Annotated in this window: 214 protein-coding genes, 7 tRNA genes, 1 other RNA gene and 5 pseudogenes (1 of these 227 only partly in view); 137 read left to right on the top strand and 90 right to left on the bottom strand. The window is 51.5% G+C overall.

Annotated features, from left to right (window positions below; all coding sequences use genetic code 11):
• Both EHV07_RS16865 and ypfH read left to right on the top strand, forming a co-directional pair.
• Positions 1-1,148, top strand: partial view of a tRNA(Met) cytidine acetyltransferase TmcA gene (locus EHV07_RS16865; protein ID WP_147200656.1) — the 3' portion only. The gene continues 886 nt to the left of window position 1, outside the view; only the last 1,148 of its 2,034 coding nucleotides appear in the window; its start codon lies beyond the left edge, outside the window; it ends in the stop codon at positions 1,146-1,148.
• Between the two features lie 43 nt (positions 1,149-1,191).
• Positions 1,192-1,884: an esterase gene (ypfH, locus tag EHV07_RS16860; RefSeq protein ID WP_147199144.1), complete on the top strand. Its 693-nt coding sequence runs from the start codon at positions 1,192-1,194 to the stop codon at positions 1,882-1,884.
• A gap of 33 nt (positions 1,885-1,917) precedes the next feature.
• Here the strand turns inward: ypfH and EHV07_RS16855 are convergent, their stop codons facing one another.
• From EHV07_RS16855 to EHV07_RS16845, 3 genes are read right to left on the bottom strand one after another with little or no spacing between them, the layout of a single operon-like run.
• A complete protein-coding gene (locus EHV07_RS16855) occupies positions 1,918-2,106 on the bottom strand; it encodes a YpfN family protein (protein WP_147199143.1) in 189 nt (62 codons plus the stop codon).
• Between the two features lie 9 nt (positions 2,107-2,115).
• A complete protein-coding gene (gene dapE / locus EHV07_RS16850) occupies positions 2,116-3,243 on the bottom strand; it encodes a succinyl-diaminopimelate desuccinylase (protein ID WP_147199142.1) in 1,128 nt (375 codons plus the stop codon).
• Between the two features lie 2 nt (positions 3,244-3,245).
• The gene (locus tag EHV07_RS16845; RefSeq protein WP_147199141.1) at positions 3,246-3,602 is read right to left on the bottom strand and encodes an ArsC family reductase; all 357 of its coding nucleotides are present in this window, start codon (positions 3,600-3,602) and stop codon (positions 3,246-3,248) included.
• Between the two features lie 134 nt (positions 3,603-3,736).
• Here EHV07_RS16845 and EHV07_RS16840 point away from each other — a divergent pair, with 134 nt between their 5' ends.
• Entirely contained in the window at positions 3,737-3,931 is a 195-nt protein-coding gene (locus EHV07_RS16840; protein ID WP_147199140.1) for a hypothetical protein, read from the top strand.
• Between the two features lie 272 nt (positions 3,932-4,203).
• Entirely contained in the window at positions 4,204-4,266 is a 63-nt protein-coding gene (gene ypfM / locus EHV07_RS25215; RefSeq protein ID WP_147200655.1) for a protein YpfM, read from the top strand.
• 94 nt (positions 4,267-4,360) lie between these two features.
• Here ypfM and acrD read toward each other — a convergent pair whose 3' ends face one another.
• Both acrD and narQ read right to left on the bottom strand, forming a co-directional pair.
• On the bottom strand, positions 4,361-7,477 hold the full coding sequence (gene acrD / locus EHV07_RS16830) for a multidrug efflux RND transporter permease AcrD (protein WP_147199139.1): 3,117 nt from the start codon (positions 7,475-7,477) through the stop codon (positions 4,361-4,363).
• A 181-nt stretch (positions 7,478-7,658) separates the two neighbouring features.
• Complete coding sequence (gene narQ, locus EHV07_RS16825; RefSeq protein WP_147199138.1) at positions 7,659-9,329, bottom strand: nitrate/nitrite two-component system sensor histidine kinase NarQ; 1,671 nt, start codon at positions 9,327-9,329, stop codon at positions 7,659-7,661.
• Between the two features lie 361 nt (positions 9,330-9,690).
• Here narQ and EHV07_RS16820 point away from each other — a divergent pair, with 361 nt between their 5' ends.
• The 4 genes from EHV07_RS16820 (at position 9,691) to EHV07_RS16805 (ending at position 13,923) form a co-directional block, all read left to right on the top strand.
• On the top strand, positions 9,691-9,966 hold the full coding sequence (locus EHV07_RS16820) for a YdgH/BhsA/McbA-like domain containing protein (protein WP_147199137.1): 276 nt from the start codon (positions 9,691-9,693) through the stop codon (positions 9,964-9,966).
• Between the two features lie 313 nt (positions 9,967-10,279).
• Positions 10,280-11,767, top strand: a complete 1,488-nt coding sequence (gene ansP / locus EHV07_RS16815; protein WP_147199136.1) for an L-asparagine permease — start codon at positions 10,280-10,282, stop codon at positions 11,765-11,767.
• 121 nt (positions 11,768-11,888) lie between these two features.
• A complete protein-coding gene (gene nudK, locus EHV07_RS16810) occupies positions 11,889-12,473 on the top strand; it encodes a GDP-mannose pyrophosphatase NudK (RefSeq protein WP_147199135.1) in 585 nt (194 codons plus the stop codon).
• Between the two features lie 367 nt (positions 12,474-12,840).
• Positions 12,841-13,923, top strand: a complete 1,083-nt coding sequence (locus EHV07_RS16805; protein ID WP_147199134.1) for a DUF1176 domain-containing protein — start codon at positions 12,841-12,843, stop codon at positions 13,921-13,923.
• On the opposite strand, the gene EHV07_RS16800 is transcribed toward EHV07_RS16805, so the two are convergent.
• From EHV07_RS16800 to tal, 3 genes are all read right to left on the bottom strand, one after another.
• Positions 13,920-15,068 (bottom strand): DUF1624 domain-containing protein, encoded by a 1,149-nt coding sequence (locus tag EHV07_RS16800; protein WP_147199133.1) that lies wholly within the window; start codon positions 15,066-15,068, stop codon positions 13,920-13,922. The two genes, EHV07_RS16805 and EHV07_RS16800, sit on opposite strands and share 4 nt — an antisense overlap.
• Positions 15,069-15,220: 152 nt before the next feature.
• The gene (gene tkt / locus EHV07_RS16795) at positions 15,221-17,221 is read right to left on the bottom strand and encodes a transketolase (protein WP_147199132.1); all 2,001 of its coding nucleotides are present in this window, start codon (positions 17,219-17,221) and stop codon (positions 15,221-15,223) included.
• A 111-nt stretch (positions 17,222-17,332) separates the two neighbouring features.
• The gene (gene tal, locus EHV07_RS16790) at positions 17,333-18,283 is read right to left on the bottom strand and encodes a transaldolase (RefSeq protein WP_147199131.1); all 951 of its coding nucleotides are present in this window, start codon (positions 18,281-18,283) and stop codon (positions 17,333-17,335) included.
• A 616-nt stretch (positions 18,284-18,899) separates the two neighbouring features.
• Here tal and maeB point away from each other — a divergent pair.
• A complete protein-coding gene (maeB, locus tag EHV07_RS16785) occupies positions 18,900-21,179 on the top strand; it encodes an NADP-dependent oxaloacetate-decarboxylating malate dehydrogenase (RefSeq protein ID WP_147199130.1) in 2,280 nt (759 codons plus the stop codon).
• Positions 21,180-21,279: 100 nt separating this feature from the next.
• On the opposite strand, the gene hemF is transcribed toward maeB, so the two are convergent.
• The 3 genes from hemF to EHV07_RS16770 form a co-directional block, all read right to left on the bottom strand.
• Positions 21,280-22,188: an oxygen-dependent coproporphyrinogen oxidase gene (gene hemF, locus EHV07_RS16780; RefSeq protein ID WP_147199129.1), complete on the bottom strand. Its 909-nt coding sequence runs from the start codon at positions 22,186-22,188 to the stop codon at positions 21,280-21,282.
• Positions 22,189-22,287: 99 nt separating this feature from the next.
• Positions 22,288-23,148, bottom strand: coding sequence for an N-acetylmuramoyl-L-alanine amidase AmiA (gene amiA, locus EHV07_RS16775; RefSeq protein ID WP_147199128.1), 861 nt, complete (start codon positions 23,146-23,148; stop codon positions 22,288-22,290).
• 122 nt (positions 23,149-23,270) lie between these two features.
• Positions 23,271-23,819 (bottom strand): helix-turn-helix domain-containing protein, encoded by a 549-nt coding sequence (locus tag EHV07_RS16770; RefSeq protein ID WP_147199127.1) that lies wholly within the window; start codon positions 23,817-23,819, stop codon positions 23,271-23,273.
• Between the two features lie 98 nt (positions 23,820-23,917).
• Between EHV07_RS16770 and EHV07_RS16765 the strand changes: the two genes are divergently transcribed.
• From EHV07_RS16765 to EHV07_RS16705, 13 genes are all read left to right on the top strand, one after another.
• A complete protein-coding gene (locus EHV07_RS16765; protein ID WP_147199126.1) occupies positions 23,918-24,583 on the top strand; it encodes an AzlC family ABC transporter permease in 666 nt (221 codons plus the stop codon).
• Positions 24,580-24,897, top strand: a complete 318-nt coding sequence (locus tag EHV07_RS16760; RefSeq protein WP_147199125.1) for an AzlD domain-containing protein — start codon at positions 24,580-24,582, stop codon at positions 24,895-24,897. The genes EHV07_RS16765 and EHV07_RS16760 overlap by 4 nt, the downstream gene beginning before the upstream one ends.
• A gap of 98 nt (positions 24,898-24,995) precedes the next feature.
• Complete coding sequence (locus EHV07_RS16755) at positions 24,996-25,421, top strand: GNAT family acetyltransferase (RefSeq protein ID WP_147199124.1); 426 nt, start codon at positions 24,996-24,998, stop codon at positions 25,419-25,421.
• 16 nt (positions 25,422-25,437) lie between these two features.
• Positions 25,438-25,893, top strand: a complete 456-nt coding sequence (locus tag EHV07_RS16750; protein ID WP_147200654.1) for a DUF2919 domain-containing protein — start codon at positions 25,438-25,440, stop codon at positions 25,891-25,893.
• Between the two features lie 54 nt (positions 25,894-25,947).
• Positions 25,948-26,565, top strand: a complete 618-nt coding sequence (locus tag EHV07_RS16745) for an RpoE-regulated lipoprotein (protein ID WP_147199123.1) — start codon at positions 25,948-25,950, stop codon at positions 26,563-26,565.
• A gap of 272 nt (positions 26,566-26,837) precedes the next feature.
• On the top strand, positions 26,838-27,845 hold the full coding sequence (locus EHV07_RS16740; RefSeq protein ID WP_147199122.1) for a sulfate ABC transporter substrate-binding protein: 1,008 nt from the start codon (positions 26,838-26,840) through the stop codon (positions 27,843-27,845).
• Positions 27,845-28,678: a sulfate/thiosulfate ABC transporter permease CysT gene (gene cysT / locus EHV07_RS16735; protein WP_147199121.1), complete on the top strand. Its 834-nt coding sequence runs from the start codon at positions 27,845-27,847 to the stop codon at positions 28,676-28,678. Before EHV07_RS16740 ends, cysT begins: the two co-directional genes overlap by 1 nt.
• On the top strand, positions 28,678-29,550 hold the full coding sequence (cysW, locus tag EHV07_RS16730) for a sulfate/thiosulfate ABC transporter permease CysW (protein ID WP_147199120.1): 873 nt from the start codon (positions 28,678-28,680) through the stop codon (positions 29,548-29,550). The genes cysT and cysW overlap by 1 nt, the downstream gene beginning before the upstream one ends.
• Complete coding sequence (cysA, locus tag EHV07_RS16725; protein ID WP_147199119.1) at positions 29,540-30,634, top strand: sulfate/thiosulfate ABC transporter ATP-binding protein CysA; 1,095 nt, start codon at positions 29,540-29,542, stop codon at positions 30,632-30,634. The genes cysW and cysA overlap by 11 nt, the downstream gene beginning before the upstream one ends.
• A 73-nt stretch (positions 30,635-30,707) precedes the next feature.
• On the top strand, positions 30,708-31,586 hold the full coding sequence (cysM, locus tag EHV07_RS16720) for a cysteine synthase CysM (RefSeq protein WP_147199118.1): 879 nt from the start codon (positions 30,708-30,710) through the stop codon (positions 31,584-31,586).
• Positions 31,587-31,796: 210 nt separating this feature from the next.
• Entirely contained in the window at positions 31,797-32,477 is a 681-nt protein-coding gene (locus EHV07_RS16715) for a response regulator transcription factor (protein WP_147199117.1), read from the top strand.
• Entirely contained in the window at positions 32,474-33,823 is a 1,350-nt protein-coding gene (locus EHV07_RS16710) for an ATP-binding protein (protein WP_147199116.1), read from the top strand. The genes EHV07_RS16715 and EHV07_RS16710 overlap by 4 nt, the downstream gene beginning before the upstream one ends.
• Positions 33,824-33,880: 57 nt before the next feature.
• Positions 33,881-34,576 (top strand): GntR family transcriptional regulator, encoded by a 696-nt coding sequence (locus EHV07_RS16705; RefSeq protein WP_147199115.1) that lies wholly within the window; start codon positions 33,881-33,883, stop codon positions 34,574-34,576.
• Between the two features lie 61 nt (positions 34,577-34,637).
• Here the strand turns inward: EHV07_RS16705 and crr are convergent, their stop codons facing one another.
• The 5 genes from crr to cysZ all read right to left on the bottom strand — a co-directional run bounded on the left by crr (position 34,638) and on the right by cysZ (position 39,627).
• Positions 34,638-35,141: a PTS glucose transporter subunit IIA gene (crr, locus tag EHV07_RS16700; protein ID WP_147199114.1), complete on the bottom strand. Its 504-nt coding sequence runs from the start codon at positions 35,139-35,141 to the stop codon at positions 34,638-34,640.
• 45 nt (positions 35,142-35,186) lie between these two features.
• A complete protein-coding gene (ptsI, locus tag EHV07_RS16695) occupies positions 35,187-36,914 on the bottom strand; it encodes a phosphoenolpyruvate-protein phosphotransferase PtsI (protein ID WP_147199113.1) in 1,728 nt (575 codons plus the stop codon).
• Positions 36,915-37,113: 199 nt separating this feature from the next.
• Complete coding sequence (gene ptsH / locus EHV07_RS16690; protein WP_034916267.1) at positions 37,114-37,371, bottom strand: phosphocarrier protein Hpr; 258 nt, start codon at positions 37,369-37,371, stop codon at positions 37,114-37,116.
• A 393-nt stretch (positions 37,372-37,764) separates the two neighbouring features.
• A complete protein-coding gene (gene cysK / locus EHV07_RS16680) occupies positions 37,765-38,736 on the bottom strand; it encodes a cysteine synthase A (RefSeq protein WP_147199112.1) in 972 nt (323 codons plus the stop codon).
• Positions 38,737-38,865: 129 nt separating this feature from the next.
• Entirely contained in the window at positions 38,866-39,627 is a 762-nt protein-coding gene (gene cysZ, locus EHV07_RS16675; protein WP_147199111.1) for a sulfate transporter CysZ, read from the bottom strand.
• Positions 39,628-39,847: 220 nt separating this feature from the next.
• Here cysZ and zipA point away from each other — a divergent pair, with 220 nt between their 5' ends.
• The 3 genes from zipA (at position 39,848) to EHV07_RS16660 (ending at position 43,164) form a co-directional block, all read left to right on the top strand.
• Positions 39,848-40,855, top strand: a complete 1,008-nt coding sequence (gene zipA / locus EHV07_RS16670) for a cell division protein ZipA (RefSeq protein WP_147199110.1) — start codon at positions 39,848-39,850, stop codon at positions 40,853-40,855.
• 74 nt (positions 40,856-40,929) lie between these two features.
• Positions 40,930-42,948: an NAD-dependent DNA ligase LigA gene (gene ligA / locus EHV07_RS16665; RefSeq protein ID WP_147199109.1), complete on the top strand. Its 2,019-nt coding sequence runs from the start codon at positions 40,930-40,932 to the stop codon at positions 42,946-42,948.
• Complete coding sequence (locus EHV07_RS16660; RefSeq protein WP_147199108.1) at positions 42,949-43,164, top strand: DUF3820 family protein; 216 nt, start codon at positions 42,949-42,951, stop codon at positions 43,162-43,164.
• 66 nt (positions 43,165-43,230) lie between these two features.
• Here EHV07_RS16660 and EHV07_RS16655 read toward each other — a convergent pair whose 3' ends face one another.
• Positions 43,231-44,256 carry a bile acid:sodium symporter family protein gene (locus EHV07_RS16655; protein ID WP_147199107.1) on the bottom strand — a complete coding sequence of 342 codons (1,026 nt, stop codon included), beginning with the start codon at positions 44,254-44,256 and terminating at the stop codon, positions 43,231-43,233.
• A gap of 96 nt (positions 44,257-44,352) precedes the next feature.
• On the opposite strand from EHV07_RS16655, the gene EHV07_RS16650 reads away from it, so the two are divergent.
• Entirely contained in the window at positions 44,353-45,273 is a 921-nt protein-coding gene (locus EHV07_RS16650; RefSeq protein WP_147199106.1) for a LysR family transcriptional regulator, read from the top strand.
• On the opposite strand, the gene EHV07_RS16645 is transcribed toward EHV07_RS16650, so the two are convergent.
• The 6 genes from EHV07_RS16645 to EHV07_RS16620 form a co-directional block, all read right to left on the bottom strand.
• A complete protein-coding gene (locus EHV07_RS16645; protein WP_147199105.1) occupies positions 45,270-45,614 on the bottom strand; it encodes a FlxA-like family protein in 345 nt (114 codons plus the stop codon). The genes EHV07_RS16650 and EHV07_RS16645 overlap by 4 nt on opposite strands.
• Before the next feature lie 213 nt (positions 45,615-45,827).
• Positions 45,828-45,951: non-coding RNA, RtT sRNA (locus EHV07_RS16640), on the bottom strand.
• Positions 45,952-45,982: 31 nt separating this feature from the next.
• Positions 45,983-46,058: transfer RNA gene (locus EHV07_RS16635), tRNA-Lys, on the bottom strand.
• Between the two features lie 4 nt (positions 46,059-46,062).
• Positions 46,063-46,138, bottom strand: a tRNA-Val gene (locus EHV07_RS16630).
• A gap of 32 nt (positions 46,139-46,170) precedes the next feature.
• Positions 46,171-46,246: transfer RNA gene (locus EHV07_RS16625), tRNA-Val, on the bottom strand.
• 50 nt (positions 46,247-46,296) lie between these two features.
• Positions 46,297-46,372: transfer RNA gene (locus tag EHV07_RS16620), tRNA-Val, on the bottom strand.
• A gap of 272 nt (positions 46,373-46,644) precedes the next feature.
• On the opposite strand from EHV07_RS16620, the gene gltX reads away from it, so the two are divergent.
• Positions 46,645-48,060 carry a glutamate--tRNA ligase gene (gene gltX / locus EHV07_RS16615; RefSeq protein WP_168199644.1) on the top strand — a complete coding sequence of 472 codons (1,416 nt, stop codon included), beginning with the start codon at positions 46,645-46,647 and terminating at the stop codon, positions 48,058-48,060.
• A 44-nt stretch (positions 48,061-48,104) separates the two neighbouring features.
• Here the strand turns inward: gltX and EHV07_RS16610 are convergent, their stop codons facing one another.
• Together EHV07_RS16610 and EHV07_RS16605 are read right to left on the bottom strand one after the other, a co-directional pair.
• Positions 48,105-48,464, bottom strand: a complete 360-nt coding sequence (locus EHV07_RS16610; protein WP_147199103.1) for a YfeC-like transcriptional regulator — start codon at positions 48,462-48,464, stop codon at positions 48,105-48,107.
• A gap of 160 nt (positions 48,465-48,624) precedes the next feature.
• Entirely contained in the window at positions 48,625-49,407 is a 783-nt protein-coding gene (locus EHV07_RS16605) for a formate/nitrite transporter family protein (protein ID WP_147199102.1), read from the bottom strand.
• Between the two features lie 415 nt (positions 49,408-49,822).
• Between EHV07_RS16605 and EHV07_RS16600 the strand changes: the two genes are divergently transcribed.
• Both EHV07_RS16600 and EHV07_RS16595 read left to right on the top strand, forming a co-directional pair.
• A tRNA-Ala gene (locus EHV07_RS16600) sits at positions 49,823-49,898 on the top strand.
• Positions 49,899-49,944: 46 nt separating this feature from the next.
• Positions 49,945-50,020, top strand: a tRNA-Ala gene (locus EHV07_RS16595).
• 162 nt (positions 50,021-50,182) lie between these two features.
• On the opposite strand, the gene EHV07_RS16590 is transcribed toward EHV07_RS16595, so the two are convergent.
• From EHV07_RS16590 to EHV07_RS16555, 8 genes are all read right to left on the bottom strand, one after another.
• A complete protein-coding gene (locus EHV07_RS16590; RefSeq protein ID WP_147199101.1) occupies positions 50,183-51,304 on the bottom strand; it encodes an aminotransferase class V-fold PLP-dependent enzyme in 1,122 nt (373 codons plus the stop codon).
• A gap of 221 nt (positions 51,305-51,525) precedes the next feature.
• Positions 51,526-51,933: a DoxX family protein gene (locus EHV07_RS16585; RefSeq protein WP_147199100.1), complete on the bottom strand. Its 408-nt coding sequence runs from the start codon at positions 51,931-51,933 to the stop codon at positions 51,526-51,528.
• A 101-nt stretch (positions 51,934-52,034) separates the two neighbouring features.
• A complete protein-coding gene (locus EHV07_RS16580; RefSeq protein ID WP_147199099.1) occupies positions 52,035-52,943 on the bottom strand; it encodes a LysR family transcriptional regulator in 909 nt (302 codons plus the stop codon).
• A gap of 168 nt (positions 52,944-53,111) precedes the next feature.
• A complete protein-coding gene (locus tag EHV07_RS16575; protein ID WP_147199098.1) occupies positions 53,112-53,870 on the bottom strand; it encodes an alpha/beta fold hydrolase in 759 nt (252 codons plus the stop codon).
• 8 nt (positions 53,871-53,878) lie between these two features.
• Positions 53,879-54,946, bottom strand: a complete 1,068-nt coding sequence (locus EHV07_RS16570) for a type I phosphomannose isomerase catalytic subunit (RefSeq protein WP_147199097.1) — start codon at positions 54,944-54,946, stop codon at positions 53,879-53,881.
• A gap of 106 nt (positions 54,947-55,052) precedes the next feature.
• Positions 55,053-55,916 carry a glucose 1-dehydrogenase gene (locus EHV07_RS16565; protein ID WP_147199096.1) on the bottom strand — a complete coding sequence of 288 codons (864 nt, stop codon included), beginning with the start codon at positions 55,914-55,916 and terminating at the stop codon, positions 55,053-55,055.
• A 623-nt stretch (positions 55,917-56,539) separates the two neighbouring features.
• The gene (locus EHV07_RS16560) at positions 56,540-57,289 is read right to left on the bottom strand and encodes an alpha/beta fold hydrolase (RefSeq protein ID WP_147199095.1); all 750 of its coding nucleotides are present in this window, start codon (positions 57,287-57,289) and stop codon (positions 56,540-56,542) included.
• A gap of 355 nt (positions 57,290-57,644) precedes the next feature.
• Positions 57,645-58,667, bottom strand: a complete 1,023-nt coding sequence (locus EHV07_RS16555; RefSeq protein WP_147199094.1) for an AraC family transcriptional regulator — start codon at positions 58,665-58,667, stop codon at positions 57,645-57,647.
• Between the two features lie 65 nt (positions 58,668-58,732).
• Between EHV07_RS16555 and EHV07_RS16550 the strand changes: the two genes are divergently transcribed.
• On the top strand, positions 58,733-59,935 hold the full coding sequence (locus EHV07_RS16550; protein WP_147199093.1) for an MFS transporter: 1,203 nt from the start codon (positions 58,733-58,735) through the stop codon (positions 59,933-59,935).
• A gap of 354 nt (positions 59,936-60,289) precedes the next feature.
• Here EHV07_RS16550 and EHV07_RS16545 read toward each other — a convergent pair whose 3' ends face one another.
• The 8 genes and pseudogenes from EHV07_RS16545 to EHV07_RS16500 all read right to left on the bottom strand — a co-directional run bounded on the left by EHV07_RS16545 (position 60,290) and on the right by EHV07_RS16500 (position 68,352).
• On the bottom strand, positions 60,290-60,826 hold the full coding sequence (locus EHV07_RS16545; protein ID WP_147200653.1) for a GNAT family N-acetyltransferase: 537 nt from the start codon (positions 60,824-60,826) through the stop codon (positions 60,290-60,292).
• A gap of 74 nt (positions 60,827-60,900) precedes the next feature.
• Positions 60,901-61,098, bottom strand: a pseudogene (locus tag EHV07_RS16540) (IS256 family transposase); the annotation flags it as partial.
• Between the two features lie 84 nt (positions 61,099-61,182).
• Entirely contained in the window at positions 61,183-61,992 is an 810-nt protein-coding gene (locus EHV07_RS16535; protein ID WP_147199092.1) for a chaperonin, read from the bottom strand.
• Between the two features lie 755 nt (positions 61,993-62,747).
• The gene (locus EHV07_RS16520; RefSeq protein WP_147199091.1) at positions 62,748-64,346 is read right to left on the bottom strand and encodes a rhodanese homology domain-containing protein; all 1,599 of its coding nucleotides are present in this window, start codon (positions 64,344-64,346) and stop codon (positions 62,748-62,750) included.
• Positions 64,339-64,929 carry a cysteine dioxygenase gene (locus EHV07_RS16515; RefSeq protein WP_147199090.1) on the bottom strand — a complete coding sequence of 197 codons (591 nt, stop codon included), beginning with the start codon at positions 64,927-64,929 and terminating at the stop codon, positions 64,339-64,341. The genes EHV07_RS16520 and EHV07_RS16515 overlap by 8 nt, the downstream gene beginning before the upstream one ends.
• On the bottom strand, positions 64,922-65,893 hold the full coding sequence (locus tag EHV07_RS16510; RefSeq protein WP_147199089.1) for an ABC transporter substrate-binding protein: 972 nt from the start codon (positions 65,891-65,893) through the stop codon (positions 64,922-64,924). The genes EHV07_RS16515 and EHV07_RS16510 overlap by 8 nt, the downstream gene beginning before the upstream one ends.
• A complete protein-coding gene (locus EHV07_RS16505) occupies positions 65,893-66,975 on the bottom strand; it encodes an LLM class flavin-dependent oxidoreductase (protein WP_147199088.1) in 1,083 nt (360 codons plus the stop codon). Before EHV07_RS16505 ends, EHV07_RS16510 begins: the two co-directional genes overlap by 1 nt.
• 189 nt (positions 66,976-67,164) lie before the next feature.
• A complete protein-coding gene (locus EHV07_RS16500; RefSeq protein ID WP_147199087.1) occupies positions 67,165-68,352 on the bottom strand; it encodes a NupC/NupG family nucleoside CNT transporter in 1,188 nt (395 codons plus the stop codon).
• A gap of 365 nt (positions 68,353-68,717) precedes the next feature.
• On the opposite strand from EHV07_RS16500, the gene EHV07_RS16495 reads away from it, so the two are divergent.
• Positions 68,718-69,956 carry an Nramp family divalent metal transporter gene (locus EHV07_RS16495; RefSeq protein WP_147199086.1) on the top strand — a complete coding sequence of 413 codons (1,239 nt, stop codon included), beginning with the start codon at positions 68,718-68,720 and terminating at the stop codon, positions 69,954-69,956.
• Between the two features lie 63 nt (positions 69,957-70,019).
• Here the strand turns inward: EHV07_RS16495 and EHV07_RS16490 are convergent, their stop codons facing one another.
• Positions 70,020-70,370 carry a DUF2502 domain-containing protein gene (locus EHV07_RS16490; protein ID WP_147199085.1) on the bottom strand — a complete coding sequence of 117 codons (351 nt, stop codon included), beginning with the start codon at positions 70,368-70,370 and terminating at the stop codon, positions 70,020-70,022.
• 156 nt (positions 70,371-70,526) lie between these two features.
• Complete coding sequence (locus tag EHV07_RS16485) at positions 70,527-71,516, bottom strand: aldo/keto reductase (protein ID WP_147199084.1); 990 nt, start codon at positions 71,514-71,516, stop codon at positions 70,527-70,529.
• A gap of 208 nt (positions 71,517-71,724) precedes the next feature.
• Between EHV07_RS16485 and EHV07_RS16480 the strand changes: the two genes are divergently transcribed.
• Both EHV07_RS16480 and glk read left to right on the top strand, forming a co-directional pair.
• Complete coding sequence (locus tag EHV07_RS16480) at positions 71,725-73,377, top strand: alpha-keto acid decarboxylase family protein (protein ID WP_147199083.1); 1,653 nt, start codon at positions 71,725-71,727, stop codon at positions 73,375-73,377.
• A 174-nt stretch (positions 73,378-73,551) separates the two neighbouring features.
• Positions 73,552-74,517 carry a glucokinase gene (gene glk / locus EHV07_RS16475; RefSeq protein ID WP_147199082.1) on the top strand — a complete coding sequence of 322 codons (966 nt, stop codon included), beginning with the start codon at positions 73,552-73,554 and terminating at the stop codon, positions 74,515-74,517.
• Between the two features lie 41 nt (positions 74,518-74,558).
• Here the strand turns inward: glk and EHV07_RS16470 are convergent, their stop codons facing one another.
• Positions 74,559-75,287, bottom strand: a complete 729-nt coding sequence (locus EHV07_RS16470; RefSeq protein WP_147199081.1) for a LytTR family DNA-binding domain-containing protein — start codon at positions 75,285-75,287, stop codon at positions 74,559-74,561.
• Positions 75,284-76,999, bottom strand: coding sequence for a sensor histidine kinase (locus EHV07_RS16465; protein WP_147200652.1), 1,716 nt, complete (start codon positions 76,997-76,999; stop codon positions 75,284-75,286). Before EHV07_RS16465 ends, EHV07_RS16470 begins: the two co-directional genes overlap by 4 nt.
• A 336-nt stretch (positions 77,000-77,335) precedes the next feature.
• Between EHV07_RS16465 and EHV07_RS16460 the strand changes: the two genes are divergently transcribed.
• A complete protein-coding gene (locus EHV07_RS16460) occupies positions 77,336-77,863 on the top strand; it encodes a GNAT family N-acetyltransferase (RefSeq protein WP_147199080.1) in 528 nt (175 codons plus the stop codon).
• A gap of 118 nt (positions 77,864-77,981) precedes the next feature.
• The gene (gene alaC, locus EHV07_RS16455; RefSeq protein ID WP_147199079.1) at positions 77,982-79,220 is read left to right on the top strand and encodes an alanine transaminase; all 1,239 of its coding nucleotides are present in this window, start codon (positions 77,982-77,984) and stop codon (positions 79,218-79,220) included.
• Between the two features lie 47 nt (positions 79,221-79,267).
• Here alaC and ypdK read toward each other — a convergent pair whose 3' ends face one another.
• The 3 genes from ypdK to EHV07_RS16440 all read right to left on the bottom strand — a co-directional run bounded on the left by ypdK (position 79,268) and on the right by EHV07_RS16440 (position 82,155).
• Positions 79,268-79,324 (bottom strand): membrane protein YpdK, encoded by a 57-nt coding sequence (gene ypdK, locus EHV07_RS25210; RefSeq protein ID WP_371419698.1) that lies wholly within the window; start codon positions 79,322-79,324, stop codon positions 79,268-79,270.
• Between the two features lie 195 nt (positions 79,325-79,519).
• Entirely contained in the window at positions 79,520-80,548 is a 1,029-nt protein-coding gene (locus EHV07_RS16445; protein WP_147199078.1) for an HlyD family secretion protein, read from the bottom strand.
• A gap of 5 nt (positions 80,549-80,553) precedes the next feature.
• Positions 80,554-82,155 carry an MFS transporter gene (locus EHV07_RS16440; protein WP_147199077.1) on the bottom strand — a complete coding sequence of 534 codons (1,602 nt, stop codon included), beginning with the start codon at positions 82,153-82,155 and terminating at the stop codon, positions 80,554-80,556.
• A 165-nt stretch (positions 82,156-82,320) separates the two neighbouring features.
• Here EHV07_RS16440 and EHV07_RS16435 point away from each other — a divergent pair, with 165 nt between their 5' ends.
• The 4 genes from EHV07_RS16435 to EHV07_RS16420 all read left to right on the top strand — a co-directional run bounded on the left by EHV07_RS16435 (position 82,321) and on the right by EHV07_RS16420 (position 85,000).
• Positions 82,321-83,103 carry an IclR family transcriptional regulator gene (locus EHV07_RS16435; RefSeq protein ID WP_147199076.1) on the top strand — a complete coding sequence of 261 codons (783 nt, stop codon included), beginning with the start codon at positions 82,321-82,323 and terminating at the stop codon, positions 83,101-83,103.
• Positions 83,104-83,115: 12 nt separating this feature from the next.
• Positions 83,116-83,568, top strand: coding sequence for a universal stress protein (locus tag EHV07_RS16430; protein ID WP_147199075.1), 453 nt, complete (start codon positions 83,116-83,118; stop codon positions 83,566-83,568).
• A gap of 84 nt (positions 83,569-83,652) precedes the next feature.
• Positions 83,653-84,459, top strand: coding sequence for a hypothetical protein (locus tag EHV07_RS16425; protein ID WP_147199074.1), 807 nt, complete (start codon positions 83,653-83,655; stop codon positions 84,457-84,459).
• 253 nt (positions 84,460-84,712) lie between these two features.
• The gene (locus EHV07_RS16420) at positions 84,713-85,000 is read left to right on the top strand and encodes a hypothetical protein (protein WP_147199073.1); all 288 of its coding nucleotides are present in this window, start codon (positions 84,713-84,715) and stop codon (positions 84,998-85,000) included.
• Positions 85,001-85,109: 109 nt separating this feature from the next.
• On the opposite strand, the gene EHV07_RS24580 is transcribed toward EHV07_RS16420, so the two are convergent.
• Positions 85,110-85,262 carry a hypothetical protein gene (locus tag EHV07_RS24580; protein ID WP_168199643.1) on the bottom strand — a complete coding sequence of 51 codons (153 nt, stop codon included), beginning with the start codon at positions 85,260-85,262 and terminating at the stop codon, positions 85,110-85,112.
• Between the two features lie 307 nt (positions 85,263-85,569).
• Here EHV07_RS24580 and EHV07_RS16415 point away from each other — a divergent pair, with 307 nt between their 5' ends.
• Positions 85,570-86,454, top strand: coding sequence for an SMP-30/gluconolactonase/LRE family protein (locus EHV07_RS16415; protein WP_147199072.1), 885 nt, complete (start codon positions 85,570-85,572; stop codon positions 86,452-86,454).
• A 47-nt stretch (positions 86,455-86,501) separates the two neighbouring features.
• Here EHV07_RS16415 and EHV07_RS16410 read toward each other — a convergent pair whose 3' ends face one another.
• Positions 86,502-87,728 (bottom strand): MFS transporter, encoded by a 1,227-nt coding sequence (locus tag EHV07_RS16410; protein WP_147199071.1) that lies wholly within the window; start codon positions 87,726-87,728, stop codon positions 86,502-86,504.
• A 255-nt stretch (positions 87,729-87,983) separates the two neighbouring features.
• A complete protein-coding gene (locus tag EHV07_RS16405) occupies positions 87,984-89,234 on the bottom strand; it encodes a mechanosensitive ion channel family protein (protein WP_147199070.1) in 1,251 nt (416 codons plus the stop codon).
• 285 nt (positions 89,235-89,519) lie between these two features.
• On the opposite strand from EHV07_RS16405, the gene EHV07_RS16400 reads away from it, so the two are divergent.
• A complete protein-coding gene (locus EHV07_RS16400) occupies positions 89,520-91,451 on the top strand; it encodes a methyl-accepting chemotaxis protein (protein WP_147199069.1) in 1,932 nt (643 codons plus the stop codon).
• Between the two features lie 70 nt (positions 91,452-91,521).
• On the opposite strand, the gene EHV07_RS16395 is transcribed toward EHV07_RS16400, so the two are convergent.
• The 3 genes from EHV07_RS16395 to EHV07_RS16385 all read right to left on the bottom strand — a co-directional run bounded on the left by EHV07_RS16395 (position 91,522) and on the right by EHV07_RS16385 (position 93,966).
• Positions 91,522-93,138 (bottom strand): NAD-dependent malic enzyme, encoded by a 1,617-nt coding sequence (locus EHV07_RS16395; protein WP_147199068.1) that lies wholly within the window; start codon positions 93,136-93,138, stop codon positions 91,522-91,524.
• Between the two features lie 160 nt (positions 93,139-93,298).
• On the bottom strand, positions 93,299-93,511 hold the full coding sequence (locus tag EHV07_RS16390) for a hypothetical protein (protein WP_147199067.1): 213 nt from the start codon (positions 93,509-93,511) through the stop codon (positions 93,299-93,301).
• A gap of 131 nt (positions 93,512-93,642) precedes the next feature.
• Positions 93,643-93,966 carry a hypothetical protein gene (locus tag EHV07_RS16385; RefSeq protein WP_147199066.1) on the bottom strand — a complete coding sequence of 108 codons (324 nt, stop codon included), beginning with the start codon at positions 93,964-93,966 and terminating at the stop codon, positions 93,643-93,645.
• A gap of 199 nt (positions 93,967-94,165) precedes the next feature.
• On the opposite strand from EHV07_RS16385, the gene EHV07_RS16380 reads away from it, so the two are divergent.
• The 16 genes and pseudogenes from EHV07_RS16380 to EHV07_RS16310 all read left to right on the top strand — a co-directional run bounded on the left by EHV07_RS16380 (position 94,166) and on the right by EHV07_RS16310 (position 106,743).
• The gene (locus tag EHV07_RS16380) at positions 94,166-94,396 is read left to right on the top strand and encodes a DUF333 domain-containing protein (RefSeq protein ID WP_147199065.1); all 231 of its coding nucleotides are present in this window, start codon (positions 94,166-94,168) and stop codon (positions 94,394-94,396) included.
• A gap of 517 nt (positions 94,397-94,913) precedes the next feature.
• The gene (gene tssB / locus EHV07_RS16375) at positions 94,914-95,414 is read left to right on the top strand and encodes a type VI secretion system contractile sheath small subunit (protein WP_147199064.1); all 501 of its coding nucleotides are present in this window, start codon (positions 94,914-94,916) and stop codon (positions 95,412-95,414) included.
• 33 nt (positions 95,415-95,447) lie between these two features.
• Complete coding sequence (tssC, locus tag EHV07_RS16370; RefSeq protein WP_147199063.1) at positions 95,448-96,995, top strand: type VI secretion system contractile sheath large subunit; 1,548 nt, start codon at positions 95,448-95,450, stop codon at positions 96,993-96,995.
• An 18-nt stretch (positions 96,996-97,013) separates the two neighbouring features.
• Positions 97,014-97,547 carry a type VI secretion system baseplate subunit TssK gene (gene tssK, locus EHV07_RS16365; RefSeq protein ID WP_254446261.1) on the top strand — a complete coding sequence of 178 codons (534 nt, stop codon included), beginning with the start codon at positions 97,014-97,016 and terminating at the stop codon, positions 97,545-97,547.
• A pseudogene (locus tag EHV07_RS16360) lies at positions 97,507-98,061 on the top strand (OmpA family protein); the annotation flags it as partial. The gene tssK and the pseudogene EHV07_RS16360, both read left to right, overlap by 41 nt.
• Before the next feature lie 4 nt (positions 98,062-98,065).
• Entirely contained in the window at positions 98,066-98,557 is a 492-nt protein-coding gene (hcp, locus tag EHV07_RS16355) for a type VI secretion system effector Hcp (protein WP_147199062.1), read from the top strand.
• Between the two features lie 287 nt (positions 98,558-98,844).
• Positions 98,845-99,624 carry a DUF2345 domain-containing protein gene (locus tag EHV07_RS16350; RefSeq protein WP_254446260.1) on the top strand — a complete coding sequence of 260 codons (780 nt, stop codon included), beginning with the start codon at positions 98,845-98,847 and terminating at the stop codon, positions 99,622-99,624.
• Complete coding sequence (locus EHV07_RS16345; RefSeq protein WP_147199061.1) at positions 99,621-101,165, top strand: hypothetical protein; 1,545 nt, start codon at positions 99,621-99,623, stop codon at positions 101,163-101,165. Before EHV07_RS16350 ends, EHV07_RS16345 begins: the two co-directional genes overlap by 4 nt.
• A complete protein-coding gene (locus EHV07_RS16340; protein WP_147199060.1) occupies positions 101,165-102,241 on the top strand; it encodes an Imm72 family immunity protein in 1,077 nt (358 codons plus the stop codon). Before EHV07_RS16345 ends, EHV07_RS16340 begins: the two co-directional genes overlap by 1 nt.
• A 22-nt stretch (positions 102,242-102,263) precedes the next feature.
• Positions 102,264-102,717 (top strand): annotated as a pseudogene (tssE, locus tag EHV07_RS16335) (type VI secretion system baseplate subunit TssE).
• Between the two features lie 28 nt (positions 102,718-102,745).
• A pseudogene (locus EHV07_RS16330) lies at positions 102,746-102,895 on the top strand (type VI secretion system tip protein VgrG); the annotation flags it as partial.
• Position 102,896: 1 nt separating this feature from the next.
• Complete coding sequence (locus EHV07_RS24950) at positions 102,897-103,121, top strand: hypothetical protein (protein WP_168199570.1); 225 nt, start codon at positions 102,897-102,899, stop codon at positions 103,119-103,121.
• A 139-nt stretch (positions 103,122-103,260) separates the two neighbouring features.
• A complete protein-coding gene (locus EHV07_RS16325) occupies positions 103,261-104,325 on the top strand; it encodes a type VI secretion protein ImpA (protein WP_147199059.1) in 1,065 nt (354 codons plus the stop codon).
• 2 nt (positions 104,326-104,327) lie between these two features.
• Complete coding sequence (gene tssE, locus EHV07_RS16320) at positions 104,328-104,777, top strand: type VI secretion system baseplate subunit TssE (RefSeq protein WP_147199058.1); 450 nt, start codon at positions 104,328-104,330, stop codon at positions 104,775-104,777.
• Between the two features lie 14 nt (positions 104,778-104,791).
• Complete coding sequence (locus EHV07_RS16315) at positions 104,792-105,262, top strand: hypothetical protein (protein ID WP_147199057.1); 471 nt, start codon at positions 104,792-104,794, stop codon at positions 105,260-105,262.
• Positions 105,263-105,363: 101 nt separating this feature from the next.
• Complete coding sequence (locus EHV07_RS16310) at positions 105,364-106,743, top strand: VasL domain-containing protein (RefSeq protein WP_147199056.1); 1,380 nt, start codon at positions 105,364-105,366, stop codon at positions 106,741-106,743.
• A 124-nt stretch (positions 106,744-106,867) separates the two neighbouring features.
• On the opposite strand, the gene EHV07_RS16305 is transcribed toward EHV07_RS16310, so the two are convergent.
• Positions 106,868-107,227, bottom strand: coding sequence for a DUF6404 family protein (locus EHV07_RS16305; protein WP_147199055.1), 360 nt, complete (start codon positions 107,225-107,227; stop codon positions 106,868-106,870).
• Positions 107,228-107,956: 729 nt separating this feature from the next.
• On the opposite strand from EHV07_RS16305, the gene EHV07_RS16300 reads away from it, so the two are divergent.
• The gene (locus tag EHV07_RS16300) at positions 107,957-108,769 is read left to right on the top strand and encodes a DUF6387 family protein (RefSeq protein ID WP_147199054.1); all 813 of its coding nucleotides are present in this window, start codon (positions 107,957-107,959) and stop codon (positions 108,767-108,769) included.
• 321 nt (positions 108,770-109,090) lie between these two features.
• On the opposite strand, the gene EHV07_RS16295 is transcribed toward EHV07_RS16300, so the two are convergent.
• Positions 109,091-109,768, bottom strand: a complete 678-nt coding sequence (locus EHV07_RS16295; RefSeq protein WP_147199053.1) for a hypothetical protein — start codon at positions 109,766-109,768, stop codon at positions 109,091-109,093.
• Entirely contained in the window at positions 109,765-110,877 is a 1,113-nt protein-coding gene (locus EHV07_RS16290) for an AAA family ATPase (RefSeq protein WP_147199052.1), read from the bottom strand. The genes EHV07_RS16295 and EHV07_RS16290 overlap by 4 nt, the downstream gene beginning before the upstream one ends.
• Positions 110,878-111,316: 439 nt before the next feature.
• Between EHV07_RS16290 and EHV07_RS16285 the strand changes: the two genes are divergently transcribed.
• The 7 genes from EHV07_RS16285 to EHV07_RS16255 all read left to right on the top strand — a co-directional run bounded on the left by EHV07_RS16285 (position 111,317) and on the right by EHV07_RS16255 (position 117,549).
• Positions 111,317-111,529, top strand: a complete 213-nt coding sequence (locus tag EHV07_RS16285) for an AlpA family transcriptional regulator (protein ID WP_147199051.1) — start codon at positions 111,317-111,319, stop codon at positions 111,527-111,529.
• 40 nt (positions 111,530-111,569) lie between these two features.
• Complete coding sequence (locus EHV07_RS16280; protein ID WP_147199050.1) at positions 111,570-112,175, top strand: hypothetical protein; 606 nt, start codon at positions 111,570-111,572, stop codon at positions 112,173-112,175.
• Between the two features lie 333 nt (positions 112,176-112,508).
• Positions 112,509-113,729 (top strand): site-specific integrase, encoded by a 1,221-nt coding sequence (locus tag EHV07_RS16275; RefSeq protein WP_147199049.1) that lies wholly within the window; start codon positions 112,509-112,511, stop codon positions 113,727-113,729.
• Positions 113,716-115,029 (top strand): tyrosine-type recombinase/integrase, encoded by a 1,314-nt coding sequence (locus tag EHV07_RS16270; protein WP_147199048.1) that lies wholly within the window; start codon positions 113,716-113,718, stop codon positions 115,027-115,029. The genes EHV07_RS16275 and EHV07_RS16270 overlap by 14 nt, the downstream gene beginning before the upstream one ends.
• Positions 115,026-116,657, top strand: coding sequence for a DNA-binding protein (locus EHV07_RS16265; protein WP_147199047.1), 1,632 nt, complete (start codon positions 115,026-115,028; stop codon positions 116,655-116,657). Before EHV07_RS16270 ends, EHV07_RS16265 begins: the two co-directional genes overlap by 4 nt.
• Entirely contained in the window at positions 116,658-117,083 is a 426-nt protein-coding gene (locus EHV07_RS16260) for a hypothetical protein (RefSeq protein WP_147199046.1), read from the top strand.
• A 73-nt stretch (positions 117,084-117,156) separates the two neighbouring features.
• Positions 117,157-117,549: a hypothetical protein gene (locus tag EHV07_RS16255; RefSeq protein WP_147199045.1), complete on the top strand. Its 393-nt coding sequence runs from the start codon at positions 117,157-117,159 to the stop codon at positions 117,547-117,549.
• An 82-nt stretch (positions 117,550-117,631) separates the two neighbouring features.
• Here the strand turns inward: EHV07_RS16255 and EHV07_RS16250 are convergent, their stop codons facing one another.
• The 8 genes from EHV07_RS16250 to EHV07_RS16215 form a co-directional block, all read right to left on the bottom strand.
• Positions 117,632-118,471 (bottom strand): DUF3226 domain-containing protein, encoded by an 840-nt coding sequence (locus tag EHV07_RS16250; protein WP_147199044.1) that lies wholly within the window; start codon positions 118,469-118,471, stop codon positions 117,632-117,634.
• 1 nt (position 118,472) lies between these two features.
• The gene (locus EHV07_RS16245; protein WP_147199043.1) at positions 118,473-120,713 is read right to left on the bottom strand and encodes an AAA family ATPase; all 2,241 of its coding nucleotides are present in this window, start codon (positions 120,711-120,713) and stop codon (positions 118,473-118,475) included.
• An 86-nt stretch (positions 120,714-120,799) separates the two neighbouring features.
• On the bottom strand, positions 120,800-121,456 hold the full coding sequence (locus EHV07_RS16240) for an EcsC family protein (RefSeq protein ID WP_147199042.1): 657 nt from the start codon (positions 121,454-121,456) through the stop codon (positions 120,800-120,802).
• A gap of 135 nt (positions 121,457-121,591) precedes the next feature.
• Positions 121,592-122,173 carry a DUF4755 domain-containing protein gene (locus EHV07_RS16235; protein ID WP_254446259.1) on the bottom strand — a complete coding sequence of 194 codons (582 nt, stop codon included), beginning with the start codon at positions 122,171-122,173 and terminating at the stop codon, positions 121,592-121,594.
• 296 nt (positions 122,174-122,469) lie between these two features.
• Positions 122,470-123,582, bottom strand: coding sequence for a relaxase/mobilization nuclease domain-containing protein (locus EHV07_RS16230; RefSeq protein ID WP_254446258.1), 1,113 nt, complete (start codon positions 123,580-123,582; stop codon positions 122,470-122,472).
• A 9-nt stretch (positions 123,583-123,591) separates the two neighbouring features.
• Positions 123,592-123,984 carry a hypothetical protein gene (locus EHV07_RS16225; RefSeq protein WP_147199039.1) on the bottom strand — a complete coding sequence of 131 codons (393 nt, stop codon included), beginning with the start codon at positions 123,982-123,984 and terminating at the stop codon, positions 123,592-123,594.
• 442 nt (positions 123,985-124,426) lie between these two features.
• Positions 124,427-125,053, bottom strand: coding sequence for a hypothetical protein (locus EHV07_RS16220; RefSeq protein WP_147199038.1), 627 nt, complete (start codon positions 125,051-125,053; stop codon positions 124,427-124,429).
• Positions 125,054-125,511: 458 nt separating this feature from the next.
• Positions 125,512-126,414, bottom strand: a complete 903-nt coding sequence (locus tag EHV07_RS16215) for a hypothetical protein (protein ID WP_147199037.1) — start codon at positions 126,412-126,414, stop codon at positions 125,512-125,514.
• 307 nt (positions 126,415-126,721) lie between these two features.
• Here EHV07_RS16215 and hxsD point away from each other — a divergent pair, with 307 nt between their 5' ends.
• Genes hxsD through EHV07_RS16190 form a run of 5 tightly spaced genes read left to right on the top strand, consistent with a single transcriptional unit; the run spans position 126,722 to position 131,755 of the window.
• Positions 126,722-127,000 (top strand): His-Xaa-Ser system protein HxsD, encoded by a 279-nt coding sequence (gene hxsD, locus EHV07_RS16210; protein ID WP_168199642.1) that lies wholly within the window; start codon positions 126,722-126,724, stop codon positions 126,998-127,000.
• Positions 126,997-128,391, top strand: a complete 1,395-nt coding sequence (gene hxsB, locus EHV07_RS16205) for a His-Xaa-Ser system radical SAM maturase HxsB (RefSeq protein ID WP_147199035.1) — start codon at positions 126,997-126,999, stop codon at positions 128,389-128,391. The genes hxsD and hxsB overlap by 4 nt, the downstream gene beginning before the upstream one ends.
• Positions 128,384-129,496 (top strand): His-Xaa-Ser system radical SAM maturase HxsC, encoded by a 1,113-nt coding sequence (hxsC, locus tag EHV07_RS16200; RefSeq protein ID WP_147199034.1) that lies wholly within the window; start codon positions 128,384-128,386, stop codon positions 129,494-129,496. Before hxsB ends, hxsC begins: the two co-directional genes overlap by 8 nt.
• Positions 129,493-130,125 carry a His-Xaa-Ser repeat protein HxsA gene (hxsA, locus tag EHV07_RS16195; protein WP_147200650.1) on the top strand — a complete coding sequence of 211 codons (633 nt, stop codon included), beginning with the start codon at positions 129,493-129,495 and terminating at the stop codon, positions 130,123-130,125. The genes hxsC and hxsA overlap by 4 nt, the downstream gene beginning before the upstream one ends.
• A gap of 19 nt (positions 130,126-130,144) precedes the next feature.
• Entirely contained in the window at positions 130,145-131,755 is a 1,611-nt protein-coding gene (locus tag EHV07_RS16190; protein ID WP_147199033.1) for a TIGR04141 family sporadically distributed protein, read from the top strand.
• Here EHV07_RS16190 and EHV07_RS16185 read toward each other — a convergent pair.
• The 6 genes from EHV07_RS16185 to EHV07_RS16160 form a co-directional block, all read right to left on the bottom strand.
• Positions 131,752-132,624, bottom strand: coding sequence for a plasmid partitioning protein RepB C-terminal domain-containing protein (locus EHV07_RS16185; protein WP_147199032.1), 873 nt, complete (start codon positions 132,622-132,624; stop codon positions 131,752-131,754). The genes EHV07_RS16190 and EHV07_RS16185 overlap by 4 nt on opposite strands.
• A gap of 7 nt (positions 132,625-132,631) precedes the next feature.
• Positions 132,632-133,504 carry a ParB/RepB/Spo0J family partition protein gene (locus tag EHV07_RS16180; RefSeq protein ID WP_147199031.1) on the bottom strand — a complete coding sequence of 291 codons (873 nt, stop codon included), beginning with the start codon at positions 133,502-133,504 and terminating at the stop codon, positions 132,632-132,634.
• Positions 133,505-135,037 carry a recombinase family protein gene (locus EHV07_RS16175; RefSeq protein WP_147199030.1) on the bottom strand — a complete coding sequence of 511 codons (1,533 nt, stop codon included), beginning with the start codon at positions 135,035-135,037 and terminating at the stop codon, positions 133,505-133,507.
• Positions 135,038-135,464: 427 nt separating this feature from the next.
• Entirely contained in the window at positions 135,465-136,724 is a 1,260-nt protein-coding gene (locus EHV07_RS16170) for an integrase arm-type DNA-binding domain-containing protein (protein WP_147199029.1), read from the bottom strand.
• Between the two features lie 179 nt (positions 136,725-136,903).
• Positions 136,904-136,978: transfer RNA gene (locus tag EHV07_RS16165), tRNA-Arg, on the bottom strand.
• Between the two features lie 398 nt (positions 136,979-137,376).
• Positions 137,377-138,297 carry a formate/nitrite transporter family protein gene (locus EHV07_RS16160; protein WP_147199028.1) on the bottom strand — a complete coding sequence of 307 codons (921 nt, stop codon included), beginning with the start codon at positions 138,295-138,297 and terminating at the stop codon, positions 137,377-137,379.
• Between the two features lie 251 nt (positions 138,298-138,548).
• On the opposite strand from EHV07_RS16160, the gene ccmA reads away from it, so the two are divergent.
• Genes ccmA through mlaA form a run of 10 tightly spaced genes read left to right on the top strand, consistent with a single transcriptional unit; the run spans position 138,549 to position 146,296 of the window.
• Entirely contained in the window at positions 138,549-139,166 is a 618-nt protein-coding gene (ccmA, locus tag EHV07_RS16155; RefSeq protein ID WP_147199027.1) for a cytochrome c biogenesis heme-transporting ATPase CcmA, read from the top strand.
• On the top strand, positions 139,166-139,825 hold the full coding sequence (gene ccmB / locus EHV07_RS16150; RefSeq protein ID WP_147199026.1) for a heme exporter protein CcmB: 660 nt from the start codon (positions 139,166-139,168) through the stop codon (positions 139,823-139,825). The genes ccmA and ccmB overlap by 1 nt, the downstream gene beginning before the upstream one ends.
• Positions 139,826-139,881: 56 nt before the next feature.
• A complete protein-coding gene (locus EHV07_RS16145) occupies positions 139,882-140,622 on the top strand; it encodes a heme ABC transporter permease (protein ID WP_147199025.1) in 741 nt (246 codons plus the stop codon).
• The gene (gene ccmD, locus EHV07_RS16140; protein ID WP_147199024.1) at positions 140,619-140,840 is read left to right on the top strand and encodes a heme exporter protein CcmD; all 222 of its coding nucleotides are present in this window, start codon (positions 140,619-140,621) and stop codon (positions 140,838-140,840) included. The genes EHV07_RS16145 and ccmD overlap by 4 nt, the downstream gene beginning before the upstream one ends.
• On the top strand, positions 140,837-141,328 hold the full coding sequence (gene ccmE, locus EHV07_RS16135; protein ID WP_147199023.1) for a cytochrome c maturation protein CcmE: 492 nt from the start codon (positions 140,837-140,839) through the stop codon (positions 141,326-141,328). The genes ccmD and ccmE overlap by 4 nt, the downstream gene beginning before the upstream one ends.
• Positions 141,325-143,280, top strand: a complete 1,956-nt coding sequence (locus EHV07_RS16130; protein WP_147199022.1) for a heme lyase CcmF/NrfE family subunit — start codon at positions 141,325-141,327, stop codon at positions 143,278-143,280. Before ccmE ends, EHV07_RS16130 begins: the two co-directional genes overlap by 4 nt.
• Positions 143,277-143,834, top strand: a complete 558-nt coding sequence (locus EHV07_RS16125; RefSeq protein ID WP_147199021.1) for a DsbE family thiol:disulfide interchange protein — start codon at positions 143,277-143,279, stop codon at positions 143,832-143,834. Before EHV07_RS16130 ends, EHV07_RS16125 begins: the two co-directional genes overlap by 4 nt.
• Positions 143,831-144,295 (top strand): cytochrome c-type biogenesis protein, encoded by a 465-nt coding sequence (locus EHV07_RS16120; protein ID WP_147199020.1) that lies wholly within the window; start codon positions 143,831-143,833, stop codon positions 144,293-144,295. The genes EHV07_RS16125 and EHV07_RS16120 overlap by 4 nt, the downstream gene beginning before the upstream one ends.
• Positions 144,292-145,503 (top strand): c-type cytochrome biogenesis protein CcmI, encoded by a 1,212-nt coding sequence (ccmI, locus tag EHV07_RS16115; RefSeq protein WP_147199019.1) that lies wholly within the window; start codon positions 144,292-144,294, stop codon positions 145,501-145,503. The genes EHV07_RS16120 and ccmI overlap by 4 nt, the downstream gene beginning before the upstream one ends.
• 34 nt (positions 145,504-145,537) lie before the next feature.
• Positions 145,538-146,296 (top strand): phospholipid-binding lipoprotein MlaA, encoded by a 759-nt coding sequence (gene mlaA / locus EHV07_RS16110; protein ID WP_147199018.1) that lies wholly within the window; start codon positions 145,538-145,540, stop codon positions 146,294-146,296.
• A gap of 236 nt (positions 146,297-146,532) precedes the next feature.
• Here the strand turns inward: mlaA and fadL are convergent, their stop codons facing one another.
• On the bottom strand, positions 146,533-147,816 hold the full coding sequence (fadL, locus tag EHV07_RS16105) for a long-chain fatty acid transporter FadL (RefSeq protein WP_147199017.1): 1,284 nt from the start codon (positions 147,814-147,816) through the stop codon (positions 146,533-146,535).
• A gap of 367 nt (positions 147,817-148,183) precedes the next feature.
• Between fadL and EHV07_RS16100 the strand changes: the two genes are divergently transcribed.
• The 4 genes from EHV07_RS16100 (at position 148,184) to sixA (ending at position 152,763) form a co-directional block, all read left to right on the top strand.
• Positions 148,184-148,480 carry a YfcZ/YiiS family protein gene (locus EHV07_RS16100; RefSeq protein ID WP_147199016.1) on the top strand — a complete coding sequence of 99 codons (297 nt, stop codon included), beginning with the start codon at positions 148,184-148,186 and terminating at the stop codon, positions 148,478-148,480.
• A 165-nt stretch (positions 148,481-148,645) separates the two neighbouring features.
• Entirely contained in the window at positions 148,646-149,956 is a 1,311-nt protein-coding gene (fadI, locus tag EHV07_RS16095; protein ID WP_147199015.1) for an acetyl-CoA C-acyltransferase FadI, read from the top strand.
• Entirely contained in the window at positions 149,956-152,109 is a 2,154-nt protein-coding gene (gene fadJ, locus EHV07_RS16090; RefSeq protein WP_147199014.1) for a fatty acid oxidation complex subunit alpha FadJ, read from the top strand. Before fadI ends, fadJ begins: the two co-directional genes overlap by 1 nt.
• Positions 152,110-152,280: 171 nt before the next feature.
• Positions 152,281-152,763 carry a phosphohistidine phosphatase SixA gene (sixA, locus tag EHV07_RS16085; protein ID WP_147199013.1) on the top strand — a complete coding sequence of 161 codons (483 nt, stop codon included), beginning with the start codon at positions 152,281-152,283 and terminating at the stop codon, positions 152,761-152,763.
• Positions 152,764-152,795: 32 nt separating this feature from the next.
• Here sixA and smrB read toward each other — a convergent pair whose 3' ends face one another.
• The gene (gene smrB, locus EHV07_RS16080) at positions 152,796-153,347 is read right to left on the bottom strand and encodes an endonuclease SmrB (protein WP_147199012.1); all 552 of its coding nucleotides are present in this window, start codon (positions 153,345-153,347) and stop codon (positions 152,796-152,798) included.
• 175 nt (positions 153,348-153,522) lie between these two features.
• On the opposite strand from smrB, the gene prmB reads away from it, so the two are divergent.
• From prmB to EHV07_RS16050, 6 genes are all read left to right on the top strand, one after another.
• A complete protein-coding gene (prmB, locus tag EHV07_RS16075; RefSeq protein WP_147199011.1) occupies positions 153,523-154,455 on the top strand; it encodes a 50S ribosomal protein L3 N(5)-glutamine methyltransferase in 933 nt (310 codons plus the stop codon).
• 12 nt (positions 154,456-154,467) lie between these two features.
• Entirely contained in the window at positions 154,468-155,553 is a 1,086-nt protein-coding gene (gene aroC / locus EHV07_RS16070) for a chorismate synthase (RefSeq protein WP_147199010.1), read from the top strand.
• A gap of 4 nt (positions 155,554-155,557) precedes the next feature.
• On the top strand, positions 155,558-156,379 hold the full coding sequence (gene mepA / locus EHV07_RS16065; protein ID WP_147199009.1) for a penicillin-insensitive murein endopeptidase: 822 nt from the start codon (positions 155,558-155,560) through the stop codon (positions 156,377-156,379).
• A 9-nt stretch (positions 156,380-156,388) separates the two neighbouring features.
• Entirely contained in the window at positions 156,389-157,192 is an 804-nt protein-coding gene (locus tag EHV07_RS16060) for a sulfite exporter TauE/SafE family protein (RefSeq protein ID WP_147199008.1), read from the top strand.
• A gap of 62 nt (positions 157,193-157,254) precedes the next feature.
• Positions 157,255-157,797 (top strand): elongation factor P hydroxylase, encoded by a 543-nt coding sequence (locus EHV07_RS16055; protein ID WP_147199007.1) that lies wholly within the window; start codon positions 157,255-157,257, stop codon positions 157,795-157,797.
• 55 nt (positions 157,798-157,852) lie between these two features.
• Positions 157,853-158,134 (top strand): YfcL family protein, encoded by a 282-nt coding sequence (locus tag EHV07_RS16050; RefSeq protein ID WP_147199006.1) that lies wholly within the window; start codon positions 157,853-157,855, stop codon positions 158,132-158,134.
• Positions 158,135-158,176: 42 nt separating this feature from the next.
• Here EHV07_RS16050 and mnmC read toward each other — a convergent pair whose 3' ends face one another.
• A complete protein-coding gene (mnmC, locus tag EHV07_RS16045) occupies positions 158,177-160,285 on the bottom strand; it encodes an FAD-dependent 5-carboxymethylaminomethyl-2-thiouridine(34) oxidoreductase MnmC (protein ID WP_147199005.1) in 2,109 nt (702 codons plus the stop codon).
• A 157-nt stretch (positions 160,286-160,442) separates the two neighbouring features.
• On the opposite strand from mnmC, the gene fabB reads away from it, so the two are divergent.
• From fabB to EHV07_RS16015, 6 genes are all read left to right on the top strand, one after another.
• Positions 160,443-161,663 (top strand): beta-ketoacyl-ACP synthase I, encoded by a 1,221-nt coding sequence (gene fabB / locus EHV07_RS16040; protein ID WP_147199004.1) that lies wholly within the window; start codon positions 160,443-160,445, stop codon positions 161,661-161,663.
• Between the two features lie 308 nt (positions 161,664-161,971).
• The gene (locus EHV07_RS16035) at positions 161,972-163,147 is read left to right on the top strand and encodes an MFS transporter (protein ID WP_147199003.1); all 1,176 of its coding nucleotides are present in this window, start codon (positions 161,972-161,974) and stop codon (positions 163,145-163,147) included.
• Positions 163,148-163,250: 103 nt separating this feature from the next.
• Complete coding sequence (gene treR, locus EHV07_RS16030; protein ID WP_147199002.1) at positions 163,251-164,216, top strand: trehalose operon repressor TreR; 966 nt, start codon at positions 163,251-163,253, stop codon at positions 164,214-164,216.
• 153 nt (positions 164,217-164,369) lie between these two features.
• A complete protein-coding gene (treB, locus tag EHV07_RS16025) occupies positions 164,370-165,779 on the top strand; it encodes a PTS trehalose transporter subunit IIBC (RefSeq protein ID WP_147199001.1) in 1,410 nt (469 codons plus the stop codon).
• 52 nt (positions 165,780-165,831) lie between these two features.
• Positions 165,832-167,493, top strand: a complete 1,662-nt coding sequence (gene treC, locus EHV07_RS16020) for an alpha,alpha-phosphotrehalase (protein WP_147199000.1) — start codon at positions 165,832-165,834, stop codon at positions 167,491-167,493.
• A gap of 87 nt (positions 167,494-167,580) precedes the next feature.
• A complete protein-coding gene (locus tag EHV07_RS16015) occupies positions 167,581-168,822 on the top strand; it encodes a maltoporin (protein ID WP_371419697.1) in 1,242 nt (413 codons plus the stop codon).
• Positions 168,823-168,838: 16 nt separating this feature from the next.
• Here EHV07_RS16015 and EHV07_RS16010 read toward each other — a convergent pair whose 3' ends face one another.
• Complete coding sequence (locus EHV07_RS16010; RefSeq protein ID WP_147198998.1) at positions 168,839-170,266, bottom strand: PLP-dependent aminotransferase family protein; 1,428 nt, start codon at positions 170,264-170,266, stop codon at positions 168,839-168,841.
• 88 nt (positions 170,267-170,354) lie between these two features.
• Between EHV07_RS16010 and EHV07_RS16005 the strand changes: the two genes are divergently transcribed.
• Positions 170,355-170,807, top strand: coding sequence for a rhodanese-like domain-containing protein (locus EHV07_RS16005; RefSeq protein WP_147198997.1), 453 nt, complete (start codon positions 170,355-170,357; stop codon positions 170,805-170,807).
• Positions 170,808-170,809: 2 nt separating this feature from the next.
• Here EHV07_RS16005 and flk read toward each other — a convergent pair whose 3' ends face one another.
• Together flk and EHV07_RS15995 are read right to left on the bottom strand one after the other, a co-directional pair.
• A complete protein-coding gene (gene flk / locus EHV07_RS16000; RefSeq protein WP_147198996.1) occupies positions 170,810-171,835 on the bottom strand; it encodes a flagella biosynthesis regulator Flk in 1,026 nt (341 codons plus the stop codon).
• A gap of 129 nt (positions 171,836-171,964) precedes the next feature.
• A complete protein-coding gene (locus tag EHV07_RS15995; RefSeq protein ID WP_147198995.1) occupies positions 171,965-172,870 on the bottom strand; it encodes a DMT family transporter in 906 nt (301 codons plus the stop codon).
• Positions 172,871-172,971: 101 nt separating this feature from the next.
• Here EHV07_RS15995 and EHV07_RS15990 point away from each other — a divergent pair, with 101 nt between their 5' ends.
• From EHV07_RS15990 to hisP, 16 genes are all read left to right on the top strand, one after another.
• Positions 172,972-173,826: an AraC family transcriptional regulator gene (locus tag EHV07_RS15990; protein WP_147198994.1), complete on the top strand. Its 855-nt coding sequence runs from the start codon at positions 172,972-172,974 to the stop codon at positions 173,824-173,826.
• Positions 173,827-173,879: 53 nt separating this feature from the next.
• A complete protein-coding gene (locus EHV07_RS15985; RefSeq protein ID WP_147198993.1) occupies positions 173,880-174,287 on the top strand; it encodes a DUF2000 family protein in 408 nt (135 codons plus the stop codon).
• 94 nt (positions 174,288-174,381) lie between these two features.
• Complete coding sequence (gene pdxB / locus EHV07_RS15980) at positions 174,382-175,518, top strand: 4-phosphoerythronate dehydrogenase PdxB (RefSeq protein ID WP_371419645.1); 1,137 nt, start codon at positions 174,382-174,384, stop codon at positions 175,516-175,518.
• 69 nt (positions 175,519-175,587) lie between these two features.
• Positions 175,588-176,598, top strand: coding sequence for an aspartate-semialdehyde dehydrogenase (locus EHV07_RS15975; RefSeq protein ID WP_147198991.1), 1,011 nt, complete (start codon positions 175,588-175,590; stop codon positions 176,596-176,598).
• A complete protein-coding gene (gene truA, locus EHV07_RS15970) occupies positions 176,598-177,413 on the top strand; it encodes a tRNA pseudouridine(38-40) synthase TruA (protein ID WP_147198990.1) in 816 nt (271 codons plus the stop codon). The genes EHV07_RS15975 and truA overlap by 1 nt, the downstream gene beginning before the upstream one ends.
• Positions 177,414-177,442: 29 nt before the next feature.
• Positions 177,443-178,105 (top strand): DedA family protein, encoded by a 663-nt coding sequence (locus tag EHV07_RS15965; protein WP_147198989.1) that lies wholly within the window; start codon positions 177,443-177,445, stop codon positions 178,103-178,105.
• Positions 178,106-178,249: 144 nt separating this feature from the next.
• Positions 178,250-179,161 (top strand): acetyl-CoA carboxylase, carboxyltransferase subunit beta, encoded by a 912-nt coding sequence (accD, locus tag EHV07_RS15960; protein WP_147198988.1) that lies wholly within the window; start codon positions 178,250-178,252, stop codon positions 179,159-179,161.
• A gap of 63 nt (positions 179,162-179,224) precedes the next feature.
• Positions 179,225-180,487 (top strand): bifunctional tetrahydrofolate synthase/dihydrofolate synthase, encoded by a 1,263-nt coding sequence (gene folC / locus EHV07_RS15955; protein ID WP_147198987.1) that lies wholly within the window; start codon positions 179,225-179,227, stop codon positions 180,485-180,487.
• The gene (gene dedD / locus EHV07_RS15950) at positions 180,477-181,223 is read left to right on the top strand and encodes a cell division protein DedD (RefSeq protein ID WP_147198986.1); all 747 of its coding nucleotides are present in this window, start codon (positions 180,477-180,479) and stop codon (positions 181,221-181,223) included. Before folC ends, dedD begins: the two co-directional genes overlap by 11 nt.
• Positions 181,224-181,563: 340 nt before the next feature.
• Positions 181,564-182,049: a colicin V production protein gene (cvpA, locus tag EHV07_RS15945; RefSeq protein ID WP_147198985.1), complete on the top strand. Its 486-nt coding sequence runs from the start codon at positions 181,564-181,566 to the stop codon at positions 182,047-182,049.
• A gap of 36 nt (positions 182,050-182,085) precedes the next feature.
• Positions 182,086-183,603: an amidophosphoribosyltransferase gene (gene purF, locus EHV07_RS15940; RefSeq protein ID WP_147198984.1), complete on the top strand. Its 1,518-nt coding sequence runs from the start codon at positions 182,086-182,088 to the stop codon at positions 183,601-183,603.
• A 78-nt stretch (positions 183,604-183,681) separates the two neighbouring features.
• On the top strand, positions 183,682-184,251 hold the full coding sequence (locus tag EHV07_RS15935) for a UbiX family flavin prenyltransferase (RefSeq protein WP_147198983.1): 570 nt from the start codon (positions 183,682-183,684) through the stop codon (positions 184,249-184,251).
• Between the two features lie 260 nt (positions 184,252-184,511).
• Positions 184,512-185,294: a lysine/arginine/ornithine ABC transporter substrate-binding protein ArgT gene (gene argT / locus EHV07_RS15930; RefSeq protein WP_147198982.1), complete on the top strand. Its 783-nt coding sequence runs from the start codon at positions 184,512-184,514 to the stop codon at positions 185,292-185,294.
• A gap of 77 nt (positions 185,295-185,371) precedes the next feature.
• Positions 185,372-186,058, top strand: coding sequence for a histidine ABC transporter permease HisQ (locus EHV07_RS15925; RefSeq protein ID WP_147198981.1), 687 nt, complete (start codon positions 185,372-185,374; stop codon positions 186,056-186,058).
• On the top strand, positions 186,055-186,771 hold the full coding sequence (locus EHV07_RS15920; RefSeq protein ID WP_147198980.1) for an ABC transporter permease: 717 nt from the start codon (positions 186,055-186,057) through the stop codon (positions 186,769-186,771). The genes EHV07_RS15925 and EHV07_RS15920 overlap by 4 nt, the downstream gene beginning before the upstream one ends.
• Before the next feature lie 8 nt (positions 186,772-186,779).
• Positions 186,780-187,553, top strand: a complete 774-nt coding sequence (hisP, locus tag EHV07_RS15915; protein WP_147198979.1) for a histidine ABC transporter ATP-binding protein HisP — start codon at positions 186,780-186,782, stop codon at positions 187,551-187,553.
• A gap of 110 nt (positions 187,554-187,663) precedes the next feature.
• Here hisP and EHV07_RS15910 read toward each other — a convergent pair whose 3' ends face one another.
• On the bottom strand, positions 187,664-188,557 hold the full coding sequence (locus EHV07_RS15910) for a TIGR01777 family oxidoreductase (protein WP_147198978.1): 894 nt from the start codon (positions 188,555-188,557) through the stop codon (positions 187,664-187,666).
• Positions 188,558-188,778: 221 nt separating this feature from the next.
• Here EHV07_RS15910 and yfcF point away from each other — a divergent pair, with 221 nt between their 5' ends.
• A complete protein-coding gene (gene yfcF, locus EHV07_RS15905) occupies positions 188,779-189,441 on the top strand; it encodes a glutathione transferase (RefSeq protein ID WP_147198977.1) in 663 nt (220 codons plus the stop codon).
• A gap of 78 nt (positions 189,442-189,519) precedes the next feature.
• The gene (gene yfcD / locus EHV07_RS15900; protein ID WP_147198976.1) at positions 189,520-190,059 is read left to right on the top strand and encodes an NUDIX hydrolase YfcD; all 540 of its coding nucleotides are present in this window, start codon (positions 189,520-189,522) and stop codon (positions 190,057-190,059) included.
• Positions 190,060-190,198: 139 nt separating this feature from the next.
• Here yfcD and EHV07_RS15895 read toward each other — a convergent pair whose 3' ends face one another.
• The 4 genes from EHV07_RS15895 to EHV07_RS15880 all read right to left on the bottom strand — a co-directional run bounded on the left by EHV07_RS15895 (position 190,199) and on the right by EHV07_RS15880 (position 194,705).
• A complete protein-coding gene (locus EHV07_RS15895; protein ID WP_147200649.1) occupies positions 190,199-191,014 on the bottom strand; it encodes an ABC transporter permease in 816 nt (271 codons plus the stop codon).
• Between the two features lie 10 nt (positions 191,015-191,024).
• A complete protein-coding gene (locus tag EHV07_RS15890) occupies positions 191,025-192,287 on the bottom strand; it encodes an ABC transporter permease (RefSeq protein WP_147198975.1) in 1,263 nt (420 codons plus the stop codon).
• A gap of 56 nt (positions 192,288-192,343) precedes the next feature.
• Positions 192,344-193,369, bottom strand: a complete 1,026-nt coding sequence (locus EHV07_RS15885; RefSeq protein WP_147198974.1) for an ABC transporter substrate-binding protein — start codon at positions 193,367-193,369, stop codon at positions 192,344-192,346.
• Between the two features lie 79 nt (positions 193,370-193,448).
• Positions 193,449-194,705 (bottom strand): 4-aminobutyrate--2-oxoglutarate transaminase, encoded by a 1,257-nt coding sequence (locus tag EHV07_RS15880; protein ID WP_147198973.1) that lies wholly within the window; start codon positions 194,703-194,705, stop codon positions 193,449-193,451.
• 120 nt (positions 194,706-194,825) lie between these two features.
• Between EHV07_RS15880 and EHV07_RS15875 the strand changes: the two genes are divergently transcribed.
• Both EHV07_RS15875 and EHV07_RS15870 read left to right on the top strand, forming a co-directional pair.
• Positions 194,826-196,319 carry a PLP-dependent aminotransferase family protein gene (locus tag EHV07_RS15875; protein WP_147198972.1) on the top strand — a complete coding sequence of 498 codons (1,494 nt, stop codon included), beginning with the start codon at positions 194,826-194,828 and terminating at the stop codon, positions 196,317-196,319.
• Positions 196,320-196,584: 265 nt separating this feature from the next.
• Positions 196,585-197,670, top strand: a complete 1,086-nt coding sequence (locus tag EHV07_RS15870) for an ABC transporter ATP-binding protein (RefSeq protein WP_147198971.1) — start codon at positions 196,585-196,587, stop codon at positions 197,668-197,670.
• 229 nt (positions 197,671-197,899) lie between these two features.
• Here EHV07_RS15870 and EHV07_RS15865 read toward each other — a convergent pair whose 3' ends face one another.
• The 3 genes from EHV07_RS15865 to ackA form a co-directional block, all read right to left on the bottom strand.
• Positions 197,900-198,901 (bottom strand): TIGR04086 family membrane protein, encoded by a 1,002-nt coding sequence (locus EHV07_RS15865; RefSeq protein WP_147198970.1) that lies wholly within the window; start codon positions 198,899-198,901, stop codon positions 197,900-197,902.
• Between the two features lie 316 nt (positions 198,902-199,217).
• Positions 199,218-201,362 (bottom strand): phosphate acetyltransferase, encoded by a 2,145-nt coding sequence (pta, locus tag EHV07_RS15860; protein ID WP_174822363.1) that lies wholly within the window; start codon positions 201,360-201,362, stop codon positions 199,218-199,220.
• A 64-nt stretch (positions 201,363-201,426) separates the two neighbouring features.
• On the bottom strand, positions 201,427-202,629 hold the full coding sequence (gene ackA / locus EHV07_RS15855) for an acetate kinase (protein ID WP_147198969.1): 1,203 nt from the start codon (positions 202,627-202,629) through the stop codon (positions 201,427-201,429).
• 334 nt (positions 202,630-202,963) lie between these two features.
• On the opposite strand from ackA, the gene yfbV reads away from it, so the two are divergent.
• From yfbV to EHV07_RS15835, 4 genes are all read left to right on the top strand, one after another.
• On the top strand, positions 202,964-203,416 hold the full coding sequence (gene yfbV, locus EHV07_RS15850; RefSeq protein ID WP_147198968.1) for a terminus macrodomain insulation protein YfbV: 453 nt from the start codon (positions 202,964-202,966) through the stop codon (positions 203,414-203,416).
• Between the two features lie 145 nt (positions 203,417-203,561).
• Positions 203,562-204,056 (top strand): YfbU family protein, encoded by a 495-nt coding sequence (locus EHV07_RS15845; protein WP_147200647.1) that lies wholly within the window; start codon positions 203,562-203,564, stop codon positions 204,054-204,056.
• A 13-nt stretch (positions 204,057-204,069) separates the two neighbouring features.
• Complete coding sequence (locus EHV07_RS15840) at positions 204,070-204,729, top strand: sugar phosphatase (RefSeq protein ID WP_147198967.1); 660 nt, start codon at positions 204,070-204,072, stop codon at positions 204,727-204,729.
• A gap of 78 nt (positions 204,730-204,807) precedes the next feature.
• Positions 204,808-206,634, top strand: a complete 1,827-nt coding sequence (locus EHV07_RS15835; RefSeq protein ID WP_147198966.1) for an SLC13 family permease — start codon at positions 204,808-204,810, stop codon at positions 206,632-206,634.
• A 17-nt stretch (positions 206,635-206,651) separates the two neighbouring features.
• On the opposite strand, the gene yfbR is transcribed toward EHV07_RS15835, so the two are convergent.
• Both yfbR and EHV07_RS15825 read right to left on the bottom strand, forming a co-directional pair.
• A complete protein-coding gene (gene yfbR / locus EHV07_RS15830) occupies positions 206,652-207,245 on the bottom strand; it encodes a 5'-deoxynucleotidase (protein WP_147198965.1) in 594 nt (197 codons plus the stop codon).
• A gap of 125 nt (positions 207,246-207,370) precedes the next feature.
• Complete coding sequence (locus EHV07_RS15825) at positions 207,371-208,585, bottom strand: pyridoxal phosphate-dependent aminotransferase (RefSeq protein ID WP_147198964.1); 1,215 nt, start codon at positions 208,583-208,585, stop codon at positions 207,371-207,373.
• Between the two features lie 985 nt (positions 208,586-209,570).
• On the opposite strand from EHV07_RS15825, the gene lrhA reads away from it, so the two are divergent.
• From lrhA to nuoN, 14 genes and pseudogenes are all read left to right on the top strand, one after another.
• Positions 209,571-210,497, top strand: coding sequence for a transcriptional regulator LrhA (gene lrhA / locus EHV07_RS15820; protein ID WP_147198963.1), 927 nt, complete (start codon positions 209,571-209,573; stop codon positions 210,495-210,497).
• Positions 210,498-211,159: 662 nt separating this feature from the next.
• Positions 211,160-211,597 carry an NADH-quinone oxidoreductase subunit A gene (locus EHV07_RS15815; protein WP_147198962.1) on the top strand — a complete coding sequence of 146 codons (438 nt, stop codon included), beginning with the start codon at positions 211,160-211,162 and terminating at the stop codon, positions 211,595-211,597.
• Between the two features lie 15 nt (positions 211,598-211,612).
• Positions 211,613-212,287 (top strand): NADH-quinone oxidoreductase subunit B family protein, encoded by a 675-nt coding sequence (locus EHV07_RS15810; protein WP_147198961.1) that lies wholly within the window; start codon positions 211,613-211,615, stop codon positions 212,285-212,287.
• Between the two features lie 92 nt (positions 212,288-212,379).
• A pseudogene (gene nuoC, locus EHV07_RS15805) lies at positions 212,380-214,193 on the top strand (NADH-quinone oxidoreductase subunit C/D).
• A 2-nt stretch (positions 214,194-214,195) separates the two neighbouring features.
• Positions 214,196-214,711 (top strand): NADH-quinone oxidoreductase subunit NuoE, encoded by a 516-nt coding sequence (gene nuoE, locus EHV07_RS15800; RefSeq protein ID WP_147198959.1) that lies wholly within the window; start codon positions 214,196-214,198, stop codon positions 214,709-214,711.
• Complete coding sequence (gene nuoF, locus EHV07_RS15795; protein ID WP_147198958.1) at positions 214,708-216,054, top strand: NADH-quinone oxidoreductase subunit NuoF; 1,347 nt, start codon at positions 214,708-214,710, stop codon at positions 216,052-216,054. The genes nuoE and nuoF overlap by 4 nt, the downstream gene beginning before the upstream one ends.
• Before the next feature lie 75 nt (positions 216,055-216,129).
• On the top strand, positions 216,130-218,856 hold the full coding sequence (gene nuoG, locus EHV07_RS15790) for an NADH-quinone oxidoreductase subunit NuoG (RefSeq protein ID WP_147198957.1): 2,727 nt from the start codon (positions 216,130-216,132) through the stop codon (positions 218,854-218,856).
• Positions 218,853-219,827, top strand: coding sequence for an NADH-quinone oxidoreductase subunit NuoH (gene nuoH / locus EHV07_RS15785; RefSeq protein WP_147198956.1), 975 nt, complete (start codon positions 218,853-218,855; stop codon positions 219,825-219,827). The genes nuoG and nuoH overlap by 4 nt, the downstream gene beginning before the upstream one ends.
• Before the next feature lie 15 nt (positions 219,828-219,842).
• A complete protein-coding gene (nuoI, locus tag EHV07_RS15780) occupies positions 219,843-220,385 on the top strand; it encodes an NADH-quinone oxidoreductase subunit NuoI (RefSeq protein ID WP_147198955.1) in 543 nt (180 codons plus the stop codon).
• 10 nt (positions 220,386-220,395) lie between these two features.
• A complete protein-coding gene (gene nuoJ, locus EHV07_RS15775; protein WP_147198954.1) occupies positions 220,396-220,950 on the top strand; it encodes an NADH-quinone oxidoreductase subunit J in 555 nt (184 codons plus the stop codon).
• The gene (nuoK, locus tag EHV07_RS15770) at positions 220,947-221,249 is read left to right on the top strand and encodes an NADH-quinone oxidoreductase subunit NuoK (protein ID WP_034916091.1); all 303 of its coding nucleotides are present in this window, start codon (positions 220,947-220,949) and stop codon (positions 221,247-221,249) included. Before nuoJ ends, nuoK begins: the two co-directional genes overlap by 4 nt.
• Entirely contained in the window at positions 221,246-223,084 is a 1,839-nt protein-coding gene (gene nuoL, locus EHV07_RS15765; protein WP_147198953.1) for an NADH-quinone oxidoreductase subunit L, read from the top strand. The genes nuoK and nuoL overlap by 4 nt, the downstream gene beginning before the upstream one ends.
• Positions 223,085-223,305: 221 nt before the next feature.
• Positions 223,306-224,826, top strand: coding sequence for an NADH-quinone oxidoreductase subunit M (nuoM, locus tag EHV07_RS15760; protein WP_147198952.1), 1,521 nt, complete (start codon positions 223,306-223,308; stop codon positions 224,824-224,826).
• Positions 224,827-224,832: 6 nt separating this feature from the next.
• The gene (gene nuoN, locus EHV07_RS15755) at positions 224,833-226,290 is read left to right on the top strand and encodes an NADH-quinone oxidoreductase subunit NuoN (protein ID WP_147198951.1); all 1,458 of its coding nucleotides are present in this window, start codon (positions 224,833-224,835) and stop codon (positions 226,288-226,290) included.
• A 61-nt stretch (positions 226,291-226,351) separates the two neighbouring features.
• On the opposite strand, the gene EHV07_RS15750 is transcribed toward nuoN, so the two are convergent.
• Positions 226,352-226,951, bottom strand: a complete 600-nt coding sequence (locus EHV07_RS15750) for a pentapeptide repeat-containing protein (protein WP_147198950.1) — start codon at positions 226,949-226,951, stop codon at positions 226,352-226,354.
• A 116-nt stretch (positions 226,952-227,067) separates the two neighbouring features.
• Here EHV07_RS15750 and EHV07_RS15745 point away from each other — a divergent pair, with 116 nt between their 5' ends.
• Positions 227,068-227,517: a GNAT family N-acetyltransferase gene (locus tag EHV07_RS15745; RefSeq protein ID WP_147198949.1), complete on the top strand. Its 450-nt coding sequence runs from the start codon at positions 227,068-227,070 to the stop codon at positions 227,515-227,517.
• Positions 227,518-227,536: 19 nt separating this feature from the next.
• Here the strand turns inward: EHV07_RS15745 and EHV07_RS15740 are convergent, their stop codons facing one another.
• Together EHV07_RS15740 and EHV07_RS15735 are read right to left on the bottom strand one after the other, a co-directional pair.
• Positions 227,537-228,064 (bottom strand): hypothetical protein, encoded by a 528-nt coding sequence (locus tag EHV07_RS15740; protein WP_147198948.1) that lies wholly within the window; start codon positions 228,062-228,064, stop codon positions 227,537-227,539.
• A gap of 248 nt (positions 228,065-228,312) precedes the next feature.
• Positions 228,313-229,965, bottom strand: coding sequence for a glucan biosynthesis protein D (locus EHV07_RS15735; protein ID WP_168199641.1), 1,653 nt, complete (start codon positions 229,963-229,965; stop codon positions 228,313-228,315).
• 402 nt (positions 229,966-230,367) lie between these two features.
• On the opposite strand from EHV07_RS15735, the gene elaB reads away from it, so the two are divergent.
• Positions 230,368-230,685 carry a stress response protein ElaB gene (gene elaB, locus EHV07_RS15730; protein ID WP_147198946.1) on the top strand — a complete coding sequence of 106 codons (318 nt, stop codon included), beginning with the start codon at positions 230,368-230,370 and terminating at the stop codon, positions 230,683-230,685.
• The last annotated feature ends 1 nt before the right edge of the window (position 230,686 follow it).

Below are 230,686 nucleotides of genomic sequence, written 5' to 3'. Positions count from 1 at the left end.
GCTTTTTGCTGAAGTTCTGCGCTTCTTTACCCGAGGCGACAATTCTCAGGCTGGCGCAGCCGCTGCGCTGGTCACAGTTCGACCCGCTGGAACGCTTTATTGATGACACGCCGTTATTTAGCGAGGCGGAACCAATTGCAGACGAGCGTGATATTGATTTTAGCTATCCTCAGCAAAACGAATGGCAAGGCCGCGCTACCCAGCTTGAGGCGATGTACCGCCTGCTGACCAGCGCCCATTACCGCACCTCACCGCTGGATTTACGGCGCATGATGGATGCGCCCGGCATGCATTTCAGCGCTGCATTGCAAGGTGACCAGGTGCAGGGTGCGCTGTGGCTGGTGGATGAAGGCGGATTGTCAGCCGGGCTGGCAGAGGCCGTATGGGCAGGACTACGCCGACCGGCAGGCAATCTGGTTGCCCAGTCGCTGGCGGCCCACGGCGGCTGGCCGGAAGCCGCTACCCTGGCTTCGCGTCGCATCAGCCGTATCGCCATTTCTCCTGCGCTTCGGCAGCGAGGCATCGGTCGTCAGATGATACAGCAGAGCCTTGGGCATGCCGAAGGGCTGGATTTTCTCTCGGTGAGTTTTGGCTATACTGAAGTTTTATGGCGCTTCTGGCAGGCCTGTGGTTTTCAGCTGGTGCGATTTGGCACTAAACCGGAGGCCAGCAGCGGCTGCTATACCGCAATGGCCATCCTGCCGCTGAGTGAAGCGGGCAGGGCGCTGGCAGAAAAAGGCAGGCGAAAACTGGCCCGCGACTGGCCCTGGCTGCGGCCTCAGCTGCGGGATGTGGACCTGGCGCTAACGCTTACCGCAAGCGAGTCGGGCGCGGTTAATAAAATGGACGAAGACGACTGGCGGGATCTGGCCGGTTTCGCCTGGGCGCATCGGCCTTTTGAAGCCAGTATCGGCGCGCTTGGCCGTCTGGTCAGCAATGACTCACGTGAGCTGCCATTATTACAAGGCGCGGTTCTTGAACGGCTCTCTCCGACCTGCCTCATTCAGCAGTCCGGGCTGTCGGGGCGTAAAGCGCTACTGGCTGGCTGGCGGCAGGAGACGCAGCGGGCAATGAACCGGTTGGATCCGCAGCGCAGCGCAAACTGGCAACGCTATATCGCTATATTGCTGCAAAATCAGCAGTGCTAAGCTTTTCCTGTTGCGATGCGTAAGGCTTTTTAAGGAGGAAACCATGCACCATGACTATTTTGTTGTTCAGCGTCCCGTCAGCGCTCCGGCTCAGCTGTTCCTGTTATTTCACGGCGTGGGCGATAACCCCATATCCATGGGCGATCTGGGCAAATGGTTTGCCGACTCTTTCCCACAGGCGATGGTGATCTGCGTCGGCGCATCGGATTCTGGCGTCCATGGCCGTCAGTGGTATTCTGTCGACGATCTGAGCGAAGAAAATCACCAGCAGCGAGTCGATGCGGTAATGGCAACGTTTACTGAAATTATCCGGGACTGGCAGCGTCAGAGCGGCGTAAAAGCGGAAGCAACGGCGCTGATCGGTTTTTCTCAGGGCAGCACCATGGCGCTGGAGGCGATCAAGGCGCAGCCGGGCCTTGCGGGAAGGGTAATTGCTTTCTCGGGACGTTATGCCAGCCCGCCACAATCGGTGACAAAGCGTACCACCATTCATTTGATCCACGGTGATGATGATGAACAAGTCCCGTTAGGCCATGCGCTGGAAGCCGAAGCACAGCTGCTGGCGCTGGGGGGGGACGTAACGCTGAATATCGTGGAAGATTTGCCGCATGCTGTCGATCAGCGCGCCATGCAGTCGGCGCTGGATCATCTGCACTATACGGTGCCGCGACGCTATTTCGATGAAGCCCTGAGCGGCAGCGCGCCGGGTGATGATGACGTCATCCCAATGAGATGATAAAAGCAGGGACGGATGCCCCTGCTGAAAATGTTATTTCTTCTTCGGCCAGTCTTCGTCGTCATCCCACTTATCGTTAAAATCACGATGCGGCGGCAGATCCGGTTTATTATCCAGATACTTTTTAGGATCGATGCGCTTCAGGTCTTTATAAACGTTCATCAGAACGCCCACCATCAACACAATGACCAGCAGCCACCAATAATGCTTGAGAAATTCCATATCTGCTCCTTAAGCGATAAGCTGTTCCATAATACGCTGGTACATACGGCTAAGCAGTTGTAAATCAGCGGCTTTCACACACTCATTGATTTTATGAATGGTGGCGTTCACCGGCCCTAACTCCACAACCTGTGCACCCATTCGGGCAATAAAGCGCCCGTCAGAGGTGCCGCCTGTCGTCAACAACTGCGGTTTAATTTCATTATAGTGCTCAACGGCGTTTACCACCGCTTCTACCAGTTTTCCGGTTGAAGTCAGGAACGGCTGGCCGGAAACCGTCCATTCCAGCGTATAACGGAGCTGGTGACGGTCTAACAGTTCCCGCACGCGCTGTTTAATCAGCTCGTCGGTCAGCTCGGTACTGAAGCGGAAGTTAAACTGCACGAAAAACTCGCCAGGAATAACGTTATTACTGCCGGTTCCGGCCTGAACATTAGCAATCTGCATACTGGTCGGCGGGAAAAATTCATTGCCCCGATCCCACTCTGTCGCCACTAATTCATTCAGCGCTGGCAGCGCACGGTGAACCGGGTTATCAGCAAGATGCGGATAGGCCACGTGCCCCTGAACGCCGTGCAGCGTCAGGTTAGCGGTCATTGAACCACGGCGACCATTTTTCACTACGTCGCCGACGATTTCGGTACTGGACGGTTCACCGACCAGACAGTAATCAAGACGTTCACGGCGCGCCATCAGTGTTTCAACAACCTTAACCGTGCCGTTGGTGGCGCTGGCTTCCTCATCTGAAGTAATCAGAAACGCAAGCCGTCCTTTATGATTGGGGTGACTGGCAACAAAACGCTCGGCGGCCACCGTCATTGCGGCCAGCGAGCCTTTCATGTCCGCTGCGCCGCGTCCGTAAAGCATACCGTCGCGGATGGTCGGTTCAAACGGCGGATTGATCCAGCGGTTGGCATCCCCGGCGGGTACCACATCAGTATGACCCGCAAACGCCAGCGTCTCGCCCTCACCACGCCAGGCCCAGAAGTTTTGGGTGTCGCCGATATTCATGGGTTCAATGGTGAAACCCAGCGCGCGCAGGCGTTCCATCATAATGGCCTGACAACCGGCATCATCCGGGCTGAGGGAAGGGCGACGAATAAGCTGCTGCGTCAGCTCAATGACCGGACAGAACATAATCAGGACTTCTCCACGATAGGCTGGTAAGCATTTTCACTAAAGCCCAGCAGCATAGAGCCGTCGGCGCTACAGAGCAACGGGCGTTTAATCATTGCCGGGTTTTCCAGCATCACTTCCCGTGCCGCTGCGGCATTATTCACCGCGCTGCGCGTTTCTTCGCTTAATTTACGCCATGTCGTACCGCGCGTGTTCAGCAATGCTTCCCAACCCAGCTGGTCGATGAATTTTTGCAGCAGTGCAGCATCCAGTCCGTCGGCCCGGTAATCGTGAAACTGATAGTTCACGCCCCGGGCTTCTAAATATTTTCGCGCCTTCTTGATGGTGTCGCAATTTTTAATGCCGTACATCGTCAGCATGGCGGGGTTCCCTTCTTTTTTCTGTGGGTTTCATCTATATTCGATACTGCTCAGGCGCTTAGTTTACAACGGATACGCCTGAGAGGCACGGAAGACGGCACGTTTAACAGAGAGTTAGCATCAGGAGGGACAATATGAACTATATGAAAGCGTCTTCCGCCCATACGGTTGAAGAAACGAAGTCGACAATTGTGATCGCCCGGAAAAGAGAGAGCCGCTGCGATGAGTTCAATCACATTGTGGAGGCGGTGCTGGCAGAACATCCGGAAGCCAAAACCCATATCGACAGCGAAAGCGGCGGTTACGATAAAATCATCGTATTGAAATAACAGCGATTCTGAGGGGAGGTTTCTCCCCTCTCACTTGACAGCCAGTACTGGTGATATTCCCTCTCTTTTAGCGCCTCTTTCTGATGAGAAAAACCTTTCTAACCTTATGATGACACTGCTATTAATTGCCTGGGTAATCATATCGGTTAAACTGTGCGTCGCACCACATATTCGGATAAATCCTGGTTTTGTTGATGCGTTGTTGAACGAAAGATGTTCACTTTGCTTTAGGAATAATCTTATAATGGCGTCACTAAAACGAGAGGTGACTTATGATTGATTTAGAACTGGGGAACTGGAAAGACTTTATCGAAGTGATGTTGACTCGTAAGTAACACATTCATAAAGAAAAGCTCGGCGACAACATCAACAAGCTTTACCTTCAGTATCCGAATATAACAAAGGCAGCCTGCGGGCTGCCTTTATTCGTTATGTGACCGGCTTCTCTTTTATCGGAAAGCGCCGCCGTACTAACACGAAGAAGATCGGCACAAAGAAAAGCGCTAATAACGTTGCGGAAATCATACCGCCCATCACGCCTGTTCCTACCGCATGCTGACTGCTGGAACCCGCACCCTGACCAATGGTCATCGGCAGCACGCCGAAAATAAAGGCCAGCGAGGTCATTAATATCGGACGCAGACGCTGGCGACAGGCTTCCAGCGTGGCCGCTAACAAATCCTGTCCTTTGCTGTTGATCTCATTGGCGAACTCAACGATCAGGATGGCATTTTTCGCCGACAAACCAATCACGGTGAGCAGACCGACCTGGAAGTAAACGTCGTTCTCCAAACCGCGCAGCCAGGTTGCCACCAGCGCACCCACCACGCCCAGCGGCACCACCAGCATAACCGAGAAGGGAATTGACCAGCTTTCATAGAGTGCGGCGAGACACAGAAAAACCACCAGCAGCGAAATGGCGTACAGCGCGGGCGCCTGGGTACCGGACATGCGCTCCTGATAAGAAGCGCCGGTCCACTGCAAGCCAAAGCCGGTGGGCAGCTTGTTGACCAACTTTTCCATAACATCCATTGCTGTACCGGTACTGACGCCGCTGGCGGATTCACCGACAATCTCTACGGCGGAATAACCGTTATAACGCTCCAGACGCGGCGAACCGGTTTCCCAACGGGTGGAGGCGAATGCGGTGAAAGGCACCATGCTGCCACTGCTGTTGCGCACGTACCATTTGCTGATGTCGTCCGGCAGCATACGGAACGGAGCGGCGGCCTGAACATAAACTTTTTTCACCCGGCCCCGGTCAAGGAAATCGTTGACGTAAGTCGATCCCCAGCCGGTCTGTAGCGTAGCGTTAATATCATCAACAGAAACGCCCAACGCCTGCGCCTTGTGCTGATCGACATCGATTCTCAGCTGTGGCGTGTCGTCCAAACCATTATGACGAACCCTGGCCAGCGAGGGATCTCTTTCGGCCTCGGCCAACAGCTGGTCGCGCGCTTTCATTAACGCATCGTGACCCAGCCCCGCATGATCCTGAAGCTCCATATCAAAACCGGCGGAGTTACCCATGCCGGTTATGGCTGGCGGGCTGCTGGCGATAACGCGAGCCTCGCGAATACGTTTAAAGGCCGCAGTAGCCCGTTCGATAATGGCAAAAGAGGTATTTTCTGCGCCGCTGCGTTCGTCCCAGTCTTTCAGCCGCACAAACATACGCGCCACGTTCTGACCGTTACCGCCCGGCCCGGCACCAATGGTTGAGAAAACGGAGACCACATTGTCTTTCTCCTGGGTGAGGTAATACTGCTCGACCTTATCCACGACTTTATTTGTTTGCTGCAACGTGGAGCCTGGCGGCAGCTGAACCTGGGTCGTAAAGACGCCGCGATCCTCCAGCGGCAAAAAAGAAGTGGGCAGATGCAGAAACAGCAAGGCCATGCCCGCAATGATCACGACGTACAGAATCAGCCAGCGCCCGACTTTTGATAAAATGCGACCGACGCCCCGTTCGTAACGCGCAGCATTGCGGTTAAACATGCGGTTGAACCAGCCGAAGAAGCCCCGGCGCTCGTGATGTTGCCCCGCAGGCAGGGGTTTAAGCAGCGTGGCGCAAAGGGCAGGGGTCAGGATCATCGCCACCAGTACCGAAAGCACCATGGCGGAAACGATGGTGACGGAGAACTGACGGTAAATGGCGCCGGTGGTGCCGCCAAAAAAAGCCATAGGCACAAACACGGCGGACAGCACCAGCGCAATGCCCACCAGTGCGCCCTGAATCTGCCCCATTGATTTGCGGGTGGCCTCACGCGGTGATAAACCTTCCTCACTCATAATGCGTTCGACGTTTTCCACTACCACGATGGCGTCATCCACCAGCAGGCCTATTGCCAGCACCATGGCAAACATGGTGAGCGTATTGATACTGAAGCCGCAGGCCGAAAGTATGGCAAACGTACCCAGCAGCACGACGGGAACGGCAATCGTCGGAATTAAGGTTGCGCGGAAGTTTTGCAGGAAAAGATACATGACGACAAAGACCAGGATGATGGCCTCAATAAGCGTCTTCACGACGTCGCGGATTGATGCAGTAACAAACGGCGTGGTTTCGTAAGCAATTTCCGCCTTCAGACCGTGGGGAAAGAAATGGGAAAGCTCGTCGATACGCGCCCGCACCAGCTCATCGGTTTGCAGCTCGTTAGCACCGGAAGCGAGCTTTACGCCAAGCCCTGATGCGGCCTGGCCGTTGTACTGACTGAGGAAATCATATTTCTCTGCCCCAAGCGCTACGCTGGCAACGTCGCTGAGCTTCACCTCTGAACCATCCTGATTAACCCGCAGCGTAATATTGCGGAACTGTTCTGGCGTGGTTAACAGCGATTGAGAGTTGATGGTGGCGTTCAGCGCCTGGCGATCGACAGAGGGTAATCCGCCCAGCTGGCCGACCGCGACCTGGCTGTTTTGCGACTCGATAGCGCTGACAATGTCGCTGGTGGTCAGCGCATAGTCGATCATTTTATTCGGATCGAGCCAGATGCGCATGGCGTACTGCGAGCCATAAGCATCAACCTGGCCTACGCCATCGATGCGGCTTAGCGGGTCCTGAATATTACTGGCGACATAATCGGAGATATCCTGCTTGTCCATGCTGCCGTCAGTGGAGACAAAAGCCACCATCAGAATATTGGTATCACCCGTCTTTGTTACCGTAACCCCTTGCGACTGAACATCCTGAGGCAATTTACGCAACGCGCTTTGCAGCTGGTTTTGCACCTGCTGGCGCGCTTCATCCGGATTGGTGCCCGCAACGAAGGTCAACGTAATGGTCGCCTGCCCGGTATTGCTGCTTTGAGAGGACATGTACATCAGGTTATCGATGCCGGTCATATTCTGCTCAATGACCTGCGTGACGGTATTCTCAAGCGTTTGTGCAGAAGCACCAGGATAATTGGCGGTAATGCGAACGTTAGGCGGCGCGAGTTCGGGATACTGCTCAACGGGCAGAGAAAATACTGCCAGTGCGCCAGTCAGACACAGCAAAATAGCAATGACCCAGGCAAAAATGGGACGGTCGATAAAAAAATTCGCCATTGAATGGTGCACTCCGGGCTATTTATCGGAAAGGCGTTGCGTCTGGCGGCGCACCCTGACGGCACTGCAACAAGCAGCCTGCAACAAATTTTTCTGGTTATTCAACCGGATTGGTTAAGCTTTCACTCTACCCGCCACCAACGGCATAATCGTGGAGAAAATAAGGAGAATATGTAAATTATCATGCAAAATCCTCAGCGGAGAGCGGAAAAACGAAAGCGACCTTTGTCCCGCCCGCCGCAGACTGGCTGATTTTGAGTGTTCCGTGCAGGCTCCTGGCCCGTTCCTGCATAATAGCCAAACCGTAGTGTCCCGGTCGTGCTTCAGGCTTTTTAAGCCCCGGCCCGTTATCCTCAATTTCAACGGTCAGGTTAGGGGTTGTGTCCGGCATACAGCGCACGATAATTTGCGTTGCGCTGGCATGACGAATGGCATTCAGCAAGGCTTCCCGAACGATCTGCAAGACGTGTACCTGCTGAGCCGCGCTAAGATGCAACGTCTGTTCTCCCTCCAGCAGAATTTTCGCTTCCGTTTGCAGCGGCGCGATGACCTGCCGCAAAGCGGTAAGCAAATCAGCGGGTTCAACCGACAGGCGAAAAGTGGTGAGTAACTCTCTCAGCTGACGATTAGCTTCAGTAAGCGCCCGATCGATTTCTCCTGTTATCGCCTGAGCTGGCGGGCTGCTCTCGCCCATTGCCCGCTTCAGGCGGACCATCTGAATGCGTAAATAAACCAGAGACTGGGCCAGGGAGTCATGCAGTTCACGGGCGATGGTGGCGCGCTCTTCCATTAATAACAGGTGCCGCATCGATTGCTCAGCATTTTCCAGCTGTAGCGAACGCGCCAGCATCGTTGCCAGCCCCTGCATCAGCGGCGGCTCACTTTCCTGCGCCTGCCAGCGCAGCTCGGCAACGTGCTTATCCGATGCCAAATCAAGCGGCAGCGTTTGCCAGGTGAGATCCGCACATGGCTCGCCCATTTGAATCTGCCATTGAGGCTGCGCAACCAGCGCTATGGCATGCAGATTTTCATGTTCCCGTACCCGGTGCAGAACGTCAGAGTAAGCATGGCTGTTTCGGCCGCGCAGCATTTCTGAACATTGATATAACAGCGCCAGCCGACGATTGGCCTGAAGCAGATCGCGGGTTTTCTCTTTCACCGCCTGCTCCAGCCAGATGTACTGTTTTTCCAACGCTTCAGACATATGGGTAAACGCTTGCGCCAGTACGCCCAGCTCGTTGGGAAGCGTTGTCTCCAGCGGGGCATAATGGAAGTTGGCCTGCTCGATCTGCTGACTGGCCGTCACCAGCTGGTGTAGCGGGATAACAACTTCTTTTTTCACCCGCCGCAGCGTCCATAACACCAGCAGCGCAATCGCCACAAATCCCAGCAGGCAGGCGCTGGCAACCAGTTTCATTTTCAATTCTGCCCAGCGTTGCAGGGCCAGTACAAACCGATCGATCTGAGTAACATAGCGAGAGACATTTTGCTGATAGCTGGCGGTGTTACCGCTCAGCAGCAGGGGGCGTAGCTCGCGCCAGCTGAGCTGTAGCGCGTGATAACGCGCCTTCACGCTGTCAGGGACCCATGCACGTTCTAATGCGTGCAGGACCGGTGCCTCGACCGTCTGCTGATAGAGATCGATATTATGGGCCAGGCCCGCTGAGTCGGCTGCGGCATCCCAGGCCAGTCGATAGCTTTGCATTCGCAGTGAGCCCGCAATGTTAATCGCTTCGGCATCGCGCAGGCTGGCGGAAAGCGTCAATAAAGCCAGGGTGGAGCTGAGAACGGAGAGAAGTACAATGGCAAAGAGCGTGCGGGCGAGGCTGCGGGTGACGGAGCGTTTCAACATTCTTCCTTCCTCAGGCTGAGCAGGGTGCAAACGAGCGGCAGTATAACGTCATCAAAAGGGGCATTTGCCAGCAGCTCACTCTCCTTTGTCGAATATCAAAATTGTGCGCCGTATCGCTTGAAGCGAAGCGTAGCGAGGAATAGAGTAGGACAATATTTAGCTATTTATGCCCACGCCATTCACACAAAGTTACAGGCTATAAAAAATGTAACTTTCATTGACGCTTCTTTTTAAAAATCTTCATAGGCTTCACATTCCTTTAACGCCTTTACCTGCTGCCCACGCTGCTTTTCATTGCGTCGCTCATAATCACTGACGTTAACAAAATGAATGTCCAGCAGGACCCGACGAGGAGCATCCTATGAAGACGAAATTAGCCGGTCTGATTGCCGCCGCCTTTTTAACGACAGCGTCATTTTCAACCTTAGCGGCCACTCAGGTCGATGAGAGTCAGACTCAGAATCTGCAACAAATGGGCACGGTTTCCGTGCAGGGCGTAAGCGGTTCTCTGGATGATGCCACCGCGCAGCTGGCGCAAAAGGCAGAAGAGATGGGTGCGACCCATTATCGAATCATCCGTGCCGACACCCCCGGCGACTCCAGCCTGTGGAGTGGTAACGCCGAGATTTACCGTTAAGTATCAGTTAGTCCCAGTGTAGCCTTAGTGATTTCACTGAACCGACCGCAAGATGCGGCCGGTTTTTTTTGCGTCCTTCAGTCAGAATCACAAAACCTAACGATTTCCACCACAGATTTTTTGCGTCGGCTTTACAGAACGGTTAGGATGCATCGCCGCATTTCTCCTTCTTCCCTCAAGATAATAACTACAGGAAGCGGGAACTTGCCCGAATTTTTTGCGTCTGTACGCAATCGTTTGGTTGGCAAGGCAGAAATCAGGATGTCCAGGAAGGACAGCCTTATCACTGTGGACAGGATAATTAGGAAAGAAAATGAAAGCTGATAAAAAAGCGGTTGCAGACAAGCGCGCCGCAAGACGACGTTGGTTAAATTCTCATGATTCCGGCTATCACAAAGCGATGGATAACCGGCACGTGCAGATGATTGCTATTGGCGGTGCGATTGGTACGGGCCTGTTCCTTGGTGCCGGTGCTCGTTTGCAAATTGCGGGTCCGGCCCTGGCAATTGTCTATCTGGTTTGTGGCATCTTCTCCTTCTTTATACTGCGTGCGTTAGGCGAACTGGTTTTACATCGTCCTTCCAGCGGCAGCTTCGTTTCTTATGCACGTGAATTCCTTGGCGAAAAAGCGTCCTACGTGGCGGGCTGGATGTATTTCGTCAACTGGGCGATGACCGGCATTGTTGATATCACCGCAGTAGCGCTTTATATGCACTACTGGGGCGCTTTCGGCGACGTTCCACAGTGGGTTTTCGCCCTCGGTGCGCTGGCGATTGTCGGCACAATGAATATGATTGGCGTGAAATGGTTTGCAGAAATGGAGTTCTGGTTTGCGCTAATTAAAGTCCTGGCGATTGCTATCTTCCTGATTGTCGGCGTGGTGTTCCTGGGCAGCGGTAAAATGCTGGATGGCAACACCACCGGTTTCCACCTGATTAGTGATAACGGCGGTTTCTTCCCGCATGGGATCCTGGCGGCCTTTGTACTGGTACAGGGAGTGGTGTTCGCCTTCGCCTCTATTGAGCTGGTAGGAACGGCGGCGGGCGAGTGTAAAGACCCGAAAACCATGCTGCCTAAAGCCATTAACAGTGTGATCTGGCGTATTGGTTTATTCTACGTCGGTTCTGTGGTGCTGCTGGTGCTGCTGCTGCCGTGGAACGCTTATCAGGCGGGCCAAAGTCCGTTTGTGACCTTCTTCTCGAAGCTGGGTGTGCCTTACATTGGCAGCATCATGAATATCGTGGTGCTGAGCGCAGCGCTGTCGAGCCTGAACTCCGGCCTTTATTCAACCGGTCGTATTCTGCGTTCGATGTCGATGGGGGGATCTGCGCCAAAGTTCATGTCAAAAATGAGCGGTCAACAGGTTCCTTACATGGGCATCCTGGTGACGATTGGCGTTTATATTGTTGGGGTGTACCTCAACTATATCGTGCCTTCCCGCGTGTTTGAGATTGTGCTGAACATCGCTTCACTGGGTATCATCACCTCCTGGGGCTTTATCGTGGTATGCCAGATGCGCCTGCGCAAAGCGATCAAAGAAGGCAAGGCGGAAGACGTAAGCTTTAAGCTGCCATGGGCGCCGTTTACCTCCTGGCTGACGCTGCTGTTCCTGGTTAGCGTACTGGTGCTGATGGCGTTTGATTATCCGAACGGCACCTACACTATCGCTTCCATTCCGGTGATTGCGGTGATCCTGGTTCTTGGCTGGTTTGGCGTGCGTAAACGCGCCAATGCGCTGGCTCAGGAAGAGCACCACGAGCCTGAAGAGGCTGACGAACTGCACGAAAAGTCAGCACATTAAGCGCTGAATTACCCGCCGCGCCCTGACTGCAATAGCAGAGCGCGGCGGGTTTCTTTAAGATAGTTTTCCGCTAACGTTCACCTTAAGATGATGGGGTCCCGCTTAACGCAATGGAGCCTCTATGTCAGTCAAAATCAACGTCATAAAAGATAAAATCCTCTCCGAAAACTGGTTTGTCCTGCGCAATTTCACCTACGAACTCACCAACAAAGATGGCGTAACGCTGCGGCATAAGCGCGAAGTTTACGATCGCGGCGATGGCGCAACCATCCTGCTTTATAATCGTAAGAAAAATAGCGTGATCCTCACGCGTCAGTTTCGTATCGCCACCTGGCTGAACGGCAATCAAAGCGGCATGCTGATTGAAGCCTGCGCCGGGCTGCTGGACGATGACTCACCGGAAGCCTGTATCCGTAAAGAAGCCATTGAAGAAACCGGTTATCAAGTCGGTGAAGTGGTGAAACTTTACGAGCTCTATATGTCGCCGGGCGGCGTAACCGAACTGCTGCACTTTTTTGCCGCCGAGTATAATGACGCAACCCGCGCGAATGAGGGCGGCGGCGTGGATGATGAAGATATCGACGTGATGGAAATTTCGTTTCCACAGGCATGGGCCATGCTCAAGGATGGCCGCATCAGGGATGCTAAAACCGTTATGCTGTTGCAGCATGCTTTCATTGAAGGCTGGCTGAAACTTCCTCAGTAGCCGGCATTGGCCCTGTGCGCGTTATCAGCTTAAAAAGTGATAACAATCACACTAATCGCACTGGCCCTGTTTATTAAGATGAAATACGTTTTTTATCCCGACAAAGAGAATAAGAATAGCGAGCCGGCTGCTGCCGGGGTTGCGGCAACAGGCGCTATCGGGCGATCCTTGTCCGACTAATCTGATTGAGCGCACCGATCCCAGGCGGCATGATAGCCTCTGGCTTGAGACCAGAATCAGCTTGAAACTGTTTAACGATGTGCATAAATTGCTGTCGCAGTTGCTGACTTACGCCACTGACCGGCAATCACTGCGCTATGCTTATGCTTCACTCTGCTCCACTGCCGCCCGGGGATAAAGGTTATCAATGCGTTACTGGATGAAATTACCTTTCGTGCTAATTTTTTTTGTTGTGGCAGCGCATGGCGAACCTTTACAAAAAACGTTTTCTGACTGGCAGATTACCTGTAATAACCAGAACAGCTGTGTAGCCCGTAATTTTCCGGGCGATAAAGGGCTGGTCATGACCATCAGCCGTCAGGCTGGCGCAGACGATCGCCCTTTATTGCGCATTGATTACGGTAACCGCTTTTCGGGTGAACTGAACGGCGCGGCACTGAAAGATAATTTGCTGCTCGACGGTCAGCGCCTCAGGCTCGATCTCAAGCACTGGGATGTGCAAACTCACCATCTGAGCACCTCACACGCCATTTCTATCAACGAGTTTCTGTTACAGGTGATGGATACCAACACTATCCAGCTACTCTATCGGCCACGCTCATCTGTCTCTTTACACGGTTTGAAAGCGGCACTGCTGCTGATGGATGAGACGCAGGGAAGGGTAAACAGCACCAGCGCGTGGATTAAACCCGGCAGCCGCACCGACGTACCGGCACCGGCTGCGCAGCCGACACTTTCTGCTCCGCGTAATGTTCCGCAGGCACTGACTCAGGAAGAGACCACCGGCCTGATTGACTTCGGCACCTGGCGCGTTAATACCGATCGTTGCTCGCTGGATCCACAGCGACGCGAGGTCAGCGTGGCACCCCTTAGCGACAAAAAAGCGTTACTGCTGGTGAGTTGTGAAATGGGCGCTTATAACGTTATCGATCTGGCTTTTGAAGTCACACGCACTCAGCCTTATGTGGCCCGGGGGCTCACCCTGACGCTGCCTTTTGTGCCGCCACACCATAGCGACAAAAAGCTGGAGCTGATTAACGCGCAGTACGATGCCAGCAAAAGCGAACTGCTGACCTACAGTAAAGGACGCGGGCTGGGCGATTGTGGCACCGCCACGCGCTGGCAATATAATGGCCGCGAATTTGTGCTGGCTGAATATGCGGAAGAGGGCACCTGTGACGCCTGGCACAGTAGCGATGACTGGCCCACGCTGTGGACCAGTGAAACCCGTGAGACATCCGCAGCTGATGCTCCGGCGGTGGGTGATTAAAAATACTTAAGCCAGGGGATATCGCGGCGGCGGGCTTTAAAAGCAGCAAAAGCACGTACCGGCCAGAAAATGATTACGCCGAGTACAACCGCCCCGGCAGCCACCTGCCACACCTCATTAAAGCCGAACCCGTCGCCGTGATTTTTCCCCCAGACGGCAAGCGCACCCAGATACATCGCTTTCAGCAGATAAAGATGTAACAGATACATAAACATTGGCGCGCCGCCAAACTGTGCCAGCAGCACCATACTTCGATGCTGTTGCAGCCGTTCAAATGCCGCCAGCAGAGCCAGAGCAATACTCACTGTCAGGCAGAGAAACAGCAGCGAAGGCGGATATTTGATGAGATTGAAAAAGCTCATCATCGTCTGGGTGACGTTCTCGCCAGGCTGCCAGGGTTTTTCGCCGTAGCCGTTTAAAAAACGCAGACCGAAGAACAGCACCAGCGTTGCCAGTGAGAGAAGCCGCAGGGCGTTGACTCGCTTATCGGCTGCAACCGGAGGGCGATAAAGCAACCCGGCAAGGTAGCCGAGTGCGATAGTGCCAATCCACGGCAGCACCGGATAAGAGGTGCGCATCCGCAGGCTCTCGCCCAGCTCAATCCAGCCTCGCTGGTGTAACACGGCCCAGAGCATTCCCAGCGGCGTCTCCGTTGACAGAACAATCGGATCCAGCAGGTTATGCCCGGCGACGATGGCCAGCGCAACCGCTAACAATACCGTTTCAGGCAGCCACAGCAGAGCGGCCAGCGCCAGCATGCTCAGTCCCAGCGCCCAGATCACCTGTAAGTAAATCACCTGTGGCGGAAACTGAAAAGTCCAGCCGAAATTCACCAGCACCAGCTCCAGTAAAATCAGCACCAGGCCCCGCTTAAACAAAAACAGCGAGGTCAAACGGCGATCCTGCACCTTTTGGTGATAGAGCATGGCAGACAGCCCGGTTAAAAAAACAAAGGTCGGTGCGCAGAGGTGGGCGAGCGTACGCATCAGGAACAGCAGCGGATCGGTACTGGTGACGTCAATAGGATCGCTGACCTGTTGATGAAGAAAAAAAGTTTCGCGGACGTGGTCGAGCAGCATGAGCAACATCACCAGACCGCGCAGGGCATCAATAGCGATTAGACGTTGGGAAAGCGAGTGAGGCATATTCACAAATCCTGAATGAAAAAGGAAATGTTATATCATAACAATTGATGCGGTTAAACGGGTTTGCTGGCAGGGCGATTATTGCCGACCAGGCGTTTTTCAGGCAAAAAAATACCCCGCCGGTGAAGACGGGGTAGCAGGGTTAACGACTATCAGTGCGGCTTCAGCAGCTTCTCGGCATGGCTAACGATGTTTTCCACCGTAAAGCCAAACTCGTTAAACAGCTTCTCCGCCGGAGCGGATTCACCAAAGGTGGTCATCCCAACGATAGCGCCGTTCAGGCCAACATACTTGTACCAGTAATCGGCGATGCCCGCTTCAACAGCCACGCGCGCGGTGACGGTTGATGGCAGCACGGATTCACGGTAGGCCACATCCTGCCTGTCAAACAGATCGGTCGAAGGCATTGAAACCACGCGAACTTTATGACCGCTGGCGGTCAGTTTCGCTTCAGCACCCAGCGTGATTTCCACTTCTGAACCCGTTGCGATCAGGATCACTTCCGGCGTACCTTCACACTCTTTCAGCACGTAAGCACCGCGGGAGATGTTCTCCAGCTGCGCTTTGGTACGTTCTGGCTGTGCCAGATTCTGACGGGAAAGGATCAGCGCGGTAGGGCCATGATGGCGTTCAATCGCATGCTTCCAGGCCACGGCGGTTTCGACCTGGTCGCAAGGACGCCAGACGCTCATGTTCGGCGTGACGCGCAGGCTGGCAATCTGCTCCACCGGCTGGTGCGTCGGGCCATCTTCGCCCAGACCAATAGAGTCGTGGGTATAGACCATAATCTGACGCGCTTTCATCAGCGCGGCCATACGCACTGCGTTACGGGCATATTCCACAAACATCAGGAAGGTCGCGGTGTAAGGCACAAAGCCACCATGATGCGCGATACCGTTAGCGATAGCGGTCATACCGAACTCGCGCACGCCGTAGTGGATATAGTTCCCGTCAGCTTCCTCTTTGATCGACTTTGAGCCAGACCAGATAGTGAGGTTACTTGGCGCCAGGTCAGCGGAACCGCCGAGGAATTCCGGCAGCAGCTTACCGTAAGCTTCCAGCGAGTTTTGCGACGCTTTACGGCTGGCAATTTTCGCCGGATTAGCCTGAAGCTGTTCGATAAACTTCTGCGTTTCCTGCTCCCAGTTTTCCGGCATGCCGCCATCCATACGGCGCGCATACTCTTTCGCCAGTTCCGGATGCGCAGCTTTATAAGCGGCGAACTTCTCGTTCCACGCCTGCTCGTACTGTTGGCCTGCTTCTTTCGCATCCCACTGCGCGTAGATATCCTGTGGAATTTCAAACGGAGCAGAGGTCCAGCCCAGCTGCTTACGGGTCAGTGCGATTTCTTCATCGCCCAGCGCCGCGCCGTGTGCTTCTTCTTTGCCCGCTTTGTTTGGTGAGCCAAAGCCAATAATGGTTTTGCAGATCAGCAGCGAAGGTTTATCGGTCACGCTCTGCGCTTCTTTGATCGCTTTAGCAACGGCATCGGCATCGTGACCGTCGATATCACGGATCACATGCCAGTGATAGGCCTCAAAGCGTTTCGCGGTGTCGTCGCTGAACCAGCCCTCGACTTCGCCATCAATAGAAATTCCGTTGTGATCGTAGAAACCGATCAGTTTGCCCAGGCCCAGCGTACCGGCCAGCGAACAAACTTCATGCGAAATCCCTTCCATCAGACAGCCGTCGCCCATAAACACATAGGTGTGGTGATCGACAATGTCGTGACCCGGACGGTTAAACTGCGCGGCCAGCGTACGTTCAGCAATAGCCAGACCTACCGCGTTGGCCAGACCCTGACCCAGCGGGCCGGTGGTGGTTTCCACGCCTGGGGTATAACCGATTTCCGGGTGGCCAGGCGTTTTAGAATGCAGCTGACGGAAGTTTTTCAGTTCTTCGATCGGTAGATCGTAGCCGCTGAGGTGCAGCAGGCTGTACAGCAGCATGGAGCCGTGACCGTTAGAGAGGATGAAACGGTCGCGGTCGGCCCAGGCCGGGTTCGTCGGGTTGTGATGCAAGAAGTCGCGCCACAGCACTTCAGCAATATCTGCCATGCCCATTGGGGCGCCCGGGTGGCCGGATTTGGCTTTCTGCACGGCATCCATACTGAGGGCACGGATTGCATTAGCCAGCTCTCTACGTGAAGACATGTTTTTCTCCCTGATAGTGGGGTGGGATAAATTGGGCGATGAAAACGCCAGAGCGAAAGCTTTTCCCAGCGCGACCCTTAGCGGGAAAACTTTCGCTCAATATGAATACGATTACAGTTGTGCTGCCAGCACGTCTTCCAGGCTCTGCTGGTCAACGGCGAACTGACGAATACCTTCAGCCAGTTTTTCTACCGCCATAGGATCCTGATTATGTTCCCAGCGGAACTGGGCTTCAGACAGCGGAGCAGGCTGGTGGAAAGCTTCGGTTGATGGCTTCAGCTTGCGTTCAACTGGCGCATCGCTTGCCTGCAACTCTTCCAGCAGGTTCGGGGAAATAGTCAGGCGATCGCAGCCTGCCAGCGCCAGAATCTGCTCCGTTTTACGGAAGCTGGCACCCATAATCACCGTGTTATAACGATGCTGCTTGTAGTAGTCGTAGATATTACGTACGGACACCACGCCTGGATCCTCATCCACCACATACGGGTCAAGAGGCTTACGGGTGTTGTACCAGTCGTAGATACGGCCAACAAACGGCGAGATCAGGAATACGCCCGCTTCGGCACAGGCACGAGCCTGGGCGAAGGAGAACAGCAGCGTCAGGTTACAGTTGATGCCGTTTTTTTCCAGCTCTTCTGCGGCGCGGATCCCTTCCCAGGTGGAAGCCAGCTTGATCAGAATACGTGAACGGTCGATACCGTGATCTTCATACATTCTGACCAGTTTCTCAGCCTTGGTCACACACATACCGCGATCGAACGACAGGCGTGCGTCTACTTCAGTCGAGACACGGCCCGGTACGCTTTTCAAAATTTCTAAGCCCAGATTGACGTTAACTTTGTCGCTGGCGTTGATGATTTGGGTCTCTTTACTGCCGCCCTGTTTTTTGGCGTAGTCAATAGCGTCGGTGATCAGGTGCTTATAAGATTCGAGGCTGGAGGCTTTCAGGATCAGAGATGGATTGGTGGTGGCATCTTCCGGGTGGTAATTACGAATAGATTCGATATCGCCACTGTCTGCCACCACGGTGGTGTACTGTTTTAATGCGTCTAGCTGGTTCATCTCATGACTCCTTGATGTGCAATCTGCAAAGCGGATTATGACCGCGTTGGGCAACGGGATTGCCCTGGCTTTTAAGCCAAAAATCCGCTGAAAGCCTTAAATATTCACAACGATTTTTCATAAGGCCTGCTGCGGATTCCCGACACGGTGGTAGGTTCTCAGGCCAAACATTGCATCAGACGTCCTGGGATGGGAATGCGTTTTCTCTGATTGTTGCAATGGGTTAGCCCAATGACTCAGGTTTGCGCAAAGAAAAAATGCCGCATCTGAAAGTGTAGCACCTCTTCAGATTTACGTGACGGCGCGCACGACGCCGCGCCGCTTACGCGTAATAATCGTCGCGATTTTGAATGGTTAACTCTTTGTTAATACTTGTTTTTATTTAATCTTGCCCTCTGAAAACCAGGAGTTTAACCTGGTGTTAACGGTAACAAATTTCGGCAGTTTCAGCCTCATTACGCAACGTTAACCCACGGCTGTTATCCTTTTTACCGATGCTGAACAGCAGCATTTAACCCGCAGCCGCTGAACTATGGGCTGCTTCAAGTTTTTCCCGGCGCTCACCTTTTATGCTGTTGCGGTTGTACCTTCCTGCCAAAACGAAAGGATCATGCTAATGGACGAACAACTGAAGCAGAGCGCGCTCGATTTTCATCAATATCCGGTTCCTGGCAAAATTCAGGTCTCTCCAACTAAACCGCTGGCGACGCAGCGCGATCTGGCGCTGGCCTATTCGCCAGGCGTGGCGGCGCCCTGTCTTGAAATTGCTGCCGATCCGCTTGCCGCACACAAATATACGGCGCGCGGTAATCTGGTCGCGGTGATCTCGAACGGAACGGCCGTGCTGGGATTAGGGAATATCGGCGCGCTGGCAGGAAAACCGGTAATGGAAGGCAAAGGGGTACTGTTCAAGAAATTCGCCGGTATCGACGTATTTGATATTGAGATTGATGAGACGGACCCCGACCGACTGATTGAGGTGGTGGCGGCGCTGGAACCCACATTCGGCGGGATTAACCTCGAAGATATTAAAGCGCCGGAATGTTTTTACATTGAAAAAGCGCTGCGCGAGCGCATGAACATTCCGGTATTTCATGATGACCAACACGGTACCGCTATTATCTGTACGGCAGCGGTGCTAAACGGACTGCGCGTAGTGCAGAAAAATATCGCCGATGTGCGACTGGTGGTATCGGGAGCGGGCGCATCCGCCATCGCCTGTATGAATCTGCTGGTGGCGTTGGGAATGCAGCGCCACCATATCGTGGTCTGCGATTCCCGTGGCGTAATTTATCAGGGCCGCGAAGCAGATATGGTGGAAACCAAAGCGGCTTATGCTATCCCGGACAACGGAAAGCGCACGCTGGATGAAGTAATTGCTGACGCGGATATCTTCCTTGGCTGTTCAGGGCCGGGCGTGATGAAGCCGGAAATGGTCAAAAAAATGGCGCGTGACCCGCTGATTCTGGCGCTGGCCAACCCGGAACCGGAAATCCTGCCGCCGCTCGCAAAGGCTGTACGTCCCGATGCGATTATCTGCACCGGACGTTCCGATTACCCAAATCAGGTCAATAACGTGCTCTGCTTCCCGTTTATTTTTCGCGGTGCGCTGGATGTTGGTGCTACGGCAATCAATGAGGCGATGAAACTGGCGGCGGTACAGGCGATTGCGGAACTGGCGCTGGCAGAACAAAGTGACGTGGTGGCCTCCGCTTATGGCGATGAAGAACGCTCTTTCGGGCCCGATTATCTGATCCCCAAGCCTTTCGACCCGCGGCTGATTGTACAAATCGCGCCCGCCGTCGCTAAAGCAGCCATGGCGTCGGGCGTGGCGACACGTCCCATTCACGATATGGATGCCTATCGCGAAAAACTGGGAGAATTTGTCTATAAAACCAATCTGTTTATGAAACCCATCTTTACTCAGGCACGTAAAGATCCTAAACGCGTGGTGCTGGCGGAAGGGGAAGAGGCGCGAGTCCTGCATGCTACGCAGGAGCTGGTCACGCTGGGATTGGCGAAACCGATACTGATTGGTCGCCCTAATGTGATTGAGATGCGGCTGAAAAAGCTCGGGCTGAAAATCGAGGCGGGAAAAGATTTTGAGGTTGTGAACAATCAGTCCGATCCGCGCTTTAAGGCCTACTGGAACGAATATTATCACATCATGAAGCGGCGCGGGGTGTCGCCGGAGCAGGCCCAGCGCGCGGTTATCGGTAATCCAACGCTTATCGGCGCAATCATGGTTCATCGCGGCGAAGCCGATGCGCTGATTTGCGGCACTATTGGCGATTATCACGAGCATTATGACGTGATTGAAAAGCTGTTTGGCTTCCGGCAGGACGTCAAAGTGGCGGGTGCCATGAACGCGCTGCTGCTGCCGAGTGGCAATACTTTTATCGCCGACACTTACGTTAACGAAGATCCCACGCCCGAGCAGCTGACCGAGCTCACGCTGATGGCGGCAGAAACGGTGCGGCGTTTCGGTATTGAACCTAAAGTGGCGCTGCTGTCACACTCCAGTTTTGGCACGTCCGACGGTCCCGCCGCCAGTAAGATGCGCCAGACGCTGGCGAGGGTGCAGGCGCGTGCACCGGAACTGGAAATTGATGGCGAGATGCATGGCGATGCCGCGCTGGTAGAAAGTATTCGTCAGGATTTGATGCCGGACAGCCCGTTAAAAGGCGCTGCTAATATCTTGATTATGCCTAACGTGGAGGCCGCGAGGATCAGCTATAACCTGCTGCGGGTCTCCTGTTCGGAAGGGGTGACAGTGGGGCCGGTGCTGATGGGCATCGCCAAACCGGTCCACGTGTTGACGCCAGTCGCGTCGGTGCGACGTATCGTCAATATGGTGGCACTGGCGGTGGTGGAGGCACAAACGACCCCGTTATAAAAGGTGAGCAGGAACATGGGGTTTCTCACGCCAGCACGGTGTTAGCCGCCTGAGGGAAACCCTGTCTTAATACCTGCTTAACACCCTGTTTTAAATCGGTTTAAATCCACTCTTTAACCGGCAGGAAATCGGTATAAAGCGCCGCTTCCGGCGTTCCCGGCTGCGGCTGATAGTCATATTCCCAGCGAACCAGCGGCGGCATCGACATTAAAATCGATTCGGTACGTCCGCCGGTTTGCAGACCAAACAGCGTCCCGCGATCCCACACTAAATTGAATTCCACATAGCGGCCGCGACGGTAGAGCTGGAAATTACGCTCACGCTCGCCCCACGGCAGTGCTTTACGACGCGCAACAATCGGCAGGTAAGCTTTCAGAAAACCTTCGCCGACGGCTTGCGTAAAGCGGAAGCTGTGATCGAAATCGGGCGTATTCAGATCGTCAAAGAACAAACCACCAATGCCGCGCTGCTCGTTACGGTGTTTGATAAAGAAGTAGTCATCGCACCATTTCTTAAAGCGAGGATGCACCTCTTCACCAAATGGCTGACAGAGATCGAACGCGGTTTGATGCCAGTGCACCGCATCTTCTGTAAAGCCGTAATAAGGCGTGAGATCGAAACCGCCGCCAAACCACCATACCGGATCGGCTCCCGGCTTTTCGGCTATAAAAAAGCGCACGTTGGCATGGCTGGTGGGGATATAAGGGTTTTCGGGATGGATCACCAGCGATACGCCCATCGCTTCAAAGCTACGGCCAGCCAGTTCCGGCCGGTGTGCGGTGGCAGAAGCGGGCATCCGATCGCCGTGAACATGGGAAAAATTTACGCCAGCCTGCTCAAACACGGCACCGCTACGCAGCACGCGGCTACGTCCACCGCCGCCGCCTTCACGCGTCCAGCTGTCTTCTTCAAAACCGGCCTTGCCGTCAGCCTGCGCCAGCTGCTGGCAAATCGAATCCTGTAAACCGAGCAGAAACTGCTTAACCTTAGCGATATCGGGTGCGTTCATGAGATAACCTGGATAACAAAAAATGACGCGCGAAGTATACGCCAAAACGCGCGGGCTGGGTCGTCGGTTATCAATATCCGCCGTGAGAAGCAACAGACATCAGCCGGGACGGCGGTTATTCGCATCGAATTCGGTGAAATAACTGTTGATACCGTCAACGATAGCGCTGGCAATCTTGCGGCGGAACGCTGTCGTGCCCAGTAAGCGCTCTTCGGACGGATTGGTAATAAATGAAGTTTCTACCAGCACAGACGGAATCGACGGCGACTTCAGCACCGCAAAAGCTGCCTGTTCGGTATGCTGGCTGTGCAAATGATGCACCGGACGGATCTGATTCAGCACGTGTTTACCCAGCGTCAGGCTGTTCTTGATCGTATCGGTTTGCACCAGGTCAAACAGTACCTGTTGTAGATAATGATCTTTCTGCGCCACTTTTACGCCGCCCACGTCATCAGCCGCGTTTTCCCTGTTGGAAAGATAGCGCGCCATGCTGCTGCTTGCGCCGCGGTTAGAGAGGGCGAATACCGATGCGCCGTTGGCATCCGGGCTGGTAAAACCATCGGCATGGATCGACATAAACAGGCTGGCACCATGCTGATGCGCAATTTCGACGCGTTCGCCTAAAGGGATAAAATGATCGCTCTCACGGGTGAGGCGCGCCTCAATGTGCGGATGGTCGTTCAGTAAGTCGCGGATGTGGTTAGCAATCTCCAGCACCACATGTTTCTCTTCCGATCCTTCTTCGCCAACCGCGCCGGAGTCAATGCCACCGTGACCGGGATCGATCATCACGATCTTCTTGCCGCTGGCAGACGGGCCGTGAGTTTTCCCATGTGGCCCTACGGTTTTGAGCGGCGCTTCTTTGGCTCGAGCCGGTTTATTGGTTAATAAAGCCAGCGCCAGGCCAGAGAGCAGCAAATGGCGACGGGAGGTCAGCGGAGTCATCGGGCCTTTTTTCATTACAACATCCTCACAGCACAAAGTGCTTAGTGTTATATCGTAACAGTCACGTAACGGCGAGAACGGAACTATTTCAACCTCTTACTTTTTATTGCAGCAGGCTAACGGCGTGTCCAGTTGTGTTAGCGCTGCTCTGCCACCAGGATAGCCATCGTGTCCGGCTCCAGCGCCCGAAACAGATGCTCCCGATCGGCCGGATAAGAAATATAATCGCCCGGATGCAGTTCAACAGGTGAAGCGGTCAACCCGACCAGCGCCCGGCCTTTGGTTAAGATTAAATGCTCAACCGAACCGATGGGATGCGGACTGGAAAGCCGGTCAGAACCCGGCTGGGTCAAAAGCAGATATATATCGCGCCGCGCGCCAGGTGGACAGGTAGCAAGCAAAATCGCTTTATAATCAGCCAGCTCTGCGGTGACCATTGGCCCCTGGCCACAACGAATAACCTGCATTTTATTCACTTCTGGCTCCAGTAGCCGCGCGAAGGGAATATTCAGCGCGGCGCACAGCGCCCACAGGGTTTCAAGACTCGGATTACCATTACCCGCCTCAAGCTGGGATAGCGTCGATTTTGCCACGCCAGCCCGGCGTGCGACTTCAGCCAGAGAGAGACCGGCCCGCTGGCGTTCCCGTAACAATCCCCCTGCAACGATATCGATAGGTTGAGACAAAAGCAGTTTCCTTTCGCTATAACGAACGACCGTTCGTCTTGTAAATCATATTTTAAGCGTTCATTATAACGTTTTATCGTTCGTTATGGGATGAAGTTATGGCGCTTTACCGCCCGGTGTTAAGCCGAAACGTGGTCAAGGCTATCTTGCTGGTTTGCCTGGCCGACAGCCTGGTCGGACTCTCCTATGGCTCGCTGGCCATCGCCGAGGGCTTTCCTTTATGGGTGCCGATGGCGCTCTCCACAATGGTGCTGGCCGGGGCATCAGAATTTATGTTCATTGGTATTGTCGCGGGCGGCGGAAGTCCGTTAATGGCCGCAGCAGCCGGTTTACTGGTCAATGCGCGGCATTTGCCTTTTGGCATCGCGGTGAAAGATTTGGTTGGGCGTAAAGCGGCCAGCTGGCTTGGATGTCACATTATGAATGACGAAAGCGTCGTCTTTGGCATTTCGCAAACGCATCAGGCACAGCGTGTTGCCGCTTACTGGTTTTGTGGTCTGGGTATTGCCCTGTGCTGGCCGTTGAGCGTGCTGGCAGGGGCGTCGATTGGACAGTTGATTCCTGATACCCGCGTCATCGGGCTGGATGCAGTTTTCCCGGCTATTTTAATCGCGCTGATTTTTTCGGCGCTGCAAAAGCGCCGTGTGGCGATACCTGCCGCCGTCGGCGCAGTTATCGCGCTGGCCACGGTTCCGTTTGTGCCGGCCGGTATGCCGATCCTTTTTTCACTGTCAGGCCTGTTTGCCTGGAGGCATCGTCAATGACACAGTCAGTTATCGCGGGCATTGCTTTACTGGCGATCGGCACGTTTGCCATGCGTTTTGCGGGCTATAAGCTGGGCGAACGGATGCCGCTCTCTGAGCGTGCGCGAACCCTGTTAGCCGATGCGGCTATCCTGCTGCTGCTGGCCGTTGCCGCAACGTCCACTTTCTACGAGGCTGGCCGCTTTGCCGGATACGCTCGCCTGACCGGTGTAGGGGTTGCTCTGTTGCTGGCGTGGCGAAAAGCGCCGCTGATTGTCGTTATTATCGCCGCTGCCGTCGCGGCGGCGGGAATGCGCTATGCCGGAATCGCCTGAACCGGCGGTTTTGCGCCATTTAATGGCTAACCGATCTTGGCACTGGCGGAAGAAACCGTGATAATCAGCAAATTATGGTTAACATCTGGGGCAACGCCATGGAAATTCGCGCATTTAGCCAGGACGATTTTGAAGAAGTTATCACTCTGTGGGAGCGTTGCGATTTGTTACGCCCATGGAACGATCCTGAAATGGATATCGAGCGTAAGCTCAAACACGACCCGGACCTGTTCCTGGTCGCCGTGGTTGGCGGCACCGTGGTGGGTACGCTGATGGGCGGTTATGATGGCCACCGCGGCTCGGCCTATTATCTTGGCGTGCATCCTGACTATCAGGGACGGGGCTTCGCCAACGCATTGATTAATCGTCTTGAGAAAAAGCTGATTGCCCGCGGCTGTCCGAAAATTAACGTAATGGTGCGCGAAGAAAACGACGCCGTGCTGGGATTTTACGAGAAGCTTGAGTATGAAATGCAGGATATCGTGTTGTTAGGTAAGCGCCTGATTGAAGATCGTGAATACTAAACGACTTCGCACCTTGATGATGCAAAACTATACCCCCGATGATTTTGACGCGAAGGGCCAGCTGAAATTACCGCTGGCCTTTTGGGCTGTGCTGCTGCTCCAGGCGCGTACCTGGCTGCTTTTTGTGATGGCGGGTGCCTCAAGGGAACAGGGCGCGTCGCTGTTAGCGCTGTTCTATCCTGACACCCAGGCTTTTTGGATTGGGATAGGACTGGGCGTTCCTGCCGCGCTTGGTCTGCTGTTGACCGGCTATCGTCAGCGTTTTCCCCGGATCTGGCAGGCGTGGCGTTGGGTGCTTTGCCTGACGCTGGTGGGCATCCTTGCGCTTCAGGCTGTCAGCCTGTCGCTGGATGATGAAGCGGCTTCGCCTGTGGTTATCTTGTTGACCGGTTTTGACCTTATTGCCCTGATCTGGCTCGGGTTCAGCGTGCGTTTACGGGACTGTTTCAATCCACGACTGAACGGTGAATAAAACTTTTTGCCCGAATGGCACTCCAACACTCAATTCTTATCGTCAGGAGCCGTAATGAAAATTGTTCGTCCGTTAGCGGTAGCCGCCGCTTTAATGCTGGCTGGCTGCGCCAGTTCAGGTACTGCGCAGGAAACCCACAGCGGCGCCACCTGGTGGAATCCACTCACTTATTCCTGGTCCAGCCTGTCGCCCTGGCACTGGTTTGGTTCATCAACAGAGATAACCGAGCAGGGCGTAGGCGAATTGAATGGCAGCACGGCCATGAACGAGCAGGCGATCGGTGATGGGCTAAACGGCGACTATCAGGTGCGGAAAGGGATGCGCGGAGAAAACGGTGGCGTGGTGACGTTTTTCCAGGCGATGGATGGCAAACAGGTAAAGGTTGAAGTGACGGGCGAAGCCACCGTCAGCCGCATTGACGTCACCGACGATGCTATTGCCACTTCTTCCGGAACCAAAATCGGTACGCCATTCAGTGACCTCTACAGCAAAGCCTTCGGTGCCTGTCAGAAAGGTTCAGGAAGCGATCGTAATGGTGTGGAGTGTCAGGCACCGGGCAGTCAGCACATCAGCTACGTCTTTACCGGCGAGTGGCATGGCCCGGAAGGGCTGTTGCCGTCAGACGAAGCATTAAAAAAATGGACCGTCAGCAAGATTATCTGGCGTAAATAAAGGTTAAGCTTCAGCGGCGCACACAGCCGCTGAAGCAACGGCTGCCTGCGTTGTACCATCGGGTAATAGCATCAAAAGCGAACGCCCCTTCTTTGCGCATAAAATGCGCGCCTAAATCTGTTCTCTGCATAACCAATTCCAGCGGCTTATAGCTTTTTAAACTTCTAAATCACCAAACGGTATATAAAACAGCTACTGCTTTTCGTGTGGTTATAAATAAACTGGGTGCTTCTCGGGCCACTGGCCGGGCCATCTGTCCAGGATGAACGATAATGACCACATTGAAAAAACGCTTCAGCGGTGCCGTTTTCCTGCTGTTGGCCGGGTCAGCCCAGGCAACAGAGCTGTTAAACAGCTCCTATGACGTTTCCCGTGAACTGTTCGTTGCCCTGAATGCACCTTTTGAGCAGCAGTGGGCAGAGCAAAATCAGGGCGATAAATTGACGATAAAGCAGTCGCATGCCGGGTCGTCAAAGCAGGCGCTGGCGATTTTGCAGGGTTTGAAGGCGGATGTTGTCACCTATAACCAGTTTACCGATGTCCAGATACTGCACGATCGCGGCAACCTGATCCCGGCCGACTGGCAAAAACGTCTGCCAAATAACAGTTCGCCGTTTTATTCGACCATGGCCTTTCTGGTTCGCAAGGGGAATCCGAAGCACATTCACGACTGGCAGGATTTGGTCAAAAGCGATGTAAAGCTGGTTTTCCCTAACCCAAAAACCTCCGGTAACGGACGTTATACTTATCTGGCGGCCTGGGGAGCGGCGAACAAAGCTGATGAAAACGACCCGGCTAAAACAGAACGTTTTATGCAGCGTTTTTTGCAGAATGTGGAAGTGTTTGATACCGGCGGTCGCGGTGCAACGACAACGTTTGCTGAACGTGGACTGGGCGATGTGTTAATCAGTTTTGAATCTGAAGTTAACACCATCGGTAACCAGTACGCACGGCAGGGTTTTGAGGTCATTGTGCCCGAAACCAATATCCTGGCTGAATTCCCGGTCGCCTGGATCGACAAAAACGTGGCGGCTAACCAGACGGAAAAAGCAGCAAAAGCCTATCTGAATTATTTGTACAGTCCTGAGGCGCAGAAAATCATCACTCATTATTATTACCGCGTAAATAATCCTGAGCTGATGGCGCAGCAGAAAGATCGTTTCCCAACGGTCAATCTCTTTCGCGTGGAAGAGACTTTTGGCGGCTGGGATCGGGTTATGAAAACGCAGTTTGCCAGCGGTGGCGAGCTGGATAAGTTGTTAGCAGCGGGACGTAAGTAATGTTTGCCACTAAAAGTAAGCGCGTGCTGCCTGGTTTTGGCATCAGCCTCGGCAGTAGCCTGTTTTTCACCTGCCTGATTTTATTACTGCCAATCAGCGCGCTGCTGATGCAGCTTTCCCAGATGACACTGGCACAGTATTGGGAAGTGGTTACTAACCCTCAGGTCATGGCCGCGTATAAAGTGACGCTGATTTCTGCGGGCGTCGCGTCACTTTTCAACGCCTTTTTCGGCATGCTAATGGCGTGGATATTAACGCGCTATCGTTTTCCGGGACGTGCGCTGCTGGATGGCCTGATGGACCTGCCTTTTGCCTTGCCGACCGCCGTGGCAGGGCTGACGCTGGCCGGGCTGTTTTCGGTAAACGGCTGGTACGGGCAGTGGCTGGCGCAGTTTGATATCAAGGTTTCTTACACCTGGCTGGGGATTGCCGTGGCGATGGCCTTCACCAGCATCCCGTTTGTGGTACGGACGGTACAGCCGGTGCTGGAAGAGTTGGGGCCGGAATATGAAGAGGCCGCTGAAACCTTAGGCGCGACGCCGTTTCAGAGCTTCCGTCGCGTGGTGCTGCCTGAAGTTGGCCCGGCTCTGCTGGCGGGAACGGCACTCTCTTTCACCCGCAGCCTCGGCGAATTCGGCGCGGTGATTTTTATCGCCGGTAACATCGCGTGGAAAACGGAAGTGACCTCGCTGATGATATTTGTCCGTTTGCAGGAGTTTGACTACCCAGCCGCCAGCGCAATTGCCTCGGTGATTCTGGCCGCTTCGCTGCTGCTGCTGTTTGCGATTAATACCTTACAGAGCCGCTTTGGCCGTCGTCTTGGAGGTCAATAATGGCTGATGTGACTGAATTTAACGGAGTAGGGCGCAGCCGCACCAACTGGAGTAAATGGCTGCTTATCGCCACCGGAATGATTATCTCCCTTGGCCTGTTGGTGGTGCCGCTGATTGCTATTTTTGCCAGCGCTTTCTCCGAAGGCCTGATGGCAACGTTCAGCAACTTGCAGGACAGCGACATGCTGCACTCAATTTGGCTGACGGTGCTGATGGCGCTGATTACCGTGCCGGTGAACCTTGTGTTCGGCACGCTGCTGGCCTGGCTGGTAACACGCTTTACCTTTCCTGGCCGTCAGCTGTTATTGACGCTGTTTGATATTCCTTTTGCCGTGTCGCCGGTGGTAGCAGGGCTGATGTATTTGCTGTTCTGGGGCATCAACGGTCCGGCAGGCAGCTGGCTGGATGCGCATAACATTCAGCTGATGTTCTCCTGGCCGGGCATGGCGATGGTCACTATCTTCGTTACCTGTCCGTTTGTCGTACGCGAACTGGTGCCGGTGATGCTGAGCCAGGGCAGCAATGAAGATGAAGCGGCCGTGCTGCTGGGTGCGTCCGGCTGGAAAATGTTCTGGCGCGTGACATTGCCGAACATTCGCTGGGCGCTGCTGTATGGGTTGGTGCTAACCAACGCCCGTGCAATAGGCGAATTTGGTGCGGTCTCGGTGGTTTCGGGATCGATACGCGGCGAAACCTATACGCTGCCATTACAGGTTGAGTTACTGCATCAGGACTATAACACCGTGGGCGCTTTTACCGCTGCCGGACTGTTGACCCTGATCGCGATAGTTACACTGTTTCTGAAAAGCGCGCTGCAATGGCGACTAGAACGCCAGGACAAGCGTCTTGAGGAGGGGAATCATGAGCATTGAAATCAGTAAAATTAACAAATCCTTTGGCCGGACTAAGGTGCTGAACGATATTTCACTGGATATCCCTTCCGGTCAGATGGTTGCGCTGCTTGGGCCGTCAGGTTCCGGGAAAACCACGCTGCTGCGGATCATCGCCGGTCTGGAAAGCCAGAACAGCGGCCGTCTCAGCTTCCATGGTAATGATGTGACCTCGCTGCATGCGCGCGATCGTCGCGTCGGCTTTGTTTTCCAGCACTATGCGCTGTTCCGCCACATGACCGTGTTCGACAACATTGCCTTTGGTCTGACGGTGTTACCGCGTCGCGAGCGTCCTTCTGCCGCCGCGATTAAAGAAAAAGTGACCCAACTGCTGGAGATGGTGCAGCTGGGTCATCTCGCTAACCGCTATCCGGCACAGCTGTCGGGCGGCCAGAAACAGCGTGTCGCTTTAGCGCGTGCACTGGCGGTAGAGCCGCAAATCCTGCTGCTGGATGAGCCTTTCGGTGCGCTGGATGCGCAGGTGCGTAAAGAGCTGCGCCGCTGGCTGCGTCAGCTGCATGAAGAATTGAAATTCACCAGCGTCTTCGTTACCCACGATCAGGAAGAGGCGATGGAAGTGGCAGACCGCGTGGTGGTCATGAGCCAGGGCAATATTGAACAGGTGGGAACGCCTGATGAAGTCTGGCGCGATCCGGCTACCCGCTTCGTGCTGGAATTCCTCGGCGAGGTGAACCGCTTCGACGCCGAAGTCAATGGTTCGCAGTTCCACGTTGGCGCGCATCACTGGCCGCTCGGCTACACGCCAGCGCATCAGGGCACGGTCGAACTGTTCCTGCGTCCGTGGGAGATTGACGTCAGTCGCCAGAGCAGTCTGGAAACGCCGCTGCCGGTACAGGTGCTGGAAGTCAGTCCTCGTGGACATTACTGGCAGCTGGTGGTGCAGCCTTCCGGCTGGGGCCAGACTCATGAACCCGTTACCGTGGTGGTGGAAGGCGACCAGACCGCGCCGATTCGCGGCGAGCGTCTGTTTGTGGGCTTGCAGCAGGCCCGACTCTATAAAGGCGAAACTCCGCTGCGGCAGGTTGCCTTTGCACAAAGCGCCTGATATGTTCTGGCGGAACCGGGTCAGGCTTGCCTGACCTTTTTTTTGCCTGTTTCACCACTTCAGGAACCGGACCGTGACTAGCCTGGAAAAAACTATCGGCAATACGCCACTGATTAAGCTTCAGCGCCTGACGCCAGAAGGCAGCGAAATCTGGCTGAAGCTTGAAGGGAACAACCCTGGCGGATCGGTAAAGGATCGTGCCGCATTGTCGATGATCCATATGGCTGAGCTGCGCGGCGAACTGCATCCTGGTGACGTCCTGATCGAAGCAACCAGCGGTAATACCGGCATCGCGCTGGCCATGATCGCCGCAATGAAAGGCTATCGGCTTAAGCTACTGATGCCGGAAAACATGAGCATTGAACGACAGGCTGCGATGCGGGCTTACGGTGCCGATCTGATGCTGGTAAGTCGTGAAGTGGGCATGGAAGGCGCACGTGACCTCGCTCTGGAAATGGCGGCGCGCGGCGAAGGTAAAGTGCTCGATCAGTTTAATAACGTTGATAATCCGTTGGGGCACTACACCACGACCGGCCCTGAAATCTGGCAGCAATCTGCCGGACGGCTCACGCATTTCGTCTCCAGTATGGGCACTACCGGCACCATTACCGGCGTAGGACGCTATCTGAAAGAGCAGAACCAGAGCGTGCAAATTATCGGCCTGCAACCAGCAGAAGGCAGCAGTATTCCGGGCATTCGCCGCTGGCCACAGGCCTATCTGCCGGGCATTTATCGGCCGGAACTGGTCGATCGCGTGCTGGATATGGCCCAGTCTGAAGCCGAAGAGACAATGCGCTTGCTCGCCCGGCGTGAAGGTGTTTTCTGCGGCGTTAGCTCAGGCGGAGCCGTAGCAGGCGCGTTGCGCATCGCGCGTGAGCAGCCTGGCAGCATTATCGTGGCCATAATCTGCGACCGTGGCGATCGGTATCTTTCAACGGGCGTCTACCAGTAATAACCAGACTGATGCACTGTAGCAACGCGTAGTGCGCGACAGTGCAACAGCAATTCTGACCGCTCCTGCGCTATCCCCTTTCTGCTCGCCATTGTCCTGATAAAGCCCACTTTCCTTACCCGGCTGTTACACTGTAAGGATTGGGTAAATCCTGCTGCTATTGTTGCAACAACAGGTGAAAATAGCGCCTGGCCTACTGAGAGATGACGCATGAAAATTTTACTGGTGGATGACGATCTTGAACTGGGTACGATGCTCAGCCAGTATCTGATTGCCGAAGGATTTGATGCCACGCTGGTACTAAGCGGCAAGGCAGGAATTGAAGGCGCAATGTCAGGTGAATACAGCGCAATGATTTTGGATATTATGCTGCCGGACATGAGCGGGATTGATGTATTGCGTCAGGTTCGGCAGCTTTGCCGACTTCCGGTCATTATGCTGACGGCGAAAGGCGATAACATCGATCGGGTGATTGGACTGGAAATGGGGGCGGATGATTACGTGCCCAAGCCTTGTTATCCGCGTGAGCTGGTTGCACGTTTGCGTGCCGTCCTGCGTCGCGTGGAAGAGCAGCCGATAGTGGTTGAAAACAAAGAAGTGGCAAGCTGGGGCGAGCTAACGCTCAATCCCGCCACGCGCATCAGTGAATGGCAAAAGAAGCCGTTTGATTTGACCGCCTCAGAATTTAATCTGCTGGATCTGCTGCTGCGTTCACCCGATCGGGTTGTCTCAAAAGATGAGCTGTCTGAAAAAGGGCTGGGCCGTCCTCGCGAAGCTTACGATCGCAGCGTCGATGTGCATATCAGCAATATCCGTCAGAAGCTGTCAGCGTTGACCAATGACACTGTCACCATCGAAACCGTTCGCAGCATTGGCTATCGTATCCGATGAAAGCAGGCATTCGCGGGCTGCTTTTCTGGAAAATTCTGCTGGGCTTCTGGCTGACCTTTGTGATTATGAGCCAGCTACTGTGGCTGAGCTTCAGCCTGTACGATAAAAAACACGAGCCTCCGGAAAATCTGGCGGCGCGTCGCATCGTTAACCTGCAAATGACGTCAGCGGTATCCGTGCTTCAGCGTGGCGGAATGGATGCGCTGAACGATATGATGGCGGACTGGTCGGACAACGACCGTCGGTTCTTCTCCGTACAGCTTATGTCTAAAGCACCGCAGGAACTGCCGCGTGGCGATCTTAACCGTGATTTACGCCCCGGTGATTTCCCCAAAGAGGTGATTGAGTGGGTGACGGGTGCAGACGGGCAGCAGTATCAGCTGCGCTATAACGTGCAGGGCTTACGGGAAGATAGCGACATAACCGGCCATCATCGTAATTTCCTGAATATCCCGGAACCGATGCTGTTTATGGCCGGTGGCGGCGGGTTACTGTTTAGCCTCTTTCTGGCCTGGAATCTGACGAGGCCGATGCGTCAGCTGCGTGCCGGCTTTGAACGCGTCTCAAAAGGCGATCTTTCGGTGCGTTTGTTTCCGAAAATGCGTCGCCGTCATGATGAGCTGTCTACGGTGGCACAGGATTTTGATGCCATGGTGGAACGTCTTTCCGTACTGGTAAAAGCCAGGGAAGAGCTGCTGCACGATGTTTCTCATGAATTGCGCTCGCCGCTGGCACGGTTACAGCTGGCTACCGGCCTGGCACGTCAAACGCCGGAATCCGTCGGGCAGTCTTTAGATCGTATTGACGAAGAAGCCCGTCGGCTGGACAAAATGATCGGTGAGCTGCTGACCTTGTCGCGCACTGAGCATCAGAGCGTGCCTGAGGAGCAGTATTTCGATCTGCTTGGTTTGTTGGAAGCGGTCGCGAATGATGCGCGTTACGAAGCGCAGATACCGGGCGTGGAAATTCTGCTCTACGCCGATCGGAACAGCGATTATACGGTGAAAGGCGATGCCAAGCTGATCCGTTCCGCTGTGGAAAACGTCGTGCGCAATGCACTACGGTTTTCGATGCAGGGCCAGCAGGTCAAAATCAATCTTCGTCAGAATAATGACTGGCTGACCATTACGGTTAGCGATCAGGGGCCTGGCGTCGATGCCGACAAGCTTTCCAGTATTTTCGATCCTTTTGTCCGGGTCAATTCGCCGCTTTCCGGTAAGGGGTACGGGCTGGGACTGTCTATTGTCCGTAAAGTCCTGTTAGCGCATCAGGGTGAAGTCAGTGCGGTAAACGGTAAGGATGGCGGACTTGAGCTAACTCTCAAACTTCCACATTGGCTAGTTTAAATGTGTGCGCCAGTGCTATGATTCTTACCGGAAAAACGTAACGCTGGAGGGCAGGGGATGAGGAAGGCTGTTCCGGGTAAGCAGCAGGAAGTGCAGCGTATCGTTGAAGCTTTATCGAGCGCTATCGCCCAGCACAGACTGAAGCCGGGAATGCGACTGGTCGAAGCGCAAATCGTCGAGGTGCTGAACGCCAACCGTAATCATGTGCAGGCGGCGTTACAGCGTATGGTATTGCAGCATATTGTCACCATTGAGCCTCACCGTGGAGCGATGGTTGCACGTCCTGAAGCGCGTGAGGCCGTGGAAGTGTTTATCGCCCGCCGCGCGATTGAAAGCGCGGTAATCGACAACATCACCCCGGCAAAAATGGCTGCTCATCAGCAAGAACTGGCGCAACAGCAGCAGGCGGAAAAAGAGGCGATAGCGCACAACGAGCGTCTTGAAATCGTCCATCAGCTTTCCCGCTTTCATTTGCTGTTGGCAAAAATCAGCGGTAATCAGGTACTCAATGAAATCCTCGCTAATTTGCTGGTACGCAGCTCGCTGATTGTGGCGCTGTATCAAAGCAACGAAAATCACGCCTGTCAGTGCCTTGAGCATGGCAAAATCGTTGCTGCCTTGCAGAGCGGCGACGGTGCCAGCGCGCAGATGGCGATGAAAGAACATCTGGATATTCTTGAACAGCAGCTCGATCTGAATGACGCCACGCCCGATCCGGTAAACCTGCGCGAAGCGTTAGCTGTCGGCCATTGAATTCACCGCAAAAAAAAGCCTCCTGACTGCTCAGGAGGCTTTAGTCGGGACGCCTGACCGATTACTTCCTGATGCGGATCACCGGGGTTTCGCCCACGGTTACGCTACCAGTCAGTTTAACCAGCTCTTTAATCTCATCCATATTAGAGATAACGACCGGCGTTAACGTGGATTTCGCTTTTTCTTCCAGCAGCGGCAGGTCGAACTCAATAACGACGTCGCCTTTCTTCACTTTCTGGCCTTCTTCAGCGATACGTTTAAAACCTTCGCCTTTCAGTTCAACCGTATCAATACCGAAGTGGACAAACAGCTCAATGCCGTTGTCTGATTCGATAGAGAACGCATGATTGGTTTCGAAAATCTTTCCGATGGTGCCGTCAACCGGCGCTACCATTTTATTGCCAGTAGGTTTAATAGCGATACCGTCGCCAACAATTTTCTCTGCGAACACCACGTCTGGAACGTCTTCGATATTGACGATTTCGCCAGACAGCGGCGCTACGATCTCAATGGCTCCAGATGCGGTATCTGACTTATCGCCAAAAAGTTTTGAAAACAAACCCATGATCTTCTCCTAAGCAGTAATATTTGGCCAGCGTCTCGCGGGTAATCAGCAGAGTGTTTTTTCTTCAATGAACTTGTTGACCAGGTTCATTAACTCTTCCGCTGTCGGTTGAGCCAGAGCCTGCTCTGCTAACGCCTTCGCATCTTCAAAATTCGTGTTACGGATAATTTTTTTGATGCGCGGGATAGAAATGGCACTCATGCTGAACTCGTCCAGCCCCATTCCCAGTAACAGTAGTGTAGCACGTTCATCGCCAGCCAGCTCACCACACATCCCAGTCCATTTGCCTTCAGCGTGAGATGCATCAATAACTTGCTTGATAAGCGTCAGCACGGAAGGGGTCATTGGGTTGTATAAATGAGAAATCAGGTCATTGCCCCGATCGACCGCCAGGGTGTACTGCGTCAGATCGTTGGTACCAATGCTGAAGAAATCGACTTCTTTGGCCAAATGATGAGCAATCGCGGCAGAAGCAGGTGTTTCCACCATGATGCCGACTTCAATGCTTTCATCAAAAGCTTTGCCTTCGGTACGCAGCTGCGCTTTTAGCGTTTCCAGCTCGGCTTTCAGCGTACGAACTTCTTCAACAGAGATAATCATTGGGAACATGATGCGCAGCTTGCCGAAGGCGGAAGCACGCAGAATGGCGCGCAGCTGAGCATGCAGAATTTCCGGACGATCCATGGCGATGCGGATCGCACGCCAGCCCAGGAACGGGTTGTCTTCTTTTGGCAGATTCATATAAGGCAGATCTTTATCGCCGCCGATATCCATCGTACGCACGATAACTGCCTGAGATCCCATCGCCTCTGCGACGGCTTTATAAGCCTGGAACTGCTCTTCTTCGCTGGGCAGAGAGTCACGATCCATGAACAGGAATTCGGTACGATACAGGCCGACACCTTCTGCACCGTTGCGCTCAGCACCCGCGACGTCGCGTACGGTACCGATGTTAGCGCACACTTCAACCTGATGACCATCCAGAGTGATTGCGGGCAAATCTTTCAGCTTGGCGAGGTCGTTTTTCTCAGTAACATACTGATTATGAATTGCTTTTAGCTCATCAATCTGCTCTGGTGTTGGGTTAACATAAACATTGTTGTTAACGCCATCGAGAATCAGATAATCGCCATTCTGAATTTGTGAAGTGACAGAACCGGTGCCGACAATGGCTGGCAGTTCGAGAGAACGCGCCATAATGGAGGTGTGGGAGGTGCGGCCACCCAAATCGGTGATGAAGCCCAGCACTTTGTTCAGATTCAGCTGTGCGGTTTCTGAAGGCGTTAAATCTTTCGCTACCAGCAGAACTTCTTCTGAAATAGCGCTCAGATCGACGATGTGCAAGCCAAGGATGTTTTGCAGTAAACGCTTACCGATATCGCGAACGTCAGCTGCACGCTCTTTCAGATACTCATCGTCTAACTCTTCCAGTGCTTTCGCCTGGCCTTCAATGACGGAGTGCACCGCCGCGTCGGCAGAAGCCAGATCGTCTTTTATCAGGGCTATGATTTCCTGCTCAAGCTCTTCATCTTCCAGCAGCATGATATGCCCTTCGAAGATGGCTTCTTTCTCTTCGCCGAAGGTTTCACCGGCTTTGATTTTAATCGCTTCCAGCTGCGTGGCGGCTTTGCTGCGACCTTCAAGAAAACGCTGAACTTCCTGCTCAACCTGTTCGGTAGTAATTTTTTTCCGGTTGATGACTATTTCATCTTCTTTCAGCAGAAGCGCTTTGCCAAAAGCGATACCCGGTGATGCTAAAATGCCTGAAATCATAACCCTACCTTTTTGATAACTGATAATCGCGAGCGATCGATCCAGAAACTGTCGGCGCACCCTTGAGCCATTGGCAGATAACGCCCGCCTGGAGCTGTCGTCTGGCGGTTGAATACTTTACCGAAACAACATCGCGGACTAACTGTCCGCGATCAATATGTTTGCAGTAATGTACAAGCCGCGGAAGAAAAGCGACGGCTTATTCAAGTTCCGCCATCAGCTTAACCAGATGCTCTACGGCTTTCTGCTCGTCTTCACCCTCTGCCGACAGCGTCACAACGGTGCCCTGAGTCAGACCCAGTGTTTGCAGCTTGAACAGGCTTTTTGCGCTGGCAGACTTGCCGTTAGAGGTGACGGTGATTTCAGAGGCAAAGGCTTTTGCTTCTTTTACAAACTGAGCGGCAGGGCGAGTGTGCAGACCGTTTGGTGCAGTAATTGTGACTTCTTGCTGGAACATTCTGTTTCCCCAACTTAATTTGGTTTGGTGTTATCGGCATAAAGTCTAGCCTGGGACCGTGACTTTAGCCTGGGAGTCGCGCTGGCCTGCGTACAAAGACGCGCCAAAAAATGCGCTGCTAAGGAGCGGGTGGCGGCGGGGCTAAAATCAACGATTTTTGTCTCGCTTATCCCTTTCCCATTATGCCGCGATTCTTCCTGTTGCGCCAAACCGGTAAATCGATTCAGCCGCATCGAATCAGCACAGCGATTAATTTTGCGGTTCGAAATAATTGAAAGCTTAGATACCAGACACTCAAGGGTAAAAGCAATGTTGAGAATGGCAAAACTTTGACGTGCTCCACAAAAAAGCACCCCAAAGGATGCTTTTTTGCGCAATTGTCGGTGACAGAGATTACTGCTGCAATTCTTTCTCGGTGAAGAGATCGGCAAACAGCGCGGTACTCAGGTAACGCTCACCGGAAGAAGGCAGGATCACGACAATATTCTTATTGGCGAACTCTTCCTCTTCCTGCAATTTCAGCGCTGCGGCAACCGCTGCGCCAGAGGAGATCCCGGCAAGGATACCTTCTTCTTCCATCAGACGACGTGCGGTCGAAATGGATTCTTCATTGGTGATAGCCACAACGCGGTCAATCAGATTCAGTTCGAGGTTACCCGGAATGAAACCGGCACCGATACCCTGAATTTTGTGTGGGCCTGGCTTGATCTCTTCGCCTGCCAGCGCCTGAGCGATAACCGGAGAATCAGTAGGCTCTACCGCAACCGCAATAAGGTCTTTTTTACCTTTCGTGTTTTTAATGTAGCGCGTCACGCCCGTCAGGGTGCCGCCCGTGCCTACACCGGCAATAAAGACATCCACTTCGCCATCGGTATCTTCCCAGATCTCTGGGCCGGTGGTTTTTTCGTGAATTTCCGGGTTAGCCGGGTTGCTGAACTGTTGTAGCAGCACAAATTTATCAGGATTGCTGGCAACGATCTCTTCCGCTTTGGTAATGGCACCTTTCATGCCTTTAGCGCCTTCGGTCAGGATCAGATTTGCACCCAGTGCTTTCAGCAGTTTACGGCGCTCTACGCTCATGGTTTCAGGCATGGTCAGCGTCAGTTTATAACCGCGAGCGGCAGCGACATAGGCCAGAGCAATGCCGGTGTTACCACTGGTCGGTTCCACCAGTTCTACGCCGGGCTTGAGAATGCCTCGTTTTTCCGCGTCCCAAATCATATTGGCACCGATACGGCATTTGATGCTGAAGCTCGGGTTACGCGATTCCACTTTCGCCAAAATACGGCCATTACCGATGCGGTTCAGTCGAACCAGTGGCGTATGACCGATTGTTAACGAATTGTCTTCATAGATCTTACTCATAGCCCGTCCTTAACTGTATGAAATATTGGGAACAGCCTGGATCATACCCGCTTCATTTTTTCAAGGAAGTGAAGAAATAGTATATATATATGTTCTGTAGCAATAAGGACGTATGAAATGGCATAAGCCTTACCTGACGCGTCCCAACGCATTGCGATAGTGATCCACCCACATGGCGGTCGCGCCGCAGACAGCCACCGGCATAATGGCCAGGTTCAGCACGGGCACCATCGTAAACAGGCTGACCAGCGCGCCAAACTGCATCACATCCGTTTTATTCTGTTTGAGTGCGGAACGCATCTGTTTAAAGCTCACTTTGTGATTATCGAAAGGGTAATCGCAATACTGAATAGAGAGCATCCACGCACTGAACAAAAACCACAACACGGGCGCCACCGTTTGACCAAAACCTGGAATGAAATAGAGCAGGAACAGTAACAGCGCGCGCGGCAGATACCAGGCCAGTTTTTGCCATTCACGTTTCATTATACGCGGTATATCACGCACCATACCGGCCCAGCCGCTGTCGGGTAGCGGTTTTCCGGTCAGCTTTGCTTCCAGTTGCTCGGCGAGCAGCCCGCAAAACGGCGCGGCTATCCAGTTAGCCACCGTTGAAAAGAAATAGCTGAATACCAGCACGACAGAGATCACCGTCAGAGGCCAAAGCAAATAGCTGAGCCACTGAAGCCAGTCAGGCACATAAGCCATCATGGCAGGCAGCCAGTGCCCCAGTTGCAGGAATAGCCAGATAAACGCGCCGCCCATTAACAAAAAGTTGAGTACCAGAGGAACGATCACGAAACGGCGGATCCCGGGCAGGTTTATCAGTCGCCATCCCTGCGCAAAATAGTGAATTCCGTTACCGGAAACGTGAGTTCGTTGAAGGGCCATGTCCTGTTTTCCTCTGTTAGGCAGCCTGAGCCGGGCTATAATAACCCAGCTGCTTGCGCTGACCAGAGGGGTTTTGCGCGAAAAAACAGCAAATAAGCGTGTCTAAATACGCTTATTTGTCAGAAAATACTGTACAGACTTGCACTTGTGCAGCCGGGCAAATACAGTTAGGGGATAAAGTTTGCCGCGGTGGCAAGGTATTGGAACAACAGAGAATACAATGATGCAGGATTTGCGTCTGATATTAATCGTTGTTGGCGCGATCGCTATAATAGCGCTTCTGCTTCACGGCTTCTGGACCAGCCGTAAAGAGCGCTCTTCCGTTTTTCGCGATCGTCCTCACAAACGTTTAAAACAGGACAGAGAAGAGTCTTATGACGACGTCGATGACGGCGCTCAGGAAGTGCGCGCAAAACGTCCCCGTTCGCGTCAGGAAGACGATGAGCCCGCCGTAGGCGTTTTTGAGGAAAAGGCGCAGCCGCGTCCGGTTAAGCCTCGCGCTCAGCCTGAACCCGTTCGTCATCAGCAGCCGGTTGATGAGCAACCTGAACGCGATCCGCTCTTTGGCGGAGATTTGCCGTCTGAAGATGACTACGATGATGAACCCACTCTTGCACCGGCAACTCATCGGCAGCCTGAGCCGCAGCGTACGCCGTCACCACAGCGCCCGCCGCAGCCGGTTAGCCCACAGCCGGTGGTGAGTCAGGCTCCTCAGCCAGAACCCGTTGCAGAGCCTGAAGCGCCTGAGCCAGAACCCGTAGCGGAACCGGTGAAGCCTGAAGTAGCGACACCGGTACAGGAACGTCCAAAAGAGACCGTTCTGGTGCTGCACGTCAGCGCCCACGCAGGCGGTGAACTGAATGGCGAAGCCCTGTTGCAAGGTATGTTGCAGGCCGGTTTCCAGTTTGGCGAAATGAATATTTTCCATCGTCATCTCAGCCCGGCAGGCAGCGGCCCGGTACTGTTCAGCCTCGCCAATATGGTGAAACCGGGTTCTTTCAATCCCGACGAAATGGCTGATTTCACTACGCCGGGCGTATCTATCTTTATGATGGTGCCTTCTTACGGTGATGCGAATCAGAACTTCAAGCTGATGTTACAGTCGGCCCAGCGTATTGCCGATGATGTTGGCGGCGTGGTGCTGGATGATGAGCGTCGGATGATGACGCCGCAAAAGCTGGAAACGTATAAAAACCGCATTCGTGACGTGATTGAGGCGAACGCCTGATTCATTAATCTGCCTTAATCCTCGTATGACAAGACCCCCGCCCGTCGGGGGTTTTTTATCGCTATGGTGCCGCTATGGAATCCGTACAAGACAAAATTATTTCACTTCAAACCACGCTTCGCCATTACGAATACCAGTATCACGTCCTTGATGAGCCTGTTGTACCAGATGCTGAATATGATCGCCTGATGGGCGAGCTGCGCAAGCTGGAAGAGGCCCATCCTGATCTGATAACGCCAGATTCGCCGACTCAGCGTGTCGGGGCTGCACCGCTCAGCGCTTTTGAGCAGGTGCGTCATGAAGTGCCGATGCTCTCGCTGGATAATGCTTTTGATGAAGAGAGTTATCGGGCTTTCAACAAGCGCGTCCAGGATCGCCTCAAAAGCGTTGACGACATCACTTTCTGTTGTGAGCTTAAGCTGGATGGCCTGGCCGTGAGCCTATTGTACGAGAATGGCCTGCTGGTGCGTGCCGCTACGCGCGGCGATGGCACGACGGGTGAAAATATCACTGCCAACGTCAGAACCATTCGTGCTATCCCTCTGCGCCTTCATGGCGAGAACATTCCTGCACGCGTTGAGGTTCGTGGCGAAGTCTTTATGCCGCAAAACGGCTTTGAAGCACTAAACGAAGAGGCGCGCCGTACCGGAACTAAAGTCTTTGCTAATCCGCGTAACGCCGCTGCGGGATCGCTGCGCCAGCTTGATCCACGCATCACCGCAAAACGCCCGTTAACCTTCTTCTGCTACGGTTTAGGATTACTGGAAGGTGGCGAAATGCCGCGCAGCCACCTGGCGCGGTTACAGCAGTTTAAAGCCTGGGGATTACCGGTTAGCGATCGCATCCGGCTTTGTCATTCACCGGACGACGTATTGGCATTCTACCGTCAGGTCGAGCAGGATCGCGCCACGCTTGGGTTCGATATTGACGGTGTGGTCATCAAGGTCGATTCTCAGGATCTCCAGGAGCAGCTGGGCTTTGTTGCTCGCGCGCCTCGCTGGGCCGTCGCCTTTAAATTCCCCGCGCAGGAACAGATGACCAGGGTTCGTGATGTCGAATTCCAGGTGGGCCGTACCGGCGCTATTACGCCTGTGGCAAGGCTTGAGCCTGTGCAGGTGGCTGGCGTGATGGTCAGCAACGCCACGCTGCATAATGCGGACGAGATCGATCGCCTTGGGCTGCGCATTGGCGATCGCGTGATTATCAGGCGTGCCGGTGATGTCATTCCGCAGGTGGTGGGTGTGGTTGAAGCCGATCGCCCCGCCGATGCCAGAGCGGTAGAATTCCCAACGTATTGTCCGGTGTGCGGCTCGGACGTTGAGCGTGTGGAAGGCGAAGTCGTTGCCCGCTGTACCGGCGGCTTAATTTGCGGCGCACAGCGTAAAGGCGCGCTGAAGCATTTTGTCTCTCGCCGCGCCATGGACGTTGACGGTATGGGCGATAAAATTATCGATCAGCTGGTGGAAAAGGAGTACGTCAAAACCCCGGCCGATCTTTATCAGCTCACCGCAGGCAAGCTGACTGGTTTAGACCGTATGGGGCCGAAATCGGCGCAAAACGTCGTTAATGCGCTCGATAAATCACGTCATACCACGCTGGCACGCTTCCTGTATGCATTAGGCATTACCGAAGTTGGTGAAGCGACAGCCGCCAACCTGGCGGCGCATTTCGGCTCGCTGGAAAAAATTATGGCAGCCGATCTTGAGGCGTTAATCGCCGTGCAGGATGTCGGAACCGTGGTTGCCGCTCACGTTCGTAATTTTATGGATGAAGAGAGCAACCGTGAGGTTATTCGTCAGCTGATTGAAGAGGCCGGTATTAGCTGGCCGGCGGTTGCCGTGATTAAGGCTGAGGAGATCGACAGTCCTTTCGCCGGTAAAACGGTGGTGCTGACCGGTTCATTGACCTTACTGTCCCGCGATGAAGCTAAAGATCGGTTGACTGCGCTGGGTGCCAAAGTGAGTGGTAGCGTCTCGAAAAAAACCGATCTGGTTATTGCCGGTGAGGCCGCTGGCTCCAAGCTGGCGAAAGCGCAGGAACTGGGGATTGAAGTGATTGACGAAGCGGAGATGATTCGGCTACTGGGTGACTAAATGGAAAAAGAACACCTGATCGAAATCGCGAATACGGCGATGCCTTTTGGAAAATACAGAGGGCGCATGCTGATCGATTTACCTGAACCCTATCTACTGTGGTTTGCCCGTAAAGGCGAGTTCCCGGCCGGGCATCTGGGGGAGCTGATGCAGCTGACGTTAGCGATAAAAGTGGAAGGTCTGGAAGGTTTGGTGAAGCCTTTACGCAAAGACTAGAGACTGGCTGCAAACGCAACGCATTACATCAGTGATGCAAGAGGGAGCCTGGCTCCCCCTTACTGTTTATTTCTGCGATTCAACCACCGCTTTGCGCGGCGTGTTTTCTTGTTGCTGTTGGGCAATCAGCTTCTCACCGGCTCTTTTATAGCGCTGCGCCAGCATTGAGCAGACCATTAATTGTACCTGGTGAAAAATCATTAATGGCAGGACAATAATCCCGACCGCTGCGGAAGGGAACAGAATATTGGCCATCGGGACGCCGTTCGCCAGGCTTTTCTTCGAACCACAAAACAGGATAGTAATCTCATCCGGACGGTTAAACCCGAACAGGCGGGCCGCCAGGAGATTAATCGCCAGCGCCACAAACAGGATGCCCAGGCTACCCGCAACAATATAAAGCAGCGTACCTGCGCCAACACGGTGCCAAATACCGTTTACCACCGCTTCACTGAACGCAGAGTAGACCACCAACAAAATGGAGGTCTGATCCGTTTTGCCAATCAGGCTACGATGCCTTTCAACCCAATCCGCAATCCAGCGACGTGAAATGTGCCCCAGAACGAAAGGCAGCAGCAGTTGCAGCATGATTTTACCAATCTGCTCCAGATTGCCGCCGGCCGCATCGCTATGAACATTCATCACCAGCCCGACCAACAGTGGGGAGATAAAAACGCCGAGCAGGCTTGACGCTGAAGCGCTACAGACCGCTGCGGCAACGTTACCGCCGGCCAGGGAGGTCAGCGCAATAGAAGACTGTACGGTAGCAGGCAAAATGCAAAGATAGAGGAAGCCGGTATAAATTTCAGCGCTGACCGGCAGCGGGTGCCACCAGACAAATAGCAGCCCAAGGAGCGGGAAAATAACGAAGGTGCTGCACATTACCCACAAATGCAGCCGCCAGTGGCCACCGCCAGCAATGATTTTTTCGCGGGAAAGCTTTGCGCCGTGCATAAAGAAAAGCAGGGCAATCGCCGCCGTTGTCAGCCATTCAAAAATTTCAACAAAATAACCGCGTGCAGGCAGAAAACTCGCCAGCAGTACGGTGACGATCAGTTTTACCATCAGCGGGTCAAGACGAAAAATACGCATTTGTTAACGCCCAGTTAAAAAAATCATGGCGCTATTGTGCGCCGCCGGGTTTTAGAAATAAAATTGATTTATTGAATGCATCTATGAGTAAAATCGATGAATTACACGCTACGTCAGCTGCGGGTGTTTGTTGCCGTTGCCCAACAGGGCAGTTTCAGTCAGGCAGGGCAGATGATTGGCCTTAGCCAGTCTGCGGTGAGCCACAGTATTAAAGAGCTGGAAACGGAAATGGGGATTCGGTTACTCGACCGCACCACCCGCGAAGTGCTTCTTACCGAGGCAGGCGAACAGCTTGCCAGCCGTCTGGAGCGCTTGCTTGAGGAACTGAATACAACCCTGCTCGATGTGCGCAGCTATGGCCAGCAGCGAAGCGGCACCGTGCGTGTTGCCGCCAGCCAAACCATTTCCGCGCATCTGATGCCACAGTGCCTGGCTGCCAGTCAGCTGCGCTTTCCTGATATCAAAATCATGCTGCGCGACCGACCCCAGCAATGGGTATTGCAGAGTATCCGCAACGCAGAGGTCGATTTTGGCATTGCTATTGGCCCGCTACAGGTTGATGACTTTGAGTGTGAGGCGATTCTGGACGAGCCTTTTTTACTGCTTTGCCGCCAGGACGATCCGCTGGCGGATCAACAAACGGTCCGTTGGGAAATGCTGAGTAACCGCCAGCTGGTGCTGCAAGATTACTCATCCGGCAGTCGTGTGCTGATTGACGAGGCGCTGCGGGCGCAACAGGTTGAGGCTGAAATCGTGCAGGAAATTGGCCATCCGGCAACGCTTTACCCGATGGTAGAAGCGGGGATAGGCATCAGTATTCTGCCTGCGCTGGCATTGCCGCTGCCGCAGGGCAGGCCGCTGCTGGTCAGGCGTATAGAGCCAGAGATTAATCGCTCAATTATGCTGATAAGACGTAAAAACCGCTCGCTGACGCCAGCGGCTGAAGTTATCTGGCAGGAAGTGCGTCAGCAGGCGATCCTGCTGACGCAACAACGAGAACTCACGCCAGCGTTTTAGATATAAACGTTAAGCGAATTAGTTGAGGTCGGACGGTTAACACCATCTGCCGCTTTAGTCGCGGTTGTTTCTTTCTGGTCGTCTTTTTTATCTGCTGATTTCTCTGCCTGCTTCTGTTCCAGCTGAGCAATCTGCGCTTCAATCATTTGGATCTGGTTTTTAATCAGCTGTTCCTGCTGCGTTTTCTGCTCGTCGGTAAGGGTAGTGTCCTTATCGATGGTTTTCAGCTGAGTTTGCAGCGTGGTGATCTGCTTGTTCAGTGAGGCGATCTGTGAGCTGGAACCGCTGCCGGAGCTGCCGGAACCGATTGAAGTGGTGGTGCTGGTACTGATAGTCGTCATCGCTGTCTCCTTAGTGATAGGTCAATACGGTTATCGGTCAGCGATGCCTGAGACTTGATGCGGAAAAGAGTAAAAGAAATGATAAGAATCCGTAAGCGAAGCGGTGGGTTGGGTGATTGCTGTGGCGCCAGACTCGTAATTTGATTTTGATTTTTTAGACGATGCTACAAACGCAGAAAAGCAAAAAGGCGCCTTTAGGGCGCCTTTCTACATTGGTGGGTCGTGCAGGATGACTCGGCTAAAGCCTCGCCCTTCGGGCCATTGCCTGCGGCAATGTTGTCTCCCTCTGGTCGACCCGACCTGCTGCAGGTTCGAACCCTGCCGAATGACGCATAGCAAAAAGGCGCCTTTAGGGCGCCTTTCTACATTGGTGGGTCGTGCAGGATTCGAACCTGCGACCAATTGATTAAAAGTCAACTGCTCTACCAACTGAGCTAACGACCCGAAGTGGTGGGTGATGACGGGCTCGAACCGCCGACCCCCTCCGTGTAAAGGAGATGCTCTACCAACTGAGCTAATCACCCACTTCGGTACTTCTCACAAAATGCATTCAGAATGGTGGGTGATGACGGGCTCGAACCGCCGACCCCCTCCGTGTAAAGGAGATGCTCTACCAACTGAGCTAATCACCCATCCTGAAGAATTCTGGTCTTACTTAACACTGCGGAGCCACCGTTTAGAGTGGTGGGTGATGACGGGCTCGAACCGCCGACCCCCTCCGTGTAAAGGAGATGCTCTACCAACTGAGCTAATCACCCCCGCTGTGTGGAGTCGCATTATAGGGATCGCGGGAAATGAGTCAACGGTTTTTCTGGCAAAAATGTTCGTTCGTCTTAAATTTAAACAGGATGTTGGGCTTTTGTGCAAAAACAACAGCCGCCTGTTGCCTTTTACAGCAAAGGCCGTGAGTAAGCAGGGGTTTGCCGTTGAGGAATCGTCTTCAGATGATAGAATGTTGCCCACTTTCTTTTGGTCTTTACCAGACCCCCCGGCGATGGCCGACTCTAATAGCGTAATAAGGCAGCTGTTAATGAAAATCAAAACCCGCTTCGCCCCAAGCCCAACTGGCTACCTGCACGTTGGCGGCGCTCGTACCGCACTCTATTCCTGGCTGTTTGCCCGCAATCAGGGCGGTGAATTTGTACTGCGTATCGAAGATACGGATCTGGAACGTTCAACGCAGCAGGCTATCGACGCGATTATGGATGGCATGAACTGGCTGAACCTCGACTGGGACGAAGGCCCGTATTATCAGACCAAACGTTTTGATCGTTATAACGCCGTTATCGACGAAATGCTGGACGCGGGTACAGCGTACAAATGCTACTGCTCCAAAGAACGTCTGGAAGCCTTGCGTGAATCGCAAATGGCGAACAATGAAAAACCTCGCTATGACGGCCGCTGCCGTGACAGCCACGAACATCATGCTGCTGATGAGCCTTGCGTCGTGCGTTTCCGCAACCCGCAGGAAGGATCGGTGATTTTTGACGACCAGATCCGTGGCCCAATCGAGTTCAGCAACCAGGAACTGGACGATCTGATCATTCGTCGTACCGATGGCGCCCCGACCTACAACTTCTGTGTCGTGATCGATGACTGGGATATGGAAATCACCCACGTTATCCGTGGCGAAGACCATATCAATAACACGCCGCGTCAGATTAATATCCTGAAAGCGATTGGTGCACAGGTTCCGGTCTATGCGCACGTTTCGATGATCCTCGGTGATGACGGTAAAAAGCTCTCCAAGCGTCACGGCGCGGTAGGCGTGATGCAGTATCGCGATGATGGCTACCTGCCTGAAGCGCTGCTGAACTATCTGGTGCGTCTGGGCTGGTCTCATGGCGATCAGGAAATTTTCAGCATTGAAGAAATGAAGCAGATGTTTGATCTCAATGCGGTCAGCAAATCGGCCAGCGCGTTCAATACTGAAAAATTGCAGTGGCTGAACCATCATTACATCACCACGCTGGCACCGGAATATGTCGCCACGCATCTGCAATGGCATATCGAGCAGGAAAACATCGACACCCGCACCGGGCCTGAACTGGCTCAGCTGGTTAAACTGCTGGGCGAACGCTGCAAAACGCTAAAAGAGATGGCGGCTTCCTGTCGCTATTTCTATGAGGATTTTGAAGAGTTCGATGCGGATGCCGCGAAAAAACATCTGCGTCCGGTCGCTCGCCAGCCGCTGGAGGTCGTGCGTGATAAGCTGGCCGCGGTTGCCGACTGGAGCGCGGAAAATGTGCATCAGGCGATTCAGGCAGCGGCAGACGAGCTGGAAGTGGGAATGGGTAAAGTCGGTATGCCGCTGCGTGTAGCGGTGACCGGTGCAGGCCAGTCGCCAGCGCTGGACGTTACGGTACAGGCTATTGGTCGCTCTCGCACCATTGCGCGAATTGAAAAAGCGTTGGGCTACATTGCAGCCCGTGAAGCTCAGGCCTGACGTTAAGGCAGAAACAATAAACCGGCCAGCTGGCCGGTTTTTTTTTACGTCTCAGACTGAGAAATATCGAGTCGGAGCAGCATCCCCTGTATGCCTTCGCGTAACAATAGAGCGTAAAGCTTTTCTTGTTCTTCGCTGTTCATCTGTTGAAGAGACGTCATTAACAGTGCAGGGAGAGAGTTTTGGGTGACGCGGTAGGTGGCTGTCGGCTCAGCAACATGGCGGGTCGACTTGAGAAAGTTTCTGACATTCTCGTCAATATGGATCATTCGGGCTTTTCCGCCCTGAACACCGGGTTTCGGCACGGTAGTCCACTGTTCTTTCTTGACCCATTTATTAATCGTTTGACGACTAAAACCCGTTTCCTGCGCCAGTTCTTCCGGCGTTAACCATTCCTTTTTCATTATGCAATATCCTTTTTGCGTTTATATGTAACGAGGACATATTACAGGAATTTATTGTCTGAACAACTAACAGATAAGAGTTATCCGAAGCTGTTACTAAACGGGAGATTGAATTTGGGCGTTCCCTCTGCCTGCTGACAGAGGGAAACAGGCGATGGCCTTATACGGAAGCAGACTGAGTTTGTGGGCGATAAGCCATATAGTAGGCAAGACCAACAAAGACTGCGCCGCCAACGGTATTACCTAAAAATACCGCCGCAAAGTTTGGCAGATAGTCGGCCCAGCTCAGCTGGCCAGCAAAAATAGCCGCAGGAACAATAAACATATTTGCCACGACGTGCTGGAAACCAATGGCAACGAAAGCCATTACCGGGAACCACATACCGAAGATTTTACCGACCACATCTTTACTGGCAAAAGCCAGCCAGGTCGCCAGACAAACCAGCCAGTTACAGCCAATACCTGAAATAAACGCGTGCATAAAATCGGTATGGACTTTAGCTGTTGCTATCGCGACGGTCTTTTTCAGATAGTCGCCTTCCGTCATGCCCAGCAGATGACCAAAGAACCAGGCAACCGCAATACTGCCAATAAAGTTGGCGATGGTGACCCAGAACCAGTTACGAATTACGCCATATCCGCTTACTTTGCGGGCAAAGAAAGCAATTGGCATGGTCATCATATTGCCGGTAAGCAATTCACCGCCAGCCAGCACGGTGAGAATAATACCGACCGGGAACACGGCTGCGCCCAGCAGACCGCCAAACGAACCCCAGTCCGCAGGCAGTTGGTTAATGACGTGCAAATCCAGTAAAAAGCCGATGGCAATAAAAGCACCAGCTAAAAAACCCAGGATGAGCAGGTTAGCGACAGAAGAATGACTTTTGGCGATACCGGCCTGAATGGCGACCGCCGCGATTTCTTTAGGTGAATGCAAGGACATAGTGGCTCTGATTCTGGTGTAGTAAAGGAAGAATGGCTAAATCCACCGCAGCGGAAACGCGTGTATCCGGCGTGGGCAGGGGACTGGCCTTCGAAAACGCGAGAAGTTTTGCACGGGAAATTAACAAAAACAAGCGTAATAAAACGGGGTTTTAACGCTCTGTTTACAGGATTGGTTGGCACGTCTCGTGATTGCAGCCTGAACATCGATTAATTGCGTTCTGGGCATCATTTGATCGCCACCGTCGGTAGTATTGAGGAGGATTATGCTGCCGCTGTTGCTGTAAATATCATCACGGCACCGCTCTTCTGGCTTCTTTTTCAGCGATCAAACACAGATTGTGAATTTGCCGTTGACACCCCTTGCCTCGTTTCATATTATCCACGCCGTCAAGACGACAAAGGTTTTTCGGCTCGGGGGTATAGCTCAGCTGGGAGAGCGCTTGCATGGCATGCAAGAGGTCAGCGGTTCGATCCCGCTTATCTCCACCAAATCTTCACCAGACGATTTGGCCGCGAAAAACCGGTTTTTTGTTGTGGGGGTATAGCTCAGCTGGGAGAGCGCTTGCATGGCATGCAAGAGGTCAGCGGTTCGATCCCGCTTATCTCCACCAAATCCTTTCTTCTCTGCTCCAGCATTCCTTATTTAGATAATCATTGCGATTCACGCGCTGTTTTTCGTCGTACTTTCCTTTTATTGCTCAAAACTGCCTGTTTGCTGATGTGAATGCTAAATGCAGCCATCCTGCTAATACCGGACAGCCGCACCTTAGGCATCAAGCGTTAAATTCTTTGCTTTCAATCAGATAGTCGATCAGCGCGGTAAGCTTTTGCAGATCGGCATAAGCGATATTGTGGAACAGCGCAATCCGCAGCTGGTTGCGGCCCAATGCCCGATAGCCTTCAATACCGTGTACCAGTCCTTGCTCATCCAAAAAACGCGTTAATTTATCGACGGAAATTCGTTCGGCGACATCAATCGCGGCTACCGTAGTGGAACGGAATTCAGGATCTGTGACGTAAGCGGACAGATATGCTTTTTGCTCCGCCCACTGGTAGATCCATTCTGCTTTGGCTGCGGCCTGACGCTCGACCTCGGCAAATCCCAGCTGATTCATCCGCTGCGCCTGTCTGGCAAAGAGAAACAGCGTGACCACGGCTGGCGTATTGTAAGTTTGCTGCTGCTCGCTGTTGCTCAGCGCCAGACGCCAGTCGGCGAACACAGGAATATAGCGGTTACTGTCGGCGGCGATCTCGGCTACCCGTGCTTTGGCTTTGGGCGACAAAATAGCCACGAACAGTCCGCCTTCGCTGGCGAAAACTTTTTGTGGCGAGAAAAAGAACAGATCCACGCGTGATAAGTCACAGGCAATTTGTCCGGCACCGCTGGTGGCATCAACGGCCAGCAGGCACGCTTCACCCACTTCAGGCAAACGTGGATTCATGACACCTGTCGATGTTTCATTCAGCGTGCAGGCCACCACATCAACGTTTTCAGTAACAAACGTCTGATTGGCCTGACCATAATCCACCGCCACTTTCTGCGCTTCGATCCAGGGAATGCGATCGGAGGCTTTAAACCACTTATCGGAAAATTCGCCGCAAACGTGGTGAGCAATGCGCTTTCTGACCAGTCCCAGCCCAACCATATCGAACAGCGCCGTTGCGCCACCGTTACCCAATACGATGCTGTAATCATCCGGGACCGATAAAAAGGCCCTTAGATTTTGCTGAATGTCGCGGCACAAAGCCCGCACGGGTTCTTTACGATGGCTGGTTCCCAACAGATGCGGCCCGTACTCCTGCAAACGGGTCAGGTCATCGAGTTCAATCAGGGATGGGCCGCAACCGAAGCGGGGATCGGTCGGGATCAGGTGTTCCGGGATGGTTATTACCACGCGCTGTTCCTCTCTGTGGCGGCCCTGTCAGTGCGGGCGGCCGGGCTAACGGATTGATAACTGATTAAAAAATAATATAAACCTGTTTAAACCACGGGTGTTAATTATTTGTTTTATCGTTCAACCGAACGCCCTTCACGCAAAAATCCTGATCGGCAGAAAAACGGCCGTCAGGACTTAGCGTAAGACGGGTACAGGCTTTAGCCGGTCAGCAATCGCCATCAGCGTCCTGCCAGCGTTGGCCTGATGGCATATTTGCCATCGCCCATTAGCGCAAGCGTGATCAAACCGATAATCCAGAACGCGGGAAACTCCCAGCCGCCGTTGGTATCGGTAAAGAAAAACCCTGCCGGGCCGTGAACGGTAGCGATGGCACCCAGCAGCACCGGGATCAGCACAACGGCGACAATGCGCGTCCAGGCCCCGAGGATCAGGGCGATACCGCCGATCAGCTCAACGGCCATGATCGGATAAGCGAGGCCGCCGGGCAGTCCCAGCGAAGCAAAAAATTTGGCGGTGCCAGCGGGAGTAAAGACAAAGAATTTCAGGCCGAAGTGGGCGAGAAACAGAATGCCTGACGAGATACGCAGTATCAAAGCAGCAAAGGGTGCAGTACGGTTGTCGGTCATGATGATTTCCTCTCAGTCAGTTGATGAAAGGAAGATAACTTATTTCCAGAATGATGATTATCCGCTTATTTAGCGCAAGATTTGTTCCTGAATGGAAATGGTCACCAGCCTTTTTCCCACTCAGGCTGACCCGCGAAATTTTCAACCAGAAAGTCGATAAAGGTGCGGGATTTGTGTGCAAGATATTTTGCCGGAGGATAGACGGCAAACAGGCCCAGTGGCGGCAAGGCAAAATCTTCCAGCACGGGCACCACCGATTTTTGTCTTAGCGCCTCACTGGCGACAAAGGTCGGAACGCGGGCGATGCCAAGGCCGCCAGCGGCCGCTTCAAGACAAACTTCCGCATTCGAAAATTTCAGCCGTGCGTTCACCGGCAGTGGCAACACTTGTTCATCCTGCTGGAAAGCCCAGCGGAAAGGGTCGCGAAAGTTGGTATCAATAATGCAATCATGCTCTGCCAGCGCCTGCAAGTGTTCAGGTATGCCTTTTTGCGCCAGATAGTGCGGCGAGGCGACGGTCAGAATATGGATATCGCAAAGCTTTCTCGCTATCAGACTGCTGTCCGCCAGGTTACCAATGCGCAGCGCCAGATCAAAACCTTCATCCACCACGTTGACCACGCGGTCGGCAAAACTGACGTCAATTTCAATGTCGGGATAGCGTCGGGCAAAGGCGATCAGTGGCTGCGTCAGCTGCCGGGTGCCAAACGTCACCGGCACGGAAATGCGTATCCGTCCTGCTGGCGACGCGGAACTGTTACGAATAGCATCATTCAGCGCATCATATTCGGCGACCACCGTTCGGATTTTATCGTAATAGGCAATGCCAGGATCGGTAGCGGTCAGCGCGCGAGTGCTGCGACGAAACAGCTGCACACCTAACTCATTCTCAAGGCGAGAAACGAGTTTGGAAGCCTGACCATGACTGGTGCCGATGCGTTTAGCGGCGGCGGTGAAGCTCCCTGTTTCCATTACGGCGATAAACATTCTTTCGCAGTCCAGTCTTTCCACCGGGCCTCCTGTTGGCAGAGGGGAAATAAATTATTATTCAGGCAACCATTTTTAACATAGCAATGCCGTTAACACGACGGCGAAGTGTGACATGATTGCACGGGCTGATAAGGAAAATGGATAAGACAAACGGAAGGGAAAGGGGAGCGGGGATTTCTCCCCGTCCGTTTAAGCCAGTTCGGCAGCAAAATCCAGCATCAGTTTCGCCAGCGTTTCAGGCGTTTGCATCGGCATCAGATGCCCGGCGCTGGCTATCACCTCCAGTCGTCCGTTGGGCAAATGTGAAAGCGTCAGCTGCTTTTGCTCCTCCGCCGACGGCACCTGGTCATCTTCCGAGCCGGCCACCAACAAGGCCGGACAGTCAACCCGTCCGATGCGGCTGGTCCAGTCTTCGCGGCTGCCTTGTTCCGGCCAGGCACGCCAGGCATTAAGGTTGGCACGCTGCGCGTCGTGGATGGCAATCTCGCGCAGGAGATCGGGCAGGCGATCGTGGGCTGCGGTGTCCACAAAGGCTTCAGCTTCCTTCCGGCTGGCACGATACGCAATCTGGCTCTGCCTGGCTTCGTCAGTCATCGGCTGGGGTCCCGGCGGTGAGGGCGCAACCAGTACCAGCCCTCGCAGGTAGTCCGGCTGCTCTGCCGCCAGGGCCAGCGCCACTTTTCCGGTCATGGAATGGCCCACCAGAATGCAATTACGCAGTTCCAGTTGACGAATTGTTCGATCGACGTGCGCAACCATAGCGGCCACGTCGTAGCCTTCAATATGATGAGCGTCACCGAAGCCGGGCGTATCCAGCGCAACGCATTGATGATGGGCGTCCAGCCAGCAAATAGTCGGATACCAGGTATGGCGTGAACCGCCAAGATAGTGCAACAGCACGAACGTCGGCGTGTCGGTTGCCTGGCCATGCAGGCTGTAAGGCAGCATAGAATCTCCTAACGCAGTTTGTCGTGCACATCACCCAGTTGGGCAATAGCGTGCTCGCTGTAGCCAAGCGCCTGCAAAGGTGCGATAACATCTTTTTGTAAATCAGGCACGTAGCCTACCAGCACCTCACTTTTGCCGCTAAAGGTGACGTCGCCGAGCGCGGAAGGCAGCAGGAAGGTTTCTGCGCGCTCCAGCGTCCAGCTTTCTCCATTAGCGGTAATTTGTAGCGGGTCGCCAAGGCTGGAGACGATGCGGGCGCCGCTGTACTGATAACGGTATGAACCCGACAGCTTCCAGCGCTCCAGCGCGAAATAAGGCCCGGCGCAGCAGATCAGGCGGCGCAGCTGGGACGTTTCTTCCAGCTTCAGGCCCGGCTGGGGTTCAGTAGTGAGTTCCGGGCGCAGCTCGGCCAGCAGAGCATCAATATTCTTTTCCCGCTCCTGGGCGGAGAGCTTGCTGCCATCTTCCATCCGCCACGGCATGGCGTGCTGTTGAATATTCGAGGTTTGTTCAATTTCATAAATCAGCGTGTCCGGCCCGAACGTGTGCGGCATGCCGCCAGGAATATAAAACGTATCGCCCGTTTTTACCGGTTTACGAGGCATCACCTCATCGTACTTCTCCGCCAGCAGGGCAGCGCGCAGCTGCTGCTGACCAATACCCGGTTTGATGCCTACCAGGCAGGTCGCACCCGGTGCGGCCCAGAGAATATGCCAGGCTTCGGTTTTGCCATTGGGCTGCTGCTCAAGCCGCTGCGCTGCCTCATCGTTGGCGTGAAGATGCACCGGCAGCATGCCGCTGGCATCAATGAATTTGGTGAGCAGCGGAAAGTGCGGGCCTCTCCAGCCGGGCGCAACCAGCTCGTCGGGAAATTGTTCAGCCAGCTCACGCAGGGTTTTACCGCTCAGCGAGCCGTTTTTCACCGTGGCGATCATGCCGTCCACGTCGCTGACTTCCCAGGTTTCCGCAATCCGTTTATCGGGCAGGTTCGCCTTGCCCAGACGTGTTTTGATCAGCTCTCCGCCGAAGATGTGGTAAGCCATCGGCAGCGTCAGCTGCAAAGGATAAGCGTCCATAATCCAGCTCCTTACAGAAAGCGATTCTTTACCCGTGCAGGTAATATTTCAGCGGTGACAGCGAGGAAAGAACCGGTACCGGCGTCAGGCCTTGACGCCGGAAAAATCAGATAACGGCAACGCCGCCGGTGACGGCGATGGTCGCGCCGGAGATATAGCTGGCTTCGTCGCTGGCCAGCATCACATAAGGAGCGGCCAGTTCGGCAGGTTGACCCGCGCGCTTAAGCGGCACTTCGCTACCAAACTGTTTCACCTGCTCAACCGGCATGGTAGTTGGGATCAACGGCGTCCAGATTGGACCCGGCGCCACGGCGTTAGCACGGATGCCTTTTTCGGCCAGCAGGGCGGCCAGGCTACCGGAGAAATTGATAATGGCGGCTTTCGTCGCGGAGTAGGCGATCAGCTTTGGCTTCGGCTGATCGGCGTTGACCGAGGCGGTGTTGATAATTGAGCCGCCTGGGGGCATATGCGGAACCGCAGCCTTGCAGATATGGAACATCGCATAAAGATTGGTTTTCATCGTGCGGTCAAACTCGTCATCGCTGATTTCTTCCAGCGAGTTACGGGTCATCTGGAAAGCCGCGTTATTGACCACGATGTTGACCTCGCCAAAGGCGTCAACCGCCTTCTGCACAATGTCCCTGCAATGCGCGGACTCGGTAACGTCTCCGGCAACCAGCACCGCTTTTTGTCCCGCCTCTTCAACCAGGCGAGCCGTCTCTTTGGCGTCTTCATGTTCATCAAGGTAAGAGATCAGCACGTCGGCGCCTTCACGGGCGTAGGCGATGGCCACTGCCCGGCCAATGCCTGAGTCGCCGCCGGTGATAATGGCTTTTTTGCCGGTTAGCTTGCCGGAGCCTTTGTAGCTGGTTTCACCGTGGTCGGGTTTCGGCTGCATTTCGTTCGTGCTGCCAGGCCACTGTTGTGGCTGTTCCGGGAAGGGAGGTTTTGGACGATGCGTTGTAGACATGATTTCTCCTCTAAGACCGGTTTTTACGCCGGTAGTTGATGAGACAGTGCGCTGCCAGCGGCAACGCAGTGAATATGAAAGAATTTTTACCAGGCGGCTCTGTAAGCCGGGCATGAGGTAAGCATAGTTAAAAAAAATGAAAGTGCTAAACCGATTCGGCTAAACAGCTACCCTGTTAAGTTCCATGGTTTCGCTGAATGCATCAATACACCCCCTTAAGCGTCAGCAGCAAGCTAAGGTTCCGGAAATATCGCACTGCACGTAGCAAGCGCCGCGAAGCCCGCTCACCGGGGTTAAAAGGGGTTATCTGAGCGTATTCATTGCTGAAAGCGGGTTCATGCTGTTCAGGGAGGGATAGGGCAGGATTTATTAGGGTGTAACCGGCTACGCCGGGCGTACGGCGCAATGAGCTTCGGCCCTACATGTGGCATCATCTGGTGCCTCCATGCCGCTGAAGCGGCATTCAGGGGCAGGCTGCCCACCGATCGTCGACTTCAGGCTGTTAGTTACAGTTCAGGGAAAATGTCCGCTTTGTGCCATGAACAGCCCTCCGTTATCGCCCGGCTCTGAGTATGATGTTGGGCACCAAGCCGCGAAACTCAATTGAGTGCTGAATTTTACTGCTACTCACCGACAAAATTTGACAGTGCAAGAGAAAGATAGCCCGGTTGTTCCCATGACATGCAATGCCCACAATCATCAAGGATTACCGTTGAAATCCCTGACTTGACTAAATAATCGACATCGTCGTCTGGTAACGACCATTCACCGAAGATCAGCTGTTTACGCACTGGCAATTTAATAAATCGCTCAAGCCAGTCACCGCCTGCTATCAGACTTGAAGCACCTCGCCAGACCGCCCAAGGGGCATCAACTGCGAGGCTTCCCGCCCAGGGGCCTGATTCGTTTTCAATCATTTGTTTCCAGTGTTTGTTTATGAACTCTTCTTCACTGTGACTGCATATCTGCCGACTGAAAAAACCGCCCCCGGGCCTAAAATTAGGTTCAGATACCACAAGTCCCTCCATGCGATTTGTGATTAAGCCTGCCGCTTCAATACTGATACTCCCCCCCATACTGTGCCCGTAAATAAAACATTTATTCAGCCCTAAATACCGTACTAACTCTGCCACCACACTGGCCTGGTCAGTGATTGAATAGCTGTAATCACGAGGTTTTTCACTGTAGCCACACCCTGGCAAATCTATAAGAATCGCACGTCTTTTATTTAAACGAGGGTCTGTGGCGATAAGTGGATATTCGTACGAAGAAGCACACCCTAGTCCGTGCACAAATATCAGGGGTGTTCCGCTGCCGGGCAGATCCTGCCAGCGGACGAGACAATTTGCAGTGGATGAAAAGAAAGATTCCATAGAGTTATCAATACTGGCTGAGTTTAAAGACGTCAGTATCTTTGCATTGAAGCCCGCAGACAAGGCTCAGATGTATAGGTTTCTGTTATTTACTGACCATCGATGGTCGTGTTTAGACCTGATCCCTTTTAATGAATACACGACTAAGCAAGCAAATTCTCTACGAGTAATGACAGCCACGGATGTCCGCTTTTCGCTCAAAACGGACATCCGCTCCTTGCAACAGCCAGCTTTGTGCCGGAAGCGGACATCGGAAAATTTGCGATACGTTGAATGATGAAAGGACGTTTCCGCTCAGTTTTTAATATTGAGAGCGCACTCCTAACGTTAATCCAGCAAATCATAATAATAACATTCACTTATTTACTGTATTAACGCCTCTCACTGGTCGCTGACGCATAGCACCCGGCGGATAGCCATTGATGCGTTTAAAAGCTCTGCTAAACGCTGCCTGTGAGGCATATCCGAGGCGAAGAGCAACGGTGTCAATTGAGAGCTTATCGTGAATAATCCAGTGACCTGCGATGCGCATTCGCACTTCCCTTGCATAGCGCTGGGGAGGTATGCCGATGATTGATTTAAAGCGTTCAGCAAAAACAGAACGTGATACATGCGACTGCGCAGCAAGCTCAGCAACAGACCATTCCCGACTCGTATCACGATGGATGGCCAGAATAGCACGGGCAAGTCGTGGATCACGTAACGCAGCGAGCAGACCAGCGGCGTTCTCGCTGCCGTTTTCGATCCATCCACGCACAATCATGGCTGCCGCCACTTCTGCGAGGCGTGCCAGAATGCCCGCGAAGCCCGCGCGTCCGGAACAGATTTCAGATTTCATCGCGCCCAGAACGGGAACCAGCCCCGGATAAATCTGTTCATTTGCCTCAACCACGATGGCTTGCGGCATCAGTTTACCAAGGCCCTGCATTCCACCAAGATCGAACTCCATACAGCCATAAAACAGAACCGTGCTGGGTGTCGGATGCGAACTCGGGCAGGTATTAATTCCGCTGACGGCCTCGCCTAAAGGAGCAGAGCCGAACGTGTCGATATGTTGAAATGAACAGCTGACATCCGATAAAAGCTGATGCTCCTCGCCCTGCGGCATGAATACCATGCTTCCGGCTCTCAGTTCGTGCAACGTACCGTCGTGTGTGCGCAGCAGAGCAGTACCCACTGCGATGTAATGAAAATAGGCATGTCCCGGTCTGTTGCTGAAACCGACGCCAAACTCAGAGCCAGTCTGTAAACGGCGATACTGCACGCCACGCAGGCGCATTTCCAGCAGCAATTCACTGATGAGTTCAGATGATAGGGCAAAATGTTTATTCACATGCATATTCGGAGTTTCGGGTAAAAAATCAGGATGTGGCATCATAGATCGTCCAGCTGCTCAACTCTAGACTTGGAGTTATCATTTTTTCTCTAAAAAAAGAGTGTGTTATGAGAAATGAAGCAACTGAAGCTGTATCCGCTAGTTTGAACAGTTCGGAACCTAAAGAATCCGCATGGATGGCCGTTATTTCACTGACTATGGGCGTGTTTGGCTTGCTGACTGCGGAATATCTTCCAGCCAGCCTGTTGACACCCATGGCCGCCGATCTCGGTGTGACCGAAGCGCTTGCTGGTCAGGCTGTGACGGTAACGGCTGTGGTGGCCCTGTTTGCTGGTCTGATGATTCCACGCCTGACACGTAATTATGATCGCCGAACTGTTTTGCTGGGTTTTACCGTGCTGATGATCGCCTCCAACCTGCTTGTCGCAATTTCCTCCAGCCTGGCTGTGCTGCTGCTCATGCGCATTTTGTTGGGCATCGCGCTGGGAGGCTTCTGGAGTATGGCTGCTGCCGTAGCTATGCGGCTGGTCCCTACTAAAAGCGTCCCGCGTGCTCTCTCCATTATTTTTAGCGGTATTGCTGTCGGTACCGTGGTTTCGATCCCACTTGGGAGCTATTTAGGTGGGCTTTATGGCTGGCGTAGTGCTTTTATCGCTGCAACCGCAGTAGGCGTGCTGACACTGCTCTTTCAGCTGTTTACCCTTCCTGGAATGGCTCCGCGGAAAATGATGATAACGGCATCTGTCATGGATTTACTCCGCCGCCCAGGCATTGCGGTGGGAATGACGGGGTGTGTGATTGCTCATACTGGTCAATATGCGCTGTTTACCTATATCCGTCCGGCTCTTGAAAATATTGCCCAACTTGATGTGGATCGTTTGTCATTAATACTGCTTGGATTTGGCGTCGCTAATTTTATCGGTACGCTGCTTGCCGGGTGGCTGATGGAGAGAAGTCTGCGTCTTACCCTGATACTGATGCCAGCGCTTGTTGGTTTAGCGGCTTTAAGCATGATTTTGCTGCCACTTGAGGAAGCAGGATTGATGTTGTGCGTCGCGTTGTGGGGGATGGCATTTGGTGGCGTACCCGTTGCGTGGTCAAACTGGGTAGCACGTTCCGTTCCCGATCAGGCTGAAACTGCTGGCGGCATGGTAGTCGCAGCAGTTCAATCCTCAATTGCTGCGGGCGCTGCGTTGGGAGGATTAATTTTTGGTCTCAGCGGCGTAACAGGTGTTTTCATCACCGCTGGTTGCATAATGCTTGTTGCCACGCTGGTTATTGGACTAAAGGTGAAGGTCGCCCTGACTTGACCACTTCCTCTATAAAAACTTTTAAAATAAAGGCCAGCTAAATAAGGTGGCTGGCCTGAAAAAAGTAGCGAAGTTTCCTACCTCTTTCCGCTCAATTTATTGTCCGATAGTCAGCTCTTAGCTGACCTTACTCGTGCGTCCCCTTCGTGCCAGAAGCGGACGTTTCCAACATCTGCATGCACTATATCGGTGGAGAACAGATCTCACTGCATAGCCATGCAGACGCGCCAGAATCATCAGGGGCGTTTTTGAGGGTAAAGTGACGGAAAACGCCCGCACGCGTCAGAAACGCGCTGAGGGCCTCTCAGGGGGGCCGATAAGCAGTCTTATGTTAAAAGCTACTGAGTTGCTCTCTTACTCTGACTTTTTATTCCATTCGGGGTGGGTCAGTGTAAACAGCATGCTGGCGGGCGCATTTGTCACATCCTGAATGTCCCGTACATACCGGAGTCCGGCATTCGTCAGGACCTTCTGCGATGCCAGGTGATCTGCTCTTACTACTGCTGAGATTTCAGGTAGTTTTAGCTCACCAAACCCGTAGCTGACCGCATGGTTAGCAAACTCTGTCGCCAGGCCTTTTCCCCACGACTCAGCTGAGAACCGATATCCCAGGTTATTGATAGCAGTATCGGCATAACTGCGGATACTCAGCCCGCCAAAACCGATGATCATTTCAGGATTATTCTTCAGCAATATAGCCCAGTTTCCGAAACCGTAGTCTTCCCAGTGTTTAAGCCAGCGAGCCAGAACGTCGCGGGCATAATTGATATCAGGATACGGACCTGCGGGATTAAAAGTATTCGTGGCAGGATCGCCATAAATTCTGAAAAGGTCATCTGCGTCTGAGGTAATTACGGGCCGAAGATGCAGTCGGGTGGTGGTTAGCCGCAAAATTTCTCCTGATTTTTTGTCATTCAATGAGTTATCTTGCTGCTTTTATAGCCAGAAACATTCGGGTGTACAACAGCACTGTTATGTTTTCGGGTGTTTGAGCCTGTTTTGGGCGCATTTTTCTCGTGCCCCAGATGGTCAGTAAGCTCCGCATTGAGTGCCGTTTCGACGGTAATTTTCGTCAGCATGCGGGAAAACGCATTGAGATCGGCTTCGCTTTTAAAGCCTTTAGCCAGTTCAGACGCAAGGGCTTTGAGTTTCTTTTCGTCCATAATTTGCCTGTCTCCGTTACTGGAGTGAACATATCAAAAACAGACAGATACACAATTTAAATTACAGGTTCTATAATTTAGCTTTCAATTAATTATTGGGTAACTTACACAAGTATGGCCGGAGCTTATAGCATACATTTGGTTTCCTTTAAGGTTTACAAATGGAAAAGTCGTATATTCGTAATTGATAGAAGTTATATTGAATGTAAGAAATTTATCTTCAATATTTAATTTTGTTGAATGGGCAGGGTATGTCCCTTCATTTTTCATTGTAATAATAAAACCGATAGGGAAAAAATGTAGAGCACAAATAATTGCCACATTTCCTTCGTTCATAAATGCTACACTTTGAGCAGATATGTGCATCCTGTGTGGATAAAACCAGTAGTAAATATCATGAGTATCCTCAAAACTTGGGTTTTTTCCCAAAACATAATTCTTTAAAGGTGTATAGAAAGGACTATCTACGGGTTCTTTTTTACAATCTTCAACTGAAGTTGCTGATAGTACGTGTCCAATCATAGGCTTAGTGAAAGATATACTATCAAAAGATATTCTAATGAATGGATATACCTTCAAACCATTCATATATTGACTCAACTGATCTTTAAAGGAGTTTGTTACATGTTCAATTGCAGTATCGAGGCCACCTAAAACCTTATTGTTGCAGTGGCTGCAAATAGTTCTGAAATAAGATCCATTTTTAGCATTTAATGGTTTAACTGGTTCTTGAGCATTAAAAAACTCGCTAACTGTTTTCTGAAGTACGGGTCCTAATGTTATGGCGCATTTTGGAGGGACATGATCTTTTGTGAGTAAGTCATATTTTCCACAAATATTGCAATAACCTTTAATAATCCCATTGTGCTTCCATCTTTCACTAATTTTTGCCATGTTTATTCCTTCAATAGGATAAGCTATCTATATTATGTCAAATACTATCAAAGATACATCTTAAAGTCAGGTAAATGGTCATGTCTGCCTAAGTAATATAATAAAATTCAAAGTATGACAGTCCGCTTCTCGCTCATAACGGACTATGCTCAGCTCATATTGTCCTCTGTACAAAACGGCCGTGTAAAACCTGGGCGAAAGTCAGGCGTGCGCAGAGGTATGAAAATTTACGTCACAGAATGCCGCTTTCGTTTTCAGTACGCCATACACAAGTGGATCAGTTTTCTCATCAGTGCGCCGATGGCCACCCTTTTCGGTTTGCCCCGCAGACACCACACATTGTAGATATTGCGCATCCGTTTATTATGAATTTTCCCGCCCCGGGCTGACATGTAAAACTTCGCTCTCAGCGGAGGCGGTTCGATTTTCGACATGCGGTGTTTTAACACGCCCTTTGATACCATCGTAAAGCATACAGAGGGCAAGCGTGCTCTTGCTTACGTCTGTACCTACTGGAAACATGGTCTCACTCCTCTCATATAAACCGTCACGCCTGTTCGCCTTGTACATACGAAGTCGAGCTCATGGTAACCGTTCAACCTGCTGTGCTGGCGTGAAAGGTGAAGCGGAGGGCCATATGCTGCTAAACAAGGTTCAGTATGATAATGGCCTTAAGGATGAGAAGCGGGCCAGACAGTAGGGAAGCGAAGGAAATAAGGCCAGCACGCTGTTGTTGCAACGGCTGGCCGATTTTATCAGGCGACTTTTTGTGTCACCACGCTAAAGCCGTGCGTACCATCGCGATCTAACTGAGCAATCAAACCAAATTCCCAGTCCAGATAGGCCTGCATAGCTTCTGCTGAATTGTCAGTTCCCTCATAGGGACGACGATAGCGATCGCTGCGCGGCTGAAGCAGTAACGCTTCGCCCTGTTCAACCGGAAGCCCGGCCGCTTTCCAGGCGGTATTACCCCCTTTCAGCACCACAACCGGCTTGCCGGTCAGGCGTTCAATATCCGCGACGGCATAGCGTGCCAGCATGCTGCTGCCGCAGGTGACAACATAGCGTTCGGCAGCCGGCAGCGTTCCGTTTAAAGAGAGCAGGGCGCGCTGGAGCCATGCCGCACCTGGAATGTGAGCCGCAACATAGTTGGCGCTGGTGGTGAAATCCAGTACCTGCGTCCGGCCCTCTTTTAGCCATTCGGCCAGCTGGATCGGTTCCACTTCCGGCTGCGGAGCTAAAGGCGGAACGGCTGGCGACCAGTTTCCTGTGGCGGTGAACTCTTCGGGGCCGACGGCATCCAGCACCGCCACGTCCCATCCCATCTGTGCCAGCCATGAAGCGCTCATATTCGCCCGCACGCCTTTATCATCCACCAGCACCACTTTTGCGCCACGCACGCTGGCATAGTGATCGGTTTCCTGCACCAGCTGGCCGCCGGGAACGTGGCGTGCGCCGGGCAGATGGCCCGCCGCATATTCTTCACCGTCACGCACGTCGAACAGATAGACCGTGCGCCGATCCTGCTGCTGCAAGCTGTGAAGATCGGCCAGCGTAATGCGTTTTACGCCCGCTTTATCGGCTACGTCACGCGCGCTGCGTGCAGCCTGAATCAGTGCGGTTTCGCTGACTTCGCCATAGCGTCGGTTTTGCCCGTGCTCCAGTTCAAGCCCGGCCAGCGTCCAGCCAATCGTGCCGTTTCTCAGCGCATAAACCGGGTTGCGGATCCCGGCATTGACCAGTGACTGAGTGCCGATAATGCTGCGGGTGCGGCCTGCACAGTTAACAATGACTTTGGTTTCAGGCGAGGGGGCCAAATCTCTGACCCGCAGTACCAGCTCCGCACCAGGAACGCTGATGCCGCCAGGGATGCTCATCGTCTGATATTCATCAAAGCGGCGGCTGTCGAGCACCACCACAGATTCGTCGCTTTGCAGCAGGGCATTGACCTCTTCAGCCGGCAGCGAAGGCGTATGGTTGCGGCTCTCGACCAGTTCGCCAAAGGCTTTGCTCGGTGAGTTGACATCGATAAACAGCTCGCCGCCCGCGTCCAGCCAGCCTTGCAGGCCGCCTTCCAGCAGGGCGACATCCTGATAGCCCAGCGCGCTCAGGCGTTCAGCGGCGATTATGGCCAGCCCTTCACCGTTATCGTAAACGGTAACGGGCGCAGTCAGACGGGGAATGCGGTTCAGCACCTCAATTTCCAGCTTTGACAGGGCGACATTGACGGCGAACAGCGGATGGCCTTCGGCATACTGTGTCTCTTCTCGCACATCCAGCAGCGCCAGTTCCTGACGCTGTAACAGCGCCTGACGAATGTCTTGATAACGACGGGTAGTAAAAGTATCAGCCATGTGAAAGATCCCAGATATTAGGTAGAAATTCGTTGTTATAGCCGGAAATAAAGGGCTTTTCGCGGCCATCTTCGCTATAAACCGCGCGCCTGACTGCCCCGATATTACCGCCATAAACGTGAATACTGATTGAGGTGCGATCGGCAAACGCATTACTGACGCGATGAATATCGCCAACGGCCGGGGAGACCGCTTCCACATCGCCAGGATTCAGGCGTACGGGTTCTCCCTCCGCGTGCAGGCCTTGCGCATCACGACGGAAATTTTGGGAGACTTCAGCGCCGCGCAGCATGCCGATTAATCCCCAGACGCGATGATCGTGTACCGGCGTCGACTGGCCCGGCCCCCAGACAAAACTGACGACTGAAAAACGCTGGCGGGCGTCGGCGTGCAATAAATACTGCTGATAACGTTCCGGGCTGGGCCGGGTAAACGCCTCTCCCAGCCAGTCGTCATCGCGGATTAACTGGCTCAGTAGCTGGCTGCCGACCTGCAAAATTTCGGCTTCCGCAGGCTGGCGATCCAGTAACTCTGCCAGCCCGCCGACAAATTCACGCAGGCGGTAGTGGTTTAGCTCACTCATAAGAGGTCTCCTGGCGGTCCGCTACCTTGTTCGCCTGTGCTGACAGGCTGTAATCAAAGGCCTGATGGACATTTACGGCTTTAGGCAGAACGTGATATTTGAAAAAGAAATCCGCTGACTGTTGCAGGGTTTCCGCCACCGCTGGCGTGAAATCCACCGGGCGGATTTGCGCGCTGGCAATCCAACGCTGAGTAATCTTTTCAGGCATGCCCAGTGATTTCGCCAGCGCAGCAGAAAATTCAGCAGGATGCTGCGCGGCCCAGACCTGAGCTTTTGCCAGTCTGGCTTGCAGATCGGCAATTGCCTGACGCTTAGCGGGATCTTTCAACGACTCTTCCCGTGCCAGCGAGTATGAGTAACCTGAAAGAATGCCTTTGCCGCCGCCTTGCGGCACCAGGACATCCTGATCGACCACCACGGCGGAAGAAACGTAGGGTTCCCAGGTCGCCCAGGCGTCAACGGAATGGCTGGCCAACGCGGCGCGGCCATCCACCGGCCCGAGGAAGCGCAGCGTCACGTCGGAGGGTTTCAGTCCGGCGCGCTCCAGCAACCCCAGCAGCAGATAGTGGCCCCAGCCGCCGCGATTGACGGCAATTTGCTTGCCTTTCAGATCGTTGAGGCTGTGAATGCCGCTATCCGGGCGGGCCAGTAAGGCAATGCTGTCCGGGTTATTTTTCCAGGCACCTACCGCTTTTACCGGGGCGCCTGCGGCATAAACAAACAGGAAGGGCAGATCGCCGGTAAAGCCAACGTCCAGCGCGCCTGCGTTCAATGCTTCCTGCACCGGCGCGCCGGAATCAAAGGAGGTCAGCTTTAAGTCATAAGGCAGGTTATTCAGCTCGCCGGATTCACGCAGGGAGATAAAGCGATCCCCTTTTACGTCACCCAGGCGCAGCGTGACCTTTTCAGCCGCAACCGCAGAGGTGGCGATGGCTGTTAACAGCACGGCGGCGAACAAACGCATCAGGCACTCCTTGCAATACGGCGAGCCGCAACTTTTTCCCGCGTCAGCGGGATCAGTTCTTTACCATAATCCAGCGCGTCGTTCAGCGGGTCGAAGCCGCGGATGAGTACGCTTTCAATGCCTAAATCGTAATAATCGAGCAGAGCATCGGAGACCTGATCCGGCGTGCCGACCAGCGACGTTGAGTTATAGCCGCCGCCAACCAGCCTGGCGATGCCGGTCCATAAGTTCTTATCCAGCCTGTCGCCTTCGTTGGCCGCCGCCATCAGGCGTTCCGCACCGACGCTTTGCGGCTTCGGCAGGCCAAAATCGTGACCCGACGCCAGCAGTTTCTGACGGGCGGTTTCACGAATATATTCTGCTTTTTCCCAGGCTTCTTTTTCGGTAGCGGCAATAATCGGTCGGAAAGAGATATTGAAACCGATTTTACGGCCGTGTCGGGCGGCGGCGGCACGCACGGTACGCACCGTTTCGGCCGCACCGGCCAGCGGCTCGCCCCATAAGGCAAACACGTCGGCGTGGCGAGCGGCAACCTCAATCGCTTCCGGTGAGGAACCGCCAAAGTAGACGGGCAGGTTAGCCTGCACCGGTTTCACGGCGGAAAATGCCTGTTCAACCTGATAATGGTCGCCCTGATGATCGTAAGGCTGCTCAGAAGAGAGGCTTTTTCTCAACACGCTGAGGAAATCGTCGGTGCGTTCATAGCGCTGAATTTTATTGAGATAGTCACCGTCGCGGCGCTGTTCGGCATCGTTGCCGCCGCTGATAATATGTACCGCCAGGCGGCCATCGGTAAGCTGGTCAAGCGTCGCCAGTTTACGGGCAGCCAGCGTGGGTGAGACGAAGCCTGGGCGGTGAGCCAGCAAAAATTTAATGCGCGACGTATGGGCCGCCGCGTGCGCCGTGACCAGAAAACCGTCAGGTTGATCGGACCAGTAGCCCACCAGTATCCGGTCAAAACCGGCTTCTTCATGGGCGCGGGCAAAATCCGCGATATATTGCTTATCGAAAACGGGGCCACTGGCAGGAATGATTTCCGATGCCAGCCGGTGGCCAATCATGCCGAGAAACTGAATGCTCATGGTTAACTCTCCGAAGGGAAGGCCGGCAAGCCGGCACGGAAGAGAAAACCCTATTATCGCAAGGGCCTGCTGTGAAATTCATATATCTGCTGACGTTAGATGCAAAACAGCTATTCACCGGCAGCAGACATAAAAAAAGCGGATCCTGTTGGATCCGCTTTTTCTGTCGACGAACACGGTTAAAGACGGTTAGCTCAATACCAAACCGGCAATCGATGCAGACAGCACGCTGACCAGCGTTGATCCATACAGCAGCTTCAGACCAAAGCGTGAAACCACGTTGCCCTGTTCTTCGTGCAGGCCTTTAATCGCACCCGCCACAATCCCGATTGAGGAGAAGTTGGCAAAGGAAACGAGGAACACGGAGAGGATGCCTTCACCGCGCGGTGACAGCGTACCGGCAATTTTTTGCAGGTCCATCATGGCGACAAACTCGTTGGAAACCAGCTTGGTCGCCATAATGCTGCCAACCTGTAGCGCTTCGTGTGCGGGCACGCCCATCACCCAGGCAAACGGGTAGAACACGTAGCCCAGCACGCCCTGGAAGCTGATGCCGAAAACGGTGGAGAACAGGGCATTGACCGCGGAAATCAGCGCGATAAAGCCAATCAGCATGGCGGCTACAATCACCGCAACTTTGAAACCGGCAAGAATATATTCGCCCAGCATTTCAAAGAAGCTCTGTCCTTTATGCAAATCGTTGAGCTTCAGGTCCTCTTCGCTTTCCACGCGGTAAGGATTGATCAGCGAAAGCACGATAAAGGTGCTGAACATATTGAGGATCAGGGCCGCCACCACGTACTTCGGCTCGAGCATGGTCATATAGGCGCCAACGATGGACATGGAGACCGTCGACATCGCCGTTGCCGCCATGGTGTACATGCGACGCTGCGACATTTTGCCCAGGATATCTTTATAGGCGATAAAGTTTTCTGACTGTCCCAAAATCAGCGAACTTACCGCGTTGAAGGATTCCAGTTTGCCCATGCCGTTAACTTTAGACAGCACGGTGCCGATAGCCCGGATCACCACCGGCAGGATCCGGAAGTGTTGCAAAATACCGATGAGCGCAGAGATAAAAACGATAGGGCAGAGCACGTTAAGCCAGAAGAACGCCAGGCCTTTATCGCTCATATTACCGAATACAAAGTTAGTTCCCTGAGCAGCATAGCCCAGCAGCTTATCGAAGAAGCCAGCGAAGCCCTGGACGAAGCCCAGACCGATCGTTGAGTTCAGGAAGAACCAGGCGAGCAGAACCTCGATCACCAGAAGCTGTATGATAAAACGTACGCGAATGTTTTTTCGATCGCTACTCACCAGCAGGGCCAGCAGCGTCACGACCACCATCGCCAAAGCAAAATGCAGAATGCGGGACATGATTGCTCCAAATTTGAAGGCTGTTATATTTCGCTGCATATTCTATGTAACAAGTTGCAGAAAAACGAGACTAAAGCCTCACTATAATAATTACCTATCGCACAAAATTGATATTTTCCTTTCCCGAACGCGCGGGCTGATGTTCAAAAAAACACCAAATAACTTGTGTGGTTATTCCTTTTAACCTAGATTTAACTTGTTGCGTATCGACTGGGAATGACATACTTTGTCTAAAAGTATAGCCAATGCTATATTTTATAGCGCAGGCTATCACAGCGATAAAAATAACCTATCTAAATGCACTTGATAATCATTATCATTTAAAAGACAATAATAACTTCAGGTGTATCAGCAGGAGTATGTTTATGTTCGAAGGCCGCGCTGCGGAACGAACCATTCGCAGTTCCCGTAAAATTAAATTTGCGCTAATGGGGCCAGCCTTCATTGCGGCGATCGGCTATATCGATCCAGGCAACTTCGCGACCAACATTCAGGCGGGCGCATCCTACGGCTATAAACTGTTGTGGGTAGTGGTTTGGGCCAACATCATGGCGATGGTCATTCAGCTGATGTCCGCCAAGCTGGGGATCGCGACAGGCAAAAACCTGGCTGAACATATTCGCGATCGTTTTCCGCGTCCTGCCGTCTGGTTTTACTGGATACAGGCGGAAATTATCGCCATGGCGACCGACCTGGCGGAGTTTATTGGTGCAGCCATCGGTTTTAAGCTGATTTTTGGCGTCAGTCTGTTACAGGGCGCTGTGCTAACTGGCGTAGTGACCTTCCTGATTCTGATGCTGCAAAGTCGCGGGCAGAAACCGCTCGAGCTGGTGATTGGCGGCCTGCTGCTGTTTGTCGCGGCGGCGTATGTCATTGAGCTGTTCTTTTCGCAGCCGAAAATTGTCGATTTACTTCAGGGCGTTGCCGTCCCGCAGCTGCCAACCGCAGATGCCGTGCTGCTGGCCGCCGGGGTGCTGGGCGCAACGATCATGCCGCACGTCATCTATTTACATTCCTCACTGACGCAAAATCCCAACGGTAATACGCGTTCTGAACGCTACTCTTCGACCAAACTGGACGTGGCTATTGCCATGACTATTGCCGGATTCGTCAACCTGGCGATGATGGCGACTGCCGCCGCCGCGTTCCACTTTAGCGGGCATACGGGCATTGCTGAACTCGATCAGGCTTATCTGACGCTGGATCCGTTGCTGGGACGCGCGGCCGCGCTGGTGTTTGGTTTAAGCTTGCTGGCCGCGGGTCTCTCTTCCACGGTGGTGGGCACCATGGCCGGGCAGGTGGTGATGCAGGGCTTTATTCACGTGCGCATTCCGCTACTGGTACGCCGCGTGGTAACCATGCTTCCCTCGTTTATCGTCATTATGGCTGGCTGGGAACCCACCCGCATCCTGGTCATGAGCCAGGTGCTGCTAAGCTTCGGCATCGCGCTGGCGCTGATCCCTTTGCTGGCTTTTACCGGCAATCGCGAGCTGATGGGCGATATGGTTAACTCCCGCCTGATGCAGGCGGTCGGTAAGGTGATAGTGGTGATTGTTATTGCATTGAACTTCTATCTGCTGGTGGCCATGGCAAGAGGGTTTTAACCGACGGCATACTCCATGCCGGAAAAACATGACACGGCCCGTGAACAGGCCGTGTCATAATCATTACCAGCGATCGTGATGACGCTCGCGTTCGTGATGGCGCCATTCACGGTGGCGTTCACGGTCATGCCATCGCTGTTCACGCTGCCACTCGTGGCGACGACGCATCTCTTCATGACGACGCCACTGTTCGTGCCGCCACCAGCGCCCTTCACCATAGCGATAGTTATTATGCCAGTAACGGCCATCGCGCCAGCGACCACCGTCCCAGTAACGACCACGCGGATCGCGATCGCCTAATTGCAGCGAGACGCCCGGTGCTAAAAAAATTCGGGCGCTGTCGGCGTGCGCTGTGTGCATTGCCAACGGGGACAAACTTGCCAGTAACGTGGCAATAAGCATCAAACGTTTCATTATATCTCCTTATCAACGGCACACCTGCTCCGCTGGGGTACCAGTATTATAAAGAGATTGCGAACGTTTCGCCTGGGAAGTTCTGAAAAGCAGCGCAGGTAATGAGATTGGGAGTTATCTGTAAAAATCCCGCCGCAGGGCGCGGCGGGAAAGGGCTCAGGCGAGGATGGCCTCAATGCGTTCCAGCTCGGCCTGGCTGAAGTCTCGCGCGGCAAGCATGCCGATAGCATCGTCAATCTGACTGGTTTTACTGGCCCCAATCAGCACCGACGTGACGCGGTTGCCGCGCAACACCCAGGCCAGCGCCATTTGCGATAATTTCTGCCCGCGCGCGTTAGCCAGTTCGTTGAGCTGGCGCACTTTCGCCATTTTCTCCGGCGTTAGCTGATCCCCACTGAGGAATTTGCTGCCGCTGGCGGCACGCGAATCATCCGGGATCCCGTGCAGATAACGGTCAGTCAGCATACCGCCCGCCAGCGGTGAAAAGGCGATACAGCCGACGCCCTGTTCAGTCAGCACATCCAGCAAGCCGTTTTCCGGCGCGCGTTCAAACATAGAATATTTTGGCTGATGAATCAGGCAAGGCGTGCCGAGCTGATTAAGGATACCAATGGCTTTTTCAGCCAGCGCTGCCGGATAGTTTGACAGCGCGATATAGAGCGCTTTTCCCTGGCGTACCAGATGGTCGAGCGCGGTCATGGTTTCTTCCAGCGGCGTCTCCGGGTCCGGGCGGTGATGATAGAAGATATCAACATAGTCCAGGCCCATGCGCTTCAGGCTTTGGTTCAGGCTGGCTATCAAATATTTACGCGAGCCCCAATCGCCGTACGGCCCGTCCCACATGGTATAACCGGCTTTCGAAGAGATAATGAGTTCATCACGCAGCGAGTGAAAATCTTCACGCAAAATCCGGCCAAAATTCTGTTCGGCTGAACCCGGTGGCGGACCATAGTTATTGGCTAAATCAAAGTGGGTGATACCGTTATCAAAAGCGTGGCGCAGCAGTTCGCGACTGTTATCGACGCGGGTGCTGTCGCCAAAATTATGCCATAACCCCAGCGAAATGGCGGGCAGCTTAAGGCCGCTGTTTCCACAACGGTGGTAGGACATTGTCTGGTAGCGCTGTGCATCGGGCTGATAAACCATAAAAAAGTTCCTGTGCTGAAAGACCGGGGTAAAAATGAGCGTAGCAGTGTATACGGTTACACCAAATGGATTCGCGCCACAGATCGCAACTTACGGAAAAGTCTCAGGCGTAACGTTCGCTTGCCAGATTGAGGGAAGACCGGCTGTAAATAGAGGCGAAATAATCGGCGATACTGATTACAGCGCTTATTTTAATAAGGGGAAAATCATGCAAAATCTGACCGTTGGAGACTACCTGTTAATCCGGCTGCATCAGGCGGGCATTGGCCATCTTTTTGGTGTACCCGGTGACTATAATCTGCAATTTCTCGATCACGTTATTAACAGCCCGGACATTGGCTGGGTAGGCTGTGCCAACGAGCTGAACGCGGCTTACGCTGCGGATGGTTATGCACGCTGTCACGGCGCGGCTGCGCTACTGACAACGTTTGGCGTAGGTGAACTTAGCGCGTTAAACGGCGTGGCAGGCAGCTATGCGGAGTATGTGCCCGTCATACATATCGTTGGGGCACCCTCGACAACTTCACAACAAGGCCGGCTTTTACTGCACCATACGCTGGGCGATGGCGATTTCAGCCACTTTCAGCGTATGTATAAAGAAGTGACCGTGGCTCAGGCGGAGCTGACGCCTGAAAACGCGGCGGCAGAAATCGATCGGCTGATCGTGGTGGCGCTGCGCGAGCACCGGCCCGTTTATCTCTTTTTAGCCACCGACGTGGCGGAGGCCCGCATCCAGCCGCCAGCACAACCGTTGCCGCTGAGCCATGACGTCGACAAAAGCAAACTGGATGCCTTCGCCGCAGCGGCTGAGAAGAGGCTGTCTGCGGCCAATAGCGTAGCGCTGCTGGCTGATTTTCTGGCGGATCGCGCCGGACAAAAAGCGGCGCTGGCCCGGCTGGTGACGGATATCCCACTGCCGTTTGCCACGCTGCTGATGGGAAAAAGCGTGCTGCCGGAACAGCAGGCTGGCTTCGCCGGAACCTATTCCGGTAAAGCCAGCGCGGGCAACACCCAGAAAATCATTGAAGAAAACGAGGTCATTATTACCGTTGGCGTTATTTACACTGACACCATTACTGCCGGTTTTACCCACCAAATCGATCCCGCGAACACTATTGCGATTGGCCTTAACAGCGCGCGTGTAGGAGACGCGCATTTCCCGCAGGTACCGATGAGCGAAGCAATCGCTATTCTGCATAAGCTGTTAAAGCAGCACGCAGGAGGCTGGCCAGAACGTAAAATTGCGCCGCCTGCGCTGGTTGATGAACCCTCCGATTCCCTCACGCAAAATACCTTCTGGCAAGCAATGCAGGATTTTTTACGGCCCGGTGATATCGTGCTGGCCGATCAGGGGACCGCCGCGTTTGGCGCTGCCGCTCTGCGTTTACCGCAAGATGTTACCTTTATCAGCCAGCCGCTGTGGGGCTCGATTGGCTATACGCTGCCAGCAGCTTATGGTGCGCAAATTGCCTGCCCTGAACGGCGCGTCGTACTGCTGGTGGGAGATGGTTCTGCACAGTTAACCGCGCAGGAAATGGGTTCTATGCTGCGTGACAATCTGAAGCCGATCATATTGGTGCTGAATAACGACGGTTACACGGTCGAACGGGCTATTCATGGTGAACATCAACGCTACAATGATATCGCGGCCTGGAACTGGACGCAGCTACCTCAGGCGATGAGCAAAACGTGCACGGCCCAGAGCTGGCGAGTGACGCAAACAGTACAATTAACGGAGGTACTGAAGGTGATCGCGCAAAGCTCGCGTTTGTCACTGGTCGAGGTAATATTGCCGCCGCTGGACGTACCACCGTTGCTTGAAGCCGTTACCAGAGCACTGAATCAACGTAATTCCGCCTGAAATTCTGCACCAGCGGCAGAATTCAGATTGATGCCCGTGGGAAAAGGCCGCCAGTGCAGGTATGGTAGGCGGTCGCAGCTTGATTTTGCGCTCATCTTTCGGTTGGTGGGCGTTGTTGTTTGAGTGGGGGAAATTTATAGTGTGTACAAATGACGTAAGCGGAGCAAAACAATAATGACTAAGTATGCTTTGGTAGGTGATGTCGGCGGCACCAACGCTCGCCTGGCGCTGTGTGATGTTGAGAACGGCGCCATTTCACAAGCCAAAACGTTCTCCACAGCAGACTACGATAGCCTGGAAGCGGTCATCCGTTTTTATCTCGACGAGCAAAAACAGGATGTGACCGACGGCTGCATCGCGATTGCCTGTCCGATCACCGATGACTGGGTTGATATGACCAATCATGACTGGGCTTTCTCCACCAGCCAAATGAAAGCTAACCTGGGTTTTGAACATCTGGAGATCATTAACGACTTTACTGCCGTTTCAATGGCTATCCCGATGTTGACCGAGCAGGACGTTATGCAGTTTGGCGGCACCGCGCCGGTAAAAGATAAGCCTGTTGCCGTTTACGGTGCGGGAACCGGACTGGGCGTCGCGCATCTGGTGCATGTTGATAAGCGCTGGGTGAGTTTGCCGGGCGAAGGCGGCCATGTCGATTTCGCAGCTAACAGCGAAGAAGAGGATCTGATCCTTGAAGTGCTGCGCGCTGAACTGGGCCATGTTTCCGCTGAGCGCGTACTGTCAGGTGCGGGTCTGGTTAACCTTTATCGGGCGATTGTTAAAGCCGATAACCGTGTACCGGAAAATCTCAAGCCGAAGGATGTTTCTCAGCGTGCGTTAGACGACAGCTGTACCGACTGCCGTCGTGCGCTGGCAATGTTTTGCGTGATCATGGGACGTTTTGGCGGCAATCTGGCGCTGAGCCTCGGTACGTTCGGCGGCGTTTATATCGCTGGCGGTATCGTGCCGCGCTTCCTGGAATTCTTCAAATCCTCCGGCTTCCGTGCGGCGTTTGAAGATAAAGGGCGCTTTAAGGATTACGTGCAGAACATCCCGGTTTATCTGATCACGCATGATAAGCCAGGCCTGCTGGGCGCGGGCGCGCATCTGCGCCAGACGCTGGGTACGATCCTGTAATACTTCTCTAAAGAGCCGGATATCTTTCCGGCTCTTTATCATCATAAGCGCATCAGCTGGCGAAACTCTTTCACCTTGCTGCGACTTACCGGCACCTGAAAATCCAGATCGCGCAGCTTCAGCATATAGGTATTGTTGAACCAGGGTTCGATTTCGCGAATTTTACTCAGATTCACACAGTAAGAACGATGGCAGCGGAAAAACGCCTCTTCCGGCAGGCGATGGCAAAACTCGGTAATGTTCATCGACATCACGTATTCTTCGCGCCGCGTATAAACAAACGTCATCTTTTCATGGGCTTCGGCATAATAGATATCGTTGATATTGGTGACGATAATGCGCTCGTCTTTCACCAGATTAATGGTCTGTACCGGACTGCGAACGGCCTCAGCATTTCCGGCAGGCGGCGGCTGTAGCGTATTCTCCAGTTTGCGCAGCATAGTAATAATACGCATCTCGTGGTACGGCTTGAGAATATAGTCAAAGGCTTCAAGCTCGAAGGCGTCTACCGCGTGCTCTTTATAAGCGGTGATAAAGACGATCAGCGGCTTGTGGGCGAACTTACTGATATTTTGCGCCAGCAATACGCCATCCAGCGACGGAATATTAATATCCAGAAAAATAACGTCAACCTGATGGTTTTGCAGATACTTCAGCACGTCCAGGCCGTCATCAAATGTCGCTTCAATCGTCAGCTGGCTGTGCTGCCTGACAAGCCAGCTCAGCTCCTGCTGAGCCAGAAATTCATCTTCAACTATGATCGCTTTCACGGTGTTTTTCCGGTTGTTGCGGTTTCGTCAGCAAACAAGGTGAGCGACGCCCGTTCGGGCAAAACGGCCCCGTTCCTGGTAATGGTGAAGGCAATTTCCGTGCCCGGATTGAGCCGTTGAATATGCAATCCTTCACCGTATAAAAGCTTCACGCGATGATGCACATTCAGCAGGCCAATTTTATTACCGGGCATCTCATTGCTTTCAACCCGGGCAATGACTTCCTGGCTGATGCCGTTGCCGGTATCGCGTACGGCGATACGGACCCGGTCGTCCAGCTCCTTCACGCTAATTGTTACCACACCTTTGCCACGACAGGGATGGATACCGTGCACAATGGCATTTTCCACCAGCGGCTGAATTAACAGACTCGGCAGTGAACAGCTTACGTCTTCGTCAATTTCATAAATCACCGTCAGCTTACTGCCAAAACGCGCCTGCTCAATAGCGATGTAATCTTTGATTTGATACAGCTCTTTTTTAATATCAATGACTTCGTCGTCGTTCAGTTCCAGGTTATAGCGCAGATAACGCGCCAGATTGGTGATGAGCTGCCTGGCGGTATCGGGATTGATACGGATAGACGAAGAGATGGCGTTCAGAGCGTTAAACAGGAAATGTGGGTTGATTTTACTTTGCAGCGCGCGCAGTTCCGCTTTATTGGCCATTTCACGCAGCTGTTCTGCCCGTGAAACTTCCAGCTGGGTCGAGATAATCTGCGACAGGCCAACGGCCATTTCTCGCAGTGACCAGGTGATGCGGTGAGCATGGCGATAATAAATTTTCAGCGTGCCGGTCACTTTGCCTTTTTCCCACAGCGGGATGACAATCATGGAGTGGATTTCCGGCGTACGGTGCGCCTCATCGTTATTCCTGATGATGATTTCACCATTAGCGAGCGATCGGGCAGTCGTCGGGCTGATCGCTTCATCGCCTTCACGGTAGTTCTCTTCGCCTACACCGACATAAGCGAGAACCTGATACTTATTGGTGATAGCCACTGCATCAGCATTGATATCGCTGCGAATAATATCGCAGACTTTTCGCAATGAGCTGCTGTTAACGTGACGAAACAGCGGCAGGGTTTTATTAGCAATATCCAGCGCCAGCTTGGCCTGACGGGCGGCAATGGCTTCTTTTTCGCCTTCCACGCTCTGGATCAGCAGCACAATCAGTCCGATGCTTACCGCGCCTAAAATCATCGGCAGGGCGATCTCCGACACGATATTCAGCCCCAGCTCACGCGGTTCGGCCCACAGCAGGATCAGGATCATGGTCAGTGACTCGCACAGCATGCCGCCAGCGATACCCATGCTCCAGCGCTTCTCTTTAACGACTTTAAGATTGATCCAGCCGGCAGCAAAGCCAGCAATGATGCTGGTAATCAGACAGGGAACGGAGGTGACGCCGTGAATATCAATCAGGAAGCGGTGCAGGCCAGCAATCACGCCGGTAATAATACCCACCCAGGGCCCAAACAGGATGCCGCCAGACATAATGGCAATGGTGCGCACATTAACCAGCGAGCCATCAACGTTGATTCCGCTCCAGGTGCTAAAAAGCGCGAACAGCGAAAAGATAGCCGTAACCGCCATCAGCTCCTGACGTGAATGCTCGTCTTTTTGCAGCAGCTGGCGAAAATGACGGGTGCGCGTCATGAAGAACAGACAAATCAGCATCAGGGCGGCACGATCCAGCACCGCCAACAGCATTTCAAACGTTGAGTGCACAAGCCCTCCGGCTCGGGAAAAGAGAGCTCCATGATAAGGAAAGCGCAGGCGATGTGCCAGGTAAGCGAGAGGCCAAATGAGATAATGCCTGTTTGGATCAATATTGACTCAGCCATTCTTTTGCCCTCGCAGGCTTGAATTGCTTCGGGTGCCGAAATATTGTCAAACATCGCAAAAAAAGATATTTGCGGAAATCCTGGTTGGAAAAAGGGGATAGGTATTGGAAGATATCTCGCGCCTTTCCCGGGCAATATCGCCGTAAAACAAGGAAATTCTGCCCCATAAGAAAATAAATATATCCCCTTTTAGGAGCAAATTATGCAGCTAAATACCCGGCACCTGCTGCTGGATCGGTTACAGCCCGCCGACTGGACGCTGTTTCACCAGGTGCATACTGACCCGGTTAGCATGAAATTTATCAGCGCGGTGCCGCAGCTGGCTGATATTCGCCAGCGCTTCAACGATCGGCTGGCACCCTGGCAGGTAACCAGTTTGCATATGCTGTGCCTGACCATTCGTCTGAAAAGCAGTGGAGAAGCGATTGGCCTGATCGGCGCGAACGCTGAATGGGCGCCGTATCGTCAGGCGGAAGTCGGTTATTCATTGCTGCATCGCTTTACCGGGCAGGGCTACGGTAGCGAAGCGCTGGGAGCCATACGCAACTATCTGTTCACTCACTGTGAATTCCATAAGCTCAAGGCGCAGGTGGTGGAAGGCAACTGGCCGTCGCGGCGCGTGCTGGAGAAAAATGGTTTCCAGCTTGAAGGTACGCTAAGGGATAATTATCTGCTGCGCGGGCAATGGGTGAACGATTGGGTGTTTGGCTGCCTGAAATCTGACTTTTAAAGAAATTTTCTTCTGCCTCTCGACAGCCTGGCAAACAGTGCGATATGTTCATTCCTCGACCAGATTCTGGTCAGCGTCGCTCGGACGGTCCGGGCGCTAACGTAAATCAGAGGATCCTATGGCTGACAACAGCTCCGCACGTCGTTTTTCCCGTATCGAACGTCTTCCCCCTTACGTGTTCAATATCACCAGCGAACTAAAGATGGCCGCACGCCGTCGTGGTGAAGATATTATTGATTTCAGTATGGGCAACCCGGATGGCCCCACGCCGCCGCATATTGTTGAAAAGCTGTGTGCGGTTGCCCAGCGCGAAGATACGCATGGCTATTCCACTTCACGCGGGATCCCACGCCTGCGCCGGGCGATTTCACGCTGGTATGCCGACCGCTATCAGGTCGATATCGATCCCGAGTCGGAAGCGATTGTCACCATCGGTTCGAAAGAAGGGCTGGCGCACCTGATGCTGGCCACGCTGGATCATGGCGACACCGTGCTGGTGCCTAACCCAAGCTACCCGATCCATATTTATGGTGCCGTTATTGCGGGCGCTCAGGTACGGTCAGTCCCGCTGGTTGCGGGCGTCGATTTCTTCAATGAACTCGAACGCGCCATCCGCGAAAGCTATCCCAAGCCGAAAATGATGATCCTGGGTTTCCCTTCGAATCCCACCGCGCAGTGCGTGGAGCTGGATTTCTTCGAACGGGTTATCGCGCTGGCGAAGCAGTATAACGTGTTGGTTATCCACGATCTGGCCTATGCCGATATCGTCTACGACGGCTGGAAAGCGCCGTCGATCATGGAAGTGCCCGGTGCGCGCGACGTGGCGGTAGAATTCTTCACGCTGTCGAAAAGCTATAATATGGCTGGCTGGCGCATTGGCTTTATGGTCGGCAACAAAGAGCTGGTGGCCGCGCTGGCGCGCATCAAAAGCTATCATGACTATGGCACCTTCACGCCTTTACAGGTGGCCGCGATTGCCGCGCTGGAAGGCGATCAGCAGTGCGTACGCGATATTGCAGAGCAGTATAAGCGCCGACGCGATGTGTTGGTGAAAGGGCTGCATGAGGCGGGCTGGATGGTGGAGATCCCGAAAGCGTCTATGTATGTCTGGGCCAAAATCCCGGACCATTACGCGCATATGGGCTCGCTGGAGTTTGCCAAACATCTGCTGCAGGAAGCGAAGGTTTGTGTTTCGCCAGGCATCGGTTTTGGTGACTATGGTGATACCCATGTTCGTTTTGCGCTAATTGAAAACAGCGACCGTATTCGTCAGGCGATCCGGGGCATTAAGGCGATGTTCCGGGCGGACGGCATCTTACCGGGGACGGTAAAAATCAGCGAAGAGAGCGCGGAGTAAACAGCAGAAGGGCAGGCTCGTTGCCTGCCCTCTCACGCCAGCCTGAATTACAGCATCAGATAAAACGTGCCCAGCCAGGCCAGCAGAAGAAATGAGATTCCCATCAACGCATATTTCACCAAACGACTCCTCTGAGCGGTTACCTGAGGCGATCCCGGGCCTGCGCAACGCAAACAGAACAAACACCGGAAGATTCCCCGGTTGAGGTTGCCATGAGTCAGCTCATAGCAGGATCGTTCGCTAATTTACCCGCTCTCACCGGCAAAATAAAGGCTGCGGCACTAAGAATAGTGCCTGATTTAGCGTTTTTCGATGGTCGGTATCGCCGACATTCCCACGCGCAGGCGAGGCAGATCTGCCTGACCCGGTTCCAGCAAAATCTTCACCGGCAGGCGCTGAGCCACTTTGGTAAAGTTTCCCGTGGCGTTATCAGCCGTGATAGCGGCAAAGGTAGAGCCGGTAGCAGGTGCAATACTGTCCACATGCCCGCGCAGCGTGACGCCCGGTAGCGCGTCGACTTCAATGGAGACAGGCTGGCCTGGACGTACATCGCCAAGCTGCGTTTCGAGAAAGTTAGCAACGACATAAGTTTGCTGTAACGGCACCACGGCCATCAGCCGGGTACCGGCGGAAACCCAGGCACCCTGACGGGCAGAACGTTGGCCTACTGAGCCATCGATTGGAGCAGTAATCACGGTATAAGAGAGATTCAGACGAGCCTGATCGACGCTGGCTTTAGATGCGGCAATATCGGCCTGAGCCTGACGAATGCTGGCCTCCAGGACGCCAACTTCTTTACGCGCAGCAAGCGCGGCTGCCTGGCTCTGGCGCAGCTGGGCGGCGGCTTCCTGCATTGACGCGCTGGTTTTCTGCTGCTCATCGGCCGTGGCGGTACCGCTTTTCAGCAGGCGGCGATAGCGTTCAGCATTCTGACCGGCATAATTTAACGTAGCCTGGCTGGCGCTGACGGCAGCATCGTTCTGTGCAATGGTCGCCTGCTGCTGTTCCAGCTGCGCCTGAACGCTGGTGAGTTTGGACTGACTCACCTGTAAATTAGCTTCGGCCGTTTCCAGCGCAACCCGATAGTCGCGGTCATCGATCGTCGCCAACGTGGCGCCCGCTTTAACGATCTGGTTATCGCCAACGTTTACCGTACGAATATAACCGGACACTTTTGGTGCCACTGCGGTGTAATCAGCGGTGATGACGGCATCATCAGTGCGCGCCTGGTGACGGCTCATGGCCGACCAGATGAAAAAGGCAATCCCCAGCAGGATCAGCAGCAGAACGGCCAGGGTGAATGTTCTTTTGGCAGGTGTAAAGCTCATCGTTATTATCTCGTCGCTTTTGAAACGGGTTGAAGTAAAGTTTGCGGCGGCCAGACGCGTTTCGGTAGCCAGGCGGTCAGCACGACCAGCAGCAGGGCAAAACCAATCAGCATCAGGTAAGCGTCGCTGATGCTAAGGATTACCGCCTGATGTTTTACCAGCGTGCTGAAATGACTCAGGTTTTCTGTTGAACTGACCGAGCCATCAGGCAGTAAAGGGTGAAGCGTGCTGGCGCTGGCGCTGCTGTCGGCGGTCATCAGCCAGGGGCGATTACCCAGCTGATCGACCAGGGTATGCGAATGAAACTTTTCCCGATGCGTCAGGAAATTTTCCACCAGGCTGCCGGCGGCGACGCTGGAAAAACCGCGTACGGTGTTAAACATCGCCGAGGCATAAGGTCCTTCCGGCGGCAGGATCACGCTGGTGGCGCTCATCAGTACCGGCAGGATCAGCATCGGCTGACCAAATGCCTGTAACAGCTGGATCAGCCAGAAATTCTGTCGCGCCCAGTCATCGGTAAGCTGCATGCCCAGCAGACAGGAAATGCTGAGCAGGATAGCGCCACACGTCAACATCCAGCGGCAGTCGATCCAGCGCAGGTTTAATAGCGTGGCCATCAGCGGCGCAATTAACAGCTGCGGCAGGCCGATAGTCAGCGCCAGCGGGGCAAACTGCACGGTACGAAAGCCTTCCACCTGCCCGAAATAGGCGGAGGGCAGGGCGGAACCGGAAAGCGCCACCAGCAGCACGCCAGCCAGCACCAGCAGGCCGTGCGTCAGATTTCGCCGTTCCAGCAGCTGCAATTTGAACAACGGCAGCGGATGAAACCATTCATTAATAAAGAACACGATCAGCAAAGCGGTAGAGGAAAGCAGCATCGCCACAATCAGTGGAGAGTTCAGCCAGTCCAGCCGCTCGCCCTGGCTCAGCGCCAGGATCATCAGCGCGATCCCGCTACAGCCCGTGAGCATGCCAAACAGGTCAATCTGTTTAAACCGCTCAAACCGGGTCGGATCCTGCGGTAGCCCCCAGCCAATCAGCAGGCTGGCTATCAGGACAGGCGGAATAACCTGCCAGAAAACAAACTGCCAGCCGACGGCATCCGTCCAGAAAGCGGCCAGCGAGGCAGCAACATTCGGCCCAAAAGTAGCGGTAAGGGCATAGGCAGCCAGTCCGTACAATTTAAAGGGCGGCGGCAAAAAGCGCAGCGCAACAGTCATCAATAAGGGCGGCAGCGCGCCGCCAAACAGACCCTGAATCACGCGGAACGTAATGAAAAGCGTCGGCGTAGCGGCAAAAGGCTGAAGCGCGCCGGTAAGCGCGAAGCCAAACGCCACCACCAGAGCAAAACGGCGTAGTGAAAAGGTCACGGCGAACCAGGGGGCGACCATCATCGCCGCCACTTCCGCTGCCTGATAAGCCGAGGTAATCCAACTGGCCCGATCGTAATCGAAACCGATGGCGGCCCGCACATCGGCCAGCGCCAGATCGGTCACACGGTCGTTCAGGCCGGAAGTTAGCGCAGCAATCAACACGCCAACCAAACCCAGCGCCAGGCGCAGGGTAAAAGGATGAGGAGCTGGGGCCGCTGCGGGTTGAGCATTCATAGCAGGTGCTCCGCAAAGGAAAGAATTAAAGTGATGCACTGTATTGCATTGTGATACATTCTGCGCGGATATTACATGGTGATTGGGTGTATTGCAATGCGGTACGGCCTGCCAGCAGGGGGAAAAAAGTGCTAAAGTATCGCCATCAACAAGGAAGGAAATCTCATGTCTGAACCCTCAGCTCTGCGTGAAGAAGAACGTACAGGCGGCATCCAGGTGATCTCTCGTGCTGCCAGGATATTGAATGCCCTTGGCGACAGGCCAAACGGCATGAGTCTGGGCGAGATCGCGCAGATGGTCGATCTCCCGCGTTCTACCGTGCAGCGCATTGTCGGCGCGCTGGACTCGGTACAGCTGGTACGCAGCCACGGGTCGGGCGGCGTGCGGCTAGGGCCGGCACTGTTACGCCTGATTGCGACCGTGCATACCGACGTGGTAGCGATTGCGCAGCCCTGGCTACAGGCGCTGAGTGATGCCACGGGCGAAACGGTTTCGCTTGCGCGTGCCAGCGGCTTGCAGTTAGCTATAGTGCATTATGTTGTAGCCGATCGTGAACTGCGCGTTGTACCACGCATCGGCTTAAATCTGCCGCTCTACAGCACCTCTGGCGGAAAAGCGTTACTGGCGCTGGACAGCGATGAAGAAGCGAGATTGCTGGTCGGCGATGCCTATCAGGCCATCACCGATCTGACCGTCAAAGCCTTCCCTGACCTGATGGAGCGATTACAAGAGATTCGTCGCACCGGTTTGTCGTACGATCGGGGGGAAACGCTGGAAGGCATCTCCACCATGGCGGTAGCGATAGATACCATACTGGGACGTTTTTCCATCAGCTTACTGGTCCCGTCCACCCGTTTCCAAAAGCATGAGGCGCTCTATCGTGAAGAGATCCTGAAATGCAAGGAGGCGCTGGTGCATGAGATAGGCAAAGCGGCCTTACGTGATTAACTGAGAGGGAATATGAAAAAGCTTTTAGTCGCTGTTGATAATTCCGCTATTGCGCGCAAAGTGATTTCTCTGGCTGGCGAGCAGGCACGTGCGCTGGATGCCGACGTTGTGGTGTTGTGCTGCGTGGATGCAAGCTATGCCAGTACCACCGGAGACTACGTTATCGAAGCGGGAGAAGATCCGGGTGATTTTGGCAGCGCGCTTGATGAGCAGAACACGGCGGAAGCAGCGGTACGGCAGGCGCTGGCTGAACTTCAAAACGAAGGTATCCGTGCGACCGGACGCGTGCTGGCTGGCGAATCAGCTGAAACCATCGTCGCCCATGCCAACGAGATTGGTGCATCGATGATAGTGATGGGGCGCCGTCACCTTTCCTCTTTTAACCGGCTACTGAAAGGGTCGGTGAGCGCGGCGGTCATTGAGCGCGCCAGCTGCCCGGTGCTGGTCGACGTCAGGGCCGATTAAACTGCCTCGCGTATCGCTCATGTCAGGCAGCACCCTGGCCGGACATGAGCTCTGATTTTCATCCGTTTATCTCAGGACGTTATTTTGATTTTCCAAGTTGTTATTGCCGCTCTGTGCGCCGCACTTCTGATTGTTTTTCTTTCCTGGCTACATAAAAAAGGCAAAATCAGTCGACGGCTGGCTGCGCTTTGCGGTTTCATCCTTTTGTTTGCCGGTAACATGACTTACTTCGGCGTCATCGCGCCTCAACACCAGCGACAGGCAAAACTGGCGGCGACAGAAAAGCGACTGGCCGATATGCCGGCGTTCCGCACGATCAAAGTTCAGCAACCCGAACTTTTTCAGCAGCTACAGCAAGAGTTTAACGCCGCTTTGCAGGAAGGCATGAATGAACAGCAGGCGCTGGAGGTGCTTCGTCCTGCGCTTTCCGATCTGATCAACCAGCGCATCAGCTACGTGAGCAACGCTCAGCTGCACAGTTTTATGCAAATTTCACTGGAAGAGATGAAGCTGATTCGTCAGAAAAGCGCACAGCTTTGCTATCGCTTTCTTTTTCCGCAGATCAACGGCGGCATTAATACCAGTGAAGTGTTACCCCAGGCGTTGCGGGATCGGGAAATGGCGGCCCTGGATACGTTTCTGATGCAAAGTCGCGGAGCCAAACAACCGATGGATATCGCGCGGAGCCGTGCTGACCTGCAGGCGCTGGTCGGGACGCTGTACGGCAAATGGGGCAGCGACTTACAAACGCTTAACTCACCGGCGGAAGCGGGCGTTGATAAAAGTAAGCTGTGCGATATGACTATCGATCTTTATCAATCGGTGCTGGCACTTCCGGTTAATCAATCCGCTGGCGTTTTACGTATCATACTCGACGCCAGCGCGGATTAAGCGCAAAAAAAAGCCCGCTCGCCGCGGGCATAACACTTTGTTATTATAAGTAAAATCCTGGTGTTGAGCAGACATTTCGCTGTGTCTGACGTCATATTGGCATTCATTTTCGTGGCACGCCAGTCGGCCTTCTGAATCGATTCAATCGGTAAAATATTGCATAAGCACAGTAAAGAATGTGCAAAAGCAGTCTTTTCCGATTAGAACAAACTGGCCGACCGGGTATTATGCGACACCGGAGAGAGGAGTTAAGATGAAAAAGAGTATTGCTGGCGCTCTGACGCTGGCGGTCCTGTTATTAACAGGCTGCACTTCAGGCAAACCGGGCGCTTTTGAAAAGGTGGATGAAGATCCCGCTGTAAACACCGTGCAATATCGCTTTAACCCAGAGACGGTAAATAAAGCCGCCATGCTGGAAGATGTTGAACATTACTGTTCTGAACGTGGGTTCGACAAAGTTGAAGCGATCAAACCGCAGGAAAGCCGATTGCCAGGATTAATGAAAGCCTGGTATCAGTGTAACTACAGCATTAAAAGTTAATAAAAAAGGCGGGAATAACCCGCCTGGAAAACTGCATTATTTTATTTTTATATTGCTGTGTGCAGGCTTTGCCCGCTTAAGGGTGATTCACCCTCTTATAATGCCTTTCTTACCAGCCCCGATGTGGCCCGTGTCCATGGTGATTACCGCCATGATAGCCGCCACCGTGATGGCCGCCGCCCCGGTAGCCATCGTGTATAATACAACCATTCAGCATCATCATTACACCCAGAACAGTCGCAACCTTAATTATTTTTTTCATGGTGAATACTCCTTCACTTTTCTATAGCTGCCAATTTACGAGAGAAAAGTGGAAGAATAATGATGGAAATGTAGAGTTATTTCCGTAAATATTACCAAATAATTCTGTACGGCAAATACTAGTCTTTTAAACGTTGCGATAAATAAGATAAGGCTTAAAAAAAGAGAGATCGGCCTGGAATATTCTTAAATCCCCCGACTGCGTACAAGATATTCCTGTAATTGAATTTGCGTTAATTTCAGCAGAAGCCGCGTTATGCAGTAAACTTAGCTCTGCAATTCACTCCAGGTCACTACAAGGAAAAATTATGGCTTATCAGGTAGACAATGTGCTGGCGGCTCAGGCGGAACTGGGCGAATGTCCGGTCTGGTCAGTGAGCGAACAGGTGCTCTGGTTTGTTGATATTCTGGCACCGGCTCTGCATCGTTTTAATCCACAAAGTGGCGAGCATCGTGCCGTGCCGGTGGCGGAGCATATTGGTTGTTTTGGCCTGAACGAAGACGGCGGTTTTGTGGCGGCCTTACGCAGCGGCGTATGCATGCTGGACGAGCAGGGGAAGATTACCCGTCGTATCGCGCCGAATCCGGGTGAAGCGGAACGTAGCCGCTTTAACGACGGACGGGTTGATCGGTTTGGCCGCTTCTGGTGCGGTAGCCTGTGGGAACCGCAGGACCGCAATGGCGGCAAGCTATGTCGACTGGACGAAAACCTGAAGCTGACCGTGGAAGCGGAAGACGTGATGATTTCCAACGGACTGGCTTTCTCACCGGATAACCGCTGGATGTATCATACCGATACGCCTAACGGCGTGCTTTACCGTTATCCGGTCGATGACCAGGGCGATATTGGCCCGCGTGAGGTATTACAGCGTTTTAAACAGGAAGAGGGCGGATTGCCCGACGGCGCGGCAATCGACAGTGAAGGCTTTTACTGGGCAGCGATGTTTGATGGCTCGCGGGTCATTCGGCTTGATCCCCGCAATGGTCAGATTGTCGATGAAATTCCACTGCCGGTACGCTGGCCGACTATGGTGGCGTTCGGCGGCCCCGATCTGAAAACGCTGTATATCACCAGCTCGCGCGAAGGGCGCAGCGAAGAAGAACTGGCCCAGTATCCGCAGTCTGGCGATCTGTTTGCAGTTCGGGTTAATGTTGCCGGGCTACCTGAGCCGACATTCCGGGCAAAGAAATAATACAAAAGCGCGAGGCTGCCATTTCCTGGCGGCCTCGCGCTGGTATTTCAGGCATGCTGTAGCGTTTTGCTCTCTTTCGCCGGACGATGTGGCATGCGGATAGTGACCGACATGATCAGCGACAGGGCGAGCAGGGCGATAATCAGGCTGAACGTCACCATAAAGCCGCCAAACAATGAAGCAATCAACGACCCCATCACGCTACCAATCCCAAAGCCAAGATAGATCAGGCCGTAGTTTTTCGTCAGGTTATTCAGGCCGAAGAAATCGCTGACCAGGGAAGGATAAACGGTAATGGTGCCGCCAAAACTAAAGGCAATACAAGCCAGAGAGAGGAAGAAAGTGGTCTCATTCATCTGGCTGAAAAGCAGAATACTCATGCCGGTCAGTGAAACAACCTGGGCAAGCGTGATAACGCGAATGCGCGCCATTTTATCTGACAGCACGCCCAGTACCAGCCTGCCGCTTAAATTGGCGATAGCGATGATTGTTACCGCATTCGCGGCCGTTGAGGTTGAGAGATGCACCAGGCCTTCACCAATATCTTTCGCCACGCCAATCACATACAGACCACTCATACAGGCAGTCAGGAACATCACGGCCAGCATCCAGTATTGCGGCATGCGCACGGCTTCCGCCAGCGAGAAATCCCGGGCGCCTGTCTCTTTACCATTGCTCACAGGCTGTTGTTTTGGTGCATCTTTCATTAATAACGCCCCGGCGATTATCATCACCATCGCCAGACCGCCCCAGATAATAAACGTCGTTTCCAGGCTGTTGACGCTTAACAGATAGCTGCAAATAAATTTAAAGCCCAGGCTGCCCAACCCGTAAGCGCCGATGGCGCAGGCAGAGATAACGCCTTTGCGTTCAGGGAACCATTTCACACAGTTTGACAGGGTCATCAGATAGCCCGCGCCATCGGCCAGACCGACCAGCACGCCTGCACTGAGATAAAGCATAAACAGGTTGCTGGCATGTGCCGTCAGAAAAAAGCCTACCGCCATCAACACTCCCGCGCCGATAGCCACATTACGCACGCCAAATCGCTCCTGTAATTTTCCAGCGAGTGAAGAGGCGATAGCCAGTCCAAGGCTCAGTAATCCGAAGGAAAAAGCGATCTGGCTAACCGGTGCGTCCAGCTTTTGCGATAGCTGACCATTGAACAGGCTCCAGGTATAAACAGAACCCAGTGCAAACTGCGTGATGATGGTACCGATCAGCGTTAACCAACGGGTGCGGTTAACGCTGTGACTGACAGGCCTTGTGCTCATGGCAGGCTCCCGGGAGAAGTTGAAGAAATTAAGCACATAGTAAGGCGGGACTTTCGCGCGCGGGGACAATACGGCATGAACTGCCGTCAGAGCGGAATGAAATGCCGCTGAGAAGGAATGAACGGCAGGCTGCTGCGGGGGCTGCACTTCACGGGCCGTTCATGGCCCGTGAAGCTTTGCTCTGGGCGTATGCCCCTTCGCTTCAGGTTTGTCAGTAGTCTGAAGCCAATCCGCGCAGGAGCTGCCCGTCTGGAATTAACTCGCTGACGCTATCCGCAGATTGCGCAGATCGTTGCCGGTTGGCGTCTGATGCACGCGCAGATCGAACTCTGCCAGCACGGCGAAGATATGATCGAAAATATCAGACTGAATTTTTTCATACTCCAGCCAGACGGTGGTGTTGGTAAAGACATAGACTTCCAGCGGCAGGCCATCGGCGCCCGGGGCCAGCTGACGTACCATTAGCGTCATGTCTTTGCGCGTTTGCGGATGCGCCTGTAGCCAGGCTTCCAGCCACGCACGGAAAGTGCCGATGTTGGTCATATGACGGCCGTTTAGCGGGGTGGTCACATCGCAGCCGAGTTGCGCATTATGGTTTGCCACCTCTTCGCTTTTGCTCTCCAGATAAGGCGTTAACAGCTGAGCGCGTTTCAGCCGTGCAACGTCTTCATCAGTCATAAAACGGATGCTGGTGGTATCAATGTTAATGCTGCGCTTGATCCGACGCCCACCTGATTCTGACATCGCCCGCCAGTTTTTGAACGAATCGGAGATCAGCGCATAGGTAGGGATAGTGGTAATGGTATTGTCCCAGTTACGCACTTTTACCGTCGTCAGTGCGATATCCACGACCGAACCATCCGCGCCATATTTAGGCATATCCAGCCAGTCGCCCATCTTCAGCATGTTATTGGCCGAAAGCTGGATACCGGCGACCAGACCAAGGATGGGATCCTTAAACACCAGCATCAGCACAGCGGTCATCGCCCCTAAACCGGTCAGCAGCACCAGCGGCGATTTGCCGATCAGGACAGAAATAATCATCAGCGCGATCAGCAACGCGGCAATCAACTTCATGCTCTGAAAAATGCCGCGAAGCGGCAGCTGGTGCGCCAGCATGCTTTGTTCTGACAGATCGAGCGCGACATCAAGCAGCGAAAAGAACATCAGAAGGCTGAAAACCATCAGCCAGATCTGACTGGCAACCAGCAGAACCGTATAGACAGGTTCTATGCCGGTCAGAAAAAGGTCGAGCTGAATTTGCAGCAAAATGCCCTGCATCACCAGCGCGAAACGGCTAAACAGCTTGTTGTCGATCAGCGATTTTGGCCACTGACGTGAAGACTTTTCCGACAGTCGGCGTAAAAATGGCAGCACCGCCCGGTGAAGAATAGCGTGCGCAATCAGTGAGATAATTAAGATAACGACAAGAATAGCGACCAGCGCTATCAAGGATGAATAAGGCAGCTCAAAGTCGTTAAGCCAGCCAATAAAGTACTGATACATAATATTTTCCCTGTAGTAAAACTTGTCCAAAGCGTTCTCTGGCAAAGACGTAAGCCACACCGCAGTTTTCTTTGACCCCTGCAGCGGGGCGTCAGGGTAGCCTGGCAGTAAGCCAGAGATCAATCGGCACTCTCCCGGCTTTGCTGTTTTTTACAGAAGAAAATTTCGCCGGAATTGATCCAGTTTTCATCACGGCTGCCGATAATCCAAAGAAGTGATGCTCAACAATCACACACTCCGCACTCTATCCGTTTTCCCTGTGACGCTTTTGCTAAGGAAATGACCATGCCTGGGATACCCGCTCGCCTGTCCGGAAAATTGATGTTCGGCGGCGTTACAATGCTGCTGTTAACGCTGCTGATTGTTTATTTTGCGATTTCCCTGCGTGGGCAGCCGCGCGTCATTGCAGCCAGTAACCGCTTGATCCAGCAGACCGGAGAAAATATTGTCGGCCAGCTGAACCAGCAACTGGCGCGTACTGAAGGTGAAGTGGTGAGTGTTGCGCGGCTGGCAGAAGTGTTGCCACATCAGCCCGAGCTGTTTAAAAGCGTTTTGCCACAAATTATCGACAGCAAAGGTGATAAGAGCGTGGCGGGCGGAGGGATTTGGCCCGAGCCTGGCGCCTTTACCGAAGGCGTGGCGCGCCGCAGCTTCTTTTGGTCGCGAGGTGCAGATGGCTCCCTGGCTTATTCCGACGGCTATAACGCGGCCAGCAGTGCCGGCTATCATAATGAAAGCTGGTATACCTCGACCCGGGACGCTTCACGCAGCAAATGTAACTGGTCAGAAGTTTATCAGGATCCTGTTTCACTGGTGAACATGGTGACCTGTAGCGTTCCCTACACGCAGGGCGAAAAGTTTGCCGGCGTGGCGACGTTTGACGTTCTGTTGGATGATCTTTCCGCTTTTATGGTGCGTAACGGTAATCTTACCGGTGGCTACGCTTTTGCGTTAGATCAGGCTGGTAACGTGCTCTACTTTCCTGGCAATAGCGATAAGACGCTGAAAAAATTCGGTACGTTGGCTGCTCAGCAAAAATGGCTGCTCAGCGTGCAAGAATCCCTGGGTACTGTGCAGGCAGCGGCACCGACCACCCTCAATAATATTGAAGACGGCATTCTTAAAACCGACGTTCAGGTGACGCTGTTTAAGATGCAAACTACCGGTTGGGTTATTGGGCTGGTCACGCCGCAGGCGAAAGTCACCGCGCTGGCGGATAATATCCGGCAGGATATTTTTGTCGTACTCATCCCGGCGCTGCTGATCCTGCTGGCTTGTGTCTGGTTGTTTGCCCGACGCATGGCGGCCCGGCTGGAATCGACCCGAACCGCGCTGGACGAAATCGCGCTGGGCGACGGCGATTTAACCCGCCGTCTGGAAACCACGGGTAAAGATGAAATCACCGACATCGCGCTCTCTTTTAATCAGTTCGTGGATAAAATCGCCAGGGTGATTACCAGTGTGCAGGCGAGCGGCGTGAACGTTGCTGCTAACGCCAGTTCGCTGGCGGAAAGCAACCAGGCATTTTCTGCCAAAATTGGCGATCAGGCTTCCGCGCTGGAAGAGAGCGCCGCAGCGATGGAACAGCTCAACGCGACGGTACAGCAGAACGCGGCCAATACCCGTCTGGCGGACGAATTTACCGAGCAGACGGCACACATTGCCCGCAGCAGTAGCGAAGTCATGAATCAGGTTATTACCACGATGGCGTCGATTAAATCCTCTTCCAGCCGGGTAGGGGAAATTCTTAGCGTAATCGACGGTATTGCGTTCCAGACTAATATCCTGGCGCTGAACGCGGCGGTTGAAGCCGCCAGAGCAGGCGAGCAGGGGCGTGGATTTGCCGTGGTGGCCGCAGAAGTCCGGGCGCTGGCGCAGCGCAGCGCCGCCGCTGCTCAGGAGATCAAAGCGCTGATTAGCCAGTCTGATGCCACCGTGCTTACCGGTAGCAGGCTGGTAGAAGGTGCCGGTGAGAAGCTGGAAACCCTGGTAAACGACGTGCTGAAAGTGAAGCAGATCGTGGGCGAAATGCGCGTCGCCGGTGATGAGCAAAGTAAAGGCATCAGCGAGGTGACGCTGGCGGTTTCACAGATGGAACGCAGCATTCAGCAAAATCTGCTGTTGGTTAACCAGACAGCGGAGAATACCGAAGCGCTGCGCAGTGAGGCTTCACAGCTGGCGCAGGATATCTCTTCGTTCAGGGTCGCTGTATCTTAATTCAGATACGTTGTGACGGGTCAGTCAGCGAAGCGCGGCACTCCGGTAAGAGTCGGCGTGCCGCGTGCTGTTATTGATAGCGCGGCCGCCAGGTGATTTTCTGCATCCAGCGATCGATATCTTCTGGCTCTTTCACGCCCGCCTGTTTCTCTTTAAACAGGTAGCGCACCAGCCCGCTGGCAATAGCAATTTCCGTCGACAGAATATCAGCTTGTGAAGGGTAGAGTTTGCCACGCTCGCGATCTTGTTTGCTCACCTGCTGAGCACAAAGACGCGCCGCTTCAATAAACAAAGCATCATCAATGCGTTTTGGTTTGGCGGCATAAACGGCCAGGCTTACCGCCGGGAAAATATAGAAGTTATTTGCCTGCCCGGGATAGCGTGTTTCGCCGTTGACTTTTTCCTCACCAAACTGCACGCCTGCCGCAAAGAGCGCGTTACCCTTACTCCAGTCGTAAGCCTGTTTAGCCGTGCATTCGGCATTTTTTGTCGGGTTGGATAAGGCAAAAATAATCGGCCGATCGTTCAGCTCGCTCAGCGCTTTCACCACGCCTTCGGTAAACAGGCCGCCCTGCGTACTGACGCCAATCAGCATGGTCGGCTTAACGGACTCCACCACTTTTTGCAGATCCTGTTCAGCCTCCATCCTGCGGGCATAGATCTTTTGCGAATCGTTAAGATCGTTGCGGCTGGATTCGATCAACCCCTCTTTATCAAACAGCGTAATCGCCTGCCGGGCCTGTTGCCGTTCTGCCCCTTCCTGAACCATCGCCTCGACCAGCATGTTTGCGATACCCGTGCCTGCCGATCCCGCACCGGCAAACAATATGCGCTGTTCAGCCAGCTTGCCGCCGGTCGTTTTCAGCGCGGTGAGCAGCCCGGCCAGAACGACGCTGGCGGTTCCCTGGATATCATCGTTATAAACCAGCGCCTGTTGCTGATAGCGTTGCAGATAACGGATCGCATCATTGCCTTCCCAGTCCTCAAAATGGATGCAGCAGCCGGGAAATACCTCGTTAACCGCCTCGACAAACTCATCAAGCAATTCGTCAAGATCCTGCTGCTGAAGCTTCTCCTCACGCAGGCCGGTATAAAGCGGATCGTCACGCAATGGCTTATTGCGGGTGCCAATATCGAGATGAATGGGAAGCAAGCCCTGCGGCGGAACGGCGGCGCAGGCGGTGTAAAGCTGGAGTTTACCAACCGGAATAGGCGCGCCGTTTGCGCCGATATCACCCAGGCCCAAAATGCGTCCGCCTGACGTGATGCAAATAAACTGCACCTCCTTTTGCGGCCAGTTGCGCAATACTTCTTTCAGGCGACCTTTCATTTTATGGGTGAGATACATGCCTTTGGGGCGGCGGTATATATGCCCATATTTCAAACAGGCATCGGCGATAGTTGGGTCATAGACCAGGGGAATAAAAGTGACCGGATCGGACATCAGCGTGGCGAAAAACAGCGTTTCGTTGCGATCGGCCAGCTCCTGGAGATAGATATATTTCTCAATATCGTTAGGTTTGCCGTCAAGATGTTCCAGCACGCGCTTAATCTGCGTTTCCAGGGAATCCACTACTGGCGGCAGCAATCCTTCCAGATGAGCCTCGACTCGTTCCTGCTGGCTGAAAGCGGTGCCTTTATTTAGCGTGGCAGAGTTTAAAAGACGAGTCGTATCTGGTGTGGTCATAAATACTCCTTAAAAATCTAAGCGTTGGCTTTTTATTTATAAGAAGTAAGTCTGGTAGAAAGCACAAGGCTTTGCCGGAGGAAATGTAACAAAACCCAAAAGGCAGCCTGAGAGGAACAATGCCTGCCGAAAAAAACCTCGCCGTAACGAGGTTTCAGGATTACTTGATATAGCTGCGAATGGCGTCGGCAATGGCTTTGTTCGGCCCGCGGTGATCTTCACGATGCTCGGTATCATCAGCAACTTTCTGCAAATATTTGTTCAGCTTGCCGCCCGTAGGAACATTGCCGTAAGCGATCAGCATCTGCACGATTTGTCTGAGCGCCAGCAGCTCTACGGTAAGGCGTTCAACAATGGGATCTTTGTCTGACATAACTACTCCGGTACTCTACGTTTACTTACCGCCAGTGTAGCCAGTCGAATGAAAATCAATCAGCGGAATACAGCCCATGATTGGCGTTAAATCGGCATCCTGACTATTTCAGCCGACGGCCAGGGGAAGGTTCACGAAAGGTAGAGTACGGCGTCAGGTTTTTTCAGCAGCTCAAAAAGCTCACCCGGGGTGCAACCAGAGGCGTCCACCTGCTGCGCGCTGGTCAAAAAAATCAGTTTGTGAATATGCTTAAGCTGATACCAGATCAGAATAGCGGAAACCGCCAGCGAGCAGTTTTCCGGGCTTTGTCCGCACAATAAGGTGTAATGCCATTCCTCATCCAGTTCATTAGAGAAAAACTGTACGCTTTCGGCTGGGAGCAGGGCGCGGATATCTGGTAAAAGATAGTGGCTCACGCTGCGGCTTAAACGCAAAGTGAAGGTTGGCATGGGCATAAGCATTCCTTGTCATGGGAGAGCAACGTAACCTGCTGTCGACGCGCAGGCGCGGCATCCGTACCAGTCTGGCGTAGGTGAATAAATACCATCTTAGTTAATCCCCATTGAAGTTCAACGGCTTAAACTGCCGGAACGCTTTTTTCAGACATAATGTGAAGCCGACAACATAAAACCGCCGGCTGCACCAGGAGACGAAATGAAAAGAACCGCGATGTTAGTTTGTATGTTGGCCGTTGCGGGCTGTGCCGCAAAAACAGATAAACCTGCTGCGCTGGGGATGAAAAATCCGGCAGCCGTTTACTGCGTGGAGCAGGGCGGTAAGCAGGAAAGCGCTGCAACCTCAAAAGGAGAAGTCAGTTTTTGCCTGCTGCCCACCGGCGAGCGGATTGAACAATGGGCGCTTTATCGTCGGGATCATAAAAAGTAACGTCAGCTTCGAAGATCTGCATATGTCGTCCGTTTTTCAGCTGCTCAGTCACGTCCTGGATCTCATTTCTGAAAAAAATAAAAAAATCACCAATTTCACACAATTGGTGTAATTTCGTACTATTTCGCCCCTAAACCAAATTGATTGTTTGCTGCACACCCTTATTCCATAAGGTCTGAAGGGAATACAAAAGAAAATTCTTATATATCAGGATGATGATCTGTCATTCTCAAAATCTATTCCTGTAGTATTTTGTTACATATTTTCGTTTCCGATCGGGTGTGGAACGTTTTTACACTCTGGCTATTGGGTTTTATCCGAATTTTTATATTTCAGACAATTACCCAAAAATACCGTGTCGACATGCTGGTGAATGGAATGCGCCCGCTTTTAATTCCGGGATTTAGATGCTCGTCGGATGACGTGAACCGGGAAGATGTTCAGGCTGGGGTTGCCTTTCTTATTAATTTCTCACTGGCATTGACCGTTTCTATCATTCCATAGAACAGGGACAGCCATGTCTAACTCTTCCTTTCAGTCCGAAATACCCAAGGCACGTATTAATTTAAAACTTGATCTGCATACGGGGGGGGCGAGCAAGAAAACCGAGCTCCCCCTGAAATTACTGGTGGCGGGCGATTTCAGTAATGGCCAGGAGTCTGCACCCTTATCTGAGCGCAAAAAAGTTAATCTGAATAAAAATAACTTTGACTCAGTGCTTTCCGAATATTCTCCAAAAGTAAATCTTACCGTCAAAAACACGCTTGCCGGTGACGGTAGCGAAGACAATATCAGCCTGACATTCCAGAGCATGAAAGATTTCACCCCTGAGCAGGTCTCCCGGCAAATACCCCAGCTGAAGGCGATGCTTTCCATGCGTAATTTGCTTCGTGATTTAAAAGCGAACCTGCTGGATAACCAGGCTTTCCGAAAAGAACTGGAAAAAATTCTGCTCGACCCGGCGTTAAGCGCAGAACTCAGAGCCGAACTCTCCGCCCTGGCCCCGAAGCAGCCATAACGGTCACGATGTTTTAACGGATTAATAAGGAAGATGTTGATGTCTGTAAAAAATGAGAATGCCGCGGGTGGCGAGAGTGTGGTGCTTGAACGTCCTGTAGCAGGTGGGGTTTATGCGTCCCTGTTTGAAAAAATCAATCTGAACCCGGTGTCCGAGCTGAGCGCACTGGATATCTGGCAGGACGCGCAGGCGATGTCGGATGCGACTGCGGATGAACGTTTAACGGCCGGGATGCAGGTATTTCTCGAATGCCTGACAAAATCGGGCTCAAAAGTTGAAAAACTCGACAAAAACCTGATTGACCATCATATCGCGGAGCTTGACTACCAGATTAGTCGTCAGCTTGATGCCGTCATGCACCATGAAGCCTTTCAGGCAGTAGAAAGTCTGTGGCGCGGCGTGAAATCCCTGGTCGACAAAACCGATTTCCGTCAGAACGTGAAGGTTGAACTGCTGGATATGTCTAAAGAAGACCTGCGTCAGGACTTTGAAGACAGCCCGGAAATTATCCAGAGTGGGTTGTATAAACACACATATATTGATGAGTATGACACCCCGGGCGGCGAACCCATAGCGGCGCTGATTTCTGCCTACGAATTTGATGCGTCTGCACAGGACGTCACCCTGCTGCGCAATATTTCGAAAGTGTCTGCCGCAGCGCATATGCCGTTTATCGGCTCTGCCGGCCCGACATTCTTCCTGAAGGATTCGATGGAGGATGTGGCCGCCATTAAAGATATCGGTAACTACTTTGACCGTGCCGAGTACATCAAGTGGAAATCCTTCCGCGAGACGGACGATTCCCGCTATATCGGTCTGGTGATGCCGCGCGTGCTGGGCCGCCTGCCGTATGGCCCGGACACCGTACCGGTGCGCAGCTTCAACTACGTCGAAGAAGTGAAAGGTCCGGATCATGACAAATATCTGTGGACCAACGCCTCGTTTGCCTTTGCGTCCAACATGGTGCGCAGCTTTATCAACAACGGCTGGTGCGTGCAAATCCGTGGCCCGCAGGCCGGTGGCGCCGTGCAGGATCTGCCTATTCATCTGTACGATCTGGGCACCGGTAATCAGGTCAAGATCCCGTCAGAAGTGATGATCCCGGAAACCCGCGAGTTTGAGTTCGCTAACCTCGGCTTTATTCCGCTATCGTATTACAAAAACCGCGACTACTCGTGCTTCTTCTCCGCTAACTCAACCCAGAAACCGGCGCTGTATGATACCGCGGATGCGACCGCCAACAGCCGTATCAACGCCCGCCTGCCGTACATCTTCCTGCTGTCACGCATCGCCCATTACCTGAAGCTTATCCAGCGCGAAAATATCGGTACGACGAAAGACCGTCGCCTGCTGGAGCTGGAACTCAATACCTGGGTGCGCAGTCTGGTAACGGAAATGACCGATCCGGGCGACGAGCTGCAGGCTTCCCACCCGCTGCGCGATGCGAAAGTGACTGTGGAAGATATCGAAGACAACCCGGGCTTCTTCCGTGTCCGGCTGTTCGCTATCCCGCACTTCCAGGTGGAAGGGATGGACGTCAACCTGTCACTCGTTTCTCAGATGCCGAAGGCGAAATCGTAAGGCGAGAGGAAATCAGGGATGAAAATTCATCGTCCGTTATGGAATGAAGGGGCGCTTCTGGCCCCGCAACAGTTCCAGCAGCAGTCTGAATGGGATGCACTTTCCCGGGCTGGTGTTGCCGCCCGTAGCAGTGCTTTCCCGTGGGGTGTCGGCCGGGTAGAGCTGAATGAAGCGATGCTGGCCTCCGGTCGGGTCCAGGCGCAGTTACTGCGCCTCTGGCTCCCGGACGACACGCTGGTTGATACCCGGTTCAGCGACCTGCCACCGGAGTCCCGTGAAATAGATGCATCGGCTTCTGCCGGCAGTGCCCCGGTAACGGTGTATGTGGCGTTACCGGTGATGCAGGCCGGGATCGTGAATGTGCAGACGGACAGGGTTCCGGCAGAGCGTCCGCTGCGCTATCGGGAAGCCTGGGAAACGATCGCCGATCGTTTCGGCCAGGAAGAAGAGTCGATGGCGGTGGCCCGGTTCAATTTGGCATTCCGTTTCGGACATGAAGACAACGGCGCGTGGGACACCTGCGCCATTGCCCGTCTTTTGCAGGACGGGTAACCGACTGTGGCTCGCAGTTCAGCAGGCCATAGATACCTGGGTGCCTCCACCGCCGCCACCTAAACCACAGCCGAAACCTAAACCAGCGCCGACAATTATTCGCCTCGACAGTATGTCGCTGTTCGATTCCGGCAAATCGGACCTGAAAACCGGCTCCACCAAAATGCTGGTGAACTCGCTGGTCGGCATCAAGGCGAAGCCAGGCTGGCTGATTGTCGTGTCAGGTCATACCGATAACACCGGTAACCCGAAACTTAATCAGACGCTGTCCCTGAAACGTGCCGAAGCGGTACGCGACTGGATGCGTGACACCGGTGATGTAACGGAAAGCTGTTTTGCGGTGCAGGGCTATGGCGAAAGCCGCCCAATCGCAACCAATGACACTCCGGATGGGCGTTCGCTTAACCGTCGTGTCGAAATCAGTCTGGTACCGCAGGCCAATGCCTGCCAGATACCGGGCCACACCCAGGCGTTATCGCAGGATGATGACGCTTCACAACACAATGGAGAGTAATTCCATGGCAATTCCTGTTTATCTTTGGCTGAAAGACGACGGCGGCGCGGACATCAAAGGATCTGTGGACGTTCAGGATCGTGACGGCAGCATCGAGGTTGTCGCTCAGGAGCATAACCTGTACATCCCGACTGACAACAACACCGGCAAGCTGACCGGTACCCGTATCCATACCCCGTTCCTGTTCACCAAGGAAATCGACTCGTCCAGCCCGTATCTCTACAAGGCTGTGACCACCGGTCAGACCCTCAAGTCTGCGGAATTCAAGTGGTACAAAATCAACGACGCGGGCCAGGAAGTGGAGTACTTCAACACCAAACTCGAGAACGTCAAAGTGGTGAAAGTGAATCCGGTGATGCACGACGTCAAGGATCCTGCTTTCGAGAAGCATAACCACCTCGAGCAGATCGAGCTGCGTTACGAAAAAATCACCTGGACCTATAAAGACGGCAACATTATTCATTCCGATTCGTGGAACGAACGCGCCACCGCCTGATTACGCGTCATATTTCGCGCCACAGGTGCGTTGGCTGCATTCATTCGCCCCGGTCACATAGTTATCTATGCTCCCGGGGACTCATGACCTTGCCGCCTTCCCGTGACACGAACTATTTAGCGTAATCGCTTAGTGCGCCATATATCGCGTAATCCCCGTTCTTAAGCGGAGGGGGTGGGGATACGGCCCTCCGGGAGATTGAGGCCGTCCGTGCTCAAATCGAGGGGCTGGCCCTGGCTGCCCGGCAGGCAAAAGCCCTGGAGGCCGATATCGCCAGTCAGCAGGCGATGTTCGCCACACGCCTGAAAACCCTCAGTGAGATGCTTCACTTCTCAGCACCTGAGGGGCTGGCCTTCACCAGCGGTGAGCATCTGCAGCTGGCGGCCGCTGGCAATGTCGCCCTGAATGCGGGCGGCAATATCAGTGCGGGCACCGAAGGGCATATCACCGCGCTGGCAGGCGACAGCGTGGGATTTTTTGCCCAACACGGCAAGCTAAGCCTGATTTCGGCCCAGGGGGCGGTACAGTTTCAGGCGCAGAACGGGATGATGCACCTGAGCGCGGAGCAGAAACTGACCCTCATCTCAGCAAAGGAGATGCTGCTTGCCGGGAAGAAGCGGATACGCCTGGTGGGAGGGGGGAGCTCCATCATCATTGAGCAGGGACAAATCAAATACGAGACGGCGGGTACGTATACCCGTAAAGCCAGTCGACTGGATACCGAGGGCGGCGTGTCACAGAGGCCGGACGTGCCGTGGCTGGCTGACCCGCTGAAAGACCGCAATGATGCACTGATGCAGTACCTCTACCATGATGACGCCCCGGTGGTCGGTGCACCGTTTACCGCGACGCTGGCGGATGGCTCAGTGCGAACCGGGAATCTCGATGGGGCCGGATATCTGCATCTCGATGATGTACCGGATGGACCGATGACCGTTGAGGTGGGGCCGGACAACCGCAATTTTACCCGTAAGGCCACAGAGGAAAACACGCGCTACCAGGCTCAGGCAATGAGTGACACTCAGGCCGACGACCTGATTGCCCGCCACACAGGGAATGAATCATGAGTGATATCAGCGGTACTGCCTGGTTTAAGCAGACCAGCCTTGAAACCAGCCAGTGGATTTGGGGCACCCTGTCCGGGGCGTTCAATGAAAAACAGACCATCGGGCAAATCATTACCGATGCAGCCATCGGGATGATCCCTTTAGTGGGAGATGTGACAGCGGTGCGTGATTTACTGGCCGTGTCGATTGGCTTGATTAATGAGCCCAAAAAACGTGAAAGCACCACTGAATGGGTCTTCCTGGTGGTGTTGCTGTTTGCGCTGATCCCGGTAATTGGCGGTGTCATCAAGGGGGTAGGGCGCCTGGCGCTTAAAATTACCGCCGATACGGCCCGCAATATTGAAACGCAGGAGAAAATAATCCAGTTTTTAAACCGTGTCGGCGAAGGTAACGCACCGAAATGGCTGAAAGCACTGGATGTTCAGTCTCACCAGGCCATACTGCTGGATAAATTTGGGGCGTTCTGTAACACGATGATCACGGTGACGAACAAGATCCTGGGCTCGACGCCAGGACGTGCGCTGCCAGAAAAATGGCACGGGCAGCTCCACTCTCTGGTCGATGGGTTTGCCAGCCTGCGGGATATGGGAGCCCGAATGATCCCTCAGGCTCTGAGGGAACTGGATTTAAAGCTGAAAGTGATACAGGGGATGGTCTACAAGGGGAACATCCTGACCTTCGCGACACCTTCCGGTCGTGGGGTCGTTCGCCGTGAATCCGAGGCGTATCTGATTGAACGCGAGTTGCGAGAAGCGCCTAAACAGGGGACGCGGTTTCCGAGTATCCAAGCAGAGACGCGATTCAGAAGTAATCTCAGCCGGAAATATCAAAAACCAGGTTATCCAGACATGCTTCATTGGGAAGGGGAGAGCCCAGCATTTCCTAAAAAAACCGTATTTACAGACATCGCGTCTTTCAGTGGAGAAATTACGGCCAAAAGTGCCAGAGAAATGGGTGGGAAAACTCTATTTCGTGCTTTTGGAAATAAAAGTGAATTTGCTAAAGAATCCTATGCCGCAGGAGGATTCTGGGGGTATCAAAAAACACCACAGACAGCTGAAGAATGGCGTGAGTTTTATGCTGTGTTGGATGAGTGGAACGGTAATGGTTTCCTGGTTGTCCTTCATCTCCCTGAAGATTTCGGTACACGGATGCCTGGTGCAAATGCATGGCACGGAAAAATAGCTGAGCAATTCGGTAAATACAAGCCGGATCAATATCTAAAAGGTGGTGGAGAACAGGTCATTATTGACCTGGACGAACGGTTTAAAAGAATGGTGAATAACTACGGAAATCAGGCTAAAGCTAATGCTCAGACAATTACTGTCGATATCCAGGGCGTAAAAGCTGAATTTTACCCCTCCAGGTGGGAGGATGTAAGTGGAAAATATGGGTACAGCAAACCGGAAGGTATCGAACCTCCCTTTGCATCAAACACGCGCCAGCTACATGATGATGAACTCCGAAGCAAAGTGACGCAGCGCAGTGTTGTGAGTGCCGCTCGTATTGACCGCCAGACCAGCACTGAGGGTACTAAGTAATGGCAAAATTTCTGATGACGGATGAACATGTTCGACGCCGCCTTTTCTGGCTCTTGCAACGGCTCAGTAGTTATAGTCTCTGGCAACGTAAACGGGATGCCTGGGCTCAATTTGCTGAGAAATACGAGGAAGCCCTGAAAACATGGCCAGAAGAAAGAACAGAGGGTTTTAATGAAAAAGCTATTATCTGGATTTATGATGCGTTACGTCTTTATGATGAAGGTCTGTCAGAACTGGCTGTAGGGAATCGTCAGGTGTGGCAGACTAAGACGGGAGAATTTTTTCATCTGAGTAGGCCAATTGATCTTGTTAGATCATTTTTTTGGGCTTCATGCCATGAACGTTGGGTTCATGTAGAGCCCTATCCTGAGCATGTAATTCCCCTGGATAATTTACGATTTGCGACTGAGTATTATGGCGATAATCTGTTATTTCCTCCGTACGATAATGTTTGCAATATTTTTGAAGCAGATTATCTGTTGGACTCTGATCGATATAATGGAGTGTTTCATACATATTCATACCCTGTATTTCCCAAAAAACTACCGCCGGTTCCCGAGGGCACAGATATTATCATCAAAACAGGAGAGCCTGTACCCTGTGACGGTATCTGGGAACCAGTGAAAATTCAGTACAACCATAAATTGTTGGTGATAAAAACTGACATTAGTGGGTTTAAAAACCAGGGTGCTTATAATTATTTCATCCGGGGAATGAATGCACCTTTGCAGGTTTATGAAGACATGTTACTGGCAGATGGATGGGGATATTGTGAGGTTCAATGGCGTCTGGTCTGGGAAGACACTCGTTACTGTGATGGCTTTATTCCGGATGAATCAGAGTATTTTCTTCATGAAGCACAAGGCAAACGTATCCAGTGCAGGACGGGGGATAAATGCCCTCATTCCGGACAATGGGCCACGCTTGCCGGTGGTCATCAGCAGTTTACTTATGTTCGTGCGGGGGGCAAGATGCCTGAAGCGCAGGTCTTTAAGGGCGGTTTCGGTCCTGCGACGTTCACCCAGGCAAACTGGGGTCTGCTGGATCGTGATGACGATGGCAGCATTTTTTTGTAGCCAATTCAGATTAGAAAAACGGATGACGCCGGGAAATACGCCCTCTTTATACAAGATGCTTTACGGTAACTTCGCCAGCGGTCTCAATCTTCACCTGGTGAGTGAAGAAAATCAGATCATCATGTTGGTGCTGGATAACATGCAGCGCATCCTTAATTGTCGCGCCGGCACACTGGAGCATTTACCGGATTACGGTCTGCCGGATATGGCCTCCACCTTGCAGGGGCTTACGGGCACGGCACATAAAACTAATGGCTACGTTGTCAACAGTCCTGCTGAAGTGTGAGCCACGCCTGAAATCCATTGAGGTGGTGCTGCTCGATCAGTACGTCCCCGGCGAACTGCGGTATACCATCGATGCCGAACTCACAGACGTGGGTTCGGTGCGCTACAGTATTGAGTTTATGCCGGAAGTACGCGTTTTAATGCGCCATATGAAACAACAAAACTATCTCGACTATCAGGTACAACTGTAATCCACCCATATTCATCACAGCTAATGCCCTCAACCACGCGGCGCGCCTGCACCTGTTCAGTAATGCCAGCCATCTGACCCCAGGCATGGTGCTGGAAACCGGTGACAGTGACGTGCCGGAGCTGAAAGAGGGGATGGTGATTATGCTCGCCACCTTCCGCGCGGCCCGTGATACCCGTCATGCGAAAGGCTGAATTTGACAAGCTGACCAGTAAAAGAGACTGGCGGCGGCGGTTTGCGGTATGGAAAAAGTGGAATGAAAACGGTGAGTATGTGACCTATGCCGTTACGCCCGGGCAACTACTGAAGGTCTGGGAGGGGCGTGCAGGTACACAGATTAATCGTGAGGCGCCTGAATATTCACTGGAAGGTGGAGCCGTGCAGATAGTGCTGGATCCGTCATAACTAAAAAAAGAGTTCATCGGACCACGGCAGAAAACAGGTTGGGGGTATGGTGATGTTGCGAATGATCCGATATACCCGTTTCAGGGATTGCCGAAACTGGAAAATACCCATAACTGGTATGAACCAAAGGACAAAAATAATGGCTGTCTTACACCTGCAGGAATGTTATTTGCTGGAGAAATTCATTTCCCCAGAACATTACGCCGCAATCCGCGATGCAATTATTGCTTATACAGATGCTCATGAGGCCGCCTTTGCCCGTTACTTGCGAGAAATGCCGCTAAACAACCGTATGCTACCTTTATGGCAGCAAGCTGATAGGGTGTGGGGAAATCGTGTGATGCCCAATATTCGCTCCGCCAGAGAGCGTTATACTGAAGCTTTCATTCTGAGAACTCATGATAATATCCAGGCATTCAATATTGGTCATACGATGAGTGATATTCACAAAGGTATTACCGAATGCTGGGATGGCTGGATGACGGAAGAGGAAATACAAAAGGTATCTGAGCTTGATGGTATAGCAGCAGAGTTAGATCGAAGGCTATCTGTTACATTAGATGCGACATGGCATGAGGGAAATTTGACGTATGATGGCAACGGTGTTTATACCAGCGATAATATTCCTTCCAGGATACCTCGATATGAACTTGACCCGACCGTTCGTATAGAGTCAGGTGATAATCCTGTACAGACAGGCATTTATTTGCCAGACATTGATTTTGCACCAGCCCGGTTTATACCAGCAGATTTTGGTGAACCGCCTGAAGCCAGACAGGGAATACTGCGAAGCGATTACGTTAGCAGAGATGGCAAACGGAGCTATAGCTGGAAAGCGTCTGAGTGGGCCAAAACAGGCTGGACGCTGATCCGTCGTGTTGAAGGTGAGTTTATTGATGTCCCGCCAGAAGGTTTTTTTCCTGAAGGAAAACCGGAAGAGCTTTATAACTGGCCGCTGCGTGAAAAGAAACTCTTGCAGGAAGAACAACAACGTATTACCTGCTGGAGCGGTGACATTACGCCATTCGATGGCCGCTGGGCCACCGTTGTTAACGGGACGACGCAGTACACCCAAACCCGCGCCGGGGAAATTATGCCGGAGTTTGAAGATAATCATGGCCAGAAGCACCATGCCCGTTGGTCACTACTGGAAAGAAATGATGGCGGCAGCGTGTTTGCCATCCTTCAGGATGAGAGGAATTGATCATGCCACGCTATTCACTCTCATTATGCGAAATGCTATACGGCAACTTTACCGGCGGCCTCGATCTTCACCAGGTCAGTGAAGAAAATCAGGTCATCCTGTCGGTGCTGGATAATATGCAGCGGATCCTTAACTGTCGTGCCGGCACGCTGGCGCATCTGCCGGACTACGGTCTGCCAGATATGACCACCATTCTACAGGGACTTCCCGGCACTGCACATAAACTGATGGCCACGCTGTCAGCGGTTTTGATGAAGTATGAGCCGCGCCTGAAGTCTATTGAGGTGCTACTGCTTGATCAGGAAATTCCCGGTGAGCTGCGTTACGCCATTGATGCGGAACTCAGGGGCATTGGCCTGGTGCGTTACGGCACCGAGTTTATGCCAGAAGGGCGGGTTCTCCTGCGACATCTTAAGCAACAGCAGTATCTCGACACCGCAACCCGTATGTAAGGCCAGTTAACACCATGTCAGTAAAATCACAGTTTCTCAAAAAACTGCAGACCAGACAGCCTGTTCCGGTCTCGTTTACCAGCAAAACTCAGGCTGATATTGCAGAGTTTCGCCTGCGAATGGGGCAGCTTCAGGAGCAGATGGACGCGTGGCTGGAGAATACAGGACTGAACGTGGAGACGTTCACGGTATCCGTTACGGACCTGCTGGTGGAGGGCGGGACTTTTGAGATTGCAGCTATCACCCTGCGTTACGACGACCGGTCTGTAAAATTTATACCGGTATTTTTGTACGGTCAGGGCGTGACAGGATGCGCGGAAGTGACCCTTCATGCCGAAGGCAGTGTAACCTCTGTGGGGCGTCTTTTCATGCGGGCAGGTCATTTCAGTGACTGGTCCTTTACTCCGCCTGATGCATCATCCCGTCCCGAACAGCGTTTTAAAGAAAGCACGTTTTTTAGTCTGATTCTGGCGCTTCTGCCATAACTGCTGGTATTGCAGTACCCGTTCCTTTGAATATGCAGAAAGCGAAGCTGCATAAGCGTTAATCCTCCCTATTTCCGGACGCGTCAAAATGGATATCTGTCATGAATGACATTACCCCACGTAAAATCAAAACCGGCGGTGACCCGCGCACGCTACCGGATTATGCCGCCCTGCGTGCTGAACTGAGTAAGCTGATGCATCCGGCACGTCCGGATGTGGACTGGCATTATGTCGAAAAACTCTGCCTCTCACTGTTTGAGCAAAACGGGGTGGAACTCCAGACAACGGCCTGGTACACGCTGGCCCGTACGCAACTGGCCGGTTTATCGGGTCTCAATGAAGGTCTGGCGATCCTCGAGGCGCTGATAAGCCATCAGTGGGGGACGCTGTGGCCGCAGCCAGTACATGCCCGCATGGAAATCCTCAGTGGACTCAGTCAGCGTTTGCAGCAACGGATGCGGACTCTTTCTCTTAACTACCGCGATCTCAGCCAGCTTTATCATGCAGAGCAGCAGCTTACCGCTCTCGGAGAAGTATTACAGCGTCTTGAGCTTAAGCATCTGAGCCAGCTCGATACGTTGCGTATCCTGATGTATAACAATGCCGTCAGGCTGGAAAACAATGGCGATACTGCTGACTCAGATACAGCCATTCAGACGGGTATCGCGTTGCCTGCCACGGTGATGAATGATGCGGCAGCATCCACGAGGGGCCTTGCGAGTAGTCCGCCGGAAGATACGCCAGACAGCGCAGTGAAGTGGGTGTACGTTGCGCAACCGGAACAGCAGCCGAACGTGGAAGTACTGGCGGCAATGCCCACTCCGGTAAAAAAGTGGAAATCCTTCGCCGCCGGGATGTGCACCATGCTGGTGATCAGCACCGTCGTAGTGTGGAGCTGGCAGTATCTTCACCGGCCAGACAGGCTACAGACGCAGCTTGCCGCCTCACTGGCACCATTACCTGCACCTCTTACGCCTGAACAGCTGGATGTGATACGTCAGCAACTCCCCTTACCGCAGGACTTAATCGCACAGACACGGCAGCAGCTTGTCCGACTGAATAAATTGCCTCCTGACTGGAATGTCGACCATAGTCGACAGCTGGTAGAACAGGCTCAGGCGCTCTGGCCGGAGCAGGCCAAACCTCTGATAGAGCAGTGGCAGCAACAGATTAACGTCTCAGCGTTGTCAACTGATGCAATGAACGGCTGGCACAAGGGTATAATGCAGCTTCAGGCGCTTGCCGATAAACTAAATACGCTGGACGGTCAGAGGGGAAAATACATCACGGTCAGTGAGCTTAAATCGCAGGTCTTTGGCATGATGACAAGCTTCCGGCAGACCGTCCCGGTGGAAGAGCAGCTTCGTCTGTTGAAGCTGCTGCCTGAAGGTTCCCCGCTGCACCAGCAGCAGATCCGCCAGGCTGAGCAGCACCTCCAGGCTCAAATCTATACGTTGGCGCAGGAAAAACAGCGTGAATGATTAAAACATTGAACAATCATTCACTCGTGCTGCTCTGACACAGGGCAATACAATCACTATTGGCCAAAAAGCCCACGGGCTGTGGGCTCATATATCGCGGTTGGCGGCAACAATAAAAAACAGGCTAAACCCTATCCCATTCCGGAAGATGATTCGCTTTTCCCCGCCAGAACTCCAGAGCTGACATAACAAGACCGGCCACTATTCCCACAACGATAATTGTCATTAATGCAGAAAAAAGTTCCTCTCGGCGGCCCTCCCAAAACACGATCCACATCACTATCCCCCAGTACGTAGTATTCACGCTTGTAAAACAAAGAAAATTGCTCCAAAAGGAAGAAAATGGCGGCGGCGCTACACTAATACCCATCTTCCATAAAAATAGATGACAGGGAGGGGCATAGAGGCTTTGCCACATCCCTTTTTTAGCCATGATAGCGATTGCACGGTCTTTTTTAAGTTTAAAGGTCAGATTACTTTTCATTGAGATATTCCATGCAAATGATCGAACCATTTTGTTGAATATCGTCCACAGTACAGTGTTGCTGATATTATTTTATGATCGCCGTCACACTCAGAAAGTAAGAGACCAGACCAGGATGAGTCTTAGGATTTCATGGATTAAAAGCTGGCGCCTGGCGACCAAATCTGTTTTTTTTGCACATATCACTCATGGCGAATAGCACTCAATGAGGCATTTTTACCGACAGCTTTTTCGCTTTCACTGGAGCCACAGCAAAAGAAACATTCTTCCTTGCCAGCCAGGCTTTGCCGCATCGATCTGCTTGATAGTCAGTAGGGGTAAATTCCGGTAGGTAAACTATTTGCTTTTTTTACCCGCCGAAGCATGCGGTTATCAACGAACCATGGCGAACGTTGGATCGCGTGGCGCATTGGTTTTAGTGGAGTTTTGCGAACGGGTATGGAGGGTTGCGAAAGGTTGAATGGTGTCCCCTGCAGAAATCGAACTAGTGGTTAGTTTACTGATTTAAAAGGTTTTTATTGAAGTTAAGCTTTTTATACCATCATAGATACCAACACTCAAAAATAACCTTAAAAACTGTTGTGAGACACTGAAAAAAGCGTCTTAATTATACTCAATTTTATCAGCCGTTGTTACTGTTTCACAGCTTGTTGATTGAAGAGCTGGTTCAAGGTGATGATGAGCTGACTTCTACATTGAGCTATAAAAACACAAATGTAAGGCCTCGGTATGGATACGGTTCAGATCTACAAAGAGCTACAGGCTTGGTTTGACTACGACAACTATGTTGATGTTGAGTCTTGCACTTTGAAAGGTTTACATAAGGAGTTACAGGTCAGAAAGAACATTCTGGACTCAATTGAGTTTTTTGGAGAAGGGGATATTTATTTTGACCAGATCCTTGCAGGTAAACCTCTATTCAGTAAAAAAATTGACCTCAAAACACATCTGGCAGAAAGCCAAACGCACATACAACAAGTCACCTTTGGTCATATTGAAAGCCTCAAAAGATCTCTTGAAATGTTCTCGCAAGAATCGTTTGTCAAAGGTGGTGATCAACTTAAGAAAGAGGTCAGGGAGAAGCCACTTACTCAAAGTATGAGAGCCGTTTTTCTGGGAACAAACGAAAGCCGTGTGTATACCTTTTTTGATCTCGAAAGCTCATCTGATGACGAAATCATAGGCTCGCTTCGTGCGCTACTCCCTGTGTGGAGGAAAGAGTATGGAATCAAAGGCAGGAAGCAAGAGGCTTTCGGTCTTGGAAAGATTCTAAAGTTGGTTGACTACCGTATCGTTCCAATGATGGATCTGCTTATGTGGGCCAAGTTGAAAGATATTTCTCTTTCAAACACCATCCTTTCCAGAGTGCTTTACCCTAAGCTCACAGATGAGGTTCGAGGAGATGAACAACTCAAAGACACAGATCGTCCAATAGCTGAAAAAGCATTGTCAGGTGAAACCAGTAAAAACATTGAGAATTATATTAACAAAAACAGTCATCTTGTCGATGTTAAACTAGCAGCGCTGAAAAAAATGCTTTAAAAATAAGCAGGTGTAGAATATGTAATTACATTTTAGCTGAATAATTCAATTATAAAAGCCTGGATATTATGATATCGAGAACTATAAAGGTAATAATGGGGGGGGAGATATTTAGCAAAACTGATTATATGAAGGTTACAATTATTTCGTATAAGGTGATTTCAAATGATTATAAAAAGCATTTTCAATAAATTCGTTTGTTTTAATGGTATTAAAGATTAAGTTTATCTTAAAAGAAGACCCATGATTTTTTAATGAGCCTTCTTTATTTTAAAAGTAAAGAGTAATATTACTGATAGGGAATGAAAATAAATATAGATTCTAATTTATTTCATTTCTTACTTTTTTTAATTCAAGGTTGAGCCTGCGCATTCTTGCCATACTCCTCAAATCCTCTTTTTCAGCAAGTCTACCAAGAATATCAATCAAACGATCACGTCTATAAGTGAGTATACTATGACGCATCTCTAAGTTCATGATTTCATTAAGTTGTAAATCTTTTATCAATCGATTAGATTCAGTTTCACGGCCAGAACCAATAATAGGTTCATACACCGGCCCCGGAAGCTTTTTGATACATTCAGACATCACATCGTAATATGGATGGGGCCATAAAAATGGAGATTCTGCCTCTCTCAAGTATATTAATGGCTGCCGACCTACAGGAAGCATATCTTTGGTTGATTTCACGACGTTACAAGCTTGACACGATAAAACTAAATTTGATGCTGAGAATGCGAATTTTTTGTACTTTGGTTTTGATTTATCAAAAAAATGCTCAATATGCTCACCTACATTTCTTCTTTCAGGGAAGATTAATCTTTGACAGTAAGGACAAATACCTTTCTGTTCTAATCTTAAAAGTGTTCGAATTGTTTTTTTAATTTGTGTAAGAGATTTATCTTTCCAAAATATTTTACCGGAAAGATAATTATTAATCGCTTCTCTAACTTCTTTTCTGTTTATAACGTAACGTGCAACAGGTTTGAGAGGTTTCATAAGTTAAAACTCAAGATTGTCTTAACGACCTTGTATAAAGGATCATCAGAAGTTAACTGTAAATTAAAACTTTTAAGGTTAGATTGAAGACTCTTAAATTCTGAAGAATGTTTTTTATTATTAGAAATAAGATCAAGGCATTTATTAATGATTTCATAAATCTCTGGAGATCTAGCCGAATACAAGTGGAACTGTTCACGTAAAACAGTGTCACTTGCTTGACCGAATAAGTCCGATTGCTTCCAGGTTTGTCCCGAAGGAAAATCACAGATAAATGTTTTATTATTGCGAACGCTACTTGCTATCAAAGGTGAATGAGTCGCAACCAAAAATATAGTATCAGGGTATAATTTTTCTATTATTAGTGATAAATCATTGATTATGGTCAATTGCCACAAAGGGTGGAGGGAGTTTTCTGGTTCATCATAGAAAATAATACTATTGGGACTGCCGCAATAAAAAAAACCTAAAAGAGCGAGAGCATATTGCTTTTCTCCAGAACTCAATTCTGAAAGTCCGAATGCTCTTCCTTTCCGATGAAAACTAATGTCGGAAAGCAAAATATCACCTAATTCAACATGGTTCAAATATTTTTTAAGTAAGTTTGTATTGTTTTGTGGATTAGTAAGGTTAACCGCCAACTCAGATGGAACAGACGAAAACACCTCCTCCTTTCTGTTTTTACCATAGCGAAACTTGAAAACAAAATTATCTTCGAAGTTAAGCCTTGACAATGCATGGTCGATTAAATATTTATTTGTAGTCAGGAGTTCATTATAATCACTGACTTTTCTTAAAATGAATTTACAAAGAGTGCGGAAGGGTGCAATATCTGAAATCATATTATTGTTGACTTTATTCCCAAGGTAAACAATATTTTGATTTTCAATGTTTTTCTTATAAATTTCTGGGGGGAATTTATCATGCATTGTTCCTGACATGCAAATTATTCTATTAAAAAAATACTGTTTACTACTTAATATGTATTTTGTTGAATATGAAAAAAATCTTGATTTGCCTGAACCATTTTTACCTGTGATAAAATAAATGTTTCCAGGTGCCAACCCATTAAGTAAAGTATTATATGTATCTTCTTCTATATGACTCATAAATTAATCCTTTAATAGTAACTCATCGAGTGGGATAAAGCATAGTAGCTTCAAATTTTTAGTTATGTTTTGGCAGAAGTTTTCTAACTGATGTCGCTAGAGTAATAAACATAAAGATAAAGATAAAGATAAAGATAATTAAAGTAAAGTAAATTTTTACTAAGGTGGTTTGATTATGTGAGTTTCAACACTATGAGCTTGTGTTACGTAGTTAGTTGCATATCTACATAATCGTGAAAAAATCACGAACTGAAATTTAATTTCTAAAAAACCTGTGAGCCACTCTGAAAACAATGTCAAGGTATCAATGATTATATTTTCTCTACCGTAAAATATTCGATGATTAGACTCAAAGAAAATCTTATTTCTACAGAATCCCTTCAAAGCCCACTCCCGTCTATCTAGTATCAACTCATCGACCAGACGAGGAGATACAATCATGAATACAGCAACTCCAAGCACCACAAGACTCATCCGCTTACCAGAAGTCATGCATAAAACAGGTTACAAGAAAGCATGGATTTACCGATTGATCTCTGAAAATAGATTCCCTAAACCTATCAAATTAGGTTCGAGAGCTGTGGCTTTTATTGAGGCGGAGATCGATCAGTGGATTTCTGACGCCATTAGCAATTCGAGAACAGCTTCATAGTTAGGCTCCAGACCAACAATATCGACAAAGCGAGTATAATGTGGAAATAAAAGAATTCCTTAATATTGGAAACCTTTCAAGGCTTGTGAGTCAAAAAACTTTTGATAAGATTTTTGATGCTGAAGCTATCAGGTTATTACCTATGAATACATTGAGTAAGAAATCCGTGGCCTGTTTAAGCTATTACCTCGAAGATAGCGAATACAATCCATTTCAGTTTTTACCTGAGTTAAATCAAGAGAGCCGAAACTGTATATATGAAACCTTACTGTCAGTGATTAAATGTAATGAGCTACTCAGAAAGTTATCGAAGAAAATCACACAGAATGAAATTAATATTGCGGTAACAGAGACAGAAAAGGGCGAAAACCATGTATTGCTCTGTAGCTTAAGTGTGCAAAAAGGGATGTTAGACGATTATGTGAAAACAATGCCGGATCTTCTCCCAGATGAAGATTCATTCATGACAGATGACATAAATCTTCTCAAGCTAACGGTTGAAGATATAACAAAAATTTTGCTGGGTGACATGTTGGACAGAGGAGCGTTGATAATACACATGGGTGATGAACTTAAAAGTAAAGCTAAAATTATACAAGAGCAACACTGGAATGAAGTAGAAAGTATTTACAATGGACAAACGTGAATGAAATTTTTATTTAAAATCTAATGATTCTAGAAATTGTAAAGTTTAATGATTAAAAAGTAGTTAGATTTAACAAAATACTTTCCAAATTATTTATTTGCGCCGCTGTATTACTTATGCAATAAGGCTTTGTTAGTTTTTCTTCTTGAATCGGGTATGACTACTGGTAACTAGCCGTACTGGTTTCTTTCACGTGAAAGAAATTTTTTTAAGTATCTAAATAAATTATAAATAAACACAAAAATAACAAAATAAAATTGCAAAATTTAAATCAATAAAATAATGATAAGTCGTAGTGATTACTAAATGTAAAGTTTTCGGAGGGTTATTATAATGTCATTCAAAATAAAAAAATTTGTCATGAGTAATGGAGAGCGAGGCTGCTTGATTCTCAACAAAGAAACACTGCTACCAGTTTACTATCAGAACCTTTATCTCACAACTAATGTCAGGAACAGAAGTGCGACTGCATCAACGATGGAGATAGTCGCAACGAATCTACTTATCCTTAGCAATTTTATGAAAAGCAGGAACATTAAAATCATTGATAGGATTGAAAGTAAGCGGTTCCTAAGTGTAGCCGAAGTAGATGACCTGATACGGTATGCAAAGCAAAGATTCGATCAACAAAAAATTACGAATGTAAGATTACTCAAAGGAAAGCAGATTGCTACACGAACTTTTAGTTACAGGATACACGTTTTTTCAAATTACCTAAAATGGTTGTGCGGATTGATTCATTCTATGAAGGGAATCCATGCCAGATATGAAATCGATACTTTCATAGAAAATTTGAGAGCACATCTCCCACGAAATAAATCACACAGCATGAACGACAGAAAAGACAAATCATTGAGTGAAGAACAAATAAAAACTCTGTTTAAGCTGTTGGAAGTCGAAGGGAGCCAAAACCCCTTTCAGAAGGAGGTTCAAGGAAGGAACAGGCTCATTTTTACCTTGCTACTAAATTGCGGGTTGAGAGCAGGTGAGTTACTAAATCTTAAAGTAAATGATCTAAATCTTAGAAATAACACACTAAGTATCTTCAGAAGACATGACTGCATTGAAGACCGGAGGCTAAATCAGCCATTAGTCAAAACTGGCGAAAGGATAATCCCATTATCAGACGAGTTAGTGATGGAGATCTTCGACTACATACAAACTTGTAGAAGTAAAATCACTAAAAAGAAAAAACATGACTTCCTGTTTGTAACTCACAGCGCAGGTAAAACGGTAGGAGAACCATTATCTGTTTCAGCATATGAGAAAATAATTTCAACTATTAAAAAAGTAAGCCCGGAATTAAAGAGTTTATCGGGGCATAGATTGAGGCATTCATGGAACTATTTCTATTCAAATGAAATTGATAGTTCAAATTTGAATATCAGTCGAAAATCAGGATTGAGATGCTATCTCATGGGATGGTCAAAAGATTCTAAAATGTCTGAAAACTACAATTTCAAACATATATCAGAAAAAGAAAAGGAAGTTATTGGAAGGGTTTATGAATCTTTGAAAAAGATAACTGAGGGTCAATATAATGGAAACATGTAATCTAAGAAAAGAGAATCTGATTTTTGCAACGATGCAGGGGTATAGCTTCAAGCTTTCTGATATCAAATGGCAATTAGATAAAGAGACTTGTATTTTCCCACATAAGATTGCCGACAAAATAACAAAGTCAATGCGTATTGGTTACCTTACTACCTTGGCTTACTTTTCGGCTGAATACAGTGCAGGTTACACAAAAAACATAAACCAGATTTTTAGTCAATGGTTAGGGATGATAGACCTTAAGACGATAGATGCAAACGCGGTTTATCAATTTAATGTTAATTTAGGCCCTGAGAAAAACTACAAACTAAACTCTATAAAGAAGTTTCTAACGAAGTGGAAAAAGCTCGGTTATGTAGGAGTTGAAACCTCAGCTTTAACAATGCTGGAAAAAATAAAAGTTAAAAATAATTTGACAGGAGAAGCCGTCAAACGAAGAGATCCAAATTGTGGTCCGCTAACGGAACAAGAGCTGAAAATCATACTTGAAAGTATCAGGAAATTATTGAAAGAAAACAAAATCCATCTGTTTATTTATTGCTACATTATTCTATTAGCAAAAACGGGAAGGAGGCCTTTACAGTTAACTTCTTTAAAAGCGAAAGATCTCATCAGAACGGGAGAAGGTTGGTTTCTAAACATACCGAAAGTAAAACAAAGGAAGGACTTTAGAAGTGAGTTTAGCTTGGTAAGTATCGATGACTGCCTTTATGAAAAACTAACAACCTTGGTTGATGTGAATCAAAAACATATCGAAGATAATATTAATCAGGGCATTGGTCATATAAAAAATGAATTACCTATATTCATGGACTCCAAAAAATCCATATCAATCCAGTCTGGTCAAAGTTTGGACACCATTATGGCAACTGATTTTTTACATATGAAGAATTCATTTATCTCTAAAGAATTAGATAAAATCACCACTAAATTTAATATCCAGTCATCAAGAACCCATAATCCTATAAGGCTGAATGCCAGACGATTCAGGTATACCCTTGGTTCTCGTTTAGCAAAGGAAGGAGCCTCAGTTGAAGTGATCGCTAAAGCATTAGACCATAAATCTATTAACTCATCAGGGATATACGTAAAAAATAGCCCAGATAATGTTCACTATATTGATATGAAACTTCATTCATTTTTTGAACCTCTATCGAAGATATTTCAGGATAGCGATAGCACACAGAACAAGAAGCTCTTTACAGAATATGTTTTAAATTCTTTTGGATTCACTGATTGTAAACACGAAAAAATAGAGTGTCTTACCTGCAAAAACTTTAGAGCCTGGAGTTCTGAATGACCAATTTGATTTTATTCGAGCCAATAAATACCAATAATCCAAAAATAAATGTCGAGGGCTTTATTGAATTTTGCAAGAGTAATGTTTTTAACTCTAAGTTAGCCAGTTCATGGGAAAGCAATGTATGGAAGGGATGTTACAGATTCAATAAATTTGATATCAACAATAATCGAAATAGCAAAGACAGATTAGATGATAGTTTTATTGATTTTGCTAAGGCTTACATGTTTCATATTCATTCTTTTAATAAGTCAAAATCAAACCAGAATGCTTTGGCAATGTTGAAGATCGTTGAGTTTGTATTATTGAAATCATACGGTGAAGCTAATGTCGTCAAGTGTAATAATAACATTTTTGATGAGTGTGTAAGAGTAGCAACTGCTAAATATACAAAATTAGCAGCAGTTGGAATTGGTAAGGAACTTGAGAAACTATGTTCATTCTTGAGTGAAAACAGAATGACAATCTCATCATATTTTTTTTGGGTAAATCCGTTAAGGCATAAAATAACTCAAAGTTGGCAAGGTTATGAACCTTCGCTGGAAGGGCACTCAAAATTACCAGATATAAAATCTGTCATAGCCATTGCGGAGATTTTCTCAAAAGATGAAAGCCAACTGTCTGTGAGGGACATTTTCACAACGTCTGTTCTTACACTACTGATATGTGCACCCGGACGAATCTCGGAAATTTTAAGCCTTCCTGCGGATTGTGAGATTACAGAGCATGATGAGAACAGCATTGAACGATATGGTTTAAGGTTTTTTTCAGCGAAGGGGTATGCTGGAGACATCAAATGGATTCCTTCAGTAATGGTCCCTGTCGCTCAAAAGGCCATAGCCCGATTGAGTAAGTTGTCCAACCATCCAAGGTTTGTCGCAAGAACAATGGAAGGGAAGGTCCCTGAGTCATACAAACATGAACTCTTTACTAAAAAGCCTCAAAATTTTCCCTGGTATGATGAAGAAAAGAAAATCAAATATTCGAATGCTTTATGTCTGTTATTTGAGGGACAATTATGTAAGAAAACGAGCAATCATTTGGCACCTTTGTTCAGACCCACTGCTCAGTTTTTTAGATCGGATATTGATGCCTTTGCAAGTATCAAAGGCACTACCAACCTGTTTAAAAGACACGGTTATATTAACGAAGATGGTAGCCCATATTCGCTAAGAACCCATCAGTTAAGACATCTACTCAATACGTTTTCTCAAATCAATGGTATGGACGAGTTTAGCATCGCCAGATGGTCTGGAAGGAAGCTGGTCTCACAAAATGTTTCCTATGATCACCGATCACACTTACAAATGATCAATCTCATGAAAGATAAAACTTCAATCGGAGCCGGTAACGGTCATAGGAAAAAAGAAATAGCTGTTATGGACATAACTGATTTCGATTTATTGAATGATGGAGCTGTGCTCATCACTAAGCATGGCTACTGCAAGCACTCATATGTTTTTGAGCCTTGCAGTTATTATCCCTTACAAGACTCTGGAACGGATGACGGCCAATTAATGATGATACACACTAAAATTCTTGAAAAGACCAATTGTGATAAAAATGATGGGAATGTTAATGCTGATAAATGGTATAAATTTCAAACTAAAATAATAAAAGGAGAATAAATGGCTAAACATATTACTGGTTATGATGAAAAGTTGATAATGAAAGTTATTAATACCTGGAATGACGATGAGAAGCTGACCTGGGAGGCTTTATGCGACGAGTTGATAAAGATCATTGGTAAGAGACCTTCAAGGCAATCTTTGAGTAGTCATGTTAAAATTGCGGATTGTTTTAATTCAAAAAAGGAGCTTCTCAAGTCTGGTGTGAAAGAAACATGTGCGGTTAAACCTGCTAATTTAAAGATTGCTTGTCAGAGAATAAAAAGGCTCGAAACTGAAAACGAAGCTTTGATAGCATTGAATAACAAATATTTAGAGCAGTTTAAGATATGGCTGTATAACTCTCATTTAAAGCAAATTACAGCCGAAGAGCTTAATCGTCCTTTACCTAAAAAAGATATTCAAATAGAAATTGATAGGTTATAGCTATTGACATGATTAAATATTGTGATATTTCTTTACATGTCAGGATGACATTCACAACAGCAAGGATGCTACTATGAATAAATTAAACAGATATTTGCCAGATCAGAAATTTTTGATACTCCTCAATCGCTTCATTCTTAGATACGATGAATCAGACTGCAATAAAGAAAAAATCGTAAAAGATGCCTACCTGTTCTGTGTAGGATACTTTTTGAAGTATCAGCAGGACTATGACAACCCTCACTTAACCGGATCAAGCAATATTATTGCCGTTCTCTCATCTGCATTACTTAGCCCTAATTTCAATACCATCCCAGAGAGTATCAATCTTGACAGGGTTGTTTATTTTTACAAGTTTATAGTTGAGTATATTGTATGGAACGAATCTGAGGTCCTCAATTTATTCAGTAGACACAAAATTATTTTTGAAAAAAATAACTCTCAAACATCAAGATTAAAATTATAGATGTATGCAATCAATTTTTTGTTTTTAGTATATATATGAAAGCACCCGCTTTAGGGGTGCTTTTTTTGATTTTTAGGTTTAACTAATCAAACATATTTTTAATTAAGATACACTGGGCGCAATTATCAATATCAGCTTTTCTCAAAAAATCCGATCTGGAGATTATAACTGAGTTATTCATTCCAGAAAATTGCAATTGTCCAAATAAACTTACCTGAGATTTTTTCAAATAATACTTTGATGGGCCTTTTCTTATCTCATTATCGCCATTTAAATGGAGTTCTTTAGTGCGATCAGTCTCCAGTGCATTAGATGATAAAAAACCTGAAATATTATCAAATAAATCCGTATTTTTTTTAGAAAAATGTTCTAAAAGTATATCCTCTAAAACTCCAGTATGTTTACCATTTTCATGGTAAACATAACAACCAATCTGATTGTTACTATATGTCGAAATAATTCCATTTGATAATGGTGAAGATAGATTGAATTCCTTAACAATGCATTTCAATCTCTCATCTACGCCGTCACTATCAGCATCAAAAAAGAAAAGGAATCTGAAGTAATATTCTAAGTCTTTAGTAAAGTCATCATCACCAATAAGATCGGAGTATTGATTAATCAATATGCTCCTCTCTTCCCCTCGACCATCACCGTTTAAGCTATGTATAAAAATAACTTCATCTTCTTTTTCTAGCGCTGATGAGGGAAGAAGATAATTAGGGCTTTGGTAACCTAATTTCCTGTCAGCAATCACCATGGATGTTGCTATATTTTTAAACAAAGAATCAAATGGGGATGGAAAAGTACTAATTTTTTTCTTGCTCGTTATGTAACCTGCGACATGCAAAATTCGAGTGATGAAAGCTACGTCATGTTGGCCTTCGCAAGCAACGATAGTAATCCTTTTTTTATCGCTCATTTTAACCTCTGATATCTAAGTCAATGCTTTCGACTAAATATTTAAATCTCTCACCATCAACTCTCTTCGTTGTTATTTTTCCATCATCATTGATCATTCTAAATGCTGTCAATTGATCATTCTTATAACCATTATCAACAAAAGCCTGAATGCATTCTTTTGAATGTGACGTTAGAAAAACTTGTACATTAAATACCTCTGAGAGTTCCTGGGTTAATTTAGTAAACTCTTTCAGAAGGCTATAATGTATGGCGGTTTCATATTCATCAATAAATAAAACACCATTTCTACATGATGCAAATGAAAGAGCTGTGTAAAATATTCTTTGAATCCCTTCTCCATAGCTTGTTAAATCAAAACTCCGGTCTAAAGAATATTTTGAATCGATTAGGAATCTTTTGATATCCATTTCTTCGGTATAGCGTATATCTACTATACTATCGTCAACTTTCTTCATGAACTCAATTACTAAATTTAAAGCTAATTTTGCTTCGCCATCATCAGTATTTATTTTTAACTCTACACTTTTATTATAATCGCTAACAGAATCGTCGATGTCATGGAAGTATGGACTCTTAAATGAAGATGCACATAAATGCGATACTTGGTCTGAAGTTCTCTTCATACTTTCATGAACATAGGTGTGGACTATATTAGTTATTTCTTTATTGTCTATTTCAGATGAAAGTTTATAAGAGGCAATATAGTCATCTTTCTTATCGATATTGACAGCCTCATATTTCTCCATTTCTATTGAGACTTCAGTATCGTTGAATTTACCATTTAGTAATATTTTATCTTGAAAAACAGCATTCAAGAATACTGGGCTTAATACTGAACACTTATTTTTATGTCTAATTAATTTAAAATATGAAGACATGTCATTTCTTTGTGTTAAAAGAAATATTGCTTCCAGAAGGCTTGTTTTCCCTGTGTTATTTAGCCCAGCGAAAATGTTTATTTTGTTTAAATTATCTAAGCTGAAGTTCTTTAACTTTTTGTACTTGGTTATGTGTATTTTTTCAAAGTGTTGCTTTACTGAATATTCAAAAACGGTTGTATAATTACCACCTTCAATATTCAATGTACTTTTTTTAGGTATTATCTTTAAAAGTTTATCTTTTGCTTCGTCAAGAGTTTTTGTATCATCAACACTTATAAGAGAACTATAAAGTAACAAACCTTTCAATGATTCGCTTAGTCCTGACAAAGCACTTTGATAATTTTGTTTGTCAACTGATCCACTTGAGACTAAACCTCTTGCTAAACTTCTTTCCTCTTCCATGACTTTCAAGGCTTTATCATTGTCAATGAATAGAGCTAAGTCTCTTATTTCAAGAGATTTAGTTATAATGGGTTCAATTTCTTTATAATCATCACCGTTATCATAAATTTCTTCATCCTCTTCAGTGTTTTCTTCCAGTTCGGCATACACCTCTGTTTTAGATATCCATGAAAAAAGTCTTTCTAAATTTATTTTATTAGATGAATGATAACCAATGTCATTCCAACCTAACCAGTTTTTTATAACTGGTTTTTTCATTATCTCCTCAAAAATACCGACCATCTCTGGAGAAAATTGTTCACTATAATCACTTTGTTTATATTCTTGAATTAAATTATAAACCCTTAACATTGAACGGAGTCGATGCTTGGTAATTCCTAATGAGTTGACTAACTCGTTTTCTTTATTTGTATATTCATCACGAGCTAACCCTTCATAAGGTTTTAAATAGTCATAGAGCAATTTTGATTGATTGTAAGTTGACCATTTCTTATTGCCGCTTATATGCTTTAATCCCATTACAATAAGATGTTTTTCACTTTCTTCTTTACTATGAATTTCAAAGGGGACGCTTCTGAAAATAGATGGATCTAATTTTCCAATATCAAAACCATTCTCATGTGCTTCCTGAAGAGCCTTAAGAGCAGTAACTCTTCGGTTACCTTCTAAGACTAAATATCGATTATCTCCAAGCTCTCTAACTTGAATTATATCAACATCTAAAAATCCATTTGCTTTAAAACTAGCTATAAGATCTCGGATATTTTCCTGATTACGACCCTCAATGAAAATTCGGCTTCTTTTTTGTATTTGGGGATCAAGAAGATTTTCCTCATCAATTGGTTTATGATTCTGATTATCAACGAATCGATAATTGTTAGGATCAAGATAAAGATTTTTTAAATTTCTACTTAACCTTGAATTCCTTGGCAAATCTTTGATTTCTTCAATAGACATTTATCATTCCTTTCGTTAATTTTTTCCAATCTATAACAGGTTCTTATTCTGAGCAAGAAAACAATCTAAATCTGATTTAAGTGCATTTATATCAATGTGTTAGGTGTTTTTTGAAGTTGTTCGATAAAAGTTTTACGAGCAATATTTCCAACGATATTGGTTGATATACCATCAAAAGTTCCACCAATGATCCCACCTACAACAGGTATCATCTTGCCTAAATTTATAGCTCCTTTTTCACCAAACTTCGTCAGCAGCCTAAAACCGACCTGCTTATTGATGGCAAAAATGGTTTCTTTAGAAATACTTTTGATCAACTGAGTAGACATTTTAGAACCAATGATAATGCCCGTGCTTTTGAGTATGTCTTTTGCTGCATTTCCAGCAATGCAGCTATAGACAATGCTTTTTACGCGATCATCTCTTACATCATATCCGCCCATCAGAGCGATGGATGTAATCATGCGGATTTGAACGTAAATGACTGTAGCTATGCTTGCGGGGATTGCTACAGGGAGGGTTATGATTCCCCCAAGGCCAGAGACAAAACCTGTTGTGGCGGATTTGGTATTTTGCCAGCGAATGAGAGAGTTTACTTTTTCAACTAAAGTGTCATCGCCTTTTAGATAGCTTTCGGCCATTTCATAAGCAGAGTCTGTTCCTGGTATGCTTCCATCCAGAGCCTTATCATAGGCCCAGTTTAGAGCCTGCATGATTTTACCTTCGTTTAACGCTTCAGCCATTCTAAGTCCCTATTGAAATTTTGTGAAAACATAGAACTTATCGGAATGGTTAAGTTTATCTTTACAGTTAAGAAGTAAAAAAAACCAATCAGCCGATTGGTTTTGTTAAGTTATTGATTGATAAGATATTAAAATTTATCTGTTAATTAAGTTGTCAAAGATTTGCATCCAGCGCTTAAGTTGCAGTTCCGTATCCCGAATGCCTTCTTGTGAGTTGAAATCGCCCTTCTGCGGGAAAAACATAACTCGCCACTCTGGGTATTGCACATCATCTACAGCAATGTAAAAACCTGACTCTCTGAAATCATGGGTGCGATCCATTTCCTTATCGATACCTGTTCTTTGTCTCGTAGTAGACAAGTTGTATCGCCATTCTTTGATAGCTGAGAAGGGATAAGTCTTTTGCTTATCGCCTTCTCTGAGATGGACCAATTTTCGCTTCTCATCAAGCCTCATTGCGGTAGGACCAAACTCATGACTCCACATACCGTCTTGCTCGCCAAAATGGTCTCTGGTGCTGGCATTCCACTTTTTGATGCGGAATTTTTTATAAGCAAACATCAAGAGCATGATGCTTGCGAAAACCCATACGATTGCAAGCTGGACCAAACCCTGAACTCCAGAGAAATAGAAAATGACAATCGGAAGTGCAATAGCAATCCATACCCTTTTCATCATAAGAAAGTTTGGCTGTTTTACTTCAGTCATTGCTGTCATAGGTTCTTCCAAGGTTAGTTTCACTGAATCGAAGGCGCACGTATGCATCAGCTTATTCTGCTGATAAATCAGTGTGCTAGGTGGTTTCGTTTGAAGTTACATTACGGCTAGGAAACAGGATCTAGCAAATCATTTATACCGATCGATCGCTTTCTTTTGATAGTCATTGACTATCATGAATAGATAATTGATCAGTAATAACGATCGATCGTTTTTATCTATCAATCTGATTTGAAATGAAAATATTTGTTGTGTTTGGCTTAGGGAATGATTTTAACTATCTGAAAACTAGCCGTTTAAAGAGGTTTAAATTGCGGTTTTCTTGCCGAGTCTTGAGAATTTACCTCAGATATCTTTGGTGCTTCAGAGTTGCCGGTTCGTATTGCTGTATAGATGACATTACTTTTGAGAGGATTGAGTATCGTTGAACTAACAGCTTTTAAACTGGCAACAAGCTCGTCGAGGTAGGGTATCCATTGCAACCAGCGAGATCGGATATGTTCTTTGAAATTTGCCGTAAGGGGTGTTGGTGTAGCTGTGGGAGGAACTTCAATTGGATTCGAAACGTTTTCTTTGTCGGTAATCGATTTCGATTCATGAGCAACAGCCTCTATTGGTTGAGTCACGGTGATTCGCTTACTCATATTTGACCAACTGTATGCCTTACCGAGCTGTGATGCCTTAAAAGCGACTCCCTGATGCTCAAATGAAAAACCGTTCATCTTGCCTGTAGATGCGATGTTTGCTGTCGCTGATATGTTTTGCTTTTGTAATTCATATATGAAGTCTTCGATAGTGATGGTTGGGAAGAAGGTAAGGATCGCATCTACAGCTTCCTGTATCACTTTTTTAGAAGGTTTCTCTCCGGTTCTGTCCTGCATCATCTTTTCGTTACGAGTAAGCTTTCTTTGCTTCTGAGGCGGTTTAGCAGGAGAAGGACCTTTCGTTCTGGTGAGCTGATGATCCCGTTCAAGGTCTGGAATGATTCTGGTGCTAACGAGATTCTCGTTCCTACCCAGGTAAAGTTGGCCACCTACTAAAACGTTTATACGGGAAGCAATGATGTGTATGTGCTGACCAGCTTCATCATTGTGTAGGACATAACAACGAAGATGAGTGTCTGAGAACCCCATTCGCTTCATGTAATCGTCGGCAATGAGCTTCCACTGCTCATTGGTCAATGAATCGCCCTTTGGTAATCGTAGCGAGTTATGCCATACAGGTTTCTCAACATCTTCTCTCAGTTGTAGAGTTCTGGTGAACTCTGCTGTCAACGCCTCCACTGAAATGCCTACCAGGTTTCCTCCTATCACAAGGGGAGCGGTTGAGTGATGAGGGGCAGGGGAAAGAGCATACGAGACGACACCCCGGAAGTTCTTCCCCCTTTTTATTTTATTCATACCCTTCATCTGGGACGATCACTTTTCAACACTCAGCAAAGCATCTCTTACATGCGACAGTTTGGCTTTCAAAGCAGTTAACTCTTGTGAGAGAGGCTGAGCATCTTCCCCTCTGCGGAGAAGGAATGACCCAAGATCGTTGAGTTTTTGTAGTGAAGCCGTTAGTTGTTGCCAAGCTTCTTTGTTGAGTTCAGGAACAGATGGAGGGAGTTGCTGAAGCGCTGAGGATCTCAGCCAACAGCTTTTACTGAGCTGATTTCGTGAACCATTTACTTTGGCAAGTTCTATGTCATTTAGACGAACAGTTATTGTGTGCTTGCGAATACGGTTAGGTGGTAATTTATTGGATTGAATATTATCAGTAAAAGACGAAGGGAATTCATCATCGAATATATTATTAAATTTTTCCATATCAACTCCTTTGATATTTAATTGATAGCAAGTCCGTATGCTATGTATAAATTAATATCATAATATGCAATTGTGTCAATGCTTTAGGTGTTGGTTTTGAACTTGATTTTCCTTTTTCAACCGAAGGGCGGGAAAAGCAAGGCAACTGAGCATCGCTCAGTTAGCCCTTGCTAAAAAAAATTAAATAATTTAATATTTTTATGCTATTGACACCTGAATTATATTTATTAATGTTGATTGTATTAGTTTAATAAAAGGTGGCATGATGAAAATAAAATACATTTTAACTTTTTTAGTTTTGGGGATGTCGAATATTCTAAATTTAATCTATTTGCTAAAAAACCCTGGCTTATTTTCCAATATGTTTAAATACGATTTTCAACCGGCAGTTATGAATGCACAATACGTTTTATCTTCGTTTGTGATATTATGTGATATATTTTTAATTACAACGGCCATTGTCATTTTTATCTTCTTTAGAAATGATTTTCTGGATAGGTGAACCTTTTTTTTCGATTGTGTAAATAATCAAAGCTACAAGCCCTAATATTATTGTTGATTTTTTTGATATTGATACAGAATGAGCTTTAGATGTGAAGTTCTTATCATTATGACTATCTATTTCTTTTTTTCTTTCATCTTTAAACTCTAAAAAAGTAATAATTACTTTGCTAATGCTACACATCATTAATAATAGTTTTGCTGTAAAAACAAATAAACTTGAAAGAGTTTGGTAGTATACGTTTTTTATTAAATCATCGTTGCCCAGGCAAAAGATAGCATATAATGCTGACGTGCCAATTATTGCTATAATAAAATCATTAAAAGCCTTAATTGATTTTTTATTATTTTTATATAAAGCAAATAATATTAAAGATCCTAAGAAAGGAAGAAGCTTAATTGCATTTTCTGCGAGTTTGTTTGGTGTGTATTTTTCAATTAATGGATACTGTTCATAGATTTTTGGAACATAAATTATTGCGAATGATACAATGAATATGCAGGCTATAACTGCCGCTGAAAATAAAACTAAGTCCCGATTTGATTTCCTTGAATCTTGTCCCGCCATTTTCGCCTCCAGTATGAGAGTTTCTAAAAGTCATTTACTTGATGTGATATAATGAAATTCTATTCCATTTGCTTTAAAATTCATTAAAATTCATTAAAATTCATTAAAATTCATTAAAATTCATTAAAATTCATTAAAATTTTTAATGATAATATATGCTTTAAAAAATAAATAAGGCTTATGAGAGAAATGATATCTCAAAGAAAGCTTTACTGCTTTTCTTTACGAAAAAAATATGGAAATGATTTTATCGGATGAATTAGGGTAGTAAGTTAAGCTGTAAGATAATTATCTTACATGGCTATCGCTACCTATTTTATTAATCATATACTGTCCTATAATTAAGAGGCATCAGCCTGAAGTTATCCTGATTTGTTGGATGTCATATAGTCCAACCTAATATTAAAATCCATACTGACATAGATTCCTTTTGTGTTGAAGTGGGAGTTAATCAATGCTTATTCTGTGCTCTTAAAATAAATGTGAGTCATGTCATTTAATAAGAAGTTAATATGGTTTCCTTTATTGCTTTTAACAGGAGGTACACTGCTAAAAATAAACATATTAAGTAGCTTGGTAGGCTTTGAAGAAGTTAATTTATCTAAATTAGCTCTTGATGTCCTTACCAAATTTGATTCATCATTTACCAAGCTGGCGGGAATAAAAAAAGTGGGCTTACATTTTAATTCACCACAAACCATATCAGAGTTAAATCTTACTTGATAATAATCTTTTATTTTATTAAGCCAAGCCTTGCCATGATATATTTTAGGTTCATCAGGAAGGATAGAAATATCCTGCTTTGCTGATATAGGTATAAAAAGATCCTTAATATGAATTTTTCCATCAATTGTTTCTACAAATCGCTCTTCTCCGGCCAAGAAAGCTTCTACCAAACCAGAGAGTCTTTTACGGGAATGTCTTTTCTGATGTGTATCCTCATCCGAGCTTTTTTTTTGATTTCTGTTTGAGGATGATGGGTCCGATTTCTCATTCTCAACATTATCATCTTTTAAAATTTTTCTTCTGCCTGATGAAAGATCAAGTTCAATAACATCATCATTTATATAGGAAAGAGCTTCTGGATCTTTCATTCCTTTTTTACTTTTTCTTAGCTCACGAACAATATTTTCCCCGATTGGACATCCCTGAATATGTTCAGATACAAAAATAAAGTAAGGGTCTCGTTTACGAAACGATTTAGGTTTATCTAAATTTGCACATGTCACCTGAGCATCACATTTGGTATCTGGACATTTGAACATGTGCTTAGAGGTTATAGCCTTGTTAAATGCACGATCAGCATCATCTGCACTGACTAATCTTCTTAACTCTAAGCTAAATGCTTCTTCCAGTTTCATCTTGCCTCTCAATTCCAATTAATTCAATGAGTTAGTCGAACCTTCAAACAGCGACTTTATGCAACCATATCATTAAAAACCTTTTATATAGTAAATTAACTTATTGATCGAGGTAAAATTGATTTACAAGACGTTGCGCAGAATTTATTATCTTTCTATAGGATTTTTCTGTAATTTTTATTGATATGTGCTTTTAAATCAATGGTTTGCGCTGAGGCTGATTGTTTTTTTATTGGGGTGACATTTGTCACTTTTTTAAAAATCTTTGCTTTCTAATAAGTTGCTTTTTTTCAATTCCATATGGGCTATGTTAATGAAAAAAATCATAAGTAAAAACGAATATTCAGAATGGATATTGCGGAACAGTCTCTACTGGATGAGTAATGTCGCCCGCTGGAAGCTTGATGAAGACGATGAGCACTGGCTCGTCTCGTTCGAAGACTGGAACGACGAAGTTGAGTTCGAGTTCGAACGACTACTGAATGACTACAAGCTCAGGGAGAAGCTTCAGGCTCATACCGGACAGGTCAGGAGTTCTATCATCGACAATGTTCTGAGGAGTATTGATTCGAGACTATTTCAATGAATACGATGCCATTCAACTTTGACCGCCTGAGCAATGGCAAAGTCTTCATCAGCAACCTTGCTGGCTTTCACAGCTTCGTCGATAACGAAGAACTACATCTCCTTGCCGATAACAAATTCCCTCCTGAACAAACAACCTCCCGGCTACTTGAAAGCAGATTGTTCATTGCAGACGATGCGAATCAGGCAGTTTCAAAAGCCTCACTGAGTTCTGCCTTTGCCAAGCGACTGATGAACGAACTGGCCGTCAGACCTATTTTCATGATTGTGCCGACTCTCAGGTGCGATCATACATGCAAGTATTGCCAGGTCAGCAGAGCATCGGTCACTGCTGACGGCTATGACCTCAACCCAGAACTGATACCGCAAATCGTCAGCACCATTAAAAAACTGGGCACTTCACCTTACAAGATTGAAGTGCAGGGCGGAGAACCGCTTCTCAGGTTCGATCTCGTCCAGGCAATTTATGAAGAGTGCGATAGTTCATTAGGTAGTGGTGCTTTCGAAATGGTTATTGCTACGAGCCTTTCAATACTCGATGAAAGCATCCTCTCTTGGGTTAAAGAACGGAATATCACCTTTTCTGTCTCTCTTGATGGTAACGAAGCCGTCCATAATAAAAACCGTATCCTCACCGACTCTCAGGCTCACAACAAAGCCGTCACGGGCATTAGAAAAATTACAGAAGAGCTGGGAGCAAACCGGGTAGCTACGGTAACCACAGTTACTAAGGAGCTGACAAAAGAGCCAGCTTCCATAGTTGATGCTCATCTGTCTCTTGGCATCACTGACATGTTTATCCGGCCTGTAAGTCCCTACGGGTTTGCTCAGAAGCAGAGCTTCACTTTTTCAATGCCTGAATATTTTGAGTTCTATAAGAAGTTAATGCAGGAAGTGTTGCTTCAGAATCAGAAAGGCATACCTGTCGTTGAGCACTCAGCCTCTATCCATCTAAAGCGGATTTTTAATCCGGGTTTCAGTGGTTATGCAGATCTGAAATCACCAAGTGGAGTCGTGCTGAACTGCATCCTGTTTAACTATGACGGCAAGGTATACGGCAGCGATGAAAGCCGTATGCTTCAGAAAGTAAATCCCGAAGCAGATTTCAGTGCAGGAGAGTTTGCTTCACTCTCATTCAGTAGCAACGAATACTACCGTTCCGCTCTCTCATCATCATTCAACTTCGCCATGCCAGGTTGTGACACCTGCGCATATCAGCCTTTCTGTGGAGCAGATCCTTGTCAGAACATCAGTGTTCATGGCGAGCCTGTTGGTGACAAGAGTCGGTCAACCTTCTGCCAGTATCATAAAGGGATGTTCCGCTTCCTGCTGAATGAAATCTCTCAGGATGGACCAATGGCTGAGATGCTCAAAAGGTGGGCTTATGTCTGAGGTGCTGAGAAACGATATTTTTCGGTTTTCATCAGACTTACCAGTTCAGCAAGGCTTCTATTGCCTGTGTAAAACCAAGCCCGAGAATCCTCAATTCTATCTGCCAAATTTGCTTGTCACTGCAACACAACTCGATTCCAGACTGCCTGCATATTTTGCAGACTCAATTGTGAGCCAGGAACTTTTCGATTCCATTGAAGATGGTGACATTGGGATCGTCAACAACGGCAACATGCTCCGGGTGATACTGTCCCGTAGAGCAAACCACAACACAGTTCTTGTCACTGAAAGGTGCAACAACAGTTGCCTGTTTTGTTCTCAGCCTCCTAAAGCTGGAAACGATGACTGGCTTCTCAACCAGTCAGCTCTCGCTATCGCTTCCTTCTCTCTGAATGGAGTAGTGGGAGTGAGCGGGGGAGAGCCTTTGCTCTATGGCGAAGACTTCCTGCATTTTCTGGACTTCATCATCGAAAACTCTCCTGACACAGCACTGCATGTTCTAACCAACGGACGGAAGTTTGCGGATGTCAGCTTTACCCAGCAGATGAAGGAAAGAAGCGATAAGATCAAAATCACGTTTGGGATACCGCTTTATTCTTCAAGAGCATCTGTGCACGACTATCTGGTCGGAAGCGAGGGAGCTTTTGATGAAACAGTCAGGGGACTGATCAATGCCGGTAATTCAGGTATCAACATCGAACTGAGAGTCATCCCTACTCAGGCGAACTACACAGATCTTGATGACATAGTAGAGTTTGCTGGTCGTGTGTTCTCGAACATCAATCAGATTTCCCTGATGGGGTTAGAGTCGATTGGATGGGCCCGTAAGAACTGGTCATCAATCTTCATTGAGCACGACAAATACAGCGAACAAATCCTTTCGGCTGTAGACACTGCACACAGGTCAGGAATCCCTCTTACCATCTTCAATTATCCATTATGCCACCTTCCTGAAAGGGCATGGGGTTTTGCTACACAATCCATCTCTGACTGGAAAAATTACTATCCCAAAGAATGTGATGAATGCACTCAGAAGTCTTCCTGTGCTGGTTATTTCAGTTCATCAAAAGGCCGTTTTCATCAACCTCCGAGACCAATAATATGAAAAAGTTTAATTTCGCGGCTCTGCTTCCTGGATTTTTGGCTCTTAATAACTCTGTTTGGGCAAGTGATTCATCTACTGGTGCCAGTGACTTACCTGGTATGACTTTGAACGAACATGATTTGGTGATAGCTCCGCTCAACACCGAAGTGCCGTTCTACATTGCAGGACACAGAAGTCACAGTTCTCACCGTAGCCACAGCTCACACCGTTCCTCATCAGGCGGTGGCTACTATGGTGGAAGCACTCCTTACTATCCCAAAACATACAGCTCGCCTAGCACATCAGACTCATCCAGTTCAGGAACTCGTTCGTCGTCATCCTCCTCTGTCCGTTCACTTCGTTCTAATGACACAGATAGCAGAACCACAACAAATTCAGCAGGGACTACAGGTGCCAACCGCGCAAGTAGTGGGCTGACTTCGGATACAGAAAAACGGAAGCGGTTGATCATGAGAGTGCAGTTCGCCTTACTCGATAAAGGTTTTTACAACGGTAGTATTGACGGTAGCATGGGACCAGCCACAAGGGCAGCAATCAAGAATTATAGGGTTGCGAATGGATTGCCTACTCCAGTAAGAGAAACATTAGACACTCAGCTATTGAACTCCTTAAATATACTGGCCCGATAAGACATTGGGAGTAAATATAATGAAGATAAAACTTTCAATTTATAAAACAAAAAGAATTACTGATGACATTGATCAGGTTTTGAATTTGGAAAAAGTCCAAAAACCTATTGAATTTGATATGGACGATGCAAGAGCATACCTTTATGCAAAGCAGATTTCTGACCCAGTGCTACCTGAATGGACAAGTTTATTTACAAGCCAAAAGAAAGACATAAAACCCGATTTTTTTGGTATGAATAGTAGCACTGGAGCAGTACTGGTAGTTGAGGTTGATAACTCAAGGTATCTTATTCCGTTTGGAACTGGTCATCACTTAATTAATGATAGTGGCATTGTCAAAGGTTTTGGACTGAAAACAACCCTTAAATGTATTGAGCATAAAAAAATCCGTAGCCTGGATAAAGGTAGTCATAACGAAACCAATCTTCTAACTCGTAGTCAGAGTAGTAAAGAAGTCGATATATATAATCTTAAAATTGATTCTGAGATGGATATTCTCACGACCCTCACGGGCACTTCCACTGAAGATGTTTTAGGGAATAAAATAACAGGGAAAGATTCTTTTGTAATTGTGCCAGACATTGACTTGAAAACCATTCCTGAATTATTAATAAAAATAGACTCTATTTATAAATTACCCCTTCCTGAAGAATTCGAATGGGTTAACAATATCAAAGAAGCTGATGAAGCTGAAGTTGAAATATTGGATTCGCTTTTGATCGATTTGATAAATCAAAGAGACTTCAGTGACATATGGATAGGTGAGCCAGAAATTGTGGATTGGGAAAATCAAATAGGATATTGTTTCGAGAGAAAGCAAAGAAGCATTATTTATGAAAGCTTGTCAATCGATCACATATGTGAATATTTTGATGGCAAAAATGCGGATGTTACTGTTGATGAACTTAAAAGAAGTTGCTTGCATGTTTTAAATGCCGATTATGAAACGATAAAGAAATGGTCTTTGTATAGATGCATTTATGCTGAAATAAAAGAAGGCGATCAAAACTACATTCTGCGAGACTCCATATGGTATGTGGCCGATAGAAAATTCGTAACAACCATTGATGATGAGATGAAAAAGATTCTGCATTATGAGGAGTCTGATAAGTTTCCGGTATACTCCTATAAAAGAGAAGAAGATTACAATAAAAATGTTTGTCTTGGTGACAAATCATTTACACACATGGATCAAAAATTTATTCATCATGGTGGTGGGAAAAGTAAAATTGAATTTTGCGACCTTATAAAAGGTGCATCAGATTTTATTCATGTGAAGTATTATAGTGGCTCACAAAGTATGAGCCATCTTTTCTCACAAGGATTTGTCGGTTCTGAACTTTTCATAAGCGATTCAGAGTTTCGAGGAAAACTTAATGAGAAACTTCCCGTTCATATAAAATTAGCTGATCATATAATACGGCCTGATGCTAAAAACTATAAATTAGTATTCGCTATAGCTACGAACAAAAAAATCCCTGAAGATCTGCCTCTGTTTTCAAAAATAAATTTAAAAAACTTTCATAAGAGCATTAGCAACTTTGGATACGAAGTTAGGATTTGCAAAATAGCAGTAGATCCCAATATTTACAAAAAAAAGTTATGTAAGCCACAAAAGAACAAGACCTAAGATAATTTATCAATGTCAGATATCTTGGTAAGTTCACTAAGATAATCTTGTTTATTCCTAAGAAGCCAATGGAAAACCTTGGGGTTTTCGAGTATTTTTTTTATGTGAGAGATAACAATCGTTAGCTTCAGACTATTGGAACCGTAGTTTTCTTTTATCTTTTCTGTATCGAAATGGACCTGAGCCATCTCTTTCTCAAGCCTTTCAATTGCTTTTCTATTACCAGATCTCTCATCAATGTTAGGTTTACCTTTGTCGTTTAAAAGCTCAGGTGATGAACTGTGATAAAGCGATTGAGCAAAAATCTTTGAATAATTATCAAATTTTATCATTAGGTTTGCACATTCAATTTGCCTAAAAGGAATCATTCTTTTTAAGATCATAAATGTGTTCTTAGGTATATCTCTATCATTAAATAATTCTATAACCTCAGGGCATATGCCTTTAAGAACTGATAGGTTACTTTTTAATGAATCGGAACTTATATTCAAAGCTGAACAAAGCATGTCTTCAGGAACACCTACTCTAACAGCTTCTTTTAACATTCTTTGAATTTGAATTATTGTTATTCTATTGACTTTTTTGTTGGGCGTATAAGTGTCGTAAACAGTTGAAACGAGACAAGCAACTCTTTCTTCTCCAATATCTTTTAATGCCTCAACTCTCAGATGACCATCGAGGATTTTTGCAGTGCCATCAGCCCCATCAATGTAAATCAGTATAGGTTCGACTAATCCAAGTGCAGATATCGTGCTCTTTATTTGAATGTATTTTTGGCTACTTTTATAGTTGGTAGGAGGTTTTTTTGTATAAATAAGATCAGATAATTTAAAGCTGACTGTTTTTTCATTAAAGCAGTATTTAATCATTTTAACCTCAGCAAGAAGTATTTTTCATAATAACCTTTACTACTCCATTTAAATTCTCTTCATTTAAAATTTTACTAAACTCTTCGCTTTCAGATAACTCTTTAAATATTTGACTGGCTATGAGTAAGTTTCTCTCGACATATTCAGCTTTGTTTTTTATTTTTCTGTGCTGTGAAATGTTATCTTGGTATAACTGTTTAAGTTCATCAGTAGTGAGTTTTTTCTTTTTCTTTGCAACTCCGAAACTATTGTTCAGAAAGCCTTTTAAACCTTCATCTCGGGAATCCAATATATCTCTTATTTTACCAACATCTTTATGCTTTATTAAACCTTCATCAAAAGCTTTAATTAGTAATTCTTGCCCACCTTCGAAGTCCACTCTGGCAATTTCAACTGCAAGTGAGATTGGAATGCTTCCTGATTCTACAGCAGATAATAGTTTGTTTTCTCCTTTGCTAATTAGCATAGTCAGGCTGGTAATCCAGTGCAATGATAGGCCAGTAGAATAGGATATTTCTTTGTTAGATAAACCTTGATCATTCATTTCTTTTATTCGTTGGAACTGCTCGCCCGCTCTTGGTATTACACGAGCCATATTTTCAACCAAACTCATTATGTATGCTTTGTTTTCATCAATGTCCAGTATGAAAGCAGGTATTAGCTCTTCTCCCAAAGCTGAGAGTGATTCAAGTCTACCCTGACCACAAATCAAGGCAAATTCGTATTTTCTATCCGCAATTCTTCTTACTGTTATTGGTTTTCTTAATCCACTTGTATCAATACTATCTGTTATCTCAGCATGTTTAAACTTGTTCCGGGAACGAGGAATTACAACTTTTATTTTTGATATTTCAAGCATGTGAATTTGGTCGTCGTTCATTTAGGCTACCTCCATTTCCGTAGTTGAAAGCATATCAAAGAAGGTCCTGATGTTATCAAATCTATACATCTCAAATAGAAGGTTATTATTCTCTTTTAGACTCAGTTTATTTTCAAAACTTTCAAGCGAAGGCAGGATGTAATAATCTACAGGTTCGGTATTAAGACTGTTCATTCTTGCAATCACACTAACTTCAGGATTTATCCCCCTGTCTAATCTAACAATCCATCTATATTTTCCAGTTCCCATTTTTCTACATCGAGAAAGTATTATGGTAAAGGTTAAGCTTTTGTTTATGGTGATTAGTTTATTATCTAATATAGATATTTCGCTGTTATTAATTTCTTGGTGTATTTTATTTATAATATGGTCATGTTTAATACGTAGGGATGAGTTTATTTCTAAATAACGGTAATCTCGTTCGGGTGTGTAATTTATCAGCTTATATGCAGGTAGAAGTCCTCCAAAGCGGCTTGCTACTACACTGCTTGATGGACCATTATCCTCTTCATCTATGATAAAACCTGATATTTTTCCATGAGTCGAAAGGATCTTTTTTAAAAATTCAAGAATCTCTTCATTGCTCATTTTTATTGAGCGGTTATTAATAATCTCTTTCGCTAACCTGAATTTTTCTTCTGAAATTATGGGTTTAAAAAAGGTATTATACTCAATCCAATCTTCTTCAGGATTTTGAACTCTTTTAGTTTTCAGTTTCTGAGATGTTCGATTATATGTATACTTACCAGTATAGCGATTGTTTATAAGCACAGAATGTATCCGGCTTCGTGTCCAATCCGATTTGTCGCTGTATTTATATCCTTCTTGGTTTAGTTTTGAAGCAATGAGATACTCATTCAATCCTTCAAAAATAAACATGTTAAATATTTTCTTTACTAAGTCCGTTTCTTTTTTACTTCCTGGCACTAAGACTATCCTATCTGTTTGCAGACTCTTTCTCTCACCATTGTTGAGTATCATTTTCGCTTTGTTATTATTATCAAGTAACTTTCTTTTAAGTCCGTATCCAGGCACTCCACCTTGATAGTATCCTCGCTTAACAAGATTTACATGTCCGGCAAATACTTTGATTGAAAGGTTTTTACTAAAGGCTCCCGCAGCATACATAAGTGATGAAAGTATGAACGTCTCAGTATCACTATTCGCAGGAAGATTTTCAGCACAGTAGATGACATCTACCTTATTCATTTTTAATAAATATTTATAGTAAATGCCTTCTTGTGGATCTTTAAAGCGACCAAAACGACTTACATCATATACAAGCACAGCATCAATATTGATTTCCTTAGTGAGTATGTCGTTGATTAACTTATTAAAATCATGCCTTCCTGACGTGGATACACCGCTTTTTCCTGCATCATCATAAGTATGCAAGATTTCCATATTGTTGTCGTCAGCATACTTTTTTATGAACTGAGCTTGGTTATCTAACGAAAATTCCTGAAGATTTGTAGACATCCGTAGATATTGGGCTACTTTAACCTTCTGTTTTTTCTCATTTTTATTATCCATTGCAGTGCCTTAGTGCAACTGTGGAAAACCAATCTGTATAAAAATTGATCAATTTCGTTCTAGTTGCAACCTTTTTTGGCATTAATTTATTAGGTTTGTTTTTTAGCTACAAAACAAAACCGCTTTTGAAGATTCATTGTTATGAACCAGGGGGAGAGGATGGTTGAGTGATAAGAATGAAATGAAAATCTTGTAACATAAGGATGGTTTAACTTATTGATTTGCAAGGTTATTTTGATGATTTATAAACATCGATTTTTGAAATATGTCATTAATAACCATCATCGTTTTTGCCACGATTATGCTTAATGGATGTATGTATTAAGGTAATTATTTATTTTACAAAGGGGAGATTTGAATTCTTGATAGATATTCGCATCCCCATTGAGTTATCGATTATAAATATTAAATACGTATAGTTTGCTACTCATTTTTCTGATTGTTGAACAGAGTAGGAAAAAGGTGTCTGTGCTTCTTCTTTACAAGCTTCCAGATAGTCAGCCCACCATTGCAACATAAGTTTCCGTTCTTCCAAATGCTCCGCTTTGTGTATGTAAGCAGCCCGGACACTGTTGCGTTCCTGGTGGCTCATTTGTCTTTCCACAGCATCTCTCGACCATAATCCCGATTCGATTAAGGCACTACATGCCATAGTCCTGAAACCATGCCCGCAGACTTCTACTTTCGTATCGTAACCCATCGCCCTAAGTGCTTTGTTGACAGTATTTTCACTGATAGGTTTGTCATCCCCGGTAAAACCAATGAACATAAGTTCTTTGTTACCACTGATCGTATGAAGCTCTTCCATAAGTGCTTTGGCTTGTGAGCTTAATGGAACCAAATGAGGCATTTTCATCTTTGCCCCTCTTGCAGAATATTTTACCCCTTCCATAGGTTGTCGCTTTCCGGGGATAGTCCACAGTGAATTTTTGAGATCGACTTCTGACCAGCGAGCAAATCGCAGTTCACTCGAACGGACAAAAGTCAGGAGTGTTAACTGCACTGCAATTTGGGTAATGCCTCTTCCTTTATATGCTTCCAAACGATTCATAAGCTCTGGCAATCGTTCCAGAGAAAGGGCAGGGCGATGAACACTTTTAGTGGAAACAACAGCACCAGCGAGGTCGTTTGCAGGATTCTGTTCAATCAAAGCATTGTGAACGGCATACCTCATTACCGCCGTAATGCGCTGTTGTAAGCGGGAAGCCAGTTCATGGTGTCCTGAAGCTTCTGCTTTTTTCAAAGGAACCAACAAATCACGAGTTTTTAGCTCGCTGATATTACGTTTGCCGATGACAGGGAACACATGGGAAACAAGGCTGTTCAATACGGTAGTTCTATGACTGTCTGACCAGGTTCTGTTACTGGTATGCCATTCTCTGGCAACTTGCTCAAATGTTAGCAAGCCTTTGCTCTCAATCTTTTGTGCTTTTCGCTTTTCACTTGGGTCTACATGGTTTGCAACGAGCTGACGGGCTTCATCTCTTCTTCGTCTGGCTTCTGACAATGAAACCTCTGGATAAACACCCAGCGCGAGAATTTTCTGTTTACCAGCGAAGCGATACTGAAAACGCCAGTATTTGGAACCACTTGTGGTGATCAACAGGTGCATACCATTACCGTCGGTCATCTTGACAGGTTTATCAGAAGGCTTTGTATTTCTTACTTTTAGCTCTGTGAGTGCCATACTAAAAACCCTCAGATGATGGTATCTGCAATATCGAACTTAACATACCAACATATGTACCAACTAAACAGAGTGGATTTTGAAATACAGCGGTAAACGTTAATGGGCTATTAACGAGAGGTAAGTGTTTGAAGTTAAAGAGTTGACTAGACTTTGAAATACTTTGGTGGGCTAACATTTGGTGTCCCCTGCAGGAATCGAACCTGCAACTAGCCCTTAGGAGGGGCTCGTTATATCCATTTAACTAAGGAGACAGCGGCGGGGAGTATAGCGCGTTTTTATCTTCAGATTAACCACTTACCCGATTGACTGCTGGTTTTATCCACAATCGGCTGGTGCTTTTAAGATTTAGACTGTGTTTTGTCCTGCGCTGGCGTCAGTGGCTGTGACATATTTGCAATCTGATCGGGCATTATTGCGCTGGATCAATATCGGCGATCTGACAGAGGAATAGTGTAATGCGAAGTGAATCAACTTCTCATTTATTACCTGAAAGAGGTATGCCCATGTCCCTGAAACTGTCACTTGCCATTATCATGCTGGTCTGGTTGGGTTACGTCGCGTTTGCCAGCACGTTCTATATGCACACCTTCTCGCTGTTCAGCTGAGGCAATAACGGCAGCGTCTTTGTTAAGGCAGCTGCCGTTTTTGTTTAGCTTTCTGAAGAGTCTTTTTCGCCCTGTCGGCGCTTTTTCTGCTGTTTTTTAGCCGCTTCAGCCTTCGCCTTGTTACTCATATCGTTACGAATCTGCGCGTGGCTGATTAAGGCAAAAATAAAGGTTCCGCCGATGATATTGCCCGCCAGCGTTGGCAGTGCAAACGGCCAGATAAATTCCTGCCAGCTAACCACACCGTTAAACACCAGATAAAGCACTTCAACCGAGCCCACCACGATATGGGCCAGATCGCCCAGCGCCACCAGCCAGGTCATTAAAACAATCACCCAGATTTTTGCCGCACCGGCAGAAGGGAACATCCAAACCATAGTGGCAATAATCCAACCCGAAACGACAGCGTTAGCGAACATCTCTGCGGGCGTATTGACCATCACTTTTTGGCTGATAGCGACGAAGGCTTCCCGCGTGGCGTCATCAAAAATGGGCATATGCGTAAAGGCCAGCGAAGCCATTGCTGTGCCAACCAGATTGCCCGCCAGCACAATGCCCCATAAACGCAGCAACAGCAGCATATTGCTCCCGGTCGGTTTATGCATGATGGGCAACACGGCCGTAACGGTGTTTTCTGTGAATAACTGCTGTCGGGCCATAATCACAATAATAAAACCGAAGGTATATCCCAGATTTTCCAGCAAAAAAGCGCCCGGGACTCCCTCCAGATGGGTTTGAAAGATACCTTTCGCCATCAATGATGCACCCATTGACAGTCCGGCAGCGATGGCGGAAAACAGCAGCGCCATGCTGTCACGTTCAAGCTCTTTTTCGCCATCCTGACGAATATGCTCATGAATCGCCGCTGCGCGTGAAGGCAAAGCCTCCTCATCGACTTCAATCTCTTGTCCTGTTTCACTTTCATCACTTTCGACTTCTACTTCATCTTCATTTTTGTTTTTCATGTTTGCGGCTCCTGATGCCCCAGAGGAGAGATCCTGTGTTAAGCGTAGCGGGATTTTGCCAATGCTGAAATGTAACGAAGGTTGAAGAGAAGGGTAACAAGCTTTTAACGAAGCGGTTTTTTTCAGCGAATTTGCAGCGAAAAAGCACATAATGACATCGATCCACGCGCCGGGAGGAAGGCTGCAGGCTGCGATGACCGGAGTTCCTGTGGTACTATTTCACTCCTTTTTAACAAGCGCGATATAAATTAATGCTCCAGGCCTGCAATCTTACCTGCGTACGTGATGAGCGCACGCTATTTAGCGATCTCAGTTTTGCTGTTTCTGCGGGCGACATTGTTCAGATTGAGGGCGCAAACGGGACGGGAAAAACGTCGTTGTTGCGTATTCTTGCGGGCCTGAGCCAGTCCGAACAGGGTGAAGTGATGTGGCATCAGCAGCCCATTCGTCAGCAGCGGGAAAATTATCACGCCGGGCTGCTCTACCTTGGCCATCAGCCAGGAGTAAAAGCGCGGTTAACGCCTCAGGAAAATTTGCAGTTCTTTCATGCTTCCTGCTCGCAGGATGCTGTGTGGAACGCGTTGGAAGAAGTGGATTTGATGGGATTTGAAGAAGTGGCTACGGCTCAGCTCTCTGCCGGACAGCAGCGCCGCGTTGCGCTTGCCAGACTGTGGTTAACGCAGGCGCCATTATGGATTCTGGATGAGCCGCTGACCGCCATTGATAAATCAGGCGTGGCGACGTTAATGACCTTATTTACCCGTCATGCAGACAGCGGGGGAGCGGTCATTCTGACCACTCATCAGGAACTACCTGTAGCAGAGAACCCGATTCGCAAAATTCGTCTGACCTCGTCGGAGCTGAGCTGATGTTCTGGCGTGTAGTGAAGCGTGAATTGCGTATTGCCTCGCAAAGCGGAGCAGAAATCATTAATCCGCTGTGGTTTTTCCTTATAGTTATCACGCTTTTCCCCCTGGGGATTGGACCTGAACCTCAGCTGCTGGCGCGGATTGCGCCGGGCATTGTGTGGGTTGCCGCGCTGCTTTCCTCCTTGCTGGCGCTGGAGCGACTGTTCCGCGACGATTTTTTGGATGGTTCACTCGAACAGCTTCTGCTGTTGCCGACCCCACTGCCGGTAACGGTGCTGGGAAAAGTGACCGCTCACTGGGTGATCACCGGATTGCCGTTGCTGCTGCTTTCTCCGCTGGCGGCGCTGCTGCTGTCGTTGGACTTTGCCAGCTGGCGTGCGATGGCGCTTTCGCTGCTGCTGGGAACGCCAACGTTGAGTTTATTGGGTGCCATTGGCGTGGGGCTGACGGTCGGCCTGCGCCGTGGTGGTGTTTTGCTGAGTTTACTGGTGCTGCCGCTTGCCGTGCCGGTACTGATTTTTGCTACAGCGGCCATAGACGCCGCGAGCATGGGATTACCGATTAAAGGTTATCTGGCTATTTTAGGTGCATTACTTGCAGGCAGCATAACGCTGGCGCCTTTCGCTACTGCCGCCGCATTGCGGGTTAGCGTGCATTAACGTATTTAAATTTTGAACACCAGAACGCATTTTCTTTTTATGTGAGCAAAATAATAATGTGGAAATGGATACACCAGCTGGGTAAGCCGGAGCGGCTCTACTCATTATGCGGTCGGCTCTTGCCCTGGTTTGCAATCGCCGCCACCGCAACGCTGTTATTGGGGTGGATTTGGGGGTTCGGCTTCGCGCCTGCCGACTATCAGCAAGGTAACAGCTATCGCATCATGTATATTCACGTGCCTGCTGCCATGTGGTCGATGGGTATCTATTCGATGATGGCAATCGCGGCGTTTACCGGTCTGGTCTGGCAATGGAAAACCGCCGATCTGGCAGCAGCCGCAATGGCTCCCGTTGGCGCAGTCTTCACGTTTATTGCGCTGATCACCGGGTCTGCCTGGGGCAAGCCGATGTGGGGAACCTGGTGGATCTGGGATGCCCGGCTGACCTCCGAGCTGGTGCTTTTATTCCTCTACATGGGCGTTATTGCGCTTTATAACGCCTTCGACGATCGCCGGATGGCGGGCCGCGCTGCCGGGATCCTGATACTGGTTGGCGTGGTAAACCTGCCGATCATTCACTACTCGGTACAGTGGTGGAACACGTTGCATCAGGGCTCCTCCGGTATGCTGCAACAGGCTATCGCACCGGAAATGCGTACACCGCTGCGCTGGTCAATTCTGGGTTACTGGCTGCTGTTCATCACGCTTACGCTGATGCGCCTGCGTAACCTGATCCTGTTTACCGAACGTCATCGTCCCTGGGTAGCATCCGTTGCAGCAAAAGGAGCGCGTAAATGACGCCCGCATTCTCTTCCTGGCAGGCCTTTTTCGCGATGGGCGGCTATGCCTTTTATGTCTGGCTGGCTGTCGCCTGTACGCTCATTGCACTCGGCGTGCTGGTACTGCACACCGTTATTCAGCGCCAGCGTTTGCTGACTGATATACGCCAGCGGCAGTCACGCGAACGTCGTATGCACGCGGCAAAAATAAAAAACGCGGCAGGAGAGCAACCGTGAACACCCGTCGTAAAAATCGTCTGATCCTGATTATCGCTGTGCTGGTCGGCCTGGGTCTGGCTACTTCATTAGTGATGTACGCGTTACGTTCAAATATCGATCTGTTTTATACCCCAAGTGAAATTCTCAATGGCAAAGGGGAAGATCATGAAAAACCGGTGGCGGGCCAACGCCTGCGCGTAGGCGGTATGGTGTTGCCTGGCAGCGTCAGGCGAGATCCGCAAACCTTGCAGGTCTTTTTTAAGCTGTATGACGGTAACGGCACGATCAGCGTGAGCTATCTTGGCATTCTCCCCGATCTGTTCCGGGAAGGGCAGGGCGTTGTCGCGCAGGGCGTGCTGGAAGAGGGGAACCTGATCAAGGCGAAAGAGGTGCTGGCGAAGCATGACGAAAAATATACCCCGCCGGAAATCGAGGATGCAATGAAGAAGAATCACCGTGGACCGGCATCAAACTATCAGAACGCGCAGCCAGGAGGCTCGTCATGATGCCTGAAATCGGCAGTTTTCTGCTTTGTCTCGGCCTTGCGCTGGCGCTGTTGCTTAGCATTTATCCTTTATGGGGGGCATCTCGCCAGGATCCACGGCTGATGGGCCTGGCCCGACCGCTCAGCTATGCCCTGTTTGCCTGTATTCTGGGAGCGTTTTCCCTCCTGGTTCACGCCTTTATTGTGAACGATTTCAGCGTTGCTTACGTAGTGACAAACTCCAACACGCTGCTGCCGGTTTACTACCGTATTGCGGCTACCTGGGGCGCGCATGAAGGCTCGCTGCTGCTGTGGCTGCTGTTGCTCAGCACCTGGACGCTGGCGGTAGCGCTGTTCAGCCGCGGCATGCCGCTGGATGCGATTGCCCGCGTACTGGCCGTGATGGGGATGATAAATCTTGGCTTCCTGCTGTTTATTACGCTGACTTCTAATCCTTTTACCCGAACGCTGCCCGACTTCCCCATTGACGGCAACGATCTGAACCCGATGCTGCAGGATATCGGGCTGATCTTCCACCCACCGCTGTTATATATGGGTTATGTGGGCTTCTCGGTGGCGTTTGCTTTTGCTATTGCGTCGTTAATGGCCGGCAGGCTGGATACCGCCTGGGCTCGCTGGTCACGCCCCTGGACCACGGCCGCATGGGTCTTTCTGACTATCGGCATTGTGCTCGGCTCCGCCTGGGCCTATTACGAACTTGGCTGGGGCGGCTGGTGGTTCTGGGATCCGGTTGAGAACGCCTCTTTTATGCCGTGGCTGGCAGGTACCGCGCTGATCCACTCTCTGGCGGTCACCGAAAAACGTGGGACGTTCAAAGCCTGGACGGTGCTGCTGGCGATTACCGCTTTTTCTCTTAGCCTGCTGGGTACCTTCCTGGTGCGATCCGGCGTATTGGTTTCGGTGCACTCTTTTGCCTCCGATCCGGCTCGCGGCATGTTTATCCTTGCTTTCCTGGTGATCGTGATCGGCAGCTCGCTGTTGCTCTATGCCATTAAAGGCAGCAAGGTGCGCGGGCGGGTGCAAAACGAGATTTGGTCACGAGAATCTTTCCTGCTCGGCAATAATATTTTGCTGATCGCCGCCATGCTGGTCGTGCTGCTGGGTACGCTGCTGCCACTGGTGCATAAACAGCTTGGGCTTGGCAGCATTTCAATTGGCGAACCTTTCTTTAATACGCTGTTCACCTGGCTGATGGCACCGCTGGCGCTGCTGCTGGGCGTGGGGCCGCTGGTTCGCTGGCGTCGCGACGAGCCGCAAAAGCTGTGGAAGCGGCTGGCGCTGGCGCTGGTGGGTACGCTGGTGCTTTCCGTCGCGGTGCCCTGGCTGATGCAGGATCGTATTGAGGCGATGACCGTCGTTGGCCTGCTGATGGCGATTTGGGTCATCTTCCTGACGTTGATGGAACTGCATGAGCGCGCAACGCATCGTCACCGTTTTTTCACCGGCTTGCGCCATCTGTCACGTAGTCACTGGGGCATGGTGCTCGGCCATCTGGGGGTTGCCGTCACCGTAATTGGTATTGCCTTCAGCCAGAATTACAGCGTCGAGCGCGACGTGCGTATGCGCGCGGGAGACACGGTAGACATTCACAACTATCACTTCACCTTCCGCGACGTGCACAACTTGCAGGGAGCGAACTATACGGGGGGCGTCGCCATTATCGACGTCACACGTAACGGCAAGCAGGAAGCAACATTGCATGCGGAGAAACGCTACTACAGCGTGGCGCACACCATGATGACGGAAGCCGCCATCAACGGTGGTTTCACTCGCGACCTTTACGCTGCGCTTGGTGAAGAGCTGGATGATCATTCCTGGGCGGTGCGGATTTACTACAAACCTTTTGTGCGCTGGATTTGGTTTGGCGGCGTGTTTATGGCGGCAGGCGGCATATTTTGTCTGCTCGATCCGCGCTATCGCTCGCGTAAGAAAGCGCAAAAGGAGCTGGCATGAATAAGAAAATACTGTATATCCCGCTGGTTCTGTTTTTGCTGCTGGCGGCCGCGTTGATGTGGCAGCTGAGCCGAAATGCAAACGGCGACGACCCCACTCGCCTGGAGTCCGCGCTGGTGGGCAAGCCGGTTCCGCTGTTCAAATTGGAATCGCTCGACCAGCCTGGAAAAACGTATGACCAGTCGGTGCTGACGGACGGTAAGCCGATTTTGCTGAACGTTTGGGCGACCTGGTGTCCCACCTGCCGGGCTGAACACCAGTATCTCAATTCCCTGGCGGTGCAGGGAATTCGGGTTGTCGGCCTGAATTATAAAGATGACCGCAGCAAGGCGATCGGCTGGCTGAATTCGCTGGGCAATCCTTATGCATTGAGTCTGTATGACGGCGACGGTATGCTGGGGCTTGATTTGGGCGTGTATGGCGCACCAGAAACGTTTTTAATCGATGGTAAAGGGATTATCCGCTATCGCCATGCCGGGGACATGAATGACCGGGTATGGAATACCGAAGTGAAGCCATTATGGGATAAATACAGCAAGGAGGCAGGAACATGAAACACTGCATGATACTGGCGGTGGCGCTGATGATCTCTTTCAGCACGCTGGCAGACAATATTGATACCTATAAATTTTCTTCTGTCGATCAGGAGCAGCAGTACCGGCATCTGACCGAGTCTTTACGTTGTCCAAAATGCCAGAACAACAGCATCGCCGATTCGAATGCCATGATCGCGGGCGATATGCGCCTGAAAGTGTATGAGCTGCTGCAAAGCGGCCAGACGCCGGAACAGGTGAAAGCCTATATGGTGGCCCGCTACGGTAATTTTGTCAGCTATGCGCCGCCCGTGATGGCTTCAACCCTGATCCTTTGGGCTGGCCCGGTACTGTTTGTTCTTATCGGTGGGCTGGTGATTGTATTACGCAGTCGGAAAAAACGGCAGACCGGCAGTGAGCTGGATGCTGAACAGCAGGCGCGGCTGGACGAGCTTTTAAAAAATAACAGGAAGCAACCATGAGTGGATTTTGGTTCACCCTTCTGGCATTGCTGGTCGCCGCGAGCGCGCTGCTGCTGATTGCGGGTGGACGCAGGCAGCAATCCGTTACCGCCGATCGCGATACGCTGAATAAAACTTTTTATCATCAGCGTCTGAAAGAGCTTGAACTGGATGAGCAGCAGGGCGTGGTAGCCGAACGCCCGGAAATGGTGCTTGAACTGCAACAGACGCTGCTGTGGGATATTCCACAGGATGAACAGCTCCGCGAGCGCACGGTCAGCCGCTGGGTATTAGTGCCGGGCGTACTGGTTATTGTCCTGGTCAGCCTGGGCTTTTATTTCAAAACCGGTGGTTTTGCTCAGGTAATGGCATGGCAGCAGGTCAATAATGAGCTTCCTGCGCTGCGTGCGCAGCTGATGGATGCTAATGCCAAACCGCTAAGCACGGAGCAGCTGGCTCGTCTGGGGCTGGGGATCCGTACTTCGCTGCAAAACGATCCGCGCAACGTTGATGACTGGCTAATGCTGGGACGAATTGGCATGGTGTTAAATAACGCCACCACTGCGACGCAGGCTTTTCAGCGCGCGATGCAGCTGGCGCCTGACAATCCCGAAGTAAAATTAAGCTATGCCGATGTTCTGACGCGTTCACCGGATCCTGAAAACAATCGTCAGGCTGCGACCATGCTGAACGAGATGATAAAAACCGACGGCAACAATCTTCGGGTTCTCAGCCTGTTGGCATTTAATGCTTTTAGCCAACAGCACTACGCTGAAGCGATAGCGAGCTGGCAAAAGATGTTACAATTGTTACCTGCTGACGATCGCCGGGTCTTGATGATTCAACGCAGTATTGAGCAGGCCAAAACCGATTCCGGCAAGCAAAACAGCCATCTGGCTTTAACCGTTACGCTGGCACCGGGCGCAGAAAAAATGTTACCCGAGAGCGGAGTGTTGTATATTTCCGTTGCCGATGGCACTTCACCGGTTCCGGTGGCGGTAAAAAAACTGCCGTTAAGCCATTTTCCACTATCGCTGACGCTTGATGACAGCAATGCCATGATGCCGGAGCGTTTACTCTCTGCACAGCGTCAGGTTCAGGTTCGCGTACGCATCTCGCGTGATGGCAGCGCTAATCCACAGGCGGGTGACTGGTTTGGTACGAGTGCGCTTACGCCTTTCGATGGTCATCAACAGCTGGCCGTTGAGATTAATCAACGGCAGCCGTAGCGGCAGTTATACATTTCACTACAGGGAGACAGATATGAGCTACCGCGTGATGGGCGTTGCGCTGGCAAGCGTATTGCTGATCGGGTGTGCCAGTTCGCCGACGGATGAACCTCAGGAGCGGTCCGATCCGCTGGAAGGCTTCAACCGATCGATGTTCAACTTCAACTACAACGTGCTGGACCCTTACGTCGTCCGCCCTGTAGCTGTTGCCTGGCGTGATTATGTGCCAATGCCTGCCCGTAGCGGCCTGAGCAATTTTCTCGGCAACCTGAGCGAACCTTCAACCATGGTGAACTACTTTGTTGAGGGCAAACCTTATAAAGCGATGATTCACTTCAACCGCTTCTTCCTGAATACCATTTTGGGAATGGGTGGATTTATCGACGTAGCCGGCATGGCGAATCCGAAACTGGCGAAGGAAGAACCGCGCCGCTTCGGCAGCACGCTGGGTAATTACGGCGTGGGATACGGCACGTATGTCGAGCTACCGGGTTACGGCAGCTTTACGCCGCGTGAAGATGTTGGCGGCATGGTGGACGATCTCTACGCGCCACTGGGCTGGCTGACCTGGTGGATGACTGCGGGTAAATGGGCGCTGGAAGGTGTTGAAACCCGTGCGCAGCTGCTCGACTCCGACGCGATTTTGCGCAACTCTGGCGACCCTTACGCCTTTGTGCGGGCAGCTTATTTCCAGCGTCACGATTTCCTTGCCAGCGATGGCAAGCTAATCCCGCAGGAAAATCCAAACGCCGCGGCGATTCAGGGCGATCTCAACGACATCGACGCGAACTAAAGCATTCAGCACAAAAAAGGCCTGTCTTGCGACAGGCCTTTTGACTGCTGACAAACCTGAAGCGAGGGGAGCTTACGCCCGTAGCAAAGCATCACGGGCCATGGACGGCCCGTGTTGAGCTGCCACGGATGGCGCTTTTTGCGTCTTTGCGGAGGGGGTATGCTCCCTGAGCCTGCACTTTGTCAACAACCTTAAGGCCCGTCTTGCGACAGGCCTTTTGACGATGAGTCAGGCAATCAGAACTTGTAGTTAAAGCTCGCGCCATATAGCCAGGCTTTGCCGGTAGAGCGGAACGTATAGGGGCCTTCGTTCACCTCAACGTGCTGACCGTGCATATATGAAACGCCCACGTCGACGGAAGCATCCTGGTTAAACGCGTAGGAGGCGCCGGTGCTCAGCCACAGACGATCCTGATCGGGAATGGAAATTGAACGCTGGTCGGCCGGGACCGGGCTGTCATCAAAGGCGATACCGCCACGGAAAGTCCAGTTATCATCATAGAAATAGGATGTTCCCAGCGCGATGCGGTACGCATCTTTATAGCTTTCGTCTTTATAGAACAGCGTCTGGCCGCTGCTGCCGGTCGCTTTCAGCTCCTGGAACTGGCTCCAGCTGGTGTAGGTCAGGCTGTAATGCACCGCCCACTGTGGCGCGACTTTGTGATAGCCGGACAGTTCCCACATTTCAGGCAGATTCAGCGTCAACGAGCCTGGAATGGTTGAACCGCTGGTACCGTATGGCAGACCAAAAGCCTGGGCTTGCGGCAGCGAATTGATATAGCCAGGAACCGAACTTTTATATGCGCCATCGAAATCGACTTTGACTTCTGAACGATAGGTAAAGCCGAAGCGGTTATTCTGATCCACCTCATACAAAATACCGGCATTCCAGCCGTAGCCCCATTCATTGCCTTTCAGATGCGCAATCTGAGTATCGGCCGGGAAACCTAAAGCAGCGCCGGCTTCACCCGCGTAGCGCTCAATTTTAGCGCGGGCGTAAACGGCATCAAAGCCCACGCCAAAACTAAAATTCTCATTAAGTCGATAAGCGGTGCTTAAATTAAAGTTTACCGTTTGAAGATCGGTTTTTCCGCCATAAGGGCCGGCGGTGTAGTCATTATTAAACTCGGTCGCCAGGCCATAATTAGAGTTGGCGGAAGCACCCAGCCACCAGCGATCGTTAAGCGGCTGGACATAATGAATATTCGGCACCCATTCCGTAGGCGCAATATTATTTGCATGCAGGCTCTGGCCGGTTGAACTTGAACCGTCAACCGCCACATCCGGGTCGATAAATACGGTACCGATGGAAAACATCGGGCGATCCATTAATGCCATTGTTGCCGGGTTGCGGCTGGCGGAGGCAGCGGTATCGCCCATCGCGCCTTCGCCTGAATAGGCGCGGCCCAGACCGATTGCGGAAAATTCATTAAGTTGAAAGCCGGCTGCAAAAGCGTTTGAAGAAACAATGGCCACTGCGGCTGCGAGCGCAGACTTCGCAAACAGGTTTTTATGGTTCATGACCACAACCTCATTATTTGATTATTATTCAACAGGTTAATTTTATAACCCCTGTCGGTACTCATTGGATCTGAATAACCGCTAACTTATCAGACCAGTGCCCCAGTATAGGTCTCACTCGCACTGATGTTGCAATATTGTTTTATAGTTTTTTCCATAATGATCCACAAAAAGGGATCTGCTTAACAAAAAACGTCTTGCTATGTTTTAGCGCAGCGGAGTTTAACTTGTTTAAGATCAAATTTAACCCTGATATTCACGACTTAGCGTGCTTTCTTCAGCGGATTGCCAGACAAGAAAAAAACCACGGCGTAAACTGCTGGCAATGTTTTAACTTCATGCCGTTACTGGCCTCCCGGAGAATCCTATGACTCATGCCATAAAAAAATGCAGCGCTAATGAAACCGCTGCCTGCTGCTGTGTGGACGTTGGAACCATTATGGACAATACCGACTGCACCGCATCGTGGAGTCAGCTGTATGAAACTCGGCAGCAGGCAGAAGCCGCTCTGCAACAGCTGACCGGGAAAGCGCGTCAGATAGAGTCTGAACCCTGCCAGATTGACGCACGGTTTAGCGACCAGCCCAGCGGCGTACAGCTGGATGTCGATTTCACCTTTAGCTGCCAGGCTGAGACGATGATTTTCCAGCTCGGTCTGCGCTAAGTTCTTCTCTTTGCAGTGAGCGAGTCTCTCTCGCTCACTGTGCGCTTAAGCGTGTCTTCCTTCGCAATTTTCCTTTCTTAACGCGCAAAATGTAAAAATCTGGTTAACATTAGTCAGGTCAGACCTCTTTTGGCAATGATGCCCGGATTGATACAGGTGGCAGGAATGATCAAAGCGCAACCGTTACTGACCCGTCAGGGCGAACGCATCGCGATTACGCACGGTTTAAGAACGCCTTTCGCCCGTCAGGCTACGGCACTACACGGCATTCCTGCGGTAGAGCTGGGCCGAATGGTAATTAGTGAATTGCTCATCCGCAGCGAAATTGCGCCGGAAATTATTGAGCAACTGGTTTTTGGCCAGGTAGTACAAATGCCTGAAGCCCCCAATATCGCTCGTGAGATCGTGCTCGGTAGCGGGTTAAGCGTGCGGACCGATGCGTACAGCGTCAGCCGGGCCTGCGCGACCAGCTTCCAGGCCGTGGCGAACGTCGCGGAGAGCCTGCTGGCCGGCACTATTCAGGCGGGCATGGCTGGCGGTGCCGACTCTGCTTCTGTATTGCCCATTGGCGTCAGTAAAAAATTAGCCCGGACGCTGGTCGACCTCAATAAAGCTAAAACGCTCTCACAAAAGTTAACGCTGTTCAGCCAGCTACGACCACGCGACTTGCTGCCTGTGCCGCCTGCCGTAGCGGAGTACTCTACCGGACTACGCATGGGCGATACCGCGGAACAAATGGCAAAAACCTACGGTATTACCCGCGAACAACAGGATGCCCTGGCGCATCGTTCTCATGTCCGCGCAGCGCGTGCCTGGGACGAAGGCAAACTGGCCGGAGAAGTCATGACCGCGTTTGTGCCGCCCTGGCGCAAGGCGCTGGAAAGAGATAACAGCATCCGCACCCATTCCGATCTGAAAGAATATGCCAGGCTGCGGCCGGCTTTTGATCGGCGATATGGCACGGTTACCGCCGCTAACAGCACGCCATTGACTGACGGTGCAGCGGCAGTAGTGATGATGACTGAATCGCGCGCGAAAGCGCTGGGCATCACGCCGTTAGGCTATCTGCGCAGCTATGCTTTCACGGCGACGGATGTCTGGCAGGATATGCTGCTGGGACCTGCCTACGCCTCGCCGCTCGCGCTGGACAGGGCAGGCCTTACGCTTGCCGATCTGACGCTGATCGATATGCACGAAGCCTTCGCTGCGCAAACGCTGACCAATCTCAAGCTGTTTGCCGACGAACGTTTCGCCCGCGAAGTGCTCAATCGTCCTCATGCGTTAGGCGAGGTCGATGAAGAAAAATTTAATGTTTTGGGCGGCTCAATCGCCTACGGACATCCCTTTGCCGCAACGGGAGCAAGAATGATTACCCAGACACTTAATGAGCTGCGACGCCGTGGTGGCGGGCTTGGGCTGGTGACGGCATGTGCCGCAGGGGGCCTCGGCGCGGCCATGGTTCTGGAGGCGGAATAATGGCGACGCAATCTGCATTTACTCTCAGCATGCGGCTGGACAACATTGGTGTGATAACGGTAGACGTTGCTGGCGAAAAGCTGAATACGCTGAAAGCTGAGTTTATCAGTCAGATCAAAGCAATAATTAACGAGGCGCGTCGCAATCCTGAACTGGCCGGGCTGGTAATTATTTCCGGCAAGCCTGATTCTTTCATTGCGGGTGCGGATATCACCATGATTGCAGCCTGTCAGACGGCAAGGGAAGCGGAAGATCTGGCGAAACAGGGGCAGCGCGTGATGGCGGAGATCGCTTCGCTGTCGGTGCCGGTGGTGGCGGCAATTCATGGCGCCTGTTTAGGCGGCGGTCTTGAACTGGCACTGGCCTGTAATCAACGTGTTTGCACGCTGGATGAGAAAACCCGGCTCGGGCTGCCCGAAGTGCAGCTCGGCCTGCTGCCGGGTTCCGGTGGCACACAGCGGCTGCCGCTGCTGATCGGCGCGTCTCATGCGCTGGATTTATTGCTCACCGGAAAAACCTTGCGGGCTAAGCAAGCCTTAAAACTGGGGCTGGTTGACGACGTTGTGCCGCAAACTATTCTGCTGGAAACGGCGATCGGCATGGTGCTTAAAGGGCGCAGGCCGCGCAAATCGTTACCGCTGCGTGAACGTCTGTTAAATGGGCCTGCGGGCAGGGCGCTGCTATTTTCACTGGTGGCAAAACGGGCGCAGGCAAAAAGCCGGGGTCATTATCCGGCGATCAAAAAAATCCTCTCCGTGGTGCGTACCGGCCTGCATCATGGTCGCAGTGCAGGCTATGCCGCAGAAGCGAAAGCTTTTGGCGAGCTGGCGATGACGCCAGAATCCGCGGCGCTGCGCAGCCTTTTTTTTGCCTCCACGCAGATGAAGAAAGAGCTGGGTGCCGAGGCAAAACCGCGAGAGCTGAACGCTATCGGCGTGCTCGGCGGTGGGTTAATGGGCGGCGGCATCGCTTTTGTCACCGCGAGCCGTGGCAAACTGCCGGTCAGGATCAAAGATATCAACGCGCAGGGTATCAACCCCGCGCTGAAATATAGCTGGGATCTGCTCAGCAAAAAGGTCGCGCGCCGTCATATGACGCCAGCCGAAAGACAGCGGCAAATGGCGCGCATCAGCGGCGGAATGGATTACCAGGGATTTGGTCGACGTGACGTGATTATCGAAGCCGTATTCGAAGATTTGATGCTGAAGCAGAAAATGGTCGCGGAAGTGGAAGCCAACGCGTCAGCACAGACTGTTTTTGCTTCCAACACCTCTTCGCTATCGATTGGCGAGATAGCGGCGCACGCCAGGCGGCCGGAAAACGTGATCGGTCTCCATTACTTCAGTCCGGTTGATAAAATGCCGCTGGTGGAAGTGATCCCTCATGCTTCAACCAGCGCGGCAACGATTGCCACCACGGTTGCGCTGGCAAAAAGGCAGGGTAAAACACCGATTGTGGTTGCCGATCGCGCCGGATTTTACGTTAACCGCATTCTGGCGCCCTATATTATTGAGGCGATGCGCTGTCTGCTGGAAGGCGAGCCGATTGAGACGATTGACGAAGCCCTGATGGATTTTGGTTTCCCGGTTGGGCCGGTGCAGCTGCTTGATGAAGTCGGTATTGATGTCGGCACCCATATCATGCCGGTGCTTGAGCAGGCTCTGGGCGAGCGTTTTAAAGCGCCGTCAGCGCTGGATGCCGTCCTGAACGATAATCGCAAGGGGCGTAAGAACGGCCGGGGATTCTATTTATACCCGGGGCGGAAAAGCAGGAAGCGCGTTGACCCCACAATTTATCAGCTGCTCAACCTCAGCCCACGCAAACGGCTGAGCGGCGAAAATATTGCTCAGCGCTGCGTGATGATGATGCTGAATGAGGCGGTGCGAACGCTGGATGAAGGCGTGATTCGCAGTGAACGTGATGGCGACATTGGCGCGGTATTTGGCATAGGTTTCCCTCCTTTTCTCGGCGGCCCTTTTCGCTATATCGATCGGCTGGGGGCTGGGCAGGTGGTGAGCATATTAGAACGGCTGGCACAGGCTCACGGTGAGCGATTTGCCCCCTGTGAGGCTTTACGCCAGCGGGCCGTTTCCCGACAAACCTTTTACAAATCGGCGCAGGAAATCAATACCCACGCCGATTCAGCGGGTTAGAATTCGTTTCGACAAAAGGACTTACTGGCCTTCATCCGGATGGCGCTCATTAAGTAAACAATCGGTTGACTTGGCTTTAAGCATTGGGGTACAACACAGCGTTCATTCTCTGAGTGAAGAGTCGGAAGGCGGTGTTTTCCGGCGTTTTATGTTTAACAACAGCGGTGCATTATGCAAGTTTTCATTATGCGTCACGGCGATGCGGCACTTGATGCAGCCAGTGATTCTGTAAGACCTCTGACTCATTGCGGTTGTGATGAATCACGCCAGATGGCGACCTGGCTAAACGGCCAGACAATAGATATCGAACGAGTACTGGTCAGCCCCTATCTGCGTGCGGAACAGACGCTGGCAACGGTACGTGAAGCGCTAATCTTGCCTGCGGAACAGGACGTTTTGCCGGAACTGACGCCTGGCGGCGATCCCGGACTGGTGGCTTGTTATTTGCAGGCGCTGGGGAAAGAAGGCGTGAAGTCCGCGCTGGTCATTTCACATCTGCCTCTGGTGGGCTATCTGGTTTCCGAACTTTGTCCGCAGGAAGCGCCGCCAATGTTTGCGACCTCTGCGATTGCCTGCGTCGATTTTGATGTGGAAAGCGCCTGTGGGCGGCTTGCCTGGCAGGTGAGCCCCGCGAAGCTGGCAAAAGCGATGTAAGACCCTTCTGTGGGCCGGTATCCCGGCCCGTCCTACGGCAGTTCCGGCGGCAGCCACTCTTCCACTTCAATCAGCACCAGCAGTGCGGCATCGCCCCCAAACAGTTTCGGCGCCTGATGAAAAGCCATCACCATTGGATGCTGCGCCAGCCAGAGCGGCGTTTGCTGCTTCAGCACGTGTTTACCGTGGCCATGCATCACGCTGGCGCAGAAAATATGCTCGCGTCGGCAGGCGGCAATTAACGCTCCCAACTCCGCTTTGGCCTGTTTTTGAGTCAATCCATGCAAATCGAGAAAAATTTCTGGCGTGTAGTCTCCCCGCCTGAGTTTTTTCAACTCGTAATGACTGACGTCGCTTCTGACATAGCGCACCGGACCTTCATCCGCCAGCAGCGGCTGGAATTCGTCAGAAAAATAGTGGCTGGCATCCATTTGTTCTGAAAGCAGACGCTTTTGTGGAACTTCCGAGATCTTTTTACGCGGCGGCTTATGGACAATAGTGTCCTGAGCCAGCTTTCGGGTGCCGGTCATTAAGCCGCGAAACAGCGCTTGATCTTCAGTGCTCAGATTCTGTTTTTTACTCATTTCGTTCTCATGGCGGCGCAAAACGGCCAGAATATTCAGCAATATTCACCACAGTCTACCTTGTCTTTTACCGGCTTTTAAACAAATGTCAGCTTTTTCATGCCTGCGCGCTGGATTATCGTCAGCTTCATGGCAAACTAGCTGCCGAGTTGAGTTTGGCCTGTTGGAGGGCACATTGGACAAAATTTTCGTTGATGAGGCAGTCAGTGAACTGCACACCATCCAGGATATGCTTCGCTGGTCGGTCAGTCGCTTCGCCGCTGCCGATATCTGGTACGGTCACGGTACTGATAATCCCTGGGATGAAGCTGTCCAGCTGGTGCTGCCCACGCTCTATCTGCCGCTGGATATTCCGGAAGATATGCGCGCTGCACGCCTCACGTCCAGCGAACGTCACCGCATCGTTGAACGCGTGATCCGTCGAATCAACGAACGCATTCCTGTTGCCTATATGACCAACAAAGCCTGGTTCTGCGGTCATGAATTTTACGTTGATGAACGCGTGCTGGTGCCGCGTTCGCCAATCGGCGAGTTGATTAATGAGCGCTTTGCCGCGCTGATCCCTCATGAACCGCAGCATATCCTGGATATGTGTACCGGCAGCGGCTGTATTGCCATCGCCTGCGCCTACGCCTTCCCGGACGCTGAAGTAGATGCGGTGGATATCTCCACCGATGCGCTGGCGGTTGCCGAGCAAAATATTGAAGCGCACGGTATGGAACATAACGTGACGCCAATCCGCGCCGATCTGTTCCGCGAGCTGCCAAAAACCCCTTACGACCTGATTGTTACCAATCCGCCGTATGTTGATGAAGAAGACATGGGCGATCTGCCGGGTGAATACCAGCACGAACCCGAGCTGGGTCTGGCCGCAGGCCGTGATGGCCTGAAACTGGCTCGCCGCATTCTGGCCTGTGCGCCGGATTACCTGAGCGAAGAGGGCGTGCTGATTTGTGAAGTGGGCAACAGTATGGTGCACATGATCGACCAGTACCCGGATGTGCCTTTCACCTGGCTGGAGTTCACCAACGGCGGCGATGGCGTCTTTATGCTGACCCGTCAGCAAATTGTCGATGCCCAGCATCACTTCAGCATCTATAAGGACTAAGGAGAGGTAGTCATGGCTGGTAATACTCTTGGGCAGGTTTTCCGCGTGACCACGTTTGGAGAATCTCATGGACTGGCGCTCGGCTGTATTGTTGATGGCGTTCCGCCGGGCATTCCCCTGACGGAAGCTGATTTGCAGCACGATCTCGATCGTCGTCGTCCTGGCACATCGCGCTATACCACGCAGCGCCGCGAACCCGATCAGGTTAAAATCCTCTCCGGCGTTTTTAACGGCGTAACCACCGGCACCAGCATTGGCCTGCTGATTGAAAACACCGATCAGCGTTCACAGGATTACGGCACCATCAAAGACGTTTTCCGTCCTGGCCATGCCGATTATACCTACGAGCAGAAATATGGCCTGCGCGACTATCGCGGAGGCGGGCGTTCTTCCGCACGTGAAACCGCGATGCGGGTTGCCGCTGGCGCGATTGCAAAAAAATACCTGGAAATGAAGCACGGCATCAAAATCCGTGGCTACCTGGCGCAGATGGGCGACGTGGTTTGTGAACTGGCCGATTGGGAACAGGTTGAACAGAACCCGTTCTTCTGCCCGGATCCGACCAAACTGGAAGCGCTGGATGAGCTGATGCGCGCGCTGAAAAAAGAGGGTGACTCCATTGGCGCGAAAGTGGCGGTGATGGCAGAGAATGTTCCGGTTGGCCTGGGTGAACCTGTTTTCGACCGTCTTGATGCCGATCTGGCGCATGCGCTGATGAGCATTAACGCGGTAAAAGGCGTTGAAATTGGCGACGGTTTTGCCGTGGTGAACAAGCGCGGCAGCGAGCATCGCGATGAAATTCGTGCTGACGGCTTCCAGAGCAACCATGCGGGCGGCATTCTGGGTGGTATCAGCAGCGGGCAGCCGATTCTGGCCACCCTGGCACTGAAGCCGACCTCCAGCATCACCGTGCCGGGCAAAACGATCAATCGTTCAGGTGAAGAAGTGGAAATGATCACCAAAGGCCGCCACGATCCTTGCGTAGGGATCCGTGCGGTGCCGATCGCGGAAGCGATGATGGCGATCGTGCTGATGGATCACTTACTGCGCCAGCGCGCTCAAAACGCTGACGTGCACACGGATATTCCTCGCTGGTAAAAACATGAAAAAGACGCTGATCGCCCTTTGTGCGCTGCTGGTAAGTGCTTCCACGCTGGCGGCTACGCCCTGGCAATCCATCCGTCAGCCGGTAAGCGGAGCGCCGCAGTCGATAGGCGCATTCGCCAACGGTTGCATCGTGGGTGCGCAGGAACTGCCGCTCAATTCGCCAGCTTACCAGGTGATGCGCCAGGATCAGCGTCGTTTCTATGGCCATCCTGACCTCATCCTCTTTATTCAACGGCTCAGTACGCAGGTGCATAATTTGCAGCTGGGTGAAGTGCTGATTGGCGATATGGGGATGGCGGCAGGCGGACGCTTTAGTAGCGGTCACGCCAGCCATCAGACCGGGCTGGATGTGGATATCTGGCTACAGCTGCCCAAAACACGCTGGACGCCGCAGATGCTGCTGAAACCACAGCCGCTTGATTTAGTCACTGCGGACGGTAAAAGCGTCGTGTCACGTCACTGGCAGCCGGAAATCGACAGTCTGGTCAAACTGGCGGCGAAAGACGATGACGTTACACGCATTTTCGTCAATCCAGCGATTAAAAAGCAGCTTTGTGCCGATGCGGGCACCGATCGTGACTGGTTGCGTAAGGTGCGCCCGTGGTTTGGGCATCGTGCGCACATGCATGTTCGCCTGCGTTGCCCTTCAGGCAGTCTGGAATGTCAGGATCAGCCCACTCCGCCGCCTGGCGATGGCTGTGGCGCTGAACTGCAAAGCTGGTTTGCACCGCCGAAACCGGCCGGCAAACCGGTAAAACGTGAACCACCGCCGTTACCGCCTTCCTGTCAGGCGCTGCTGGATAAACATCTGCTTTAGGAAATAAAGATGGATTGGTTTGTGGTAAGCCCGCTGCTGGTTGGGCTGCTGTTTTTCATCGCCATGCTGGCCGGATTTATTGATTCCATTGCGGGCGGTGGCGGATTACTGACGGTGCCTGCGCTGCTTTCTGCCGGGCTTTCACCGGCACAGGCGCTGGCGACCAATAAGCTACAGTCGGTCGGCGGCTCTTTTTCCGCCAGCCTCTATTTTGTCAGACGCAAAGCGGTGGATCTTCGCCAACAAAAACTCAATATCGCCATGACCTTTATCGGGGCGGTAAGTGGAGCGATTGCTATCCAACACATCCAGCCGGGCCTGCTACGTCAGGTACTGCCGCTGCTGCTGATTGGTATCGGACTCTACTTTTTACTGATGCCGAAAGTAGGGGAAGAAGATCGCCATCGTCGTTTACATGGCCTGCCTTTTGCGCTGGTCGCTGGCGGCTGTGTCGGTTTTTATGATGGCTTCTTTGGCCCGGGCGCCGGTTCATTTTATGCGCTGGCGTTTATCACACTCTGCGGCTTTAACCTTGCGAAATCTACCGCGCATGCCAAGGTGCTTAACTTCACCTCAAATCTTGGCGGCCTGCTGTTCTTTATGTTTGGCGGCAAGGTGATCTGGGGAACCGGGCTGGTGATGCTGATCGGCGCTATTTGCGGCGCACGGATGGGCGCCCGGCTGGTACTCAGTCGCGGACAGAAACTGATCCGCCCGATGGTCGTCACGGTTTCGGTAGTGATGAGTGCGAAACTGCTTTATGACAGCCACGGCGCGGCCATAGCGGCCTGGTGCCATCACCTGTTTAACTGAATTTGCCGCAAGGCCTCACCGGCGCGCCGCTCTTATGGCGCGAGTATTTGCAGAAGATAACTATGATTGCTCACCATTATCAGCAGCTGATTGACATCTTTGAAGGCTGCTTTTTTGAAGAATTTAATACGCGCCTGGTAAAGGGCGACGACGAACCGATTTATCTGCCTGCTGATGAAGCGCTGGATTACAACCGTGTCGTTTTCGCGCATGGCTACTACGCCAGCGCGCTGCACGAGATTTCACACTGGTGCATTGCCGGCGCCGGGCGCCGCAAGCAGGTGGATTTTGGCTACTGGTACTGTCCTGACGGCCGTGATGCGATGACACAAAGCCAGTTTGAAGCGGTGGAAGTTAAGCCACAGTCACTGGAATGGATGTTTTGTGTTGCGGCAGGGTTTCCCTTCAATGTAAGTTGTGACAATCTCAATGGCGATTGTGAGCCGGATCGCATCGCGTTCCAGCGTAAAGTGCATGCCCAGGTCATGGCGCACCTGGAAAAGGGTATTCCGCCACGGCCCGCGCGTTTTATTGCGGCGCTTTGTCACTATTACGCCACACCCCCGCTGAATGCAGCGCAGTTTCCGTGGCCGGAAGATCTCTGAGCCTGCCGATAGCGGCACAGCTTCCACGGCCCGACGTAAAGGAATAAGGAATTGTATGATCGATGAATTTGAAGCGCGTATTCTGGCCCTGATTGACGACATGGTGGAGAGTGCCAGTGATGATGAGCTGTTCGCCAGTGGCTATCTGCGTGGCCACCTGACGCTGGCCGTGGCTGAGATCGAACAGTCTGGCGAACACACGCCGGAAGCGTTGCAGATTCAGGTACAGAAAAGTCTGCATAACGCCATTGATGCCGGAGAGCTCTCCCCGCGCGATCAGGCGTTGGTCATCGGCATGTGGGACAACCTTTTCCTTCAGGCACGCCAGCCTTCCTGAATAATCAGGCGGCAGTCGTGCCGCCTGAACCCGGTTTTTACCTCAGCTCGCCGTCTTCACCGCTTTTCCCTTCAGCAGTTTTCGAACCCAGTAACGGTTAGGATGCATGGCCGCCAGCGTATCGCGATCCAGCGGGATCGGCTCGCCGCAAAGCTCCGCTGCCAGAACTTCGGCCGCCAGCGGGCCGCTGCATAATCCTCTTGAACCCAGCGCGCCCAGAACAAACAGCCCCTGATGAACGGGCGCATCTTCCGCCTCATCCTTATGCTGTGCCAGCGTGGCGTACTGGGCCAGCGTGCGCGAATAGTCCGGCAGCGGGCCAATCATCGGCAGATGATCGCGCGTGGCGCAGCGTACGCCGCAGCGAGCGCTGCCTTCACTCACATCCACCTCTTTGGGCCAGTCGGCTTCAGGCAGGCAGCGCAGCAACCGGTCACGATTCTCCTGCTGATCTTCTTCACGATAAGCGGTTGAACGGTCGGCGCGATGATAGCTGGCACCAATACAGTGGTGCTGATTAGCCGGATTGACCGGCGTCAGATAGCCGTCGTAGCACAGCACCTGTTTCAGCTCGCCCAGTGCCGGCGTGGTGGGAATATGGCTGACCTGTCCACCAACCGCATAGGCAGGGAGCGCTTCACTCTGCGCAAAATCGGTCAGTGCATGCCCGGTTGCCAGCACCACATTGGTATGATGGCGGGCAGGTTGATCAACAAATTCCAGCAGCCAGCCGGACTCGTCAGGCACGAGCGTGGTCAGTTTATGCTGCCAGTGAATCTGTAATCCCTGCTGTTGGGCAAGAGCAAACAGCGCAGGCGTTAGCTGCGCAGGGGAAAGCCAACCGCCCAGCGGATAAGTGATGCCGCCGCAACCGGTTTCCACGCCGCATAGCGCTTCGGCCTGCTGCTGGTTAACCGCGCGGGCAATCTCTTCCGGCAGCTGCATAGTCAACATTTTGGCAATTTTATCGGCGCTTTTTTCGTCCCAGCCGAGCTGGGTGACGCCGCACCATTGATGATCAAAATCGACCGGCAGGCGATCGTACAGGCGACGGGCAAAGGTAAAGGCGGCAGGGAAAAAACGTGCCAGCGCCGGGTCATGATGATTAAGCAGCGGATAAAGCGCGCCCTGACGGTTGCCGGAAGCGCCCTGAGCAGAATGTGCATCGGCGCTGTAAAGCGTAACGGATTTGCCGCGCCGCAGCAGCGCCAGCGCCAGCAGCGCGCTGGCAATGCCGCCGCCGATTATTGAGATATCGCTTCCACCCGCACTGCCTGCGTGTTCGCCAGGCGCAGTACTTTCAGCGTTATTCGGCTCGGCAGAATCTTCCGAATTGCCAGGCCCGGCAATAAAATCGGTCTCTTTAGCCGCTGGGCGTGCATACCAGGGGGTTTGAGATCGGGGGGAGAGCGCTTCTTCCATCACCCCGGAAAGCATATGCCGTTTAGGGCCAAACCCGGGACGTTTAGCAACGGTAAAACCGGCTTCCTGTAAGTCACGGCGAACAAATCCGGCACAGGTAAAGGTGGCCAGCGTGCCGCCTGTACGGGCCATTTTTGCCATGCAGGCGAACAGCGCTGGCGTCCACATATCGGGGTTTTTCGACGGCGCAAAGCCATCAAGAAACCAGGCATCTATCTGATTTTGCAGACTGTCATCAAAAGTGTGAATAAGCTGATTAATATCGCCAAACCATAAATCCAGCGTCACGCGTCCGCCATCCAACAACAGGCGGTGGCAGCCCGGCAGCGCGACCGGCCACTGGTCCCGCAGCGCGGCGGCGTAATCGGCCAGTTCAGGCCAGCAGGCATGCGCACTGGCAAGGTCGCTAACGCTTAACGGATATTTCTCACAGCTGATGAAGTGTAAACGCTGTAGCTTTGCGTCTGGCGTGGTTGCACGAAACTGGTCAAACGCCTTCCACAACGTCAAAAAGTTTAATCCGGTACCAAAACCGGTTTCGGCGGTGACAAACAGCGCCCGTGAATGCGTGATAAAACGAGCGGGCAGGTCATTGCCCGCCAGGAAGACATGTCGCGTCTCCTCCAGTCCGTTTTCATTGGAAAAATAGACGTCGCCAAAGGTTCGGGATACAGGTGTACCCTGTTCATTCCAGTTCAGTTCAGCATGCTCAATTGGGGCGCTTTTCACGGCAAAAACTCAGTTATCCTGCGGTGTTGCGATTGTAACCACCCGGGGGTGCCCACGCAAATTTACAAAAGTTAAGCGCTGATCGGACTTGTTCGGCTTACAACTGTACGCTAAAGTGCGTGTCGAATCCTAATATAAGTAGTTAACGAGGTATTGAATGAAACGTGCAGTGATTACTGGCCTGGGTATCGTTTCCAGCATTGGTAATAACCAACAGGAAGTCCTTGCATCTCTGCGTGAAGGGCGTTCCGGCATTACCTTCTCTCAGGAGCTGAAAGATTCCGGTATGCGTAGTCACGTCTGGGGTAACGTCAAGCTGTCTAAAGACGAGATCTCCAGCCTCATCGATCGTAAAGTTCTGCGTTTTATGAGCGATGCGTCCATTTATGCTTATATCTCTATGTTGGAAGCGGTAAAAGATTCCGGCCTGACTGCTGAGCAGTACCAGAACAACCCACGCGTGGGTCTGGTTGCGGGTTCTGGCGGCGGTTCACCGTTCTACCAGGCAGCCAGCGTCGACGGCATGCGTGCTAAAGGCCTGCGTGGCGTTGGCCCGTATATGGTGACTAAAGCGATGGCTTCCGGCGTGTCTGCCTGTCTGGCAACGCCGTTCAAAATCCACGGCGTGAACTACTCCATCAGCTCTGCCTGCGCAACCTCAGCACACTGCATCGGTAACGCCGTTGAGCAGATCCAGCTGGGCAAACAGGACGTGGTCTTTGCCGGTGGCGGCGAAGAGCTGGTGTGGGAAATGTCCTGCGAGTTCGATGCAATGGGCGCACTCTCCACCAAATACAACGACACGCCAGAAAAAGCGTCCCGTACATACGATACCAGCCGTGACGGCTTCGTTATCGCTGGCGGCGGCGGCATGGTCGTGGTGGAAGAGCTGGAGCATGCACTGGCTCGCGGCGCACACATCTATGCTGAAGTTGTTGGCTACGGCGCAACTTCCGATGGCGCAGACATGGTTGCACCATCAGGCGAAGGCGCAATGCGCTGTATGCGTCTGGCAATGCAGGGCGTGGATACGCCAATCGACTACCTGAACACCCACGGTACTTCCACGCCGGTTGGTGATGTGAAAGAGCTGGGCGCAATCCGCGAAGTCTTCCCGGATAACACCCCGGCAATGTCTGCGACTAAAGCCATGACCGGTCACTCTCTGGGTGCCGCTGGCGTGCAGGAAGCCATCTACTCACTGCTGATGCTGGAGCACGGTTTTATCGCGCCAAGCATCAACATCGACGAGCTGGATCCGGCTGCTGAAGGTCTGAACATCGTGACTAAACCAACCGAGCAGAAACTGACGACCGTGATGTCTAACAGCTTCGGTTTCGGCGGAACGAACGCTACGCTGGTTATGCGTAAGCTGTAATTCGTCATCGGGTTAAGACGTAAGCTGCATTGCGGCTTACGTCTGCGAAATAAAGATGCTCACAAGGCATCTTTTTTTTCGCCTGGAGAACACAGCTGCCTTGGGTTTGTTATTATAAATACCCCAATGTTAAATTGACGTTACTGATTTAATTCGTCACACTCACCCGCTAAACATTCCCCTCAACGTCTTCATCGATGTTGCGTAAGCGTTTACGTTAATCAACGCACCTGAACCGCTCTTTGTAGCGGAATAGCCGGGTGCGTATAATGCGGCCCGTTACGTAAACATAAGGAGATGCGTGTCTCATGTCATCAATCACCGATGAACGCCCGACCCGGGCAACCGTTTCGCTGGGCGCTATTTCTTTCGCCGTCTTTTTGACCTACCTCACCGCCGGGCTGGCTTTGCCGGTCATCCCCCTGTTTGTTCATCAGGAACTGGGGCTGAACAATGTGATGGTGGGCATTGCAGTCGGCGTACAGTTTTTTGCAACGTTGCTGACGCGCGGCTATGCCGGAAGACTGGCAGATCAGCGTGGTGCCAAACGCTCGGTTTTACAGGGCATGCTGGCCTGTATGCTGGTTGGTATAGCCTATGTTCTGGCCGCCATTTTGCCTTTGCCCGTCATGGGCAAATTTGCGCTACTGGTCGTGGGGCGGTTGCTGCTCGGCTTTGGCGAAAGTCAATTACTCACCGGCAATCTTACCTGGGGGATGGGCCTCGTCGGGCCTAAACGTTCCGGTCAGGTGATGTCGTGGAACGGCATGGCGATTTATGGCGCGTTGGCCGCCGGTGCACCTCTGGGGCTGCTGTTGCATAACCACTGGGGTTTTATGGCAATGGGTATCGCGACCATTATTTTGCCGGGTATCGCGCTGCTGTTTAACTTTTGGGTTAAACCGGTGCCAACGCATGGCGGTGAGCGGCCTTCGTTGTGGAAAGTGGTCGGCCAGATCCTTTCTCCCGGTTTTGCGCTGGCGTTACAGGGAACCGGCTTTGCTGTTATTGGCACCTTTACCACGCTCTATTTTGCCAGCGAGCAGTGGGGCAATGCGGGATTTGCACTCACCGCGTTTGGCATGGCGTTTGTGCTGATGCGTATTCTGTTTGGCTGGATGCCCGACAGGCTTGGCGGCGTTAAGGTTGCGCTGATTTCGCTGGCGATCGAAGCAATGGGATTGCTGGTGCTGGGGCTGGCTGTAAACGGCTGGATGGCGCTGGCAGGCGCGGCGCTGACGGGTTGCGGCTGCTCGCTGGTCTTTCCGGCGCTCGGCGTGGAAGTGGTAAAACGCGTAGCGCCTCAGGTTCGCGGCACGGCACTGGGCGGATTTTCCGCTTTTCAGGATGTCGCCTACGGTGCCAGCGGCCCGCTGACCGGTTTTCTTGCAACTTCATTGGGTTATGGCGCCGTTTATCTGGCGGGTGCAATCTGCGCGGTGCTGGGTATTGCCGTCACGCTTAACTTTGCCAGAAATCAATGACCGCTTGATTTTTGTTAGCCGAATGCCATGAATCGCAGATTGTTTTTGCGGAATAGGCTACTCTGTGGCTAATCCGCATTAACCTCATTACAACAGATACGCTATGAACAACCGTCTGACAATCAAGGATATCGCTCGTCTGAGTGGGGTAGGGAAATCGACGGTTTCACGCGTGCTGAACGGTGAACATAGCGTAAGCCAGAAAACGCGCGACAGAGTAGAGGCGGTCATTCATCAGCAGGGATTCACCCCTTCCAAGTCGGCACGCGCCATGCGTGGACAAAGCGACAGGGTGGTCGGCATTATTGTCTCGCGTCTTGATTCTCCTGCGGAAAACCAGGCGGTGAGAACCATGCTGCCGCTGTTTTATCAGCACGGGTTCGACCCGATAATCATGGAAAGTCAGTTTGATCCCGAGCTGGTCTCCGGGCATTTGCATATGTTGGCGCAACGCCATGTGGATGGCGTGATCCTGTTTGGCTTTAATGGCCTGACGGAAGCGCTGCTCAGCCGCTGGCAGGAGAAAATGGTGGTGATGGTACGTCAGTACGTTGGGTTTTCCTCGGTACGCTATGACGACGCCGGTGCAGTCAATCTGCTGATGGACAGCCTGAGTCAGCAAGGCCATCGGCATATCAGCTACCTTGGCGTGAACCAAAGCGATGCCACCACAGGCGCTTGTCGCTATCAGGCTTATATTGCAGGATGTCAGCGTCTGAACATTACGCCGCTCAGTTCGTCAGGAGAATTGAGTTTTCAACACGGTTATGACCATGCTTCCAGCGTGCTGGCTGCGGAAACAACCGCACTGATTTGTGCCTCCGACAGCATTGCTCTCGGCGCTATCAAATATCTACAACAGCAGAAAATCACCGGTATCCAGGTTGGTGCTATTGGCAACAGCCCACTGTTGAGTTTCCTGTTTCCTGAAACCTTATCGGTAGAATTTGGCTACGACAAAGCGGGTGTTCAGGCAGCACAACAGCTTCTGGCCCAGCTAAACGGTGAGTCGGTTCTGCGTGATATTGTCGTTCCCTGCCATCTCAACTCTCCTCCCGCTTTCCTGTAAACGCTTAAACTCGGGTCAATAACGGTTATTTTGTGATCGCTGCGCCAAAATGGGAACGTTCCCTTTTTCGGTTAGAAAGAGAATGGTTACACTCCGTCCGATCTAAAAACGTTTGAATTCATTTTAATAAAATAAAAATGGAAGGGACTTCCTATGGAAAAATTTTATGACGTTGATCGTCTGATTGAGCTGGTCGGCGGCGACGGCAATATTGCCGCTGTAAGCCACTGTATTACCCGGTTACGCTTCGTGCTTAATGATGCCAGTCAGGCCCGACCACAAGACATTGAAGCGCTACCCATGGTAAAAGGCTGCTTCACAAATGCGGGGCAGTTCCAGGTCGTTATCGGGCCAGACGTAGGGAAGTACTATCAGGCATTAATTGCGGCCACAGGACACAGCACGGCCGATAAAGAACAAACTAAAATTGCCGCAAGACAGAATATGAAGTGGTCTGAACGGGCGATCTCTCACTTTGCTGAAATCTTTTTTCCGCTGCTACCCGCGCTGATCAGCGGCGGCTTGATCCTCGGCTTCCGTAATATTATCGGTGATATTCCCTTCTCAGAAGGCCAGACGCTGGCACAAATGCACCCGGCCTGGCAAAACCTTTATGATTTCTTGTGGTTGCTGGGGGAGGCGATCTTTATGTTTCTGCCGGTGGCCGTCTGCTGGTCAACGGTTAAGAAAATGGGGGGAACGCCGGTACTGGGCATTGTTCTGGGTATTACCCTGGTTTCGCCGCAGCTCATGAATTCCTACCTGCTCGGGCAGCAGCAGCCGGAAGTCTGGAACTTCGGCTGGTTTGTCATTGAAAAAGTCGGCTATCAGGCGCAGGTCATTCCTTCCGTGTTGGCAGGCATGGCGCTGGCGTGGATTGAAATCAGACTAAAGAAACTGACCCCGGATTACCTCTATCTGGTTATTGTGCCGGTTGTTTCGCTTTTACTGGCCGTCTTCCTTGCGCACGCGGCAATCGGGCCTTTTGGCCGCCTGGTGGGTGACGGTATTGCCTGGTGCGTGAAGGCACTGATGACCGGCAGTTTTGCCCCGATTGGCGCTGCGCTGTTTGGTTTTTTGTATGCGCCCCTGGTGATCACCGGCATTCATCAAACTACCCTGGCGATTGATTTGCAGATGATCAACAGCATGGGAAGTACGCCGCTCTGGCCGCTGATCGCCCTGTCGAATATCGCTCAGGCCTCTGCCGTTCTCGGCATTATTATCATCAGCCGCAAGGCAAACGAACGGGAGATTTCTATCCCGGCAGCCCTTTCCGCCTATCTCGGCGTAACTGAACCGGCCATGTACGGTATCAATCTTAAATATCGTTTTCCCATGCTGTGCGCGATGATCGGGTCGGCTATCGCTGGCTTACTTTGCGGCCTGTATGGCGTATTGGCCAACGGTATTGGCGTTGGCGGGTTGCCGGGGATTTTATCGATTCGACCGCAGTTCTGGCTGATTTTTATGGCGGCAATGCTGATCGCGATAATCGTACCCATCCTGCTGACCGTTATGGTGTACCGACATAAAGCCCGTCGCGGATCGCTACCGGTTTAACGCACTCTCTGGCCCAGGAATGGGCCGCTTATGACAATAAAGGATTATCACGATGAGTGATGTACTTCCCTGGTGGCAGAACGGGGTCATTTACCAAATCTATCCAAAAAGCTTTCAGGACAGTACCGGCAACGGTTATGGCGATCTCAACGGCGTAACGTCGCGGCTGGACTATTTGCAGACGCTGGGCGTTGATGCTATCTGGCTGACGCCGGTCTACGTTTCGCCTCAGGTAGATAACGGCTACGACGTGGCGGATTACTACGATATCGATCCTGCCTATGGCACCCTCGCTGATTTTGAACGGCTGGTGGCTGCGGCGCATCAACGGGGTATCCGTATCGTCATGGATATGGTGTTTAACCATACCTCGACCCAACATCCCTGGTTTCTGGCCTCACAGGATCCGCAAAGCGCTTACCGACAGTTTTATCTCTGGCGTGAAGGCGATAAAGCGGGGCCGCCTAATAACTGGCGTTCTAAGTTTGGCGGCTCGGCCTGGCAGTGGCATGAACCCAGCAGGCACTATTATTTGCACCTGTATGCCCCAGAGCAGGCCGATCTGAACTGGGAACATCCGCCGGTACGTGAGGAGTTAAAGAAAATTTGCCGGTTCTGGGCGAATAAAGGCGTCGATGGTCTGAGGCTGGACGTCATTAACCTGGTTTCCCGCGAGCCGGGCCTGCCAAATGACGACAAAGGCGACGGCCGCCGTTTTTATACCGATGGCCCGCGAATTCATCAATACATGCAGGAAATGAGCCGTGAGGTATTTCAGCCTCTCGGCCTGATGACGGTGGGTGAAATGTCCTCCACCACGCTGGAAAACTGCCAGCAGTATGCTGCATGCGATGGCAGCGAACTCTCCATGACCTTTAACTTTCACCATTTAAAGGTGGACTATCTCAACGGGGAAAAATGGACCCAGGCCAGCCCAGACTTTGTTGCGCTGAAAACGATTTTTCACTACTGGCAGCGCGGTATGCATAATCGCGCCTGGAACGCGCTGTTTTGGTGTAATCACGATCAGCCGCGCATTGTTTCACGTTTTGGTGATGAAGGCGCATTGCGCGAGCCTGCCGCTAAAATGCTGGCAATGGTGCTGCATGGTATGCAGGGAACGCCCTATATCTATCAGGGTGAAGAAATTGGCATGACTAACCCTGGCTTTACCCACATTGACCAGTATCGCGATGTGGAAAGCCTGAATATGTATGCTGAATTACGCGCCGCGGGCCGCAACGAGTCTGAGCTGTTGGCTATTCTTGCCCGTAAATCCCGCGACAACAGCCGTACGCCAATGCAATGGGACAGCTCAGCGCAGGCTGGTTTCACCACAGGCACCCCCTGGCTGCGCTGCGCGCCAAACGCTTCGCTCATCAATGCAGAAGCGGCAGTAGCCGATCCCGATTCCATTTTTCACACCTATCGCCAGCTGATCGCACTGCGCAAGCAGTATGCACTACTGACGCAAGGCGATTATGAGGATCTGGCGCCACTCCACCCGATGCTTTGGTGCTATCGACGTCGCTGGCAGGATCGGCAGCTGATTGTCGTGGCGAATTTAAGCCGCGAGCCGCTGACATGGCAGCCTGGAGAAAACATGACTGCACCCGGCTGGCATCGCCTTATCAGCAACTATGCCGATGCGCCACGACAGCCGCAAGCGACAACACTGCGTCCGTTTGAAGCTATCTGGTGGCTGAAAAACTGACCTAATCAGGATTTTTATAATAAGGAAATTAAAATGACTGCCACAAAATCTCTGCAACAACTGTGTCTTTCTGTTCTGGTCAGCGGTATGGCCGCTGCACCCGCCCTGGCCGTAGATTTTCACGGCTATGCCCGTTCCGGCATCGGCTGGAGCGGAAGCGGGGGAGAACAACAATGCTTTCAGGCCAGCGGCGCACAAAGCAAGTATCGCCTGGGAAATGAATGCGAAACCTATGCCGAACTGAAACTGGGACAGGAAGCCTGGAAAGGGGGCGACAAAAGTTTTTACTTCGATACGACGCTTGCCTATGCGGTTTCCCAGCGCTCTGATTTTGAGGCGGTAGAACCGGGCTTTCGCGAAGTGAACATTACGGGCGTTAATCTGATTGACTGGTTGCCCGGCACCACGCTTTGGGCAGGTAAGCGTTTTTACCAGCGTCATGACGTGCATATGATCGATTTCTACTACTGGGATATTTCCGGACCGGGCGCGGGTCTGGAAAATATTGATACGGGTTTCGGTAAGCTTTCACTGGCGGTCACTCGTAATAGCGAGTCTGGCGGTTCACAGGGCTATCTGGACACGCAGCGCGATGAGCGGCCAACCATCAATGACGTTTTTGATATCCGTTTCGCTGGGCTTGAGACCAATCCGGGCGGTTCGCTCGAGCTGGGAATAGATTACGGTCGTGCCAACGTGCAGGATGGCTATCGGCTTCAGGAGGGCGCAAGCAAAGCGGGCTGGATGTTCACCGCGCTGCACAATCAGCACATCCTGAAGGGCAATAATATCCTCGCCGTGCAGTATGCTACGGATTCCATGACGTCGCTGAATAACGGTCGCAGCGAGGGCGCCTCAGTGGATAATAATGGCCGTATGCTGCGAGTATTGGATCACGGGGCTGTCGATTTTAACGATCGATGGGGCCTGTCTTACGTCGCAATGTATCAGCATATCGACCGCGACAATCAGAACGGTTCAGAATGGTATACGCTGGGCATGCGTCCCATGTACAACTGGACGCCGATCATGAGTACCCTGCTGGAGTTTGGCTACGACAATGTTAAATCGCAGCTTACCGGCCAGCGCAACAGCCAGTATAAAGTGACCCTGGCACAGCAGTGGCAGGCGGGTACCAGCGTTTGGGCGCGTCCGGCACTTCGTCTGTTTGCCACCTATGCAAAATGGAATGAGAAATGGGGATATGCCACGGCGGACGACAGCGGTTTTGTATCAGGGACGGCCTACAGCGATACCAGCCTGAACACATTTAGTCGGGGTAATAATGATGAAGTGACCTTCGGCGCGCAGATGGAAATCTGGTGGTGATGGTGGCGTGCACGCGCTAAAACAGCCGCGCAAGCTTATCGACCGCGTTAATAATCTCCGCTCGTTGTAGAACGGAGAACCCTAACAGCCAGCCTTCCTCTCTTACCGCCCCCTGATACAGCGGCGACAGCCGTGGCAAAATCAGCCCTGCGTTAAGCGCTGCCCGCGTAAGCCGTTCTTCTCCGCCGCCCGGCAGCGTCACCGTTAGCTGTAATCCGCCGCTGTGGCTTTGCGGCCTGAGCCTGTCACCGAGTTTTTCAGCCAGCTGCGTCAGCAACAGATCGCGACGGCTGGCGTACAGCTTACGCATCAGCCGCAGATGCGCCTGAAAATGACCATGAATGATAAAGTCCGCCGTGACGGCCTGCATCAGTTGGGCGCTGTGTCCGTCCATGACGCTGCGCATCCGACAAAAAGGCTCGACCAGCGCGGGTGGCACCACCAGATAAGCCAGCCGCAGGGAAGGGAACAGCGCCTTTGAAAATGTCCCGAGATAAAGCACCCGACCGTTATCATCAAGGCCCTGAAGCGCAGGCATTGGCTGCTCATCGTAGTAAAATTCGCTGTCGTAATCGTCTTCAATCAGCCAGCTGTCGTGCTTGTTAGCATAAGCCAGCCATTGCAGACGTCGTGACAAACTCATGGTGACGCCGGTGGGATATTGATGTGAAGGCGTCAGATAAATCAGCTTCGCTCGCCCCGTGTCGGGGATTTTTGCGCCCCGATCGTCGAGTTCCAGGCCGCTAATTTCTGCTCCGGCACTGACAAACGCGTTAAAAGCGCCGCTGTAGCCTGGCTCTTCCAGACAGATTTTTTCACCCACATCGCACAGCAGCATCGCCAACATTTTCAGCGCCTGCTGGGAGCTGGTGAGGATTATCACCTGCTCAGCCGCGCAGCGCACGCCGCGTGACTGCGCGAGATAGCGTGCAACCGCCTGGCGCAGTTCTGGTAATCCCTGCGGATCGCCATAGCCCATCACGGTTTCCGGTGACCGTAAGCGTTGCGCGGTCAGACGTCGCCAGATGTCATGAGGAAAGACGCGCAAATCAGGCGAGCCTGCGGCAAACGCCTGTGGATAAAGCGGATCCCGGCAGCCTCCGGTAGCAACGATCTTTTTACCGCGAGAGGAAAGCGCCAGCGGCGCGGGCTGCGCCATTTTTCGGACTCGCCGCGGTGGTTCCAGCGCAATGGCGACAAAAGTGCCTTTACCGATGTTACGCACTAAATAACCTTCGCTTTCCAGCTGCGTGTAGGCGGCTTCTACCGTCACCCGGGACAGTGACAAATCGGCAGCCATCAGGCGTGAGGAAGGGAGCCGCTCGCCCTGTGGCAATGTTCCGCTAACGATTAACTGGCGCAGCGTTGCACACAGCTTGTCCCGCAACGTTTGCGCCTGCTGAGAAGCAAAAATCTGGATTAGCGGAACCTTGTTCAGTGACATAGTGGTCTTATTGGCCTGGTGAAATGGGTCCTGTTGTTAAGGCCATTTCACCGTATCATTGAGCCAGACACTAATCAAAGGAGTTGTGATGATGACCGTTTCTGCCGTTTTACAGTTTCCTCCGCCGTCTGCTCAGCAGAGCGAACGTTGGCTTAGCGAAAAGCTGGCTCATTATGCCGATGCCTGGGATGTGGCGCAGGATTTAGCCAGGGGGATCGCCGATATTGTGGTCATTGATACCCGATCGCCAGAGCAGTATCAAATGGGGCATATCTGCGGTGCAATCAGCTTCCCTCATCGCACCATGAACGCGGAAACCCTGGCGGATCTGGACAAAGAAAAAGTCTATATCACCTACTGCGACGGGATCGGCTGTAACGGCTCGACCAAAGGCGCATGGAAGCTGGCAACCGCAGGGTTTCGGGTAAAAGAGCTGATTGGCGGGCTGGATTTCTGGCGGCGTGACCAGCATCCGGTCACCCCAGGCGATGCGGTGGGCGAGTGGCCACCGCAGACGGTTTTAGCGGACTGCGGCTGCTGATATCAGAGAAAAATCCACAGCAAAAAGCCGATCAAAATCAGCACGGCAAAGGCGGTAAATGCCGGACGGTTCACCAAAGGCAGCAGCACTGGCGGCACGTAGCCAAACAGCGGCTGCGGATTGATTTCACTGTCGGCGACCGGCTGTTCCTTAAGGCGTTCAGCACGACGGGCAAACAGCAGATTCATTAAATCCTGCGCCTGTGCCGGGGTGAGTATCGCCTGAGGTGGCAGCTGGAAGCGCTGTTGGCTGGCGTCTTCCAGCATGCGTTGTTCAGCATGATCCGGCGGCACTTTCAGAGAAGAAAGCAGCGTTGGAAGCGTTGGCGCAGCGTGGTGACTCAGCGTCTGACTCACCTGCAAATATTGCGTGAGCAGCGGGAACAAGCGGGACGGGATAGGATCGCCGCTGTGCAGGTTCACCACTTTTAATGCGGCAGCCCACAGCTTAACCGGCTGTTCGCCTGTGGCGGCCGCCAGCTTCGAAATCTGCTGATTTAATGCGTGATGCTCGGCAGGCAGCAGCGTTCGGTCAGTAATGCGATTCTGCTGCGGCTGCGGGATCGCCATCTGCCCGTTTTGCAGCATGGTTAACACCTGACGTAACTGGTCTGGGTTAAGCGAACTGAGAACGGTATGGCCAAACTGCTGGCGAATAAAATCGCTCACAGCCTGACGGTTATTGCCCTGGGGCAACAGGTCGCTTAACTGCTGAAACAGCTGGCGCGTGGCGTGCGTATTCTGCACCTGAGAGAGGCGCGTATTCAGAAACTGCTCGGCAGCGGGATAGTGACGGGATAATAAGCCAGCATCATTTTTTACGCCGACCTCGTGCCGCATTCCAGCCCACAGTTCAGGAGACTTTAACGAGCTGAGCGACATGATTTTGACAATCAGCCTTTCCAGCGTGGTGCGCTGAGCCGGGGTCAGCGGCTGATCGCCGGGGCCGGTACGAGGCGAGGCCGATCCGGCATCGACTTGCGTACGATTGCCGGGGAGCGGCGCACCTGGGCCACTTAAAGGTTGCATGGCAAAATCCTTAACTCACAGGTCAATATCCGGGGCGCGCCGGAAAAGGGGGATTCGCTATGATAACAATCCCGCCCTGCGATAGGTAGTAGCGGGACGCCGCGCAGGGGGAATTATTTTACAGGCCGGTTAAGGAGTGGGCTGTTCCGACTGTGGTCGTTTCCTGAATCGCAGCGGCGTGCGCAAACGCTGAGCAAGAATAACGCCAAACAGCGCGATGCCGCCGCCAATAAAGTGATAGCTGTGCAACGCTTCATGTAAAAACGCAACCGCAATGACGGCAGTAAAAATCGGCGTCAGGTTCATAAAAATGGTAGCGGTATTCGCGCCCATCCGTATCACGCCCTGAATCCACAGGAAGGGAGCGATAATGGAAGCGGGGATGCCGGCAAACAGCACCAGCGGAATATTATGGGCATTAAGAGAAATATCCTGCGCCAGGAAAAAGCCCGGCGTCAGCAGGATTACCCCGAAAACAATTTGCACATAGAGGCTCTGCCAGTTGGGCAGCGGGATTGCCCAACGTTTGGTGAGAACGCCATACAGGGCGTAGGATGTCGACGCGGCAAACATCATTAGCTCACCTTTTCCTAATCCGTGCGTCAGCAGCTGTTGAGGATTACCCTGACTGACCAGCCAGATCAGTCCGCTAAGCGATAAAACCGCACCGAGAACAATCCCCAGCGTTGGTGCCAGTCGTAATACCACCATGCTGATTAAGACCGTTAACAGCGGGATCAGCGAAGCCAGAATTCCCATAAACAGTGCGCTAACGCTATAAGCAGCATAGTAAGCCAGGCTCTGATAGAGCACCATTCCCAGCAGGCCAAGGACCAGCAGCTTCCACCACAGCTTTTTAATTTGCTGGCGGTTGCGCCAGACGGCAGGCAATACAAACGGCGTCAGGGTTATTAACGCCACCAGCCAGCGATAAAAAGAGATCGCGGCCGGATCGATAGCGCCAGCCGAAATTTTACTGACGATAGCATTCACCGACCAGATCAACACGGCCAGCAGCGGAAACATAAAATTCATCAATTTACCTGGAGTTAAGTGAACGACAGCCAGTGTACGCTTGCCCTGTTTCAAACGAAAAATGATAATTTGATCCAGCCGTTGATTTGTGGAGCGATTTTATGGATGCAGGGCGTAATAAGAAAGGCTGCAACGACTGGGTCGAACTTCGTCGTGATGAAGAGACCCGCATCGAAAGCGTCCATGCGCACTTCAGGGGGCACGCCTACGACCCTCACGATCATGATGAAATCCTGCTGGGCGTTACGCAACAGGGCTTGCAGCGCTTTAACTGTCACCGTTTTCTCCATACCAGCACGCCCGGCCAGGCCATACTTATTGAACCCGGTGCGGTTCATGACGGGCATGCGCCCGAGCAGGATGGCTTTACCTATCTCATGCTTTACCTGCCGCAGCCTTGGGTAACGGGCATGATGCAGCAGCGTGGCCTGGGGGATGTATCGACGCTGGAAGCCGGCTTTCGGCATACGCTGACCGGGGATCCGTTGCTGATCGCCGCCATCCAGCAGGCCTTTTTTGCCATCCATCATAATGAAGGTCGGCTGGCGCGCGATCAGAGCCTGGATCATCTGCTTTCGCTGCTTGGGCGGCATATTCAGGCACGGCCGCTTTCCCTGCTTGATGGCTCTGTCGGACAGATGAATTTGCTGAGATCTTATCTGCACGATCGGATGGCATGCGACATCGGACTGGATGAGCTTGCGCACTATAGCGGATTAGATCGCTTTCGCCTGAACCGACAATTTAAAAAGGCGTTTGGACTCTCGCCGCATGCTTACCTGGTTCGTCTACGGTTACGAACTGCCCGCGTGCTGCTTGCCCAGGGTCTGGAACCGGCGCACGTCGCCGCGACGGTTGGTTTTGCCGATCAGAGCCATTTGGGACGCTGGTTTCAGCGCGCTTATCGCATGTCTCCGGCTTTGTATCAGCGTCAGTGCACAAACGTTCCAGACTGAACAACAGCAAATCTGTCACTCTCTTGTTTCAACCAGTAACAGGAGAGAAAGTGATGTTTGATACGAAAGTAGCGATTGTGGTGCGCGACGATCTGGCGGTCTGGCAGAAATTAAACGTCGTCGCGTTTCTCGCCACGGGAATTGCCTCCGCCTCGCCTGAAATGATGGGCAAGCCCTACGTCGACGCGCTTGGACGGCAGTACGGTAATCTGTATGGGCAACCGATGCTGATTTTTTCCGCCGATCTGGCGGATTTGCAACATGCTCACCGGAAAGGACTGGAACGCGAACTGACGCTGATTCCTTATGTGCAGGCGATGTTTTCAACCGGAAACGATGAGGCCAACCGGGAAGTTTTTATGGCGGAGGACGCCAGTAATCTGTGTCTGGCTGGGCTGGCGTTGCGTGGGCCAAAAAAGCAGGTAGATAAGGTCATTAAAGGACTTTCGCTACATCCCTGACGACAGATTGCCGAACGCCGCACTTCAGGGTTATCCCCTCGGTGGGATTATGGCAGAATACCGCCCCTCACTGTTTCAGAGCAGGAACCCAATTGTGAAGATTCTCGTTGATGAAAATATGCCCTATGCCCGCGAGCTGTTCAGCCGCACGGGCACCGTGGTTGCCGTGCCGGGCAGGCCGGTGCCGCAGGCCGAGCTGGATGATGCCGATGGGCTGATGGTGCGCTCGGTAACAAAAGTGAACGCTGAGCTGCTCGGCGGCAAACCGGTAAAATTTGTCGGTACGGCGACGGCGGGTACCGACCATATTGATGAGACATTCCTGCAAGAGCAGGGGATTGGTTTTTCTGCCGCGCCGGGCTGCAATGCTATTGCCGTGGTGGAATATGTTTTCTCCGCTTTATTGCTGCTGGCGGAACGCGATGGCTTTTTGCTGAAAGATCGCACCGTGGGGATTGTCGGCGTCGGCAACGTTGGCGGCCGTTTACAGGCTCGTCTGGCGGCGCTCGGTATTCGGACTCTGCTTTGCGATCCGCCTCGCGCCGATCGCGGTGACGAGGGCGAGTTTCTGCCGCTTTCAGAGCTGGTGGCCGAAGCTGATATCCTCACTTTCCACACGCCGCTGTTTAAGCAGGGTGAATACAAAACGCTGCATCTGGCCGACGAAGCGCTGCTGCGGGCGCTGAAGCCGGGCACCATCCTGATCAATGCCTGCCGTGGTCCGGTCGTGGACAATACCGCCTTGCTGAACGTGTTGCAGCAGCGTCGCGATCTGAGCGTGGTGTTAGACGTCTGGGAACCGGAGCCGGAACTTTCTCTGCCGCTGCTGGATAAGGTGGACATCGCGACCGCGCATATCGCCGGCTACACGCTGGAAGGTAAAGCGCGTGGCACAACGCAGGTTTTCGAGGCCTGGACACAGTTCCTTGGACAACCGCAACAGGTCGAACTCGCCACGCTGCTTCCTGCGCCAGAGTTTGGTGAAATCACGCTGCACGGCGAGCTGGATCAGCCAACGCTGAAAAGACTGGCCCATCTGGTGTATGATGTGCGCCGCGATGATGCACCGCTGCGAAAAGTAGCCGCCATCCCAGGCGAATTCGATCGCCTGCGCAAAAATTATCTGGAGCGCCGCGAGTGGTCTTCACTGCGGGTAATCTGTGATTCTGAGCAGGCCGCGGTGTTGCTGAAGCAAATTGGCTTCAATGCCGTTTTCAAATCGGCCTCGTAAAAATCTGAATTGCCGGGCGGTGGACTCACCGCCTTTTGTTTTTTATGTCATTGTCTGGAGTAAACCAACATGTCTGACGGCTGGAACATTGCGCTACTTGGCGCGACAGGCGCAGTAGGGGGAGCTGTACTGGAATTACTGGCTGAACGCCAGTTCCCGGTTGGTGAGCTGCATTTGCTGGCGAGCGAACGCAGCGCGGGCGAAAACCTGCGTTTTGAAGGAAAAACTCTGCTGGTAACCGATGCCAGTAATTTCGACTGGTCACAGGTGCAGCTGGCCTTTTTCGCTGCCGGTCGCGAAGCCTCAGCGCGTTATGCAGACGAAGCGGCAAGCGCGGGCTGTCTGGTCATTGATACCAGCGATCTGTTCGCGCTGGAACCGGACGTGCCATTGGTCGTACCGGATGTGAACCCTCAGGTGCTGGCCGACTACCGCAACCGCAATATTATTAGCGTAGCGGACAGCGTAACCAGCCAGCTGCTGTGTGCGATCAAGCCGCTGGTGGATCAGGCTGGCCTGAGTCGTTTGCAGGTGACCAGCCTGATTGCCGCCTCTGCTCACGGCAAAGCCGCCGTGGACTCGCTGGCGGGTGAAGCCGCTCGTCTGTTGAACGGTCTGCCCGCTGAAGAGACCTATTTCGGCCGTCAGCTGGCCTTTAACATGCTGCCGCTGCTGGCCGATGCGGAAGGTAGCGTATTGCAGGAGCGCCGCCTGATCGATCAGGTACGTAAAGTGATGCAGGACGAAGGCTTGCCGATCACCGTCACGACCGTACAGGCGCCGGTGTTCTACGGCAACGCGCAGATTGTGCATATCGAAAATCTGCGCCCAATGTCGGCAGAAGAGGCTCGTGACGCGCTGTTGCAGGCAGAAGATATTGCGCTGTCTGATGAGGACGATTATCCCACTCAGGTTGGTGATGCTTCCGGCAACGTACAGCTGAGCCTGGGCTGCGTGCGTAACGACTACGGCGTGCCGGAGATGCTGCAGTTCTGGTCAGTGGCGGACAACGTACGCTTTGGCGGCGCGTTGATGGCGGTCAAAACCGCTGAGAAGCTGGTGCAGGAGTATTTTTACTGATGTCAGCAGCAGATTTGCCGCAGCAAACGGTAAAACTGGCGCTCGGCATTGAATACGATGGCAGCCGTTATTACGGCTGGCAGCGCCAGCAGGAAGTCCGAAGCGTACAGGAAAAGCTGGAGAAGGCGCTGTCGAAAGTCGCCGATCATCCGGTCGTGGTGTTCTGTGCCGGGCGTACCGACGCAGGCGTTCACGGAACGGGTCAGGTTGTGCATTTTGAAACGACCTCACGGCGTAAAGATGCTGCCTGGACGCTGGGGGTAAACGCGAATTTGCCGGACGATATTGCGGTGCGTTGGGTCAAGCCGGTCACGGACGATTTTCACGCTCGTTTCAGCGCCACGGCGCGCCGTTATCGCTATGTGATTTATAACCGTCGGTTACGCCCAGCGATTTTACACGGCGGCGTCACGCATTTTTACCATCCGCTGGATGCGGAAAAAATGCAGCGTGCAGGCCAGGCTCTGCTCGGCGAGAACGATTTTACCTCGTTTCGCGCGGTGCAGTGTCAGTCACGTACGCCCTGGCGTAACGTCATGCATCTGAACGTCAGCCGTTTTGGCGCTTACGTGATAGTGGACATTAAAGCCAACGCGTTCGTGCATCATATGGTGCGTAACATAGTAGGCAGCCTGATGGAAATAGGGTGTGGGAATCAGCAGGAAAGCTGGATGGCCGAGCTGCTGGCGGCGAAAGATCGCACGCTGGCTGCGGCGACCGCCAGAGCGGAAGGGCTCTATCTGGTCGCGGTCGATTACCCGGAAAAATATGATTTACCCCGTCCACCGATGGGACCACTGTTCCTCGAGGATTAACCCTGGCCTGGAGTATTAAGGATACATCTATGGAAATGATTCACACCGTGATCGATTTTATTCTGCACATTGATGTCCATTTGCAAGCGATGGTTGCGCAGTACGGCGTCTGGATTTATGCCATTTTGTTCCTTATCTTGTTCTGCGAAACGGGGCTGGTTGTGACGCCGTTTTTGCCTGGCGATTCGCTGCTGTTCGTGGCGGGCGCGCTGGCGGCAATTCCTGACAGCGCGTTAAATGTCCACGTCATGGCGTTGCTGCTGTGCGTGGCAGCGATTGCGGGTGATGCGGTGAACTATACTATTGGCCGGTTGTTTGGCGATAAACTGTTCAGCAATCCGAACTCAAAGGTATTCCGTCGCAGCTACCTTGATAAAACGCATCAATTTTACGAGCGTCACGGTGGGAAAACGATTATTCTGGCGCGCTTCGTGCCGATCGTTCGCACCTTCGCACCTTTTGTCGCGGGCATGGGTAAAATGTCTTATCGCCATTTTGCGCTGTTTAACGTGACGGGGGGGCTGCTTTGGGTGCTGCTGTTCTCGTATGCCGGATTTTTCTTTGGCAACCTGCCAGCGGTACAGAAGAATATTCACTACCTGATTATTGCGATAATTCTGGTTTCGGTCCTGCCGGGCGTGATAGAAATTTTGCGCCATCGTCGTACGGCTCGCCAGACGAAATCACAGTAACAAATCGCCAAACTGCCGCCCGAAGGCCAGATTTTTATCCACAGCATCGGGCGGTTATGGTTTAATGAGCGACATTATGGTCTGCGCCGTTGCGGCGTGGAAAAAGAAAACTGGTTTCACCAGGTTCAAACAGAAAGGTCATCAATGAGCTGGATTGAACGAATTCTCAATAAGAGCACTATCACCCCCTCGCGCAAAGCCAGTATCCCTGAAGGGGTCTGGACCAAGTGTGACAGCTGCGGTCAGGTTCTGTACCGCGCCGAGCTGGAGCGCAATCTGGAAGTTTGCCCGAAATGCGATCATCACATGCGTATGCATGGTCGTGAACGTCTGCACAGCGTGCTGGACGAAGGCTCAATGATTGAGCTGGGCAGCGAGCTGGAGCCGAAAGATCTGCTCAAGTTCCGGGATTCAAAAAAATATAAAGATCGTCTGGCTGCGGCTCAGAAAGAGACCGACGAGAAAGACGCGCTGATCGTAATGAAAGGCACGCTGCACGGCATGCCGGTGGTGGCTGCGGCCTTTGAGTTCTCCTTTATGGGCGGCTCAATGGGTTCGGTCGTTGGTGCACGTTTCGTGCGTGCGGTTGAACAGGCGCTGGAAGATAACTGTCCAATGATCTGCTTCTCTGCATCCGGTGGTGCTCGCATGCAGGAAGCGCTGATGTCGCTGATGCAGATGGCCAAAACCAGCGCGGCGCTGGCGAAGATGCAGGCTCGCGGCCTGCCTTATATCTCCGTGCTGACCGACCCGACCATGGGCGGCGTTTCCGCCAGCTTCGCGATGTTAGGCGATCTGAACATTGCGGAACCGAAAGCGCTGATCGGCTTTGCAGGTCCCCGCGTTATCGAACAGACCGTTCGCGAGAAGCTGCCACCTGGCTTCCAGCGTAGTGAGTTCCTGATCGAGAAGGGCGCCATCGATATGATCGTGCGTCGCCCGGTGATGCGCTTCAAGCTGGCGAGCATTCTGGCGAAGATGATGAATCTGCCGGAGCCGCAGGAAGAAAAACGGCAAGAACCCGCTGAAGAGGCCGGGCAGAGCCACGAAGCCTGACTGATTTACGAAAGGGCGTAAATGCCCTTTCACCAATGAACCGTAACGTTGTGAACGGGACACATGGATAATCTTCCTCAAGCCACGTCGCCTCTGGTCACGTGGCTTCATTATCTTGAGAATCTTCATACTCAAGCTATCGAACTCGGGCTAACGCGCGTTCAACGCGTGGCAAAGCAGCTCGACCTGTTAACGCCTGCGCCTGTTGTTTTCACCGTTGCCGGAACGAATGGCAAAGGGACTACCTGCCGTACGCTGGAAACGCTGCTGATGGCTGCAGGTTATCGCGTTGGCGTCTACAGCTCACCGCATCTGCTGCGTTACACCGAACGCGTGCGTATTCAGGGTGAAGAGCTGGCCGAATCCGATCACACCGCCTCGTTTGCCGATATTGAAAAAGGGCGCGGCGACACCTCCCTGACCTATTTTGAATACGGCACGCTTTCTGCGCTCTGGCTGTTTAAACGCGCTGCGCTTGATGTGGTGATTCTGGAAGTCGGGCTGGGCGGTCGTCTTGATGCCACCAATATTGTTGATGCGGATGTTGCTGTCATCACCAGCATTGCGCTCGACCATACCGACTGGCTGGGGCCGGATCGTGAAAGCATCGGACGTGAAAAAGCCGGGGTATTCCGCAGCGGTAAGCCCGCTGTCGTCGGTGAACCGGATATGCCCCACACTATTGCTGAGGTGGCTGACAGCCTCGGTGCACGCCTGTCAAAACGCGGTCGTGACTGGACTTTCAGCGTGGGCGAGGGGAGCTGGTCATTTAGCGACGCAAAAGGCACGCTCAGCGGATTGCCTTTACCGCAGGTTCCTTTACCCAATGCGGCTACGGCCATCGCTGCGCTGCGCGCGTCTGAGCTGAAGGTGGATGACGCTATCGTTACCGGCTGGCTGGATAAGGCAATTTTGCCTGGCCGTTTCCAGACGGTCGCCGACGCGCCACGCGTGATTCTGGATGTTGCGCATAATCCGCATGCGGCAGGCTATCTCGCGGGTCGGTTGAGCGAACTGCCAAAAACCGGCAAGGTGCATGCGGTGGTCGGTATGCTGCATGATAAAGACATTGCCGGCACGTTGGCGTGTCTGACCTCGCAGGTGGATTCCTGGTATTGCGCCCCGCTGGAAGGGCCACGCGGGGCGACGGCAGAGCAGCTTAGCGCTCACCTGCCTGGCGCAGGGGTTTTTACCAGCGTGGCAGAGGCGTATCAGCAGGCGCGCTTAAAAGCTCAGGAACAAGATATTGTGCTGGTGTGTGGTTCGTTTCACACTGTGGCGCAGGTAATGGAAATGCTGGAAACGGAGAGCGGCAGTGGCAAGTAAGTTTCAAAACCGTTTAGTCGGCACCGTCATCATTGTAGCCCTGGGCGTAATTGTTCTGCCGGGACTGCTGGACGGCAAGAAAAAGCACTACAAAGAAGAGTTTGCCGCGATCCCGCTGGTGCCCAAACCAGGCGATCAGCAGGAAACGGACAGTGTGCCACCGGTGACACAGTCTCTTCCGGCACAGCCGCCGGAAGGCGCAGGCACTGCGCTGGGTGGCCACAGCAGCGAAAACACCTCTCAGGCGGAAAGTGGCTCTACTGCACCTCAGTCGGCCAATCAGCCTACTGTTGTTTCGCCGCCGCCGATGAAAACCGAGCCGCAGAAACCGGTTGAGCAACAGAAACCGGCCGAAGCGCCGAAGCCGGTAGAAAAACCCAAAACGCAGCCAAAGCCGGTTGAAAAACCGGAGCCGCAGCCAAAACCTGAGACAAAGCCGGAAAGTCGTCCTGAACCGCAGCAGGCACCTGCCACGCAGGAAAGTGCGCCAGCAGGGCAGGCTTACGTGGTGCAGCTGGGGGCATTGAAGAATGCCGCTAAGGTGAACGAGATCGTCGCACAGCTACGCCTGTCGGGTTATCGGGCCTTTACCGTGCCATCAACGCCGGTACAGGGCGCGATCACGCGGATTTACGTTGGCCCGGATGCGTCGAAGGCGAAGATGCAGGCTGCGGTCGGTGAACTGAAAGGCATCTCCGGGCTGGGTGGGGTAGTAAAACCTTACAGCGCCCGCTAGCCCTGTCAGGCTCTCGCTATTATTGCGAAAGCCTGTGCCTTTCAAGCCGTGTTAGTGAAGGTCTCCGCTGCGAAATAAAAACGCAGGGCGGCCTTTTTTTATATAACTATCAGCTAATTAAACCAGTTGCATTGGATGGGGTTTTTCCCGTTCCAGCCCTGGGGTGACGGCTGTTTTTTTGCGCAAAACGTTTTGCGTAAGCAGGTTACGGAAAACCTACGCAAACGTTTTCTTTTTCTGTTAGAATTCGCCCCGAACTACAGGTCGCCTCCCGCTGTTGCAGTATCACCACGTGCAACAGCGGGAGGCGACCTTAGGGGCACAGTCGCTGGAAGAGTTCATGGTCTGGATAGATTACGTCATTATTGCGGTTATTGGTTTTTCGGCTCTTGTCAGCCTGATCCGCGGGTTCGTTCGGGAGGCATTATCACTCGTCACCTGGGGTTGCGCATTTTTTGTCGCCAGTCATTACTACTCCTTCCTTGCCGTCTGGTTTACAGGATTTGAAGACGAACTGGTTCGAAATGGCATAGCCATTGCGGTGTTGTTCATCGCCACGCTGTTAGTCGGGGCGATTGTCAATTACGTGATTGGTTCGCTGGTTGATAAAACCGGCCTGTCGGGTACCGACAGAGTGCTTGGGGTTTGTTTCGGGGCATTACGTGGCGTACTGATTGTGTCGGCCATTCTGTTTTTCCTCGATACCTTCACCGGCTTTGCCAAAAGCCCGGACTGGCAACAGTCCCAGCTGGTTCCCCAGTTTAGTTACATTATCAGGTGGTTTTTTGACTACCTGAAAAGCACGTCGAGTTTTTTACCCCGGTAATCAAACCGGGGGTGCGGCTTATGAGGAAATGACCATATGTGCGGTATTGTCGGGATCGCCGGTTTCATGCCGGTCAACCAGTCGATTTATGACGCGTTAACGGTGCTTCAGCACCGTGGGCAGGATGCCGCAGGCATCGTCACCATTGATGCATTAAACTGCTTCCGCCTGCGTAAAGCAAACGGCCTGGTGAGCGATGTATTTGAAGCCCGCCATATGCAGCGTTTGCAGGGCAATATGGGGATCGGCCACGTTCGCTACCCGACGGCGGGAAGCTCCAGTGCTTCCGAAGCGCAGCCCTTCTACGTCAACTCGCCTTACGGCATTACGCTTGCGCACAACGGTAATCTGACCAACGCTCATGAACTGCGTAAACAGCTGTTTGAGAGCGGTCGTCGTCACATTAACACCACATCAGATTCTGAAATTCTGCTCAATATTTTTGCGGTTGAGCTGGATCGTTTCCAGCATTATCCGCTGGAAGCTGAAAACATTTTTGCCGCTGTGGCCGCTGTCCATCAGCAGGTTCGCGGCGCTTATGCCTGCGTGGCGATGATCATCGGACACGGTCTGGTGGCGTTTCGCGATCCTAACGGCATCCGTCCTTTAGTGATTGGCAAGCGTGCGATGGCGGATGGTCGTACGGAATACATGGTGGCTTCTGAAAGCGTGGCGCTGGATACGCTGGGCTTTGAGTTCCTGCGCGATGTGGCGCCGGGCGAAGCGGTGTTCGTGAGCGAAAAAGGGCAGCTCTTTACCCGTCAGTGTGCGGAAAACCCGAAATTCAATCCGTGCCTGTTTGAGTACGTCTACTTTGCCCGCCCGGATTCATTCCTGGACAAAATCTCCGTTTACAGCGCACGCGTCCGTATGGGCACCAAGCTGGGCGAGAAAATCGCGCGCGAATGGGAAGATCTGGACATTGACGTTGTTATTCCAATTCCGGAAACCTCCTGCGATATCGCGCTGGAAATGGCCCGCATCCTTGATAAGCCATACCGTCAGGGATTTGTGAAGAATCGCTACGTTGGCCGCACCTTTATTATGCCAGGCCAGCACCTGCGCCGCAGCGCGGTTCGCCGTAAGCTGAACGCTAACCGTGCTGAGTTCCGGGGTAAAAACGTGCTGCTGGTGGATGACTCTATCGTGCGTGGCACCACGTCCGAACAGATCATTGAGATGGCGCGTGATGCTGGCGCGAAGAAAGTCTATCTGGCTTCTGCCGCCCCGGAAATCCGCTTCCCGAACGTCTACGGCATCGATATGCCAAGCGCGACGGAGCTGATTGCCCATGGCCGTGAAGTGGAAGAGATTCGCCAGCTGATTGGTGCTGACGCGCTGATTTTCCAGGATCTCAACGACCTGATCGAAGCGGTGCGTGAAGAGAACCCGGATATCGCGCAGTTTGAGTGCTCGGTATTTAACGGCATCTACGTGACGAAAGATGTCGATCAGCAGTATCTGGAGTATCTGCAGTCGCTGCGTAACGACGATGCGAAAGCGATGGCTCGCCAGAACGAAGTTGAAAACCTGGAAATGCACAACGAAGGCTAATGCCCTTGCGTGCGTCAGCAGGTATGATGGGCCGGAAGCGATTCCGGCCCATTTTTTATTTTTCAGGTAAGGACGAATATGAAACGACTCATTATCGGTATCTCAGGCGCCAGCGGCGCGATTTATGGCGTTCGCACGCTACAAATCTTACAGCAGGTCAGCGATGTGGAAACGCACCTGGTAATGAGTCAGGCCGCACGCCAGACGCTGGCGCTGGAAACCGACTACTCCCTGCGTGATGTGCAGGCGCTGGCGGACGTGGTGCATGATGCGCGTGATATTGCTGCCAGCATCTCCTCCGGATCGTTTAAAACCGACGGCATGATGATTTTACCCTGTTCGATGAAAACCCTTTCCGGCATTGTGAATAGTTACAGCGACGGTTTGCTAACCCGGGCCGCAGACGTGGTGCTGAAAGAGCGGCGACGTCTGGTGCTGTGCGTACGCGAAACGCCGTTGCATCTGGGGCATTTGCGGATGATGACGACGGCGGCAGAATTGGGGGCGATTATCATGCCACCGGTTCCTGCTTTCTATCACCGACCGGACAAGGTGATGGACATCGTGGACCAGACGGTTAATCGCGTTCTCGATCAGTTTGACGTTACGCTCGATAAAGATCTGTTTACGCGCTGGCAAGGTGCATAACCCCTTTTTTGACGCATTTTTTTGGTGCATTTACCGCTGCTGAATCGCTTTTCGTGCAGCAAGTGCACCAAAACAGATCATCTTTACCTCTCCTTTTCTCCTGACCTGCTATAGATATTTAGTCAGCTGGCATACAGACGGGTCTGCCCCTCAGTCTGGCCTCTTCAGGCGGCGATCTGCCTCAGACAGTCAAACTGGCACGGAACCTGCACGTGCTCTGCGCTGACACACCACTAATATAAGAAAATTGAGGGTAATCTATGAAAAAGCAGGTTCTGGCTCTTTCTTTGCTGCTGGCTCTCGCCTCGGCCGGGAGCGCTTTTGCTGCCGCACCGAAAACGCTGCGCATCGGCACCGATCCTACCTATGCGCCGTTTGAAGCTAAAAACGCGCAGGGACAGCTGGTTGGATTTGATATCGATCTGGCCAATGAAATTTGCAAGCGTATGGAAACGAAGTGCACCTATGTTGAAAGTGACTTTGATGCACTGATCCCTTCGCTGAAAGCGAAAAAAATCGATGCAATTATCTCTTCTCTTTCCATCACTGAAAAACGCCAGCAGGAAATTGCTTTCTCCGAAAAGCTGTATGCGGCTAATGCCCGCCTGATTGCGCCGAAAGGCTCCCCGCTCCAGCCGACCGAAGCATCGCTGAAAGGGAAAAACATTGGTTTGCTGCAAGGGACGACGCAGGAAATCTATGCCAACCAAAACTGGCGGCCAAAAGGCATTACCATTACGCCTTATGCTAATCAGGACCTGGTTTATCAGGATCTGACCGCGGGCCGTATCGATGCGGCTTTCCAGGACGAAGTCGCCGCCAGCGAAGGTTTCCTCAAACAGCCTGCGGGTAAAGACTATGCTTTTGCGGGTCCGGCGGTAAAAGATGAAAAAATCTTTGGCGTGGGAACGGGCATCGGCATGCGTAAAGATGATGCCGGGCTGAAAGCGGCGATTGATAAAGCCTTCGATGAGATCCGCAAAGACGGCACTTACGACAAGCTGGCGAAAAAATATTTCGATTTTGATATCTACGGCGGTTAATAAAAACCTGTCATGGGGGCCAGCTGGTAAGCGCTGGCCCCCATTTTGTCTCGCTCAACCAAAGACAGGAACTCCTGATGCTGTATGGCTATTCTGACGTTATTTTTAAAGGCGCGATGGTAACGCTGGAGCTGGCGCTCAGTTCCGTGTTGCTCTCCGTCATTTTGGGTTTAATTGGCGCCGGGGCCAAACTTTCCAGCAACCGTCCGCTGCGGATGATTTTTGAAGGCTACACCACTTTGATCCGCGGCGTACCCGATCTGGTATTGATGCTGCTGATTTTTTACGGGCTGCAAATTGCGCTGAATCAGGTGACAGATCTGCTCGGTTTCGAACAGTTTGATATCGATCCGATGGTTGCCGGGATCATTACGCTGGGATTTATCTATGGTGCTTACTTCACGGAAACGTTTCGTGGTGCCTGGATGGCGGTGCCGAAAGGGCAGATTGAAGCCGCCACGGCTTTTGGTTTCACCGCTTCTCAAACGTTCCGCCGTATCCTCTTTCCCGGCATGATGCGCTACGCGTTGCCGGGCATCGGTAACAACTGGCAGGTGATCCTGAAAGCGACCGCGCTGGTCTCGTTGCTGGGGCTGGAAGATGTGGTTAAGGCCACCCAGCTGGCGGGGAAAAGTACCTGGCAGCCGTTTTATTTCGCCATCGTCGCTGGCGTGATTTACCTGATTTTTACCACGCTTTCCAATGGGGTGCTGTGGTGGCTGACGCGTCGCTATTCGGTGGGCGTAAGAAGGGCTGAATTATGATCGATATCGTGCAGGAATACTGGAAAGCCCTGCTGTGGACGGACGGATATCGTTTTTCCGGCGTGGCCATTACGCTTTGGCTGCTGATTATCTCCGTTGTACTGGGCGGCTGCATGGCGGTATTGCTGTCAATTGCCCGCGTCTCACCCGTCAGGGCAGTGCGTTTCCCGGTCTGGCTGTTCACCTATATTTTTCGCGGAACGCCGCTCTATGTGCAGCTGCTGGTCTTTTATTCCGGCATGTATACGTTGGAGGTGGTAAAAGGCAACGAGCTGCTGAACGCTTTCTTCCGTAGCGGCCTGAACTGTACGCTGTTGGCACTGACGCTAAACACCTGCGCTTATACCACTGAAATTTTTGCCGGGGCCATTCGCGCCGTGCCGCATGGTGAAATCGAAGCGGCAAGGGCTTATGGATTTTCCACTTTTAAGCTCTACCGCTGCATTATTCTGCCGTCGGCGCTGCGAACGGCGTTGCCGGCCTACAGCAACGAAGTCATTCTGATGCTGCATTCGACAGCGCTGGCATTTACGGCAACCGTTCCCGATCTGTTAAAGGTGGCGCGCGATATTAACGCAGCGACCTACCAGCCATTTGTGGCTTTTGGCATTGCCGCCGTGCTGTACCTGATTATCTCGTATGTGTTGATTAGTCTGTTCCGCAAGGCGGAAAAACGCTGGCTGGCGCACGTGAAACCCTCATCGACTCATTGAGTAGAACTATGGCCGACAATAAATTACACGTGACCGAACTGCATAAACGTTATGGCGAGCACGAGGTGCTGAAAGGCGTATCGCTGCAGGCGAAAGCCGGAGATGTGATCAGCATTATCGGCTCTTCCGGCTCCGGGAAAAGTACGTTTTTACGCTGCATCAACTTTCTGGAAAAACCCAGTGAAGGATCGATCTCGGTCAATAATCAGCTGATCACGCTGGTACGCGATACCGATGGCCAGCTAAAAGTAGCTAATAAAGAACAGCTGCGTGCGCTGCGTACCAGCCTGACGATGGTGTTTCAGCACTTCAATTTGTGGAGCCACATGACGGTGCTGCAAAACGTGATGGAAGCGCCAATACAGGTGCTGGGACTGAGCAAAGCGGAAGCGCGGGAGCGGGCTATTCGCTATCTGGACAAGGTCGGTATCGATGAACGCGCCCGCGCCAAATATCCGGTAAATCTCTCTGGTGGACAGCAGCAGCGTGTTTCCATTGCCCGGGCGCTGGCAATGGAGCCGGAGGTATTGCTGTTTGACGAGCCCACTTCGGCGCTCGATCCAGAGCTGGTTGGAGAAGTACTGAGGATCATGCAGAAGCTGGCAAAAGAGGGGAAAACCATGGTGGTGGTGACGCATGAAATGGAGTTTGCCCGCCATGTCTCCAGCCATGTGATTTTCCTGCATCAGGGCAAAATTGAGGAAGAAGGCCCGCCGCATGAGCTGTTCAATCAGCCGAAAAGTCCGCGCTTGCAGCAGTTTCTGTCTGGCGCGTTAAAATAGTCTTTGTCCAGGCGGTGGTCGCCGCCTGTTGGTAAAGCGGTGTTGGCTGCATGCATGACTCCCCGGCCGCTGGGTGAATAAGCTGCCGGGGAGTCATGCGCGCCGTAATTTCACACTACATCGGCCAGCGCTTCATCCAGCTGATACCAGCGGAAGCCGAAGCCGGACTCTTCCAGGCGCTTTGGTAACACGTGTTGGCCACCCAATATCAATACTGACGATTCGCCCATCATTAACTTGATAGCGCTGGCCGGCGTACGCATAAAAGCCGGACGATGCATCACATGCCCCAGCGTGGCCGCAAACTGCTCATTTCGTACGGCATAAGGCGCCACCATATTAAAAGGGCCGCGCAGCTCCTGATGATCCAGCAGCCAGAGAATGGCATTCAGCATGTCGTCAAGATGGATCCACGGCATATACTGTCGCCCGCTTCCAATCGGGCCGCCAATGCCCAGCTTAAAGGGCAGCTTCATTTTGCTCAGCGCACCGCCTTCCTTCGCCAGCACCACGCCGGTACGTAGCAGACAGACACGGGTTTTTTCACTGTCGGCGCTTTGCGCCAGTGCTTCCCAGTGCGCGCACAGCGTGTGGGTAAACTCATCATGGCCAGGATCGTCTTCGTTTAGCACCAGTTCGCCGGTGTCGCCGTAATAGCCGGTGGCCGACCCTGAGATAAACACAGCGGGCGGGGTGCTGCTGGCATTGATCAATGAGGCCAGCCGTTCGGTAATCAGCCAGCGGCTTTCACAGAGCCGCTGCTTTTGATGATCGGTCCAGCGTTTATCGGCAATCGGCTCGCCTGCCAGGTTAATAACCGCATCTACCTGATTCAGGTCATGCTGTTGTTCCAGACCGGACCACAGGTTCACCTGGTCGCCCAGCTTCCTGCGTGCGCTAACCACATCACGCGTGACGACGCTTATGCTATCGCCTCGCGCGAGGAGGCGAGGAATAAGATGGCTGCCAATCAGGCCAGTGCCGCCTGTAAGTAAAATATGCATGCTGTCTGCCCTCATAAAAGTGAAAAGCTTGCCACAAGCTTAGGTGATGTTTGGCGGAAGGGTTGTGAGCTTTGTCCGCTAAGTCTCAGTCAAAAAACGCCGCAGTTGGCATCCTGAACCCGGCATCATTCTGGATTATACGTTTGGCTATGCAGAGTGATTGCCTTCTGGTTAAAAAATGGGTAAACAGGTTGCAGACCCCACCTTGTGAGGAAATCAGGATGAATTATCCCCTTGTTACACTGTGGTCCGATGCCTGCTTTTTCAGTCCTTACGCAATGTCTGTTTTTGTGGCGCTGAGCGAAAAAGGCGTGCCGTTTTCGCTGCGGCGTGTCGATCTCGACAGTGATGAGCAGCTTGCTGAACCCTATCGCCAAATTTCGCTGACCCGACGTGTGCCCACGCTGCAAATCGGCGATTTTCGGCTGGGCGAATCCTCGGCGATTGCCGAATATCTCGATGAGCGTTTTCCCGCGCCGGAATATGAGCGCCTTTACCCACGAGACGGTGAAAAGCGCGCAAAAGCGCGGGAAATTCAGGCCTGGCTGCGCAGCGATTTTGTGCCGCTGCGTCAGGAGCGTCCGACGGAAGTGTTGTTTGCTGGCGAAACCTTCGCGCCGCTCAGCATCAGCGCGCAGCAGTCAGCGGAAAAGCTGATTTCAGCCGTTGAACGCCTGCTTAAGCCTGGTCAGCACAACCTGTTTGGCGAGTGGTCAATCGCGGATACCGATTTGGCCGTTATGCTTAACCGACTGGTCTTGCATGGTGATGCGGTTCCTGACGCGGTCGCCGATTACGCCCATTTCCAGTGGCAGCGTGCCTCGGTGCAGCTGTGGCTGTCGGAATCTTCCAAATCCGCCGTGAATGACACAGCGGGATTATAATTTTTTGGCAGCCCGTGGCACACTGTGCGGGCACAGGTCAAATCAGCGCTGCGGCGCAAAAACAAATAAGGGTTAGGGATGGTGGAGCAAGATCGCGGCACGGAATGGGTCGATATCGTTAGTGAAGATAACGAAGTCATTGCGCAGTCCAGCCGTGCGCAAATGCGGGCACAATGTTTGCGTCATCGCGCAACCTATATCGTGGTACACGATGGTATGGGTAAAATCCTGGTGCAGCGTCGCACTGAAACGAAAGACTTCATGCCGGGGATGCTGGATGCCACGGCGGGCGGCGTCGTCCAAAGCGGTGAAGAGATGCTGGAATCGGCGCGTCGTGAAGCTGAAGAAGAGCTGGGTATTGCCGCTGTCCCCTTTGCTGAACATGGCCTGTTCTATTATGAAGATCAACACTGCCGCGTCTGGGGTGGACTGTTCAGCTGCGTTTCGCACGGGCCTTTTGCCATGCAGGAAGAGGAAGTGGATGAAATTTTCTGGCTGACGCCGGAAGAGATCACTGCGCGTTGCGATGAGTTCACTGACGATTCGCTGAAGGCGCTCTCGCTGTGGCTGAGCCGTAACAACGAGCAGGGCCGGGCGGTAGCAGGCGCTCAGGCGTAGCGGAATCAATAAAAAAGCGCCCAAACCGGGCGCTTTTAACGTTATTTACATTAAGTAAATCAGGCACATCGCCTTCCGCTGGCAATAGCGCCATTTGCAAGCCAACGTTTTTCATCATCACTCAACATGGTGGGTGACGCTATGCCACCCGCATCTTCTCTCCACGGCGTCGCAGCAGCTCCATCACAATCAGCAGAATCAGCGATGCGCCGATCATTAGCGATGCCGCCGCCGCGATAGTGGGATCGAGGTTTTCTCTGATCCCGGCAAACATCTGGATCGGCAACGTCCGCTGGCGGGGGCTGGCTAAAAACAGCGTGACCACCACTTCGTCAAACGAGGCGGCAAAGGCAAACAGCGCGCCGGAAAATACACCAGGTGCAATCAGCGGCAGCGTGACTTTGCGGAAGGTGAGAAAAGGGGAGGCACCGAGGCTTGCCGCCGCGCGTGACAAGTTGGTGTCGTAGCTTTTCAGCACTGCAATAACGGTAATCACCACGAACGGCACGCCGAGCAGCGCATGTGCCAGTACCAATCCCAGATAGCTGTTCAGCAGCGACAGTTTCGCGAAGAAGAAAAACATCCCAACCGCAATGATGACGACAGGCGCAACCATTGGCGAGATCAGAATGGCCATCACGACGCCCTTGCCGCGAAATTCTCCACGCGTTAGCCCCATCGCGGCAAGCACGCCCAGAACCGTCGCCAGCAGCGTAGCCAGAGGCGCGATCGTCAGGCTATTGCCCAGCGCGTTCAGCCACTCCTGCGAGTGAAAAAAGGTTTGATACCAGCGCAGCGAGAAGCCGCTGAGCGGATAGCTCAGAAACGAGCTGGAATTAAACGAGAGCGGCACGATCACCAAAATCGGCACGATTAAGAACAGCAGAACCGCCGCCCCGTAAACGTTAAAACAGGCGTTCCATAAACGAAGAAGCTGGCTGCCATTTTGTCTCATCATCGTCTCCTTAATGGGCTGCCGCTTCGGCAGAAGTGCGGGTTACTCGAACATAAACGATATACAGCAGCAGCACGATAATCAGCAGCTGACTGCCCAGCGCTGCGGCCATTCCCCAGTTCATGGTGCTGTTGGTAAAGAAGGCGACAAAGTAGCTGACCATCTGATCGTCCGGTCCGCCCAGCAGGGCAGGCGTAACGTAATAGCCAATGGCCATCATAAACACCAGCAGCGCGCCCGCCGCCACGCCCGCATAAGTCTGCGGGACATACACCCGCCAGAAGGCGAGGAACGGATGCGCACCAAGCGAGACCGCAGCCCGAACATAGCTCGGCGAGATCCCTTTCATCACCGCGTAGAGCGGCAGCACGATAAAAGGCAGCAAAATATGGGTCATCGAAATAAAGACCCCGACACGGTTAAATACCAGCGTCAGCGGATGATCGATGAAACCAACCGCCATTAATGCGCGGTTAATCAGTCCACCGGACTGAAGCAGCACAATCCAACTGGCGGTTCTGACAATCAGTGACGTCCAGAACGGCAACAGCACCAAAATCATCAGCAGATTTGCGCGATTGGAAGGCTGTTTCGCCAGCCAGTACGCCAGAGGATAACCAATGCCAACACACAGCAAGGTGACGACCAGCGCCATCCACAACGTGCGCAGCAGGACGTTGACATAGAGCGCCTGATCGGACGACAGCGCCTTGATTTCGCCCGTTTTGACATCCACCTTGCGATCAAAAACCGAAAGCAGATAGTAACTGGTCATCGGTTTCGCCGCGCGCTGGAGCGTTTGCCAGGTGCTGAGTTCGCCCCATAACGGCTGTTTGGCTATCATCGCTTCTTTAACGTTTTCACCTGAAGCCGGGACCATGCGAGGGGCGGCGGTGATCAGGCGGCGAAAGCTGGCATCTTCATAACTCATCCGTTTAGCGACAAGGGCAATCTGTCCGCGATCGCGCGCGCTGATTAACTCTTTGCCCAGGGTTGCATACAGCGCTTCATCTGGCAGCGTTTTGCCTGACCAGTGTTGTAAAGCCGTCGTGGTTTCCGGCAGCGTCGTGCTGAATTCCGGGTTATCGACGCTCTTAGTAAGAATCGAAAAAATGGGGAAGAGGAAGCAGACCACGACAAAAATCAGCAATGGCGCGATCAGCAGCAGCGAGCGGCGGGTTTTGACCCGATCCACCTGGCGCAGACGTTGACTGAGCGTCAGTTCGCGGGGCTTCGCGGCAACAGTGGACTCTAAAACCGGGTTTTGACTCATCGCTGGCTCCTTGATTGAGCGGCGGCCGGACCGGAGAGCAGCCCGACCGGTTTGGCTTACCTGGAGGCCCAGGCGTTAAAACGCTGTTCGAGTTCTTCGCCGTGTTCCAGCCAGAAATCACTGCTGACCTGCAACGATTTCGCCAGGTTTTCTGGCGCGGTCGGCAGCTTGCTCAGACGCGCGGGATCGAGAAGCTTAGCGGTATTGATATTGGTCGGCCCGTAAGGAATGTTTTCCGCAAACACTTTCTGGTTTTCAGGCTGATTGGCAAAGGCGATAAACTGTTCCGCCAGCGCTTTATGCTTTGAGCCTTTTACAATGGCCCAGTTATCCAGATCGTACAGTCCGTTATCCCAAACGATCCTGAAGTTATGCCCCTCATCCTGGGCAGCACCGATACGGCCATTATAGGCAGAACTCATCACCACGTCGCCGGATACCAGCCATTGCAGCGGCTGCGCGCCCGATTCCCACCACTGAATATTGGGTTTGATCTCATCCAGTTTTTTAAAGGCGCGATCGACGCCTGCTGGGGTTGCCAGCACTTTATAGACATCTTCACGCTTCACGCCGTCGGTCATCAGGGCAATTTCCAGCGTATATTTAGCGCTTTTACGCAGCGCACGTTTGCCCGGGAAATCTTTGATGTCCCAAAAATCAGCCCAGCTGGTGGGGCCTTTTTTCAATTTATTGGCATCATAAGTCAGCACCGTCGACCAGACGAAAATCCCGGCACCGCATTCGGTTACGGCAGCAGGAATGAAGTCGGTTTTTTTACCCAGCTTGCTCCAGTCCATGGTCTCCAACAGGCCTTCTTCACAGCCGCGCTGTAGTTCTGGCGTTTCCAGTTCAACCACATCCCAACCAATCTGGCCGGTTTCCACCATTGCGCGAATGCGAGCCATCTCGCCGTTATATTCCCCGGCCTCAATCGTACCTTTCCCGGCGGCGGTAAAAGGTTTGTAAAACGCTTTGTCCTGCGCGTCTTTATTGGTGCCGCCAAAAGAGACCACGGTCAGCGTTTCAGCCTGCGCATGTAGCGCGAAGGTGGCCAATATCAGTGCTGCTAACTTCTTTACCATGCCTGAACTCCCGTCATTGTTATTATCGGCAGGCGAACCTGCCGGATGTCATACAGCGTATTGCCAGAGGCCCGCAGGCTTAGTGCGCTAAAAGGGTAGAAAGCAGGCTGAGCGCGGCTTTAAACTGCGCGTCGGGGATCGTCAGCGGATAGAGGAAGCGGATAACGTTGCCGTGTACGCCGCAGGTCAACAAAATCAAACCCTGCGCCAGCGCTTTTTGCTGAATGTCTCGTGCAATCTCAGCGGAAGGCTTGCCGGTAGCAGGATCGTTAAATTCCGCTGCTACCATCGAGCCTCTGGCACGAACTTCTGCCAGCGCCGGATGACCGCTGGCGTTCAGCGTTTCCACCAGTTCAGCGCCCAGCTTGAGCGCGCGCTCGCACAGCTGTTCCTCATCAATGATTTCAAGCACCGCCAGTGAAGAGGCAATTGCCAGAGGATTGCCGGCATAGGTACCGCCCAGACCGCCAGGCAAGGGTGCATCCATGATCTCAGCGCGTCCCGCCACGGCGGAAATCGGTAAACCGCCGCCCAGGCTTTTCGCCATGGTCATCAGATCCGGTTTTGCATCGTAGTAGTCGCTGGCGAACATTTTGCCGGTGCGGGCAAAGCCGGTCTGGATTTCGTCGGCAATCAGCAGAATGCCGTGCTCATCACACAGTTCACGCAGCTTGCTGACAAATTCAGCCGGCGCGATATTGAAGCCGCCTTCGCCCTGAATCGGTTCATAAATAATCGCGGCAACGTCCTGCGGGCTGATATCACAGCGGAAAATTGTGGCCAGGCTCTCCATCGCATCGTCAACGCTGTAACCCTGTAGTGCGTTAGGATAACGGGCATGGAATACTGAACCCGGAAACGGGCCGAAGCCGGTTTTATAAGGTACCACTTTGCCGGTCAGCGCCATCGTCATCATGGTGCGACCATGGAACGCGCCGGTAAAAGCGATGACGCCAGCGCGGCCGGTTGCGGCACGAGCAATTTTAACGGCGTTTTCAACGGCTTCAGCGCCGGTGGAGAAAAAGGTCGTTTTTGCCGGGCCTTCTACCGGGACACGCTGATTCAGGCGCTCTGCCAGCTGCAAATAATTTTCATAAGGGATAACCTGAAAAGCGGTGTGGGTGAAGCAGTCCAGCTGATTTTTCACCGCCTCGACCACTTTTGGATGGCGGTGACCCGTGTTGAGAACGGCGATCCCGGCGGTAAAATCGGTATACTCTCGTCCCTGATGATCCCACAGCGTGGCATTTTCCGCGCGGACGGCGTAGAAATCACACATGACGCCAACGCCACGCGGCGTGGCAGCTAAACGACGCTGTTGCACTTCACTGTTCATGCTCTACCTCATCAGATGTCATTGCGCGGCTTGTTCCACGCAGAATTGGGCTATCTGATTTGTAACTTTTTATGAGATTTATAATCCAGAGCCAGTTTTTTTTTATTTGAGGTACCAATTTTGCGAACGTTATCTGGCGACCTGATCGCACATCGTTTAAGTCAGGCTCCGGCAGGCGCTCTCAGCAAGCGCCTGTACGATGTTTTGCAGACTGCGATCCAGCAGGGAGCTATTGCAACGGGGAGTCGATTGCCCGCCTCACGCGATCTGGCTCAGGAGCTCTCCGTTTCACGCAATACCGTGCTGGCGGCCTACGAGCAGCTCCAGTCGGAAGGGTATTTGCAAACCCGAACCGGCAGCGGAACCTACGTTTGCGAACAGCTACCGGAAACGGCTCCGCAGGCCAGCCTGTCGCCATCGACCTCCAGCCCGCCGTTCAACCACATTCGCCTTTCCCGCCGGGGAACAAGGGTGCTGGCACGCAGCGGTGCCGGAGCTTATCAATGGGGTGCGTTTATGCCTGGCGTACCGGACGTCAGCCATATGCCGCATGATATCTGGCGGAAGATCCAGCTGCGGCTTAGCCGACGGATGCCGGTTGAGGCATTGAGCTATTCCAATCACGGCGGCTGCCTACAGCTTCAGCAGGCGCTGGCGGAATATTTGCGGGTTAGTCGTTCGCTGAACTGTGCTCCCGAGCAAATTTTAATTACGGCGGGGACCCATCAGGCGTTAGATTTGGTTGCGAAAATGCTCTGTGACCCGGGCGAGGGGGCCTGGATTGAAGAGCCGGGCTATTGGGGATTTCGTAACGTGCTGGCGGTGAACGGCGTCGAGCTCTTGCCAACGCCGGTCGATGACGAAGGGATGCTGCTGCCCGATTTGGCCTCCTTTAGCCAGCTGCAACGTCCGCCAGTCTTGATTTGCGTAACGCCTTCACACCAGTATCCGTTGGGTTCGGTAATGAGTTTGCAGCGCCGACAGCAGCTCCTGGCGCTGGCGAAATCGGCAGGTAGCTGGGTGATTGAAGATGATTACGACGGTGAGTTTCGCTTTGGCGAAAGCCCGGTTCCCGCGCTACAGGGATTGTCGGCAGACGCGCCGGTGATCTATCTCGGTACCTTTAGCAAAACGCTGTATCCGGGTCTGCGGCTGAGCTATATGGTGATGCCAAAACCGCTGGCCGCCAGGATGAAAATGGCGCATTCGGAGCTGTATCGTGGCGGAAATGGTTTGGCGCAGCTGACGCTGGCTGAATTTATCCGGGAGGGGCATTACGCTGCTCACGTAAGACGCATGCGGCAACTCTACAGCCGCCGCCGCGCCGCGCTGGTGAAGGTAATCAGCGACAGCCTCGGGCCGGCGTTTCTGTCACAGCAGGGAAATGCCGGGCTGCACCTGATCCTTTCCCTGCCGGAGCGTATCGACGATGTGGCGCTGGCCGCCGAGCTGGAACAAAAGGGCGTGCTGACCCGGCCGCTTTCGGCCTATTACATTCAGGGCACGCAACGCCGTGGTCTGCTGCTGGGCTATGCCTGCGTGGAGGAACAGAATATGGCCGAGACCTTCGCGCCGGTACTTCACTGTCTGCAACGGCGTCTTTCTCCTGCCTGATAACGGGGCGCCAAATAAGGGCAAGTGCATATTTATGGTGCAAAACCTTGCCTGATTCTGCTTTTAATAATGGGTGTAAAAAATAACCATAATAAATATGATTTAATATCAATAATTTAACTTGTGTTTTTGATCGTGGTTTTTGATGGGCTGTTCAAATTCTGCTTGTCGGCAGGAAATGGGTTGTGATAGAGCTAAAAGAAGCCACCCACAATCCGGTACGCCTGGCCGTGGGTCAATTATCCTGCCTGGACGAGAGAACGCGATGAAGTCACTGGTCAGTTTTAAAAACATTAAAAAAAGTTACGACGGCGACAAGCTGGTGGTGCGTAATCTTAATCTTGACGTGCAGGAAGGGGAGTTTTTAACCCTGCTTGGCCCATCAGGTTCAGGTAAAACCACCAGTCTGATGATGCTGGCCGGGTTTGAAACGCCCACCGATGGCGAAATTTTCTTGCGTGATAAACCGCTGCACACCCTGCCGCCGCATCAGCGGGATATCGGCATGGTTTTTCAGAACTATGCGTTGTTTCCTCACATGACGGTAGCGGAAAACCTGGCGTTTCCTCTGTCGATCCGTCGTCTCAGCAAAGCGGATGTGAAAGAACGCGTCCATCGCGTGCTGGATATGATCAAACTGACGTCGCTGGCAGATCGTTATCCTGCCCAAATGTCCGGGGGGCAGCAGCAGCGGGTTGCGTTAGCACGCGCGCTGGTTTTTGAACCTAAACTGGTGCTGATGGATGAGCCGCTGGGCGCGCTGGACAAGCAGCTGCGTGAGCATATGCAGATGGAGATCAAGCAGCTGCACGCAATGCTTGGCCTGACCATCGTTTATGTGACGCACGACCAAAGCGAGGCGATGACGATGTCCGATCGCGTCGCGGTTTTCAACGACGGCATGATCCAGCAGATGGACAGTCCTGACCGACTCTATGAACAACCTTCTAACGCATTTGTCGCGCAGTTTATCGGTGAAAACAATAGCTTGCTGGCCACGCAGCTCGCCTCGGAAGGGGATTATTATCATGTGCAGCTGGATGACGGCACGCAGCTAAAGGCATTGAAAGTACGTCCAAGCTCGCCCGGTAAAAAAATCCAGCTCAGTATTCGTCCGGAACGCGTTAACGTGAATGCGCCTGAAGCAGGCGATCAGCAGGTTCGTGCGAAAATTCAGCAGTTTATCTATCTTGGCGATCATGTCCGTATGCTGACGGAAGTGGGCGGGCAGGGCAATTTTATGATCAAGCTAAGTCCGGCGAAGGTGGACAGCCGCTGGAAGGCAGGCAGCGAAGTCACGCTTTCCTGGCAGTCGGAGCACCTGCGCGCGCTGGATGTGATGATTCAGTGATTGACAGACGATAAAGACGATAAAAAGGCCGCGGCTGCGGCCTTGTTGGCTGATAATGTCGTGTCTGCACAAGGGGCATGGGCCGTTCATAAAGACGCAAAAAGCGGCATCCATGCCAGCTCGACACGGGCCGTCCATGGCCCGTGACGCTTTATTACCGGCCCATGCCCCTCGTGCTTTAAACTTCTGTGTTGTCTGAAATCAAGGCCGCGGCTGCGGCCTTATTCCCTTAGCGATGCGTTTCGCGAACCGCCAGACGCGGCTGCGTTTTACGACCAACGCTACCTAACCAGCCAGCCAGCGCAGCTTCGACCAGCAGGACAATCAGCGTTACCCAGCTGGCTTTCGCCGTCGCTGATGCCGCTTTTTCACCTGCTTCACGCGCTTTCTGTTCGGCCTGCGCTTTTAACTCCTGATATTTTTTGTAAGCCTGCTCATAACTCTGCTGAGTCTGGGCAACAATCTGATCGACTTCCTGATCGCTTTTACCGGTACGCGCCTTAATAATATTTTTCAGTGCATCAACATCAGCAGCCTGTAGCGTGGCCTGGTTACGGCCCAGTACGCCTTTAAACCAGTTAGCTAAATCAGTGTCTGCATTTTGTTGATTATTAGCGGTACTTTCTGCCTGGCCCTTCGCATTATCTGCTTCTTTATTAGCATCTTGCTGAAGTTTCTCAGGCTGCAATTCCGGTTTCCCGGTCTGGCGCAGCGTTGTTTCCAGTTCATTTTGCAGATTGTTTAAATCAATATTATTTTCCTGTAGCGTCTCTTTGGCACTTTGCGTAACAGAAGGGGCAATAGCGGAAATACCGTTACCCAACATACTGAAACCTGAACCAATTACGCTGGCCGTACCGCTGACTGCACTGCTTAATACTGCCACAACCAGCCAGACGCAAACCAGAGTATTGACGGCCCACATCAGCAGCCCGTGCAAAGCGCCTTCTCGCTGTGCCAGTCGACCAGTAATAAACGCTCCTGCTGCAATCGAAATCAGCATGCTCAGTCCGGTCCAGATGGTGGCGCCTGTCCCAAGACCCTCAAGCGGGTTTCTTTCTTTTAGCGGATCGATAGTGGTAGCACCGATCGCCGTACCCAATATGGTTAATAGCAAATAAATAACCACGGATAATATTACGCCTGCAAATACAGCGCTCCATGAAATGCGCTTTAGCGGAATGCCGCTATTTATTTCACTGTGGACCGGATGGATTTGAGTGTCACTCATGGTGAGTCTCCCTTGCCTGATATTAGTGAGTTTCCTGTCTGGACCTTATTATCGGATTACGGCTTAACGCGTTGCCATCATAAGGTTAGTCCCGGAACCGGCTTTCGACCAGGAAATATTTACCACGGTATGTTTTGTATGTTTATCAGGGAGTTGAAAAGGGTGCGTTAGGTTATTTTCAATATATTGCGTCAGGCTTATGGCAGGGCGCCATTATTTTATGGTTTTAAATTTTTTAGCAGTAAGAAATAAATACTTTTATTGCATTAAGGATAAAAAAGGCGGAGCTTTCGATCCGCCTTTTTTAAAGTGGCTGTTAGCTGTCAGCCTGCTTTGACTGAATAGCCGTCAGAGCGATAGTGTAGACAATATCATCCACCAGTGCACCGCGGGACAGATCGTTGACCGGTTTACGCATGCCTTGCAGCATCGGCCCGATTGAAATCAGATCCGCTGAACGCTGCACGGCCTTATACGTGGTGTTGCCGGTGTTCAAATCAGGGAAGATAAACACCGTGGCACGTCCGGCAACCGGAGAGTTTGGTGCTTTGGATTTTGCCACATCCGCCATGATAGCCGCGTCGTACTGCAACGGCCCGTCAATCACCAAATCAGGACGTTTTTCCTGGGCGATACGGGTCGCTTCACGCACTTTTTCCACGTCACTGCCCGCACCTGAATCACCGGTTGAGTAGGAGATCATCGCTACGCGAGGCTCAATCCCAAAGGCGGTAGCAGAATCTGCCGACTGAATGGCGATTTCGGCCAGCTGCTCTGGGTTAGGATCCGGGTTAATGGCGCAGTCGCCATAAACCAGCACCTGCTCTGGCAGCAGCATAAAGAAGACCGAGGAAACCAGCGAACTGCCTGGCGCGGTTTTAATCAGCTGTAGCGGAGGACGGATGGTATTCGCCGTGGTATGCACCGCACCAGAAACCAGGCCGTCTACTTCACCACGTTCCAGCATCATGGTGCCGAGCATCACGTTGTCTTCCAGCTGTTCCTGCGCGACCACTTCGGTCATGCCTTTACTCTTACGCAGCTCAACCAGGCGAGCGACGTAATTTTCACGGACCACCTCCGGATCGACAATCTCAATGCCTTTACCCAGCTCAACGCCCTGTACGGCAGCGACGCGCTGAATCTCTTCCGGATTACCCAGCAGAATACAGGTAGCAATGCCGCGGGCAGCACAAATCGCGGCGGCTTTCACGGTGCGTGGCTCATCGCCTTCAGGCAGCACAATACGTTTACCGGCCTCGCGAGCCAGTTCGGTCAGCTGATAGCGGAAGGCTGGCGGAGAGAGGCGGCGGCTGCGTTCTGAAGCGGCGGTCAGCGACTCAACCCATTCAGAATCAATGTGGCTGGCAACGTATTCCTGAACGCGTTCAACACGTTCGGTATCATCGGCTGGCACTTCCAGGTTAAAGCTTTGCAGGCTGAGCGAGGTCTGCCAGGTATTGGTTTTCACCATAAATACCGGCAGGCCTGTTGCAAAGGCGCGTTCGCAAAGCTTGCGTATTGGTTCGTCAATCTGATAACCGCCGGTCAGCAAAATGGCACCAATTTCTACGCCGTTCATTGCCGCCAGGCAGGCCGCAACCAGCACGTCAGGGCGGTCAGCAGAGGTGACCAGCAGCGAACCCGGACGGAAATGTTCCAGCATATGCGGCAGGCTGCGAGCGCAGAAAGTCACCGATTTTATGCGGCGGGACTGAATATCGCCTTCGTTGATCACCTCGGCACTCAGATGATGACACATATCGATAGCGCGAGTGGCGATCAGATCGAAACTCCACGGCACGCAGCCTAAAACCGGCAGTGGGCTGTTAGCAAACAGCTGTTTTGGATCGATATTCGCCACGCTGGCTTTGGTGGAATCATCGAAAATTTCGGAAAGATCGGGACGCGTGCGGCCCTGTTCATCAACCGGCGCGTTCAGTTTGTTGATGATAACGCCAGTAATGCTCTTGTTTTTACTGCCGCCGAAGCTGCTCTGCGTTAGCTCAATACGCTCTTTCAGCTGGGCAGGTGAGTCATTGCCTAATGACATGACAAACACAATTTCAGCATTCAGCGTTTTAGCAATCTCAAAGTTCAGTGCAGAGGCAAACTGATGTTTGCGGGTCGGCACCAGGCCTTCTACCAGCACCACTTCGGCATCTTTGGTATTGGCGTGGTAACGCGCAATGATCTCTTCCATCAGCACGTCCTGCTGATTCGACCCCAGCAGCGATTCTACCCGGCTCATTTGCAGCGGTTCAGCGGCGGGAATGGCGGAGTTTTTACGAATAATCAGCGTGGTTTGATCAAGGGAATCTCTGCCGGAACGGGGCTGGGCAATCGGCTTAAATACGCTCAGGCGCACGCCTTTGCGTTCCATAGCACGGATCACGCCAAGACTGACGCTGGTCAGGCCGACGCTGGTGCCGGTAGGAATTAACATAATGGTACGGGACACGGTAAACCTCTCGATCTGGTGTCTGAAAACAACACCGTCAGCCTTGGCTGACGGTGTTCATGTCTTATGCGGTCAGGCGGCTGGCGTCCTGGGCAATCACTAACTCTTCGTTAGTTGGAATGACCAGGGCTGGCCGCGAGCCTTCTTTATTTATATAGCCTGCATGGCCAAAACGGGCAGCCAGGTTGCGTTCATGATCGACCTCGAAGCCCAGCAAAGCCAGTCTTCCAAGCGTCAGCTCACGCACCATCGCGGCGTTTTCGCCAATACCGCCCGTAAAGATGACGGCATCCAGGCGACCATCCATCATCGCGGTATAGGAGCCAATGTATTTCGCGAGGCGGTGGCAGTATACGTTCATTGCCCGCTTAGCATCTTCTTTTGAGGTGTAGTTATCTTCCACGTAGCGACAATCGCTGGTGACGCCGGTCAGACCCAGCAGGCCGGACTCTTTGGTCAGCAGTTTATTGATAGCGTCGACGCTCATGCCGAGCGTGTCATGCAGGAAGAAAACAATGGCCGGATCGATATCACCGGAACGGGTGCCCATCACCAGACCTTCCAGCGGCGTCAGTCCCATTGAGGTGTCGACGCATTCACCGTTACGAATAGCGGCAACCGAGCCGCCATTGCCCAGGTGACAGGTAATGATATTCAGTTCCGCCAGCGGCTTGTTCAAAACTTTTGCCGCTTCGTGAGTCACATAGTAATGGCTGGTGCCGTGTGCGCCGTAGCGACGAACGCCGTGTTCTTTATATAAATTGTAAGGCAGGGCGTAGAGATAAGACTCTTCCGGCATTGTCTGATGGAAAGCGGTGTCGAATACGGCGACATTCTTATCAGACAGATGCGGGAAGTTTTTCATCGCTTCGTCGATGCCGATCAGGTGTGCAGGGTTATGCAGCGGGGCAAAAGAGGAGGCGTCTTTAATACCCTGAATAACGCTTGCATCAATGACCACTGATTGGGTCAGCGCTTCGCCGCCATGAACAATACGATGGCCTATTGCAGTAATTTGTGCTGACAGTTCAGGTTTTTGTGCCAGGATAGTTTTAACGATAAAGTTAAGCGCTTCACTGTGGGCAGCGCCTGCGCCTAAGTCTGCTTCCTGTTTAGCGCCTGCCATTTTCCATTTGATGCGCGCTTCAGGCAGGTGAAAACATTCGGCTAAACCAGAAAGGTATTCTTCACCGTTTGCCGGGTCAATAATGGCAAATTTGAGGGATGAGCTACCGCAATTCAGAACCAGTACTAACTTACTCGACATGGTAGGTCCTATTGATTAAAGGTGGCGAAAAAAAACTCAATCAGACTATCAGCGTAGCGCATGAAAGCTGGTACATTAATGATGAACATCATGCTGTCGGATTATTTTGTCCGAAAGCAAAAAAAATTCATAAAGATCACAAATTTTTTTGAATTTTGCCCTGCTGGTGTCGTTAACTACATCAGACATGCAGCATGGCTGTAACAGCCAGTCAACAATCGCGCACAGGATAACCAGAGCGCCGTTTAAAGACAAAATATTTTGAAAGATGTCATGTAAAGTTGTTGTATTACGCTTATTTGTTTAATTTTTAGCTCCAAAGTTGAGGTCAGCCATGGCTAATGAATCCGGCACTGTCGGTTGGTTTAAACTGTTCCGGCATGGACAGCATTATATGAAGACATGGCCTGTCGATAAACGCCTTGCCCCCATGTTTCCAGAAAACCGGATCACCACCGCAACGCGTTTCGGTATCCGCTTTATGCCGCCGCTGGCCGTCTTTGCGATGACATGGCAGCTTGCGTTGGGTGGTCAGCTCGGTCCGGCCGTGGCGACAGCGCTGTTCGCCTGTAGCCTGCCGATGCAGGGATTATGGTGGCTGGGCAAACGCTCTGTGACGCCGCTGCCGCCGACGCTGCTGGGCTGGTTCCATGAGGTCCGCGAAAAACTCCAGGCGGCGGGTCAGGCCATTGCGCCGGTTGAAGGCAAACCGACCTATCAGTCGCTGGCCGATGTGCTGAAGCGAGCTTTCCGGCAGCTGGATAAAACCTTCCTCGACGATCTGTAAAAAAAACCGGGTTTAGCGGCTCTGGCGGCGAAAACCCGTGTGATATCAAAAAACACGCTGTTTGCTGTGCCGGAGTCGTACGCGTTGTGCAATCCTTAGTCATCCCTTCAAATTTCAATTTGTCCCAGTGACACAGGAGTTAATGATGGAAATGACCCACGCCCAGCGTTTGATCCTCTCTAATCAATATAAAATGATGAGCATGCTCGATCCGGATAACCTCGAGCGCTATCGCCGTCTGCAAACCATTATCGAGCGAGGCTACAGCCTGCAAATGCGCGAGCTTGACCGGGAATTCGGCGAGCTGAGTGAGGCAGTCTGCCGCACGATAATTGATATTATGGAGCTGCATCATGCGCTGCACGTGTCCTGGACAAATCTGAAAGAGCCTGGCGCAATCGAAGAGCGGCGGCTAATGTTTCTGGGTTTCGATGCGGCTACGGAAGCGCGCTTCCTTGGCTATGTGCGGTTTATGGTCAACGTCGAGGGACGCTATACGCATTTCGACTCGGGAACGCACGGTTTTAACGCACAGACGCCGATGTGGGAAAAGTATCAACGAATGCTGGCTGTGTGGCACACTTGTCCGAGGCAGTACCATTTGAGTGCGAATGAGATCGCGCAAATTATCAACGCCTGATAAGGAATAAGTAGTGAAGTGTAAAGGTTTTCTGTTTGATCTGGACGGCACGCTGGTGGACTCTTTACCGGCGGTCGAACGCGCCTGGGTAAACTGGGCAACACGACACGGCATCGCTGCCGATGAAGTACTGAACTTCATCCACGGTAAGCAGGCTATCACCTCACTGCGCCACTTTATGAAAGGGGCTTCTGAAGAGGCTATTCAGCAGGAGTTCTTCGCGCTGGAACAGGCGGAAGCGGAGGATACCGATGGCATCGTCGCCTTGCCTGGTGCCTTACAGCTGCTGGCGACGCTGGACGAGCTGGCGATCCCCTGGGCGATTGTAACCTCGGGTTCGGTACCGGTCGCCACGGCCCGTCGTCAGGCGGCCGGTTTACCTGAACCCGAAGAGTTTGTTACGGCTGAACGGGTACAAAATGGCAAGCCAGAGCCTGACGCTTATCTGCTGGGCGCTCAACTGCTGGAGCTGGAGCCGGAAGAGTGTGTAGTGGTGGAAGATGCCGCCGCAGGTATTCTCTCCGGACTGGCCGCTGGCTGTCACGTTATCGCCGTAAACGCGCCTGCGGGCTCGCCAAGGCTGGAAGATGTTGATATGCAGCTTTTCTCACTGGAAGAGCTGATTGTTAACAAGAATCCTGATGGCACTATTGATGTGCATCGAAAGCATTAAGTTATGATTTGACCCCGCATTAGCGGGGTTTATTTTATGGCATTCTCTTTGCAGCTTCCCCCGTTGCAGAGATCAATTGTGAATAAAGAGCTTTTTTGGGTTCTCAGTCTGTTAGCCATCGCCATCGTGCTGTTTGTCAGCGGAAAACTGCGGATGGACGTGGTGGCATTACTGGTCATCACCGCCTTTGTCCTTAGCGGCACACTCTCCCTGCAAGAAGCCACCCAGGGCTTCAGCGATCCCAATGTTATTCTTATTGCCGCGCTGTTTGTTATCGGTGAAGGCCTCGTGCGCACCGGCGTGGCGTTAAGAATGGGGGAATGGCTGGTCAGAATGGCGGGCAGCAGCGAGACACGCATGCTGGTGCTGCTCATGCTTACGGTTGCCGGACTGGGCGCTTTTATGAGCTCCACAGGGGTGGTAGCTATTTTTATTCCCATCGTGATAAGCGTGGCGGCTAAAATTAACAGCTCCCCGGGGCGGCTAATGATGCCGCTAAGCTTTGCGGGGCTGATTAGCGGCATGATGACGCTGGTCGCCACGCCACCTAACCTGGTGGTTAACAGCGAACTGGTGCGGGAAGGGTTGACCGGCTTTGGTTTTTTTGCCGTGACGCCGATTGGTTTGGTAGCACTGGTACTGGGAATAGGTTATATGCTGCTTGTCCGTTTCTGGCTGGGCAACACGCCTCAGGATGTTAGCCACAAGCAGCAGAGAACCTTTCGCGATCTTATCCGGGATTACAAACTAAGCGGGCGAGCGCGACGGCTGGCTGTGCGCCCGGGGTCAACGCTGATCGGTCAGACGTTGGACGATTTGCAGCTGCGCGAACGTTTCGGCGTCAATGTTGTTGGCCTCGAGCGCTGGCGTAAATTTCGCCGGGTTATGGTGCCGGTGACCGGCACAACTGAATTCCGCGCCCACGATGTGCTGCTAATAGACATGAGTGCTGCGGGTATCGATCTGCGTGAATTCTGCTCTGGGCATAGGCTGGAGCCAATGATCCTGCGGGGCGAATATTTTTCCGATCGCGCCCAGGATGTGGGGATGGCAGAAATTCTGATCGTGCCCGATTCCGAACTGCAAAATAAAACGCTGCGCGAGTCCGCCTTTCGCTCCCGCTATGGCCTCAGTGTCATTGGTATCCGTCGCCGTGGAGAGGTGCTTGAAGGCGCGCTACACAATCTGCCGTTAGAGCTGGGTGACAGCCTGCTGGTGATCGGCGACTGGAAAAAAATCACGCAGTTACAGCAGCAAAAACGTGATGTCATCCTGTTAAATCTGCCTGCCGAGGTCAACGACGTCGCACCTGCCAGCAGCCAGGCTCCCCATGCGATTTTCTGTCTGGCTCTGATGGTTGCCATGATGCTGACCAATGAAATCCCTAATCCGATAGCGGCTATCATTGCCTGCCTGTTGATGGGGCAGTTTCGCTGCATTGATATGGAAAGCGCCTGGCGTGCCATTCACTGGCCAGGCATTATTCTGATCGTTGGCATGATGCCTTTTGCGCTGGCTTTGCAAAAAACAGGGGGGATCACGCTAATTGTCGAAGGGTTAATGGATTTGGCTGGCGGACAGAGTCCGCACGTTATGCTGCTCTGTTTATTTATCTTGTGCGCCGTCATCGGGCTGTTTATTTCGAATACCGCCACGGCGGTGTTGATGGCACCGGTAGGGGTGGCAGCCGCTCATCAAATGGGGCTTTCACCGTATCCTTTTACCATGATTGTGGCGCTGGCCGCGTCAAGCGCGTTTATGACGCCGGTATCAAGCCCGGTGAACACGCTGATCCTTGGGCCCGGCGGTTATCGCTTCAGCGACTTTGTCAAAATTGGCGTCCCTTTTACCGTGCTGATTATGGCGGTAAGCGTGGTGATGGTGCCGCTGCTGTTCCCGTTCTGAATAAGGCGGGTCAGGCGCTAAAGCTCCTGGCTGATTTCATCCAGCGACAGGTTGAAACTGGGGACAAAAACCTCGACGAAATAGTCCATTTCCGGGCTGTGGCGCTGGCTCAGGGTTTTTTCCAGTCGGGCTTTGGCCAGTTGAAATTCGTGATTTCCCGCTGAAAGTTCTTCCAGGCATTTCAGGTAAGCACAAAGCGCATCCGCCTGTTTCACAATGGCCGTCTCTTCTTCGCTTCGTTGGTGCTCATCAAGCAACGGTCGGTAAGCGTCTCTGAGCTCTTCAGGCAGCATCTCAATAAGCTTCAGCTGGGCAATTTTCTCAATCTTCTTGTATTCAAAGGCAATTTGCGCGTTGTAATACTTTACAGGGGTAGGCAGATCGCCGGTCAGAACTTCACTGGCATCATGGTACATTGCCATCAGGGCGATACGCTCAACGTTAAGATTCCCGTTGAATTTCTGATTTTTAATGACCGCCAGCGCATGCGCCACCATCGCCACCTGCAAACTGTGCTCAGAAACGTTTTCCGTACGCACGTTACGCATCAGCGGCCAGCGGTTGATCAGCTTAAGACGGGAGAGGTGGGCGAAGAAATGGCTCTGATTCATCGATGCGGTTTCCTGTAATAATCCCGAAGCCGGGCGACTTCGGGATTATTATATACGCTTCAACCTGCTGAATGCAGCGATATCAGATAACGCCGTGCTCTGTCGGCAGGCGTTTTCGAACAAAATTACTGGCGATATCCTTCCAGGAAACGACCAAATTTGCCAATCGCCATTTCCAGATCGTTGACGTGAGGCAGCGTAACGATGCGCACATGGTCAGGCCAGGGCCAGTTAAAGGCACTGCCTTGTACCAGCAAAACTTTTTCCTGTAGCAGGAAATCCAGCACCATTTTCTGGTCATCGTGCAGATTGAATTTTTTCGCGTCAATACGAGGGAACATATAAAGCGCGCCCTGCGGCTTCACGCAGCTAACGCCTGGAATGTCATTGATCAGTTCCCACGCACGCTGGCGCTGTTCATACAGTCTGCCGCCTGGCACAATGAATTCACTGATGCTTTGATAGCCGCCCAATGCCGTCTGGATGGCATGCTGTGCAGGAACGTTGGCACACAGGCGCATTGAGGCCAGCATTTCCAGCCCTTCGATGTAGCCTTTCGCATGTTTCTTCGGACCGTTTAACACCATCCAGCCCTGGCGGAAACCGGCCACACGATAGGTTTTAGACAGGCCGTTAAAGGTAATCGTCAGCAGGTCGGGAGCCAGAGCGGCGATGGAGTGATGCTGTGCCGCATCGTAGAGGATCTTGTCGTAGATCTCATCTGCAAAGATGATCAAATTATGCTGTCTGGCCAGCTCAACCACTTCCAACAGCAGTTCCTTACTGTAGACTGCGCCCGTTGGGTTATTTGGGTTAATGATGACGATGCCCCGGGTGCGTGGCGTAATTTTGCTACGGATGTCGTCCAGGTCCGGGAACCAGCCAGCCGATTCGTCACACAGATAGTGCACCGCGTTACCGCCAGAAAGAGAGACCGCCGCCGTCCATAAAGGATAATCCGGGGCCGGAACCAGCATCTCATCACCGCTGTTGAGTAAAGCCTGCATTGACTGGACGATCAGTTCGGAAACGCCATTACCGATATAGACATCTTCAACGGTCATTTCACGTAAGCCGCGAGCCTGATAATGTTGAACGATAGCTTTACGGGCGGAATACAGTCCTTTGGAATCACAGTAGCCCTGTGCGCTGGGCAGGTTGCGGATCACATCAACCAGGATTTCGTCAGGCGCTTCAAAACCGAAAGGCGCGGGATTGCCGATGTTGAGCTTGAGGACTTTATTGCCTTCTTCTTCGAGGCGGCGGGCTTCTTTTAAAACCGGGCCGCGGATGTCGTAACAGACGTTATCGAGCTTGCTGGATTTATCAATCGGGGTCATTTCATTCGCCTTTGGCTGAGCTGTATTCCTGCCGTGGAATAGTAAACCCGCACAATGTACTCCTCTCTCCCGCGCTTTTGAAGTCCGTCCGCTGGCTTTGGTGGGATAGTGGAGTTTTTGTTTCTGTTACCGTCAGGGCTACAGGAGAGACAGGATACATCTGGTTTAATATGTCGACCTAAATTGGTTTAGCAAAATTTAACACTGGATGATTTGGTGTGCGGAGACCGTTTGTGGAACCTGAAAAAGGGTTCTGGGGAAGATTTTTGTAATAATTAGGTAAAATCTGGTGGATTGATGCGCAGCGAAACTGTCAAGATAAGCTTAATTGGTTGCCTGAAAACCAGGCATGATGATAAGGTGCTCAACTTGAAACGCTGGCGCGGCAAAAGCCACCATGCTTTTGTCAGAGCTTGTCAGATTGTATCTGATTGATAAATTTTTGTACTATGACAGGCGTTGAAACGGTCTCAGCCAATAAAATCTTATTTTACTGATAAGAATAATCAGATTAGGGCTTAAAAAGTAATCGACAGTGTGTCAGGATAATATTCATGAAATTTCGCACTGCCAGTGCGGGTTTTTCAGGCAGTATCCACCCTGTTTTACTGCTGTTAATGTTAAGTTGTGTTAATTATTATTCCGCTGTAACTACAGCGTTCTGGCCGTCCCGATTTTTTCAGTGTCATACACTAACAACAGCACGGCACCTTTAAGGCCTGCATGCGCTGTTATCAGTTCTGTACTGCCGCTTACCTGTTGTTCAGCGTGGCGCGCATTAATGATGTATCAGACGTATGAATCCGTCAGCGGCTTAGCCCTTAGCGTGAGCAGGGTATATTTGAGCTGCTGGGATAGGCGTCTGCGTAGTAAGGTGAGGGAGCGAAGCGCTTCATCACATTCTTATTATCGCTGTATCCTTTTGATATAGCAGGTAATAACACCAGGGTAGTAGTTCTTAAAAATCTTATAAAGTGAAGAAAACATGACTAGTGCAAATCGTCCAATTCTCAATCTCGATCTCGATCTGCTGAGAACTTTTGTAGCTGTCGCCGATCTGAATACCTTTGCTGCGGCTGCCGCAGCAGTATGCAGAACACAATCTGCGGTCAGTCAGCAAATGCAGCGCCTGGAACAACTGGTAGGTAAAGAGTTGTTTGCCAGACACGGTCGTAACAAACTGCTGACAGAGCACGGCATTCAACTGCTGGGCTACGCCAGAAAAATCCTGCGTTTCAATGATGAAGCCTGTACTTCTCTGATGTACAGCAACATTCAGGGCGTACTCACTATCGGCGCTTCTGACGATACGTCAGATACCATTCTCCCTTTCCTGCTCAACCGCGTGACCTCGGTTTATCCAAAGTTAGCGATTGATGTCAGGGTGAAACGCAATCCATTTATGATGGAAATGCTGAATCAGGGTGAAGTGGATCTGGTTGTCACAACGTCCAGCCCAATGAACTTTACCTGGCAGGTTCTGCGTACCTCACCAACGCTTTGGTATTGTGCTGCTGATTATATCTTCCAGCGTGGGGAAGCGATTCCATTGGTTCTGCTGGACGAACCAAGCCCTTATCGTGATATGGCAATTGATCACCTTAACGAGGCCGGCATCCCCTGGCGTATTTCGTACGTAGCGTCCACGCTGGCAGCCGTGCGTGCGGCGGTAAAAGCCGGTCTTGGCGTCACCGCGCGTCCGGTAGAGATGATGAGCCCCGAGCTGCGTGTGATGGGAGCGGCGGAAGGCTTGCCGGTTCTGCCAGACACCGAATATCTGCTGTGCCGTAACCCGGAAAGCGATAACGAGCTGGCGCTGGCTATCTTCAACGCGATGGAATCGAGCAGCGATCCTTACAATCTGACCGTTAACGGTCAGGACAGTGGCGCCTTCTCCGACGAAGAAGAATAAAAAAAACTCTGTATTACCTGCTGATTTTTAAATAAATAATCAGCAGAAAAGAGAAAAAAAAGCCTTATGGCAGCCCTGTGCGCCATGAGGCTTTTTTTATGATGTTTTTTTAATAAATGACAGGGGGTTTGTCCTCCTTTTTTTGCTGTGTTGATGTTAAAACCGTCACCCCCTCTGATATACCCCTTCGTCTTAATGCAGAAGTGCAAAAATAATGCAGCTGACTTGATTTTGCTCAGTCTGCATCGTCTGTTTTTTCTGCATAAGTTACAAAAGTCTGTTCTGGATCAAAAAAATAACCCTGCTCAGGGGAAGGAAAAGCCCACATTTCCTGCCAAAATAGTCTTTGTTAAATCCGCGATCCATGCAGGGAAATACCCGCTACACTTTACCTGAAAGGGTAAACTGACTCGATTTAGCGCAGTATTTGAGCATAAAATGTTAAATAAATGCTGCGGGTGTAAAATAATCTGTGGATACTTTTGTCAAAGTTGACAAAAGGTTATAGAAAGGAGTAAAAAACCACATAAAATTGCTGCTTACTCTGAAAAGACAGTAAAGTTTATCAGGTTTTTTATTTTTCCCTTGAATCGATGTGGTGGGTTAACTGCCGACTAGCAGAGCAGACGCCTGACGCCACGTTATTGAATTAAGCAGAGTGTATGTCAACAACCACTGAAGTTATCGCCCACCACTGGGCGTTTGCTGTATTTCTGATCACAGCCATCGGTCTGTGCTGCGCAATGTTAGCTGGAGCATGGTTTTTGGGCGGAAAAGCCCGTGGAAGATATACAAATACGCCTTTTGAGTCCGGAGCCGCTCCGGTCGGTACCGCCAAGCTGCGCATGTCCGCCAAATTCTATCTGGTCGCCATGTTCTTCGTCATTTTCGATGTAGAAGCCCTCTACCTGTACGCCTGGTCGACCGCCATTCGCGAAAGCGGGTGGATTGGCTTTATCGAAGCCGCCATCTTCATTTTGGTACTGCTTGCTGGTTTGGTTTATCTGGTGCGTATTCGCGCGCTGGACTGGGCTCCGGCACCTCGTCGTGTCGTGGTTAAGCCAACAACCATTTCGCATTCCAATCGTCACACGCAGTAACAGCGAGGCATAAAAATGGACTACACGCTTACCCGCGCAGATCCGAACGGTGAGAACGACCGTTATCCGCTGCAGAAACAAGAGATCGTCACCGATCCTCTGGAGAAGCACGTTCATCAAAGCGTTTACATGGGCAAGCTCGAAACGGCTATGCACGACATGGTGAACTGGGGAAGGAAAAACTCCCTTTGGCCATTTAACTTTGGCCTTTCATGTTGTTACGTCGAAATGACCACCTCATTCACCTCAGTGCATGACGTTGCCCGCTTTGGTTCGGAAGTTATTCGTGCCTCGCCTCGCCAGGCTGACTTTATGGTCGTTGCCGGTACCTGCTTTACCAAAATGGCCCCCGTTGTTCAGCGTCTGTATGACCAGATGCTGGAGCCGAAATGGGTCATTTCGATGGGAGCCTGCGCCAACTCGGGCGGGATGTACGACATCTATTCCGTGGTGCAGGGCGTGGATAAATTCCTGCCGGTAGATGTGTATATTCCAGGGTGCCCGCCGCGCCCGGAAGCCTATATGCAAGCACTGCTGCTGTTGCAGGAATCTATCGGTAAAGAACGTCGACCGCTTTCCTGGGTCGTCGGCGATCAGGGCGTTTACCGTGCCAATATGCCGTCCGAGCGTGAAAGAAAGCAGGGCGAACGCATTGCGGTGACTAACCTGCGCACGCCTGACGAAATTTAAAGCAGTTAACCGACGGGCTTACCCGGCGCATAAAAAACAAAATACGCGCACGGCCTGTCGTGACGCCAATACTGAGGGCTTTGCAGGCCCACATGGTGAATAATTTATGACAGATTTGACCACGCAAGATCTCGCCCAGCCAGCATGGCAAACCCGGGATCACCAGGATGACCCGGTGATCGGCGAGTTGCGTAACCGTTTTGGGCCTGATGCCTTTACCGTTCAGCCAACCCGTACCGGCATTCCGGTAGTCTGGGTCAGGCGCGAACAATTACTGGAAATAATTGAGTTTCTGCGCAAGCTGCCGAAACCCTATGTGATGTTGTACGACCTGCACGGTATGGATGAGCGCTTGCGAACGCATCGCGCGGGCCTGCCTGCGGCCGATTTTTCCGTGTTCTACCACTTTATTTCCATTGAGCGTAACCGCGACATTATGCTCAAAGTGGCGCTGTCTGAAAAAGATCTGCACGTTCCGACCATCACCAAAATATTTCCAAATGCCAACTGGTATGAACGTGAAACCTGGGAAATGTTTGGCATCACCTTTGATGGTCACCCGCATCTGACAAGGATCATGATGCCGCAGGACTGGGAAGGCCATCCGCTACGTAAAGACTATCCGGCGCGTGCGACAGAATTCGATCCGTTCCAGCTGACAAAGCAAACGGAAGATCTGGCGATGGAGCAGATGACCTTCAAGCCGGAAGAGTGGGGCATGAAGCGCGGCACGGCTAACGAAGACTTTATGTTCCTGAACCTCGGTCCGAACCACCCCTCTGCGCACGGTGCGTTCCGCATCATTTTGCAGCTGGATGGTGAAGAGATTGTGGATTGCGTCCCGGATGTGGGTTATCACCATCGCGGCGCGGAAAAAATGGGCGAGCGTCAGTCCTGGCACAGCTATATCCCCTATACCGATCGTATTGAATACCTCGGCGGCTGCGTTAACGAAATGCCTTACGTGCTGGCGGTAGAAAAGCTGGCCGGTATTAAAGTGCCTGAGCGCGTGGATGTGATCCGCGTAATGCTTTCCGAGCTGTTCCGCATTAACAGCCATCTTCTCTATATTTCTACCTTTATTCAGGACGTTGGGGCGATGTCTCCGGTGTTCTTTGCCTTTACCGATCGCCAGAAAATTTACGATGTTGTGGAAGCCATCACCGGTTTCCGTATGCATCCGGCCTGGTTCCGCATTGGTGGCGTGGCGCACGATTTACCGAAAGGTTGGGATCGTCTGCTGCGTGAATTCCTCGACTGGATGCCAAAACGCCTGAAAGCCTATGAGCAAACCGCACTGAAAAACTCGGTGCTGATCGGCCGTGCGAAAGGGGTTTCCGCCTATGGCATGGATGAGGCGCTGGCGTGGGGAACCACGGGTGCGGGGCTTCGTGCAACCGGGCTGGACTTCGACGTGCGTAAATGGCGCCCTTATTCAGGTTACGAAAACTTCGATTTTGAAGTGCCAATCGGCGATGGCGTCAGCTGTGCCTACACGCGCGTGATGCTGAAAATGGAAGAGATGCGTCAGAGTATGCGCATCCTTGAGCAGTGCCTGAAAAATATGCCGGAAGGCCCATTCAAGGCCGATCATCCGTTAACCACGCCGCCGCCAAAAGAGCGCACGCTACAGCATATCGAAACGCTGATCACTCACTTCCTACAGGTTTCGTGGGGACCGGTAATGCCGGCCAACGAATCCTTCCAGATGATTGAAGCGACGAAAGGGATCAACAGCTACTACCTGACCAGTGATGGAAGCACCATGAGCTACCGCACCCGCGTGCGTACGCCGAGCTTCCCACATCTGCAGCAGATCCCTTCGGTAATCAACGGCAGCCTGGTATCCGATTTGATCGTATATCTCGGCAGTATTGATTTTGTTATGTCAGACGTGGACCGCTAATTATGCACGATCAACGAATTGCGATCGAAACGATCGAAGATAACAAGGCTTTTGTGCTGAGTGCGGCAGAACATGATGCCATCGAGCACGAAAAGCATCATTACGAAGATGCCCGCGCGGCGTCGATTGAAGCGCTGAAAATCGTTCAGAAACAGCGCGGCTGGGTGCCGGATGGCGCTATCCATGCCATTGCCGATGTCTTGGGCATTCCGGCCAGCGATGTGGAAGGCGTAGCCACCTTTTACAGCCAGATTTTCCGTCAGCCGGTTGGCCGCCACGTAATCCGCTACTGCGATAGCGTGGTTTGCCATATCACCGGTTTCCAGGGCATTCAGGCGGCGCTGGAAGAAAACCTGCAAATTAAACCAGGCCAGACCACGGCGGATGGCCGCTTTACGCTGCTGCCAACCTGCTGCCTCGGTAACTGTGACAAAGGCCCGACGATGATGGTGGATGAAGATACGCACGTTCATCTTACGCCGGAAAACATCGTCAATTTACTGGAGCAGTATCAATGACAGCCAAACAGATCATTCGTACTGCGGAAATGCATCCGCTTACCTGGCGTCTGCGCGACGACAAACAGCCGGTTTTCTTTGACGAATACCGCAGCAAAAATGGCTACGCAGGTGCCGATAAGGCGCTGAAAACTCTGTCTCAGGATGAGATTGTGGCGGCGGTGAAAGATTCAGGTCTGAAAGGCCGTGGCGGCGCAGGTTTCTCCACGGGACTGAAGTGGAGCCTGATGCCGAAAGATGAATCCATGAACATCCGTTATCTGCTGTGCAACGCGGATGAGATGGAACCAGGCACCTACAAAGACCGCTTGCTGATGGAGCAAATGCCACACCAGCTGGTGGAAGGCATGTTGATCAGTGCGTTTGCGCTAAAAGCCTACCGTGGCTACATCTTCCTGCGCGGCGAATATATTGAAGCCGCTGTCAATTTGCGTCGCGCTATTGCTGAAGCGACAGAGGCCGGTTATCTGGGGAAAAACATCCTCGGTACCGGTTTTGATTTTGAGCTGATCGTGCATACCGGCGCAGGTCGTTATATCTGTGGCGAAGAAACGGCGCTGATCAACTCGCTGGAAGGCCGTCGCGCGAATCCTCGTTCGAAACCGCCGTTCCCGGCATCTGCGGGTGCATGGGGCAAGCCAACCTGCGTAAACAACGTTGAGACGCTTTCTAACGTTCCGGCAATTTTGGCTAACGGCGTCGACTGGTACAAAAACATCTCCAAAAGCGACGATACCGGCACCAAAATGATGGGCTTCTCGGGTCGGGTAAAAAACCCGGGCGTTTGGGAGCTGCCGTTTGGCACCACCGCGCGTGAAATCCTCGAAGACTATGCCGGCGGCATGCGTGATGGCCTGAAGTTTAAAGCCTGGCAGCCGGGCGGGGCAGGAACCGATTTCCTGACCGAATCCCACCTCGATTTGCCGATGGAATTTGCCAGCATTGGCAAAGCGGGCAGTCGTCTGGGTACCGCGCTGGCCATGGCCGTCGACCACGAAATCAATATGGTTTCGCTGGTGCGTAACCTGGAAGAGTTTTTCGCCCGTGAATCCTGCGGCTGGTGCACGCCCTGTCGTGATGGCCTGCCGTGGAGCGTAAAAATTCTGCGCGCGCTGGAACGTAAAGAAGGGCAGCCGGGCGATATCGAAACCCTGTTGCAGCTCTGCCGCCAGCTTGGCCCGGGTAAAACGTTCTGTGCGCATGCGCCAGGTGCAGTCGAGCCACTGCAAAGCGCAATCAAATATTTCCGCGAAGAATTCGAAGCAGGCATTGCGCCGCAGGTTTACAGCAACGCGCATGCGATTGCCGGTATTCAGGCCAACCTGCTGAAGGCTCGCTGGTAAAACGACGCTTACGCGCAGATAACAGTTTATGTTTAACGCCCGATTAACCCCGGGCCTTACTTGAGCAAGTTCACTATGGCTACAATTCATGTAGACGGTAAAGAATACGATGTCGATGGAGCGGACAACCTGCTACAGGCTTGCCTCTCTCTTGGCCTTGATATTCCTTATTTTTGCTGGCACCCGGCGCTCGGTAGCGTCGGTGCCTGCCGCCAGTGTGCGGTGAAGCAATTCCAAAATGCCGAAGATACGCGTGGCCGCCTGGTGATGTCCTGTATGACGCCAGCGTCTGACGGCACCTTCATCTCTATTGATGATGGCGAGGCAAAAGAATTCCGTGAAAGCGTGGTGGAGTGGCTGATGACCAACCACCCGCATGATTGCCCGGTCTGTGAAGAAGGCGGTAACTGCCATTTGCAGGATATGACCGTGATGACTGGCCACAGCTTCCGTCGCTATCGCTTTACCAAGCGAACCCACCGTAACCAGGACCTTGGCCCGTTCATCTCTCACGAAATGAACCGCTGTATCGCCTGTTACCGTTGCGTACGCTACTACAAAGATTACGCGGACGGCACCGATCTTGGCGTGTACGGCGCGCACGATAACGTCTACTTCGGCCGCCCGGAAGACGGTACGCTGGAAAGCGAGTTTTCCGGCAACCTGGTGGAAATCTGCCCGACCGGCGTATTCACCGATAAAACGCACTCCGAACGCTATAACCGTAAATGGGACATGCAGTATGCGCCAAGCATCTGCCAGCAGTGCAGCATCGGCTGTAATACCAGCCCGGGTGAGCGCTATGGCGAACTGCGTCGTATTGAAAACCGCTATAACGGCACCGTAAACCAGTACTTCCTTTGCGACCGCGGGCGTTTCGGTTACGGCTACGTCAATCTTAAAGATCGTCCTCGCCAGCCAATGCAGCGCCGTGGCAATGACTGGATTGCCCTGAACGCTGAACAGGCGATGCAGGGCGCGGCTGACGTACTGCGCCAGGCGAAAAAAGTGATCGGCATTGGTTCACCTCGCGCCAGCGTCGAAAGCAACTTTGCACTGCGTGAGCTGGTCGGTGCGGAAAACTTCTCTACTGGCATTCCATCGGGCGAGCAGTCGCGGCTGGAGCTGATGCTGAAGGTTCTGCGCGACAGCGGTGTGCATACGCCTGCGCTGCGTGAAATCGAAAGCTATGATGCGGTACTGGTATTGGGCGAAGACCTGACGCAGGTCGGTGCCCGCGTGGCGCTTTCCGTACGGCAGGCCGTGAAAGGCAAAGCGCGTGACATGGCCGCCGCGCAGAAAGTGTCCGACTGGCAGATTGCCGCCATCATGAATATTGGTCAGCACGCCAAACATCCGCTGTTTGTCACCCACGTTGATGCCACTCGCCTCGATGATATTGCCGCATGGAGCTATCGCGCGCCGGTTGAAGATCAGGCTCGCGTCGGTTTCGCGATTGCTCACGCGCTGGATGAGACTGCACCGGCAGTTGAGGGCATCGATCGCGCCCTCAGCGGCAAAATCGATGTGGTTGTTCAGGCGCTGGCCGGTGCGAAAAAGCCGCTGATTATTGCCGGCACTCATGCCGGTAGCGAAGCCACCATTCAGGCTGCTGCCAACGTGGCTAAAGCGCTGAAAGGTCGCGGCGCAGAGGTCGGGATTACGCTATTGGCGGGTGCCGCCAACAGCGTTGGACTGGGCATGATTGGCGGGAAATCGCTGGATGCCGTGTTGGGCGAGCTGAAAGAGGGTTCGGCAGATGCGGTGATCATTATGGAAAACGATCTCTATCGTCACGCGCCTGCCGCTCAGGTAGATGCGGCGCTAAGCAATACGCCAAACGTCATCGTTATCGATCATCAGCGCACCCGCACTGTTGAAAAAGCCGGTTTGATCCTCTCCACCGCAAGCTTTGCCGAAAGCGACGGCACGGTAGTCAATCAGGAAGGTCGCGCGCAGCGTTTCTTCCAGGTTTACGATCCTGCTTACTACGACGACAAAGTGGAAATGTTGGAAAGCTGGCGCTGGCTGCATTCGCTCCAGAGCACCATCAGCAGCCGCGAAGTGGACTGGACACAGCTCGACCACGTTATCGATGCTTGTATAGCCGCCTTCCCTCAGCTGGCCGGAATCAAAGAGGCCGCGCCGGATGCCAGCTTCCGTATCCGTGGTCAGAAACTGGCGCGTTCACCAGCACGTGCCAGTGGTCGTACGGCGATGCGTGCAAACATCAGCGTGCATGAGCCGCGCCAGCCGCAGGACAAAGACACCATGTTCGCCTTCTCAATGGAAGGGAACAACCAGCCGGGCGCTGCCCGTTCGCAGATCCCGTTTGCCTGGGCGCCGGGCTGGAACTCCCCGCAGGCCTGGAACAAATTCCAGGATGAAGTGGGCGGCAAGCTGCGTAACGGCGATCCGGGTGTGCGCCTGTTTGAAGCAGGCGACAGCCAGCTGGGCTGGTTTGATAACGTGCCCGTTGCCTTTACCGGTCAGGCGGACAACTGGCGTGTCGCCCCTTATTTCCAGCTGTTCGGCAGTGAAGAGATGAGTCAGCGCTCGCCCGTTTTCCAACAGCGTATGGCTACGCCTTATGTGGTGGTCAATCCGGCTGATGCCGAGAAGCTGGGCGTGAATGCCGGCACCTTTGTGGAGTTTGGCTGTTCAGGAGAAACCCTGCGTCTGCCGGTACGTTTCTCGGCAACGTTGCAGGCGGGGCAGGTAGGACTGCCGTTAGGCATGCCGGGCATCCCGCCATTCCTGTTGGGTGCCAATATTGACAATCTGCGGGAGGCGGCGCAATGAGTTGGTTAACACCGGAAGTTACTGATGTGATTATTGCCGTCGTTAAAGCATTGGTGATCCTGTTTGTGGTAGTGGGCTGTGGCGCGTTTATGAGCTTTGGCGAACGTCGCCTGCTCGGGCTGTTCCAGAACCGCTATGGACCTAACCGCGTCGGCTGGGGCGGCTCGCTTCAGCTGGTGGCGGATATGATCAAAATGTTCTTTAAAGAGGACTGGACGCCGCCGTTTACCGACCGGGTGATCTTTACCCTCGCGCCAATGATCGCTTTTACCTCGCTGCTGCTGGCGATGGCGATTGTGCCCGTCACTTCGACCTGGATGGGGGCCGATTTAAATATCGGCATCCTGTTCTTCCTGATGATGGCTGGCCTGGCTGTTTACGCCGTGCTGTTCGCGGGCTGGTCCAGTAACAACAAATACTCCCTGCTGGGCGCGATGCGTGCGTCGGCGCAAACCCTGAGCTATGAGGTGTTTCTTGGCCTGTCGCTGATGGGCGTGGTGGCGCAGGCAGGCTCGTTCAATATGGTGGATATCGTTAACAGCCAGCAGCATCTGTGGAACATTATTCCGCAGTTCTTTGGCTTTATCACCTTCGCCATTGCGGGCGTTGCGGTCTGTCACCGTCATCCTTTTGACCAGCCGGAAGCGGAGCAGGAACTGGCCGACGGTTATCATATTGAATACGCCGGGATGAAGTTCGGTCTGTTCTTTGTGGGTGAATACGTCGGTATCGTCACCGTTTCATCTCTGATTGTGACGCTGTTCTTCGGCGGCTGGAACGGTCCGTGGCTGCCGCCGATTTTCTGGTTCGCCATCAAAACGGCGTTCTTCATGGTGATGTTCATTTTGATTCGTGCTGCGCTACCGCGTCCGCGCTATGACCAGGTGATGTCGTTTGGCTGGAAAGTCTGTTTGCCGTTGACGCTGTTGAACCTGCTGGCGACCGCCGCAGTGATTCTGTACAACGCGTGAGTTTGGGGTTAATCGATGAATATTAAAGACATTCTGGTGGGATTTGGCACAACGGTACGCAGTATCGTGCTGATTGGTTCTAACGCGTTTGCTAAGCGTGAAACCATGATGTATCCGGAAGAGCCGGTTTACCTGCCGCCGCGCTACCGTGGGCGTATTGTGCTGACACGCGATCCCGATGGTCAGGAACGCTGCGTCGCCTGTAACCTTTGCGCAGTAGCCTGTCCGGTAGGCTGTATCTCGCTGCAAAAAGCGGAAATGGCCGATGGCCGCTGGTATCCCGAATTCTTCCGTATCAACTTCTCGCGCTGCATTTTCTGTGGCCTGTGTGAAGAGGCTTGCCCGACCACTGCGATTCAGCTTACCCCAGACTTCGAACTGGGTGAGTTCAAGCGTCAGGATCTGGTGTATGAAAAAGAAAACCTGCTGATTTCCGGTCCGGGCAAATATCCGGAATATAACTTCTACCGGATGGCGGGTATGGCGATTGATGGCAAGGACAAAGGCGAAGCGGCCAATGAAGCCAAACCCATCGACGTCAAGGGCTTGTTACCTTAAGGAGCCAGGCATGGAATTTGCATTTTATCTTTGCGGACTGGTGGCGGTGCTAACGACGTTGCGCGTTATTACCCACACTAACCCGGTCCACGCACTGCTGTATCTGATTATCTCCCTGCTGGCGATTGCCGGGGTGTTTTTCACGCTGGGCGCCTATTTCGCCGGTGCGTTGGAAATCATCGTCTATGCCGGGGCGATTATGGTGCTTTTTGTGTTCGTGGTGATGATGCTCAACCTGGGCGACAGCGTTCAGGCTCAGGAGCGCGAATGGCTCAAGCCCGGCGTCTGGTTTGGGCCGGGGCTGCTCTCGTTGCTGCTGCTGGGCGTAGTGGTTTACGCCATTCGCTCAATCAACGATCAGGGCATTGACGGCACCATGATTGATGCCAAAGCCGTGGGTATCAGCCTGTTTGGTCCTTACGTGCTGGCGGTGGAACTGGCTTCCATGCTGCTGCTGGCGGGTCTGGTGGTGGCTTACCACATTGGCCGCGAGCAGCGTGCTGGCGAAGTCCTGAGTAACCGTCCTGCGGATGCAGCAAAAAGCAAGAAGGAGGAACACGCATGATCCCTTTGCAACATGGCCTCATTCTGGCGGCTATTCTCTTTGTCCTCGGCCTCACTGGCGTGATTATTCGTCGTAATCTGCTATTTATGCTGATTAGCCTCGAAATCATGATTAACGCGGCAGCGCTGGCGTTCGTGGTGGCGGGGAGCTACTGGGGACAAGCCGACGGCCAGGTGATGTATATCCTGGCGATCAGCCTTGCCGCAGCGGAGGCCAGTATCGGCCTGGCGCTGTTGCTGCAGCTGCATCGTCGTAGCCAGAACCTCAACATTGACAAAGTGAGTGAGATGCGCGGATGAATCTTCTCTATTTAACCATTTTGTTCCCGCTGATTGGCTTTTTGCTGCTGGCTTTTTCCCGCGGCCGCTGGTCAGAAAACCTGTCGGCAACGGTGGGAATGGGTTCCGTCGGTTTGGCGGCGCTGGTCACGATCTGGGTCGGTATCGACTTTTTCAGCCAGGGACAGCCCGTATTTAATCAGGCGCTTTGGACCTGGATGCACGTTGGCAACTTTAATATCAAGGTCAACCTGACGCTGGACGGTTTATCACTGACCATGCTGTCGGTTGTTACCGGCGTGGGCTTCTTTATCCACATGTTTGCCTCCTGGTATATGCGGGGAGATGAGGGCTATTCGCGCTTCTTTGCCTATACCAACCTGTTTATCGCCAGCATGGTGGTTCTGGTGCTGGCCGATAACCTGATGCTGATGTATCTGGGCTGGGAAGGGGTGGGGCTTTGCTCCTACCTGCTGATTGGCTTCTACTACACCGATCCGAAAAACGGCGCGGCGGCCATGAAAGCTTTTATCATCACCCGTGTGGGCGATGTGTTCCTGGCGTTTGCGTTGTTTATCCTCTACAACGAACTGGGCACGCTGAACTTCCGCGAAATGGTTGAGCTGGCGCCTGCGCACTTCGCGGCGGATAACCACATGCTGCAATGGGCGACGCTGATGCTGCTGGGTGGCGCGGTAGGTAAATCTGCTCAGCTGCCGCTGCAAACCTGGCTGGCCGATGCAATGGCAGGCCCAACGCCGGTTTCCGCGCTGATCCACGCCGCAACCATGGTGACGGCAGGCGTTTACCTGATTGCCCGCAGTCACGGTCTGTTCCTGCTGACGCCGGAAGTGCTGCATCTGGTGGGGATTATTGGTGCGATAACGCTGGTGCTGGCAGGCTTTGCCGCGCTGGTGCAGACCGATATCAAACGCGTGCTGGCTTACTCAACCATGAGTCAGATTGGCTATATGTTCCTCGCCCTGGGCGTTCAGGCCTGGGACGCGGCCATTTTCCATCTGATGACCCATGCGTTCTTTAAAGCGCTGCTGTTCCTCTCTTCCGGTTCGGTGATCCTTGCCTGCCATCACGAGCAGAACATCTTCAAGATGGGCGGCCTGCGTAAAAGCATTCCGCTGGTGTATGTCTGCTTCCTGGTGGGCGGCGCGGCGCTGTCAGCGTTACCGCTGATTACCGCGGGCTTCTTCAGTAAGGATGAGATCCTGGCGGGCGCGCTGGCAAATGGACACATTAACCTGATGGTTGCGGGTCTGGTCGGCGCATTTATGACCTCGCTCTACACCTTCCGTATGATCTTTATTACCTTCCATGGCGAAGAAAAAATTCACGCGCACGCGGGCAAAGGCATTACGCATCATTTGCCGCTAATCGTGCTGCTGATCCTCTCAACCTTTATTGGTGCACTGATTGTTCCACCGCTCAGAGGCGTACTGCCAGAAACGACGGAACTGGCGCACGGCAGCGTGCTGACACTGGAAATCACCTCGGGCGTGGTAGCGATTGTCGGCATCCTGCTCGCGGCGTTCCTGTGGCTGGGTAAACGCTCACTGGTAAACAGTATCGCCAGCAGCGCACCGGGACGCTTCTTCTCTACCTGGTGGTTTGCTGCCTGGGGCTTCGACTGGCTGTATGACAAGGTTTTCGTCAAGCCTTACCTGTTTGTCGCCTGGGTACTGAAAAGCGATCCGCTGAACGGGCTGATGAATATCCCGGCGCTGTTCTCCCGTCTGGCGAACAAAGGGCTGGTAGTCAGCGAGAACGGCTATCTGCGCTGGTATGTCGCTTCCATGAGCGTTGGTGCGGTGGTCGTGCTGGCGCTGCTGATGGTGGTTTAAAGGTTTGTGAGCGGGGGATGAGGCAGGCTGCTTCATCCCAATAAAAATATTTTTAAAAATATTCCCCGGAACAACGGGCGTCATCGGCGAAGGGAGTTCGTTTACCGCCAGCGCGGAGCAACCGCAGCATACTTTGGTATGTGAGGATTGCGAGCACTGCCGGAAAACGAAATACCGAGCAAGATAGCCCAAACGGGGACTAAAGAAGGGAAGAGATCGCCATGTTATTACCCTGGCTAATATTAATCCCGTTCATCGGTGGCCTGCTGTGCTGGCAGCTGGAACGCTTTAGCGTCAAGCTGCCGCGCTGGATCGCGCTGATCGCAATGGGACTGACGCTGGCGCTATCGTTGCAACTTTGGTTGCAGGGCGGCTATTCGTTAACGCAGGCTGTGGGCCTGCCACAGTGGCAGTCTGAATTTTCGCATTCGTGGATCCCACGTTTTGGCATTAGCGTGCACCTGGCGCTGGACGGTCTGTCGCTGCTGATGGTCGTGCTTACCGGCCTGCTTGGCGTGATGGCTATTCTCTGTTCATGGAACGAGATTGAAAAATGGCAGGGCTTCTTCCACCTTAACCTGTTGTGGATCCTCGGCGGCGTGATTGGCGTGTTCCTTGCCATCGACATGTTCCTGTTCTTCTTCTTCTGGGAAATGATGCTGGTGCCGATGTATTTCCTCATCGCACTTTGGGGTCATAAAGCCTCGGACGGGAAGACACGTATTACCGCCGCGACCAAATTCTTTATCTATACGCAGGCCAGCGGCCTGGTGATGCTGATTGCCATTCTGGCGCTGGTTTTCGTCAACTACAACGCCACCGGCGTGTGGACCTTCAACTACGAAGATCTGCTGAAAACGCCGATGTCGAACAGCGTTGAATATATGCTGATGCTCGGCTTCTTTATCGCTTTCGCGGTGAAAATGCCGGTTGTGCCGCTGCATGGCTGGCTGCCCGATGCGCACAGTCAGGCACCAACGGCAGGTTCGGTTGACCTCGCGGGGATCCTGTTGAAAACCGCAGCTTACGGCCTGCTGCGCTTTGCGCTACCGCTGTTCCCCAATGCATCGGCAGAGTTTGCGCCGATTGCGATGTGGCTGGGGATTATCGGTATTTTCTACGGCGCGTGGATGGCGTTCTCGCAGTACGATATCAAGCGCCTGATCGCTTATACCTCTATCTCGCATATGGGCTTTGTGCTGATCGCCATCTACACCGGCAGCCAGCTGGCGTTCCAGGGCGCGGTAGTACAGATGATTGCTCACGGTCTGTCTGCTGCGGCACTGTTTATTCTGTGCGGCCAGCTTTATGAACGCCTGCATACCCGCGATATGCGCCAGATGGGCGGTCTGTGGTCGCGCATTAAATGGCTACCGGGTCTGTCGCTATTTTTTGCCGTTGCCAACCTTGGCATGCCGGGCACCGGGAACTTCGTGGGGGAATTTATGATCCTCACCGGCAGCTTCCAGTCGGTACCGGTTATTATCGTTGTTGCGACATTTGGCCTGGTTTTCGCTTCCGTTTACTCGCTGATCATGATGCAGCGCGCCTATTACGGTGCGCCAAAGTCAGAAACGCCGCTGCGCGGGATGTCGCCGCGTGAGTTCCTGATGATTATGGTGCTGGTGGTTCTGCTGGTGCTGTTGGGCGTTTATCCGCAGCCGATTCTGGATACCTCACATGCTGCCATGAGCAATATTCAGCAGTGGTACACCGCTTCAATTTCAACTACAAGGCCGTAATTCGCCATGACAATAACTCCTCAACAATTGATCGCGCTTCTGCCGATGCTGATCGTCGGATTGACGGTAGTCGTGGTGATGCTGTCCATTGCGTGGCGACGCAACCACTTCGTCAACGCCACGCTGGCGGTAGTTGGCCTTAACCTGGCGCTGTTCTCGCTCTGGTTTGTCGGGCAGGCCGCGCCAATGGACGTCACGCCGCTGCTGCGGGTCGATGGTTTTTCAATGCTCTATACCGGGCTGGTGATCCTTGCCAGCCTGGCGACCTGTACCTTTGCTTACCCGTGGCTGGAGACTTACCCGGATAACCGGGAAGAGTTCTATCTGCTGGTGCTGATTGCGGCGCTGGGCGGCATTGTGCTGGCCAGCGCGAATCATCTGGCGTCCATGTTTATCGGTATTGAGCTGATTTCTCTGCCGCTGTTTGGCCTGGTCGGTTATGCCTTCCAGCAAAAACGCTCGCTGGAAGCGAGCATCAAGTACACCATTATGTCGGCGGTGGCTTCATCGTTTCTGCTGTTTGGTATGGCGCTACTTTACGCCGACTCCGGCAATCTGGGCTTTGTCGCGCTCGGTCACAGCCTGAACGACAGTATGCTGCATCAGCCGCTGCTGCTGGCCGGCCTGGGGATGATGATCGTTGGGCTCGGCTTTAAGCTCTCGCTGGTGCCTTTCCACCTGTGGACGCCGGATGTCTATCAGGGCGCGCCTGCGCCGGTCTCGACTTTCCTCGCCACCGCCAGCAAAATCGCCATTTTTGGCGTGGTGATGCGTCTGTTCCTGTACGCGCCAGCGGCTGACAGCGAGGCTGTGCGTCTGGTGCTGGCGATTATTGCCGTTGCGTCGATTCTGTTCGGCAACCTGATGGCGATTTCGCAGAGCAATATCAAGCGTCTGCTGGGCTATTCGTCGATTGCGCATCTGGGCTATCTGCTGGTGGCGCTGATTGCCATTCAGACGCATCAGCTGTCGCTGGAAGCGGTAGGCGTTTATCTGGCGGGTTATCTGTTTAGCAGCCTGGGTGCCTTTGGTGTGGTAAGCCTGATGTCCAGCCCGTACCGCGGCCCGGATGCAGACTCCCTGTATTCGTATCGTGGTCTGTTCTGGCATCGCCCAATCCTGTCGGCGGTGATGACCGTGATGATGCTGTCGCTGGCGGGGATCCCGATGACGTTAGGCTTTATCGGTAAGTTTTACGTTATCGCGGTGGGTGTGAGCGCCAATTTGTGGTGGCTGACCGGTGCGGTAGTGGTAGGGAGCGCCATTGGCCTTTACTACTATCTGCGCGTCACCGTCAGTCTTTATCTGACGCCGCCGGAGCTGTTACAGCGTGATACGCCAGCCAACTGGGCATTTACCGCGGGCGGTGTGGTGGTGCTGATTTCAGCCATTCTGGTCCTGCTGCTGGGTATCTATCCTCAGCCGCTGATCTCACTGGTGCAGATGGCCCAGCCGCTGATGTAGTTGATGGAAAACGGGCTCTCTGGAGCCCGTTTTTTTCATCTGCCGCTCGGTTAACCCGCCGTTAATCAACCAGCTCAATACCCAGACTTTCCAGCAGGCTTACCGCTTCAAGACGGGAAAATTTTGCGCGAGCGACAGCGTTGTTCAGCACATCGATTTGAAAGTCCCAGGAATCGGTAAAATCGGCTTCCCGGAGATTCGTATTGCTGAACAAACTCCCTGCCAGGTCGCAGCGGATAATTTCAGCAGAAGAGAGATCGCACTCTCTGAAATCGACCTCGTTCAGCCGGCACTCTTCCAGTTTCAGGCCGCGTAGCGTCAGGCCAAAAAAAGAAGCATTAGTCAAAATCGACTTTGTGAATTGCAGCTCAGGAGCAAGACTGAATGCTGGCCAGTGCGCCCGGGTCCAGTCAATACCGCTGAGTTTGCACTCGTCAAAACTGATTTCAGTGAAACGCGAACCGATGATCTCCATCACGCTAAGATTACAATGACTGAAGGTGCAGTTAATAAATTTGCATCGGGTCAGGCGTGCTGAGGTAAAGTTACAGTGTTTGAATTCACACTCTTCGAAGCTGGTGCCTTCTAAACGCGAGGCCGAAAAATCCAGCTTACTGAAAGATTGGTCGAAATAGTCACTGTTACTGGCGAGCGGGATCATGCATAACCTCTTTCAGAATCGACAGGCCGACGTCGCGCGCTGATGATAAAGAACCAGACAGGGCGAGACTTTTTTGAAAAGCGTAGCAGGATCCTTTGCGGCAACCGAGGGAAAAAATGAATATTATCTGGCAGGATTTACATCATAGCGAGCTAAGCGCGCCGCTGCTTTATCAGCTGCTGGCTTTGCGTAATGCGGTATTTGTTGTTGAGCAGAACTGCGCCTATCAGGATATTGATGGCGCCGATTTGGCGCATGAAAATCGTCATTTGCTGGGCTGGTTTGACGATCGGCTACTGGCCTATGCCCGCATTCTTTCGCCTGAAGAACACAGTCAGCCGGTGAAAATTGGCCGGGTCATCGTCTCCAGCGAGGCGCGTGGATTGAGTCTCGGCAATCGTTTAATGGAGCAGGCTGTCGATCTCTGCAAAGAACACTGGCCTCAGCATAAAATCAAGCTCTCTGCTCAGGCGCATTTGCAGGCGTTTTATGGCCACTTTGGCTTTAAAACGGTGAGCGATGTTTATCTGGAAGATAATATTCCGCATGTGGATATGGAGAAGTAAACGGGCCTTATTGCACGTATCAGATAAAAGGTAGTCGTTTTAGCAGTCGCAGCAGGCGGCTGCTTCTTTTTCTCCGTTTTGTCTCCGGAAGCTGTGGAAAAAACTGTCCGTTGGTTAACGGAATACCCTGGGTAAAATCGCAAGGCCAGTCAGCCTGAAAATAGGGCAACGCTTTGTTATGCAGGCAAAAAGTGGTTAATTCAGCCAGCCAGGCGCGATAAGATTCATTGTTGCCTTTGCAACATTCTGCCAGCTCGGGCCAGTGCTGAATAAACCTCTGCGCCAGTTGAAGAGGGGTAAGGCTTCTGCTTGCCTCCCAACCAAAAGGCGCATCACCGTCGCCACTGCCATAATGAACCCGCAATTCTGAACGCTCGTCAGGACAGCTGTGCCAGTTGCTAAATATCGCAGCCGGCGCAAGCGTCAGGCGCCAGTGAACGCCAGAAGGTGACATCGCCGGATAGATTTGCAGCTTCTGGTAGCCCATGCGATGAAGCTCGCAGCACATTTGCAATAGTCGTAAAGATGACTGAACGGGATCGGACATTTTTACCTGCTGTTATTTAATTACTGTACCTATCAAGGCTTTCAACCGCGAGTAATGTCATTCTTCTCGTAACCCGGTTGATTACCTGAGCACGCTGGAGATCTGGCATATGGCTTTCGCTGAATAGTGAACCCCTGGCGTGTTCAAAATAGTATGACAGATAAAAAAATGGGCGAAGATCTCTTCGCCCATGTTCCGCTTGCTGTAAGTCATTAACCCCAGCTGAGAATATCTTCGTCCTTGTCGTGTTAGCCCGCCGTCATCTGGCGGTCATCGACATATTTACGCTTGTCTGGCGCGGGTGGGAAATATTGATACAGCCAGGTTTCAGTCAGCGTTTCATCTTTCGTGCGCAGGAACAGACGCAGGTTCACCGGCTCGGTTGACGGGCTGTTCGGATACCAGTCAAACAGGATGCGATAGCCGTCAATCGGTTCGACGTAGAGGATTTCAACCTGCTTAATCGTGCCTGACGTCGTCGTAATCACCGGCTCAATGCCTTTCGGTGCAGCCGCTTTCAGATCGCCACCGACAAAATCAACGGCGAAACGACGCGCCCAGACATCCGGGTAATGCTCACCCGGCGCCCAGCCTTCCGGGAAACCGCCCATGCCGGTACGCGTTGCGTTAACACGAGAAAGGCCGCTGCGTACCGGTGGCAGGCCGCTCCAGTAGAGCTTATAGCTGAAGCTGTGCTCGCTTCCCGCCTTGATCGCGTCAGCCGGACGCCAGAAGCAGACAATATTATCCAGCGTTTCGCCGGTCGTCGGGATTTCCATCAGGTTGATGGCCCCTTTGCCCCATTTACCAACCGGCTCAACCCACAGGCTGGGACGCTTGTTGTACCAGCCAATCACGTCCTGATAATCCTGGAAATCATGATTAAGCTGCAACATGCCGAAGCCGCGCGGGTTTTCATCCTGATAAGCGTTATAGGTCAGACGCTGCGGATTGTTCAGCGGACGGCAGATCCACTCGCCGTTGCCGGTCCACATTGCCAGACGATCGGAGTCGTGGATCTGCGGATGAATGGTGTCACACATACGACGTTCGTTATTGCCGCAGCTGAACATGGTGGTCATCGGCGCAATACCCAACTGATCGATATCTTTGCGGGCATACAGATGATTTTCCACCTCCATCACCACGCGTTTCTCTTCGCAGTGGATGATGAATTTAAATGCGCCCGTACAGCTTTCGCCATCCAGCAATGTATAGACGGTAAAGGTGGTGTCATCCGCTTTTGGCGTATCAAACCAGAAGGCGGTGAAGTCCGGGAACTCTTCTTTACTGCCGAAAGTATTAATCGCAACGCCGCGAGCGGACAAGCCGTATTGATAGGTTTCATCGACGGCGCGGAAGTAGCTGGCACCGAGGAAGGAAACGATGTCCTTGCTTGCCAGTTCAGGCTTTTTGAAGGCGCGGAAGCCAGCAAAGCCCAGATCGGTTTTGCCTTCCAGCTGTTTGGTGTCCACTTTGGCATTGTTGTAGTTGAACAGCTCCGGGCGGAAATGGATCTCGCGCGCCTGACGGTTGTTATCAACTGAGAACATGCGCAGGCGGCGTTTAAAGCCCATCCCGACATGGAAAAACTGGACGTCAAGTTCGCGATTAGGAATGTCGTTCCACAGCGAGTGACTGGCGTCGTACTGAATTTCGTTGTAAGCCTGTGGCGTCATCGTCGCCAGCGTTTCCGGCAGGGGAGCTGGCGCGCCGCCGTAAGGCTTTTTCGCAAGGTCTGCGGCCATCTTCTTCAGCACGTCGTAATCAAAATTTTTCGCCGTGCCGTCGGCGATATCGGTATCTGCCCAGGCGGCCTGCGCAAATAAAGTCGATAAACCGGACATCCCGCTTACCGTAGCGAAAGCCATTGACGCTTTCATAAACATTCTTCGATTCATGCCAGAGTCATTTCCTTTGCTGAACGGAGTTTGTAGTGACTGTTGTGCTGTTGCACTTTCAGGGCTGACCTGCAAGCAGGTCGTCATTTAATCTGAATTGTGAGCGGGTCACAGGGTTTTACGACAGCATGTGGCGTCAGAAATTCAGTCAGGCAAAAACTTAACAGATAAATCCGATAAAAGCAGTGAGTTCATCTGCTTTCACGCGTTTTACGATTGTATCCTGAAAAAGGACTTCACACGGGTTTAACGCAACAGCCCTGAAGCACGCAACCCTAATGCAACGTTTGGGACAGCGCAAAATAATAATGCATTATCAGGCGATTCCTGGCCTGCACGGGAAGCAAAGCGGTGGAAAGTGTCTATAGTTATTGAAGAATATTATTCGCACAAGGAGATGTTATGGCTAACGCAACTGAAATCGATCCACAAGATACCCGTCTCGATGACGATCTGGCGCTGCTGACCGAAACGCTGGAAGAGGTGCTGAAATCCTCTGGCGATCCGGCCGATCAGAAGTATGTTGAGCTGAAAGCGAAGGCTGAGAAGTCGCTGAACGACGTTAAAGCTCGCGTCAGCAATGCTTCCGACACCTACTACTATCGCGCTAAGCAGGTCGCCAGCCGTGCCGATGAATACGTACACGAAAAACCATGGCAGGGTATCGGCGTTGGTGCCACTCTGGGTCTGGTTGTCGGTTTACTGCTCGCACGTCGCTAAT

The organism is Pantoea sp. CCBC3-3-1, assembly GCF_007981265.1.
Taxonomy (GTDB): Bacteria; Pseudomonadota; Gammaproteobacteria; order Enterobacterales; family Enterobacteriaceae; genus Erwinia.
The sequence above is the reverse complement of the archived record's forward strand: the minus strand, read 5'-3'. Positions and strand labels throughout refer to the sequence as shown.

What these genes read in the sequence shown, in the direction of transcription:
- ypfH (WP_147199144.1), top strand. Translation starts at nt 1,192, where the DNA reads ATGCACCATGACTATTTTGTTGTTCAGCGTCCCGTCAGCGCTCCGGCT.
- EHV07_RS16855 (WP_147199143.1), bottom strand. Translation starts at nt 2,106, where the DNA reads ATGGAATTTCTCAAGCATTATTGGTGGCTGCTGGTCATTGTGTTGATG.
- dapE (WP_147199142.1), bottom strand. Translation starts at nt 3,243, where the DNA reads ATGTTCTGTCCGGTCATTGAGCTGACGCAGCAGCTTATTCGTCGCCCT.
- EHV07_RS16845 (WP_147199141.1), bottom strand. Translation starts at nt 3,602, where the DNA reads ATGCTGACGATGTACGGCATTAAAAATTGCGACACCATCAAGAAGGCG.
- EHV07_RS16840 (WP_147199140.1), top strand. Translation starts at nt 3,737, where the DNA reads ATGAACTATATGAAAGCGTCTTCCGCCCATACGGTTGAAGAAACGAAG.
- acrD (WP_147199139.1), bottom strand. Translation starts at nt 7,477, where the DNA reads ATGGCGAATTTTTTTATCGACCGTCCCATTTTTGCCTGGGTCATTGCT.
- narQ (WP_147199138.1), bottom strand. Translation starts at nt 9,329, where the DNA reads ATGTTGAAACGCTCCGTCACCCGCAGCCTCGCCCGCACGCTCTTTGCC.
- EHV07_RS16820 (WP_147199137.1), top strand. Translation starts at nt 9,691, where the DNA reads ATGAAGACGAAATTAGCCGGTCTGATTGCCGCCGCCTTTTTAACGACA.
- ansP (WP_147199136.1), top strand. Translation starts at nt 10,280, where the DNA reads ATGAAAGCTGATAAAAAAGCGGTTGCAGACAAGCGCGCCGCAAGACGA.
- nudK (WP_147199135.1), top strand. Translation starts at nt 11,889, where the DNA reads ATGTCAGTCAAAATCAACGTCATAAAAGATAAAATCCTCTCCGAAAAC.
- EHV07_RS16805 (WP_147199134.1), top strand. Translation starts at nt 12,841, where the DNA reads ATGCGTTACTGGATGAAATTACCTTTCGTGCTAATTTTTTTTGTTGTG.
- EHV07_RS16800 (WP_147199133.1), bottom strand. Translation starts at nt 15,068, where the DNA reads ATGCCTCACTCGCTTTCCCAACGTCTAATCGCTATTGATGCCCTGCGC.
- tkt (WP_147199132.1), bottom strand. Translation starts at nt 17,221, where the DNA reads ATGTCTTCACGTAGAGAGCTGGCTAATGCAATCCGTGCCCTCAGTATG.
- tal (WP_147199131.1), bottom strand. Translation starts at nt 18,283, where the DNA reads ATGAACCAGCTAGACGCATTAAAACAGTACACCACCGTGGTGGCAGAC.
- maeB (WP_147199130.1), top strand. Translation starts at nt 18,900, where the DNA reads ATGGACGAACAACTGAAGCAGAGCGCGCTCGATTTTCATCAATATCCG.
- hemF (WP_147199129.1), bottom strand. Translation starts at nt 22,188, where the DNA reads ATGAACGCACCCGATATCGCTAAGGTTAAGCAGTTTCTGCTCGGTTTA.
- amiA (WP_147199128.1), bottom strand. Translation starts at nt 23,148, where the DNA reads ATGAAAAAAGGCCCGATGACTCCGCTGACCTCCCGTCGCCATTTGCTG.
- EHV07_RS16765 (WP_147199126.1), top strand. Translation starts at nt 23,918, where the DNA reads ATGGCGCTTTACCGCCCGGTGTTAAGCCGAAACGTGGTCAAGGCTATC.
- EHV07_RS16760 (WP_147199125.1), top strand. Translation starts at nt 24,580, where the DNA reads ATGACACAGTCAGTTATCGCGGGCATTGCTTTACTGGCGATCGGCACG.
- EHV07_RS16755 (WP_147199124.1), top strand. Translation starts at nt 24,996, where the DNA reads ATGGAAATTCGCGCATTTAGCCAGGACGATTTTGAAGAAGTTATCACT.
- EHV07_RS16750 (WP_147200654.1), top strand. Translation starts at nt 25,438, where the DNA reads ATGATGCAAAACTATACCCCCGATGATTTTGACGCGAAGGGCCAGCTG.
- EHV07_RS16745 (WP_147199123.1), top strand. Translation starts at nt 25,948, where the DNA reads ATGAAAATTGTTCGTCCGTTAGCGGTAGCCGCCGCTTTAATGCTGGCT.
- EHV07_RS16740 (WP_147199122.1), top strand. Translation starts at nt 26,838, where the DNA reads ATGACCACATTGAAAAAACGCTTCAGCGGTGCCGTTTTCCTGCTGTTG.
- cysT (WP_147199121.1), top strand. Translation starts at nt 27,845, where the DNA reads ATGTTTGCCACTAAAAGTAAGCGCGTGCTGCCTGGTTTTGGCATCAGC.
- cysW (WP_147199120.1), top strand. Translation starts at nt 28,678, where the DNA reads ATGGCTGATGTGACTGAATTTAACGGAGTAGGGCGCAGCCGCACCAAC.
- cysA (WP_147199119.1), top strand. Translation starts at nt 29,540, where the DNA reads ATGAGCATTGAAATCAGTAAAATTAACAAATCCTTTGGCCGGACTAAG.
- EHV07_RS16715 (WP_147199117.1), top strand. Translation starts at nt 31,797, where the DNA reads ATGAAAATTTTACTGGTGGATGACGATCTTGAACTGGGTACGATGCTC.
- EHV07_RS16710 (WP_147199116.1), top strand. Translation starts at nt 32,474, where the DNA reads ATGAAAGCAGGCATTCGCGGGCTGCTTTTCTGGAAAATTCTGCTGGGC.
- EHV07_RS16705 (WP_147199115.1), top strand. Translation starts at nt 33,881, where the DNA reads ATGAGGAAGGCTGTTCCGGGTAAGCAGCAGGAAGTGCAGCGTATCGTT.
- crr (WP_147199114.1), bottom strand. Translation starts at nt 35,141, where the DNA reads ATGGGTTTGTTTTCAAAACTTTTTGGCGATAAGTCAGATACCGCATCT.
- ptsI (WP_147199113.1), bottom strand. Translation starts at nt 36,914, where the DNA reads ATGATTTCAGGCATTTTAGCATCACCGGGTATCGCTTTTGGCAAAGCG.
- ptsH (WP_034916267.1), bottom strand. Translation starts at nt 37,371, where the DNA reads ATGTTCCAGCAAGAAGTCACAATTACTGCACCAAACGGTCTGCACACT.
- cysK (WP_147199112.1), bottom strand. Translation starts at nt 38,736, where the DNA reads ATGAGTAAGATCTATGAAGACAATTCGTTAACAATCGGTCATACGCCA.
- cysZ (WP_147199111.1), bottom strand. Translation starts at nt 39,627, where the DNA reads ATGGCCCTTCAACGAACTCACGTTTCCGGTAACGGAATTCACTATTTT.
- zipA (WP_147199110.1), top strand. Translation starts at nt 39,848, where the DNA reads ATGATGCAGGATTTGCGTCTGATATTAATCGTTGTTGGCGCGATCGCT.
- ligA (WP_147199109.1), top strand. Translation starts at nt 40,930, where the DNA reads ATGGAATCCGTACAAGACAAAATTATTTCACTTCAAACCACGCTTCGC.
- EHV07_RS16660 (WP_147199108.1), top strand. Translation starts at nt 42,949, where the DNA reads ATGGAAAAAGAACACCTGATCGAAATCGCGAATACGGCGATGCCTTTT.
- EHV07_RS16655 (WP_147199107.1), bottom strand. Translation starts at nt 44,256, where the DNA reads ATGCGTATTTTTCGTCTTGACCCGCTGATGGTAAAACTGATCGTCACC.
- EHV07_RS16650 (WP_147199106.1), top strand. Translation starts at nt 44,353, where the DNA reads ATGAATTACACGCTACGTCAGCTGCGGGTGTTTGTTGCCGTTGCCCAA.
- EHV07_RS16645 (WP_147199105.1), bottom strand. Translation starts at nt 45,614, where the DNA reads ATGACGACTATCAGTACCAGCACCACCACTTCAATCGGTTCCGGCAGC.
- gltX (WP_168199644.1), top strand. Translation starts at nt 46,645, where the DNA reads ATGAAAATCAAAACCCGCTTCGCCCCAAGCCCAACTGGCTACCTGCAC.
- EHV07_RS16610 (WP_147199103.1), bottom strand. Translation starts at nt 48,464, where the DNA reads ATGAAAAAGGAATGGTTAACGCCGGAAGAACTGGCGCAGGAAACGGGT.
- EHV07_RS16605 (WP_147199102.1), bottom strand. Translation starts at nt 49,407, where the DNA reads ATGTCCTTGCATTCACCTAAAGAAATCGCGGCGGTCGCCATTCAGGCC.
- EHV07_RS16585 (WP_147199100.1), bottom strand. Translation starts at nt 51,933, where the DNA reads ATGACCGACAACCGTACTGCACCCTTTGCTGCTTTGATACTGCGTATC.
- EHV07_RS16575 (WP_147199098.1), bottom strand. Translation starts at nt 53,870, where the DNA reads ATGCTGCCTTACAGCCTGCATGGCCAGGCAACCGACACGCCGACGTTC.
- EHV07_RS16570 (WP_147199097.1), bottom strand. Translation starts at nt 54,946, where the DNA reads ATGGACGCTTATCCTTTGCAGCTGACGCTGCCGATGGCTTACCACATC.
- EHV07_RS16565 (WP_147199096.1), bottom strand. Translation starts at nt 55,916, where the DNA reads ATGTCTACAACGCATCGTCCAAAACCTCCCTTCCCGGAACAGCCACAA.
- EHV07_RS16560 (WP_147199095.1), bottom strand. Translation starts at nt 57,289, where the DNA reads ATGGAATCTTTCTTTTCATCCACTGCAAATTGTCTCGTCCGCTGGCAG.
- EHV07_RS16555 (WP_147199094.1), bottom strand. Translation starts at nt 58,667, where the DNA reads ATGATGCCACATCCTGATTTTTTACCCGAAACTCCGAATATGCATGTG.
- EHV07_RS16550 (WP_147199093.1), top strand. Translation starts at nt 58,733, where the DNA reads ATGAGAAATGAAGCAACTGAAGCTGTATCCGCTAGTTTGAACAGTTCG.
- EHV07_RS16535 (WP_147199092.1), bottom strand. Translation starts at nt 61,992, where the DNA reads ATGGCAAAAATTAGTGAAAGATGGAAGCACAATGGGATTATTAAAGGT.
- EHV07_RS16520 (WP_147199091.1), bottom strand. Translation starts at nt 64,346, where the DNA reads ATGGCTGATACTTTTACTACCCGTCGTTATCAAGACATTCGTCAGGCG.
- EHV07_RS16515 (WP_147199090.1), bottom strand. Translation starts at nt 64,929, where the DNA reads ATGAGTGAGCTAAACCACTACCGCCTGCGTGAATTTGTCGGCGGGCTG.
- EHV07_RS16510 (WP_147199089.1), bottom strand. Translation starts at nt 65,893, where the DNA reads ATGCGTTTGTTCGCCGCCGTGCTGTTAACAGCCATCGCCACCTCTGCG.
- EHV07_RS16505 (WP_147199088.1), bottom strand. Translation starts at nt 66,975, where the DNA reads ATGAGCATTCAGTTTCTCGGCATGATTGGCCACCGGCTGGCATCGGAA.
- EHV07_RS16500 (WP_147199087.1), bottom strand. Translation starts at nt 68,352, where the DNA reads ATGTCCCGCATTCTGCATTTTGCTTTGGCGATGGTGGTCGTGACGCTG.
- EHV07_RS16495 (WP_147199086.1), top strand. Translation starts at nt 68,718, where the DNA reads ATGTTCGAAGGCCGCGCTGCGGAACGAACCATTCGCAGTTCCCGTAAA.
- EHV07_RS16490 (WP_147199085.1), bottom strand. Translation starts at nt 70,370, where the DNA reads ATGAAACGTTTGATGCTTATTGCCACGTTACTGGCAAGTTTGTCCCCG.
- EHV07_RS16485 (WP_147199084.1), bottom strand. Translation starts at nt 71,516, where the DNA reads ATGGTTTATCAGCCCGATGCACAGCGCTACCAGACAATGTCCTACCAC.
- EHV07_RS16480 (WP_147199083.1), top strand. Translation starts at nt 71,725, where the DNA reads ATGCAAAATCTGACCGTTGGAGACTACCTGTTAATCCGGCTGCATCAG.
- glk (WP_147199082.1), top strand. Translation starts at nt 73,552, where the DNA reads ATGACTAAGTATGCTTTGGTAGGTGATGTCGGCGGCACCAACGCTCGC.
- EHV07_RS16465 (WP_147200652.1), bottom strand. Translation starts at nt 76,999, where the DNA reads ATGCTGTTGGCGGTGCTGGATCGTGCCGCCCTGATGCTGATTTGTCTG.
- EHV07_RS16460 (WP_147199080.1), top strand. Translation starts at nt 77,336, where the DNA reads ATGCAGCTAAATACCCGGCACCTGCTGCTGGATCGGTTACAGCCCGCC.
- alaC (WP_147199079.1), top strand. Translation starts at nt 77,982, where the DNA reads ATGGCTGACAACAGCTCCGCACGTCGTTTTTCCCGTATCGAACGTCTT.
- EHV07_RS16445 (WP_147199078.1), bottom strand. Translation starts at nt 80,548, where the DNA reads ATGAGCTTTACACCTGCCAAAAGAACATTCACCCTGGCCGTTCTGCTG.
- EHV07_RS16440 (WP_147199077.1), bottom strand. Translation starts at nt 82,155, where the DNA reads ATGAATGCTCAACCCGCAGCGGCCCCAGCTCCTCATCCTTTTACCCTG.
- EHV07_RS16435 (WP_147199076.1), top strand. Translation starts at nt 82,321, where the DNA reads ATGTCTGAACCCTCAGCTCTGCGTGAAGAAGAACGTACAGGCGGCATC.
- EHV07_RS16430 (WP_147199075.1), top strand. Translation starts at nt 83,116, where the DNA reads ATGAAAAAGCTTTTAGTCGCTGTTGATAATTCCGCTATTGCGCGCAAA.
- EHV07_RS16420 (WP_147199073.1), top strand. Translation starts at nt 84,713, where the DNA reads ATGAAAAAGAGTATTGCTGGCGCTCTGACGCTGGCGGTCCTGTTATTA.
- EHV07_RS24580 (WP_168199643.1), bottom strand. Translation starts at nt 85,262, where the DNA reads ATGAAAAAAATAATTAAGGTTGCGACTGTTCTGGGTGTAATGATGATG.
- EHV07_RS16415 (WP_147199072.1), top strand. Translation starts at nt 85,570, where the DNA reads ATGGCTTATCAGGTAGACAATGTGCTGGCGGCTCAGGCGGAACTGGGC.
- EHV07_RS16410 (WP_147199071.1), bottom strand. Translation starts at nt 87,728, where the DNA reads ATGAGCACAAGGCCTGTCAGTCACAGCGTTAACCGCACCCGTTGGTTA.
- EHV07_RS16405 (WP_147199070.1), bottom strand. Translation starts at nt 89,234, where the DNA reads ATGTATCAGTACTTTATTGGCTGGCTTAACGACTTTGAGCTGCCTTAT.
- EHV07_RS16400 (WP_147199069.1), top strand. Translation starts at nt 89,520, where the DNA reads ATGCCTGGGATACCCGCTCGCCTGTCCGGAAAATTGATGTTCGGCGGC.
- EHV07_RS16395 (WP_147199068.1), bottom strand. Translation starts at nt 93,138, where the DNA reads ATGACCACACCAGATACGACTCGTCTTTTAAACTCTGCCACGCTAAAT.
- EHV07_RS16390 (WP_147199067.1), bottom strand. Translation starts at nt 93,511, where the DNA reads ATGTCAGACAAAGATCCCATTGTTGAACGCCTTACCGTAGAGCTGCTG.
- EHV07_RS16385 (WP_147199066.1), bottom strand. Translation starts at nt 93,966, where the DNA reads ATGCCCATGCCAACCTTCACTTTGCGTTTAAGCCGCAGCGTGAGCCAC.
- EHV07_RS16380 (WP_147199065.1), top strand. Translation starts at nt 94,166, where the DNA reads ATGAAAAGAACCGCGATGTTAGTTTGTATGTTGGCCGTTGCGGGCTGT.
- tssB (WP_147199064.1), top strand. Translation starts at nt 94,914, where the DNA reads ATGTCTAACTCTTCCTTTCAGTCCGAAATACCCAAGGCACGTATTAAT.
- tssC (WP_147199063.1), top strand. Translation starts at nt 95,448, where the DNA reads ATGTTGATGTCTGTAAAAAATGAGAATGCCGCGGGTGGCGAGAGTGTG.
- tssK (WP_254446261.1), top strand. Translation starts at nt 97,014, where the DNA reads ATGAAAATTCATCGTCCGTTATGGAATGAAGGGGCGCTTCTGGCCCCG.
- hcp (WP_147199062.1), top strand. Translation starts at nt 98,066, where the DNA reads ATGGCAATTCCTGTTTATCTTTGGCTGAAAGACGACGGCGGCGCGGAC.
- EHV07_RS16350 (WP_254446260.1), top strand. Translation starts at nt 98,845, where the DNA reads ATGTTCGCCACACGCCTGAAAACCCTCAGTGAGATGCTTCACTTCTCA.
- EHV07_RS16345 (WP_147199061.1), top strand. Translation starts at nt 99,621, where the DNA reads ATGAGTGATATCAGCGGTACTGCCTGGTTTAAGCAGACCAGCCTTGAA.
- EHV07_RS16340 (WP_147199060.1), top strand. Translation starts at nt 101,165, where the DNA reads ATGGCAAAATTTCTGATGACGGATGAACATGTTCGACGCCGCCTTTTC.
- EHV07_RS24950 (WP_168199570.1), top strand. Translation starts at nt 102,897, where the DNA reads ATGCGAAAGGCTGAATTTGACAAGCTGACCAGTAAAAGAGACTGGCGG.
- EHV07_RS16325 (WP_147199059.1), top strand. Translation starts at nt 103,261, where the DNA reads ATGGCTGTCTTACACCTGCAGGAATGTTATTTGCTGGAGAAATTCATT.
- tssE (WP_147199058.1), top strand. Translation starts at nt 104,328, where the DNA reads ATGCCACGCTATTCACTCTCATTATGCGAAATGCTATACGGCAACTTT.
- EHV07_RS16315 (WP_147199057.1), top strand. Translation starts at nt 104,792, where the DNA reads ATGTCAGTAAAATCACAGTTTCTCAAAAAACTGCAGACCAGACAGCCT.
- EHV07_RS16310 (WP_147199056.1), top strand. Translation starts at nt 105,364, where the DNA reads ATGAATGACATTACCCCACGTAAAATCAAAACCGGCGGTGACCCGCGC.
- EHV07_RS16305 (WP_147199055.1), bottom strand. Translation starts at nt 107,227, where the DNA reads ATGAAAAGTAATCTGACCTTTAAACTTAAAAAAGACCGTGCAATCGCT.
- EHV07_RS16300 (WP_147199054.1), top strand. Translation starts at nt 107,957, where the DNA reads ATGGATACGGTTCAGATCTACAAAGAGCTACAGGCTTGGTTTGACTAC.
- EHV07_RS16295 (WP_147199053.1), bottom strand. Translation starts at nt 109,768, where the DNA reads ATGAAACCTCTCAAACCTGTTGCACGTTACGTTATAAACAGAAAAGAA.
- EHV07_RS16290 (WP_147199052.1), bottom strand. Translation starts at nt 110,877, where the DNA reads ATGAGTCATATAGAAGAAGATACATATAATACTTTACTTAATGGGTTG.
- EHV07_RS16285 (WP_147199051.1), top strand. Translation starts at nt 111,317, where the DNA reads ATGAATACAGCAACTCCAAGCACCACAAGACTCATCCGCTTACCAGAA.
- EHV07_RS16275 (WP_147199049.1), top strand. Translation starts at nt 112,509, where the DNA reads ATGTCATTCAAAATAAAAAAATTTGTCATGAGTAATGGAGAGCGAGGC.
- EHV07_RS16270 (WP_147199048.1), top strand. Translation starts at nt 113,716, where the DNA reads ATGGAAACATGTAATCTAAGAAAAGAGAATCTGATTTTTGCAACGATG.
- EHV07_RS16265 (WP_147199047.1), top strand. Translation starts at nt 115,026, where the DNA reads ATGACCAATTTGATTTTATTCGAGCCAATAAATACCAATAATCCAAAA.
- EHV07_RS16260 (WP_147199046.1), top strand. Translation starts at nt 116,658, where the DNA reads ATGGCTAAACATATTACTGGTTATGATGAAAAGTTGATAATGAAAGTT.
- EHV07_RS16255 (WP_147199045.1), top strand. Translation starts at nt 117,157, where the DNA reads ATGAATAAATTAAACAGATATTTGCCAGATCAGAAATTTTTGATACTC.
- EHV07_RS16250 (WP_147199044.1), bottom strand. Translation starts at nt 118,471, where the DNA reads ATGAGCGATAAAAAAAGGATTACTATCGTTGCTTGCGAAGGCCAACAT.
- EHV07_RS16245 (WP_147199043.1), bottom strand. Translation starts at nt 120,713, where the DNA reads ATGTCTATTGAAGAAATCAAAGATTTGCCAAGGAATTCAAGGTTAAGT.
- EHV07_RS16240 (WP_147199042.1), bottom strand. Translation starts at nt 121,456, where the DNA reads ATGGCTGAAGCGTTAAACGAAGGTAAAATCATGCAGGCTCTAAACTGG.
- EHV07_RS16235 (WP_254446259.1), bottom strand. Translation starts at nt 122,173, where the DNA reads ATGACAGCAATGACTGAAGTAAAACAGCCAAACTTTCTTATGATGAAA.
- EHV07_RS16230 (WP_254446258.1), bottom strand. Translation starts at nt 123,582, where the DNA reads ATGAAGGGTATGAATAAAATAAAAAGGGGGAAGAACTTCCGGGGTGTC.
- EHV07_RS16225 (WP_147199039.1), bottom strand. Translation starts at nt 123,984, where the DNA reads ATGGAAAAATTTAATAATATATTCGATGATGAATTCCCTTCGTCTTTT.
- EHV07_RS16220 (WP_147199038.1), bottom strand. Translation starts at nt 125,053, where the DNA reads ATGGCGGGACAAGATTCAAGGAAATCAAATCGGGACTTAGTTTTATTT.
- EHV07_RS16215 (WP_147199037.1), bottom strand. Translation starts at nt 126,414, where the DNA reads ATGAAACTGGAAGAAGCATTTAGCTTAGAGTTAAGAAGATTAGTCAGT.
- hxsD (WP_168199642.1), top strand. Translation starts at nt 126,722, where the DNA reads ATGTTAATGAAAAAAATCATAAGTAAAAACGAATATTCAGAATGGATA.
- hxsB (WP_147199035.1), top strand. Translation starts at nt 126,997, where the DNA reads ATGAATACGATGCCATTCAACTTTGACCGCCTGAGCAATGGCAAAGTC.
- hxsC (WP_147199034.1), top strand. Translation starts at nt 128,384, where the DNA reads ATGTCTGAGGTGCTGAGAAACGATATTTTTCGGTTTTCATCAGACTTA.
- hxsA (WP_147200650.1), top strand. Translation starts at nt 129,493, where the DNA reads ATGAAAAAGTTTAATTTCGCGGCTCTGCTTCCTGGATTTTTGGCTCTT.
- EHV07_RS16190 (WP_147199033.1), top strand. Translation starts at nt 130,145, where the DNA reads ATGAAGATAAAACTTTCAATTTATAAAACAAAAAGAATTACTGATGAC.
- EHV07_RS16185 (WP_147199032.1), bottom strand. Translation starts at nt 132,624, where the DNA reads ATGATTAAATACTGCTTTAATGAAAAAACAGTCAGCTTTAAATTATCT.
- EHV07_RS16180 (WP_147199031.1), bottom strand. Translation starts at nt 133,504, where the DNA reads ATGAACGACGACCAAATTCACATGCTTGAAATATCAAAAATAAAAGTT.
- EHV07_RS16175 (WP_147199030.1), bottom strand. Translation starts at nt 135,037, where the DNA reads ATGGATAATAAAAATGAGAAAAAACAGAAGGTTAAAGTAGCCCAATAT.
- EHV07_RS16170 (WP_147199029.1), bottom strand. Translation starts at nt 136,724, where the DNA reads ATGGCACTCACAGAGCTAAAAGTAAGAAATACAAAGCCTTCTGATAAA.
- EHV07_RS16160 (WP_147199028.1), bottom strand. Translation starts at nt 138,297, where the DNA reads ATGAAAAACAAAAATGAAGATGAAGTAGAAGTCGAAAGTGATGAAAGT.
- ccmA (WP_147199027.1), top strand. Translation starts at nt 138,549, where the DNA reads ATGCTCCAGGCCTGCAATCTTACCTGCGTACGTGATGAGCGCACGCTA.
- ccmB (WP_147199026.1), top strand. Translation starts at nt 139,166, where the DNA reads ATGTTCTGGCGTGTAGTGAAGCGTGAATTGCGTATTGCCTCGCAAAGC.
- EHV07_RS16145 (WP_147199025.1), top strand. Translation starts at nt 139,882, where the DNA reads ATGTGGAAATGGATACACCAGCTGGGTAAGCCGGAGCGGCTCTACTCA.
- ccmD (WP_147199024.1), top strand. Translation starts at nt 140,619, where the DNA reads ATGACGCCCGCATTCTCTTCCTGGCAGGCCTTTTTCGCGATGGGCGGC.
- EHV07_RS16130 (WP_147199022.1), top strand. Translation starts at nt 141,325, where the DNA reads ATGATGCCTGAAATCGGCAGTTTTCTGCTTTGTCTCGGCCTTGCGCTG.
- EHV07_RS16125 (WP_147199021.1), top strand. Translation starts at nt 143,277, where the DNA reads ATGAATAAGAAAATACTGTATATCCCGCTGGTTCTGTTTTTGCTGCTG.
- EHV07_RS16120 (WP_147199020.1), top strand. Translation starts at nt 143,831, where the DNA reads ATGAAACACTGCATGATACTGGCGGTGGCGCTGATGATCTCTTTCAGC.
- ccmI (WP_147199019.1), top strand. Translation starts at nt 144,292, where the DNA reads ATGAGTGGATTTTGGTTCACCCTTCTGGCATTGCTGGTCGCCGCGAGC.
- mlaA (WP_147199018.1), top strand. Translation starts at nt 145,538, where the DNA reads ATGAGCTACCGCGTGATGGGCGTTGCGCTGGCAAGCGTATTGCTGATC.
- fadL (WP_147199017.1), bottom strand. Translation starts at nt 147,816, where the DNA reads ATGAACCATAAAAACCTGTTTGCGAAGTCTGCGCTCGCAGCCGCAGTG.
- EHV07_RS16100 (WP_147199016.1), top strand. Translation starts at nt 148,184, where the DNA reads ATGACTCATGCCATAAAAAAATGCAGCGCTAATGAAACCGCTGCCTGC.
- fadI (WP_147199015.1), top strand. Translation starts at nt 148,646, where the DNA reads ATGATCAAAGCGCAACCGTTACTGACCCGTCAGGGCGAACGCATCGCG.
- fadJ (WP_147199014.1), top strand. Translation starts at nt 149,956, where the DNA reads ATGGCGACGCAATCTGCATTTACTCTCAGCATGCGGCTGGACAACATT.
- sixA (WP_147199013.1), top strand. Translation starts at nt 152,281, where the DNA reads ATGCAAGTTTTCATTATGCGTCACGGCGATGCGGCACTTGATGCAGCC.
- smrB (WP_147199012.1), bottom strand. Translation starts at nt 153,347, where the DNA reads ATGAGTAAAAAACAGAATCTGAGCACTGAAGATCAAGCGCTGTTTCGC.
- aroC (WP_147199010.1), top strand. Translation starts at nt 154,468, where the DNA reads ATGGCTGGTAATACTCTTGGGCAGGTTTTCCGCGTGACCACGTTTGGA.
- mepA (WP_147199009.1), top strand. Translation starts at nt 155,558, where the DNA reads ATGAAAAAGACGCTGATCGCCCTTTGTGCGCTGCTGGTAAGTGCTTCC.
- EHV07_RS16060 (WP_147199008.1), top strand. Translation starts at nt 156,389, where the DNA reads ATGGATTGGTTTGTGGTAAGCCCGCTGCTGGTTGGGCTGCTGTTTTTC.
- EHV07_RS16055 (WP_147199007.1), top strand. Translation starts at nt 157,255, where the DNA reads ATGATTGCTCACCATTATCAGCAGCTGATTGACATCTTTGAAGGCTGC.
- EHV07_RS16050 (WP_147199006.1), top strand. Translation starts at nt 157,853, where the DNA reads ATGATCGATGAATTTGAAGCGCGTATTCTGGCCCTGATTGACGACATG.
- fabB (WP_147199004.1), top strand. Translation starts at nt 160,443, where the DNA reads ATGAAACGTGCAGTGATTACTGGCCTGGGTATCGTTTCCAGCATTGGT.
- EHV07_RS16035 (WP_147199003.1), top strand. Translation starts at nt 161,972, where the DNA reads ATGTCATCAATCACCGATGAACGCCCGACCCGGGCAACCGTTTCGCTG.
- treR (WP_147199002.1), top strand. Translation starts at nt 163,251, where the DNA reads ATGAACAACCGTCTGACAATCAAGGATATCGCTCGTCTGAGTGGGGTA.
- treB (WP_147199001.1), top strand. Translation starts at nt 164,370, where the DNA reads ATGGAAAAATTTTATGACGTTGATCGTCTGATTGAGCTGGTCGGCGGC.
- treC (WP_147199000.1), top strand. Translation starts at nt 165,832, where the DNA reads ATGAGTGATGTACTTCCCTGGTGGCAGAACGGGGTCATTTACCAAATC.
- EHV07_RS16015 (WP_371419697.1), top strand. Translation starts at nt 167,581, where the DNA reads ATGGCCGCTGCACCCGCCCTGGCCGTAGATTTTCACGGCTATGCCCGT.
- EHV07_RS16010 (WP_147198998.1), bottom strand. Translation starts at nt 170,266, where the DNA reads ATGTCACTGAACAAGGTTCCGCTAATCCAGATTTTTGCTTCTCAGCAG.
- EHV07_RS16005 (WP_147198997.1), top strand. Translation starts at nt 170,355, where the DNA reads ATGATGACCGTTTCTGCCGTTTTACAGTTTCCTCCGCCGTCTGCTCAG.
- flk (WP_147198996.1), bottom strand. Translation starts at nt 171,835, where the DNA reads ATGCAACCTTTAAGTGGCCCAGGTGCGCCGCTCCCCGGCAATCGTACG.
- EHV07_RS15995 (WP_147198995.1), bottom strand. Translation starts at nt 172,870, where the DNA reads ATGAATTTTATGTTTCCGCTGCTGGCCGTGTTGATCTGGTCGGTGAAT.
- EHV07_RS15990 (WP_147198994.1), top strand. Translation starts at nt 172,972, where the DNA reads ATGGATGCAGGGCGTAATAAGAAAGGCTGCAACGACTGGGTCGAACTT.
- EHV07_RS15985 (WP_147198993.1), top strand. Translation starts at nt 173,880, where the DNA reads ATGTTTGATACGAAAGTAGCGATTGTGGTGCGCGACGATCTGGCGGTC.
- EHV07_RS15975 (WP_147198991.1), top strand. Translation starts at nt 175,588, where the DNA reads ATGTCTGACGGCTGGAACATTGCGCTACTTGGCGCGACAGGCGCAGTA.
- truA (WP_147198990.1), top strand. Translation starts at nt 176,598, where the DNA reads ATGTCAGCAGCAGATTTGCCGCAGCAAACGGTAAAACTGGCGCTCGGC.
- EHV07_RS15965 (WP_147198989.1), top strand. Translation starts at nt 177,443, where the DNA reads ATGGAAATGATTCACACCGTGATCGATTTTATTCTGCACATTGATGTC.
- accD (WP_147198988.1), top strand. Translation starts at nt 178,250, where the DNA reads ATGAGCTGGATTGAACGAATTCTCAATAAGAGCACTATCACCCCCTCG.
- folC (WP_147198987.1), top strand. Translation starts at nt 179,225, where the DNA reads ATGGATAATCTTCCTCAAGCCACGTCGCCTCTGGTCACGTGGCTTCAT.
- cvpA (WP_147198985.1), top strand. Translation starts at nt 181,564, where the DNA reads ATGGTCTGGATAGATTACGTCATTATTGCGGTTATTGGTTTTTCGGCT.
- purF (WP_147198984.1), top strand. Translation starts at nt 182,086, where the DNA reads ATGTGCGGTATTGTCGGGATCGCCGGTTTCATGCCGGTCAACCAGTCG.
- EHV07_RS15935 (WP_147198983.1), top strand. Translation starts at nt 183,682, where the DNA reads ATGAAACGACTCATTATCGGTATCTCAGGCGCCAGCGGCGCGATTTAT.
- argT (WP_147198982.1), top strand. Translation starts at nt 184,512, where the DNA reads ATGAAAAAGCAGGTTCTGGCTCTTTCTTTGCTGCTGGCTCTCGCCTCG.
- EHV07_RS15925 (WP_147198981.1), top strand. Translation starts at nt 185,372, where the DNA reads ATGCTGTATGGCTATTCTGACGTTATTTTTAAAGGCGCGATGGTAACG.
- EHV07_RS15920 (WP_147198980.1), top strand. Translation starts at nt 186,055, where the DNA reads ATGATCGATATCGTGCAGGAATACTGGAAAGCCCTGCTGTGGACGGAC.
- hisP (WP_147198979.1), top strand. Translation starts at nt 186,780, where the DNA reads ATGGCCGACAATAAATTACACGTGACCGAACTGCATAAACGTTATGGC.
- EHV07_RS15910 (WP_147198978.1), bottom strand. Translation starts at nt 188,557, where the DNA reads ATGCATATTTTACTTACAGGCGGCACTGGCCTGATTGGCAGCCATCTT.
- yfcF (WP_147198977.1), top strand. Translation starts at nt 188,779, where the DNA reads ATGAATTATCCCCTTGTTACACTGTGGTCCGATGCCTGCTTTTTCAGT.
- yfcD (WP_147198976.1), top strand. Translation starts at nt 189,520, where the DNA reads ATGGTGGAGCAAGATCGCGGCACGGAATGGGTCGATATCGTTAGTGAA.
- EHV07_RS15895 (WP_147200649.1), bottom strand. Translation starts at nt 191,014, where the DNA reads ATGAGACAAAATGGCAGCCAGCTTCTTCGTTTATGGAACGCCTGTTTT.
- EHV07_RS15890 (WP_147198975.1), bottom strand. Translation starts at nt 192,287, where the DNA reads ATGAGTCAAAACCCGGTTTTAGAGTCCACTGTTGCCGCGAAGCCCCGC.
- EHV07_RS15885 (WP_147198974.1), bottom strand. Translation starts at nt 193,369, where the DNA reads ATGGTAAAGAAGTTAGCAGCACTGATATTGGCCACCTTCGCGCTACAT.
- EHV07_RS15880 (WP_147198973.1), bottom strand. Translation starts at nt 194,705, where the DNA reads ATGAACAGTGAAGTGCAACAGCGTCGTTTAGCTGCCACGCCGCGTGGC.
- EHV07_RS15870 (WP_147198971.1), top strand. Translation starts at nt 196,585, where the DNA reads ATGAAGTCACTGGTCAGTTTTAAAAACATTAAAAAAAGTTACGACGGC.
- EHV07_RS15865 (WP_147198970.1), bottom strand. Translation starts at nt 198,901, where the DNA reads ATGAGTGACACTCAAATCCATCCGGTCCACAGTGAAATAAATAGCGGC.
- ackA (WP_147198969.1), bottom strand. Translation starts at nt 202,629, where the DNA reads ATGTCGAGTAAGTTAGTACTGGTTCTGAATTGCGGTAGCTCATCCCTC.
- yfbV (WP_147198968.1), top strand. Translation starts at nt 202,964, where the DNA reads ATGGCTAATGAATCCGGCACTGTCGGTTGGTTTAAACTGTTCCGGCAT.
- EHV07_RS15845 (WP_147200647.1), top strand. Translation starts at nt 203,562, where the DNA reads ATGGAAATGACCCACGCCCAGCGTTTGATCCTCTCTAATCAATATAAA.
- yfbR (WP_147198965.1), bottom strand. Translation starts at nt 207,245, where the DNA reads ATGAATCAGAGCCATTTCTTCGCCCACCTCTCCCGTCTTAAGCTGATC.
- EHV07_RS15825 (WP_147198964.1), bottom strand. Translation starts at nt 208,585, where the DNA reads ATGACCCCGATTGATAAATCCAGCAAGCTCGATAACGTCTGTTACGAC.
- lrhA (WP_147198963.1), top strand. Translation starts at nt 209,571, where the DNA reads ATGACTAGTGCAAATCGTCCAATTCTCAATCTCGATCTCGATCTGCTG.
- EHV07_RS15815 (WP_147198962.1), top strand. Translation starts at nt 211,160, where the DNA reads ATGTCAACAACCACTGAAGTTATCGCCCACCACTGGGCGTTTGCTGTA.
- EHV07_RS15810 (WP_147198961.1), top strand. Translation starts at nt 211,613, where the DNA reads ATGGACTACACGCTTACCCGCGCAGATCCGAACGGTGAGAACGACCGT.
- nuoE (WP_147198959.1), top strand. Translation starts at nt 214,196, where the DNA reads ATGCACGATCAACGAATTGCGATCGAAACGATCGAAGATAACAAGGCT.
- nuoF (WP_147198958.1), top strand. Translation starts at nt 214,708, where the DNA reads ATGACAGCCAAACAGATCATTCGTACTGCGGAAATGCATCCGCTTACC.
- nuoG (WP_147198957.1), top strand. Translation starts at nt 216,130, where the DNA reads ATGGCTACAATTCATGTAGACGGTAAAGAATACGATGTCGATGGAGCG.
- nuoH (WP_147198956.1), top strand. Translation starts at nt 218,853, where the DNA reads ATGAGTTGGTTAACACCGGAAGTTACTGATGTGATTATTGCCGTCGTT.
- nuoI (WP_147198955.1), top strand. Translation starts at nt 219,843, where the DNA reads ATGAATATTAAAGACATTCTGGTGGGATTTGGCACAACGGTACGCAGT.
- nuoJ (WP_147198954.1), top strand. Translation starts at nt 220,396, where the DNA reads ATGGAATTTGCATTTTATCTTTGCGGACTGGTGGCGGTGCTAACGACG.
- nuoK (WP_034916091.1), top strand. Translation starts at nt 220,947, where the DNA reads ATGATCCCTTTGCAACATGGCCTCATTCTGGCGGCTATTCTCTTTGTC.
- nuoL (WP_147198953.1), top strand. Translation starts at nt 221,246, where the DNA reads ATGAATCTTCTCTATTTAACCATTTTGTTCCCGCTGATTGGCTTTTTG.
- nuoM (WP_147198952.1), top strand. Translation starts at nt 223,306, where the DNA reads ATGTTATTACCCTGGCTAATATTAATCCCGTTCATCGGTGGCCTGCTG.
- nuoN (WP_147198951.1), top strand. Translation starts at nt 224,833, where the DNA reads ATGACAATAACTCCTCAACAATTGATCGCGCTTCTGCCGATGCTGATC.
- EHV07_RS15750 (WP_147198950.1), bottom strand. Translation starts at nt 226,951, where the DNA reads ATGATCCCGCTCGCCAGTAACAGTGACTATTTCGACCAATCTTTCAGT.
- EHV07_RS15745 (WP_147198949.1), top strand. Translation starts at nt 227,068, where the DNA reads ATGAATATTATCTGGCAGGATTTACATCATAGCGAGCTAAGCGCGCCG.
- EHV07_RS15740 (WP_147198948.1), bottom strand. Translation starts at nt 228,064, where the DNA reads ATGTCCGATCCCGTTCAGTCATCTTTACGACTATTGCAAATGTGCTGC.
- EHV07_RS15735 (WP_168199641.1), bottom strand. Translation starts at nt 229,965, where the DNA reads ATGAATCGAAGAATGTTTATGAAAGCGTCAATGGCTTTCGCTACGGTA.
- elaB (WP_147198946.1), top strand. Translation starts at nt 230,368, where the DNA reads ATGGCTAACGCAACTGAAATCGATCCACAAGATACCCGTCTCGATGAC.